Below are 230,686 nucleotides of genomic sequence, written 5' to 3'. Positions count from 1 at the left end.
GGTCGGCGTGCTTGTCGAGTGGGCCGGGCAGTTCGAGCCCACCCTCCTGCGCAAACTCGGCACCCGCATCCTCGACCACGTCGCACCGGAGGTCGCCGACGCCGCCGCCCGGGCCGCACTGGAGGCCGAGGCCCGCCGCGCCGCCCGCGACCGCCACCTCACCCTCTCCGAGCTGAGCGACGGACGGCTCCGCCTCACCGGCACCCTCGACACCGAAACCGCCGGCCTGTTCCGCGCCGCGATCGACCCGCTGACCGCCCCGTCCGGCCCCGACGACCAACGCTCCCCCGGACAACGCCGCCACGACGCCCTCGCCGACCTGTGCCGACTCAGCCTGCGCACCACCGACCTACCCGACCACGGCGGCGACCCCGCCCAGATCGTCGTCACCACCAGCTTCGACGCGGTGGCCCGACAACTCGACGCCGGCACCCTCGACGCCGGCCTGCGGCTCACCCCGGAGACGGTACGTCGGCTCGCCTGTGACGCGGCGATCCTGCCCGCCGTCCTCGGCGGCGCCGGCCAAACACTCGACGTCGGCCGACAACGCCGCCTCATCACCGGCCCACTCCGACGCGCCCTCGTCCTGCGCGACCGCGGCTGCGCCTTCCCCGGCTGCGACCGCCCACCCCGTTGGTGCGACGCCCACCACATCCTGCACTGGGCCGACGGCGGCGACACCAGCCTGGCCAACGCGGTGCTGCTCTGCGGCCACCACCACCGACACCTCCACCACAGCGAGTGGGCCGTCCGGTTGGCCGGGGACGGCCACCCCGAATTCATTCCACCGGCCTGGCTCGACCCCGAACAGGTCCCCCGCCGTAACCACTACCACCGGCGAACGTGACCTCCTCGCCCCGGACCGAGTCCGACGAACGCTTTGGGGCCGACAAGCCGCTGAGGTTGGCTGGCACGCTGGTGCCGACGAACCCCGGTCATCGATCGCGTCGAGATCGGCCCACAGCCGACGCCACGGGTGCCGGGGCGGATCGCAGCCCGGCCTTCATGACGAAGATCGACCGTTGCGCCAACGCGTCGCCTCGCGCGTCGAGCTGGTACCCGTCGAGCCAGATCCATCCGTCATAGGTGATCCAGTCGAGCTGGCGGATGACCCGGAACCTGATCGGTCGGGTGAACTGGACGCTGGCCTGTCGCCCCACGATCAGCAGGTCCCCGGCCTTCATGCCAGCCACCCGAGGAACCTGCGGTACACGGCGTCGGCGGGAGCCCAGGACATGTCCTGCGTAGCTGCCAGCAGGTGCGAGCCCAGGTAGATCCGGAGGGCTACCGGCGACGTGGCGTACTCCCCCAGCAGCTCAGCGCGGCGTGTCGAACAGGGCCAGGGTCGGTCGCACGTCTCGCACAGCCACAGCGGGAGGACCGGCCCGTGTGTGGTCATCGGCCCTCACCTGGCCAGTGCCCTCGGTTGATCGGGATCTTGTGTCTGACCCGGCAGGGCAGCTCGTTCCCGCACGTGCAGACGTTCCGCCACTTGACCCAAGACCACACCGGCCGATGGCGGCGGGCCAAAGTCAGGGCTACGGCAGCCAGATACTCCGCAAAAGTGACGCGTCGGGTCATGCGTCCACGGTCACCGCCTCGGTCGGATTAGTCAACTGGCAATTGCCGAAAGGATAGAGCGAGTCGCCTTACTTTCGGGCTATGGACCGAGGGCCAGGTCAGCTCATGGGGCCGTACGAGATCGCGGAGCGCCTGGGCGTCTCGCGGCAGCGGTTCCAGCAGCTCGCCAGGTACCCCACCTTCCCGAAGCCGTACCAGGAGCTACGGGGAACGAAGGTCTGGTTGGCCGAGGACGTCGAGGCGTGGATCAAGAAGTACCGCCAGCCGCGCCCAACCGAGGACGACACCCCGGACTGACCGGGCAGGACGTAGCCTGCCCGGCCGTCCGTCACACGACTACCGACGCCACCAGCGGAACAGCTCGGATACTGCCTTCACGATGGCGGAGCGGTCTTTGGATTCAGCGCCCCTCAGAGCGATACCGGCCACGATGACTTTGCCGGCTACCGGAAGCCCTACGAGAACCGCAGCGATCAACGGACTGGCTGCGGCGATGGGCTCGATGCTGGATAGTCCCACTGCTTACCTCTCCTCACTCTGGTCGAGTGAGGCCGCGCAGGGCTCAGCTCGACCAGCACGCATGACTGGTGAAGCTGAGGTCCTGCGCCGATTGAGCGGGATCTCAGAAGTCGTAAGAAGTACTGAGGTGCAACGGCTGACACCCCCACCAATCGGCAGAGGGGATGCCCTAACTCCGGTTTGGAGTCCGAAGTTAGTGTCCTCTCTCGGTTTGCCGATCCGTCCAGCTCGGATCGACAGCCGACAGCATAAACGACCCGCGCAACCCGAGGCTGACGCGAATCCAGCGCCTGGACAACCTCAGCCCTTGGCCCGCGTGCCTTTCGGCACGCGGTGCAGGCCTTCGTGGTGGCAGGGTGGCCGCACAAGCTGTGATTGATCACCATGTCTGGTCCTGTTCCGTTCCAGCGACAGCAGAGGAACCCACAGGCCAAGGGCGGGGCCGCCCTCGGTGTGAGTTCCCGGTGTTGTCTGGCATGGGCGGAAGGCCATCCCAGCACGACTGACGACCGGCGGGCCGGTTGCCTCCGTCGGATCGATCATTCCCGTTACTGCGCAACTAGTGGACTCTGGGATCGTCACAGTCGGTAGTGGGTGCCCCGGACCGGCGGGGGTCGGCGCCTCTGGGGCGAACTGAGGGGTCTATATGCCGGGTCGTCGCGTGCGTGGCAGTGGTCGGGTATATTGCCCACCAGGACCACCCGAGCCGCAATGGCATGGGTGCCCCCTCGGGCCAGACTCCGCAATGGAGGAGCAAACGGCGCTACGCCGGGCTGCGAGGTTTGGTGGCTCTGTGCTCCGGCGGCAGGGCTACCCGAGTCGCCCATACACAGTTGGTGATGCACCACCCTTCTACATCTGGGGACGCATTCGCGTTCCTGCACTGAGCCCCGATCGCCGGAACGCGGACTCAGCCAGACCAGTGTTGACGCACTGGCCGGGCTGGGTTAACGCACCCTCGCCCGACCAGGGAGGGGGTATGAAGTGGGGCTCGCGAATCTTGAGCCGTTCGTCGGCGCTGGCCCGTGGGTCTTGGCAGCTGCCGTCGCCGTGCCGGTCGCGGGAAAGATCATCATCACCGCCTTGGCCCTTCGTGGCACCGACCCGAAGGACCGGCCCGGCATCATCAAGGCTGTAGCCGAGCTGTTCCGGTGGCGTCGGTGATCCGCTACCACCCGTCAGTAAGGCCAGCAGCGAGTATTCGCAGCTCAGCCCGCCTCGTCGTCTAGGTCGATATCGGGGAAGCTGATCAGCAGCTCGGCCGTAGAGGCAAGAGGCATCAGATGGGAAGAACCCTTCCGGCGGCATCGGTTGCGGGCAGGGTTGGTAGACGGGTGACCGCAGTTGCCGTGGTCCAACGCCTGAACACTTCCAACTCCCGGCCCGTCTGCCTTTCGACAAGCTTCACGAGCTGCGTTCGTACGCGGGTGGTCGCAGGTTTGATGTTCGGCGCGCTTCATCAGGTCACTCCGGAGGTGTCGGTTTTCGTGCCACACGCCACATCGGAGGCGCTGGGGCAACGAACGCGCCGGAGCCGGGCTGTGACGGGCGCCGCAGCGCTCGGGACATCGGTGTACGTGCGTCGAACCTAGGGTCGGGACGTGGGCACCCGAGCGAGGATTCGCGGCCTCTGGCGCTCTCTGTCGCCGCTGCCGCCGCCGGGTCGGCTGCGTACCCTGTCGCTGGCCACGCTCGCCAACACCGTCGGGACCGGGCTGTGGGTGACCGGTTCGGCGCTCTACCTCACTCGCGTCGTCGGGCTGAGCCCGACGCGGGTCGGGCTGGGGCTCACGCTCGCCGGCCTGGTGGGGCTCACCGCCAGCGTGCCGCTCGGCGGGCTGGCCGACCGGCGTGACCCTCGCAACCTCCGGGCGGTCCTCCAACTGGCCCAGGCCGCCGTCGCCGTCGCGTACCTGTTCGTCGGTTCGTTCCCGGTCTTCCTGCTGGTGGCCACACTGGACGCGCTGCTGATCTCCGGAAACCTGGCGGTCCGCGCCGCGCTGGTCGCCGCGGTCGGCGGGCCGCAGGGCCGGGTGCACGCCTTCGCCACCCTGCGCGCGGTGGCCAACCTGGGGGTGGCGCTCGGCGCGGGGCTGGCCGGGTTCGCGCTGGTGGCAGACACCGGGTGGGCGTACCGGCTGCTCGTGGTCGGCAACGCCGCTACCTATCTGGTCTCGGCGGCGCTGATCATGCGACTGCCCGGGTATCCGCCGGTCCGGCGGGCGGTCCGGCCGCGACCGGGCCGCGCGTTGCGCGACTGGCGCTTCCTCGCGGTCGCCGGCGCTTCAGCGGTGCTCTCCCTGCACTGGGTGGCGTTGACGCTGCTGCTGCCGCTGTGGGTGGTGACCCGCACCGACGCTCCGCCGGTGCTGGTCTCCGTCATGCTGCTTGTCAACACGCTGCTCACCGTGGCGTTCGCGGTACGGCTGAGCGGGGGTGCCCGGCACGCGCTGCCGGCGGCGGCGACGATGCGCCGCGCCGGGCTGGTGCTCGCGGCCGGGATGCTGCTCTGGGCCGCGACGGGCGTCGTCTCCGGCACGCTGGCGATCGGCCTGCTGCTGGGCGCGACAGTGATCTACACCCTCGGCGACCTGTGGCACGCCGGGGCCGGGGCGGCGCTGGCCTACGACCTCGCCGCCCCGGACGCCATCGGCGCCTACCAGGGAGTCGACACGCTGCTCGCCGGGCTGGCCCGCGCGGCGGGGCCGGCGTTGCTGACCTGGCTGATTCTCGGCGGCGGCCCGCTCGGCTGGCTCGCCCTGGCCGGGCTCCTCGCCGGCACCGGCCTGGCCGTGCCACCGCTCACCCGGCGGGCTCTGGCGAACCGCCCCGAGCCGGCCCCGGCCAGCGATCAGCCGATCTCCTCGTCGACGTAGCACCACCGCCAGGTCTCGCCCGGCTGCACCGACCGGATCACCGGGTGGGCGGTGGACTCGAAGTGCTTCGTCGCGTGCTGGTACGGCGACGAGTCGCAGCAACCGACGTGCCCGCAGCTCAGGCAGCCCCGCAGGTGCACCCAGTCGGCGTTGCCGATGGCGACGCAGTCGGGGCATTCGTCGGTGGTGCGCGGCTCCGTCGCCTCCGCCTCGGCCAGATGCTGACAGCTCACTTCTCGACCTCCCGCAGCAACGACTCTTCCAGGTCCAGGTCACGATAGGCCCGCACCAGCACCTCCTCGGGGATTCGACCGGAGTCCCGGGCAGCCCGGAAGACATCCCGCTCGGCGTCGATCATCTTCTGTCGTAGCCGACCGTACGCCTGCGACGGCGTTTCCCGCTCGGCGCCACCGAGCCGTTCCCAGGCCAGGTTGTTGCGATCCTCCAGCGCGCGGCGCAACCGGTCCACCACCGCCTCGGGAGCGCTGTCGGCCAGTTCGTCGAGGCGGTCCTGGGCGGCCCGGCTGGCCTGTTGCTGCACCCCGGCCGCCGACAGCGCGTCCTGCACCGGGTCGTCCTGGGGCAGCTTCAGCCGGCGGGCGACCGCCGGCAGCGTGGCGCCCTGGCCGACCAGGGTGACCACGATCACCGCGAAGGCCAGCCAGATGAACAGGGCCCGGGGGTACGGCTCGTCGCCGGCCACTGTCAGCGGCAGGGCCAACGCGGCGGCCAGCGTCACCACGCCCCGCATCCCGGCCCAGCCGATCACGATCGGGAACCGGGGTGACGGGGCCGAGTCCCGGCGGCGGACCCGGGGAACCAGCCGGGCCAGGTAGGTGGCCGGGAAGAGCCAGACGAAGCGGGTCAGCACGACGGTGGCGAGCACCGCGACGGTGATCAGCGCGAGCGAGCCGGCCGGCTCGTCGAGGTCCCGCAGCACCTCCCGCAGTTGCAGGCCGACAAGCAGGAAGACCAGCCCTTCCAGCAGGAACCGGACCAGCCGCCAGAACGCGGCAGTCTGCAACCGGGAGGCCGCCGAGAGCAGCTGGGACAGCTTGTGACCGAGCGCCAGCCCGGTGACCACCACGGCGACCACGCCGGAGGAGTGCACCGCCTCGGCGGCGAACACCACAGCGAACGGAATGATCAACGACAGCGCGTTGTCCAGCAGCGGGTCGGTGATCCGCCGGTGCAGGAAGCCGAAGACCACAGCGCCGAGCGCGCCGATCAGGATGCCGCCGCCGGTGGCCCGCAGCACCTCGACTGTGACGTCGGCGGCGCCGACCGCCTGGCCGGCGGCGGCCATGGTGGCGACCCGCAGCAGCACCAGCGCGGTGGCGTCGTTGACCAGGCTCTCCCCCTCCAGGATGGTGACCACCCGGCGGGGCAGCCCGACCCGGCGCGCGACAGCGGTGGCGGCCACCGCGTCCGGCGGGGCGACCACCGCGCCGAGCGCCAGGCAGATCGCGAACGGCACCTGCGGCAGCAGCAGGTGCAGCACGAACCCGACGACGAACGCGGTGAAGAGCACCAGGCCGACCGCGAGCAGCAGGATCGGCCGGATGTTGTTCTTGAACGCCGGCACCGAGGTTTCCAGCGCCGCGACGTACAGCAGCGGCGGCAGGATGCCGACAAGCACCAACTCCGGGTCGAGTTCGACGTGCGGGACGCCGGGCACGAAGGAGAGCGCCAGGCCGAGCACGACCAGCACGATCGGCGCGAGCAGGCCGAGCCGGCGGGCCAGCGCGGCGCCGAAGGTGGCGATCGCCAGGAAGACGACGACCGGAAACAGGCTTTCCATGGGGTACGAGCCTAGGGGTCCCCTGATCCGGGCCTCGATCAGCCGGTCGGCCGCAACTTCGGCAGCACCTCGGTGCCGAACGCGTCGATGAAGCCGCGCTGTTCCTGCCCGACGTGGTGCAGGGCGATCTGGTCGAAGCCGAGCTGCGCGTACTCCTCCAGCCAGCCGACGTGCCGGCCCAGGTCGGCAGAGACGTTCACCACCTCGGCGACCCGCTGCGCCGGCACGTCGGCGGAGACCGCGTCGAAGTGCTCGACCGTCTCCAGGTCCCAGCAGACCGGCGGGGCGAACACATTGCTGCGCCACTGGTCGTACGCGAGCGCCTCGGCCTGCTCCTGCTCCGGCGCCCAGGAGACGTGCACCTGCAGGTGCAGCGGACCGCGCCCACCCGCGTCCCGGTACGCGTCGATCATCTCGCGCAGGTGCGCCACGGGGGCGTTCACGGTGATCAGGCCGTCCGCCCACTCGGCGCACCAGCGGGCGGTGGCCACGCTGACGGCGGCGCCGACAAGCGCGGGCGGTTCCTCGGGGCGAGTCCACAGCCTGGCCCGGTCGACCCGCACCAGGCCGTCGTGGCTGACCTCCTCGCCGGCCAGCAGCGCCCGGATCACGTCCACGCACTCGCGCAGGCGCGCGGCGCGGACGTCCTTGCGCGGCCACGGCTCGCCGGTGATGTGCTCGTTGCTGGCCTCGCCGGTGCCCAGCGCCGCCCAGAACCGGCCCGGGTACATCGCGCCGAGGGTGCCGATCGCCTGCGCGATGATCGCCGGGTGGTACCGCTGGCCGGGCGCGTTCACGACGCCGAACGGCAGGCCGGTGGCCTGGAGGGCGGCGCCCAGCCAGGACCAGGCGAAGCCGGACTCGCCCTGCCGCGCGCTCCATGGGGAGAAGTGGTCGGAGCACATGGCGGCGTCGAAGCCGACCCGCTCGGCGTGTCTCACCGCCTCCAACAGGGCGCGGGGACCGATCTGCTCATGCGAGGCGTGAAATCCGAACGACGTCATGGGCGCACTTCCTACCCACGACGGCGTCGGCTGATGCCTGCGGCTACTCGGCGTGCGCGCCGGCTCCGGCCGAGGCGACGCCCTCGCCCACCCAGACGGTCTTGGTGTTGCAGAACTCGCGCATGCCCAACGCCGACAGCTCGCGCCCGTAGCCGGAGTTCTTCACACCGCCGAACGGCAACTCCGGATAGGAGGTGGTCATGCCGTTGACGAAGACGTTGCCCGCGTCCAGGTCGGTGGCGAAGCGCTCCTGCTCGGCCGGGTCCCGGGTCCAGGCGTTCGAGCCGAGCCCGAAGCTGGTGCCGTTGGCGACAGCGATCGCCTCCTCGTACGACGACACCCGGAACAGTCCGGCGACCGGGCCGAAGACCTCCTCGGACCACATCCGCATCTGCGGCGTGAGGTAGGTGACCACTGTCGGCGGGTAGAACCAGCCGTCGCCGGATGGCAGCTCGCCACCGCAGAGCACTGTCGCCCCGTGGTCCGCCGCGTCGCGGACCTGGGCGTGCACCTCGTCGCGGCCACGCTCGCTGGCCAGCGGGCCCACGTCGGTGTTCGGGTCCATCGGGTCGCCGACCCGCAGCGCGGCCATGTTCGCGGCGAACTTCTCGGCGAAGGCGTCGAAGACGTCGGTGTGCACGATGAACCGCTTCGCGGCGATGCAGGACTGGCCGTTGTTCTGACAGCGGGCGGTGGTGGCCACCTCGGCGGCCCGGTCGACGTCGGCCGAGGGCATCACCACGAACGGGTCGCTGCCGCCGAGTTCGAGGACCGTCTTCTTCAGCTCCCGCCCGGCGATCTGGGCGATGGACCGACCGGCCGGCTCACTGCCGGTCAGCGTGGCGGCGCGGACCCGGGGGTCGCTGAGGATCGCCTCGACCGCGTCCGATCCGACAAGCACCGTGGTGAAGGCTCCCTCGGGGAAGCCGGCCCGGCGAAACACGTCCTCCAGCAGCAGCGCGGTCTGCGGTACGTTCGAGGCGTGCTTGAGCAGGCCGGTGTTGCCGGCCATCAGCGCCGGCGCGGCGAAGCGCATCACCTGCCAGAGCGGGAAGTTCCAGGGCATCACCGCGAGCACCACGCCGATCGGCTGGTAGCGGATGAACGCCCTGGTCGCCTTCACGGCGTCGGCGTCGGCCGGCTCGTCGGCGAGGAACCCCGGCGCCCTGTCGGCGTAGAAGCGGGCGGCCGTGGCGCACTTGGTCACCTCGGCCTGCGCGGAGGCGTACGTCTTGCCCATCTCCGTGGTCATGATCCGGGCGATCTCGTCGCGCTCGGCGTCCAGCAGGTCGGCGGCGGTGTTCATCCACCGGGCGCGCTGGTCGACGCCTGTCGTCCGGAGCTGCTGGTACGCGAGGTCGGCGCGCTCGATGGCATCGTCGAGTTGCTCGGTGGACATCGCCTCGTAGGTCTTGAGCACCTGTCCGGTGGCGGGGTTGGTGGTGGCGATGTGGGGCATCTCGTCCTCCTGTCACTCGAACAACGAGTGTCGTACGCCCGGCTCCTCGCGGTGGCGGGCGGCGCGGCGGCGCTGGATCACGATCAGGTCGACCACGGCGACCACGGCGAAGATCGCGCAGAGTACGCCGAGCCAGGCGAGGCCGGCCCAGAACGCCAGCACCGCGAAGAGCACCATGATCACCAACCCGAAGCCGGCGAGAACGAGCCGGAGGTTCAGGGCGCTGTACGCGTGGCCGACCGTGCCACGGGCGCGCCGGGGCTGCGATCTCGTCATGCCTCCCGACCTACCCCCGATCGGCCGGGTTAACCGGTACGCGCGCTCGCAGCCGCCGGCGGGCCGGTGTGCTCCGGCACATCCGATCGCGTCACGGCCCCCGCTGCCCGCAGGATGGGCGCATGTCAATGACCCTCGCCGTGCCGGTGACCGTCGCCATCGCCCGCCGTGTCGACCCGGCCCGGTCCAGCGAGATGGTGGCCTGGATGCGGGCCGGCACCGCGCTGGCCGAGGCGTTCCCCGGGTTTCTCGGGGCCGGCTGGGTGCAGAGCGGCCCCGGTTCGGCGGAGTGGCACATGCTCTATCGCTTCGCCGACGCCGAGACGCTGCGCCGGTGGGAGGAGTCGCCGCAGCGGCACTGGTGGCTCAGCTCGGCCCAGGGCATCGTCGAGCACACCCGGGTCGAGCGGCGGACCGGCATCGAGGGCTGGTTCGACCCGCCGCTGGAGCACTCGGTTGATCCGGTCGAGCCGGTCGGCCCGGCGTCGCCGCCGAGGTGGAAGCAGGCGGTGACCATCTGGTTGGCGTTCTTTCCGCTGAGCCTCAGCGCCACCCTGCTGACCAGTCACTTCCTCGCCGCCGTGCCGTTGGCGGCGCGGGTGCTGCTGATGACGCTCTGCCTGACCCCGCTGATGACCTACCTGGTGCTGCCCCGGATCACCCGCGCCCTGCACGGGTGGCTGCACGGCCAGCCGGTGCCGCGGCGGGATTAAAGCACCCCGCCGACCCGTCCACCGACACTCTGCCGCATACCCGACAACAACTTCCCGGTGAACCACGTCCTACGCATAGAGTTACCGCGCTGTCGCTCTGCGCTGCGGAACGGGGGACGTCATGCCTCGACGGTGGGTCGCCGCGCTGGCCTTTCTCGTCGCGCTCGTCGCACTGGCCTGTGAGGGCGGCACCTCCGCGGCGCCCCGACCCACCAGGAGCGGCCCGCCGTCGAGCGGGCCGGGCGGGATCGCCGCCCTCGGCGACTCGATAAGCACCGGCTTCGCCTCCTGCCTGGTGCTCACCTCCTGCGAGCGCAACTCCTGGTCCACCGGCGACGGCCTGCGGGTGCGGAGCCACTACCGGCGGCTGCTCGACCAGAACGCGGCGATCCGCGACCGGTCGTACAACCACGCCCGGGCCGGCGCCCGCGCGGACGCCCTGGAAGGTCAGGCCCAGGCAGCGGTACGCGACCGCCCCGACTACGTCACGGTGCTCATCGGCGCCAACGACATCTGCCGGGGCGGGGTGGACGCGATGACGCCGGTGGCGCAGTTCCGGGCCGACGTGGACCGGGGGCTACGGGTGCTGCGGACCGGCCGACCGAAGGCCCGGGTGCTGGTGGTGAGCATCCCCGACCTGTACCGGCTCTGGGAGGTCGGGCACGACGATCCACGGGCGGTCCGCGCGTGGCGGCGGGGCGTCTGCCCGGCCCTGCTGGCCGAGGCGACCTCGACGGCGCCCGCCGACCGGGCGCGCCGGGCCGCCGTCCGGGATCGGGTCGACGCGTACAACGCCGAGTTGGTCGCGGCCTGCCGGGCGTACGGCTCCCGCTGTCGCCACGACGGCGGCGCGGCGCACAAGGTCCGGTTCACCCTGGACCTGCTCAACCCGCTGGACTGGTTCCACCCCAACGCCACCGGCCAGGGCCGGCTCGCCGAGGCGACCTGGCGACCCTCCGGGATGGCCAGTTGACCGTCCCGGACGGGCGGTCAGGGTTGTCGGGGGCCCGGGAGCGCGGCGCCCCGTGGGCGGTAGAGCTCCCGGGAACGCTGCGCGAGGTCCCTCGTGGCCGACGAGTTGGCCCAGGTGCCGAGCACGATGGCCGCACCGGGGACGATCTTGGCGACGATCCGCTTGGCGGCCCGGACACCGGCCATCTGGGCCAGCCGGACACCGAGTTGCAGCATGATCCGACCGAGCGGGCGCTGGCCCCCCAGACCGAAGAGCGCGTCGGCGCGTTCCCGGCCGGCGGCCACGCCGAGCGCCAGTCGGGCGCTCTCGGCGACCTTGTGCACGCGCTGCAACACCAGCAGGTCGGTGGCCCGGTCGCTGTGCAGCGGATCGACGTCGTACGCGGCGGCGATGTGCAACACCATCCGGGCCTGGGTCCAGGCCAGCACGCCCACGTCGATCACGGCGCCGGGTAGTCCGGCCGCGCCGGAGACCGCGCCGGACAGCCGGGCCAGGTTGACGAACTTGCGGGCCGCCAGGTCGGCCAGGGCGTCGGACGATATCCCGGGCTGCCCGGCTCGAACCCGGTCGGCCCACTGCTCGGCTTCCGGCCCGAGCCGGCGCACCGCCTCCAGGGCGAGGTGCTCCGGGGCGTACTGGGGGTCGTCGCGCATCCGGTCCCAGAGACGGGCCGGCGGACCCTCGGGGGCGTCCGCCGACCCGGCGGGCGGATCGACGGGCGGCTGGGGAGTGGGGGCGGCGGGCTGGCCGCCGACGGGCGGGTTGTCGGTCACCGGGTCTCCCCTGGGATGGGAACGGCGGACAGGGCGGCCGATGGAGCGGTCAGCGGCGGCGGTTGGACAACCGGGCCGCCAGACCCTTGAGCTTCTGCTGGTTGCCGGGCTTGGCCATCTCTCGACGACCCCGCTCGACCATCTGCTGCCCCTTCGGCGATCTCAGGAACGTGGTGATCCGCTGCATCAGTGACATGGCGTCCTCCTGTCGATGATCCCTCTGTACATGTGTACCCCGAACCCGCAACACATGTACCCGGGATCCGACAGGCTCAACCCTGACCGTCCACAGTGGGCGGAAGACTACCGCCCCGCCGGCGCGATGGCGTCGACGACCCGGGTGGCCCGCCACTCGTGCTGCTGGTAGTGCTCGGGGTACGCGGAGACCTGCACCGCCTGGGCCGCGTCGGTGAGTCGCATCCGCTCCCAGCCGGGCACCTGCTCCAGCGCGGAGAGGAACTGCCGGGTGGCGAACTCGGGATCCATCAGCCGGCCCACCGGGCCCCAGCCGCTGCTGGAGCGCTGCTGGAACAACCCGACCGAGTCGTGGTCCCAGCCGACACCCTGGTGCGGGTAGTCCTGCGACTCGGGCAGCACACCGCTTGCCACGTTGTAGAGGTTGCTCTCCTGCATGGCGGTGGCGACCGCGATCACCAGACCCCGGCGGGGCACCCCCATCTTGCGGCCGGCGCGCACGATCGCCTCGGCGTTCTCCATCTGGTCCTCGTCCAGCCCGGCGACGGGCGCCGGCCTGGTCGGGCGGGCCGGGGCGGCCTTGCGGGTGGGGGCCGCGGTGTCCGGGTCACCGGGAGTCGCCGTGGCGGACGGCGTCGCGGCAGCGGCACGGTCAAGACCACGGGAGGCCGCGTCCTGCTGCTCGGCGCGCTGCGCCAGCTCCGCGCCGGCGGTCGCGCCGGACCGGGTCGCCGCGCCGGGCTTCTCGTCGCAGACCTGGGCGACGACAGTGAGGCCGAGGCAGCAGACCACCCCGGTGGCCAGCGCCAGCTGGGCCCGGCGTCGACCGGTCAGGTCCCGGACGTGTGCCCGGAGCCGACTCGCGGCGGTTGTCCGTTCGGCTGAGGTGCCATCCTCCGTATCGGCAGTAGCGCTGCTCGGGGCGTACGGGTCGTCGAGGGTGCCGTCGTCACGCATCAACCGAGGCTAGGCAGGAAGAAACCCCGATCACGCACGGTGATCACGTGGTGATCGCCACAGATCGGGGCGGTACTGCCGGACGACCCGGTCGGGTCGACCCGCCCGGGGAACGTTCCTCGCGTACCGGATGAAGCCGGCGCCGCACGCGGGCCGGCACGACCGGTGACAGGCCCCGACATCCGACCCTCGGGCCTGACATGATCGACAAACTGGGCCGTTGGGCCGAAGCGGCCCTCGACCGAACGGCCGACCGCAGCGGCGTTCCGGCGTAATCAGGCGAATAGTCCGGTCACGCCCATCCCTCGGGCGACGAATCGCCCGGCGCAGGAATGCGCCAGGATGGCGGGTACGTTGCCCGAACGGGTGCCCTCCGTCGCGTCGGCGCCCCGCAGGCACATTTCAGGGAGGTCCGCACCGGTGCTCGACCCACACGAGCTCTACCAGCTCACCGACGATCTGCCCGACCTCGGGCAACCGGTCCTGATCCAGGCCCTCACCGGGTTCGTGGACGCCGGCAACGCCAGCCGGCTGGCGCGCGAGCAGTTGCTCACCTCGCTGGAGGGTCGACCGATCGCGACCTTCGACGTCGACCAGCTCTTCGACTACCGGTCGCGACGACCGGTGATGACGTTCGTCGAGGACCACTGGGAGAGCGTCGACGCGCCCGAGCTGGAGCTGCACCTGCTGCACGACGACGACGAGACCCCGTTCCTGCTCCTCACCGGCCCCGAGCCGGACCTGCAGTGGGAGCGGTTCGTGGCCGCCGTCGCCGGGTTGGCCGCCCGCCTGGACGTCCGCCTCACCGTCGGGCTCAACTCGATCCCGATGGCGGTGCCGCACACCCGACCGACCGGCGTGACGGCGCACGCCACCCGCCCCGAGCTGATCGCCGGATACGAGCCCTGGCTGCAACGGGTCCAGGTGCCCGGCAGCGTCGGCCACCTGCTGGAGTTCCGCCTCGGCAAGCAGGGCCGCGACGCGTTGGGCTTCGCCGCCCACGTCCCGCACTACGTGGCGCAGACCGAATACCCGGCCGCCGCCGAGGTGCTGCTCACCTCCGTGTCGCGCAGCACCGGGCTGCTGCTGCCCGGCGACGGGCTCCGCTCGGCCGCCGAGGTGGTCCGGGTGGAGATCGACCGCCAGGTCGCCCAGACCGAGGACGCCGCCGCCCTGGTGCAGGCCTTGGAGGAGCAGTACGACGCGTTCGCCCGTGGTCGCGGCGAGAAGAGCCTGCTCGCCCCGGACGCCGGGCCGCTGCCCACGGCCGACGAGCTCGGCGCGGAACTGGAGCGGTTCCTGGCCGAACAGACCCGTCCCGGCGACACCCCGGGCAGCTGACCCGGCGTACCCGGGACGGATGCGGCAGGCTGGGGGCATGCGCCTGGCGACCTGGAACGTCAACTCGGTGAAGGCCCGTCTCCCCCGGCTGTTGCAGTGGTTGGCCGACACCGGGCCGGACGTCGTCTGCCTGCAGGAGACCAAGTGCCCGGACGGCGCCTTCCCGGTGACCGAGGTGGGCGCGTTGGGCTACACCGTGGCCAGTCACAGCGACGGCCGGTGGAACGGGGTCGCCATCCTGTCCCGGGTCGGGCTGGACGACGTCCGGGTCGGGTTCGCCGGTGAGCCCGGCTTTCCCGACCCGGAGGCCCGCGCCATCTCCGCCACCTGCGGCGGGGTGCGGGTCTGGTCGGTGTACGTGCCCAACGGCCGGACGCCCGACGATCCGCACTACGCGTACAAGCTGGCCTGGTTCGCGGCGCTGCGCGACGCGTTGGAGGCCGAGCTGTCCGGTGTGCTCCCGCTGGCCGTCTGCGGCGACTTCAACGTCGCCCCGACCGACGCCGACGTCTGGGACCCGGCGGTCTTCACCCACTCCACCCACGTCACCCCGGCGGAGCGGGCGGCCCTCGCGGCACTGCGCGACCTGGGCCTCGTCGACGTGGTGCCGACCCCGATGAAGGGGCCACACCCCTTCACCTACTGGGACTACCGGGCCGGGATGTTCCACCAGAACAAGGGCATGAGAATCGACCTGGTGTACGCGTCCGCGCCGTTCGCCCGCGCTGTCGGTTCCGCCTACGTGGACCGGGAGGCCCGCAAGGGCAAGGGCCCCTCCGACCACGCCCCGATCGTGGTGGACGCGGAGCTGGTGCCCGCTGTCGACGGGTTCTGAGTGGCTAGGGTGGGCAGATGGCAGTCGTGAAGATCAACGCAATCGAGGTCCCGCCCGGCGCCGGCGCGGAGTTGGAGAAGCGGTTCGCCGCCCGAGCCGGCGCTGTGGAAAACTCCCCCGGCTTCCTCGGCTTCGAGCTGCTCCGACCGGTGGCCGGCGAGACCCGCTACTTCGTCTACACGAAGTGGGAGACCGAGGAGGCGTACCAGGCGTGGGCCGCCGGCCCGTCGCGGGCCGCCCACGCTGCCGCTCCCGGCGAGAAGCCCCGGCCGCCGGTGTCCAGCGGGGCAGGCCTGCTGGAGTTCGAGGTGGCCCTGCACGTCCCCCAGCCCTGAGCGTCCCTCGGACCCTGACCCCCACCCGGGCTTGATCCACTCCGGCTTCCGGAGATCGGGGTGTCCCGGGGGTGGGATGCCGCGGTTTCACTGAGCCCGAGTGGGGGTCGGGGCCGCAGCGAACTCCCGGCACGAGGCGGTTTGCGCTGCTAGCGTCGAAGCGTCGACCGGATCGCTCGGGCTGTCCGGACCGCCCACACGCGCCGATCACCAGTCGCCCCGCGCGCGACAGGCCGTTGGCACCGGCGGGAGAGTCACGGGGGGCCTTGGCCATGTTCGACGGGTTCGACGAGTTCGACATCGCCACGTCCGGCGCGACGATCCACGGACGCCGTGGCGGCAGCGGGCCACCCGTCCTGCTCCTGCACGGCATCCCCGAGACGCATCTCATGTGGCACCAGGTCGCGCCCCGGCTGGCCGAGCAGTTCACTGTCGTCGCCACCGACCTGCGCGGGTGGGGCGACAGCGGGAAGCCACCGAGCACGCCGGACCACGAGCCGTACGGCATGCGCGCCATCGCCCGCGACCAGGTCGAGGTGATGCGGAGCCTCGGTTACCAGCAGTTCCACCTCGTCGGCCACGATCGGGGTGCCCGCTGCGCGTACCGTCTCGCGCTTGACGCGCCGGACGCCGTCACCCGGCTGGCCGTCATGGACGTCGTGCCGATCGGGGACGTCTACAACCGCGCCGACAAGGCGTTCAGCCTCTCCTACTGGGTCTGGTCCTTCCTTGCCGCACCGGCGCCGGTGCCCGAGCAGTTCATCGGCGCGGCGCCCGCCGTGCTCGTCGACTACATGCTCGACATCTGGCCCGAGGTGAAGGACGCCTTCCCGCCCGAGGTGCGGGCGGCGTACGTCAGGCAGTTCAGTGATCCCGCCACGGCGCACGCGATCTGCGAGGAGTTCCGCGCGGCCGCGACGCTGGACTACCAGCAGGACGAGGCGGACCGCGGCAACCGAAAGATCACCTGCCCGGTGCTGTTTCTGTGGAGCCAACGGGGTCAGGTCGCGAAGCTCTACGACGACCCGCTCGCCATCTGGCGGGAGTGGGCCGACGACGTGCGCGGCGAGCCGGTCGGAGTCGGGCACTTCATTCCGGAGGAGGCCCCCGAGCAGACCGTCCGCCACCTCCTGGACTTCCTGGGCTGACGCCCGCCCGGGTAGGCGCCGTCAGGGCTTGCGGGAGGACTGGAGGGTGGCGAAGGCGATCACGTTGTCGGCGTAGCCGGTGCGACCGCCGATGAACTGGCCGCCGCAGGTGATCAGCCGCAGCCCGGCGGGGCCGTCGTGGCCGTAGATGCGATCGGCCGGCAGCTGGTCCTTCGGGAAGTGCTCCACGGTATCCACGGTGAAGACCACCGTCGACCGGTCCGCCCGGGCCACCTCGATGAGGTCGCCCGGCTTCAGCTTGCCCAGATTGTAGAAGACCGACGGGCCGCTCTTGGTGTCCACGTGCCCGACGATCACCGCCGGACCGGGTTCGCCGGGCGTGGGACCACGGTCGTACCAGCCGGTCTCGTTGTGCCGCTCCAGCGGCGGTACGGCGATCGAGCCGTCCCGGGCCTGCCCGACGGGCGCCACCGGCGCGGCCACCTTGATGGCGGGCACGGTGAGGCGTACCGGTCGGCTGGCCGACAACCCGACCGACTCGCTGCGGGCCGGGCGGTCCCCGCCCGCCGGGGCCCAGTCGAGCGGGCCGACCGAGCGGCCCAGCCCCGCCCCGGTGGCGAAGACCCCGGCCAGCACCAGCACCACTGCCAGCGGCACCGACCAGGGGCTACGACCAGCAGGGCGGCTACGCCGAGGCGTGACGGCGGTCGCCGGTCGAGCAGCCACACTGGGACGATCAGGGACCAGCGGACTGTCGTCCAGCGGCAGGCGACGGGCGTCGAAGCGGTCGTCCACCGGCAGGCGGTCATTCCGTTCGGGGCGGGGGCCGGGGGCCGGGCGAGGTCCGGGCGGCGGCGACGCGGGTCGGAAGATCTCCATGGCGGCCTCAGCGACGCGCAGCGCCACGGGCCGGACGCGGCCGGCGTAGCGCCACGACGGCGAGGACCAACCCGGTGACGGTCAGTGCCGCGCCGCCGGGCAGCAGCAGCTTGCCGGTCACCCCGTTCGCACTACCGCCGAAGCCGGTGGCCGGACCACGACTGGGCTGGGCCGGGATCTTCTTGACCACCTGGAGCATTGTCGAGGCGGTCTCACCGTCGCGGCACTCCAGCTTGACCCGGTAGTTGCCGGGGCGCGTGCGCTCGCGCACCATCGGCGCGGCGGTGAGCAGGCCATGCTGCGGCTGTACGCCGATCGCGCCGAAGGCGTCGGAGACGACGGTGGCGCCCACCGAGTTGTCCCGGCAACTGGCCCGGATCCCGACCAGGTAGCCGGGCTGCACAGTGCTGGGGCTCACCTCGACGAAGATGTCCACCGCCGGCGTCGGCTGGGGCGCGCCACCCGGCGGGCCCTCCGGTTGCGGCGCGGCGACGGCGGGCGTGCCGGACCGGGGCGCGGCAACGGCGGGCGTGGTGAGCAGGAGGGCGGTGAGCAGGGGGCCGCTGAGCGCGGTCAGCACCGACAGGGTCACGCCGACGCGGGTCACTGTCACGATGCCCCCTCTCGACGCCGCGCGGCGGAGTCGGGCAGCGGAGCACCCGACCTGCCGTACCAGTTGGATCCTCTCATTTCCGGTCGCACATCACATCCGATTCGCTGGCGGCGTCGCGTAGGCTCGCTTGGCTGTGACCGCCACCGACAATGACCCCGCCGTCCCGCCCGTGAGCCGGACGATCCGGACGTTCCATCCCCGCCGGGGTCGGATGAGCGACCGGCAGACCGATGCGCTGAGCCGGCTCTGGCCCGCGTACGGCCTCGATGTGCCGGACGGACCGGTGGTGCCCGTCGACCTGGCCGACCTGTTCGGTCGCCGGGCGCCGGTGGTGTTGGAGATCGGTTCGGGCATGGGTGACAGCACCGCCGCGATGGCTGCCGCCGACCCGGATCGAGATTATCTGGCGGTCGAGGTGCACACGCCGGGAATCGCCAACCTGCTCGACCTGGTGGACCGGCACGGCCTGAAGAACGTGCGGGTGGCCCGGGGCGACGCGTTGTCCCTGGTCAGCGGCCTGTCCGCGGAGGCGCTGGACGCCGTGCACGTCTTCTTTCCGGACCCGTGGCCGAAGGCCCGCCACCACAAGCGGCGGATCATCCAGCCGACGCACGTGGCGCTGCTGCGGTCCCGGCTGCGGCCCGGCGGCACGCTGCACTGCGCGACCGACTGGGCCGAGTACGCCGAGGCGATGCGGGAGACCCTGGAGGCGGACCCGGAGTTGGTGGACGCGTACGGCGGCTTCGCGCCGCGTCCCGCGCACCGGCCGGTGACGAAGTTCGAGCAGCGGGCGATCACGGCCGGCCGGCCGGTCGCCGACCTGCTCTACCGCCGACAGTGACGCCGCTGGCCCGCAGCCGCGCGCCCGGGCGGGGGGCTGCTGGACGCCGGGTTGGCGGAGCGGGGCATGATCCAGGCACCATGGACGGGATATGACGCTCACCGCCGCGCTGCCGACAAGCGCCGACCCCGACACCCTCTTCGACGCGTTCGCCGGCTGGGCGAAGGAGCGCGGCCTCGACCTCTATCCCCATCAGGAGGAGGCGGTCATCGAGATCGTCTCCGGCGCCAACCTGATCATGAACACGCCCACCGGCTCGGGTAAGAGCCTGGTGGCGATCGCCGCCCACTTCGCGGCCCTCGCCGACAGCCGGACGACCTTCTACACCGCGCCGATCAAGGCGTTGGTGTCGGAGAAGTTCTTCGCCCTCTGCGAGGTCTTCGGCGCCGAGAACGTCGGCATGCTCACCGGCGACGCCAGCGTCAACGCCGACGCCCCGATCATCTGCTGCACCGCGGAGATCCTGGCCAACCTGGCGCTGCGCGAGGGCACGAAGGCCGACGTCGGCCAGGTGATCATGGACGAGTTCCACTTCTACGCCGAGCCCGACCGCGGTTGGGCCTGGCAGGTGCCGATCATCGAGCTGCCGCAGGCCCAGTTCATCCTGATGTCCGCCACCCTCGGGGACACCACCCGGTTCGTCGACGACCTGACCCGGCGTACCGGACGGGCGACAGCCGTCGTGCGCACGGCGGAGCGGCCGGTCCCGCTGATCTTCTCGTACGCCATGACGCCGCTGCACGAGACGCTTGAGGAACTGCTGGAAACCAAGCAGGCCCCGGTGTACGTGGTGCACTTCACCCAGGCCGCCGCGCTGGAACGCGCCCAGGCACTGATGAGCGTCAACGTCTGCTCCCGCGCCGAGAAGGACATGATCGCCGAGGCGATCGGCGGCTTCCGGTTCACCTCCGGCTTCGGCAAGACGTTGTCCCGGCTGGTCCGGCACGGCATCGGCGTGCACCACGCCGGCATGCTGCCCAAGTACCGCCGCCTGGTGGAGACCCTCGCCCAGGCCGGCCTGCTCAAGGTCATCTGCGGCACCGACACCCTCGGCGTCGGCATCAACGTGCCGATCCGGACGGTGCTGTTCACCGGCCTGTCCAAGTACGACGGGGTCCGCACCCGACTGCTCAAGAACCGGGAGTTCCACCAGATCGCCGGGCGGGCCGGGCGGGCCGGCTACGACACCATCGGCCGGGTCGTGGTGCAGGCGCCCGAGCACGTCATCGACAACGAGAAGGCCCTCGCGAAGGCCGGCGACGACCCGAAGAAGCGGCGCAAGGTGGTCCGCAAGAAGCCGCCGGAGGGCTCGATCGGCTGGGGCCAGCCCACCTTCGACCGGCTGGTCGACGCCGAGCCGGAGCCGCTGACCTCCAGCTTCCAGGTCAGTCACTCGATGCTGCTCAACGTCATCGGCCGACCCGGGGACGCGTTCACCGCGATGCGGCACCTGCTCACCGACAACCACGAGGAGCCCGCCGCCCAGCGCCGGCACATCCGCCGGGCGATCGCCATCTACCGGGCGTTGCGCGCCGGTGGGGTCGTCGAGGAGCTGCCCGAGCCGGACGAGACCGGCCGGCGGATCCGGCTCACCGTCGACCTCCAGCTCGACTTCGCGCTCAACCAGCCGCTCTCCCCCCTCGCGCTGGCCACCATCGAGCTGCTCGACGCCGAGTCCCCGTCGTACGCGCTCGACGTGCTGAGCGTGATCGAGTCGATCCTCGACGACCCCCGGCAGATCCTGTCCGCCCAGCAGTTCAAGGCGCGCGGCGAGGCGGTCGCCGCGATGAAGGCCGAAGGCATCGAGTACGAGGCCCGCCTCGAACTGCTCGACGAGGTGACCCACCCGAAGCCCCTCGCGGAGCTGCTGGAAGCCGCGTACGAGATGTACCGGCAGGGCCACCCCTGGGTCGCCGACCACGAGCTCTCCCCCAAGGCCGTCGTCCGCGACATGTTCGAGCGGGCGATGACCTTCACGGAGTACGTGCAGTTCTACGGGCTGACCCGCTCGGAGGGCCTCGTTCTGCGCTACCTGGCCGACGCGTACAAGACGCTGCGCCAGACAGTGCCCGAGGACGCCAAGACCGAGGAGCTGATCGACCTCATCGAGTGGCTGGGTGAGCTGGTCCGCCAGGTCGACTCCAGCCTGATCGACGAGTGGGAGCGGCTGCGCAACCCGTCGGACGTGGCCGAGGTGGCCCAGGCACACGCCGCCCTGACCGACCGGCCACCCGCGGTGACCCGCAACGCGCGGGCGTTCCGGGTGCTGGTGCGCAACGCGCTGTTCCGCCGGGTGGAGCTCGCCGCGCTGCGCCGCTGGGATCTGCTCGCCGAGTTGGACGCCGGCGACGGCTGGGACTACGACGCGTGGGCCGACGCGTTGGCGCCGTACTTCGAGGCGTACGACTCGATCGGTGTCGGTCCGGACGCCCGCGGGCCGGCGCTGCTGATGATCGAGCAGGGCCGGGAGCGGTGGACGGTGCGGCAGATCTTCGACGACCCGGACGGCGACCACGACTGGGGCATCAGCGCCGAGATCGACCTGGTCGCCTCGGACGAGGTCGGCGCGGCGGTCGTCCGGATCACCGAGGTCGGCCAGCTCTAGCTGTCCGGTCCGGTGACGACTGCTTCGCGCAGAGCCGCTTGCGGGTGCACGTGGATCCGGCCGTTCAGCTGGCGTCGGCGAAGTGGACGCTGCGGGCGGTCGGTTCCCAGGCCAGGAACTCGGCGCGGGCTTGCTCCAGGCTGGCCGAGATCGCGTCTGCCGCATCGTTGCCGAGGACCAGCCGCAGCGGGGTCGGGTCCGCGTCGAGCGCGGCGAGGATGGCGGTGGCGGCCTTGGCGGGGTCGCCGGGCTGCCGGCCGTCGGCCGCGTCGAGGTTCGCCGCGACCGCCCCCACGCTGTCTGCGTACGCGTCGATCGCCGGAGCACGCAGCATGGCCCCGGCGGCGTTGAGGTTCGTCCGGAAGGCTCCCGGCTCGACGATCAGTACCTTGATCCCGAACGGCGCCACCTCGGCCGCCAGGGCCTCGGAGAGTCCCTCCAGGGCGAACTTTGTCGCCGAGTAGGCGGAGACTCCGGCGAAGGACATCCGCCCGCCCATGCTGCTGAGCTGCACGATGGCGCCCGAGCCCCGGCGGCGCATATGCGGCAGCACCTCCCGGGTCAGGGCCGCGGGACCGAAGAAGTGCAGTTCCATCAGGTCACGTAGCTGCCGGTCGGTGGTCGCCTCGACCGCGCCGACCAGAGCGCGGCCGGCGTTGTTGACAAGGACGTCGATCCGGCCGTACCAGAGGATGACCTGGGCGACCACGGCGGTGATCCGGGCCGCGTCCGTGACGTCGAGCTCGACCAGGTGCACCCGGCCGGGGTGGGCCGCGACCAGGTCCTCGAGCGTCTCCGGGCGGCGGGCGGTTGCCACGACGGTGTCACCGGCGCGCAGCGCTGCCTCGGCGATCGTCCGGCCGAAGCCGGAGGAGGTCCCGGTGATCAGCCAGATCCGGCCGGTCGGCGGGCGGGTGGACGGGGTTTCGGTGGACATCTCGGCCTCCAGTGGCGCGATGAGCGAGCTGACCAGAGTGTGGCCAGCGGTGAGCTGGCGCGTCCAAGACAGAAGATCGTTCAAGCCATAAGGCCGACTTATGATTCCGGGATGGAGCTGCGCCAGCTGCGCTACCTGGTGGCCATTGACGAGGCCGGGAATCTGGGCCGGGCCGCCCAGGGGCTCCACGTCAGCCAGCCCGCCCTCTCCTACGCCCTGCGCAACCTGGAGGCGGAGATCGGCGTGCAGCTCTTCGACCGGCACGCCGGGGGCGTGACGCCGACCGCCGCCGGGCGCGACGTGATCGCCGAGGCGCGCCGTACGCTCCGGCAGGTCGACCGGGTCACGGCCGTGGCGCAACGGCACCGGCGCGGCCAGACCGGGGTGCTGCGGGTGGGCTTCGAGGCGAGCGGCGCGGGCGAGCTGACGACCCGTGCCCGGGCGGAGTTCGCCCGCCGGCATCCGGGCGTACGGGTGCAGCCGAGGCGATTCGACTGGGGCGAGGAGGCCGCCGCGCTGCGCGATGGCCGGGTGGACGTCGCCTTCGTCTGGCTCCCGAACGACCTCACCGACATGCGTGTCGAGGTGGTGCAGACGGAGCAGCGGCTGCTCGCCGTGGCACGGGACCACCCGCTCGCCGGTCGGGACAGCGTCTCGATCCTGGAAACCAACGACGAGCCGTTGGTGTGGACCGAGCGGGCGCCGCGCGAGTGGGTGGACTGGTGGGCGGTGAACCCGCGGCCGGACGGGTCGAGCCCTCGCTGGGGCCCGACCAGCAACAACGTCGAGGAGATGCTGGAGCAGGTGGCGGAGGGAACGGCCATCTGCTTCGCACCGGAGAGCATGGCGAGCTACTACGCCCGTCCCGACCTCGCCTGGGTGCCGCTGGTCGACGTCGAACCGCTGCGGATCGCCCTCGCCTGGCCCGACCGCACCGACACCCCACTCGTACGCGGATTCACCCACGTGGTTCGGGAACTCGCCGCCGAAAGGGCCTAGCCGGACCGCCTTCCGGCGACGGTGTCCCAAGCGGACGGGGCACTGGCGACCATCTCGCCCAAGGGGGCCGCCGGGTACGCCGGCGGCCCCCTTTGTCGTGTCTTCCACGCCCCCGTTTTCACTGGGCGATGTCAGACCCGTCGATTAGAATGTATGTACTAATAGAGATCCTGACCTGGGAGGACGCCCGTGACCGCGCCCACCTCCACACCCCTCACCCCCTACGCCACACTGCTCGGTTTCACCCGCTACGTCGACCGCACCGGCCCCACCAAGGCGACCTTCGTGGGCGGGCTGCGCAAGCAGCGCGCCAGTCGGTCCGGCTTCAACCCGCACGGTCAGTTCGTCAAGGCGCTCAAGGCCGACATCGCCTTCCACACCGGCGGCACGCACCTGACCGGGGTGGTCGACGTGGTCAAGCCACGCTGGCGCCCGCTCTACCAGGCGCTCGTTCCCGGGGCCACGGCCTGGCTGCACTCCCTCGGCGAGCCGGCCGCCGTCGACCTCGCCCAGACCCGCGACGCCCTGGCCATGCTGGGCGACCTGCCCGTCAAGATCAACCCCCACTTCGGGGTACGCCACGCCGACGGTCGCGCCGAAGCGGTCCGCCTGCACTTCGACGAGACCCCACCGAGCGAGGAATCGGTGCTCGCCACCCTGCACCTGATGGCCCGACACATGGACGCGGTGCTCCCGCACGCCGAGCCGGTCCTTGTCGACGTCCGCCGTGGCCAGGCCCACCGCATGCCCAGCGACGCCAAGCCCGACCAGATCGAACGCTGGCTGTCCGGCGAAGCCGCCGCCTTCCGCGCCATCTGGTCCACCGCCGCCTAGCCACCCCACCCCACCCCGCCCCGCCCAAACCCCGCCCCGCCCCGCCCCGCCCGGGCAGCCCAGCAAGATCGCGCTCGATCCAGGATGTAGTGGCCTCGCTTTCTTGGGAGGCCACTACATCCATGTTCGAGCGCGATCACAGGGACATCGATGCGTACGGCCGCCGACGCACGATCGATGGTTATCCACAGGGGCAGCGTGGCGCGCGGCTGATCGGCCAGCCTGGAGCGCATGCCGAAAGCTCCTCGACGCCCGCCGCAGTTGCGTGGTCGGGTCTTCCGCGGCTCGATCGCCGTCTCGCGCGGTCTGTTGAGCCGAAACGACCTGCGCAGTTCCGCGTGGCGGCCACTGTTCCGGGACGTCTACGCCGATGCCAGGGTCCGGGTCACGCACGGAGTCAGGTGCGCCGCCGTCGGGCGCTGGCTGATCCCACCAGGAGCGGCCATCGCCGGCCGCTCCGCGGCAGCTTTGTACGGCTGCCCGACACCGACGGCGAACGAGCCTGTGGACGTGTTGGTTCCACGAGCGGCACGGATCGGGCCGAGCGCCGGTCTCCGGATCCACCACGGGGAGTTCGACCCCGGCGACGCGGTGGAGCGGGCCGGGCTGAGGGTGACCAGCCCCGCGCGGACCTGCTGGGATCTCGCCCGATGGCTCGACGTGGTCGAGGCGGTGGTCGTCCTCGACAGCATGCTGGCCAGGCGGCTCACCGACGTGCCAGCCCTCCGCGAGTACGCGCTGAGCCGGGCCGGTCGTCGCGGCTGGCGCTCCCTGCTGCGTGCCGTCGATCTGGCCGACGCCGGCGCGGAGTCACCCCAGGAGTCGCGCACCCGCGTGCGGCTGGTGCTCGCCGGCCTGCCCCGCCCTCAAACGCAATGGGTCGTGGCCGACCAGGGCCGGTTCGTGGCCCGGCTTGACCTGGCCTGGCCGGAGTTCAAGGTGGCGGTGGAGTACGACGGGCTCTGGCACGACGATCCCGAGCAGTTTCATCGGGACCGCCGACGGCTCAACCGACTGCTCGGCGACGGGTGGATCGTGCTGCACGTGACTGCCAGGCGCCTCCGCGACGACTTCGACGGATTTCTCGCCGAGGTCAGGGCCGCCCTGCGGGCGCGTTCGCGCGGCGCCGGGGCGCGATGATCGCGCTCGAACGTGGATGTAGTGGCCTCCCCGTACAGAGAGACCACTACATCCTGGATCGAGCACGATCATGCGCAGCGCGGGCGCCCGAGGGCGGGACGCGGCGTTGGTGTCGGGGTTTGTCAGGCGGCGGGGAGGTACTTGGTGAGATCGTCGAGGATCTTGTTGGCGGCGCCGACGCCGATGCCGGTCATCCAGACCTCGTCGGAGACGGAGTACGCCTTGCCGGCCCGGACGGCGCTGAGGCCCTTCCAGAGGGTCCCGCCGGCCACCTTGGCCTGCTCGGCGGCGGCCTTGTCGCCGTAGGCGGTCACGAAGATGACGTCACCGTCGACCTCGCTGACCCGCTCGGGGCTGACCAGGTCGAAGCGCTTGTCCTCCTTGTTGGCGAGCAGCTGCCGCTCGGGGCGGCCCAGCCCGGTGTCGCCGAGGACGATGCCGGAGAAGGAGTCCGGGCCGTACACCCGGATGTTGCCGGGGAGGAACCGCACGATCGACACCTTGCGGGCGGCGGCGTCGCCGAGGGTCGCGCCGAATTCCTTGGCCCGCTTCTCGTAGGCGGCGAGGAGGTCCTTGGCCTGCTGCTCGCGCCCGAGCGCCTTGCCGTCGAGGAGGAAGTTGTCCTTCCAGGTGATGCCCACCTTGTCGGTGAACACTGTCGGCGCGATGGCGGACAGTTCGTCGTAGAACTTCTCCTGGCGGAACTTGCTGCCGAGGATGAGGTCGGGCTTGAGCGCGTTGATCGCCTCCAGGTCGGGTTCGGCGAGCACCCCGACCGTCTTGATGGGGGCGAGCTTGTCCGCGCCGAAGTAGGTCGGCCAGCTCTTGGCCTCACCGGCGGTGGCGGCGCCGACGGGCGTGACGCCCAGCGAGAGCGCCGTGTCGATCTTGTCGGTGTCGAGCACGACGACACGCTTGGGCTCGGCCGGGACCTTGGTGGTGCCCATGGCGTGAGTGATCTCCCGGGTGTCCCCGGTGGTGGAGCCGGCGACCGGGTCGCTCTCACCGCAGGCGGTGAGACCGACGCCGAGGGCGGCGGCCGCGGCGAGAGCGGCGACGAGACGACGCATCAGGATCCTTTCGAGGGGTACGAGCCGGCGGGCGGGTTGGCCGCGGCGCCGGTGGTGGCGGGTCAGGCGTCCGGTACTGACGCTTTCGACGAATCGAGGTCGTCCGCGGTAGGCGGCCCGGGGTGGGACGCTCGGCGTGGCCCGGCGACCGGGTTGCCCGCGCCGCGAGACGCGCCGGCCGCAGCGGGCACATCGGTGGGCGGCCGGACCGGGATGGAGTTACCTCCCGTGTACGCGGGCACCACCAGCGGCGCGCCGGTCACCGGGCAGGGCACGACCACGCAGGCCAGCCCGAAGACGTCGCGGACCAGGTCGGCGGTGAGGATCTCCCGGGGAGGTCCGGCGGCCACCACGGCGCCGTCGCGCATCGCGACCAGGTGGTCGGCGTACCGGGCCGCCTGGTTCAGGTCGTGCAGCACGGCGACCACGGTGCGGCCCCGCTCGACGCGCAGCCGGTGCAGGAGGTCCAGCACCTCCACCTGGTGGGCCAGGTCGAGGAAGGTGGTCGGCTCGTCCAGCAGCAGGGCGTCGGTGTCCTGGGCGAGCGTCATGGCGATCCACACCCGTTGCCGCTGACCACCGGAGAGGCTGTCCACCGGCCGGTCGGCCAGGTCGGTCACGTCGGCCAGGGCCATCGCCTCGTCCACCGCCGCGCCGTCCTCCGCCGACCACTGCCGCCACCACCGCTGGTAGGGCTGCCGGCCGCGGCCGACCAGGTCGGCAACGGTGACGCCCTCGGGCACCAGCGGGCTCTGCGGCAGGACGCCGAGCCGGCGGGCGACCTCCCGGGTGGGCAGGTCGCGGATCGCGGTGCCGTCCAACAGCACGGTGCCCCGACGCGGGTTGAGCAGCCGGGCCATCGTGCGCAGCAGTGTGGACTTGCCACAGGCGTTCGGCCCGACGATCACGGTGAACGCGTCGCCGGGCAGGTCCAGGTCGAGGCCGTCGAGCACGGTCCGCTCGTCGTAGCCGGCGACCAGGTCGCGGGTGGAGAGCATCACACGACTCCTTGGGTGCGTCACGACGACCGCCGCCGTCCGCGCAGCAGCAGGAAGATCAGGTACGGGCCACCGATCGCCGCGGTCAGCACCCCGGCGGGCAGTTGCGTGGGCGCGAACAGCCGCCGGCCGGCCAGGTCGGCCAGCACCAGCAGCAACGCGCCGAGCAGCGCCGAGCAGACCAGCGGTGGCCGTTCGGCGCGTACCAGCCGCCGGGCCACCTGCGGGGCGACCAGCGCGACGAAGTCGACGGCGCCGACCTGGGCGGTGACCATCGCGGCGACGAGCACGCCGGTGCCGGCCAGGCCGATCCGGCGGGCCACCGGGCGCAGCCCGACGCCCCGGGCGGTGTCGTCGTCCAGGGCGGTGCTGTTCAGCGCCCAACCGGCCCAGGCCAGCACCGGCAGGAGCACCAGCAGGGTGCCGGCGATCCAGGCGGCCTCGGTCCACCCCTTGCCGGCGAGGGTGCCGATCAGCCAGATCTGCGCGCGCAGCCCGTCGATCGGGTCGGCGGTGAGCATGACCACCTCGGTCAGTGCCCGGAAGGCGAATGCCACCGCCACGCCGGCGAGGACGAACCGCTGCGCGGCCAGCCCGTGCCGGGCGCCGAGGGCGAACAGCAGCACCGCCGCGAGCAGGCCGCCGACCAGCGCGGTGGGTGCCACCAGCACCGCGGCCATTCCGCTGGTCAGGGCCACGGTGGCGGCGAGGCCGGCGCCCTGGGTGATGCCGATGACGTCCGGGCTGGCGAGCGGGTTGCGGGCCACGCTCTGAATCAGGGTGCCGGCCACGCCGAACGCCGCACCGGCCACCGCCGCCAGCACCACCCGGGGCAGTCGAAGATCAAAGACCACCAGGTCGTACGGGGTGCCGGCGCCGGAGAGGGCGCGCAGCACGTCGGCCGGGGCGACGTACGGGGTGCCCAGCGAGAGGCTCAGCACGACGGCCGACAGGAGCAGCACGGTCAGCACGGCGGCCACCAGCACCGCGCGACGGCGGATCAGCAGGCTGACCGGGCCGAGCCGCAGCAGCGCCCGTCCCGGCAGGTGCGCGCCGGGTGCGCCGGGCGAGGGGCCAGCCGGACGGTGGATCGTGGTCACGCGGTCACCACCCGGGCGCGGCGGACCAGGACGGCCAGCAGCGGCGCTCCGATCAGCGCGGTGACGATGCCGGCCGGTATCTCGCCGGGCGGGGCGACGAGCCGGCCGACGACGTCGGCGCCGAGCAGCAGCGCCGGGCCGAGCAGGGCGGAGACGGCGAGGGTCCAGCGGTGGTCCGCGCCGACCAGGGCACGCGCCAGGTGCGGCACGGCCAGCCCGACGAAGGCGACCGGTCCGGCCGCCGCCACGGCCGCGCCGGTCAGCAGCACCGCGGCGAGGCCACCGCCGAGTCGGACCAGGCCGATGCGGTGGCCGAGGCCGCGGGCCACGTCGTCGCCGAGGGCCAGCGCGTCCAGGCCCCGGGCCACCAGGGCGGCGAGCACCAGACCGGCGAGGACGAAGGGCAGCACCTGCGCGGTGACCGTCAGGTCGCGTCCGGCCAGCCCGCCGACCACCCAGAACCGGTACTCCTCGAAGGTGCGGGCGTCGATGCTGAGCAGCGCGTACACGCCGGAGGCCAGGCTGGCGTCGAGTGCCGCGCCGACCAGCGCGAGGGTGACCGGGCTGGCGCCCTCACGGGCCCGGGTGGCGATGGCGAACACCAGCAGCCCGGCGATCAGAGCCCCGGCGATGCCGAACCAGACGTACCCGGCGAGGGTGCCGACGCCGAAGACGGAGATGGCGAGCACCACACCGAACGACGCGCCCGCGCTGATGCCGAGGATGCGCGGCTCGGCGAGGGGGTTGCGGGTGAGCGCCTGGAACAGCACACCGGCCACGGCGAGCGCGAGACCGACGGCGAGGCCGAGCGCGGTACGGGGCATGCGCAGCTCGCGCACGATGGTGCTGGCCTCGCCGCCGTCGGGTGCGACGAGAGCGTGCCAGACCTGGTCGACGCCGAGGTGCCGGCTGCCGAGCGCGAAGCTGGCCAGCACGGCGAGCAGCAGCACCAGGGCGGCCCCGACGGTGACGGCCACCCGCCGGCGGGTGCGGGTACCGGACCGGCTGCGGACCTGGGTCGGCCGGCTGGCGAGCGCGGTCACGAATCTCCCTGCACGATCGGGCTTAGGTTCGCCTAACCTTAGCCGACCTGCGGAAAGTGACCTAACCGGCGTCGGTCGATGCCGTCGGGGGCTCCTCCGGCCCGCCCAGCGCGCCACCGTCCCCGGTCGCCGCGCCGCCGTGCGGCAGCACGTTCAGCGGCCGCATCATCTCGTTGTCCTCGTGTTCCAGGAGGTGACAGTGCCAGGCGTAGCGACCCGGCAGGTCGAAGTGCGCCTTGATCCGGGTCACCTCCCACGGGTACGCGAGCACCGTGTCCAGCCGCCCCCGGTTTCCCGGGCCGGGCCGCACCTGGCCGGAATGCCCGCGGCCCAGCAGCTCGAACTGGACCTGGTGCAGGTGGATCGGGTGCACGTGCCGGGTGAAGTTGCGCATCTCCCACACCTCGGTCGCGCCGAGGGTGGGCTGCTCGGTCACCGGGTCGCTCCAGTGCAGCGGCACCCCCCGGCCACTGTCGTCGAGGACGCCGAGCAGCATCGTCGTCGACCCCGACCCGGCCGACCTTCGCTCGTTGAGCGAGAGCCGGCGTACCCGCTGGGCCGGTCCGAGTGGCTCGTACGCCGGCAGCCGCAGCTGCTCCGGCGGCACGCTCGGGTCCGGCCCGGTGGCGTCGGCGACCACGAAGCGCAGCACCTGCCCGGTGGTCCGCGGGTCGGCCGGCGGGAAGTCCACACCCGGTCGGCCGCCGGTGTACATCCCGTCGGGTCCCTCGTTGACGAGGTACAGCTCGGTGCCGGCCGGCACGTCGGTGAAGTCGACGATCGCGTCGACCCGCTGGGCGGGGCCGAGCGCCACGCGTTCGTGTGGCGCCGGCTCGGGCAGGAAGCCGCCGTCGCTGCCGATCTGCCAGACCGGCAGCACCGGGCGGGCCGGCCGCGCGGTGGCGTTGGCAACCACGCTGAGCAGCAGGAATCGACTGTTGCTGCCGTTGAGCAGACGGAACCGGTAACGCCGACGCCGCACCGTCAGGGTGGGCCAGGTACGGCCGTTGACCACCATTGTCGAGGCGGAGTACCCGGACACCCACATCGGTGGGCCGTCGGGGTGCGCCGCGTAACCGCTCGGGTAGCGCAGCTCTCCGTCGGCGGTGAAGCTGCGATCCTGGATCAGCAGCGGAATGTCGTGGTAGCGGGCGTCGGGCGGGTCGTCGCGGGCCGGCGCCGGGCCGGGCAGCACCCCGCCGGGCAGGTCGTCACCGCCGCCGAGCAGGTAGAACCCGGCCGGTCCGGCGTAGACGTTCTCCCGGGTGAGCCCGAGGGTGTGGTCGTGGTACCAGAGGGTGCAGGGCCGCTGGTCGTTTGCGTACTCGAAGGTGGCCGAACCCGGCGCCCAGCGCAGGCCGGAGCGTTCGGCGAAGCGGGACCGGAATTCGCGGTACGCGCTGCCGGCCACGGCGTAGTCGGGCGGTAGGTCGCGGGCCACCGGCAGGTACCACGCCTCGGAGTGCCCGTCGCTCTCCTGCGTGCTGTGTGCGCCGTGCAGATGCACCACCTGGGGCACCGGCCCGCGGTATCCCCGAGGGTCGCCGTCCCAGTCGCCGTGCCGGTCCCGGTCGGCCCGCCCACCGGCCGGGTTGGCCCAGTGCAGGGTGGGGTCCACCGGCAGCAGGTGCGGCAGAGCGTCGCCCCGGCTGTCGACGAGCTGGTTGATCCAGGTCACCCGTACCGGGCGGCCCACCCGCGCGACGATGCTGGGCGCCGGGTAGCCGAAGCTGCCGGGGTGGGCGGTGGAGCCGTAACCCCACACGGTGGTGCGCGGCCACGACGGCGGCAGGATCTGCTGGCGGAACTGTCGCACCGCGATCTCGTACGTGTCCCGCTCCGGATCCGTCGTCACCGCCGGCATGGCCGGCGGGATCCGCAGCGGCGTGACGTACTTCGGAATGTCGCCGGCGTCCAGCGGTGCCGCCGCCGCGGCGAACGCCCGGCCCGAGGCCGTCCAGCCTGCCGGGACCAGAACCGCAGCGCCGCCGGCGGCACCGGCCGCGAGCAGCCGTCGTCTGGTGACCATGCCGCACCTCCCAGTTGTTTTCCGTCCCGATAGAAGAATGAGTTTCGCGGACGGGAACAAGAAGGGCAGAAGGCGGATCACACCCATAAGAGGGACATACCGCAGCAGTCGCGCCCTAGGGTGTGGGTATGCGATTCGACCAGCACACTGTCGTCCTGCTGGTCCGACCGGCGGACCCGCCGGAGCTGCCGCAGGATGCGATCGACAGGTTGCGGGACGCGCACCTCGCCCACCAGGCGGGGCTCGTCGAGCAGGGGCTGGTGCTCGCGACCGGGCCGTTCCTGCACCCCGACGACGACCTGCTGCGGGGCTTCGTCGTGCTCTCCATCGCCCCGGACGAGGCACGCGCGCTCTACGCCAACGACCCGGCGGTGCGGGCCGGACGCCTTGTCGCGCGGGTGACGAGCTGGTTGGTCCCGGAGGGCAACGTGCGGTTCGAGGGCGTGCCGATCCCCCGGTCGATGCTGGAGGCGGCGGCGGGCGACTGACTCAGTCGGACAGCGAACCGATCTCGACCACCCGCAACGCGTCAAGCTCGCCGGTGATCACGCGCAGCGCCGGAAAGTGGTCGGCGAGCACCTGGCGGCAGTCGCCACACGGCGCGCCGATGTCGCGACCCCGGTCGGCGACCGTGACGATCGTCTCCAACTCGGTGACGCCCTGCGTGGCGGCCGTGCCGACCACCACCAGCTCGGCGCAGGCGCCGCCGGTGGCGTGCTGGACGTTCACGCCCGTGAAGACCCGCCCGTCGGCGGTCCGGGCCGCCGACGCGACAGTGTGGCGCTGGCTGCGGCACCGCAGTTTGGCAACCGCTGTGGCGGCCTGCACCAGCGCCCGATCGGTGTCCCGCATCGTCATTCCGGCCCCCGCACTCGACGTCGGCCGCCCACTCTAGGTCCCGGGTCCGGTCGCCGACGGACCGGCCGCGCGATAACCCGCGGGCGGTACGCCGTCGGGCTGCCTATCCTTGGGCACGACATGCAGAATCCAACCGCCTCCGTCGCGACCGACCCGGTTCGCGAGCTGCACCGCCGCCTGACCCCTCTGATGTTCCGCGACCAGCGCCGGCTCCAGCGGCGGCTGGACGGTGCCCGCAAGCTGCGCGACCCGCAGCGCCGGGAGGCGGCGCTGGCCGAGATCACCGCCGACCTCATCCGCGCCGAGCAGCGACTCGCCACCCGCCGAGCGGCGGTGCCCGTGATCACGTACCCGGCGGGGTTGCCGGTCAGTGAGCGCAAGGACGACATCGCCGCCGCCATCCGCGACCACCAGGTGGTGATCGTGGCGGGCGAGACCGGCTCCGGCAAGACCACCCAGTTGCCCAAGATCTGCCTGGAGCTGGGGCGCGGGGTGCACGGCCTGATCGGGCACACCCAGCCCCGCCGGTTGGCGGCCCGGACGGTGGCCGACCGGATCGCCGACGAGCTGGGCACCGAGTTGGGCGACGTGGTCGGCTACAAGGTGCGCTTCAGCGACCAGGTCAGCGAGCGCAGCCTGGTCAAGCTGATGACCGACGGCATCCTGCTTGCCGAGTTGCAGACCGACCGGATGCTGCGCCAGTACGACACGTTGATCATCGACGAGGCGCACGAGCGCAGCCTCAACATCGACTTCATCCTCGGGTACCTGCGGGAGCTGCTGCCCCGGCGACCCGACCTCAAGGTGATCATCACCTCGGCGACCATCGAGACCGACCGGTTCGCCCGGCACTTCGCCGGGCCGCCCACGGCCGACGAGCCGGAGGGCGTGCCCGCGCCGGTGGTCGAGGTCTCCGGCCGCACCTACCCGGTGGAGGTGCGCTACCGGCCGCTGCTCGAACTCGCCGAGGGCGAGGAGGACGGCGACGGCGACGAGGAGAACGTCCGCGACCAGATCCAGGCGATCGGCGACGCCGTCGAGGAACTGGCCGCCGAGGGTCCCGGCGACATCCTGGTCTTCCTCAGCGGCGAACGGGAGATCCGGGACACCGCGGACGCGCTCGCCAAGCTGGTGCAGACCAGACGCTCCCTGCTCGGCACCGAGATCCTGCCGCTGTACGCGCGGCTCTCCAGCGCCGAGCAGCACCGGGTCTTCGCCGCGCACACCTCGCGCCGGGTGGTGCTCGCCACAAACGTCGCGGAGACCTCGCTGACAGTGCCCGGCATCAAGTACGTGGTGGACCCGGGCACCGCCCGGATCTCCCGCTACTCCAGCCGGCTCAAGGTGCAGCGGCTGCCGATCGAGCCGGTCTCGCAGGCGTCGGCCAACCAGCGCAAGGGCCGCTGTGGGCGGACCTCGGACGGCATCTGCATCCGCCTCTACGACGAGCAGGACTTCCTCTCCCGGCCCGAGTTCACCGACCCGGAGATCCTGCGTACCAACCTGGCGTCGGTCATCCTCCAGATGACCGCGATCGGGCTCGGCGATCTGGCCGCGTTCCCGTTCATCGACCCACCGGACAAGCGCAACATCACCGACGGCGTCAACCTGCTGCACGAGCTTGGCGCGTTGGACCCGACCGAGGCCGACCCGGCGAAGCGGCTGACCGCGCTGGGCCGTCGCCTGGCCCAGTTGCCTGTCGACCCGCGGCTGGCCCGGATGGTCGTCGAGGGCGAACGCAACGGCTGCGCCACCGAGGTGTTGGTGATCGCCGCCGCGCTCTCCATCCAGGACCCGCGCGAGCGGCCGGCGGAGAAGCAGGCCCAGGCCGACCAGGCGCACGCCCGGTTCGCCGACAAGGAGTCGGACTTCGTCGCCTACCTCAACCTCTGGCGCTACCTGCGCGAGCAGCAGCGCGAGCTGTCCTCCAGCGCGTTCCGCCGGATGTGCAAGGCCGAGTACCTCAACTACCTGCGGATCCGCGAGTGGCAGGACATCGTCGGCCAGTTGCGCCAGGTGCTGCGTACCCCGGCGGAGGGTGACCGGCGCGGCGGGCGGCCGGCGCGCGACACCGCCGACGGCGCGGACGCCGGCCGGGGGGAGAGCCGACGCGGCGGCGCGGACCTGCCGGAGGAGATCGACACCCCGAAGGTGCACCAGTCGCTGCTGCCCGGCCTGCTGTCGCACATCGGCCTGAAGGACGCCCAGAAGCACGAGTACCTGGGAGCGCGGGGCGCGAAGTTCGCGGTCTTCCCCGGCTCGGCGTTGTTCAAGAAGCCGCCGCGCTGGGTGATGGCCGCCGAGCTGGTGGAGACGTCCCGGCTCTGGGGCCGCATCGCCGGTCGGGTCGAGCCGGAGTGGGTGGAGCCGCTGGCGCAGCACCTGGTCAAGCGCAGCTACAGCGAGCCGCACTGGGAGAAGAAGCAGGCCGCGGTGATGGCCTACGAGAAGGTCACCCTGTACGGCGTCCCGCTCGTCACCTCCCGCAAGGTCAACTTCGGTCGGATCGACCCGGCGTTGAGCCGGGAGCTGTTCATCAGGCACGCCCTCGTCGAGGGCGACTGGCAGACCCACCACCAGTTCTGGGCGGACAACAAGCGGCTGCTCGCCGAGATCGAGGAGTTGGAGAGCCGGGCGCGACGCCGGGACATCCTGGTCGACGACGAAACCATCTTCGGCTTCTACGACCAGCGGATCCCGGCCGACGTGTCCTCCGGGCGGCACTTCGACAGCTGGTGGAAGAAGACCCGCCGGGAGCGGCCCGACCTGCTTACCTTCACCCGTGACCTGCTTGTCAACGACGGCCGGCCGGGGGTGGACGAGGACGACTACCCGGACGAGTGGCAGGCCGACGGGGTGCGCCTGCCGCTGACGTACCGGTTCGAACCGGGCACACCGACCGACGGCGTCACAGTCGACATCCCGCTGCCACTGCTCAACCAGGTGCCGGCGGAGAGCTTCGGCTGGCAGGTGCCGGGCCTGCGCGAGGAGACGGTCATCGCGCTGATCCGCTCGCTGCCCAAGGCGATCCGCCGCAACTTCGTGCCGGTGCCGGACTACGCCCGCGCCGCCCTGGCGGCAATCACCCCCGGCGAGGCGTCGCTGCTCGACGCGCTCACCCGTGAGCTGCGCCGGATGACCGGGGTCACAGTGCCCCGCGACGCCTGGGAGCCGGACAAGCTGCCCGCCCACCTCCGGGTGACCTTCCGGGTCCTGGGCGACGACGACAAGCCGGTCGCCGAGGGCAAGGACCTGCCGGCCCTGCAACGTCAACTCCGCCAGGAGGTACGCCAGGTGGTGGCGGCCGCCGCGCCGGAGGTGGCCCGCACCGGGCTGCGCGAGTGGACCATCGGCACCCTGCCGCGGACCATCGAGCAGGTCCGTGCCGGGTACGCGGTGACCGCGTACCCGGCGCTTGTCGACGAGGGCGCCACGGTCGGGGTGAAGGTGTTCGACTCCCCCGCCGAGGCGGAGGCGGCGCACTGGGCCGGCACCCGCCGCCTGTTGCGACTCACCGTGCCGTCTCCCGCCCGGTTCCTGCAGGGGCGGCTCAGCAACGAGGCGAAGCTGGCGCTGAGCCGCAATCCGCACGGTGGCGTGCAGGAGCTGATCGAGGACGCGGCGGGCGCGGCAATCGACCGGCTGATCGGCGACGCCGGCGGGCCGGCCTGGGACGCCGAGGGGTTCGCGGCGCTGCGCGAGAAGGTCCGGGCCGACCTGGTCGACACAGTGGTCGAGGTGATGGACCGGGTCCGCCGGGTGCTCGCCGCCGCGTACGCCGTGGAACAGCGGCTCGGCGCCACCCGCAACCTCGCCGTGGTCGCCGCGCTGGCCGACATCCGCAAGCAGCTCGCCGGTCTGGTGCACGCCGGTTTCATCACCGAGACCGGGTACGCCCGGCTGCCCGACCTGCTGCGCTACCTCACCGCCATCGAACGCCGACTCGACCGCCTCGGCGGCAACCCGCAGCGGGACCGCCAGCAGCAGGACCGCGTCGCGGTGGTGCAGAAGGAGTACGACGACCTGCTCGCCGCGCTGCCGCCGGCCCGTCGACAGGGGACCGCCGTGCGGCAGATCCGCTGGATGATCGAGGAGTTGCGGGTGAACGTCTTCGCCCAGGCGCTGGGCACCCCGTACCCCGTCTCGGAACAGCGGATCTACCGGGCGATGGACGACGCCGAGGGCCGCTGACCTGAGCCCCCATCGGGGTCAGGTCAGCGGCTCCACGCCGGGGGGCAGTTCGCCGAGGTCGATCGCCGACTGGATGTAGTCGAGCAGGATCCGCCGGAGCTCCCGGCCGGCGTGGGTGGGTACGACGTCGCGCCGACGGGCCACCGCGATGGTCCGCCGCACGCCGGGCGGGGCGAGGGGGGTGATCCGCACGCCCGGCCGGCGGGCCAGCACGATGCCGGGCACGAGCGCGATGCCGAGCCCCGCCTCGACGAAGCTGAGCACCGCGTCCATCTCGCCGCCGTCCACCGCGAAGGTGGGTTCGAAGCCGGCCTCCCGACACGCCTGGATGGTGGCGTCGCGCAGGTCGTACCCCTCCCGGAACATCACCATCGGCAGGTCGCGCAGGTCGGTGATACGCAGCTCGCCGGTCACCGAGGCGGTCGGCACCTCCCCCACCGAGGCCACCACCAGGCTCTCCCGCAGGATCGGGTCGACGCGCAGGCCCGGGTCGGCGCCCTGGGCCGGCATGATGATCAGCGCCAGGTCGAGGTCGCCGCGCAGCAGGTCACGGACGAGATCCTGGGAGCCGCTCTCCTCGACGCGCAGGTCGATGGTGGGGTGGGCGTCGCGGAACCGGCGCAGCACCGGCGGGGCGAGCGAGGTGGCCAGGCTCGGGGTGGCGCCGAGCCGGACCCGGCCCCGGCGCAGCCCGACCAACTCCTGCACCTCCCGGGTCGCGGTCTCCACGTCGGCGAGGATCCGGGTGGCCAACGGCAGCAGCACCTCACCCGCCGCGGTGAGGGCGATGTTGCCCCTTACCCGCTCGAACAGTGGCGCCCCGAGGTCGGCCTCCAGAGCGTGAATTTGCTTACTGAGCGAGGGCTGAGTTATGCCGACGATGTCGGCCGCATGGGTGAAATGTCGTACTTCGGCCACCGCGACGAAGTACCTGAGCTGATGGAGCTGCATCTACATAGCCTACGGCTATCAACACTACGAGTTTGATGCATTGGACGACTGATCGAAGTGCTCCTAGCGTCGGTCACGTGGTAATGACGAAAACTCGGTCGCCCATCCGCTCGAACGTCGGCCTCAAGGCCGTCATGGCGGTGACGGGCATCCTGCTGGCGCTGTTCCTGATCGCGCACATGCTCGGGAACCTGAAGGTGTTCACGGGGGAGACCTCGTTCGACCACTACGCGCACTGGCTGCGCGACATCGGCAAGCCGCTGCTGCCCGGCGTCTGGTTCCTGTGGATCCTGCGCACAGTGCTCACGGTGGCCGTCGTCGCCCACATCGTCGCCGCCACCGTGCTGGCCCGGCGCGCCCGCGCGGCCCGCCCGGTCAAGTACGCCCACCGCAAGAAGGTCAACGGCAGCTACGCGGCCCGCACCATGCGCTGGGGTGGCGTGATCATCCTGCTCTTCGTGATCTACCACCTGCTGGACCTCACCACCGGAACGCTGAACCCGGTCGGCAACGAGAGCAAGCCGTACGGCAACGTCGTCGCCGACTTCGCCCCGGAGCGCTGGTACGTCACGCTCTTCTACACCCTCGCCATCCTCGCGGTCGGCTTCCACCTGCGCCACGGCGCGTTCAGCGCGTTCCGCAGCCTCGGCCAGCAGACGCCGCGCGGGGAGCGCCGGGCGCGCACCGCGGCGCTGGTGTTCGCCGTGCTGCTCAGCGCCGGATACCTGGTGGTCCCGTTCGCCGTACTCACCGGATTGGTGTCCTGACATGGAACTCTTCACCGAGGGCGACCCGATCGCCGACACCAGGGCTCCCGCCGGCCCCGTCGAGAAGCGGTGGGAGACCCGCCGCTTCGAGGCCAAGCTGGTCAACCCCGCCAACCGCCGCAAGATGACAGTGATCGTGGTCGGCACCGGCCTGGCCGGCGGCTCGGCCGCCGCGACCCTGGCCGAGCAGGGCTACCACGTCAAGTCCTACTGCTACCAGGACAGCCCGCGTCGGGCGCACTCCATCGCGGCGCAGGGCGGCATCAACGCGGCGAAGAACTACCGCAACGACGGCGACTCCGTGCACCGGCTGTTCTACGACACCGTCAAGGGCGGCGACTTCCGCTCCCGGGAGTCGAACGTGCACCGCCTCGCCGAGGTCTCCGTCAACATCATCGACCAGTGCGTCGCCCAGGGTGTGCCGTTCGCCCGCGAGTACGGCGGCCTGCTCGACACCCGCTCCTTCGGTGGCGCCCAGGTGCAGCGCACCTTCTACGCCCGGGGCCAGACGGGCCAGCAGTTGCTGCTCGGCGCCTACCAGGCCCTCGAGCGGCAGATCGGCCTGGGCAACGTGGAGATGAACGCCCGGCACGAGATGCTGGAGCTGGTCCTCGTCGACGGCAAGGCCCGCGGCATCGTCGTCCGGGACCTGGTCACCGGCGAGATCAGCACCGAGATGGCCGACGCCGTGGTGCTCGCCTCCGGCGGCTACGGCAACGTCTTCTACCTCTCCACAAACGCCAAGGGCTGCAACGTCACCGCCACCTGGCGCGCGCACCGCAAGGGCGCGTACTTCGCCAACCCCTGCTACACGCAGATCCACCCGACCTGCATCCCGGTCTCCGGCGACCACCAGTCGAAGCTGACCCTGATGAGCGAGTCGCTGCGCAACGACGGCCGGGTCTGGGTGCCGAAGACCAAGGGTGACGACCGCAGCCCGAAGGACATCCCGGAGGACGAGCGGGACTACTACCTGGAGCGGATCTACCCCTCCTTCGGCAACCTGGTCCCCCGCGACATCGCCTCCCGCGCCGCGAAGAACGTGTGCGACGAGGGTCGCGGCGTCGGCCCGACCAAGCTCGGCGTCTACCTCGACTTCGCCGACGCCATCGGCCGGCTCGGCCGCAAGGCCATCGAGGCCAAGTACGGCAACCTCTTCGAGATGTACGAGCGGATCACCGGCGAGGACCCGTACGAGGTGCCGATGCGGATCTACCCCGCCGTGCACTACACGATGGGCGGCCTGTGGGTCGACTACGACCTCCAGTCGAACATCCCCGGCCTGTTCGTGATCGGTGAGGCGAACTTCTCCGACCACGGCGCGAACCGCCTCGGTGCCTCGGCGCTGATGCAGGGCCTCGCCGACGGCTACTTCGTGCTGCCCACCACCATCGCCAACTACCTGGCCTCCGGCCCGCTGGAGAAGGTCGACGCCAGCCACCCGGCGGCGGTCGAGGCCCGCACCGACGTCGAGGACCGCGTCCAGCGGCTGCTCGCTGTCGACGGCGACCGGACCGTGGACTCGTTCCACCGGGAACTCGGCCAGATCATGTGGGAACACTGCGGCATGGAGCGCAGCGAGGCCGGGCTGCGCAAGGCGATCGGCGAGATCCGCGACCTGCGCGAGCAGTTCTGGCAGCGGGTCAAGGTGTCCGGCACCGGCGAGGAACTCAACCAGTCACTGGAGAAGGCCGGCCGGGTGGCCGACTTCTTCGAACTGGCCGAGCTGATGTGCATCGACGCCCTGCACCGCGAGGAGTCCTGCGGCGGCCACTTCCGGGCCGAGCACCAGACCCCCGACGGTGAGGCGCAGCGCGACGACGACCGGTTCGCGTACGTGGCGGCCTGGGAGTTCACCGCCACCGGTGAGCCCTCGGTGCTGCACAAGGAAGACCTGAAGTTCGAATACGTCCACCCCACGCAGCGGAGCTACAAGTGAACCTGACCCTGCGCATCTGGCGCCAGAAGGGCCCTGAGGACAAGGGTCGGATGGTGACCTACCCGGTCGACGACGTGTCCCCGGACATGTCGTTCCTGGAGATGCTCGACGTGCTCAACGAGCGGCTCATCCTCGCCGGCGAGGACCCGGTCGCCTTCGACCACGACTGCCGTGAGGGCATCTGCGGCATGTGCGGCCTGATGATCAATGGCGACGCGCACGGGCCGCAGCGCGGCACCACCGCCTGCCAGCTGCACATGCGGCAGTTCACCGACGGCGAGACGATCGACATCGAGCCGTGGCGGGCCAGCGCCTTCCCGGTCATCAAGGACCTGGTGGTCAACCGGGGCGCCTTCGACAAGATCATCGCTGCGGGCGGGTACATCACCGCGCCGACCGGCAGCGCACCCGAGGCACACTCCACCCCGGTGGCCAAGGCCAACGCCGACGCCGCCTTCGAGTCGGCGGCCTGCATCGGCTGCGGCGCCTGCGTGGCAGCCTGCCCGAACGGCTCCGGCATGCTCTTCACCGCCGCGAAGCTCACCCAGCTCTCCCTGCTGCCACAGGGCCAGCCGGAGCGCTACACCCGGGTCATCGGCATGGTCGACGCGCACGACGAGGCCGGCTTCGGCGGCTGCACCAACGCCGGCGAATGCACCCCGGCCTGCCCGAAGGGCATCCCGCTGAACACCATCGGCCGCCTCAACCGCGACTACCTCGCGGCCACCGCGAAGGGCGCCGGCAACACCCCCGGCTCCTGAGGCCCACCGCACGACGCCGAACCGCCGTATCCCTTCCTTCCGGGGTACGGCGGTTCGGCGTTCGGCTCGGCGTTCGGTCCATGGCTCGGTGTTCGGTCCTCGGTTGCGCTTGGGGCTGGGGCGACCGTCCCCGGCTCCGGGCGGTCAGGCTTGATCCCTCCGCCGGGGACGGTCGCCCCAGCCCTGACCCTGGTCACGGCTGGTCCGTGAGTTGCGGTTCCGCTGGGGTACGCCGAGGGCTCCGATCGCGGACGCGTCGGTGAACCTCGCGCGGCACCGCCTCGCGCCGCCCCGCCTCGCCCCGCGCCGCCCCGCCTCGCAAACGCCGTCCTGCCGTCCGGCCCCGCCCTCGCCGCCCCGCGCCGCCCCGCCCCGGGAACGCCGTCCTGCCTTCCCGCCCCGCCCTCGCCGCCCCGCCGCCGCGCTGGCCGCGGCTGCTTGATCCACTCGGTCTTCATGAAGTCGGGCTGTCATAGCGCCTCGGATGCCGCGACTTCAAGGAACACGAGTCGATCAACTCGATCTCGGCCCGCAGAAGTCACGCGACAGCCCGACAGAAGGTGTAAGCCGGACACATCGACGCGCCGCCCGGGACTTGCAGACGGGACTCGCAGACCAGTGCTCGGAGCACGCAAGCAGTGGTCACCCCACGGGTCGGAGTTCACGGGTTGGGGCACGGCCCACGAGCGGGCCCGGACGGGCCGGGTCGTCGAGGGTGGCGCACGAAGCGCACGAGGCCCAGGCCGAGCCTCACAGACCCCCGCACTGACCCACAAGCAGCGCCAACCACCGACCGGGGCGAACTCACCAGCGCACGGAACCACAGGCAACGCACACCGGCCCCGAACTGACCAGCACACGGAACCACAGGCGGCGCCCCACCGGCCCGAACCGACCAGCGCGGAACCACAGGCAACGCCCACGGGCCGGGGTCTCGGCACGGCGCACGAAGCGGACGGACGGCAGCCACCCACGGGGCTGGGGGCGACCGTCCCCGGCGGAGGGATCAAGCCTGACCGCCCGGAGCCGGGGACGGTCGCCCCCAGCCCAGACCGCAACCACGCCCAGACCACAACCACGCCCAGACCACAACCACGCCCTGACCACAACCACGCCCCGACCACAAACCCACCCAGACACCCGGCCACCCGAAGCCGCGGAACGACCACCCAGCCCCGACCGCACCCACCGACAGACCGAGCCGAGAGCAACCCGGACATCGGGGAGCACGGCTGGTTCAAGCGCCCGAGCCCGGGTAGCAGTCTCTCGAGACGGCGTGAGAAGGGACGAGGGACATGAAGGCACTGACCTGGCAGGGCAAGCGGGACGTACGGGTCGAGGAGGTGCCGGACCCTCGGATCGAGGAGCCGACCGACGCGATAGTCAAAATCACGTCGACCGCGATCTGTGGTTCCGACCTGCACCTGTACGAGGTGCTCGGGCCGTACCTGAAGCCCGGTGACGTCCTGGGCCACGAACCGATGGGCATCGTCCAGGAGGTCGGGTCGGAGGTGACCGGGCTCAAGCCGGGCGACCGGGTGGTGGTGCCGTTCAACATCTCCTGCGGGAGTTGCTGGATGTGCCGACGCCAGCTCTACGCCCAGTGCGAGACCACCCAGGTCACCAGCGAGGGCAAGGGCGCCGCGCTGTTCGGTTACACCTCGCTCTACGGTTCGGTGCCCGGCGGGCAGGCCGAGTACCTGCGCGTCCCGCAGGCCCACTTCGGCCCGATCGTCGTCCCGCAGACCGGCGCCGACGAGCGGTACCTCTACCTGTCCGACATTCTGCCCACCGCCTGGCAGGCCGTGAAGTACGCGGACACCCCTCCCGGTGGCACCCTGGCCGTCTTCGGGTTGGGTCCGGTCGGGCAGTTCTGCGCCCGGATCGGCCGCCACCTCGGCGCGGGCCGGGTGATCGGGCTGGATCTGGTGCCCGAGCGGCTGGAGCTGGCCCGCCGGCACGGCGTCGAGGTGCTCGACGTCCGTGAACTGTCCGATGTGCCGGGCGCGCTGATCGACCTGGTCGACGGGCGCGGCCCGGACGCGGTGATCGACGCGGTCGGGATGGAGGCGCACGGTTCGCCGGGGGGCAAGCTGGCTCACGCGGCCGTCGGGCTGCTGCCGGACAAGCTGGCCCAGACGATGACCGACCGGGTCGGCATGGACCGGCTGTCCGTCCTGCACGCCGCGCTCAAGGCGGTGCGCCGTGGCGGCACCGTGTCGGTCTCCGGTGTGTACGGCGGTGAGGCGGACCCGATGCCGCTGATGGAGATGTTCGACCGGGGCATCCAACTGCGGATGGGGCAGTGTCACGTGCGCCGGTGGACCGACGAGATCCTGCCGCTGCTCGCCGGTGACGACGACCCGCTGGGTGTGGAGGACCTGCGTACCCACCGGGTGCCGCTGGCCCGCGCTCCGCAGGCGTACGAGATGTTCCAGAAGAAGGAGGACGGCTGCATCAAGGTCGTGCTCGAACCGTGAGCCGGGTGGTGGTGGTCGTCGGCGCGAGCAGCGGGATCGGCCGGGCCACAGCCCGGACGTTCGCCGAGCGCGGCGACCGCCTGGTCCTCGCCGCCCGCGCCACCACCACCCTGGCCGAGGTACGCGCGGAGTGCGCCGACGTCGACGTGCTGACCGTGCCGACCGACGTCACCGAGGCGGGCGCGTTGGAAGCGCTAGCGGACGCGGCGATCGGTCGGTTCGGCCGGATCGACGTCTGGGTGCACACGGCGGCCGTGATGGCCTACGGGCGCTTCGACGAGTTGCCCGAACGGGTCTTCGACCAGGTGGTACGGACCGATCTGCTCGGCGCCGCCGGCTCGCTACGGGTGGCGCTGCGGCACTTCCGGGCCGCCGGGGCCGGCACCGTCATCCTCACCGGTTCGGTACTCGGGGACATCACCGCGCCGTACATGAGCGCGTACGTGGCCAGCAAGTGGGGCGTGCAGGGCCTGATCCGCACGGTGCAGCAGGAGTTGCGCGACACCCCGCGGATCCGACTGTGCCTGGTCAACCCGGGCAGCGTGGACACCCCCGTGTACCAGCAGGCCGCCAACTACCTGGGCCGGATCGGCCGACCCCCACCGCCGGTCGCCAGCCCGCAACGGGTGGGCCGCGCCATCGTGGACTGCGCGGACCGGCCCCAGCGCGAGGTCTCCGTGGGCCGGCTCAACATGCTGCTGCGCGCCGGCTTCACCGTGCTGCCGGGCGTCTACGACGTCCTGGTCGGGCCGTTGATGCGGCTGTCCGGCCTCAGTGGACGGTCGGTCGCGGCGAACGACGGCAGCGTCTTCGCCCCGAACCCGGCCGGCGAGGCGGTCCGTGGCGGCCACCTGCCCGACCTGCGGCAACTCGTGTCCGGGCCGGCCGGCGCGGTCGGCGCCGCGCTGCGCCGACGGCTCGGCTGATCTGTTCGGGACGGCTCGGCCGAACTGTTCGGGACCGTTCGGCATCGTTCGGGAGGACACTGTGGACCGATCAACTCGCCTAGGGTGGTGGGCCAGCAAGCGTTCCGGCGCACCACGATGGGGAAGACGGTTGACCATGCGATTGAACCGCAGAACGGCACTCGGGTTGGGCACGATGGCCACCGCCGGCACAGTACTGGGCGTCGCGGCCCCGGCGAGCGCCGCCCGGCGCACCGAGGCCGCACCGACCACGCCCGCCCGTGCCGCTCGGCGGGTCGCCTCCGTGTTCACCAAGCACAGCAGCGCCGCCGGCGGCAACTGGCAGGCGTACATCGGCGTGGCCGGACCGGCCGGCGCGCCGGTGGTCGCGGTGGCGGCCGACGCCGACCGGCGGATCGAGGCGTACAGCGTCAACAAGATCGCGGTTGCCACCGCCGTGCTCGACAAGGTCGACCGGGGGCTGCTCACCCTGGACCAGCAGGTCGAGGTGAGCGCGGCGATCGTCGTGCCGGGCGGTGACGGCATCTTCAGTCTGGACGGCGCGTACCCCAGCCGGGTGACCCTCGGGCACGTGCTGGCCAACCTGCTGACCGTCTCGGACGACACAGCGGTGCGGCTGTGCGGGCTGGTCGCCCCGGCGGCCGAGATCAATTCCATCCTGGTCGCCAAGGGCTTCCCGAACACCCAGGTCGAGCCGGTGGCCAACCCGAACCGGTTCTTCCTCGGCACCAGCACCCCCCGGGAGACGCACGACCTGCTGCGCGCCCTGGTCGGCGGCACGCTGCTCTCCCCCGCCTCGACGACGTACCTGTTGGGCATCCTTCGTTCCCCGGTGGCGTTCACCGACGGCATCCGGCGCACCATGTCCTCCGACGAACGGGCGCGCATCGCCACCAAGGCCGGCTGGTACGCCGACGCCCGGCACGAGGCCGGCGTGATCTTCGACCGCTCCGGCGCGGCGGTGCTCACCTACGCGCTCTTCGCCGACGGGCAGGCCGACCCGGACAACTTCGGCGCCACCCACCCGGCGGTGCAGGCCCGCGCCGCCATGGGCCCCACGTTCCTGGCCGCGGTGGATCGGATCGCGGGCACGGGCACGACGTTCCGGGTCACCGCCCGCCATCCCAGCAACGGCGGCTAGGTCACACCCCGCACCGTCCGGGTCGGTCGCCGCCGCCGGCGGCCGACCCGGCGTGGCAACCGGCGAGTCACGCCTTGCGCGGGTGACTACGGTGTAGGGCGGACTCGTCGGAGGGACGACAATGGCACGAGCGCGAAGCACTGACGTCGAACGGTCGCTCGGGCGGCGGATGCGGGGAGCAACCGGCCTGGCCGCGTTGGCCGGCCTGGCCTGGGTCGCCCGGGATGTGCCGGCGGCCCTCGGTGGCCGGCTCAGCGGGGCGCGGGCCGAACGGGCGGCCCGGTCGCCCCAGTTCCGCGGGGGCACCTTCCACAACCGGGGCGGCACCCGCACCACGGTCACCGAGCCGGGGCGCAACGTGCTCCGCGAGCTGATCTTCGGCAAGCAGAAGCGGCGTCCCACCGCGCCCGTGCCGCTGCTGCGGCCCGGCGCGTCGGAGGCCGCCGACACCGCCGACGAGCTCAACATCGTCTGGTACGGCCACGCCTCGACGCTTGTCGAGATCGAGGGCCGGCGGGTGCTGCTCGACCCCGTCTGGAGCGAGCGCTGCTCGCCGTCCGGCCTGGTCGGTCCGCGCCGGCTGCACGAGCCACCGGTACGCCTCGACGAGCTGCCCCCACTGGACGCCATCCTCATCTCGCACGACCACTACGACCACCTCGACATGGCCACCGTGCGCGCGCTGCTCGCCGGGCAGGCCGCGCCGTTCCTGGTGCCGCTCGGCGTGGGCGCGCACCTGGACCGCTGGGGCGTACCCGCCGAGCGGATCATCGAGCTGGACTGGTCCGAGTCGCACGAGGTCGCCGGTCTGAAGATCACCGCCACCGCCGCCCAGCACTTCTCCGGTCGCGGGCTGCGCCGCGACGGCACGCTCTGGAGTTCCTGGGTGGTGGCCGGAGCGCGCCGCAAGGTCTTCTACACCGGCGACTCCGGCTACTTCGACGGGTACGCGGAGATCGGCGCCGAGCACGGGCCGTTCGACGTGACGCTGATCCAGATCGGCGCGTACGACCACGCCTGGCCGACGATCCACATGTTCCCCGAGGAGGCGGTCACCGCCCACCTCGACCTGCGCGGCGGCCTGTTCGTCCCGGTGCACTGGGCGACGTTCAACCTGGCCCTGCACGACTGGTCCGAGCCGGTCGACCGGCTGTGGGCCGAGGCCAAGGCCCGCGACGTGCGGCTCGCCGTGCCCCGCCCGGGTGAGCGGGTGGTGGTCGACGAGCCGCCCGCCGTCGACGGTTGGTGGCAGTCGGTCGCCTGAGCGGGAGGCCGCTCAGAGCACGAACGCGTCGGTCCAGAGCGCACCGGACCGGCCGGAGAGCGCGTCCAGCATGGCCACCGCCTGACCGTCGGTGAGCTGCGCGACGAAATCCACGATGGCCCGGCCCCGGGCCCGACCGAGCCGGTCCGGGGTACGCGGGTGCAGCTCCGCCTCGGCCAACTCGACCAGGTCGTGCAGCCGGCGGGGCAACCGGGACTCCTCCTCCGGGTCGAGCAGCCACTCCCAGAGCGCCTCGACCAGGGTACCCAGCAGTCGGGCCTGGCCCCGCTGGTGCAGGGCGAGGTCCGGGCGGGCCAGCACGAAGCGGTGGTGGACGAACTTGAGCACCTGGACCTCGTGCCACTGCGCGCAACCCAGCAGCACGTGCCCGGAGCGCACCGACGGCTGGTCGGTCACCGTGATCGCCTCGACGAAGCGGGTGGACCAGCGGGCGGAGAACCGCGCCACGTACTGCTCGGCCTCGATCGAGCCGTCGAACGGCATCGCGAGCAGCCCGTCGACCAGCTCCTCGCGGACGTGCTCGACGGCCGCGGCGAAGGCGTCGTCGTCGGCGATCCAGGCGTCCTTGCGGTGCAACTGCCGACGGAGCCGCTCGATCGCGGCGCCGGGTCGTCGCGCCGCGGTGGCCAGCGCCGCGTCGGTGATCGCCCGCAGTTGCCCGCTCTCGCGCTGCCAGGCCATCAGCTCGGCGGAGACCGACCCCTGCTGGAGCACGCCGACCCGGTAGAAGTCCTCCACGTCGTGGATGGCGTACGCGATGTCGTCGGCGGTGTCCATCACGGACGCCTCCACGGTCTGCTGCCAGTCCGGGATGCGACCGGCGAACGGCTCCCGCGCCTGCCGCAGGTCGTCGAGTTCGGTGCGGTACGCGCCGAACTTCGACGAGCCGCTCTCCGGGTCGTCCGGCGGCGGGGTGGCGCCGCGCGGCGGCGGGTCCATCGTGCGTGGGTGCGGATCGGGGTGGTCCAGCCGGGTCCACGGGTACTTCAGCATCGCGGCGCGGACCGCGGCGGTCAGGTCCAACCCGGTGGTGGCGGCGCCCCGGATCTCGGTGCTGGTGACGATCCGGTACGACTGCGCGTTGCCCTCGAACCCGTCGGTGAGGCCGAGGCGCTGACGGGCCAGCCGGTCCAGCACCCGCTCCCCCAGGTGCCCGAACGGCGGGTGGCCGAGGTCGTGGGCGAGCGCTGCGGCCTCCACCACGTCGGGGTCGCAGCCGCCAAGCTTGTCCAGCAGGTCACGCGAACGGTCGTCGGTCGTCAGCCGCTCGGCGATCGACCGGCCCACCTGGGCGACCTTCAGGCTGTGGGTGAGCCGGTTGTGCACCAGCAGGCCCGAGCCGACCGGGCTGATGACCTGGGTGACGCCACCGAGGCGGGCGAAGAACGGTGAGCCCACGATCCGGTCCCGGTCGGCGCGGAACGGGTTGGCGGCGAGGTCGCCCAGGGCGCGGGCGCTGCCGCCGAAGAGTCGGCGGGCGCGCGGCTCCGCAGGTGTTTCCATGATCGCCACGCTAGCGCAGGCCCGGCGGGGCCGTCCGGGGGTCGCCCGGCACAATGCAGGGCGGTACCCGCTCTTGAAGGCGGATCGAGTCGAAGGCGGATCGAGATCGTGACCCAGTCTGTTCATCAGCGGATCGCCGACGAGCTCGGCGTGGCCGAGCGTCAGGTGCGGGCGGCCGTGGAGCTGCTCGACGGCGGCGCCACAGTGCCGTTCATCGCCCGTTACCGCAAGGAGGCCACCGGCCTGCTCGACGACACCCAGCTACGCACCCTGGAGGAGCGGCTGCGCTATCTGCGCGAGCTGGACGAGCGGCGGGCGGCGGTGCTGGAGTCGATCCGCGGCCAGGGCAAGCTGGACGAGGCGCTGGAAGCGCAGATCATGGCGGCCGACTCGAAGTCCCGGCTGGAGGACATCTACCTGCCGTACAAGCCGAAGCGGCGGACCCGGGCGCAGATCGCCCGGGAGGCCGGGCTCGCGCCACTGGCCGAGTCGCTGCTGGCCGACCCCACCCAGGACCCGCGGGCCACCGCCGCCGGCTTCGTGGACCCGGAGAAGGGCATCGCCGACGCCGCCGCCGCGCTGGAGGGCGCCCGCGCCATCCTGATCGAGACGTTCGCCGAGGACGCCGACCTGATCGGCACGCTGCGCGAGCAGATGTGGTCGCGGGGCCGTCTGGTGTCCCGGGTACGCGAGGGTCAGGAGGCTGCTGGCGCGAAGTTCGCCGACTACTTCGACTTCTCCGAGCCGTACCCGAAGCTGCCCTCGCACCGGATCCTGGCCATGTTCCGGGGCGAGAAGGAGGGCGTGCTCGACCTGACAATGGAGTCGGAGGAGGCCGGCGAGGCGGACGCGGCGCCGACCGGCCCGAGCCGGTACGAGGCGGCCATCGCCGGCCGGTTCGGGGTCTCCGACGCGGGCCTTCCCGCCGACCGCTGGCTGGCCGACACGGTCCGCTGGGCGTGGCGTACCCGGATCCTCATCCACCTCGGCGCGGACCTGCGGATGCGGCTGTGGCAGGCGGCCGAGGAGGAGGCGGTACGCGTCTTCGCCACCAACCTTCGCGACCTGCTGCTGGCCGCCCCGGCCGGCACCCGCCCGACGATGGGTCTGGACCCGGGTCTGCGAACCGGTGTGAAGGTGGCGGTGGTGGACGCCACCGGCAAGGTGCTCGCCACCGACACCATCTACCCGCACGAGCCGCGCCGGCAGTGGGACGCGTCGGTCGAGACCCTCGCCCGGCTCGCCGGGGCGCACGGAGTGGAGCTGATCGCGATCGGCAACGGCACCGCCTCGCGGGAGACCGACAAGCTGGCCGGTGACCTGATCAAGCGGCACCCGCAGCTCAACCTCACCAAGGTGATGGTCTCCGAGGCCGGCGCGTCGGTCTACTCCGCCTCCGCGTACGCCTCGCAGGAGCTGCCCGGGATGGACGTGTCGCTGCGCGGGGCGGTGTCCATCGCCCGCCGCCTCCAGGATCCGCTCGCCGAGCTGGTCAAGATCGACCCGCGCTCGATCGGCGTCGGCCAGTACCAGCACGACCTGTCCGAGGTGAAGCTGTCCCGGTCGCTGGACGCGGTGGTGGAGGACTGCGTCAACGCGGTCGGGGTGGACGTCAACACCGCCTCCGCGCCGCTGCTGACCCGGGTCTCCGGGATCGGCGCCGGCCTGGCCGAGAACATCGTGCTGCACCGGGACGCCAACGGGCCGTTCCGGTCGCGTACCGAGTTGAAGAAGGTGGCGCGGCTCGGGCCGAAGGCGTTCGAGCAGTGCGCCGGCTTCCTGCGCATCCCCGACGGCGACGACCCGTTGGACTCCTCCAGCGTGCACCCCGAGGCGTACCCCGTTGTGCGCCGGATCCTCGCCAGCACCGGTCAGGACCTGCGCTCGGTGATCGGTAGGAGCGCGATCCTGCGCGGGCTGCGGGCGACCGACTTCGTCGACGACCGGTTCGGCCTTCCCACCGTCACCGACATCCTCGCCGAGTTGGAGAAGCCGGGCCGCGATCCCCGCCCGGAGTTCCGCACCGCCACCTTCGTCGAGGGGGTGGAGAAGATCAGTGACCTGACGTCGGGCATGGTGCTGGAGGGCGTGGTCACCAACGTGGCCGCGTTCGGCGCCTTCGTGGACGTCGGAGTGCACCAGGACGGTCTGGTGCACGTGTCGGCGATGTCCCGGACCTTCGTGAAGGACCCCCGCGAGGTGGTCAAGTCCGGCGACGTGGTCAAGGTCAGGGTGCTCGACGTGGACGTACCCCGTAAGCGGATCTCGTTGACCCTGCGCCTGGAGGACGAGCCGGCCGCCGCCGGTGGTGGTCGGACGAGCCAGGAGGGCCGCGGCGGCCCCGCGCAGCGCGGACCGCAGGGTGGACGCGGCGGGCAGGACGGTCGCGGCGGGTCGGGCGGCCAGGGCGGGTCTGGTCGCGGCGGGTCCGGCGGCCAGGGCGGGTCTGGTCGCGGCGGCCAGGGCGGGTCCGGCGGTCGCGGCGGTCAGGGTCCACGGGGCGGGCAGCAGCGGCAGGGCGCACCAGCGCCGGCCAACGACGCGATGGCGGAGGCTCTGCGCCGCGCTGGATTGGCCTGATCCGTCAGCCGGCGTGAGGACGCGCCCGGGATGCCCCGCAGGGGCGATTATCCTCGGCGCCTCCCGGGCCCCGGACGCGCAGCGACCGACTGGTCGGGCCCTCGACGGGCACTGTCGAGCTGCCCCACCTGTGGGGCGGGGCGGGGCCAGCCACCAACACGCCTCAACCGCTGCCCGCCCACCCACGGCCCGGCCACACACCCGCAACGCCCCCGGTTCGGCGCAGATCTTGGACAGTTTCCGTTCGGCACGAACGGAAACTGTCCAAGATCTGGAGTTGTCGGCCGTTCCAGGCCAGCCCGCCCCAGATCTGGGGCAGCTCGACAGGGTGCGTTGAAGGTTGGGGTTCGGAGCGCGACCATCCGTGACCGTGTCAGCCAGCGGCGACGAGCGGCGACGTACGGGCCGCCCTCGCCGTCAGCGGCGAACTCACCGACACCGTTGCGCTCGCCGAGGTGTGGGACCGGTGCCGGGAGGCGCCCCGGGACGACCCGGCCGACGTGTGGATCCACGCCGACCTGATGCCGGGCAACCTGCTGGTGCGCGACGGGCGGCTGGCCGCGGTCATCGACCTGGAGTCGGTAAAGGTCGGCGACCCGGCGGTGGATCTGATGCCGGCGTGGAACCTGTTGGACCCCGGGTCGCGGGAGACGTACCGGCGGGCGTTGGGGGTGGACGACGCCACCTGGGAGCGGGGCCGCGGCTGGGCCCTGGGGCAGGCGATCAACGCGCTGCCGTACTACGTCGACACCAATCCGGTGATGGCCGGCATCGCCCGGCACACCCTGCTGGCCGTCCTCGACTGAGTCGGTTCGCGTACCGTCGGCTCGTGGGTGAGGACGACGACCGCGAGTGGCGGGAGCGGCAGCGGCAGGCGGTGCGGGCACACGCCGACGCGGACGCGCGGCGAAGGGCCACCGAGCAGGCGGAGGCGGCGGAGTTGGTGGCCTGGTTCGTGGCCGAGGCGACCCGCCGAGGGCTGCCCACCACCCGGCTGGTGGCCCGGGGCTACGACGGGCGCGGGCACTACCGGACCAGGCTGACCGGCTGGTACGTAGACCGGGCCGGCACTCGGGCGGTGGACGTGGCCGGCCGGTTCCATCTGTTGACGGTGCCCGGCGGCGTGCGGGCCCGGCTGTTCGGCGTCGACCCGCAGCCCAGCCCGGCGCCGTTGGTCGTCGGCGCGGGAGGCCGCGACGGCGAGTCGATCCCGTTGCGGACGCTGCTCACCCGGCTGCTGGACGGCGGGACCGGCGGGCCAACTGCCACCACCAGGCCTGCTGCACCACCAGGGTGAGCAGCCCGGCCAGGACGATCGCGCTCAGGTTGATCACCAGTTGCAGTGCCGAGCCGCCCGCCTCGTCCCACACCCCGTAGGCGGCGGCGACCGCCACGTTCGCCGCGGCCGGCACGGTGGTCACCGAGATCAGCACCCCGACCAGGCTGCCGGACTTCTTCGACGTCAACGACAGCATGCCGGCCACACCCGCGAGCAGGCCGACCACCCAGGACAACGCGTCCGGCCGCCAGATGAAGTCGGTGAGCGGGCGCTCGGCGAGCAGCATCTCCCGGCGGACCAGGCCGGCGGCGTTCAGCGCCCACGTGCTGAGCACTGTCGCCACCATGGCCGCCAGGAAGCCGACCAAGAGCGCCTGCACCGACCGGCCGATCACCCCGAGCCGGCGGCGCAGCAGTGCCACGCAGAGCGCGGCGAGGGGGCCGAACTCCGGACCGACCACCATCGCCCCGACGATGAGGATCGGCTGGTCCAACAGCACACCGATACCAGCGATCATGGTCGCCACCACGATCAGGACGAGGTACGTGCCGGACAGTTCGGTCTGCTCGCCGGTCTTCGCGGCGATCTCGTCCCAGACCACCGCGTCCGCGCCGCTGCCGGGGGCCCGGCGGGCCGCCCGCTCGGCCGCGCGCGAGAGGGTCAACTCCACGTCGTCGGCCGCGATGCCGCCGCTGGTGTCCACCCCGATCCGCTGCAGACCCTGGAACACCTGGTCGGCGCTCTCCCGTACCACGTCGCAGAGGATGAGATCGCCTTTCGGCTGCCGGGCGGCACCGGGCAGCACGGCCAGGTGCGTCACCCCCGCCGCCGCGGTCAGCAGGTCGACGACCTCGGCCGACCGGTCGGCCGGGGCAATCACCCTCAGGTGCAGCACTCGTTCTCCCAGGTGTGGACGTATCGCCAGCGCGGCCGGCAGCACTCTACCGGCCCCGGCCGGCGGACTGTCGAACGCGAATCCCGAACGGGTGCATTCATCGCATTGTCGGCGAAACCACGCCTTCGGCCCCATACCGACCGTTACAACAGTTGTGGTCTTCCCTACCGTCCGATCGGAGGCGCCATCCGTGGATCTGATCCACCACCGTCCGCCAGTGGCGCGCAGCGGCGGGCCCGGCGTGACCGACCCGGTCTTCCTCTCCCCGCCCGACGTCGGCGAGTTGGAGGAGTCCTACCTCCTGCGCGCCATCCGGGCCGGGCGCTTCGACCCGGACGGCCCGGAGCTTGACGCGTTCGAGCGGGAACTCGCGGCACGGGTCGGCGTCGGCTACGCGCTGGGGCTCTCCTCCGGCACCGCCGCGCTGCACCTGGCGTTGCTCGCCGTCGGCGCGGGGCCGGAGACGGTGGTGGTGGTGCCCACGCTCACGTTCGCCGCCACCGCCAACGCGGTCACCTACACCGGCGCCGAACCGGTCTTCGTGGACTGCGACTCGTCCACCGGCAATCTCGACGTCGACCTGCTCGCCGACCTGCTCGGCCGTCTCGTCGACGCGGGCCGACGGGTCGCCGCCGTGCTGAGCGTGGACCTCAACGGCCGGTGCGCCGACTACGACCGGTTGCTGCCGCTCTGCGCGGCCACCGGTGTCCCGGTGGTGGAGGACGCCGCGCAGGCGCTCGGCTCGACCTACCGGGGGCGGTGTGCCGGCACGTTCGGCCGGGTGGGGGTCTACTCGTTCAGCCACAACAAGGTGCTGACCACCACGGGCGGCGGGATGCTGGTCTCCGACGACCCCGCGCTGGTCACCCGAGCCCGGCACCTCGCCACCCAGGCCCGCGAGCCGGTGTCGCACTACGAGCACCGCGACGTGGGCTACAACTACCGGCTCAGCACGTTGCTGGCCGCGCTCGGCCGCGCCCAGCTCACCCGCCTGGACACCATGATCGCCCGGCGGCGGGCACTGCGCGACAGGTACGCCCGGCTCTTCACCGGCGTGCCCGGCACCCGGATCCTCGGCGCCGGCGACCCCGGCGCGAACTGCTGGCTGACCTCCGTCGTGGTGGAACCGGAGCGGACCGGCTGGCAGCCCGGTCAGCTCGCCACGCACCTGGCGCGCCACGGCGTGGAGTGCCGCTCGATGTGGAAACCGATGCACCGCCAACCGGTGTACGCCGACCGGCAGGTCGCCCACACCGGTGCCGCCGACCGCCTCTTCGCCACCAGCCTGGCCCTGCCCAGCGGCTCCGCCCTCACCGACGACCAGGTGGAGCGCGTCATCGCCGCGATCGCCGAGTTCCTGGACGGCCACCGGTGACGCGGCCCTACGACACCGTCAAACGGATGCTGGACGTGGTCCTGGCCGCCACCGGCCTGCTGCTCGCGACGCCGGTGCTCGCCGCCGTGGCGCTGGCCGTGCTTGTCACAATGGGTCGGCCCGTGCTGTTCCGGCAGGCCCGCCCGGGCCGGGACGGTCGACTGTTCCGCCTTGTCAAGTTCCGGTCGATGACCGTCGGCGGTGCGGACGAGGCGCCGGCCAACGACGCCGCCCGACTCACCACGTTCGGCCGCTGGCTGCGGACGACAAGCCTCGACGAGCTGCCCCAACTGTGGAACGTGCTGCGTGGCGAGATGAGCCTTGTCGGGCCGCGTCCCCTGCTGCCGGCATACCTGAGCCGCTACAGCCCGGAGCAGCTCCGCCGGCACGAGGTTCGCCCCGGCATCACCGGCCTCCAGCAGGTGTACGGGCGCAACGCGCTGAGCTGGGACGAGCGTTTCGCCCTCGACGTGCACTACGTGCGGCACCGCTCGCTCGTCCTGGACCTGCGGATCCTGCTGCGCACGGTACGCACCGTCCTGCGCCGGGAGGGGATCACCGCGGTCGGCGCGGCCACCGCCCACGAGTTCCTCGGCCCGGCCGAGCTGGCCACGGCCGGTGGTCACGCGTCGGCAGAGGGCCGCAGGTGAGCCTGGACATCGTCATCGTCGGCTGCGGCGGGCACGGCCGGGAGGTGCTCGGCATCGTCCGGGCCGTCAACGCCGTCGCCCACGGCGGCCCGGTGTGGCGGGTACGGGGCTTCGTCGACGACCAGCCCAGCGAGGTCAACCTGAAGCGGGTGCAGCGGCTGGAGGCGCCCTACCTCGGCGGCACCGCCCGCCTGGGCGAGCAGCCCGCCGGCACCCACCTGGCGCTGGGCATCGGGGATCCGGCCGCCCGGCGGTCGGTGGACAAGCGGCTGAGCGCGTACCGGCTGCCGGCGGCGGTGCTTGTGCACCCGGACGCCACCGTCGGCCCGGACACCGTCTACGGCGAAGGGCTTATCGTGTTTCCCGGCGCCCGGGTCACCACGAACGTCACGTTCGGTCGGCACGTGCACCTCAACCAGAACAGCGTGGTGGCGCACGACTGCACGGTGGGCGACCACGTGTCGGTCAACCCGTTGGGGGCGGTTTCCGGTGACTGTCACCTGGGCGACGGGGTCATGATCGGGGCCGGTGCCGTGGTGTTGCAGAGGCTGCGGGTCGGCGCGGGCGCGACAGTCGGCGCCGGGGCCTGCGTGGTCCGCGACGTACCGGCCGGCGCGGTGGTCAAGGGGGTTCCGGCCCGGTGAGCGTGGGTCCCCGCGCGAGCCGTCCGTTCGGCGTCCGCCAGCTCCGGATCGCCGTGCTTGTCACGACCAATGCCGGCGGGATGTGGCTGCTGCCGCAGGTCGAGGAGTTGCGGCACCGGGGGCATGAGGTGACAGTCGTGCTGCCGCGGGGCGCCGGCCGGCTCACCGACGAGTTGGAGCGCCGCGGAGTCGACGTGCTCAGCTCCCCGTACGACGTCACGGTGGGCCGGTACGCGCCCATCGGGCTGCTGCCGCTGCGCGCACTGCTCCGCCGGCTGCGCCCGGACGTGGTGCAGTACCACCTGATCGCCTCGGCGTACGCGGTGCGACTGGCCACGCTGGGCCTGCCGGTACGCCGGGTGCACATGGTGGCCAACCCGGCGTACCTGGAATCCCGGTTGGTCCGCTCGGTGGAGCGGTTGCTGTGGCGGCTGGACGACGTGCTGATCTGCGGCTGCCGGTACGCCTCGGCCCGGTACGGCGAGTTGGGGTGTCCGCCGGAGCGCCGCCCGGTCGCGGTGTACGGGGTGGACACCGACGCGTTCAGCCCGGACGCCGCCGGCCCCGACCAGCGGGCCAAGCTCCGCGCCGAGTTGGGCATCGACCAGGGCGTGTTCCTGGCGGTGATGGTCGCGCACGTCCAGGCACCGAAGTGGTTCATCCACTCGGGTCGGGGGGTCAAGGGGCACGAGGTGCTGCTGGCCGCCTGGCGGACGTTTCGCCGTCGGCACCCGGACGCGCACCTGCTGCTTGTGGGTGGCGGCTGGACGGCTGCCGGCGAGGAGTACCGGCGGCAGCTCGGTGCACGCTTCGGCGTCGCCGACGACCCCGGCATCACCTGGGTGGAGTCGGTCCCGGACGTGCGGCCCTGTTACGCCGCCGCGGATGTCAGCGTCTCCCCGTCCCTCGGCGACGGCCCCGGCGCGGCGGTACAGGCGGGCGCGATGGGTGTGCCGAGCATCGTCAGCGCGGCCGGTGGTCTGCCCGAGGCGGTGACCGAGCGCTCCGGCTGGGTCGTTCCGCCGGGTGACCCGATGGCGCTCGTGGAGGCGCTCGACTCGGCGTACCAGGGTTGGGTGGCGGGCCGGCTCAGCCTGTGCGGCCGGTTGGCCCGCCGGCACATCCTGACGTCCTTCGACGATCTGCGGGCGGCGGCCGAGGTTGCGGACATCGTCGAGGACGTGGCGGGCCGCCGGCGGTGAGGGCGCCGCCGGGCGGCCGGTGGCCGGTCCCGCCGGACCACCGACCGCCCACGCTGGCGGCTCAGTGCCGGATGCCGGCCCAGTCGTGGTGCCGGCGCACTGTGGAGAGGATGAAGTCGACAACCCGCCGGGAGGTGTCCGGCACCTGGTAGTCGGCCGGGCAGGGCACACCCTCCGCGGCGACCTGCGCCACCGTCACCTCGACCGCCTCGACCACCCCCTGCGGGTCGAGACCGGTCATGATGATCCCGCCCGCGTCGAGCGCCTCGGGGCGTTCGATGGACTCGCGCAGGGTCACCGCGGCGAAGCCGAGGATGGCGGCCTCCTCACTGATCGTCCCGCTGTCGGACAGGGTGCAGAACGCCTTCGTCTGCAGGTGCACGTAGTCGAGCAGACCGAACGGGTCGTGGAAGGCGATGCCGTCCAGCGCGGTGGCGTCCGGGGCGAGCGCCTCCAGCCGCTTGCGGGTGCGCGGGTGGGTGGAGACCAGCACCGGGTGGCCCCAGCGGTCGCGGACCGCGACCAGGCAGTCCAGCAGCCGCCGCAGCCGGTCGGGCCGGTCGACGTTCTCCTCGCGGTGCGCGCTGACCAGGAAGTACCGGCCTTCGTCAAGTTCCAGTTGCCGAAGGATCGTCGAGCTGGCGATCGGGGCCCGGTAGTGCTCCAGCACCTCCCGCATCGGCGAGCCGGTGTGCAGGATCCGGCGCGGGTGCAGGCCCTCGGCGAGCAGGTTGCGCCTGGCGTGTTCGGTGTAGACCAGGTTGAAGTCGGCGACGTGGTCGACAAGTCGCCGGTTCGTCTCCTCCGGAACGTTGAGGTCGAAGCAGCGGTTGCCGGCCTCCATGTGGTAGACCGGCACCCGCATCCGCCGGGCCATCAGAGCCGCGATGCAGCTGTTGGTGTCGCCGAGCACGAGCAGCGCGTCGGGCCGCAGCTCGGCGATCGCCGCCTCCATGCCGACCAGGACGCCGCCGAGCACCCGGCCCAACGAGGTGGTGTCCACGCGCAGGAACCGGTCCGGTTCGCGGAGTCGCAGCTCGCTGAAGAACACGTCGGAGAGGGTGCTGTCCCAGTTCTGCCCGGTGTGCACCAGCACGTGGTCGACGGTGTCGTCCAACCGGCTGAGCACCCGGGACAGTCGGATGATCTCGGGACGGGTGCCGACGACGGTCATCACCCGGGTCATGTGGTCTCCATCCGCCTGTCACTCACCGGGCGCCCACCGGCACCCGGTGTTCGTCGCCGACCGGCTCCGGCCACGTGTCGGGCCGTTCCGGGTCGAACAGCTCGTTGGTCCAGAAGAGCGTGAGCAGCTCGTCCGGGCCGGTGTTGGTGATGTTGTGCGCCCACATGGTCGGCATGTCGACGACCACGGGCTGGTCGCCGCTGACCGGGAACCGGACGACGTCGGTGTCGCCGACGCGGCGCAGGCTGATCTCGGCGGTGCCGCGCAGCACCACGAACCGCTCCACCTTGGCCAGGTGGAAGTGCTCACCCCGGGTGATCCCGGGCCGGGTGGTGGAGCAGAAGGTCTGCCCCGCTCCCCCGTGCGCCTTGACCGTCTCGACAAGTGCGCCCCGGGCGTCGGCCCGGCTGGGCAGGGCCAGCGGGTAGTGCGCCGGGAAGCAGTGCGACCGGTAGGTGTTGAACAGCCGCACATCGTGCCGGTCGCGCAGCGGCGGGATCTCGCCGGTGCGGTAGATGCCGGCGTACGAGGCGAGCTGGTCGGCGAGGTCGCGGACCCCGATCCGCAGGGCCGGTAACGCCGGGTCCCAGGAGCCGCCCGCGGCGACGCCGGCCAGCCGGGCGGCGGCGTCGGTGACGTGCACCAGGTCCAGTTGCCGGTCGGCGTGCACCTCCGGCTGGCCGCCCTCGGCGAGGACCCGGCAGAAGGTGGCGACAGCCGAGTTGTACCAGGGCCGGCCGTGCTCGCCGTACAGGTTGGGCAGCAGCACGTCGTCCAGGGGCACGCCGGTCTCGGCGAGGATGCCGGCGGCGGTGGCCTTGGCGTCGCCGTAGGGGGTGCCGTTGCCGGCCTGCACCGAGTTGGCGAAGACCACCTGGGCGGGCGGGTCCGGGCAGGCCCGCAGGCCGTTGGCGAGCTGGGCGGCGAGCTGGACGTTGCCGGCGGCCACGTCGGCGGGCTCACCCCGGTTGACCCCGGCCAGGTGCAGCACCCGGTCCACCCCGGCGATCCTGCGGGCGACCACCGCCGGGTCGGCCAGGTCGGTACGGGTCAGCACGGCCGGCTCGGGCCAGCCGAGCGCGCGCAGCAGGACCCGCACGTGCCAGCCGAGGAAACCGCCGGCGCCGGTGACGGCGAGGCTCAGCACGCCAGCACCGGGTCCCGCAGCGCCAGCTCCGCCCGGATCTCCGGCAGCGACGTGAGCAGCCGCACCACATCGGGTACGCCGAGTCGGGTGGCGTTCGCGGAGTTGAAGTCCTCGCCGGGCCGTTCGCCCAGCTCGCCCTCGGAGATGTAGAGCGCGTAGTTGAGGTCCCGCGCGTCCAACGGCACCCGGTAGAAGTCCCCGAAGTCGTCGGCCTGGGCCAGCTCGTCGCGGCTCGCGAGGGTCTCGTGCGACTTCTCGCTGTGCCGTACGCCGATGATGTCCAACTTGAACGGCACGTCGAACAGCTGGCAGAGGGCCTGGGCCAGGTCGCCGATCGTGCAGGCGGCGGCCTTGCGGATGAACACGTCGCCGGGGCGGGCGTGGTGGAAGGCGTGCTCGACCAGGTCGACCGAGTCGGCAAGCGACATCAGGAAGCGGGTCATCGCCGGGTCGGTGACGGTGGGCGCGCGGCCGGCCTTGATCTGCTCGATGAAGAGCGGGATCACCGAGCCGCGCGAGTACATCACGTTGCCGTACCGGACGCAGGACACGGTGGTGGCGCTGTTCGGATTGTTCCGGGCGTACGCCTGGGCGACCTTCTCCATCAGGGCCTTGCTCATGCCCATCGCGTTGACCGGGTAGACGGCCTTGTCGGTGCTGAGCACGACGACCGAGCTGACGCCGTTGTGCGCGGCGGCCTCGACCACGTTGCCGCTGCCGAGGATGTTGGTGCGCACGGCCTCCAGGGGGAAGAACTCGCAGGACGGCACCTGCTTGAGCGCCGCCGCGTGGAAGACGAAGTCGACGCCCCGCGTGGCCCGCAGCACCGTGTCGATGTCACGGACGTCGCCGACGTGGTAGCGCATCCGCTCGTCACCGATGGAACGCCGCATGGCGTCCTGCTTGGCCTCGTCCCGACTGAGGATCCGCACCTCGGCGACATCCCGGTCGAGCAGTCGCCGAGCCATGGTCTGCCCAAAGGATCCGGTCCCGCCGGTGATCAGCACCCGGCGGCCCGCGGTCATCACGCTCATTGGTTCTCCCGTTCGTTACCCGATGGGCGGTTATCGCCCGTCGACCCGGCGCGGCACAGCGCTGCGCGCTGTGCGCGGGCGCCGGTCTCCAGCGGTCAGGCGGAGGCCCCGCCGGATGCGGCACCCGGGTCAACGAGGAGTCTCAGCAGCAGATACGTGTTTGACCGGCAAACGGGCCAAACGAGCCATAGGGCACTCAGAAAACATGTCGGTCTATGCAGGGATTTGACCACTTCGTACTGCCGCACCTGGTAGAAACGGTTCCGTGCCTCCCCCCGGCCGGCAGCCGGCGTCGGGGGGCCACTCCCGGGCCAGCCCGACACGAGCGATCACCGGACCGACCCTGGAGGAGTCCCATGCCAGGCGGTCACTCGTCAGGCCCGGCTCGGGCTGGGTCGGCCCCGGTGCCGACGGACAAGGGGCACGCGCGGTGACCGACGCGCCGCCGCGCCGGCTGCGACCGCTCGACACCGTCGCGCTGCTCACCGCCGGTTGGGCTGCGGCCAGCCTGCTCCGGACGAACCACCCCGACATCACCGGGCCCGCCGCCTACCGGTACGCCTCGGCGAGCACCGACAACACGGTCATCCGTCGGGTGGTACGTCGTACCCAGTCCACCTGCCCGTGGGCCAACGCCTCGCCGTTGGCCGGCCAGAGCGGCACGTTGACCAGGACGACGAGCTGGCCGAGTTGGGACAGCAGCTTCGCGGGCACCACGTATCCGGCGACGGCGGAGAGGCCGAGCGCGTGCGCGATGATAAGCGTGTCGGCGTTGGTGGCGAACGCGATGATCACGGTCAGCACGAAGAACAACCCGCTGAGCCGGGTCAGCTCCACGGCGGCGCGGGCCTGTACGGCCCTCGGCGTGGGCCGGATCCGCGGCTTCTGCCAGCCGAAGAACCAGAGCGCGGTGAGACAGATCAGCGAGATCATCCGGGTCTACTCCGGGCTGACCTGACCGGTCACGTTGAACAGCGCCGACCACGGCACGGCACCGGCAGAGCTCCAGAGCAGGCCGGTGAGGGCGAGCGCGAGCACCGACAGAGTCAGGTACGCGCTGGAGATGAAGCGACGGGCCTGGACGGTGTCGCCGTGCGCATAGCAGGGGGCGAGCTTCGTCATCAGCCCGCTGCCCAGCCCCAGGTCGGCGAAGGCCGCCATGCCGGCCAGCGCGGCGACCGCCATCCACAGTCCGTACAGGTCGTTACCGAAGTACGGCAACGTCACCGGCACCAGGACGATCGGCACGATGAGCCCGGCCACCCGGCTGAGCAGCGCGGTCGCCACGCCAGAGAGGAGCCGGCGACCACGGTCGGGGCGGCGACGGTGCGCGCCCGGTGGGTGGGCGTGCCGGGTCCGCTCGACGACCCCGGACGACATCGGCGCCCCTACTGACTCGCGAGCACGCGACCGGCCATCCAGGACACCGTGCGTTCGAGACCGGTGCGCAACGGCACCGGCCGCACCGTGGGGAACAGCTCCCGCAGACGGGTGCAGTCGGCCTCCGAGTCCCGTACGTCACCCGGGCGCGGCGCCTCGTGCACCACCGGCAGCGGCCGGCCCATGATCTCCTCCAGCTCGGCGATCACGTCGAGCAGGGAGACCCGCGCGCCGAAGGCCAGGTTCACCACGTCGGTGGTGGACACCCGGCGGACGATGGCGTCGACGAGCACCGAGGTGACGGTGCCGACGTAGGTGAAGTCGCGGGTCTGCCGACCGTCGCCGTGCACGCGCAGCGGCTCACCGGCCAGCGCGGCGGTGACGAACCGGGGCAGCACCGCGGCGTACGCGTGGTGCGCCGCCTGCCGTGGACCGTAGACGTTGAAGAACCGGAACGGCAGCACGCCCAGGTCGTAGCAGGCGGCGTAGGCGATGGCGTACGCCTCGGCGGCCAACTTGGAGACCGCGTACGGGGAGACCGGGATGGGACGCAGCCCTTCCTGGCGGGGCAGCGTCGGGTTCGCGCCGTAGACCGACGACGAGGACGAGAGGATCACCTGCTGGACGTGGTGCCGGCGAGCGGCCTCCAACACCATCAACGTCCCGGTGGCGTTGGCGTGGTGGCTGGGCAGCGGCCGGTCGATGGAGCGCGGCACAGAGCCGAGAGCGCCCAGGTGCACCACGCTGTCCGCGCCGGCGAACGCCTCGTCCAGCAGGTCCGGGTCGAGCACGGTGCCGCGGTGCAGCCGGACGGGCTGACCGTGCAGGTTGTCCAACAGTCCGGTGGAGAAATCGTCGAGAACCACGATCTCGGTCACCTGTGGGGCCTCGTCCAACGCCCGCACCAGGTTCGCGCCGATGAACCCGGCACCCCCGGTCACCACTACCCTCACGGCTTCTTCCCCTCGGCCCGTCGGCGGCGGCCAGGCGGCGACCACCAGTGACACAACGAGCACCCAACTCGCAGGTCACGCCCAGAGGCAGTGGCTGGAGCGTGTCCTTACTTCCGTTGCGTCCGTTGTGAGCCCTGATGGGCAAGTTGACGTCGACGGGAGTGCCGGGGACATGCGGATCGGACTGATCAGCCAGTGGTACCCGCCGGAGCACACCTTCGTGCCCGGGCAACTGGCCACGGAGTTGGCCCGACGCGGGCACGAAGTACGGGTGCTGACCACCTTCCCGAGCCTGCCGCTCGGGCGGACCTACCCGGGGTGGCGACAGCGCTGGAACCACCGGGCCACCGACCGCGGGGTGGCCGTGCGCCGAGTGCCCGCCTACCCGAGTCACGACCGTTCCGGCCTGCGCCGGGCGGCGAGCTATCTTTCCTTCGCCGCTACCAGCACCCTGGCCGCCCCACGTCACCTGCGCGGCGTCGACGCGCTCTACGTCTACCACCCGCCGCCCACCTCGTACATCGCCGCCGGGCTGCTGCGGCAGCTGCGCGGCGTCCCGGCGGTGCTGCACGTACAGGACCTGTGGCCGGAGTCGGTGATCGCGTCCGGGATGACCCCGACGGGGCTGGCCGGACGGGCGGTGGAGCGGATCCTGACCACCACGATGCGCCGGATCTACCGCTCCTGCGCGGGGATCGCGGTGATCGCGCCCGCGATGGCGGAACAGGTGATCGAGCGGGGTGTCAACCCGGATCTCGTACGCACCGTCTTCAACTGGACCGACGAGGCGTTGTTCCGGCCGGTGCGGGCCACCGACGCGGCCCGGGCGACGATCGGTCACCGGGGGCGGACCACGCTGATGTTCGCCGGCAACCTGGGTTTGTTGCAGGGTGTCGACGTCGCGATCCGCGCGGCGGCGGCCGTGCCGGACGCGGTCGACTTGGTCTTCGTCGGCACTGGGCTGGGCGCGGAGCAGGCTCGTCAGCTCGCCGGCGAGCTGGGCGCGGACAACGTTCGATTCCTCGGCCGCCGCCCGCCTGCCGAGATGGCCGCGTTGTACGCAGCCGCTGACTATCAGTTGGTCATGCTGCGCGACCTGCCCTGGCTGCGTGGAACGGTGCCGTCGAAGCTGCAGGCCGCTCTGGCCTGCGGCGCGCCCGTACTGGTCTCGGCCGACGGCGACGCCGCCGGGCTGGTCAGCGCGGGCGGAGCCGGGCTGGTCTGCCCGCCGGACGACTGGCGGGCGTTGGCCGACCGGTTCACCGCGGCCGCCAGGGTGCCGGCCGAGCAGCGGCTCGAGATGGGTCGCCGGGGCCGCCAGCTCTACCTGGATCGGATGTCGATGCGGGTGGGCGTCGACCAGATCGAGGACATGCTCACCAAGGCCGCCGCACGCGGCCGGGGCTGACCCCGTCTCACGACGAACCGCATTCCTGCGACATAGAGGAAAGAACAGATATATCGCTCAGTGCCGCCTAGGCTCCTCACAGCAAGGTGGCACGTACCGAACAAACCAGAGCACGGCGGGAGAAGACCTGTGGCGGAGCCGCACGGCGTAACCGGGTCCACGATCGAGCGCCCGACGCGTCCCCCGGGAAGCATCCCGGCCGACGAGTCGCCGATCGGTCGGCGTCGAGCACCGGGCTTCACCGAACCGGCGCCGATCGTCTCCCGCTGGAACCTGTCCAGCCTGAGCGTGCTGCCCATCTGCGTTGCCGCCGCACTCGCTCCGGTCAACGCCACCCTGGTCTACTCCGGTGGGTTGTGGCTCGCCGTCGTCGCCCTGCTGAGCAGTGGTCGCATTCCCCGCGTCGGCGCGGCGGACTACCTGGCCCTGCTGATCTGCTGTTGGGCCAGCACCACCCTGATCTGGAGCCGCGACATCGAGAGCAGCCGGGTGGCTGTCCAGGCCTGGTGGACCGTCGCCCTGCTGCTGATCGCCGCACGACACGTGCTGTGCAGTCAACGTCGGCTGGTCCTTGTCGCCGGAGCCTTCCTCGGCGGCGCGGTATGGGCAGCCATTCAGCTGTTCATCGCCGGCCGTCGGGACGAAACGGCGCTGCGCATCTCACTCGATGGCGTGGGGGTCAACTACACCGCGTACTGTCTGGCCACCGCCGCGGTGGTCACCGTCCTGCTGCTGGTGGTTCGGGCCGGCAATCGACTGGTCCGCGCCGTGCTCTGGCTGCTGCTGCCGTTGTTTGGCTACGCGACGTCGCTGACCGGGACGCGGGCCTGTCTGGTCGCGCTCGCCGCCGTGGCCGTCTACCTGGTCGTCGATCGGATTGCTGGGCGCACGTGGGCAATCGCCATCGTCCTATCGGCCGTCCTGTTGGCCGTCGTGCCCTTCGCAGACCTCGCGCAGTACCAGCCACCGTGGTTGGAGCACCTGTTCAACCGGCCAATCGAAGATCTCTCCGGCCGACTGGCGGTGTGGCCGATCGCCGCAGCCTCGTTCTGGGACTCACCGCTGTTGGGCATCGGTGTAGGTGCCTTTCCGAGCACCAACCCGTATTACGGGGTGGGTGCGCACTCGTTGCTACTCAGCCTCGGCAACGATCTCGGCCTGATCGGGATCGCGCTGTTCGCGGCACTGGTCGGCTTCCTGCTGCGCGACGCGGCGCCGGGCGATAGCCGCAGGCGCGGGATGCTGGTGGGCGTCCTGATCGTGGCGTGGACGCCGATCTGGCTCAGCGGCCACTGGGAGATCTCGCCGGCGGCCTGGTTGGTGTTGGCGATCTGGTCCCGGGTACCGGTGGCGATACCCGTCCGGACTGCCGCCCATCGACGGCGCCGGAGGGCCCGTGTCGATGAGCGGCGGCCCGTCGGTCTGGTCCGCTGAGCCCATCACGAGCGAGACCGTCGTATCCCACGCGGTACTACCTCGGTGAACTCCGGTTCAACCCGTCCCGCCCGGCGTGGCGCTTCCGACGCCCTCCGCGGCAGCGGATTCAGCGGGCCGACCGCCGGGCTCAGCCAGGTCAGCGAGGAAGTCGTGCAACCGGCGGCCCTGGGCAGCAGGGTTCCGGGTCGCCCAGATGAACTGCGACCCGCCGGCCCCGAGCGCGCGAGCTTCCCCATCGGGAAGGCTCAGCACCCGACCGATCGCGTCGCGCAGTCCGTCGACAGTGTCCGTTTCGGCGAAGGTGAGCCAGGGCGCGTACTCGGCCGGAATGCCCGGCAGCCGGGTGGTCACCACCGGCACGCCCGTGGCGAGGTACTCAATGATCTTGGAGGGGAACGACCAGCGGACGAAGTCCTGGTCCACCGGACGGGGGTTCACCAGCACGCTCGCCCGGGCCAGCCTGGGCAGCAACTCCGCCCGGGGTAGCAACTCGGGGGGCACGATGCGTCGGTCCACGGTGGCCTGGTCGCGCAGCCAACCCGCCAGCTCACCCCGGCCGTACACGCACAGCCGCAGGTCGTCGCCGGGTAGGCCGCGGAAGGCCTCGACCAGCCGGTCGACACCGTAGGCGCGGCTCAGACCCCCGGCGTAGACGATGTCCCTGGTCTCCCCGACGCTCACCGGCTGACCTCCGTCGGCCCCGAACGGCTCGACGGTGCATATCCCCTCCAGCACCAGCCGGGGTCGGCCAGGGGCGAAGTCGTCGGCGAGCGCGGGGGTCAGCGTGATCACCCCCGAGCAGCGAGCAAGGGCGGCCCGGACCAGCGCCGTGTCCAGCCCGCGGAGCAGCCGGACCAGCCAACCGTCGGTGGGCAGCGCGACACCCGGCGGATCGGTGAGCACCGGCACCACGCGGACGCCGTAGCGGCGGCCTCGCAGCGCGCCGAACCAAAGGAAGGGCGAGTGCACGCCGTGCACCAGCAGCACATCGACCTCCCGCTGGCGCAGCGCCCGGCTGCCGGTGCGCCAGGCGGCCACGAACCGGGTGAGGTGCTTGAGGCCAAGCAGGTTCACGAACGCCAGCAGTTGACCGTCCACGTCGTCCTGCCGGAACCGGCCCGCGCGGAACCGGATTTGGCGGTTACCCGGCCAGGTGGACACCGGCGCCGCAGAGAGCAGGTGCACCGGGCAGTCGGCGGTACGCAGGCTACGGACCAGGCCCCAGGCGAAGGTGTGGGTCTGGGTGGGCATGATGGTGTCCCGGGCGATGATCTCGGCGAGTAGGTCGTCCGACACGGCGAAGCCCAACAGACTAACCCGTGGGCTGCGTCGCTGCGCCATCCTCACTCCCCGATGATCTGCTGATACACCCGGCCGAGGGAGCCGAGCATGACGTCGAGGCTGTAGCCCTCAGCCACCACCTTGCGGCCCAGCTCTCCCACGTGGTGCCGCTCGGCGGGATCGTCCAGCAGCGGCGTCAGCGCGGCGGCAAGGGAATCCGGATCGCCGGCCGGCACCAGCCGGCCGCCACCGGAGCGCAGCACCTCCACGTTGCCGCCCACCGCCGACGCGACAACCGGCAACCCGTGCGCCATCGCCTCAAGCAGCGCGTTGGAGAGGTTCTCGTGCAGGGTCGGGAAGACGAAAACGTCCGCTGCGGCGAGCAGGTCCGGCACGTCGAGGCGGTTGCCGAGCAGGCGCACCTCGACCTCGCCGGCATCGGCCAGGGCGGCCGAGATTCCGTCCCGGTCGAGCCCGTCGCCGGCGACGAGTAACACCCGGCGCCCGGTGGACGGCTGCGAGCGGGCGGCGGGCGGCGGCAGTCGGCGGAGCGCGTCCGCGAGGACGCCGTACCCTTTTTCCCAGGTCAACCGGGACACCGCGATCATGGCCACGTCGTCGGGACGCAGACCCAGCTCGGCGCGGACTCGGCCCCGGGCCGCACGTGGGTGCGCCGGCAGTGGAACCCCGTTGGGGATAACCCCGACGAACTTCTCGCCGAGGTCGCGCAGGAAGTCCCGGCCCGCGGCGTACTCGCAAACGGTGCCGACGTGGCTGGCCAGTCGCAGTGTCGCGGGCTCGGCCGCGTGCACGAGCAGCCGACGTCGCCAGGCGCGGCCCGGCTGGCGCAGGTCGCGTACGGTGCCGTGCACGGTGACCAGGATCCGCGGACAGCCGGCGAGGCGGGCGGCGAGAACCCCGTGGAAGCCCTCGTTCTGCAACCCCCGCACGTGCACCAGGTCGGGTCGGAGCCGCCGCAGCAGCCGCACCCACTCCCGCAGCAGCGGCACATTCAGGCTGCCGTTGCCGGCGCTCTGGTGCAAACGGACGAACTCGTACCGGTCGGCCAGCGGCGAGGCGAGCACCCGCTGCACGGCGGTCAGCGGGCCGTTGGCACCGGGCGCGCCGGCCGAGTGCTGCACCACCACTGGGCGGCCCCGGCTGTCGCGTACGGCGGAACGCTGCATGACCCCTCATTCCGGCAGTGCCCCGACGACGAGCCGATCTCAACGTGCCAACCCCGCCACGTACGGTAACTGCGCCACAAGCCGAGAAGTGACGTCCTGGTGGGATCGACCACCTCCTCACGGGCCTACGACCGCTGCGGCCCGACCGTCCCCCTCGGACGCGGGGGGTGCGCTCGGCGTACCGCCGCCGAGCGCGCGGCGATAGCCGACGAGGGCGGCCGGGAGCACCGTGAGCGCGTAGGTCGCGGCCGTCGCGAGCGCCACTCCCGGCAGACCCACCCGGTCGGCCAATGCGATCTTGAGAGGTACGGCCAGCAACAGGCAGGCCGCCCAGCCGACGAACTGGGGTCGGAGCAACCCGATGCTGTTCTGCACCATGAACAGCGGAGACGCGACAGCCAGCAGCACCGACCAGACGGCGAGCCCGGCGAAGAGTGTTCGTGGCACCGACGGGAGATCGGCTGAACGCACCCACAGCCGCAGCACGTCGTTGCCGAAGAAGACGAGCGCAACCCCGGGCAGCGCGACCGCGGTGGCGGACAGGCACACCATCCGGGGGGTGGTACGCCGCACCCAGGCCAGGTCTCCGCGCGCCAGCGCCTCGCCGTTGGCCGGCCAGAGTGGCATGTTCACCAGCGTGACGAAGAGTGCCAGCAGGGTGAACATCCGCACCACCACCGCGTACGTCGCCGCCGCGGAAAGCCCGAGCACCCGGCTGATCAGGAAGCCGTCGAGGTTGAGCACCACCGAGCTCAGCACGGAGAGCAGGAAGAACCGGGTGCCGAGCCGGAGCAGCCCTCGGGCCACCGGCGCTCGCACGCAACCGGATCGGGGCCGCAACTCCCGGTTCTGCCACCCGAAATAGCAGACGGAGTTGGCCAGGTTGACCACCGGCACGGCGAACACCGCGGTGGCGATGACCAGCACCGGGTCGGCCCCGCTGGTGACCGTCGCGTAGACCAGGACGACGGAGACGAGACTGCCACCGGCCTGCCAGAGGTTGCTCTGCGCCACCTGCTGCTGGGCGTACTGGACCCGCTGGATCAGGGCGAGGGGAATGTTGACCAGGAAAGCACCGAAGCAGAGCAACACCACCGAGCGGGCGTCGCGGGCGACCGCTGGGTCCGTCGCGTTCAGCAGCGTCGGCCAGGGCACCCACCGCAGGGTGCCGACGAGGACAACCAGCAGCAGTACGGACAGCGCGCCGAGGATGGCGTAGGCGCTGGAGATCTCCCGGGCCGCCGCTCGACGCTCGCCGGTGCCGCGCAGCCTGGCCAGCCGGGTCAGCAGACCGTTGCCGAGCCCGAAGTCGGTGAAGAGCGCCATGCTGGTGAGCGAGGTGACCGCCATCCAGAGGCCGTACCGCTCGGCGCCGAGGCTGTGGAACGCCAGCGGGGTGATCAGAAGTGGCGCGGCCAACCCCACCATTTTGCCGGCCAACGAGGACACGATGCCGCGGACGAGCATCCGGCCCCGGGACTTCCCAGCACCGGGAGGGACTGCCGAAGACGAGGGCACCCCGGCCCGGCTGACGCGGTAGGACACCCGCGCCCCAGCGACCGCCCGGTGCCGTCCGCCGGCCGACGCCTCCCTGGTTTCTCCGTCTCGGACGGCCATCAAAGCCGCCGGACCGGTGGCCGGCCGATCGCCACCGGTCCATCGGTCGCGGTGCACCTTCGATGGGTGGCGGCGCGCACCACGCTGGCGATCGGTCGTCGCATGCCGCGCCACCTCCACGCTCCAGTCGACAGGTCGTCCGTACAACGACAGCCGTCGTCACGCAGTAACGAGAGGGGTTTGCGTAGTCACCCGCCGCGATTCGATTCCGCCCCGACACGGGCGCGGACCACCACAGGTCCATCCCGGGACAACTAGACTAAAACCGCATAGCTGTCTATAACGGAACCGTTTCGAGGGAGCAGACCGTGGGCGAGCCCACCACGACGAGGAGGGACCTGATTCCGGCGCTCTGGTCCTCCGCGACTCCACAGGTGCTGGCGCTCGCCGCGTACCGCTTCCCGCACGGCGATGCGATGTCCAACCGGCTGCTGCAGTTGGCCCGCTCCGCCACCCCGCCCGGGGGCCTGACACTGGTGGTCAACGACTGGCCCGACGACGGGTCGCGCCCGCCCCCCGCCGCGGACCTACCACCCGACGTACGACTGATCACGCTGCCCCGCCATCCCATCGGCGGTGGGGCGCTCGGCCGCTGGCTGCTCCGATACTTCCGCCCGATCCGAGTGCTGGCCGCGCTGCGTCGTGCCGGCGTCCGTCCCGGCGGGTTGGCCGGCGTCTACCTGCCGCTCGGCCTGTGGACCCTGACCACCTGGGTGGTGCTGCGGGTGGCGGTGCGCTGCCCGGTAACCGTGGACGTGCTGGAGCGGCACGACCGAGCACAGTTCCCCCGAGGTTGGCTGACGCCCTACTTCATCCGGCACCGGTGGGCGTCCTTCCTGGCCGGGCGGCTCGCCGACCAGATCATCGCCATCTCCGAGGTGCTGGAGCGACACTTCGTCAGCCGGCGCCGCCCGACTCTGGTGGTGCCGCCCCAGGTGGACTGCGCCGACTACGCCGACCCCGCGCCGCCCTCGCTCGACGACGGGCTCCGGCTGCTCTACGCCGGGACGGCCGGTGCCAAGGACCAGTTGGCCGTGGTGCTGGAAGGGATCCGCCTCCTGCCGCCCGAGGACCGGTCCAGGGTGCATCTGGTAATCGCCGGGATCAGCCAGGAGCAGGCCGGCAGTCTCTCCGACCTGGGTGAGGCCGGGCCGGCCGACCTCGACGACCAGGTGAGTTACCTCGGTCGGGTCCCGCGCGATCGGGTGCTCGCCGAGCTGCGCCGGGCGCACTTCTCGGTGCTCGTCCGCCCGCCGGTCGGGTACGCGCAGGCGGGATTTCCCTCCAAGGTGCCCGAGAGCCTCGCCGCCGGCTGCCCGGTACTGCTCAACCACAGCAGCGACCTGCGACGCTACATCGTGGACGGCCGGGAGGGCATCGTGCTCGACGGCTGCGGGGCAGACGACGTCCGGCGCGGGCTTGAACGGGCACTGCGGCTCGACGACGCGGGCTGGTGGACGATGAGCCACGCAGCCCGCGAACGGGCCTACTGCTTCGACTATCGAGGCTGGAGGTCCGCGGTCAGCGACTTCGTCACCGGTGCCGGGCGTGGCCCCGCCGGCAGCTCCGCCAGGCCGGCCAGCTCGGTGGCGGCCAGCCGCCGGTCCGGCGGGTAGACCTGCCGTTCATGCGTCAGGATGGTCTCCACCGGCCAGCGCAGCCGCATCACCCGGGCCGGGTTGCCGGCGGCCACCGCGTACGGCGGCACCGACCGGGTGACCACGGCGCCGGCCCCGATCACTGCGCCCCGGCCAATCGTCACCCCGTGCAGGATCACCGCCCGGGTGCCCACCCAGACGTCGTCACCGATGGTCACACCTCGGTCGTGGCTCTCGTCTCCGGGCTCCTTTTCGGCCGCGGTCATCGGCAGGCCGACCTGGTCGATACGGTGGTTGCCGCCCCGGATGGTCACCTCGGGGCCGAACATGACGTTGTCGCCAATCCGGATCCGGCTCTGAGCTGCCATCAGGATCGGCCGGTACCCGAGGTCCACATTCTGCCCGACCTCGATCGTCTCGCAGGTGTAGACCCCGTCGGGGTCGAAGGTGAAGTTGTTTCCGCGAGCGGCGAACCGGCCGGCCAGAGCGTAGCCGCGGATGGCGCGCCGGACCTGGGTGCCGGTGCGCAGGAAACGGTCCAGGGCGGCGAGGACCGGGCCAAGGAGAACACCGGGGCGGTGCGCGGCGACCCGCATCAGGACTCCGGCCGGGCGGCGGTCTGCTCCACCACCGACCCGACGATCACCCACCGGCCGCCCACCGACCGTCCACGGTCCTGCCGGTCCCGGGCCGCCGCACGCCGGTCCCACCACGCCGCACGTGTAGCGCGCACCGTGCTGACCATCATGACCCCTTTTTCTCATGCCTGCCCGATTAGCCGGATCGATGCTAGTCGGCTGGCCCACTGAATCGGACCGGATCGCCGGTTTCCAGCGGACACGACACGGCGTCACGTTCTGCCGACGTCGGCGCCGATCGTCCGACCGGCTAGTTCTCGACTCGCCCGTCCGGCCGTCGGAACCTTGCCGCTCGGCCCGCTGGCGGCAGGGGCCACAGAAGCTGAGGTTCTGGCCGTGTCCGACTGCGGATTTTGGGGTTGATCGGGGGAATGCTGGCTGACTGTCGCCAATCGGCTCGGTCATCCGTTTTTCGCTCGTTAGGACGCTTGCCCAGCGTTGTCCCGACGCCGTTGGAGGTGGGATCGTGCCGATGCCTGGTGGTCTCGTGACCGGTGGTGCCCGATGAGCGGCACCGTGTATCTGTCGCCACCCGACGTCGGGCCGCTCGAGGAGTCGTACCTGATTGCCGCCCTGCGCTCGGGCTGGGTCGCACCGGTCGGCCCGGACCTGGAGGCCTTCGAGCGGGACATCGCCGCGCGGGTTGGCACCGGCGGCGCCCTCGCCGTCAACTCCGGGACAGCGGCTCTGCACCTGGCCCTGCTCGGTGTCGGTGTCGACCCCGGCGACGTGGTCATCGTGCCCACGCTCACCTTCGTCGCCACCGCGAACGCGGCCCGCTACGTCGGCGCGCGGCCGGTCTTCGTCGACTGCGACCCGCGCACCGGCAACGTGGACGTCGCCCTCATCGACGAAGTGCTGCGACGGCTGCGGTCGCGCGGCGAGCGGGTCGGCGCGATCGTTCCCGTCGACATGTTCGGCGGCTGCGCCGACTACCGCGCCCTGGTCCCGCTCTGCGCCGACGCCGGCGTCCCCCTGGTGGAGGACGCCGCGGAGGCCCTGGGCGCCAGCCACGGGGGGCAACCCGCCGGCTCCTTCGGGCGCGTCGGGGTGCTCTCCTTCAACGGCAACAAGATCATGACCACCTCCGGCGGCGGGATGCTGGTGTCCGACGACGCCGCGCTCCTCGCCCGGGCCCGCCACCTCGCCACCCAGGCCCGCGAGCCGGCGCGGCACTACGAACACCGGGAGACGGGTTACAACTACCGGCTCAGCAACCTCCTCGCGGCGCTCGGCCGAGCCCAGTTGCTCCGGCTGGACGCGATGATCGCCCGCCGCCGGCACCTACGCGATCACTACGCCAAGCTCTTCGCCCCGGTGCCGGGCGTCCGGCTGCTCGGCGCGGAGGACACCGAGTCCAACTGTTGGCTCACCGTCATCATCGTCGAGCGGGAGCGGTGCGGCTGGCGGGCGGAGGACCTGGCGAACCACCTGGCCGAGCGGGATATCGAGACCCGCCCGGTGTGGAAACCGATGCATCTGCAGCCCATGCACGTCGGAGCCGAGAGCCTGCTCACCGGCGCGGCGGAGCGACTCTTCACCGACGGGCTCACGCTGCCCAGCGGCAGTGCTCTCACCGAGCCGCAGATCGCCCGGCTGTCCGCCGCGATCGAGGAGTTCCTGAGCCTCCGGACGGGAGCTTCCGCGGGGTGACGACCGGTGGCACGGGAGACGGCCCGGCATTGCGCACTATCCCGGAAACCACCCAAAAATCACGACGATGCCTGTAACAAGGACAAAGGGCGTTTGGTCCCTTCTGTCGTACACGGCGGAAGCGGTCGGAGACGGGTCAGGGAGCCAGTACATGCCGCAGGAGACACAGCACACGCAGCGCGCGGACCGATCGACACGACGGGCCAGGGCCCGCCGCCGCACCGCGGGCTTCCTCGCTACCGACACCACCGCCTGGGTCAGCGGCTTCGCCGCGGCCGTGTGGACCCGGTTCGAGTTCGATCTTCCGCCGGGCCAACTGGGTCGGGCCGCGGTGATCGGTGTGCTCGCGGCCGTCGTGCACGTGGCGGTGGCGGCGGTACGCCGGCTCTACTCCGGACGACATCCACTCGGCAGCCTGCAGGAGGTCCAGGGCGTCGCCGGCACCGCCATCCTGACGGCGGCCATCGTGCTGTTCGGCCTGCTGTCCTCCGGCGACCGGCCGGTGCCGGCGAGCACCCCGCTGGTCGGCGGCGCCCTCGCCCTGCTCCTGATGCTCGGCGCCCGGTTCGCGTACCGGCACCGCCGCGACCTCTCCATGCGTCCCGACGTCCGGTCGTCGACACCGGTGCTGCTGTTCGGGATGGGCGACGCCGGGCAGGAACTGCTGCGGGCGATGCTCGGCGACCCGCGCGGCCGGTACCTGCCGGTGGGCGCCCTCGACGACGATCCGGACAAGCGGGACCTGCGCATCCGCGGGGTGCGGGTGCTCGGTGGGCGGGACGACGTGGGCTCCGCGGTCCGGCGTACCGGCGCGAAGGCGGTCATCTTCTCGGTGGCCAACGCCGACGCGGCGCTGATCCGCCAGATCCGCGAGGCCACGCTCACCGCGGGGGCGGTGTTCAAGGTGTTGCCCCCCGTGCGGGACCTGGTCGACCACCGGATCACCGTCACCGACGTCCGGGACGTGCAGATCGGCGATCTCCTCGGCCGCCGACAGGTGGTCGGCGACCTTCCGCTGAACACCAACAGCCTGACCGGGCGGCGGGTCCTGATCACCGGCGCCGGTGGGTCGATCGGCTCGGAGCTCTGCCGGCAGGTGATGAAGGCCGACCCGGGTGAGCTGATGATGCTGGACCGGGACGAGTCGGCCCTGCACGGCCTGCAGATGTCGCTCGCCGGGAGGGCCCTGCTGGACGGCCCGGAGTTGATCCTCGCCGACCTGCGCGACGACGAGGGTCTGCGTCGGATCATTCGGGAGCGTCGACCGGAGATCATCTTGCACGCGGCGGCGCTGAAACACCTGACCCTCTTGCAGCGGCACCCCGGCGAGGCGGTCAAGACGAACGTCTGGGGCACCCTGTCGGTGCTGGACGCCTGCCGGGACGTGGCCAAGTTCGTCAACATCTCCACCGACAAGGCGGCCGACCCGATCAGCGTGCTCGGGTACTCCAAGCGGATCACCGAGCGGCTGACCGCGCACGCCGCGTCCCGGTTCCCGGGGACGTTCCTCAGCGTCCGGTTCGGCAACGTGCTCAGCAGCCGCGGCTCGGTGGTGACGGCCTTCCAGCGACAGATCGAGGACGCCAAGCCGCTGACCGTCACCCATCCGGACGTCACCCGCTACCTGATGACCGTCCAGGAGGCGGTCCACCTGGTGCTCCAGGCCGCCGAGATCGGCCGGGACGGCGAGGCGCTGGTGCTGGACATGGGCGAGCCGGTCCGCATCGCCGACCTCGCCCGGCAGATGGCCGAGCAGGCGTCCAGCAGGGTGCCGATCGTCTACACCGGTCTTCGTCCCGGGGAGAAGCTGCACGAGGACCTGTTCGGCACCGGCGAGGTGGACACCCGGCCGTTCCACCCGCTGGTGTCCCACGTGGCAGTGCCGCCGCTGGACCCGATGGAGGTGAGCGGGCTCGACCCGTACGACGACACGGCGAAGATCGTCGAGCACCTGGCGCTGCTCTGCGCCCAGCCGATCGACCCGACGGTGGACGGACCGGTGGGCGTACCCCTGCAGTCGCGATGATCGACCCGCCAACACCGCGGCTGATCTTCCGACCGGCAGCTGGTCAATCCACCACGCCCGTCACGCCCGTCACGGCCGGCGCCGACACCAACACGGTCAGCAACCTCACGCCCATCGAACTATTGACATCGATAACCCCACGCCGAAGGCTCGCGCCTACAGGTCCTTCACCCAAGGAGGCGCGATGAGACCGAGACGACTGGCGATCGCCGGCGTGCTCACCCTGCTCGGCGCACTGGCACTCACCCCACCCGCCAGCGCGCGGCCGCCGTCCGATCCGGACACCAGGGACAGCCTGGAGGTGTACGTCGGCACCGTCGACGCGAAACAGCGCGACAAGCTGCGCGCGGCGGGGGTCGACCTCGGCCACGACGCGAAGACCGACTCGGCCGGACAGACCACTGTCGAGACGGTGCTCAGCCGCCGGCAGGCCAAGCGGCTCACCGACCAGGGTGTTCCCCTGTCGGTGAAGAAGGTTCGCGGCAAGGACGCCTCGCAGGCGCTGCGGGAGCAGGCCGCGGCCGGCTGGACGGCGTTCCGCCCCTACGGGGAGCCCGGCGGCCTCCGGGACGAACTGAACGCCACCGCCGCGAGGTTCCCCAAGCTGACAAAGGTGGAGACGCTCGGCCGCAGCCAGCAGGGCCAACCGATCCTCGCCCTCAAGGTCACCAGGAACGCGCGGACCGTGCCGGACGGGCAGCGACCGGCGGTGCTCTACGCCGGCGCGCAGCACGCCCGCGAATGGATCACGCCGGAGATGACCCGCCGGCTGATGCACCACGTGTTGGACAGCTACGGCACCGACCGGGAGATCACCCGCCTGTTGGACACCACCGAGCTGTGGTTCCTGCCGGTCGCCAACCCGGACGGCTACGACCACACCTTCACCCCCGGCAACCGCTTGTGGCGCAAGAACCTGCGGGACAACAACGGCGACGGGCAGATCACCTCGGGCGACGGCGTCGACCTCAACCGCAACTTCAGCTACAAGTGGGGGTACGACAACGAGGGCTCGTCGCCGGAGCCGAGCAGCGAGACCTACCGGGGTCCGGGCCCCAACTCGGAGCCGGAGACCAAAGCCCTGGACCGGCTCTTCAAGCGGGTCGGGTTCGAGTTCTTCGTCAACTACCACTCGGCGGCCGAGCTGCTGCTCTACGGTGTCGGCTGGCAGGTGAGCACCCCCACGCCGGACGACGTGATCTACGAGGCGATGGCCGGTGACGACGCGCACCCGGCGGTGCCCGGCTACGACCCGGACATCTCCGCCGAGCTGTACACCACGAACGGCGACACCGACAGCCACGCCACCGTCAAGTACGGCACGCTGGGCTTCACCCCGGAGATGTCCACCTGCGAGGCCGCCTCGGCGGTCGACCCGGACGACCAGTGGCGTCCGGAGGACTGCGTGAGCGGCTTCATCTTCCCCGACGACGAGGCCCTCATCGCCGGTGAGGTGCGGAAGAACCTGCCGTTCGCGCTGGCCGTGGCCCGATCCGCGGCCGACCCGGACGACCCGGTGTCGGTGGTCGGCCGCAGCACCCCGGACTTCGTTGTGGACGCGTTCGACACCTCCTACGGGCGCACCCAGCAGGTCGCCTCGATCACCCGTCGGGCGCTGAAGAACGTCCGGATGCACTACACGGTCAACGGCGGGCGGCCGAAGACGGTACCGGTCCGCGAGTGGCGCGGCGGCGAGCGCTACGGCGACACGAACGACGACTACTACGCCGAGCTGCGTGGCACGGTCACCGGCGCGAAGCCGGGTGACCGGGTGGAGGTCTGGTTCACCGGGAACAAACCGCGGGCCGGGGTGATCGCCAGTCAACACTTCACGTACCAGGTGCACAGCGACATCGGTGGCGACGTCCTGATCCTCGCGATGGAGGACGTCACCGGCCTCAGCCCGGCGCAGACCGGCACCACCGCGAAGTACGCCGACGAGGTCGCGGCGTCGCTGGGCGCCGCCGGGCGCAGCAGCGACGTGTACGACTTCGACGCGATGGGACGCGAGGCGCCGCACCCGCTGGGCGTGCTGTCGCACTACAAGGCGGTGGTCTGGGAGACCGGCGACGACGTGATCCTGCGCTCCCCCGGCCAGGTGCCCGGCACCGCGGCCAAGGCGGCGCTGGACACCGAGCTGGCCGTCCGGGACTACCTCAACGAGGGCGGCAAGCTCCTGATCAGCGGCCAGTACGCGCTGTACGCCCAGGGCTCCAACGGGTCGTACGTCTATCACCCGGACGCGCCACCCGAGTGCACCGACGCCGACTCCGCCAGCTGCCTGCCGTTGCTCAACGACTTCCAGCAGTACTGGCTGGGCGCGCACACCTACGTCAGCGACGGCGGCACCTCCCCGGAGGGGGGACCGTATCCGGTTGCCGGGATCGACGGGGCGTTCACCGGCTTCAGCGGGCAGCTCAACGCGCCCGGGTCGGCGGAGAACCAGGAGCACACCGCGTCGTTCCTGACCACGTCGAGCTTCCTGCCGCCGGACCAGTTCCCACAGTTCGCCAGCTCCGCGCCGGTGGGCTGGACCCGGCCGGGCAGCGCGCCGTTCGACCCGCGTACCGGTGAGTGGTACCTGCACAGCGGGCAGAGCGACGAGTCCTACAAGCGACTCACCCACACGGTGGACCTCACCGGGGCGAGCGCCGCCGAGTTGCGTTTCTTCACCTCGTACGACGTCGAGCAGGACTGGGACTTCCTCTTCGTCGAGGCGCACGAGGTGGGCACCGACAACTGGACGACACTGCCGGACGCCAACGGCAAGACCAGCACGGCCACCGGGGAGAGCTGCCTCAGCAACTGGGCCGAGCTGCATCCGTTCCTCGCGCACTACCAGGGCGCGGACTGCTCGCCCACCGGGAGCACCGGCAGCTGGAACGCGGCGACCGGCGCCTCCGGCGGCTGGAAGGAGTTCGTGGCGGACCTGTCCGGTTACGCCGGCAAGCAGGTCGAGGTGTCGATCACGTACGCCTCGGACTGGTCCACCCAGGGGCTCGGCGTCTTCCTGGACGACGCCCGGGTGCTTGTCGACGGGTCGACAGTGGCGGAGACCTCGTTCGAGTCGGCCGACCTGGGCGGCTGGACGGTGGCCGGGCCACCGCCCGGGTCCGGTGCCAACGCCACCGACTGGTCGCGCAGCCAGCGGGCGTTCGAGGAGGGCTCGGTGGTGGTCACCGGCGACACCGTCTATCTGGGCTTCGGGCTGGAGGGTCTGCCCCCGGCGGCCCGCGACGACCTGGTCGCCCGCTCGCTGCGGCACCTCACCGGTCAACCCCGACCCTGACGGCGGCGAGGTGCGCCGGCGGTCCCCCGACCGCCGGCGCACCTTCGCTGTACGCCGGGTGCGGCCACCACGAATGTGGTGAGCTGTACGGGTGTCGGGGCTGGGACTTGTGCTGCACCCCACCCGGGATGTCACCGAGGTGGTCGGGATCATCGAACGGTGGGCGACGCGCCACCACAAGACGCTGATGGTGCGCGAGGAGGACCAGCACCGCGTGCCGTCCTGCGTCGAACCGGTGCCGGCCGACGAGGTCGCCACCCGCTCCAACGCGTTGATCAGCATCGGCGGTGACGGCACCATGCTGGGTGCGCTGCGCTCCGCCGTCGGCGACCCCAAGCCGGTGCTCGGCGTACACCTGGGTCACCTGGGGTTTCTCGTCGAGATCGAGCCGCCGGAGCTGCCCGACGCGCTGAGTCGGCTGCTGTCGAAGGACTTCACCGTCGAGTCGCACGCCTGCCTCGCCTGCGACGTGTGCGGGGACGACGTCGTGGCGTTCAACGACATCGCGTTGGTCCGTCAGCCCGGCTCCGGCTTCGTCAGCGTCACCCTCGGCATCGACGGCCAACAGTACGGCTACTACCGCAGCGACGCCGTGGTGGTGAGCACCCCGATCGGCTCGACGGCGTACAGCTACGCGGCCGGTGGCCCACTGATCTCCCCCGCCGCGGACTCGGTGGTGATCACCCCGTCGGCGCCGATGGCCGGTATCTCCCGCTCGGTGGTGCTGTCGCCGGACGAGAAGATCCGGTTGGAGCTGCGCCCCGACTCGTCACCGATCGTTGTGGAGATGGACGGGCTGGTGTTCCGCGACGCGGCCACGGAGGGGGCCGTGGACATCACGTACCGCCGCAACGCCGGCCTGGTGGTCCGCTTCGACCCGCTGCGCTACCAGGAACGCAACCAGCTGAAGATGACGCTGCTCGACCTGCCGTTCCTGCCCGAGCAGCTCCGCGAGCTACTCCCCGAAGAACTACGGAGACGCGCCCAGCAGGAGATCCCCCCACCCTGCTAACCCCCAACCCCCACACCACCCCCTCCCGTCCCCTCTGCGTTGATCATGAGGTTGACGGGGCGATTGGAGATCAACGAGCCCGCCAACGTCATGATCAACGCGGGTGGGGGTGGGGGTGGGTGGGGTTAGGCGTGGGTTAGGGCTTGGTCTACTAGGGTTTTGGCTTCTTGTTGGATCTGCTTGAGGTGGTCGGGGCCCCGGAAGGACTCGGCGTAGATCTTGTAGACGTCCTCCGTGCCGGACGGGCGCGCGGCGAACCAGCCGGACTCGGTGCTGACCTTGAGGCCGCCGATCGGTGCGTTGTTGCCGGGGGCGGTGGTCAACGTCGCCGTGATCGGCTCACCGGCCAGCTCGGTGGCGTCGACCTGGTCCGGGGAGAGCTTGGCGAGAACGGCCTTCTGCTCCCGGGTGGCCGGGGCGTCGATCCGGGCGTACGCGGGCGCGCCGAACCGCTCGGCCAGCTCCGCCCAGTGCTCGCTCGGGCTGCGCCCGGTGGTGGCCAGGATCTCGGAGGCGAGCAGGCAGAGCAGGATGCCGTCCTTGTCGGTGGTCCAGGTGGAGCCGTCGCGGCGCAGGAACGACGCCCCGGCGCTCTCCTCACCGCCGAAGCCGACCGAACCGTCGAGCAGGCCGGGCACGAACCACTTGAAGCCGACCGGCACCTCCAGCAGCGGCCGGCCCAGGTCCGCGGCGACCCGGTCGATCATCGACGAGGAGACAAGCGTCTTGCCCACCGCGGCGGCCGGACCCCATGCGGTACGCGTCCGGAACAGGTGCCCGATCGCCACCGCCAGGAAGTGGTTGGGATTCATCAGGCCGGCGTCCGGGGTGACGATGCCGTGCCGGTCGGCGTCCGCGTCGTTGCCGGTGGAAATCTGGTAGTCGGCGCGGGCGGCGATCAGCGACGCCATCGCGTTGGGCGAGGAGCAGTCCATCCGGATCTTGCCGTCGCCGTCCAGGGTCATGAACCGCCAGGTCGGGTCGACAGTCGGGTTGACCACCGTCAGGTCCAGTCGGTGCCGCTCGGCGATCTCACCCCAGTAGGCCACGCTCGCCCCGCCCAGCGGGTCCGCGCCGATCCGGATCCCGGCGTCACGGATGGCGTCGATGTCGATCGCCGCCGGCAGGTCGTCGACGTAGTGGGCGAGGAAGTCGTACTCCCCGGTGGTGTCGGCGGCCCGCGCCCGCGCGTAGGTGATCCGGCGGACCTCCTTGAGCCCGCCAGCGAGGATCGCGTTGGCGCGGTCCTGGATCCAGCGGGTCACGTCGGTGTCGGCCGGCCCGCCGTTCGTCGGGTTGTACTTGAAACCGCCGTCGTCCGGCGGGTTGTGCGACGGGGTGATGACGATGCCGTCGGCGAGCCCGCTGGTGCGGCCCCGGTTGTGGGTGAGGATCGCATGCGACAGCGCCGGGGTGGGGGTGTAGCCGTCGCGGCTGTCGACGAGCACTGTGACCCCGTTGGCGGCGAGCACCTCCAGGGCGTCCACGGCGGCCGGCGCGGACAGCGCGTGGGTGTCCCGGGCGAGGAAGAGCGGCCCGTCCGGCCCCTGCTCCCGCCGGTAGTCGCAGAGCGCCTGGGTGACCGCCAGGATGTGGTCGGAGTTGAACGCGTTGCGCAGGCTGGAGCCGCGGTGGCCGGAGGTGCCGAAGGAGACCTGCTGGGCCGGGTCCGCGGGGTCCGGATGCTCGGCGTAGTAGGCGGTCACCAGGCGCGGCACGTCGACCAGGTCGGCGGGCTCGGCGGGCTGGCCGGCACGGGGGTGGGTCACTGCGGGATCCTCCTCGGGGAGTGCGTGTCGGTCACGGCTCGACCTTCTGGCCCTTGCCGATCACCACGATGCCATTGTCGGAGACGGTGTAGCGCTGCCGGTCCTTCTCCAGGTCGACGCCGATCTCGACGCCCTCCGGGACGAACACGTTCTTGTCCAGGATGGCCCGCCGGACCACCGCGTGCCGGCCGATCTCCACACCCTCCATCAGCACCGAGCCCTCGACGTGCGCCCAGGAGTGCACCCGCACCTTTGGCGAGACAATCGAGTTCTCCACCAGCGAGCCGGAGATCACCACCCCGGGCGACACCATCGAGCCGACCGCCCGGCCGACCCGCTCACCCCACTGGTGGACGAACTTCGCCGGCGGCCACGGCGGCTGCTCCGTGTAGATCGGCCAGTCGAAGTTGTACATGTTGAACACGGGGTGCACGTTGATCAGATCCATGTGCGCGTCGTAGAACGAGTCGAGCGTCCCCACGTCCCGCCAGTACCCGCGGTCCCGGTCGGTGCTGCCCGGCACCTCGTTGTCGCGGAAGTCGTAGACATTGGCCTCGCCGCGCTCGACGAGCATCGGGATGATGCTGCCGCCCATGTCGTGCTTGCTGGTCTTGTCCTCCGCGTCGCGCTCGACCGCCTCGCAGAGCGCCCGGGTGGTGAAGACGTAGTTGCCCATCGAGGCGTAGATCTCGTCCGGCGCGTCGGGCAGACCGACCGCGTCGGTGGGCTTCTCGCGGAACGCCCGGATCCGCTTGCCGTCCTCGCCGACCTCGATGACGCCGAACTGGTCGGCCATCGACAGCGGCTGGCGGATGCCGGCGACGGTGACCGCGGCGCCGGAGGCGATGTGGTCCTCCACCATCTGCCGCGGGTCCATCCGGTAGATGTGGTCGGCGCCGAAGACGATCACGTAGTCGGGCTGCTCGTCGTTGATGAGGTTGAAACTCTGGTAGATCGCGTCGGCCGAGCCGGCGAACCACCACGGGCCACGACGCTGCTGCGCGGGCACCGGGGTGACGTAGTTGCCGAGCAGCGTGGACATCCGCCAGGTCTTGGTGATGTGCCGGTCGAGGGAATGGGACTTGTACTGGGTCAGCACGACAATCTTGAGATAGCCGGCGTTGGCCAGGTTGGAGAGGACGAAGTCGACCATGCGGTACATCCCGCCGAACGGGACGGCCGGCTTGGCCCGGTCCGTGGTGAGTGGCATCAGGCGCTTGCCCTCCCCACCCGCCAGGACGATCGCGAGCACCTTGGCAGCCATGCCCCGACGCTATCCACCCGCGTCGGACTTCACCACTCGTACGGGGAGTCTTCTGCATTAGGGTGCGGGGTCATGACGGAACCCACCCCGCTGCGCGTCGATCTGCTCACCCGCGAGTACCCGCCGGAGGTCTACGGCGGCGCCGGGGTGCACGTCGAGTACCTGGCCCGGGAGTTGCGCCACCGCGCCGACGTACGGGTGCACTGCTTCGGCCTGCCGCGCACCGAGCCGGGCGTCACCGCGTACGCCGAACCGCCCGGCCTGACCGGCGCGAACGCCGCGCTGCGCACGATGGGCGTGGACCTGGAGATGGCCGCCGGCGCGGCCGGCGCCGACGTGGTGCACAGCCACACCTGGTACGCCAACCTGGCCGGTCACACCGCGAAGCTGCTGCACGGGGTGCCGCACGTGGTGACCGCGCACAGCCTGGAGCCGCTGCGGCCGTGGAAGGCCGAGCAGCTCGGCGGCGGTTACGCGCTCTCCTCCTGGATCGAGCGGACCGCGATGGAGGCCGCCGACGCGGTGATCGCGGTCAGTGGCGGGATGCGCAACGACGTGCTCACCGCCTACCCGCAGATCGACCCGGACCGGATCCGGGTGGTCTACAACGGCATCGACACAGTGCAGTACGCGCCGGATCAGGGCACCGACGTGCTCGACCGGCTCGGCATCGACCCGTCCCGGCCGAGCGTGGCCTACGTGGGAAGGATCACTCGGCAGAAGGGACTGCCCTACCTGTTGCGGGCCGCGCGGGAGCTGCCGGCGGACACCCAGCTCGTGCTGCTCGCCGGCGCACCGGACACCGCCGAGATCGCCGCCGAGGTGGAGGAGCTGGTCGCCGAGTTGCGGGCGAACCGTTCCGGCGTGGTCTGGGTCGCCGAGATGCTGCCCAAGCCCGAGGTGATCCAGGTGCTCACCCACGCCACCGTCTTCGCCTGCCCGTCGATCTACGAGCCGATGGGCATCGTCAACCTGGAGGCGATGGCCTGCGAGACGGCGGTGGTGGCGACCGCGACCGGCGGCATTCCCGAGGTGGTGGCCGACGGTGAGACGGGCCTGCTGGTGCCGATCGAGCAGGTCACCGACGGGTCCGGGACGCCGTTGGAGCCGGAGAAGTTCGTCGCCGACCTGGCGGCGGCGATCAACACGCTGCTCGCCGACCCGGCGCGCACCGGGCGCTTCGGCCTGGCCGGTCGGCGGCGCGCGGTGGAGCACTTCTCCTGGGACGCCATCGCCGGTCAGACCCTCGACGTCTACCGCTCGGTCGGCGCGGGTGTCGGCGGGGGCCGCGACGCGGGCTGAGGACGGAGATCCACACGCCTTCCCGGAAACCGCTGCCTCCCGACGCCGGGAAGCAACGGTTTCACGGAACCCGTGTGGATCTTGGCGGCCGGCCGCCCGCGGTGAGGGACGCACAGACGTGCTTGGCCGCGCGCGAACGGATCTCGCGCAGTAGGTTGGCGGGGTGACTGGACGGTTCCCGATCGAAGACGTCTCCCCCGTCGTCTCGTGCGGGCGGTACCCGGCCAAGGCGGTGGTCGACGAGCCGGTTCCGGTGTCGGCCCGCGCCTACCGGGAGGGGCACGACGCGCTGGGCTGCAACGTGGTCTGGATGGGTCCGGACGGCGTCACCAGGCCGTTCACCCGGATGCGCCCCGGCGAGCCCGGCCAGGACCGGTGGCACGCCACCATCACGCCGGACGCCGTCGGCTCCTGGGCCTTCGCCGTCGAGGCGTTCCAGGACCCGTACCTGACCTGGCAGAACGCGGTGACGAAGAAGATCGCCGCCGGTCAGGGTCCGGAGGACCTGGCAAACGACCTGGCCGAGGGCGCGCGGGTGCTCGCCGCCGCCCGGGACCTCGTCCCGACCGCCGACCGGCCCCGGGTCGCCGACGCGCTGACCGCGCTTGTCGAGACCGACCTGCCGCTGCCGCAGCGGGTCGGCCCGGCGCTGGCGCTGGCCGACCTGCTCTGGGAGCACCCGGTGCGGGAGCTGGTCACCGCCGGTGACACGTACTCGATCTGGGTGGACCGCAAGCGGGCCCTCTACTCGGCCTGGTACGAGTTCTTCCCCCGCTCGGAGGGGGCGACGCAGGGCCGGTCCGGCACCTTCGCGACCGCCACCAAACGGCTGCCGGGCGTGGCCGCGATGGGCTTCGACGTGCTCTACCTGCCGCCGATCCACCCGATCGGCCGGGTCAACCGCAAGGGCCCCAACAACGCGCTCACCGCCGGGCCGACCGACGTGGGCTCGCCGTGGGCGATCGGCGCCGCCGAGGGCGGCCACGACACGATCCACCCCGACCTGGGTACGCCGGCGGACTTCCGGGCCTTCGTCGAGGCGGCGGCGGCGCAGGGCCTCGAGGTGGCGATGGACCTGGCGTTGCAGTGCGCGCCGGACCACCCGTGGGTCACCGAGCACCCGGAGTGGTTCACCACCCGGGCCGACGGCAGCATCGCCTACGCGGAGAACCCGCCGAAGAAGTACCAGGACATCTACCCGGTCAACTTCGACAACGACCCGGAGGGCATCCGGGCCGAGGTGCTGCGGGTGGTGCTGCACTGGGTGGGCGAGGGCATCCGGATCTTCCGGGTGGACAACCCGCACACCAAGCCGTTCGACTTCTGGCACTGGCTGATCGCCGAGGTGAAGAAGATCGACCCGGACGTGCTGTTCCTGGCCGAGGCGTTCACCCGGCCGGCCATCATGCACGGGCTCGGCAAGATCGGCTTCACGCAGTCGTACACCTATTTCACCTGGCGCACGACGGCCGCCGAGATGCGGGAGTACTGCGAGGAGCTTGTCGCGTCGGCCGACCACATGCGGCCGAACTTCTGGCCGAACACCCCGGACATCCTGCACGAGTCGTTGCAGCACGGCGGCCCGCCGATGTTCAAGATCCGGGCGGTGCTGGCCGCGCTGCTCTCCCCGTCCTGGGGCATGTACGCAGGCTACGAGCTGTTCGAGCACGTGGCCCGGCCGGGCGCCGAGGAGTACCTGGACAACGAGAAGTACGAGCTGCGCCCCCGCGACTGGGCCGGCGCCGAGGCGCAGGGCCGGTCGCTGGCGCCGTTCCTGACCACCCTCAACCGGGTACGCCGCGACAACCCGGCCCTGCACCAGCTCCGCAACCTGCGGTTCCACGAGATCGACAATCCGGCGCTGCTCTGCTGGTCGAAGCACGACCCGGAGACCGGCAACACGGTCATCGTGATCTGCTCGTTCGACTCGCGCGAGGTGCAGTGGGGCAACACCACCCTCGACATGCCGGCGCTCGGCTTCGACTGGCACGAACGGTTCACCGTGCACGACGAGCTGACCGGCACCAGCTACGACTGGGGTCAGCGCAACGCGGTGCGGCTCGACCCGTACCTGCAACCGGCGCACGTGCTGACCGTGCGCCGCCCGACGCCGCCCGCCGCGCCGGAGCCCGCCACCAACGTCGCGGCGACGCTCACCGTCGCCGACGTCCCCACCGACCTGTCCGGCGGTACCGCGCCGACCGCCCCCGCACCGAAGGACGACCGATGGACCAGCTGATCACCGGCGCGACGCACGACCCGCACGCGCTGCTCGGCGCGCACCCCGCCGACTCCTCGACGACGATCCGCACGATGCGCCGGGGCGCCGGTGACGTGGTGCTGCTCGTCGGCGACGAGCGGCACCCCATGAAGCGGGTGCACGACGCGGGCGTCTTCGAGACCCAGGTCGACGGCACGGTGCTCGACTACCGGGTGGAGGTCGACGGCACCGCCCACGACGACCCGTACCGCTATCCGCCGACCCTCGGTGAGCTGGACCTGCACCTGATCCGCGAGGGCCGGCACGAGCGGCTGTGGGACGCGCTGGGCGCCCGGGTCTTCGACGAGGGCGTCGCGTTCAGCGTCTGGGCGCCCAACGCCCGCGGCGTGCGGGTGGTCGGCGACTTCACCGGCTGGGGAGCGGACGACGGCTGGCCGATGCGGTCGCTCGGCTCCAGCGGCGTGTGGGAGCTGTTCGTCCCCAACGCCCGGGTCGGCGCCCGCTACAAGTACCGGGTGCTGGGCGCCGACGGGCAGTGGCGGGACAAGGCCGACCCCCTGGCCGCGTACGCGGAGGTGCCGCCGGCCACCGCCTCGGTGGTGCACCACTCGACGTACCTGTGGAACGACGCGGACTGGCTGGCCCGCCGGGCCGAGCGGCAACCGCACCAGGAGCCGATGAGCGTCTACGAGGTGCACCTCGGTTCGTGGCGGCCCGGGTTGGGCTACCGCGAGCTGGCCGACCAGCTCACCGCGTACGTCACCGAGCTGGGCTTCACGCACGTGGAGTTCCTGCCGGTGATGGAGCACCCGTTCGGCGGTTCCTGGGGCTACCAGGTGAGCGGCTACTACGCGCCGACCTCCCGCTTCGGTGACCCGGACGACTTCCGGCACCTGGTCGACCGGCTGCACGCCGCCGGCATCGGCGTGATCCTGGACTGGGTGCCCGCGCACTTCCCCAAGGACGAGTGGGCCCTCGCGCGCTTCGACGGCACCCCGCTCTACGAGCACCCCGACCCGCGCCGGGGCGAGCACCCCGACTGGGGCACGTACGTCTTCGACTTCGGCCGCAACGAGGTCCGCAACTTCCTGGTCGCCAACGCGCTCTACTGGTGCGACCAGTTCCACGTCGACGGACTTCGGGTGGACGCCGTCGCCTCGATGCTCTACCTGGACTACTCCCGCGAGCACGGGCAGTGGGTCCCGAACCAGTACGGCGGTCGGGAGAACCTGGAGGCCATCGCGCTCATGCAGGAGGTGAACGCGACGGTCTACAAGCACCACGCCGGGGTCGTCATGATCGCCGAGGAGTCCACCGCCTGGCCGGGCGTGACAGGGTCGACGGCCGACGGTGGGCTGGGCTTCGGCTTCAAGTGGAACATGGGCTGGATGCACGACACCCTGCTCTACACCTCGAAGGACCCGATCTACCGCCAGCACCACCACCACCAGCTCACCTTCTCCCTGGCGTACGCGTGGAGCGAGAACTACGTGCTGCCGATCAGCCACGACGAGGTGGTGCACGGCAAGGGGTCGCTGGCCGGCAAGATGCCCGGCGACACCTGGCAGCGGCTGGCGAACGTCCGGGCGCTGCTGGCGTACATGTGGGCGCATCCCGGCAAGCAGTTGCTCTTCATGGGCTCCGAGTTGGCCGACGACCGGGAGTGGAGCGAGGAGCGCGGCCTGGACTGGTACCTGCTGCACGACCCGGCCCGCGCCGGGGTGCAGCGCCTCGTCGCCGACCTCAACCGGGTCTACCGGGACACCCCGGCGCTCTGGGCACAGGACACCGAACCGGCCGGGTTCCGGTGGATCGCCGGCGACGACGTCGCCAACAACACCGTGTCGTTCGTCCGGATCGCCCCGGACGGCTCGACCCTGGTGTGCGTGGCGAACTTCTCCGCCCAGCCCCTGCACGACTACCGGATCGGCCTACCGGCCGGCGGCACGTGGACCGAGGTGCTCAACACCGACGCGCACCACTACGGCGGGTCGGGGGTGGGCAACCTCGGCGAGGTGCGCGCCGAGGACGTGCCGTGGCACGGCATGGTGGCCTCGGCGGCCCTCCAGGTTCCGCCGCTGGGCGCCGTCTGGCTCCGCCAGGGCTGACCGGCGGTCAGACCAGGTTGGCGTCGCGCAGCAGTTGCCACAGGCCGGCGCCGTCCGGCGCGGACAGCCACTTCTGCCCCACCGGCCCCGACGACGGGCGACCGGCCGGCGCCGGCAGGGTGCCGGCCAGCACGGACTGCGTCGGGGAGAGCCGACGGATCGCCACCCCCGCCACGTTCTCCGGGTGGGCGGCGGCGAACTCCCGGTAGATCTCCTGGTCGTGCTGGCCGTCGTCGCCGACAAGCAGCCAGCGCACGTCGGGGAACTCCCGGGCCAGCCGGGCCAGGGTCGACCGCTTGTGTTCCATCCCGCTGCGGAACCAGCGGTCGGCGGTCGGCCCCCAGTCGGTGAGCAGCAGCGGCCCGGCCGGGTAGAGGTGTCGGGACAGGAAGCGGGTCAGGGTGGGCGCCACGTTCCACGCGCCGGTGGAGAGGTAGAAGACCGGCGCGCCGGGGTGCGCGGTGACCAGCCGCTCGTAGAGCACCGCCATGCCGGGCACCGCGTTGCGGGCGTGCTCGTCGAGCACGAACGTGTTCCACGCGGCGAGCAGCGGCCGGGGCAGCGCGGTGACCATCACCGTGTCGTCGATGTCGGAGATGATGCCGAACTTGACGTCCGGGTCGAGGATGCGCACCGGCGCGTCGACCGGCTCGGCGTCCGGGACGCTGAGGCGAACAGTGCCCCAGCCGGGTGGCAGGTCGGCCTCGACCAGGGTGTCGACGAAGCCGCTGCGGTCGGCCTGCGTCTCGTGCCGTACCCCGCCGGCCTCGATTGTCACCGTGCAGTGCTTGTTGGGCAGGGTGGTGAAGCTGCGCCAGCCGCGGACCTTGTCGAGTCGACCCCGCTGCCGGGTGTCCGGTCGGCCCAGCAACACCCGGCACATCACCCGCACCCAGCCCGGGGCGCCATAACCGGTGTACGCGACGATGTTGACCCGCCAGCCGGTGCGCCGCAGCCGGCGCTGGACGAGCTGGTGCACGGCGTCCTCGATCCGCGCAGCCCGGTGCAGGTTCGGAACGGCCAACTGGCCGGCGGGAGTCGGTGGCACGCGCCAACCCTGCCACACGTTCAGGGCCGCGGCCACGCGAGCCGACCGGGGTGCGCCGAACCTCCCCGGTCCGCCCGCCGTCCGTGAAACACTCCGGTCGGGACGACGACGGGGGCGTTGGTCGTGTCGCATCCAGAGCAGCATGGTGGGCGGTGGCGCCCACGACTCGACCGGCCGGCGCTCGTCGCGCTGCTGTTCGGGCTGGCCGGCATCGGGTACCGGCTGGTCCTGACGCTGTACACGGTGCCGGTGTCGAACAGCGACGAGGCGACCTTCGGCCTCGCCGCGCTGCACATCGGGCAGGGCCGGGAACGCCCGGTCTTCCTGTACGGCCAGCACTACATGGGGATGTTGGAGTCCTACCTGGCCGCTCCCCTGGTGGCGCTGGCCGGGCCGAGCTGGCCGGTGCTGCGGTTGCCGATGCTCGCGCTGTACGCGCTGTTCCTCTACCTGATCCACCGGCTGACGCGCCGGCTCTGCGCGCCCTGGTTCGCCACAGTCGTCGTGGGCCTGCTCGCGCTCGGCGGCGAGCGGGTGGTCCGCGACCAGCTCACCGTCGTCGGGGGGCGGCCGGAGGTGAAGCCGGCGGTGCTGCTGATGCTGCTGATCACGGTGGGGTTGGCGGCCGGCACCGTACGCCGTCGGCGGCTCGCCGTCGTGCTCTTCGGCCTGCTCGTCGGGCTGGCCGCCTGGTCGGACTGGCTGATCCTGCCGTACCTGGCGGTGGCCGGGCTGGCGCTGGTGTGGGCACTGCGGCGCGAGCTTCTCGGCTGGTCCGGCCTGCTGCTGGTGGTGGGCGTCGTGGTCGGGGTCGCGCCGATGATCCTCGACAACCTGCGGGCCGGGCCGGGGGAAGACTCACTGACCGTGTTCCGGGAGGTCAGCACCAAGGAAGGGCCCCTGCCGCCGTGGTCCGAGCGGGTCCGGGGCGGCCTGCTGGAGGGGGTGCCGCTGGCGCACGGGCTCTGCCCGGTGGACGGCTGCGGCCGGTGGCAACAGTGGTGGGGGATGCTGTATCCGGTGCTGCTGGTGGTCGGCGCGGTGCTCGCGGTGCTCGCGTACCGCCGCGCCGCCGGCCCACGCGGGGAGCGGGTCGGGCCGGTCGTGCAGCTCGCGCTTGTCGCCGGCGCCGCGTTGACCCTGGTGTCGTACGTGCGCAGCCCGCTCGCCGCGACCAGCCCCCTGGACAACGCCCGCTACCTGTCGGTGCTGCAACTGTCGCTGCCGGCGGTGCTCTGGCCGCTCTGGGTGGCGGCGCTGACCGCCTGGCGGGGCACCAGCAGCGCGCTGGGCCGACTCACCGGGGCGCTGTCCACCGCCGTGCTTGTCGCCCTGACCGCGACGACGGTGGTGGTCACCGTGCTCTTCGCGGCCACCGGAAGCGCGGCGTCGCGGACCGAGGAGCGCCAGGCCCGGGAGTTGGCCGCCGCGCTGCGCGCCGACGGCCCGCACGAGGTGTACGGGGACTACTGGACCTGCAACCGACTGATCTTCAACACGGACGAGACGGTGGTCTGCGGGGTGCTCGACGGCGACCTGTCCCCCGGGCAGAACCGCTACCTCCCGTACTGGCGGCAGGTCGGGAGGGCCCCCCGACCGGGCTATGTGGTGGAGGCCGACTCCCCGATGGATCGGCGGCTGCGCCGGCTGCTCGCCGACCGGGCCGACGCCGCACCGGTACGCGAGGTCGGCGGCTATCGCGTGTACCACCCCGAGACCCCGGTGCGGCCCTGGCGCTGACGGCGGGTCGTACGCTGACCAGGCCGCCGTCCCGCCCGTCGAGGAGACCCGATGCTCATCCTGCTGCCGCCCTCGGAGGGCAAGGCCGACGCCGGCACCGGGCGGCGCTGGGCCCCGGACCGCCTCTCGCTGCCCGAGTTGAACCCGGCCCGGGAGCGGGTGTTGGACGCGCTGGTGGCGCTGAGCGCCGGGCCGGACGAGGCGGCGGCGCTCGCGGCGCTCGGCCTCAGCGAGGGGCAGCGGGGCGAGCTGCGCCGCAACGCCCGACTGCGGGAGGCGGCCACCGCTCCGGCCGAACGGCTCTACACCGGGGTGCTCTACGAGGCGCTGGAGCTGACCTCGTTGCCGGTCGCGGCGCAGCGGGCGGCCCGCCGGTCGATCCTGATCAGCTCCGGGCTGTGGGGCGCGGTCCGGCTGGCCGACCGGATCCCCCCGTACCGCTGCCCGATCGGCGCCCGCCTGCCGGGCGTCGGGGCGTTGTCGACGTACTGGCGGCGGGAGCTGACGCCGGCGGTGGACGCCGCCGCCGGCCGGGGCCCGGTGCTGGACCTGCGTTCCGGCGCGTACGCGGCCACCTGGACGGCGCGGGGTGAGTTGGCCGAACGGACCGTCAGCGTGCGGGTGCTGCACGAGCGGGAGGTCGACGGCGTGCCGGTCCGCTCGGTGGTCAGCCACTTCAACAAGGCGACGAAGGGCCGGCTGGTCCGTGACCTGCTCGTCGCCGGCGCCCGACCGCGCTCGGCGGCGGAGCTGCTCGGCACGCTGCGGGAGTTGAAGCACACCGTCGAGGAGCAGGTCACCGCGCCCGGCCGGGTACGGCAGGTGGATCTGGTGGTCACCGACCTGTAACGGTCCGAGCAGCCGCAAGATTTGCTCAAGGCTGGGCCGGAGGAGTTCCGTAATCGCCTGGTAGGGGCCACGGTAGGGGAACCCAGACTCCGACGAGGGAGCCTTCGTTGACCCGCGAACCCGCAGTGCTCGACCGGCCGCGCTCGTCGGTGCCGCCGCCCCCGCTGGACTGGCTGACGCTGGGCGACGCGTTCGAGGCCGCCTGCCTGCTGCGCTGCACGCCGCCGCCGACCGCCGCCCGGCCGAGCCCGGCGCACGTGCCGGGGGTGGAGTTCAACAGGGAGGACGCCGCGCAGCGGATGCGGCAGTTGCTCGCCCGGTTGGATATCCCGGTCACGCACGAGGTCGCTGTCGGGGGCCTGCGCCGCCGCTACGAGCTGCACCGGCTCTGGGTGCCCCAGGAGCGGCAGGGCGCGTACGCCCGGATGTTGGACGCGGGTTGGCGGCAGGGGCGGCGAGCGCTGCTCGGTGGGCCGCCTCCCGGCACCTCGCCGGCACGCCGGCGGTTGGTGACCCGACTCGCGGCTGCGGCCTGGCGGTCGGCGCTGCTGGCCGCCGGGCGACACGTCCGCCGGCACATCCTCGGCGTGCGGCTCGCCGACCGGGAGTTGGCCGCGGTGCTCATTCGCAGCGCTGCCGTGCTCGACGTTCCGGCTCGGCTACAGGCGGGCACCGGCTGTTTCCTGGTCAGCGTGGCCGATGGCCCGGACCGGGCGCGGATCCTGCGCAACGCGGCGGTGGAGCAGGCCCGCCCGGCCTGCTGATCGACGCTCGGGCCACACCCGCCCGGCACACCTGTCGGACCGGAGCTTGCGCGCGCCGGTCCGACGGCGCACAGTGCACCGCGTGAGACGTACCTCCTCCAGCCGGCTCCGGCGTCCGCGCGCGGGGACGGCGGCCCTGTTGACGGTGCTGCTGACCGCGACCCTGAGCGCCGCCGGTTGCCAGGACACCCCGGCCGAGCAGACGTCGATCCGGATCGCCACCGGCAGCCCCACCGCCGTCTACTACGCGTTCGGGCAGTCGCTGGCGGCCATCCTCAACCGGGAGCTGCCCGACGTCCACGCCAGCGTCGTGATCACCGCCGCCTCGGCGGAGAACGTCCAACTGGTCGGGTCCGGCGCGGCCGAGTTGGGGTTCACCCAGGCCGACGTGCTGCCCACCAGCACCGCGGGAAGCCCAGCGGTCGAGGCGATCGCCCGGGTGTACGACGACCAGCTGCACCTGGTCACCACGGGCGGCGGTCCGGTGCGCACGCTCGACGACCTGCGGGGCCGGCGAGTCTCCGTCGGCGCACCCGGATCGGGCACCGAGATCACCGCGACCCGACTGCTGGAGGTGGCCGGCCTCGGCGGCGACCAGGTACGCCGCACGCGGCTCGGACTTGACGACTCGGTGGCGGCGTTGGGTTCCGGACAGATCGACGCGTTCTTCTTCTCCGGCGGGCTGCCGGTGCGGGGCATCGCGGACCTGGCCCGGCGCAGCGCCACCCGGATCGTGGACCTCAGCGAATGGACCGAGCAGCTGCGCGCGCGCTACGGCCAGGTGTACGTGTCCCGGGACATTCCCCGCTCGGTCTACGGGATGGACGCGGTGACCACGGTGGCCGACCCGAACTATCTGATCGTCCGAGCCGACCTGCCGGCGCCGTTGGTCCGGGAGGTGACCCGGCTGCTGATGGACCGGCGGGCCGAGCTGGCCGCCGCGCATCCCGCGGCGGGGCGGATGAGCCCCCGCTCGGCGATCGTGACCGCCCCGCTGCCACTGCACCCCGGCGCCGCCTCCTGGTACCGGGCGGACAAACCCTGACGGCGGCCCCTACCGCGGCACGGTGGGCCGCAGGTTCGTGGCCGGGTCGCCGTCCACCGGCTCCGTCGACGGGTCCGGGTCCGGCGCGGGGAACCACAGGGCCGCGACCAGCCCGCGCGACTCCCCCGGGCGCATGGTGAGCCGCCCGTCGGACGCGTCCACCAGCACGGCGGCGATGGTCAGGCCGAGCCCCGCGCCGTCCACGTTCTGCGCGTCCGGCGCCCGCCAGAACCGCTCGGTCGCCTGGCCGAGCTGACTCCCGGTCATGCCGGGACCGGAGTCGCGCACCTCCAGGGCCACCCCGTTGTCGCGGCGGGCCACGGACACCGTCACCGCCCCGCCGGCCCCGCTGAACTTCACCGCGTTGTCGATGAGCGCGTCCAGTGCCTGGTCGACGGCGGTCGGCACGGTCTGTGCGTACGCCGGGGCGTCGGTGCTGGTCAGCCGCAACGCGACCGAACGGTGCCGGGCCAGCGGCGCCCAGGCGGCCACCCGGGACGCGGCCACCGCGGCGGCGTCCACGGTGACCCGCTCGTTCTCCTCCCGTTCGGCGCGGGCGAGGGTCAGCAGCGCGTCGAGCACCAACGCCAGCCGGTCGGTCTCCTCCAGGGCCAGCCGGTGCTCCGATCGGCCCTCCGGGTCGGTGAGGCTGGGGCCCAGCTCCTCCACCCGCAGCCGCAGCGCGGTGAGCGGGTTGCGCAGTTGGTGGCTGGCGTGCGCGACGAAGGCGCGCTGCCGGTCCATCACGTCGGAGACCACGTCGGCCATGTGGTTGAAGCTGGCCGCGAGGCGGCGCAGCTCCGGCGGGCCGAGGCGGTGCTGCACCCGCGCGCCCCGGTCGCCCTCGGCGATCTCGTGGGTGACCGCGTCCAGTTCGGTGACCGGGCGCAGCACCCAACCGGCCAGCCCGAACGCGGTGAGCACGCAGGCCAGCACGGCGAGCAGGCCGGCCAGGGTGAGAAGCAACCACCACGCGGCGACCGCCCGGCGGATCGGGTCGGCCGGGGTCACGATCACCACCGCGCCGAGCACCTCACCACCGTCGTTGATCGGCACCGCCACCACCACCGGGCCGGTCGTCCACGGCCAGACCAACTCGGGGGCGCTGGTCTGCTGCCCGGACAGCGCGATGTCCAGCACCGACGCGGTCCCCGCGGTGGGCCGCCACCTCGGCGACGCGACCGGGGTGCTCCGGTCCCGGTCCACGACCGCGGCGCCGATCCCGTACAGGTTGTCGTAGCTGGTCAGCTCCGACTCGATCGAACCCGGCCCACCGTCGCGCAGCGCGGGCCCGGCCAGCGAGGCGAACCGGGTCGCGTCGGCGAGCCGGTCGGCCCGGACCTGTTCGGTTTCGCGGCTGGCCATGGTGACCGCCAGCGGCGTCTCCAACGCGATGAGGACGAGCACCATCAGCAGCAGATAGCTGATCACCAGTCGACGACGCACGTCAGCCCCTCACGCGTCGCGCAGCCGGTAGCCGACGCCACGGACGGTCTCCACCAGGCGGGCGTCACCGAGTTTGCCGCGCAGGGACCCGACGTGCACCTCGACGGTGTGCCGGTCGGCCCAGGTGGTGCCCCAGGCGTCCAGCAGGATGCGGTCGCGGGGCACCGCCACCCCCGGTTGCCGGGCCAGCGAGAGCAGCACGTCGAACTCCTTGCGGGTCAACGTGACGGCCCGGCCGTCCACGGTCACCGTCCGCGCGGCCACGTCGATGTGCACCGAACCGGCCTGGATGAGGTGCCGCTCCGGTGCGGCGTTCGCGGCCCGGCGCAGCACCGCCTCGATCCGGGCCTGCAACTCCACCATCGAGAACGGCTTGACGACGTAGTCGTCAGCGCCGAGACGCAGGCCCAGCACCCGGTCGCGTTCCTCACCCCGCGCGGTCACCGCGATGATGCCGAGCTGGCTGCTCCGCCGGCGCAGCTCCCGGCACAGGTCGGTGCCGTCGCCGTCGGGCAGGGTCAGGTCGAGCAGCACCAGGTCGCACGGGGCGGCGGAGAGCGCCGCGGCGACGGTGGCGGCGTGCTCGACCTCGTAGCCCCGTCGGGTGAGGGCGGAGGAGAGCGCAGCGGCCACCCGGCGGTCGTCCTCCACCAGCAGGATCCGCACCCGTGCCCCCGTCCGTCGCAGCGCTGTTCTGCGAATGGTGGCAGAAGCGCGCGCCCGGCGGAAAGCCGCGTGTCGCGTCGGATCCGGCTACAGACCGAAGACGTCGTCGGCGGTGGCGTCCCGGACGCCGTCGGTGAAGCCGCGGAAACCCGGGTCCTCGTGGCTGGCCGGCACGCTGGTGACGGTGACCCCGCTGGCCTGGGTGACCGCGTCGACCAGAGGCGGGTAGTCGATTTCGGCGTCGTTGAAGGCGTCGTCGTCCGCCTCGGCCAGGTTGATCACGTGCTGCACGTCATCGGACGGAGTGTCCGGGTCTTCGGCCCACTCGCCGCCAGCCCGGTAGCACTCGTCGTACAACGCGCGCTGACTGTCGGTCCAGTCGTCGTCGTAGCTCTGCATCGCCCATCCCTCCGCGGCCCTTGACCTGAGCATGCCCGGCCCGGGGCGACGGGCGCGGCGGTACCGGCGAAAAGCGGCGGGCACACCCGTAGGCTGCCGTGATGATCTACAAACTGCTGTCGAGCACGGAGTGGGACGACGCCCTCGCCGCGGGTGCCTTTCCCGGCTCCGCCGTGGACCGGCAGGACGGCTTCATCCACCTCTCCGGCGCCGACCAGGTGGTCGAGACGGCCCGCCGGCACTTCGCCGGCGCGACCGGGCTGACCCTGCTCAGCGTGGCGGAGGAGCGGTTGGGGGACGCGCTGCGGTGGGAGCCGTCGCGCGGCGGGCAGCTCTTTCCGCACGTGTACGGCCCGCTGCCGGTCGCGGCGGTCGTCGCGGCGCAGGCGTTGCCGGCGGACACCCCGGCCGCCGACGCGGTGGCCGCCCTGCTGGGCTGAACCGGTCGCGCCCGGCCCGAACGATGTCGGGCCGGGCGCGCGGTGCGGTACGTGCCGCTCAGCGGCAGAGGCGGGCGATCTCCTCCTGGAACCGGTCCATCGGGTTCGCCTCGGCCGGGCCGAGCAGGTAGGTCTTCAGCTCCCGCCGGGCCTCGGTCATCGGGTCGTCGCCGGCCCGGGTCAGCGCCACGATCTTCTCCAGCTCGCCGCAGTCCTTGGAGAGCAGGTACGCGGCCCGTGCCGTCGGGTACTCCCGGCGGAAGTCGTCCTCCGACAGGCCGGACGGGTTGGCCACCACGTACGGCCGCTGACTCTGCACGAAGTCGGAGACCACACTGGACACGTCGCTGATCAGCAGGTCGGTCTGGTTGAAGCAGTCGAACAGCGCCGGCGTACGGCCGGTGACCACCAGGTGCGCGGTGCTGTCCAGGGAGGACGCGTTCGGGTCACCACCGGCGGCGCGGATGGCCGCCACGATCCGCTCGTGCACCGCCCTGGCCGCCCCGGACCGCGACCCGGTGAGCGGGTGCGGCTTGTAGACCAGACGCAGCCGGGGCGTCGTGGCGAGCAGTCCCTTGACGATCCGCTCGCCCATCAGCACCAGCGAGGTGTGGTACGGGTCGTCGTCGAGCCAGCCCTCCCAGGTGGGGGCGTAGAGCACCGTGAACGGCCGGTCCACCGACTCGGCGCCGAACGTGTGCACCCCGGCGAGCTGCGGGCGGCCGATCTCGACGATGTCCGAGTCGAGAACCCCCACACCGGCGCGGGCGTAGCGCTCCCGGCCGGCCAGGCCGGCGACCCAGACCTCGTCGTACACCTTGCTGTACGGGTTGACGCTTGCCTGCTTGTCGCTGTCGCCGTGCCCCACGAACACGTGCTTGGTGCTCGGCTCACGCAGCATGTGGATGTTCGCGCCGACGTTCGCGGCGTAGAGCGCCGCACGGATGCTGCGCAGGTCGAGGTTCATGAAGTCGACACCGGTCGGTACGCAGATCACCGGCAGTCGGGTGTCGGCCAACTCCAGGAACGCGTCCCGGCTGCGCAGCAGCACCACCGCGCGCTGCTGGAGCGCCTCGGTCGGGGCGAGCCACATGTTGGCCTGGTAGACGTCCTTGGCCGGCCCGGCGAAGTAGAGCGCCACCTCGGGCCGGTAGCTGTCCAGCCACCGCTGCACGGCGGGCAGCAGCGGGCCCTCCCCGGTGCTCCGGCCCCGGCCGCGCAGCCAGGTCAGTGCGGTGATGGCGCCCACCACGCCGGTCGCCACGACCGCCACCGCGGCGGCGGCGAAGAACGGCGTCGCGTCGTGCCGCACCGCCGCGGCCACGGCCGCCGGCACCAGCAGCAGGTTGAGTAGGGGCATCCGGTCCCCGGCCACCGCCGCCACCCAGGCCGGCAGTTGAGGCGCGGAGCGCAGCTCGCCCAGGTCGATGTTGCGCACCATCGCGGAGAGCGGGTTACGACGCTCGATCATGATGGAGAGCGCCCCGGCGAAGACCGAGACGACCCACACCGCGGCCGGCAGCGCCAGCAGCAGGGTCAGCTCACCGCCGCTGAGCCGCACCTCGGCGACGACAAGCAACACGGCCGCGAGGTCCCGGGTCAGCTGCCGGTACGACCAGTGCAGGCCCACCTTCTCCAGCAGCAGTTGCGACGGGGGTGAGAAGCGGGCGACGGCGAACTCGCCGATGATGGCGGCGAGCCCGGCGATGGCGAAGAGGCCCACCCAGCCGAATACGCCACCGACGAGCATGACCAGGTAGGCCAGTACCAGTAGCGCACTGTGGGCGGCCACTCCGAGGCGTCCTGTCAACGTGCCGAACAAAACGAGTTCGCTCCCTACGAGATTTCGTTGCGGGCTGCGCCCGTGCTGGGCCGACGTCACTCCCCCGTAGCGCAGCGGGTCAACCGCAGCCGGCTGCGCATGACTGCGACCTTAACGCGAAGGGACAGCTCGGTGTCGCTCGGGTATCCCGCACCATTTCGGTCAAAGTCGCGTACCCGGCGCACCCGACCCCGCGCCGGGCGTCGGGTGCTCGGCAACGGGTGGAGCGCTCAGCCGGCCCGCCCGAAGCAGGTCATCGCCCCGGGCGCCCTGCGCGTGGCGAACTCCTGGTAGCCGAGCTGCGGCGCGGTGTCGCGGGCGTAGTGGTTGCCGTTGTAGACGCAGATGGTGCCGACGTCCAGGCGGTCCAGCGCCGGCGTCAACTCGGTCGGCGACGGGCTGGTCGTGCCGTCGGCGAACTCGGACAGCAGCAGCCGGTCCTTCGCGAACTGGGAGTTGAGGTCGTACTCGACGAGGTAGAAGTCACGGGGCAGGACGACCCGGACCTCGCTGGTGACGACCGGCAACGTCCGCATGATCGTCTTCGGCGCGAGCAGCATGCCCTGCGGACGGTCCAGGCCCTTGATCCAGAAGGCGATCGCCTGACGCTGCTGCGGAAGCTTCCAGGTGGGGCGCTCCTGCACCTCGACCCAGCTCTTCGGTGACCACATCGGGGTGGCGAACAACGCGAACGAGGCGACGAGCAGCACCGCGATCCCGCCGGCCGCCGTGCGGTACAGGGCCGGTCTCGGCGTCGGCACGCGCACGGTGCTGAGCAGACCGATCAGCGTCGGCAGGGCGAGCAGCCACGGTACGCGCCACAGCACCACCGAGATCCCACTCAACGCGCTCATCACCTCGAGCACGCCGGGCACGAACATCACGCTCAGCGCCAGAGTGGCACCGGCGGAGAGCAGCGCGGGCGTACGTCGACGGGCGAGCAGTGGGCCACACCACAGCGCCAGACCGCTGATCACCCCCACCACCCCGAACAGCAGGGTCCGCCGGTAGGTGTACGCCGCGTCGAAGAAGGCGTCGTCCGCGCCGGCCGCGGTCATCCCGCCGAGCAGCAGGCGGGAGACCACAAGCGAGCCGATCGGGTACGCGAGGGCGGCGACGGCCGCGATGACGGCGTCCTTCCACCGGCCGACGAGCAGCATGGCGAAGCCGGCGGCGCCGACAAGCATCGGCAGGATGATCGCCGCGGTGTTGGTGAGGCCGATCGCGGTGATCGAGAGCGCCACGATGAGCACCAGGCTGCGCCGCGACCGGTTGTCGAACCACTCGGTCAGGTAGAGCCACATCAGCGGAATGACCGCCGAGACGAACATGCCCTTGCCCTCGTGCAGCCGCAGGAGGTGGAACGTGCCAAGTGCGGCGTCCCCGCCGGCGACGAGGTACAGGTACGCGATCGCCACGCCGAAGGCGAGCACCGGACGGCGCGGAGCCCACCGGTGCGTCAACCGCCAGAGCGCCAGCGCCGCGAGCATCCCCATGATCGGCAGCAGCACGTACCAGAGGGCCGAGCTGGCGTGGATGCCGACGACGTTGGCGAACGCGCCGTCGAAGACCTCGATCGACGGGATCGGCGGCTGCGAGCCCATGGCCGGCAGCACGTTCTCGGAGAACAGGAAGTCGTTGATGGGGATCAGGTCGCGCTCGGCGACCCAGACCGACTTGCCGACGTAGTAGACGTCGTCCGGGGTGTTGCGGGCCATGAAGAACGAGGAGATGCCGACCAGCGCCGAGACGACGAGCGCGTACACCGACTGGGCCGCGGTGGGTGCCGGGGCGACGGTGGTGGACGCCGGGCCGCGCAGCCAGATCTGGCGCACCAGCAGCATCCCGCCGATCGCCGCGAGCAGGCCGGCCACCGCCGGGATCCACCACCAGAGGGTGACCTTGGCCCCGGCGACACCGGCGGAGGCGGCGGCCACGGCGGCGGCGACCGGCACCCCGATCAGCAGGCGGCGGTCGACGGCGGGCCGCGGACCGTCCGGCTCGTCCGGCGCGCTGTCGTCCGGCGCCGCCCGCTCGGTGGGGGCCGGGGGGTCGACGAACCGGCGGCGGGCGCGCAGCAGGAGCACGACCGCGAGCACCACGCAGGCCACCAGCCAGATCCGGAAGGTCACCGACGGGCGCAGGTCACCCAGGAAGGCCAGGTGGTAGATCACTGTGAAGAGCGCGAACGCCAGCACGGCACCATCGGTGAGCACCGCCGGGGCGACTGCCACCAGCGCGCGTACCCGGGACATCGCCGCGCGGCGGCCGACCGGACGGGATGCCGGCGCGGGCCGTGTCGGGTCCGGGTCGGCGGGCGCTACGGCGATGCTGTCGACGTTGGCCACGGTCGTCCTTACTCGTCAGACGGATGCGGGGTTTCGGCACGATGCCGGCCGTGTGTCAGGGGGCAGCGTAGCGGAATCGGACAGGGCGACCGTCGCTGCGGGCAACGGAGTGTCGGACGCTGGTCAACCCGATATCGGGGCTGCTCGGGGACGGGGCAGGGCGCTGTCGGCGCCGAGCCCGGCAGCCACGGATTCGACAAGGTTGTCGAGGTAGCTGTCGGTGAGCGGGAGGCGGGCGATGGCCAGCCGCCAGTAGAGCGGGCCCACGATGAGGTCGATCGCCGCGTCCGGGTCGGTGTCGGCGGGCAGTTCGCCGCGCTGCACGGCCCGGGTGACCAGGCGACCGCCGATCTCCTGCTGACGCGCGTGCAGCACCTGACGCAGGGTCGCGTCGATGCTCGGGTTGCGCGCCGCCTCGGCCAGCAGGTCCGGGATGATCTGCGACGCCAGCGGGTGACGCAGCGCGCGTGCCACCACCTGGAACAGCAGGGCGAGGTCACCGCGCAGGGTGCCGGTGTCCAGGGCCGGCAGCTTGCCGTGGGCCGCCGCGGCGACGATCTCCAACACCAGGTCGAGCTTGGAGTTCCAGCGCCGGTAGATCGCCGTCTTGCTGACACCGGCGCGGCGCGCCACCGCCTCGATGGAGAGCCGGCCGTAGCCGACCGCGGCGAGCTCCTGCATCAGCGCACGCCGGATGGCCGTGGTGATCTCCCCACGGAGCACCGCCGCACCGGCCGGGGCGCGCCTCTTCTCGGTCGTCACCAGGGACTCTTATCGCAGGTCACGGTGCCCAGGGTAGCGCAACGACGATACGGTTGCGTCCCGACGTGTTTCGGACTACTGTCCACGCAGCGACGAGGCGGCGCCCCGCGCACATCTCCCACTAGGATTCCATCGTCGCGAGCCACCCGTCTGCACGAAAGATCGGAGCGCCATTTCCATGGCCACCACCGCGCTGGTCGACCCCGACACGGGCCTGACCCAGGCGCAGCTGGCCGCTCGGCACGGGCTACGGGTCGCCGGTGAGCGACCGACCCTCGTCGAGTACAGCCGCCAATTGTGGGCCTACCGGCACTTCATCGCCGCGTACGCCAACGCCAAGCTGGTCGCCTCGTACAGCAACGCCAAGCTGGGCCAGCTCTGGCAGGTGCTCACCCCGCTGACCAACGCGGCGGTCTACTACCTGATCTTCGGGGTGGTGCTGGCGCAGCAGGAGATCCCGAACTTCATCGCCTACCTCACCACCGGGCTCTTCATCTTCAACTTCACCCAGAGCGCGGTCCTGGCCGGCACCCAGTCGATAAGCAGCAACCTCGGGTTGATCCGGGCGCTGCACTTCCCCCGGGCCAGCCTGCCGCTGTCCACGACGCTGACCCAGTTCCAGCAGCTGCTGGCCTCGATGGTGGTGCTGATCGGCATCGTGCTCGTCACCGGCGAGCCGATCACGCTGGAGTGGTTGCTGCTGGTGCCGGCCCTGGTCCTACAGGCGGTGTTCAACGCCGGCGTGGTGCTGCTGGTGGCCCGGATGGGCGCCAAGGCCAGCGACCTCAAGCAGGTCATGCCGTTCGTCCTGCGCACCTGGATGTACGGCTCCGGCGTCCTCTACAGCGTCAGCCTCTTCGAGCGGCTGCCCGGCTGGGCGACGACGCTCGTGCAGTACAACCCCATGCTTGTCTACATCGAGTTGGCGCGGTACGCGCTGCTTGACAATCCGCCGCTGCTCAACGAGTCGCTGACCCAGCTCTGGCTGGTCGGTGGCGGGTGGGCGCTGGTCGCCGGGATCGGCGGGTTCATCTACTTCTGGCGCGGCGAACAGGAGTACGGCCGTGGTTGAGCACTTCGAGGCCTCCACCGAGGCGACCGCGACAATGACAGCGGCCCAGGAGCGCATTCCGACAGTGGTGGTCGACGACGCGCACATCATCTACCGGGTGCACCAGGGCGCCGCCGGTGGCACCACTCCGGTGGCCGCGCTGCGCCGGCTGGTCAAGCGCACCAACGCGCCGAACGTCCGGGAGGTGCACGCGGTCAAGGGCGTCTCGTTCACCGCGTACCGGGGTGAGGCGATCGGGCTGATCGGCAGCAACGGCTCCGGCAAGTCCACAATCCTGCGGGCCATCGCCGGCCTGCTGCCGGTCAACCGGGGCGCGATCCACACCCAGGGGCAACCGTCGCTGCTGGGCGTGAACGCCGCCCTGCTCAACGACCTCTCCGGCGAGCGCAACGTCACCCTCGGTTGCCTGGCCATGGGCATGCACCCGGACGACGTGGCCAAACAGGCCGCCGGGATCATCGAGTTCTCCGGGATCAACGAGCGGGGTGACTTCGCCAGCCTGCCGATGCGGACGTACTCCTCCGGCATGGCGGCCCGGCTACGGTTCTCCATCGCCGCCGCGAAGAGGCACGACGTGCTGCTCATCGACGAGGCGCTCGCCACCGGCGACAAGGGCTTCCGCAAGCGCAGCGAGCAGCGGGTGCGGGAGCTGCGGGAGGGCGCGGGCACGGTGTTCCTCGTCAGCCACCAGCTCTCCTCCGTACGGGACACCTGCGAGCGGACGATCTGGTTGGAATCGGGCGTACTGCGGATGGATGGTCCCACTGACGAGGTCATCCGGGCCTACGAGGCGTACGCGAACAGCAAGTAGACCGCCGGCGAACAGCTGGCATCGACACGGCGCCATGGACCGCGTCGCCCGCGTTGGGGCGGCGCGGTCCGCGCGTTAAGGTTCATTCCGTCGCCGCTCGGGCGGAACCTTCCGTTAACGCATCCCTGAGAGTGAGGATCCGGCAATGACGCAGGACCAGACCACTGGCCCGGACGCCGAAGCGGAGACCCCGACGCCGTGGCGGCCCTCGCGGACGGTGGCCGTGGTTCTGGCCGGCGGCACCGGGACCCGGCTGGGCCTCGGCATCCCGAAGCAGCTGCTGAAGATCGCCGGCAAGCCGATCATCGAGCACACGCTGGCGGTCTTCGAGGCCGCGCCGGAGATCGACGAGATCATCGTGCTGATGGCGACCGGCCACGTCGACGACGCCCGGCAGATCGTCGAGAAGGCCGGCCTGCGCAAGGTCACCAAGGTGATCGAGGGCGGTGACACCCGCAACGCCACCACCCGGATCGCGCTGGACGCGGTCGGCCCGGAGGACTGCAACATCCTCTTCCACGACGCGGTACGCCCACTGCTCAGCGGGCGGATCGTCCGCGAGTGCGTCAACGCGCTGTGGACCTACGACGCCGTGGACGTGGCCATCCCGTCCGCGGACACGATCATCCAGGTGGACGACAACGACTGCATCACCGACATCCCGGTGCGCTCCCGGCTGCGCCGCGGCCAGACCCCGCAGGCGTTCCGCTCCCCCACCATCCGGGAGGCGTACCGGATCGCCGAGGACGACCCGGACTTCGCCGCCACCGACGACTGCGGCGTGGTGCTGCGTTACCTGCCCGGCACCCCGATCAAGGTGATCGACGGCTCGGACGAGAACATCAAGGTCACCCACCCGGTCGACGTGCACCTGGCGGACAAGCTCTTCCAGCTCGCCGCGGCGCAGGCGCCCCGGCTGACCGACCACCGCAGCTACAGCGAGGAGCTGACCGGCCGCACCATCGTGGTGTTCGGCGGCAGCTATGGCATCGGCCACGAGCTGACCGAGCTGGCCCGGCGCTACGGCGCCCAGGTCTTCCCGTTCAGCCGTTCCAGCACCGGCACCCACGTGGAGCGGGCCGCCGATGTCGAGGCCGCGCTGACGACCGCCTTCGAGGCCACCGGCCGGATCGACCACGTGGTGGTCACCGCCGGCATCCTGGAGAAGGGCGCCCTCGCCGAGATGGACGAGGAGACGATGGACCGGCTGCTCCAGGTCAACTTCGTCGGCCCGGTGACCATCGCCCGTCAGGCGCTGCCCTACCTCCAGCAGACCAAGGGCCAGCTGCTGCTCTACACGTCCAGCTCCTACACCCGGGGGCGGGCCCGCTACGCGCTCTACTCGGCCACCAAGGCGGCCCTGGTCAACCTCACCCAGGCGCTCGCCGACGAGTGGGCCGACGTCGGCGTCCGCGTCAACTGCATCAACCCGGAGCGCACCGCCACGCCGATGCGCACGCGGGCCTTCGGCGAGGAGCCGGAGCACACCCTGCTCGCCGCGGAGGCCGTCGCCCAGTCGTCACTCGACGTGTTGATCTCCGACCTGACCGGTCAGGTCATCGACGTACGCCGGGCGCCTGGCGACGGACCCACGCCGAGCGTGCCGGCCCAGACCGGGCCCGGCCAGGTCGCGACGCCGGCCGGCGCGGTCTCGGCGAACTGACCCCGACCGGCGGCGGAACCACGAACGGAGCGACATGCGCGGCGACCTGGTCCGAAAGCTGGCCGCCCGGTGCCTGAGCACCGGGTTGGCCGTGCTGGCCTTTGTCGTGCTGGCGCTCACCGGCGCCACCGGCTGGGGGCTGGCGCTGGCCGTCGCCGCGCTGGCCGCCTCGGTCGCCGAGCAGCGGATCCGGCCCACCGCCGACCTCGTCGCGGAGACGACGCTGATCGCCGCCGCGATCCTTGTCGGTTACTCCCGGCGGCTGGACGACGGGCTCCACCTCACGCTTGTCGCCACCGCCCTGGTCCTGCTGGGGTTGGTGCTGCTGGTGGGGCCCCTGCGCACCGCCGGCAACCTGGAGATCCGCACGGCCAACCTGCCGGTCCGCGCCTGGACGCCGCTGATCGCCGACCGGCTCGGCACCGCCCTGCTCGGGTTGCTCGCCGTCCTGGCGCTCGCCGCCGCGCTCACCCTGCCGGCGGGCGTGGCGTTGGCCGCGAGCCTGCTGGTCGGCGCGGGCACCGGGGTGGTCGCCCTGGACCTGGCCCGGCGGCGGTTCCGGCCGGGAGCCGGTGGCGGGCCGGTGGCGCGGGCGCTGCGCCGGCACCAGCCGGAGTTCCTGCTCTACTTCTCCGCGCCGCCCGGCTCGGAATACCAGGTCACCATGTGGCTGCCGTACCTGGAACGGATCGGCCGGCCGTTCCTGGTCGTGCTGCGCGAGCCGGAGTTCCTGGCCCCGATCGCCGCGGCCACAAACGCGCCGGTGGTCTACTGCCCCACCCTGCGGGCGATGGACGAGGCGCTGGTGCCGAGCCTGCGGGCGGCGTTCTACGTCAACCACGGGGCGAAGAACAGCCACTGCATCCGCTTCACCCAGCTCACCCACGTGCAGTTGCACCACGGCGACAGCGACAAGGCGCCGAGCGCCAACCCGGTGTCCGGGATCTTCGACCGGATCTTCGTGGCCGGCCCGGCCGCGATCGACAGGTACGCCCGCGCCGGCGTGCGGATCCCGGCGGACAAGTTCGTGGTGGTCGGCCGCCCGCAGGTCGAGTCGATCGAGGTACGCGCGGAGCCGGCACCGGGGATGGCGCACCCGACAGTGCTCTACACCCCCACCTGGACCGGGCACCACGCCGACGCCGACTACTGCTCGCTGCCGGTGGCCGAGGGGCTGCTGCGCCGGCTGCTGGAGCGCGGCGCGACAGTGATCCTGCGGGCCCACCCGTACACGACACAGAACCCGGCGTCGGCACGCCAGTTGGGCCGGCTGACCGAGCTGCTCGTCGCCGATCGGGCCCGCAGCGGACGCCAGCACGTCGTCGGCGCCGCCGCCCGCGAGCTGAGCCTGACCGAGTGCGTGAACCGGTCGGACGCGCTGGTCTCCGACGTGTCCGGGGTGATCTCGGACTACCTCTACTCCGGCAAGCCGTACGCGGTGACCGACATGGGCGACGAGGGCGGCCGGTTCACCGAGCGTTTCCCGCTGGCCGCGTCGGGTTACGTGCTGCGGCGGGACCTGTCCAACGTGGACGAGGTGCTGACCGCGCTGCTGGACACCGACCCGCTGGCCGCGGAGCGCTGGGCCACCCGCCGCCGCTACCTGGGTGACTTCCCCGCCGAGTCGTACGCCGACGCGTTCCTGACCGCCGCGCGCCGGGAACTGGCGACAACGGAGGACGCTGCGGCCGAGCGTGCTCCGCAGCTCTCCCCCCTGGCCTGACCCGGGCTGTCGGCCCAGGCCAGGGGCTGGACGACGGGCGCTCACCATCCGCTGCGACGCGCCGCGGAAAGCTCAGCGGTACGGGTCGAGCAGCGCCAGTACGGCGGCCGGGTCCTCCACGTGCGCGTTGTGCCCGAGACCGGGCAGCGTGGCGACCGGTACGCCGTACTCCTTGAGCTGTTCGTCGGTGACCATCGGGTCGTGCTCGCCGCGCGCCAGCACCACCGGCACGTCGGTGGCCGCGAGCAGCGCGACCAGGTCGGGCTCGCCGACGGCGAACGCGGTCGGGTCCATGGCCAGACGCCAGCGACCGTCGACCTGACGGAGGCCGGCGTCCACCACCGGATGGTCCGGCGGGAGCAGACCGGTCAGCCCGGAGACGCGCAGGTAGCGACGGGCCGCCTCGGTACGGCTGGCGAACCAGCTCACCGGGCGGGCGGCCAGCTCGGCGGCGCGTTCCAGCTCGGCGGGTGACCAGAGCGCCTTGATGCCCAACCCGACCACCGCGTCCACCGGCATCCCGGCGTCGCGCGCGGCCAACGCGAGGCCGACCACGCCACCCAGCGAGTGCCCGAGCACGACGAGCCGGTCGTCGGGGGCGAGGGCCTGCGCGATCCGCTGGGCGAAGCCGGCGAAGGAGTACGACGGCAGCGGCGACGCCCAGCCGTGACCGGCGAGGTCCGGTGCCAGCCACCGACCGGGCCAGTGTTGGGCGAGATGCGGCGCCCAGGGCAACCACACGTCACCGGTCGTCCCCATCCCGTGCAACAGCAGCAGGACCGGCCTTCGACCGGCGTGACCACCCGATTCATCCACCACGGCCGCAGTCTCCCACGGTTCCCGGCCCGGTACGAGAGTCGCCGACGGGGCGTACCCCGGACCGCCGTGGAAGACGCCACGGGCGCCGGCCCCTTGTGGGGGACGGCGCCCGTGGCGGTCCAGCGTGCCTGGGTCAGGCGGAGTAGCCCCGGCTGGCGATCCAGTTGGCCAGGTCGATTGTGGTGATCCAGTACGACGGGTCGGCCGGGTTCGCCGAGTCGGCGATGCGCACCGTGCGGCCGTTGTCCTTGTAACCAACCACGGCGATGTAGTGCCCGCCGCCGTAGGAGTGCCAGCCGCCGTCGGTGTCGGTGGCGTCGCCGACGACGTTGGCGACCACGCCCCGGCCGTCGGTGATGGCCTTGACGACGTCGGCCTGGAGGCGGTCCATCTGCGCCGGGCTGGGCGCGCCGGCGAACATCCGGGTCCGGTACGGGGAGCCCTTCACCTCGGCGTTGAGCACCCGGGTGGTGTCCTCGGCCGAGTTGGTGCCCATCTCGGTGGTGCCCAGCTCGGCGCCGAGCTCCTCCTGGGTGCGGTCGATCCCGGTGGCGCTGAGCGCGTTACGGGTGGCCGCCGGACCGCAGTTGTAGTACGTGTTCTGCGCCTCGTAGTCGTAGTCGAGCACCTTGGTCGCCGGCGGCTTCGGCCGCTCCGGCTTGCGGGTGAGGTCCGGGTTGGTGCTGGCCTTGGCGGCGGGCGAGGCGGCGCTGGTGGCCGGGGCGGCGGTCGGCGCGGAGCTGGCCAGGGGAGACGCGTCGTTGGCGGCGGCGATGTCGCTGCGCATCTCGGCGACAGTGGTCGCGGTGCGCTGGCCGGCCGGCGCGTCGTCGGCGGTGGTGAGCAGGGTGCCGGTGGTGGCGGCGATCACGAGGGCCGCGGCGGAGGCGGCGACGATCTGGTACGGGCGCTCGGTCGCGACGCGGCGGAGCTGACGCTTCAGTGTGTGCTTCACGGGGTCCTCCACGGATCGGGGGAGAGCGGCACACCGGGGGCCGGACCGGTATCCGGGCAGGCGCCAGCGCGCGGACGATGGTCCGCGGATGGTGAACCGCTCAGGGGAACGCCCGGCGTGGCCGGGCGGTTAGGCGATGACCCGGGGGGTCAGCTCACCGTCACTAGACGAATGAGCGGGGGCACCGCCGCGCCGTGGAGGCGAGGGAACAGCCGAGGGGTGGAAAGGTGCTGCACGAGGATGGAACTCCTTCCGACACCGCCTACCGGGTTAGCTGACGGATTCGGGCGGGAAGATCGCCCTACCGCGGGCCGTGGCTCGCGGATTCACCCCGGACTTGCTGATGGGTCCCCGGTTCGTTCATCACGATTGAGCGGGTCGGCGCGGCGTCGCCTCTTGCGATCGGTTACCGCACCGGACGGGACGACACTACTGGCCCGTTCACGCCCTGCCAAGCCAGGTTCACCTGCGTAAACCCCAATCGGCGCGGCAATTTCTGCGCGTTCTGCCGATGATGTGACTCGATGGGACAAGCGGTTACCGTGACGCCTGTGGGCGACAACCGGACAGGTCGCCGACAGTGCGGCCACAATTCCGGGAAAAATCGAGCCGAACGTGCCGGACGCCCGATTCCGCAATACGGTGACCCGGCTCACGTAACGGATCGGGCTCAACCCGCGCGGGCGGGACGCCAGCGTGCCACGACGGCGGGACGGGACACCCCGCGTACCAGCCGGCGGGCTGGCGTCCGGCTCGGCCGCAGCCGGGCCGCCGCCAAACCCGCCTCGTCGGCAAGGGTGCGCGCCGACTCGGCGGACAGTTCCGCGGCCCGCCAGGCGGTCCGCTCCGCTGCGGCGGCGGCCTGGTAGTCGACCCGTCTCGCGTCCCGGATCGACCGGCTGAGCAGCGCTTCCTGCTCGACCGGGTGCCGCCGGGGATCCCAGCCGCGCCGCCGCCCGAACACCTCGCTGAGCTGCGCCATGGTCAGGTCGCCCCGCCAGTACGCCGCCGTCGCCGCGCGGTGCAGGTAGCGCTCCCGGGCGGCGTACTCGGCCGGGGTGCGGGGGGTGTCCGGCGTGGGCAGCGCCCCGGACCCCGCGAAGCGGCGCGCGGCGGTGTCCGCCTCGTCGTACCGCGCCCAGGCGCGTTCCACCTCTTCCTGACTGATCAGCCAGGCATCGCGTCGCCGCTGGGCCGTCCTGGCCGCGCCGGCCGCCGCGACAGCCACCTCCTCGGCGTACCGGCGCAGGTCGACGACCTCGGCGGCGGCCACCTCGCGGGCGGTCGGCACGGCCGGGGACGGGTCGCCGGCGGGCCGGTCGCGTTCGGGCCGGGCGACCAGCACGGCGAGTACACCGAACGCCAGCAGGCACAGGGCCGACCAGATGGCAGCGGCCTGCGGTACCTCGGTTACGAACTGGTAGAAGACAACGGTCTCCATGGTCGGCACCTCGCGGAGGAAGCAGAGCGATGGGGAGCCCCGGCCGCCCGGCCACGGCGGGCCACGGGTCGGCGGGGTGCGGAGCTGGTGGGTCGACAGGGCGCGGCGACGGGACGCTTGTCCCGGGGGCTCAGCGCCCGGGTGGACCTCGGGGCGCCCGGCTGTGGGGGCCGTCGACGAGGGGCAGCCGGTCGGACCCGGTCACGCGCACCGGCAGCACGCCGGCCGCGAGGGCGCCCTGGCCGTCGGGGAGCGCCGGTTGCGCGTCGACCGACCAGGCTGGGAGTGCCTCCTCGGCGGCGCCCGCACTCGCCGCGGCGCTCAGGCCCGGCGCGGTGCTCAGGCTCGGCGCGGCGGTCGGGGTGGACGGTGGCGCGGCGGCCGAGACCGGGCCGGCGCCGAGCGCCAGGGCCGCGACGACGGCGAGGCTGGTCAGCACCCGGGTCGCCCAGCGCGCCACCCACCACAGCGGACAGGTGAACGCGACCGGGAGCACGTCCCCACGCTACCGTCGTGCCGACCCGGGCGCATCGACCACGGGCGTGTCGGCGCGCGCCGCGCCGACCCCGTTGACCAGCGTGGACGGTGTCAGCGCGTGTCCGCGTACGTTGATCGACTGTCGGGCTGGTCGGGCCCGCCGGCCTCGGTTCGGGCCCCGACGCCGCCGGCCTCGGGGGCGGTGTTGCCGGTGGCCCGGGTTCCGGGCGTGCGTTGTACGGGGACGGACGCCGGTCGGGCCGGACGGCGCGGCGCGAGCCGGCGCATCATCGGGGTTTCGACGTAGCGGTGCAGCAGCCCGGCGAGGAGCAGGGTCACCAGCAGGAAACCGAGCACCACGGCCGGGCCGCGCCATCCCTCGAAGCCGGTCCCCCAGTCGCCGGTGAAGCGCAGCACGCTCGTCATCACCAGCACGTGGACCAGGTAGAAGGCGAAGGAGACCTCGCCGAGCCAGACCAGCGGCCGGGACCGCCACGGCGACCACCGGTCCCGCACGTCCGCGTCCGCGGCGGCGGTGATCACCAGCAGGTACGCGACCGCGAGCAGCGTGGTCCACAGCTCTGCGGGAATCCACTGCGCGGCAGCCGCCCAGACGCCCACGAAGATGACGCTGGCCCAGGTCAGCCCGGGGCCCCGCCAGAGACCCCGGCGCATCAACTCGGCCGCCACCGCGCCCAACCAGAACTCCAGCGACCGGACCGGCGGGAAGATCTGGGTGAACCACCACCGGCTCACCTCCGGCACCAGGTGCTGGGCCGGCCAGAGCGCGAGGATCAGCAGGGGCATCGCGACGATCAGCGCCCAGAGCAGTTTCGGCCGGGCGCGGCGCAGCAGCGGCAGCACCAGCGGCAGGCAGAGATAGAAGAAGAACTCGCAGGAGAGCGACCAGCTCACCGTGTTGATGCTGTAGAACCAGCCCGGTCGGGGGTCCCAGGCCTGCAACAACAGCAGGTTCTCCAGCGCGGCCGCCGGCAGGACCGGGTCGGCGAACCACCAGGCGACCAGCAACGTCGCCCCCCACAACACCAGGTGGTTGGGGTAGATCTTGGCAACCCGTCGCCGCCAGAAGGTACGCCGGGAGTCGCCCGTCCGGGCCGACCAGACCAGCACGAACCCGCTGAGGACGAAGAAGAACTGCACCCCGGACAGGCCGAGGCTGAACAGCTTGTCGACAACGGCCTTGTAGTCCGGCTCGGCGATGATCCGCATGGTGCCCGCGTGGAACCCGAAGACCAGCAGCGCGGCGATCCAGCGCAGCCCGGTCAGCGAGGGCAGCCGCGGCGGTGCGGGGGCGGGCCGGGCGATGGACGCCGCCGGGGTGCTCGTCATGCGGGGATACCGAGGCTTGGCAGGGTCACCAGCACGTTCGTATCCTCCTCGGCGCGGCGTGGACGGCACGACGGCGACGCCCGCGACGGCCCGGCAGGGCCGCACCCGGGGCACCCTACCGGGTCACTCCCGGGTGAACCGGACGTGTCCCACCCGTCGCGGGTACCGCCGTTAACCTTCCGCTGGGCGGGAGTTCAGCGACTCCACCATCGGCGGCCACGTGCGGTTCCGGGGCCGGTCACCCGGGTCGTCGAAGGTGGCGGGCGTGGTCAATGAGCCGACGCACGCACCGCTGCTGAGCATCGTCGTGCCCGTGTACGGCGTCGAGGCGTACCTGTACCAGTGCCTCGAGTCGATCCGGGCCGACATCCCGGCCGGTGAGGTGGACGCGGTGGAGTTGATCGCCGTCGACGACGCCTCCCCGGACGGCTGCGGCGACATGCTCCGCTCGTACGCCGCCGGCCACGACCGGGTCCGCGTCGTGCACCTGAGCAGCAACGTGGGTCTGGGCCTGGCCCGCAACGCCGGGCTCGACGTGGCCGCCGGCCGGTACGTCTGGTTCATCGACAGCGACGACTGGGTGCCGCCGGGCACGATTGCGGCGGTGCTGGACCGGCTGCGCCAGCACCAGCCCGACGTGCTGATGCTGGACCACCTGCGGGTGCACGAGGACGGTCGGCGGGAGGTCGACGCGAGCAGTCACCTGCTGCGCGGGATCACCGGCGTGACCCGCCTGGACGACCAGCCGCAACTGCTGCGGGTGCAGCACACCGCCTGGAACAAGGTGGTCCGCCGGGACTTCCTGGACCAGTTGGAGCTGCGGTTCTTCCCCGGCTGGTACGAGGACATCCCGTTCAGCCACCCGCTGCTGATCGGCGCGGAGAAGATCTCCGTGCTGAACCGGGTCTGCTACCTGTACCGCCAGGGCCGGCACGGCGCGATCACCTCCACCCGCAGTGGCCGGCACTTCGACGCGTTCGCCCAGTACGAGCGCCTGTTGGACTGGGTCGCCCGCAGGCACCCGGACGAGCGGTTGCAGGCCGAACTGTTCCAGCTGATGATCAGCCACTACCTGGTGGTGGTGGGCAACGACGACCGGCTGCACCCGCACCTGCGGCGGGACTTCTTCCACCGGGCCGCCGCGCACTACCGCCGGTACCTGCCCACCGGCGGCTACCCGCTGCCCGCCGGGGTGACCGGGCTCAAGCACCGCCTGGTCGGGCGGGGTGACTGGCTGGCGTACTCGGCGCTGCGTCAGGCGCACCGGGTCGCCGGTCGCCTGCGCCGAGGCGCCCCGGCGGGTGGCGTCAGCGCCGCAGCCGGTCCGGCGAGCGCCGACGAGGACCCGGGTCGAGGGGCGGACGTCGCGACGGTGCGCGACGGCGCGCTGGCCGGGGGCCGGCTGCCGTGACCGCAGCGCACCACGCCGGGAGTCGGATCGACTCCCGGCGCACTGGTTTTCCAGGTCGTCCGCCCGCCGGGTGGACGACGACAGCAGCACCACCGCACGCGGGTGCGGGCAGATCGGAGCAGGGGTCGGAATGACGGCGACAATCAAGATCGGACCGCACCTGGTCGGTGCCGGGGAGCGACCGTTCGTGGTGGCCGAGATGTCCGGCAACCACAACGGTGATCTGAACCGGGCGCTGGCCATCGTCGACGCGGTGGCCGAGAGCGGGGCGCACGCGCTGAAGCTCCAGACGTACCGGCCGGACACGATCACGATCGACGTCGACACCCCGGCGTTCCGGATCTCCAGCGGGCACGAGTTGTGGGGTGGGGAGAACCTGTACCGCCTCTACGAGCGGGCGCACACCCCGTACGAGTGGCACGCCCCGATCTTCGAGCGGGCCCGCGAGCGTGGCCTGACCGTCTTCTCGTCACCGTTCGACGCGACCGCCGTGCAGCTACTGGAGTCGCTGGACGCGCCGGCGTACAAGATCGCATCTTCGGAGCTTGTCGACCTGCCGCTGATCCGGCTCGTGGCCAGCACCGGCAAGCCGATGGTGATCTCCACGGGGATGGCGACGGTCGCCGAGATCGACGCCGCGGTGCGCACCGCCCGTGCCGGTGGCGCGGCGGGCATCGTCCTGCTGGCCTGCACCGCGTCCTACCCGGCGCCGCCGGCCGACAGCAACCTGCGCCGACTGCCGGTGCTGGCGGGCGCGTTCGACGTGCCGGTCGGGCTCTCCGACCACACGCCCGGCATCGGGGTGGCCGTCGCCTCGGTGGCGCTCGGTGCCTGTTTCATCGAGAAGCACGTCACTCTGGACCGGGCCGACGGCGGCGTGGACTCGGACTTCTCACTGAACCCGGCGGAGCTGACGGCGCTGGTCGCCGAGTCCGGCCGGGCGTACGCGGCGTTGGGTGGCACCGCGATCGGCCCGACCCCGGCCGAGCGGGAGGGGCTGCGGTTCCGCCGTTCGCTCTTCGTGGTCGAGGACGTGCGCGCCGGTGACCAGGTGACAAGCCACAATGTTCGGTCGATCCGTCCGGCCGGCGGGCTGCCGCCCGTGGAGATCGACCGGGTGCTGGGCCGCACCTTCGCCACCGACGTCCCGCGCGGCACTCCGCTGAGCTGGGACCTGATCTGACGGTGCGGCTGGCCGGGTCAGCCCGGAGGTGATGGGCTGACGGCCGGCTGGTCCGTCATCGGGACGAACTCGCCACCCCGCGCAGCCGGCGCACCGCCGACTCCAGGTCCTCGACCACTGATTCGTTGGCGGCGAGCACGTTGTCGGGATCCGTCAAGAAGGTTGTTATCCCGGCCAGCAGGGCAGCGAGGACATCCGACATCGGGACGGCGCCCACCACTGCGTTTCCGGCCGTCACGGTCAGCACATCATTCTTTCGCCGGAAGTCCAATGAGAACGACGAGTCGGGACCCACGAACCGGAAGCGCGAGGAATGTCCTTCGGCCATCTCCGAGAGACCGTCCACCAGGTGAACGATGGCCAAGTAGATCATCATTGACCTGCTGGGTCGATGACCGGCCGACGTGACGTCCGCTGAATCCAGGACCAGTCGCAGGTCACCCAGGTCGAACGACGACGCGGCCGCCCCGTCGTGGTGCCGTGAGAACTCGAAGCGCACGCTAGACTCCCTGACGGACCGGAAAGATGGTGATAACGCGATTGGCGTCGTCGGAATCGACAATCACCCGCACCCAGTCCCGAACACCGTTAATCTTCAGCTTCTTCTCGAAGGTCTGAAGCCGGCGAGCCGGGTCCGAAACTCGGGTTCCCCGTTGGACGATGGTCTCGGCCGCGGCCGTGAGCTGATCCCGCGTCGTCCCGCTGGCGAACAGGTCCCCCGGCCCACTCGGGTGGTTGCCGGAAACATGCCGGGCATCCACGTGGATCCACCCCTCCTTGAGATTTCCGTCTTCCATCCGCGGGGTGGAACGGTGCGGAATCCGGCAGGGGGCAAGACCCAATGGATCAATACGATGAGTCGGGTTGTCGACGTAGGCATGCGGGTCGGGCCCCGCATCAAGGCCGAGTGGGTCGGCGGAGAAATACCGGGCAGTGTCCGGATCGTAGTAACGGTGGTAGTTGGAGGAGGCGCCGGTTTCCGGGTCGTGGATCTGGCCGGCGAAGCGCAGGGGACAATCCGCGCCGGTGGGGCTGGTGTGGGTCGGGATGCCCCAGATGGTGGTGCGTTGCTGCCAGGCGACAGTGCCGTCCGGGCTGATCAGCTCGGTGGGCGTGCCGACAAGGTCGGTCACGATCGCGTAGAAGCGGCGATCCACCTCGTCCTGATCGGCCGCGCCGTCGGTCTGGCTGATCGGGGTGAATGTGCCGGGGGCGTACTCCCAGGTGCTGGTCCTGTCGCCGGCTGGCCCGCCGTGGGTCTGCTCGACCAGACGCGGGCCGTCCCACGCGAAGTCGACCTGCTCGACCACACCGCCGTCGGCGTCGAGTCGCTGCTTGGCCACCCGGCGACCGAGCGCGTCGTACCGGTAGCGCCAGCGGGTGCCATCCGGTGTGGTCACGGCGACCAGCCGGTCCTCGCTGTCCCAGGTGTAGCGCCAGGTCGACGGCTTTGTCGAACGCTCCTTGCGCTGTCGCAGCGTGACCCGGCCAGCGGCGTCGTGCTCGTACCGCACGTTCCCGGCCCGCCGGACCAGGGTGCCCGTGTACTCCCGCTCACCCCGGGCAGCGCCGCCATCCTCCGAAGCGGGCCAGGCGGCGCTGGCCACGGTGTCGGCGTCATAGGTGTACCGCTCGGTCCAGTCGCCGGCCCGCACGGTGGTGATCCGGCCGGCCCGGTCCAACTCCAACTGGTGCTCGCCGGTTACCTGATCAGCGACGCCGACCAGGTAACCATCAGCGCGGTAGCGGTAGCCCCGGTGCGTCACCAGGCCGGGCACCGCGTCCGGGCCGCCCGCGGCGGAGCTCGCGGTGACGACCTGGGAGAGCAGCCGGTGGCTGGCGTCCCAGCTCTGGGTCAGGGTGAGACCACCGACCGCGCGTCGGGTCTCCCGACCGGCCACATCGTGGGTGAAGCCGACAGTGGCACCGCCGGTCTGCAGGGCCACCGGCCGGTGGCCGGCGTCGTACTCCCAGGCACTCTCGACCCCGGACGGGGTACGTCGCCGGGTCCGTCGACCGAGCGCGTCGTAGGAAATGGCGACGACCTGCCCGTCGCGGGTCTCGGCGAGCACCCGGCCGCACGGGTCACGGTCGAACCGGAGCCCGACCTCAGGTGTGGTGGCATGCAGCAACCTACCCAGCGGGTCATACCCAAAAGTCGTGATGCCCTCGGCCGTGCGCTTCTCCACGACGTTACCGAGCTGGTCGCGGACCAGTTCGATGGTCTGCCCGGCGCCGTTGGTGCGGGCCACCACCTGGCCGGCGGCATCAAGGGTGTACGACTGGGTGCGCCCGTTGAAGTCGGTCTCGGCGATCAGCCGACCCGCCGGGTCGTAGTCGTAGCGCCAGACGAGGCCCTGCGCGTTCGTGACCGAGGTGAGCCGCAACTCGGTGTCGTAACCGAAGGTCAGCCGCGCGCCGTCCGGCCCGGTACGCGCCACCATGAGGTCGAAGTGCCCGATCTCGAACTCGGTGGTCGCCCCGGTCTGGTCGGTGTGGCTGACCAGGTTGCCTTCCGGGTCGTAGGTCCACTCCTCGCTCGCCCCGTCCGGGCTCCGCCGCCACGCCAACCGCCCCTCGACAGTCCAGCCGAGATGGGTGCTACCACCGAGCGGATCGATCACCTCCGCGACCCGCCCAGCCCGATCCCGCCGGTAGGTCGTCACCGCGCCGGTGGGCTCGGTGACCGAGCTGATCAACCCGGCCGGGTCGGTCGCCACCACCAGGGCGTTGCCGAGCGCGTCGGTCACCTCGCTGAGGTGACCGGCCTCGTCGTAGCGGTAGCGGGTGACAGCGCCGATCGGGTCGGTGACCATCGTCAGGTTGCCGCGCTCGTCGTACTCGCGCCGCCACACCGCGCCGTCGACGTCGGTGACCACGACCGGCTGACGCAGCTCGTTGTATGACGCGGACGCCCGCGACCCGTCCGGGCGGGTGACCTCGACCAGGTTGCCGTCGTCATCGTAGGACCAACGAGTCGTCCGCCCGAGAGCATCGGTCTCGGACAGCCTCCGATCGAATCGGTCCCAGGTGAAGGCCGTGACGTGGCCCAGCGGGTCGGTGATGCGTTGGGTTTGGCCGCGTTCGGTCAGCTCGTAGATGGTGGTGTGGCCGAACGAGTCGCCCACTGCGGTCTTTCGCGCGGCCGGGTCGTAGTGCAGCCGCGTGGACAGGTATCCGCCGGAGCCGGTCGCGGCCACACAGCGGCCCTGCTCGTCGTAGGTGTAGCGGTACTCCTGCTCGTTGCGGTCCTGCCAGCGGACCAACCGGCCCTCGTCGTCATAGGCGAAGCGCAACGGCAGCCCCGACGCGTTGACCACCTCGGCGAGACGGCCGGCCTCGTCGTAGCCGAACCGCACCAAGGTCCGGGCCGCACCGGAAGGTTCCGCGTCCAGCAGGCTCAACGCCGCCACCTGACCGCGCAGGGTGTCGACAGCGATCCGGTACCCACCGCTGTGCCGAACCTCGGTGACCACCCCGTCGGACCAGTCCAGGTCGATCCGGTGGCCGTTGCGGTCGGTCACGGCCACCAGCGGCAACACCTCGACGGGCTCGCCCTCACCCGCCGGCTCAGGCAGGTCCGGCACCGCCTGGAAATGCAGCGCGCGACCGGTCTCAGGCTGGTCGACCCGGAAGCCGCCGACGGTCGGGGTGAGCGGCCACCGGGGCCCCGTCGCTGGCAGGGTCTGCGTTTCGCCGCTCACGGGCGTCGGGTAGGTGAGGACCATGCCGTCCTCGGCGACGAAACAGACCCCGTGATCGTCAACCTCGACCCGTTGATCAAGGGTGGACGCCCAGGACGGCCCGAACCACCGACCCACCCGGTACGACGACACGTGACTACGAGTCAGCACCAGCGGCAGCAGACCGGGCAACTCGGCGTCGGTCTGCGCGAGCACCACCTCGCCGCTGGCCACGTCGATCGGATCACCCGCGCACTTACGCAGGCCCAGCGGAATGCTCGGCCGCGGCATGCTCGGCAGCGCCGCCCGCGCCTTGGTCAACCCCCGAGCCAGTGCCGGCAACCCCCGCTTGGCCAGAGCCAGAACCGGCCTGCCGAGCGCCGCGAGTCGGCCGATGGGCACGACGGTGAGCACCGTGTCGATCAACAGGTTGGTGAGACTGCCCTTACCGGTCGCCGCATAAATGGACGCGTCGATGAGCAGGGCCGCCGCACCAGCCGCGATGGCGATCGGCCCCATGATCGGCGCGAGGATCGGAATGAACGACAGCAGACCCGCGACCAGGGAAACGATCTTCAAGGCGCCCGACAGCTGCGCCAACAACTCCTGATTGTCGCGGACGAAGTTGGTGAACTGACCCTTCAGATCCCACCACTTCGGATTCTCCTTGAACCGCAGACCCTTCGCGTCATTGACCACCCGCACGCAATCGCGCACCGCCGTGGCCAACTCACCCCGCAATGCACCCGCCTGGGCCACACACTCGTCCCAGTCCCGCTGCGCCTGCGACAACGCCGCACCCGCGGCCCCGGCATCCGACCGGTACGTGTCCGGCTCCGGCGGCCGATCCGCCACCTCCCGCTCATGACGCTCGTCAGCCTGCTCGGCACGGTCGGACCGCCCCCGCGCCGCCTGCAACGCCGCCCACAAACCCGGCGCACGCTGCGCCACCGGACGCATCCGATCCTGCAACGACGACAACGACCCCGCGAACGCCACCAACCCCGCCGACACCCGACCAAACGCATCACCGGTCACCCGCAAATGCCCCGGCATCTGGGCATTCAGCCCCTCCCGGAACAGATCCGCCTCCGGACCCACGAACTGACTCGTATCCAGACCCGAGATCTGCGCCGCCGCCTGCGACGCCGCCGAACCAAAACCCTCCCACCGCCCCGCCGACGACCGAATCGCCGACGGATCACCATCCATCCGAAACAGATGCGCCGGAAACTCAGCCATCGCCCGGACCTCCCCGTGTCCACGCCAACCAGCCCGCAGCCCTCGCGGCGCCCGACACACGGCAGCTATCCGCGGGGCACCGACTGACGAAGGGCGAACTCCGCTGAGGTCACCCCACAGCCATTCGAACATAGACATTCGACGAACTGTGACCGATGCTTCAGTCGCAATTCACGCCATCTGAGCAGGCCACACCGAGACCGCCGCACACCGACGCATGGGTAGACAATCCGACACGGGTATCGCGGCTCTTCACAGACGGGGGTGTAGTCGTGGCCTGAAGCCGCCGGTCTCGAGCAGGGACCTGGCGATGTAGTTGGTGATGTTGCGGAATCCGAGCGCGGAGCCGCAGAGGTGTTCGAGCCGTCCGTTGATCGCCTCGGTCGGGCCGTTGGATGTGCCGGGCCGGTCGAACCATCTGGACCGCCGCGCCAGCTACACCCTCATCTGGCGAAGAGCTGCTCTAGCCGCGACTACACCCCAGTCGCTGGGAGTAGGTCATCTGTCGAGGGATCCTCGATCACGGCCGATGGCGGAAGCTGATGCGCATCAGCCGACTGTCAGCCCAGTCTTCGAGCCGAGTCGGCCGGATGGTGCCGGGGTCGTGGGGCTGATTGAGATCCGCGACGATCTCCGCCAGCACGGCCTGACGTTCAGCTGGGTCGGTGACAGGCGTGGCCCGTGCAGGCAGATCTGCGTGGATCCCGTTCTTGAGGTGGAAGGTGAAGTTGGGATTGGCGAGAAGGTTCGCATGCCAGTCGGTCGCGGCACCGCCGGCGCCGCTACACAGGTAGGTGGTGCCCGCAGCTCGGTAGAAGAAGATCTCGATGCGGCGTGGCCGGCCGGTGCGGCGCCCCAGCGTCGTGATGTCGATGATCCGTTCGCTGGTGCCTGCGGCGGGTGTGATCTCGATGGCTCGCCGGATGTGATCGGGCAGGTGCGACAAAGACGCGTCACGTGCGGAGTCGTTCCATCCGGTCGTGTCTGGACTGCTCATGCGGTCTCGGTCTGAAGGGCGGGCCCGAGGAGGAGTCCACCGTCGATGACGTACTCCGACCCCGTGATGAACGACGCGTCTGATGACGTGAGGAACAGGAGAAGCCGGCTGACGTCGGCCGGCTCCCCCAGCCGGGGGATCGCGAACGGCTCGGGTGAGTAGAAGTCGGCGATTGCCGCGGTGGCGCCGGCTGCTGGTTCGTGGATGAAGGGGGTCGATATCACGCCGGGGTGGATGGTGTTCACCCGGATGTGGTCGCGGCCGAGCTCGAGTGCTGCCGTTCGGGTGAGGCCTCGCACGGCCCACTTGCTGGCGACGTACGGCGCGTAGTGCGCCGTGCCGCCCAGGCCCATGGTCGAGGCGATGTTGACGATGACTCCCCCTGCTGCGCGGCGCAGAGCGGGGGCTGCGACCTTGATGCCGAGGAAGGTCCCTGTGAGGTTGATGTCGAGGATGCGCGACCACGTGGCCCGCTCCGTGTTGTCGATCGTTGCAGGCGGATTCTGCACACCCGCGTTGTTGACGAGCACGTTCAGGGCGCCGAAGGCGCTCTCGGCGGCCAGCACAGCGGCGGACCACGAGCTCTCGTCGGTGACGTCGAGGCGGGTGAAGTGAGCGCGGGTCCCGAGCTCGTCGGCGAGAGCGGCGCCGCGTTCGGTGTCGATGTCGCCGATCACCACGTTCGCTCCCTCCGCGTGAAAGGCGCGCACGTGGTTCGAGCCCTGGCCACCGGTCCCACCGGTCACGAGCACGGTCTGGTTGTCGAAGCGGGGCATCAGATGTTCCTTCGGCAGGGGGTGAATGACCGGGATCACCAGTGATGAACAGCCGGCCAGTGGTGAGTCGAGCGACTCACCATTCTCCTGACACTAGGTCGGCGGCAATGGCGAGTCAAGCCACTCACCTCGTATGCTCGGGCCATGAGCGGGGTCGTGACGACGTATCACCAGCGCGTCGCCCAGGAGAAGCGCGCGCTGATCGTGACGGCCGCGACCGCACTGTTTCTTGAGTTGGGCTACGACCGGACGTCGCTGGCGCGGATCGCAGAGCGCTCGGGCGTTTCGCGGGCGACCTTGTTCAAGCAGTTTCCGAGCAAGGCTGCCCTGTTCGACGCCATCGTGGCCGAGTCCTGGTCGACCGCTGACGAGGAGAACCCTCCGCCAGCAGGCAACGTCGTTGACGGACTCAGCATCATCGGTCGCCGTTACGCCGAGCTGCTAGGCCGTGCCCAGATGACCGACCTGTTCAGGATCGTCATCGCCGAGCTGCCGCGGTTCCCGGAGCTGGCCCATGCGCAGTTCTCGCACGGGAAGATGCCCTACTTCGAGTCCGTTCGCAGCTACCTCCTGGCTGAACACGAGGCGGGAACGGTGCGGGTCGAGGACGTGGACCTCGCAGCCACCCAGTTCCTGGGCATGATCTCCAACTACGTCTTCTGGCCGGCACTCCTGGTGCCGGGCTGGGAGGTGAGTGCCGAACGCGTCGCTCAGGTAGTCGACGAGGCCGTCCGTACCATCGCCGCCCGGTACGCCACGACTGGACCAGGGGCGTCCACCAACGGCTGAGGCCCACCGACCGCGACAGATGTGTTGACCCACCTCGATCAGCCTGGCATCAACACGGCCGACAAGAGGTCTCAGCAGCGGGCCCAAACGTGCAAGGCTGCCCTCTCGGGGTGGAAAATCCCAACGACAGCAAGAGGGGTGACCCAAGACCCGCAAGCCCAGCCCCCGCAGCTACACCCTCATCTGTGAAGAGCCGGTATCGCGGGATGAGCTGGTTTGAGGGCTGACAGCGCGCCGACGACCGCTGATTACCCGGCACGAGGTTGGGCAGGGGCCGGTCCTCCTGTCGCGGCACACCGCCGGCTCCGCGTTCAGACGGTGCGCGGCTGCCCCAGCTGTGGGGCAGCTCTACAGGGTGCCGCGGACACCGAGCCGCGCCCAGACACGGCCCGTCTGCTGCGCCGGCACGACGCCGGGCGCGGGGGCGACGCCGACGGTGACCACCAGGTCGGCCACCCGCAGGGTTCGCCAGAGCGCTGATCCGTCGGCCGGCGTGCTCAGGCCGTGTCGCCGCCACCAGGCCGCCACCGGCACGTCGGCCAGCTTGCAGCAGCACTCGGCGCGGGTCCACCGCGCCCAGAAGTCGGACACCCCGAACCGGCGGGCCAGCGCCGGAGGCACCGGGGCGTCCGCGCGTTCCGCGTCGATGGCCACCCGCCAGCCGGGCGTCCGGGGTCCGTACCAGCCGACGCAGCGTCCGTCGTCGAGGTGGCTGCGGGTCACCGCGTCGGTCAGGTCCTCGGGTACGCCGATCCGCAGGTGCTGCTCGGCGGCGGCGAGCAGCACCGGCACCGGGCGGGGGCGGACCAGCCGGGCCGGGTCAGATGGACGCGGCACCGTCCACCACGATGACCTGGCCGTTGATGTTGGTGTGCTCCCGCAGCAGCATCCGGACCACCGGCGTGACCTCCGCCGGCTCGGTCAGGTGACCGGTCGGCGTGCGGCGCACGATCTGGTCGAGCTGGGTCGGGCCGAGCACGGCGGACATCTCCGAGGCGAAGAAGCCGGGAGCGACCGAGTTGACGAGCATCCGGCCGCCCAACTCCCGGGCCAGCGAGCGGGTGGCGGCGTCCATGCCGCCCTTGGTGGCGGAGTACGCGACAAGACCCGGGAACCCGCGCTGCCCACAGATCGAGGTGATGTTGACGATCCGCCCGCGCATGCCCTTGCCGAGCATCCGGCGGACCACCAGCCGGGTCAGCTGCAACGGGGCGGTCAGGTTGGTCTCGATGATCCGGGCGATGTCGTCGGTGGCGGTGTGCACGTGCAGCGAGTCCTGCCCGACGGCGGCGTTGTTGACGATGCCGTCGATCGGGCCGAGGCGTTGCTCCACCTCGCGGACGAAACTCTGCGCGGCCCGCAGGTCGGTGACGTCCACCGAGCCGACGTGCACCCGGTCGGGGTGCTCGGCGGCGAGCTTCGCCAACTCCGGCGTGACGGTGCGGGCGAACGCCGCCACCTGTACGCCCGCGTCGAGCAGGTCGGTGACGATGGCCAGGCCCAGCCCCCGGGAACCACCGGAGACGAGGACCACGGTGCTGGGCGGCACGAGCGGGGTGACGGCGGGATCAGACATCGCTCTTCAGGGTCTCCTTGACGGGAATCTCGGTCAGCACGCGGATCCGGCGGGGCACCGCGTGCTCGGGGAGCCGGTCGGCGCACCAGCGGACCAGCGCGGCCTCGTCGGGCACGGCGCGGTCGGACGGATCGGTGGGGGTGAGGACCACCTCGGCGACCACCATCCGGCCGAGCACCGGGGCGCGGCGGCCGGTCACCCGGGCCCAGGCCACCGCCGGATGTCCGGCCAGCACACCGCGGACCACCCCGGCGGAGACCTTGCTGCCGCCGACGTTGATCTCGTCGGAGTCGAGGCGGCCGGTGATCAGCACCCGGTCGTCGAGCACCTGCACCCGGTCTCCGGTGCGGATCGGGCCGGACAGCCCGGCGCCGTGGTGCGGGGAGGTGACCACCAACTCGTCGTCGCGCACGGAGAGCGTCGGTCGGCCCGGGGTTTCCCGGTCCAGCCAGTCGACCGGGAAGCCGGCCCGCCCGTCGTGCACCACAATGGACGCCCCCACCTCGGACGAGGCGTAGATCCAGGAGATCCGGGCCGCCGGGAACACCTCCCGGAGCTGGTCCAGGATCGCCTGGTCCACCGGCTCCCCGCCGAGGGTGATCTGGCGCAGCGGCACCCGGGCCAGCGCGGCGGCGTCGCGGTAGAGGGTGCGTCGCCAGAAGGTCGGCGTGCCGGAGGCCGCGTCGACCTCGTGCGTGGCGGCGACGGTGGGCCAGTCGTCCAGCTCGTCGGGCTCGACCACCACGAGGTGCTGACCGGGCTGGGTCAGCGACAGGGTGACCACCTGCCACCAGGCGTACGTGCCGGGCGCGTACGGGCAGAGCCAGGTCCGGTCGGGCTGCTCGGCCCGCACGGTGGTCAGCGTGTCGAGGGTGTGCCCGACCCGCTTGGGACGCCCCGTCGAGCCCGAGGTCAGCAGCCACAGCCGGCCGGGCTCGGCGGCTCGGGGTCGGGTCGGCACGCTCGGATGGGAGCCGTCGTCGTCGAGGACGCTGACGGTGAACCCGGCCACCAGCAACTCCGCCCGCATCGCCTCGTCGACCCGACTCGCGGTGCTGAGCAGCAGCTCGGTGCCGTGCACGGCGTGCTGCCGAGCGGCGGTGAGCGCGTGCACGCCGCGGTGGGCGAGCACTGCGGCCGGGTCGGGCAGCGTCGGCGTCGGCAGTGCCCGCCAGGTCAGCGCGGCGCCGCCGACGACGACCCGGTTGTCGACGCCCGCCGGCTCCCGGGGCACGGGTGGGCGATCGCGCGCCGTCGCGACGGTCACTGGTGCTGAAGCTCGACGAGGAAGTCGAGGACGTCTCCGACGGTGGCGATGCGGCGCAGGCCGGGGGCGTCGAAGTTGAGCTCCTCCCCCGTCTCGTCCTCCACCCGCAGGGCCAACTCGGAGAAGTCGAGCGACCGGAACCCGATCTCCCGCAACTGCGCCGCGTCGTCCGCGGGCAGCTCCTTGTCCTGGTTCTTCAGCACCTGAGCCATGAGGTCGCGGATCTGCGCGCGACTCAATTCGTTCATGCGGCGCAGTCTACAACCCAACGAATGCATATCTGCTTTCCCGGTGGGCCCGGGTAAGGTGCTCCGACCGGACGTGAACAGCTAAGAAAGCGAGACGCACGTGCTGCGCGAAGCAACGGCGGACGACGTTCACCTGATGTTGTCCTGGCGTAATCAGGAAACCAACCGTCAGGTCAGCAAGAACAGCCACGAAATCACCGCCGACGAGCACGCCCGGTGGTGGTCGGCGGTCCGCGACGATCCGTCCCGGCGGGTTCTGGTGTACGTCCGCGACGACCGGCCCTGCGGCGTGGTCACCTTCTTCGACCTGCGGTTCGACGGCCCCCGTACCGGGGCGTGGGGCTTCTATCTCGACGCCGACGGGCTGGCCGGGCGGGACGAGACGCTGCCCGCCTGGCTGGGGGTCATGCGGGAGGCCGTCGAGTACGCGTTCGACGGGCTGCACCTGGACCGACTCGACGGCGAGGTGCTCGGTCACAATACCGTCGTACGACAGATGAACCGGCGTTTCCGATTCGTCGAGGGCACCCCGAGACAGGAGCTGTCCGACGGTCGGGAAATCACCGTCATCCCGATTTCCCTGGCTCGCGCGGACCGCCGCCAGCGCTGATTGTCGTACCCATTCGGATAATGGACCTGAATCATTAACCGGTGGTGTTCCCGGTGGACATCCGCCGTTCACGAACAGCGGTGTCCACCGGGATGTGCCGGTTCAGGCCCGCCGCCAGGCCGCCCAGTGCTGCACCGGGTTGCCGCCGAGCCGGACGAAGCCGTACGCGGCGCCGTCCCAGTCGTCCGGCTGGCCGGGCGCCCAGCGGGCGAACACCACCTGCGCGGCGGCCGGCGGCTGCTCGCCGAACCACCGGACGTCGGTCCAGGTCACCTGGTGGCTCAGATTGAACCGCAGGACGTAGTGCACCCCGGTCGAGGCCCAGACCCGCTCGCCGGGGCGTACGCCGACGTCGGCCACGCGGGGCGTCGGCGCGCTGCTCGCGACGGCCGGGCGCACGATGCGGCTCTCGATCACCTGCATGGTGACGAGGTTGGCCACGACGAGCACGCCCAGCATCGGCAGCCGCAGTCGGGGCAGCAGCGCGGCGGCGACGAGCAGCAGACAGCCGCCGATCCCGATCAGTGACCCGAGCACCGGTCGCATCTCCCGCCAGCCCCCGGTCATCGCCACCAGGTCCGGTGCGCTGAAACCGCCGTAGCGCAGCCGGTGGCCCTGGCTGGCCACGTACGAGAGTCGGACGGCGATCAGGGCGCCGCCGCCGACCAGCAGGGCCACCGCGACGGCCGCCCGGCGCAGCACCACCCGGTGGCCGGCGGTGAGCAGCACCCCGAGCCCGACCAGCAGCCAGAACGGCGCCAGCATCTGCACGTAGCGGCCGTAGATCGCGTCCAGCGGCTTGCCGGTGATGCCGGCCAGGATCACCGACGCCCCGCCGGCCACCCCGACCGTCACCACCAGTGCCACGCCCATCGTCCAGCGGGCGGCGTCGCCGTGCCGTGGACGCCACAGCTCACGCACGGCGGCGGCCCAGGCCACTCCCGCCATCCCGAAGGTGATCACCACGAGGTACCAGAGCTGGGTGCCGACGCCCGCGCCGACGCGGACCACACCCTGGACGGAGGCGACCGCCTCGACAGTGCTGCCGCCGGGGGTGCTGCCGAGCAGGTAGACCCGGTCGCCGAGGTAGCGGATGACGGCGGCGTTCACGAGCGCCATGGCGAGCACCGGCAGCAGCGCCGCGAGCACCGCGGGCGGGCCGATCCGGCGGCGGAGGAACAGCAGCAGGACCAACCCGGCGTGCACCGCCACGATCACCAGGCCACGCGAGTGCAGCAGGTGGAACCCGCCGACCAGCAGGCCGACGGTGGCCGCGGCGAGTGGGCCGGGTCGTTCGATCCAGCGGTGCACGGCCAGCAGCCAGGCGACCACAAGCGGGGCCATCACCGTGTCGATCATGGCGATGCCCGCGTAGAAGGCGGTGGCCGGCAGGGTCGCCGCCGCGACCGCGCCGAGCAGCGCGTACGACCGGCGCAGCCGCAGCAGGCGGCGACCGAGCAGGTACGCCAGCGGCAACAGCGTCGAGTTCGCCATCGCGTTGATCAGCTGGACGATCCGGTAGCTGTCGCCGAAGTCCCGGTCCCCGAGGAACGCCGGCGAGATCAGCATCGGGTAGCCGACCCGGCGCAGCAGGTCGTTCTCACTGCTGAACCCGCCCGGCCCGCCGGCCAGCGCGCGGGCGGTGTTCAGGTAGCTGTCCTCGTCGGTGTGCGCGATCGGCAGCACGATGTGCCGGGACAGCCACATCCGCCAGGCGACGCTGAGCGCCCAACCGAGGACAAGCAGCAGCGGCACCAGCCAGCGCCGCGCGGGTGTGGAGTCCGGCGTCCGCGCCAGCACCGCCGGCCGTTCGATCACGTCGCTACCGGATGCCATCAACGCCTCCAGAACTGCCGGCCGGACCGGTCCCGCGTGGACCGGCCGGGCCCGTCGGCCCGCGCCGGTGACGCGTGGGATGACCCGCTCGCACCGAGCCGATGCGGATGTCGGGTGAACGCGGAACCGGCCGCGGACAGGGCTGCCGGGTCACTCGCGCGGTCACTGTAGCGGCCCGATCCGACCAGGTCAGGCCGGTTACGGCCGGGGCGCAAGTGTTTGCCTGCGCGGTGCTCGGCATTCACGGGAGCAGGGGGCGCGGTTAACCCGCGAGCGTCGGGGAGTTAACCCGCCATGGCTAGCGTCTCACCCCGGTCGGCCGGCCGAGGGCCGCCCGTTCATCCACGATCACGGGAGCACCAAATTGAGTGAGTTGAATGGATCGTCCATTCTGATCACCGGGGGAACGGGTTCCTTCGGCAGGACCTTCCTCCGGCACATCCTCACCGAGGCCGACCCCGCCCGCGTGGTCGTGTTCTCCCGCGACGAGCTCAAGCAGTACGAGCTGCGCCAGCAACTCGGCGACGACCCGCGGCTGCGCTGGTTCATCGGCGACATCCGGGACCGGCACCGCCTCACCCGGGCCATGCACGGGGTGGACCACGTGGTGCACGCCGCCGCGCTCAAGCAGGTGGACACCGCGGAGTACAACCCCTCCGAGTACATCGCCACAAACATCACCGGCTCGCAGCACGTCGTCGACGCCGCGATCGAGGCCGGCGTCAAGAAGGTCATCGCGCTCTCCACCGACAAGGCGTCCAGCCCGATCAACCTGTACGGCGCGACGAAGCTGGTCGGGGACAAGCTGTTCGTCTCGGCCAACCACTACGCCGCCCAGCACCCGACCCGGTTCGCCGTGGTGCGCTACGGCAACGTGGTGGGCAGCCGCGGCTCGGTCGTCCCGCTGTTCCGCCGGCTGGCCGCCGAGGGCAAGAGCCTGCCGATCACCGACAAGCGGATGACCCGCTTCTGGATCACCCTCGACCAGGCCGTGCAGTTCGTCATGGACTCGTTCGACCAGATGCAGGGTGGCGAGTTGTTCGTGCCCCGCATCCCGAGCATGCGCATCCTCGACCTGGTCGAGGCCGTGGCCCCGGACGCCACCACCCACGAGATCGGGATCCGGCCGGGCGAGAAGCTGCACGAGGAGATGATCGCGCCCGACGACAGCCGCCGGACGCTGCGCGCCGACGGCCGGTTCATCGTCCAGCCGACAATCGCCACCTGGGGCTACCAGCCGCCGGTCGACTGCGACCCGGTGCCGGACGGCTTCGCCTACCAGTCGGACACCAACGACGAGTGGCTCACCGTCGAGCAGCTGCGCGACATGCTCGGCCTCACCGCATGACGGGGATGCTCCCGTACGGCCGGCACTCGATCACCGAGGACGACATCGCCGCAGTGGCCGGTGTGCTGCGCGGCGACTGGCTCACCACCGGCCCGCAGGTCGACGCCTTCGAGGCCGACCTGGCGGCCTGGACCGGCGGGGTCGGCGTCGCCAGCGTCTCCAACGGCACCGCGGCGCTGCACGTGGCGTACGCGGCGGCCGGCGTGGGACCGGGCGACGAGGTGGTCGTCCCGCCGATGACGTTCGTGGCGACCGCCAGCAGCGCTGTCGCCCTCGGCGCGAAGATCGTGTTCGCCGACGTCGACGACGAGACGTTCTGCCTCGACCCGGCCGCGGCCGCCGCCGCGGTCACCGCGCGGACGAAGGTCGTGGCCGCTGTCGACTACGCCGGCCACCCCGCCGACTACGACGCGCTGCGCGGGTCGGTCGCGGGCAGCGACGCGTTGCTCCTCGCCGACGCGGCGCACTCGATCGGCGGGACGTACCACGGTCGGCCGGTCGGCTCACTCGCCGACCTGACCACGTTCTCGTTCTTTCCCACGAAGAACCTGACCACCGCCGAGGGCGGTGCGGTCGCCGCGCTGGACCCGCTGATCCTCAAGCGGGCCCGCCGCTTCCGTGGCGTCGGAATGGTCCGCGAACGCGACGAGCTGCGCTTCGGCGACGAGGGCGGCTGGTACTACGAGGTGCCCGAGTTCGGGCTGAACTACCGGCTGCCCGACGTGCTCTGCGCCCTGGGCCGCAGCCAACTACGCCGGCTCGCCGAGTTCAAGGCCCGCCGCGCCGCCCTTGTCGCCCGCTACGACGAGGCACTGGCCGACCTGGACGGCGTACTCCGGCCGGTCCGCAGGTCGTGGGCGGACCCGGCGTGGCACCTCTACCCGATTCGGGTGCTCGACGGGCGTCGCCGCGCGGTGTACGACCGGATGCGCGCCGCCGGCGTCGGCGTACAGGTCAACTACATCCCGGTGCACTGGCACCCGGCCTTCGCCGACCTCGGTTACCGGCGCGGGTCCTGCCCGGTGGCCGAGTCGTTCTACTCCCAGCAGCTGTCACTGCCGCTCTACCCGGGACTCAGCGACGCCGAGCAGGATCGCGTCATCGACGCGCTGACCGCGGCCCTGCGGGTCGGCTCGGTGCGTTCCGCCGCCTGATGGGAACCTGATGCACCACGCCAACCACTTCTACGGCCACGCCCACGTGCTGGCCCGCTACGCCGGTCTCGGCGACCGGCACCCACCACGGATCAACGGGTACGTGCAGCACGGCTGGAACATCGGCGACGGCCTGGCGCCCGGTCACCCGTACGCCGAGCGCGCCCCGAGCCTGCTCTGGTCGGAACAGACCCGCCGGCGGGCCTGGTCGGTGGGGCGGCGCAACGTGGTGGTCATCGGCGCGCCGTTCGTCTACCTGTTGGCCCTGCGCCCCGAGCAACCGCCGGCCGAGGAGCGGGAGGGCACCATCTGGTACCCGTTCCACGGTTGGGAGGGCCAGCACGTCAAGGGCGACCACCGGAAGTTGATCGCGCTGATCCAGGACACCGAGCCCGGCCCGGTCACCGTCTGCCTCTACTGGCACGAGTACCGGATGCGCAGCGTCCGGCGGCTCTACGAGCGCGCCGGCTTCCGGGTGATCTGCCACGGCTACCGGGGACACTGGTGGAAGGACACCGACCCGGAGTTCCTCGACCGGCAACTAACCGAGCTGCGTCGACACCGCCGGGTAGCATCCAACCGGCTGACCAGTGCGATCTTCTACGGCATCGCGGCCGGCTGCGAACCGGCGGTCTACGGCGACCCGATGATCCTGTCCAACGAGGACCCGACGTTCGGCGGGACGGCCCGCATCCGGCGGCAGTGGCCGGAGCTGCACGGCGCCGAGGTCGACCTGCCCACCGCTGTCGAGATCGCCCGCGCCGAGTTGGGCACCGACCACCGCTGCACGCCGGCAGAGCTGCGGGAGCTGCTCGGCTGGGCGAACCTCCAGGAGGAAGAGGACCACCGTGACGACTGAGACGGCACCCGCCGGCCGGATCACCCTGCCGGGCGGCGAGATGCTGGCCTGGTCCGACCTGCCGCAGCACCGCCTGGCCGACGGTGGACCCCTCGCCGCGCTGGCCGCCCGGCTCGTGCCGCCCGGCGCCCGGGTGCTGGTGGCCGGGCCACACGACCCGGCCCTGCTCGACCAGCTCGGGCACGCCGAGGTGACCTGCCTGCTGCGCAGCCACCCGGACGCGGTCGCGCTCGCCCAGCGAGCCGCCCACCTGGTGGTGGGTGGTCCGGCCGGGTTGCCCGACGACGAGACGTACGACGTGGTGATCGCCGCCGCCGGGTTGGACCCGGTGGAGTCGGTGGAGGGCGCCCGCCTCGGTTGGGACGGCGTGCTGGCGCGACTGGTCGCCGCGCTGCGACCGGGTGGCGCGCTGGTGCTGCGCGTGGACAACCCGCTCGGCCTGCACCGACTCGTCGCCACCACCCCCTGGTACGCCGACCGGGAGGATTCCGCGTGGACGATCGGCGGGGTCCTCGACCGGAGCCACCCGGCCAACCGGGACCAGCTCCGCGAGCGGCTCACCGGGGCGGGGCTGCGGCCGGGCGCGTGCTGGGCCGCGTACCCCGACGCCGGCACCCCGACGGCGCTGCTCGACGCCGACCACCTCGACCGGGACGCGGGCTCCGGCCTCTTCGACGCGGTGCTGCACGGCGCGTGCGCCGGCGGTTTCACGAGTGACACGGTGCTCCAGGACCCGTCCCGGCTGGCGGTGGACGCGCTGCACGCCGGCCGCGCCGCCGACCTCGCGCCGGGTTGGCTGGTGCTCGCCCACCGGCCCGCCGACCCGGCGGCTGCCGCCGCGCCGGCCGTCGACAACGATCCGCCGGTGGCGCTTGTGCAGACCGGGCGGCCCGGGATCGGCGTGCTGGAGGTGCTGCACGGCCCGTCGGGATGGCGGTGGGGGCGCATCGCGGCCACCGGCACGGACCTGCCGGCCGCCGCGCCGTTCGCCAGCCGCGAGGCCGCGTACCGGGACGCGGACGCGCTGTCCGGGCCGGTGCCGTCCGGCCGGCTGCTGCGTACCCTGCTGCTCGACGCGGCAGTGCGCCGCGACCTGGCCACCCTGCGCGCGCTGCTGCACGGGTACGCGGGCTGGCTCGCCGACCAGGCCGACACCGACGGCCGGATCGCCGGCGCGGCGGCGCTGGCCGGCACCGACAACGTGGTCGTCGACGGTGAGCGGTACGCGGTGCTCGACCCGAGCTGGCGGGCCACCGACCCGCTGCCCGCTGACGTGGTGCTGGCCCGCGGGCTGTGGCGCTTCGCGGCGGGCCTGCTCACCGGCGGGTACGCCCACCCGTGGTCGTCCACCCTCGACGTCGCCGGCCTGACCGTGGTGCTCGGCGGCCTCGCCGGCCACGACCTGGACCGCGCGACGGTCAGCGAGGCGGTGGAGGCCGAGGCGGCAATCGCCGCGGCGCTGCACGGGCTGGACCCCGACGGCCGGCTCAACCTCGCCACCGAACTGCACGCCGTCGCGCCGACCGACCCGCCGATCGGCGCGCGCAGCTACCAACAGCTGCACGAGGCGTGGCTGCGCCAACGCGAGGAGCTGGGCCGGTTGGCGGCACTGACCGCCTGGACCGAGGAGCTGCTCACCTCACGGGAACGCGCACTGCGTCGGGCCGAGACGACGATCGGACTGCTCAGCGGATCGCTGAGCTACCGGGTGGGGCGGCTCGCCATCACCCCTGCCCGGCTGGCCAAGCGGGGCGCGCGCGCCGCCAAGCGCCGGGCCACCGCCGCGCTCGCCCCGAAGGAGGAGCAGCAGTGACCGGCGTACCGGCATCCGGGCTGGCCCCGACGGACGGCGCGGGGCCCCGGATCGTCGGCATCGTGCAGGCCCGGATGGGTTCGTCCCGGCTGCCCGGCAAGGTGCTCCGGCCGCTCGCCGGGCGTTCCGTGCTGGGCCGGGTGGTGCGCGCCGCCCGCGACAGCGGCGTCCTGGCCGACCTGGTGGTCGCGACAAGTACGGATGCGGTCGACGACGCGGTGGTGGCCGAGTGCGCGCGGCTGGGTGTGGCGTGCCACCGCGGGCCGGTCGACGACGTGCTGGGCCGATTCGTGGGTGCGCTCGCGGCGCACCCGGGGGACGCGGTCATGCGGTTCACCGCCGACTGCCCGCTGCTCGACCCGGACATCATCGCCCTGGTCGCGGCGGTGTACCGGGGGGTCCCCGGTCTCGACTACGCCAGCACGTCGATCGCCCGCACCCTGCCCCGCGGGCTGGACGTCGAGATCATCGCAGCGGAGACGCTGCGCGCCCTGGACCGGCTCGCCGCCGACCATCACCGGGTGCACGTGACCTCGTACGCGTACACCCACCCGGAGCTGTTCCGGGTGCTCGGGGTGACGCTCACCCCGGACCGGTCGGCGCTGCGTCTGACCCTCGACACCGAGCGGGACTGGGCGCTGGTCAGCGCGGTCGTCGACCACTTCGGGGACGTCAGCGTGCCGCTGGCCACGCTCGCCGGGTGGTTGCACGGGCAACCCGACCTGCGCGCGCTCAACGCCGACGTTCGACAGAAGCAACTGGAGGAGTGCTGAGCACGCCGCGGGTCGGGTTGCGCTGCGACGCCAGCCCACGGCGGGGAGTCGGCCACCTCGTCCGCTGCCTGGCACTCGCCGAGGAGTTCCTCGCCCGGGGCGCCCACGTCGCCGTGTTCGGCACCGTCGAACGGCTCCCCTGGGCCACCGCGGAGCTGGCCGCCCGGGGCATCCCCCTGCACCCGGGCCCGGACTCGCCGGCCGAGCTGGTCGAGGCGGCCCGCCGTCACCACCTGGACGTGCTGGTCCTCGACTCCTACGAGCTGGACCCGGCCGGGGCGGGCGCCCTCCGCGCCGCCGGCGTGTTCACCCTCGCCGTGATCGACGGGGACAGCCGGGGCCAGGTCGCCGACCTCTACCTCGACCAGAACTTCGGCGCGGAGCTGACGGGGTTGCCTGGTCGGCTGCTCGCCGGCAGCGGGTACGCCCTGCTGCGCGACTCCGTGATCACCGCCCGGCCGGCGGCGCCCCGGCCCGCCACGACGGTCAGCCGACCTCGGGTGCTTGCCTTCTTCGGCGGCACCGACGCGGTGGGCGCGGCACCGGTACTGACCCGGGTGCTGGTGGCCACCGGCCATCCGATGGACCTCACTGTCATCGTCGGTCGACCCGAGATCGAGGCCGAGGTGGAGGACATCGCCCCCGGCCGCGGGCAGATCATTCGGCCGGTGCCGCCCACCGGCGCGCTGCCGGCACTGATCACCGAAGCCGACCTGGTGGTCAGCGCCGCCGGCACGTCCACCTGGGAACTCTGCTGCCTCGGCGCGCCCGCCGCGCTGGTCTGCGTTGTCGACAACCAACGGGAGTCGTACGCCCGCGTGGTGCGGCACGGCCTCACCGCCGGTCTCGGCGAGCTGCCGGAGCTGACCGCCGCCGGCGTCGCCGGACGAGCAACCCGCGCGGCGGCGGCGCGGACCCTGCTCGGGCTGATCAGCTCACCGCAGCGGCGCGCGACGCTCGCCGCCCAGGCCTGGTCGACAGTCGACGGGCAGGGTCGGGCCCGGGTCGTGGACGCGGTGCTCGACGCCGTCCGCGCCGGGACGGCCCGCCCCTAGCACTGGTGTACGAAAGTGCTGCTAGGGTGGCGGTATGACGCGGGCCGCCTATCAGCCGTCGATGCTCGACCTGGCCGACGCCGGGCCGACCCTGGGGCCACTGCCCGGCCAGATCCGCCGTCACCAGCTCAGCCGGGGCGCCTGGGTCGACCACCTCCCCAGCTGGGTGCACGGCTCCGACGCCGTCCTCGACACCCTGCTCACCGAGGTCCCCTGGCGGGCCGAGCGGCGCGCCATGTACGACAGCGAGGTCGACGTGCCCCGCCTGCTCTGCTGGTACGACGCCGACCGGCAACTGCCGCACCCGGTGCTCACCACGGCACGGGCGGAGCTGACCCGGCACTACGCGCCCGAGCTGGGCGAGCCGTTCGTCACCGCCGGCATGTGCCTCTACCGGTCCGGCCGGGACAGCGTGGCCTGGCACGGCGACACCATCGGCCGCTCGGCGCACACCGACACGGTCGTCGCCATCGTCTCCTTCGGCGCACCCCGACCGCTGCTGCTGCGCCCGCGTGGCGGCGGCGACAGCCTGCGCTTCCCGGTGGGCCACGGCGACCTGATCGTCATGGGCGGCTCCTGCCAACGCACCTGGGAACACGCCATCCCGAAGACCGCCCGCCCGGTGGGCCCCCGGGTGAGCGTCCAGTTCCGCCCGGTCGGCGTGGCCTGACCTGGCCCCCCGACCGCCAGCGACGCCGCTCAGCTCTCCCCGACGGCGATCAGGCCGGTCTCGTAGGCGCAAATCACCGCCTGGGCGCGGTCCCGGAGGCCGAGCTTGGTCAGCACATTGCTGACATGGGTCTTCACCGTGTGCTCGCTGACCACCAGGCTCTGGGCGATCTCCGCGTTGGACAGACCCCGGCCCAGCAGGTGCAGGGTCTCCCGTTCGCGGGTGGTGAGCACGTCGAGGCGGGCGGCGGACCCGCCGGCCGGCCGGGCCGCGCCCGGGCGGTGACGACCGGTGATGTCGGCGATGATCTGCCGAGTGACAGAGGGGGCGAGCAGCGAGTCGCCGGAGGCCACCACCCGGACGGCGTGGACGAGGTCTTCCCGGCGTACGTCCTTGAGCAGGAAGCCGCTGGCGCCGGCGTAGAGCGCCTCGTAGATGTAGTCGTCCTGGTCGAAGGTGGTGAGCATGATGACCCGGCTGCCGGCGTCGGCGCAGATACGACGGGCGGCCTCGATCCCGTCCATCGTCGGCATCCGGATGTCCAGGAGCGCCACGTCCGGCCGGTGCTCCCGAACGGCGGCCACTGCCGCCGCGCCGTCACCGACCTCGGCAAGGACTGTGATGTCCGGTTGGGCGTCGAGGATCATGGCGAACCCGCTGCGCACAAGCTCCTGGTCGTCCGCGATCACCACCCGAATCGTCACGCCGGGAAGGGTAGCCGAACCTCGACGGTGAACCCGCGTCCACCGACGCTCGGCCCGGTTCTCGCCGTGCCCCCGCAGGCGATCGCCCGTTCCCGGATGCCGACGAGGCCGTGTCCGCCACCCGGACCACCGGTTCCGGCGCCGTCGTCCGCCACGGTGATCGTGAGGGCGTCGGGTGCCCAGTCCAGGTGGACGTCGACAGTGCTTGCCGCCGCGTGCTTGACGGCATTGGTCAGGGCCTCCTGCACGATGCGGTACGCCGTCAACTCCACGTCGGCCGACACCTGGCGCTGCTCACCGGTCACCCGCAGCCCGGCTGCCGGGACTCCGTCGATCAGCGGCCGCAACTGGGCCAGGGTGGGCTGCGGACTGCGGGGTCCGGCCTCCGAGCGCAGCAGGCCGAGCATGCCGCGCAGCTGCACCATGGCGTCGCGGCCGGCGGCGGCGATCGCGTCGAACGCCGCCTCGGCCCGGTGCGGGGCGGTACGCACCGCGATCGGCCCGGCCTCGGCCTGCACGATCATGAGGCTCACCGCGTGGGACAACACGTCGTGCATCTCCCGTGCGATCCGGGCCCGCTCGCGTACGGCGGCGCGATCGGCCTCGAACTCACGCTCACGCTCAGCCCGGAGCGCCCGGTCCTCCAGGGCGGTCGCGCGCTCCTGCCGAGCGTGGCCGAGTCGACCCAGGACGTACGCGGTGAAGAAGACCAGGAAGGTGTAGAAGTACTCACTGATGCGGTTGGTGTTGAACGCCACCCCTGCCGCCACACCCGGGAAGGTCGCGGCGAGTGCGCCCCAACGCTGCCGGCGACCCCCCAGCGCGGCGACCGTGTAGAGCGCGACCAGCCCGCCGTACGCGAGGGGCTGCCCTGGCGCGTCCACCGCCTTACCCGCGACAGTGGCCAGTGCGACCACCACCAACACCGTGAACGGCACCCGTCTGCGCCAGATCAGCGGGATCGCCGTACCCGCGGTGAGCAGGTATGCCAGCGGCCCCGGCGCGCCGCCCGGCCGGGGGAGCACGAACGGCAGCGACACCGCGACGAGGACGAACACGGCGATCGCGGCATCCACCACGTACGGATGGGTGGTGCGCACGAGGCGGGCGAACGACATCGCGACAGTGTGCATGACCCCTGACCCTCCTCCCCACGGGCAGCCGATCCCCCGGCCCCGGGGGGATCGGTCCGGACTCGCCGCTCAGGCGAGGGCGGGCACCGGGTTCGCCGCGGTGACGGCGGCGGTGCGGCGGGCCAGCGGAACGAAGGAGACAAGCAACAGGACCGATCCCAGCGGAATCAGATCCTTGTCGATGAACGGCGTGGCAAGGTCGGCAAGCACCAGGACCGGCGTCCACACCCTGACCCGGCGCCGCACCGCGAGCAGGACGACCAACGCGAGCTGGCCGAGGTAGAAGGCGTAGGGCCCGAAGTCGTAGGCCAGCTGCGAGATTCCCGGCAGGGTACGCACCTGGTGAATGACCATGCTCATGCCGTAGTTGTCGGTGGCCAGCAGGCCGGCCACCAGGTCGATCGAGAACTGGGTGATCAGCGCCAGCGCACCGACGGTGCCGGCCGTGGCGAACACCGTCGCCAGGACCCGGCCGCCGGTCATGCGGCGCATCTGCCAGAACACCGAGACGAACGCGACGAGCGCGCCGATGAACGCGAGATGGCCGATGGTCCAGGCTGCACCGGGACCACGCTCGCCGTCCAGCCCGTCGATGAGACGGATGATGCCGTAGCTCATCACCAGGATCGGGGCGGCGATGAAAGCGGTGCGGAACTCCATTGTGGTGTCTCCTCGGGGTGCCTGCGTCGCGTGTTCGACGTGGTCAAGCCTCCCGTCTCGCCGCCCCGACGGCATCGCGCCGCCGAGCGATCTTGCCAGTGCCCGCCGCCTCCCCCGCACGCCGGAGAGCCTCGCTCGCACGCATGAGTGCCCCCCTCGTCGGCGCGCGCGCCTCCCCCGCGCGGGCGAGACACCACGGAGTCCACGCGGCACACGTTCGCGAGCACCGCACCCGCCAACCGGGGTCGACCCGGTGCGGTCAGTCGCGTTCGATCACGTGGCCGACGACCGTTGGGCCGAGCATCACCGCGAAACCGGAACCGTCGCGCCGGGGATCCGCCGCCGGCAGCTCCACCGGATCACCGGTGCCGGTCGCGCCGACCGGACGCGGACCAACCCAGGCGACGACGACGTCCGTCTCACCCTTGAGGAAGCGGTGCGCACGCACACCGCCGGTCGCCCGGCCCTTCGCCGGGTACGCCCTGAACGGCGTCACCTTGACCGTCGCCCCGGTGGAGGTCACCACCATCGGCTCGCCATGCCCCGGGTCGTCGGTGCGGACCGCGCCGAAGAACGCCACCCGCGCCCCGGCCGGCAGGTTGATGCCGGCCATCCCGCCGCCCTTGGGGCCCTGCGGACGAACCAGCCCGGCGGGGAAGCGCAACAGCGACGCCTCCGACGTGACGAACGTGAGCGACTCGGTGCCATCGGCCAACCAGGTCGCGCCAACCACCTCGTCGCCGTCCCGCAGGCCGATCACCTCGAACTCGTCGGAGCGCACCGGCCACTCCGGCGCGCAGATCTTCACCACGCCCTGCCGGGTGCCCAACGCCAGCCCCGGTGACCCCTCCGCCTGCCCGCCCAGCGGGGCCAGGCCGACGACGGTCTCCCCCGCCGCCAACGGCGCCAGCTCAGCCGCGGACATACCGCCGCGCAGCGACACAGTGCCCGCCTGCTCCGGCAACACCGGCAGCGGCAGGACGTCGACCTTGAAGGCCCGGCCCGCGCTGGTCAGCAACAGCACCCGACCACGGGCGGTGGAGTGCACGATGGCGCGTACCGTGTCGTGCTTGACCCGGCCGTTGCGCCGACGCCCCTCGGCGCTCTCCTCCGACTCGGCCGCGGTCCGCGCGACAAGCCCGGTCGCGGAGAGGATCACCTGACACGGGTCGTCGGCGACCTCCAACGGGCCGGCCGGCATGGACGCGGCCAACACCTCCTTGAGGTCCCCGTCGACGAGCGTCGTGCGCCGCTCGGTGCCGAACTGCTTGACCACGGCCGCCAGCTCGTCGGAGACCAGCTTCCTGAGCACCCGCTCGTCGTCGAGGATCGCGCTCAACTCGGCGATCTCGGCGCGCAGCCGCTCCTGCTCGGCCTCCAGCTCGATCCGGTCGAACTTGGTCAGCCGGCGCAGCGGAGTGTCCAGGATGTAGGTGGCCTGGATGTCGGACAGACCGAACCGGCTCATCAGCCCGTCCTTCGCGGCCTGCGCGTCGTCGCTGCCCCGGATCAGCCGGACCACCTCGTCGATGTCCAGCAGGGCGATCAGCAGACCGTCGACCAGGTGCAGCCGTTCCTGACGCTTACGCCGACGGTACGAGGTACGTCGGGTGACCACCTCGTACCGGTGGGCCAGGAAGACCTCCAGCAGCGCCTTGAGCCCCAGCGTGCGCGGCTGCCCGTCGACTAGGACCAGGTTGTTGACGCCGAACGACTGCTCCAGCGGGGTCAGTCGGTAGAGGTCGGCGAGCAAGGCCTGCGGGTTGACCCCGACCTTGCACTCGACGACGAGCCGGGTGCCGCTCTCCCGGTCGGTGAGGTCCTTGACGTCCGCGATGCCGGTCAGCCGCTTGGTCTTGGTGACCTCGTTGGTGATCGCCGCGATGACCTTCTCCGCGCCGACCCCGTAGGGCAGCTCGACCACGGTGATGGCCTGGCGGCCACGGCTGCCCTCGATCGGGCCGATCTCCACCTTGCCGCGCATCCGCACCACACCGCGCCCGGTCTCGTACGCCCGACGCACCTCGTCCAGGCCGAGCAGCACCCCGCCGCCGGGCAGGTCGGGGCCGGGGACGAACTCCATGAGCTTGTCCAGCGTGGCGTCCGGGTGGTTGATCAGCCAGCGGGCCGCGGAGACGACCTCGGCGAGGTTGTGCGGGATCATGTTGGTGGCCATCCCGACCGCGATCCCGGACGCGCCGTTGACAAGCAGGTTCGGGAAGGCGGCCGGCAGCACCGTCGGCTGGGTCAGCGACCCGTCGTAGTTGGGCTCGACGTCGACGGTGTCCTCGCCCAGCTCACCGACGAGCAGCATGGCCTCGCGGGACATTCGCGCCTCGGTGTAGCGCGAGGCGGCCGGGCCGTCGTCTGGTGACCCGAAGTTGCCGTGCCCGTCGATGAGCGGCACGTTGAGGGAGAAGTCCTGCGCGAGGCGGACCATCGCGTCGTAGATCGCCGTGTCGCCGTGTGGATGGTACTTTCCCATCGTATCCCCGACAATTCGGGCAGACTTCACGTGCCCGCGGTCGGGGCGGTAGCCCTGTTCGTACATCGACCAGAGAATGCGCCGGTGTACGGGCTTGAGGCCGTCGCGGGCGTCGGGCAGGGCGCGGGAATGGATGACCGAGAACGCGTACTCCAGGTAGGAGTCGGAGACCTCGGTGACCAACGGGTTGTCGAAGACCCGCGCGCCGGCTTGGTCGAACGAGGAGAGGTCGACCTTGTTTTCCTTACGGCGTGCCATGACTCAGCTTTCCCCTCGGACGGCAGCGGTGCTCATGCGTCGATCGCATCTCGGTCGACCCGATCGGCCGAGTCGATGAGCCAGTTGCGGCGCGGCTCGACCTTCTCGCCCATCAGCAGTTCGAGGATGCGTTCGGCGGCGTCGACGTCGTCGAGGGTGATCCGGCGGACGGCCCGGGTGGCCGGGTTCATCGTGGTGTCCCACAACTCGTCGGCGTCCATCTCACCGAGACCCTTGAACCGTGGGATGGGCGTGACGATCTGCTTGCCGGCCTTTTCCAGCTTGCGGACCGTCGTCTCCATCTCGGCCTGGGTGTAGGTGTAGACCGTCTGCGGACTACGCCCCTTGGTGGTGATCTTGTGGAGGGGCGGCATTGCGGCATAGAGCCGACCGGCCTCGATCAAGGGGCGCATGTACCGAGCGAAGAGGGTGATCAGCAGCGTACGGATGTGGGCGCCGTCCACGTCGGCGTCGGCCATGATCAGCACTCGGCCGTAGCGCAGCGCGGCAAGGTCGAACGTACGTCCCGAGCCGGCCCCGAGGACCTGGACGATCGCGGCGCACTCGGCATTGTCCAGAACCTGCTGGAGGTTGGCCTTCTGCACGTTGAGGATCTTGCCCCGGATCGGCAGCAACGCCTGGTATTCCGAGGATCGGGCCATGCGACTCGTTCCGAGGGCGCTGTCGCCTTCCACGATGAACAGCTCGCTGCGGTCGATGCCCGTCGCTCGGCAGTCGACAAGCTTCGGCGGCATGGACGCGCCCTCCAGGGCGGTCTTGCGCCGGGCCGCGTCCTTCTGCTGCTTCTGGGTGAGTCGCACCCGGGCCGCGTCGACGATCTTCTGGAGGACGGTGCGCGCCTCGGCCTTGGTGCGCCGGTCCTCCAGCCAGGCCTTCACGTGCGCGTCGACGAGGCCCTGGAGCACCTTGGTGATCCCCGGGGTGGAGAGCTCGTCCTTGGTCTGCGAGGTGAACTGCGGCTCGGGGATCCGCACGTGCACCACAGCGGTCATCCCCTCCAGGACGTCGTCCAGGGTGGGCGGCTCCTCCTTGGCCTTGAGCAGACCGCGGGTGTTGCGGACCGCGTCGGCGAGGGCGCGGACGAGAGCCCGCTCGAAGCCCTTGCGGTGGGTGCCGCCGTGCGCGTTGCGGATGGTGTTGGTGAAGCACTCGACCGTGCGTTCGTAGCCGGTGCCCCACCGGAACGCCACCTCGACCTCGGCGCGCCGCTGCACGTTGGACTGCATGACGCCGTTGGCGTCGGCGGCGTTCTCCCGGTAGGTCCCCTCGCCGTTGACAAGCAGGGTGCCGGACACGGGCCGGTCGCCGGCCGGGGCGAGGAACTCCACCATGTCGCTGAGCCCGTTGGGGTAGTGGAACCGCTCCTCGGCGGGGGCCTCGCCGGTCAGGTCACGCAGCAGGTAGGTCACGCCGGGCACCAGGAAGGCGGTGTTGCGCAGCTTGGTGCGGACCGCGTCGACGTCGAGCGCGGCGCCGGTCTCGAAGTAGCGGGCGTCGTGCCACCAGCGGATCGAGGTGCCGGTGCGCTGGCCACGCTTCATCGCGCCGATGACCTGGAGCCCGGGGCCGGCGGTGAAGGGCGCGGTCGGCCCGTCGCCGTCGAAGATGCCCGGGACGCCGTGTCGGAACGACATCGCGTGGATCTTGCCGGCCCGGCGGACGGTCACGTCGAACCGGCGGGACAGCGCGTTGACCGCCGAGGCGCCGACGCCGTGCAGGCCGCCGGAGGTCTTGTAGCCGGAGCCGCCGAACTTGCCGCCGGCGTGCAGCCGGGTGAGCACCAGCTCGACGCCGGAGATGCCGGATTTGGCGTGCACGTCGGTGGGGATGCCCCGGCCGTCGTCGTCGACCTGCACCGAGCCGTCGGGGTGCAGGATCACCTCGACGGTGCTGGCGTGGCCGGCGACACCCTCGTCGGTGGAGTTGTCGAGGATCTCGTTGACGAGGTGACCCACGCCACGGCTGTCGGTGGAGCCGATGTACATGCCGGGCCGCTTGCGGACAGCGTCCAGCCCCTCAAGGTGGGTGAGGTCATCGGCCCCGTACAGGGTGTCAGGCTCTGCGGTCAACTGGTCGTACTCCCCGGTCTCGGCTGTGTGCTGCCGGTCACCGGCGACTTCAGCCGGCGTGGCGCGCCGCAGCGAGCCTAGCCCGAGGCTAGGACAAGTCCCGGAGGACCTACGCGACCCGCCGCGCGGCAGCCGCCGGACGTGAGCCAACGAACAGCCTGCGGGTGATCATGAGGCCCCGCAGAGACATCACCACCGGTACGCTGACGTGATCGCGGCCGGTTGGGCGCGGGGTGCGCGCCGGTCCGGGTCGAGGCAGATCAGGAGGCGGTCGAGGTGGGCAAGACAATGCGCGACGCTCTGCGGCGCTCCCTCGGTACGCGGCCCCGGCGGTGGCTACTGGTGGGCACCCTGGTGGCCGGGCTGCTGGCCGCCGTGGCGCTGGTCGCGGCGGTGGCGCCCGCCGACCGGACGTTCGCCGAGCTCTCCGGCACCGTCCAGAGCCTGATGTCGGTCGGGACGCCGCTCTTCGGCATCCTGCTGGTCCGCGACCTGCGCCGGGGGGCCATCCGCGTTCCGGTCCTGCCCACCGTGCTGGCGGTGGGGCTGCCGGCGGCCGTCATCGGCGTTGTCGGCGTGCTGATCTGCGCCGTGACGCTGGCGCTCACCCCGGTCGACGTCGCCGACGAGCCGTGGCGGTTCGCCGGGACGGTCGCGGTGGGCAGCGTGCTGGTGCAGATCGTCGCCGGCCTGGTGGGCACCGGGCTGGGGCTGGCGCTGCGCTCGACGGTGGTCGCATTCCTGGCCACGATCGCCCTGCCACTGGGGCTGTTCGCGCTGCTGGGCGCCGACGCCCTCCGTCCCGCGCAGCCGTGGCTCACCCCGTTCGGCAGCGTGCGCTACCTGCTCTCGGGCGAGATGAGCGCGCTGCGGTGGGTGCAGTGGCTGTGCGTACTCCTGATCTGGGGTGTTGGCCTGAACGCCGTGGGCGCGGCAGTGCTGGGCCACCGCGACCGCCCGACCGGTCGCTGACTCCCCACCCTGGCGGGCGCGGGTCGGCGGGTTCGACAACCCGGAGCCCGGGTCCACTCTCGACGCGGTAGCGCGGCCTGCCGACGGACGCGTGTCTTTCATCGAAAGATTCTGTTACGGGCCATTGACGCCCGTCGCGGAGGAGTGATCTGATCGCGCTCTCAGAGAATCTTTCATCTTTCGATGGATGGGGGCCCCATGCCCAGGTTCCGGCGTACCGCGCTCGCCGCGGGACTAACGATCGCCATGGCCGCGCTGTCGACCGCCGTCGCGCTGCCCGCACCCGCCACCGCCGCGCTGCCCACCGCCGCGGTGGCCCTCGGGGACAGCTTCATCAGCGGCGAGGGCGCCGGGGCGTACACCCCGGTGGTCGACGTCAACGGCGTCGCCCAGGGCTTCCCCGGCTGGGCGGCCGCGAACAACAACGCCTACTTCTGCCACCGGTCGGCGAACGCCTCGCTCAACCAGGCCAACCTGCCAGGCATCCAGAACCGGTTCAATCTGGCCTGCTCCGGTGGCCAGCCGCACGACATCGCCAACGCCTCGCAGGCGCGGACCAACGGTCGTACCGTGGCCGCGCAGCTGGACCAGCTCCGGGCCGTCGCGCAGACCCAGGACATCGACCTGGTGCTGATCGGTCTGGGTTCCAACAACAGCTCGTTCACCTTCGGCAGCGTGGCGGAGAAGTGCGCCAACCGGTTCATCGCCGACGCGTGGACCGGCTGGTGGGAGTTCTGGGCGTACCTGAACGGCCCGGTCGAGCAGAAGCCGTGCAGCGACGCCGACCTGGCCACCGCCGCGCAGATCAGCGCCGCGACCGCGGAGACCACCGCCGCCGTACGCCAGGTGCTGACCACGCTGAACCAGATCGACGCGGACGGGCAGCACCGGGTGGTGTTCCAGGACTACACGAACCCGCTGCCGCTGGACCTGAACCCGCAGTTCCACGAGGAGGACAGCCGGGACGACACCCGGGACAAGTTCCGTGACCTCGGTGCCGAGCGGTACGCGGCGGGCTGCCCCATCCACCGGGCCAGCCTGGCGCCGGGCCACCGCTTCTCGCAGGGCCTGGGCGCCATCGTGAAGTCCACCCGGGACACCCTGGCCGCCGAGTTCCCCGCCGACGACCTGGTGTACCTGAACGTGCAGCAGGCCTTCAACGGCGCCCGGCTCTGCGAGCAGACGAGCAGCCCGACGGGCGCGCTGGCCACCCCGATCCGGCTTCAGGACGGCGCGACCGGCACCTTCGTCACCAGCCTCGCCGGCAAGGACAAGCTCGACATCCAGCGGATCGCCAACACCTGCGTCAGCTACTTCCAGACCTGCCAGGAGTCGTGGCACCCGAACGCCACCGGGCACCAGGTGCTCGGCCAGTGCCTGAGCGGCGCGGCCTCCACCACCGCCCGGTCGGTGGCCTGCGTCCGCGCCGGCAACGGGACGATCTCCGTCTCCTGACCGCGTCGCCAACCGGAGGGCCCCGCCACGGCGGGGCCCTCCGTCGCGTCCGCGCACCGTCGGCTACCCGCCGGTAACGCCGGGGCCGTAGGCTGGCCCGATGGACGGGGACCCGGGGTACGCGCAGGAGTTCGTCGACGTCGACGGCGGCCGGTTGGGGGTGCAGGTCTACCCGGAGCCGGCCGGCACGACGGGTGCGCCGGTGGTCGTGATCTGGCCCGCGATGGGTGTGCGGGCCCGCTACTACCGCCCCTTCGCGGCCGAGCTACGCGCCGCCGGGCTGGCCGTGGTCGTCGCCGACCTCCGCGGGAACGGGGCGAGCACCCCGACGCCGAGCCGGGCCGACCGCTACGGGTACGCCGAGTTGGCCGACGACGTCGGCGCGGTGCTGGCCGCGCTCAAGCCACGGCTGGACGGACGTAACCGGCTGCTCGTCGGGCACTCGCTCGGCGGCCAGGCCGCGCTGCTGCACCTCGCCCTGCACGGCGCGGACGAGGTGGACGCGTTGGCGCTGATCGCGGTCGGCATCCCGTACTGGCGGAGTTACCCGGGCCTGCGCGGCGTCGGCCTGCTGCCGTACACCCAGGGGATCGCCGCCACTGCGGCGGTGCTCGGGGTCTGGCCGGGTTGGGGCTTCGGCGGCCGGCAGGCGCGCGGCGTGATCCGCGACTGGGCGTACACGGCGCGGACCGGCCGTTTTCCCCGGCTGAACGGCACGGACACCGAGGCGGCGGTACGCGCGGTGCGCACACCGGTGCTGGCGGTCAGTGTGGACGATGACCAGTACACCCCGCACGAGACAATGGATGCCCTCTGCGCGAAGCTCGTCGCCGCCCCGCTCACCCGCGAGCGCTACACGGCGGCGCAGGCCGGCGCGGCTCTGGACCACTTCACCTGGGCCCGCGCGAGCACCCCGCTGGCGCGGCGGATCGCCGGGTTCGCCGGCGACCTGCCGCCCCGCTGAGCCGCGCCGGACCGTCCGGGCGGGTCACTCGTCCTGGTCCAGCGGCACCAGCTCGCCGTCCCGCTCGACCTGGATCTTCGCGTGCTCCTTACGTGGCGCTACCTCCGCGGTGTTCCGGTGTGGGTCGTTGTCCGGGTGCATGAGCACCGCGTCCGTCTTCGGGGTCTTCTCCCGGCTCTCGTCCGGCTGCGACATCCCGTTCCCCTCTCCGTCAGCGTCGCTCGGGATCTACCCGCCACCGCGCGGACGACTCCTGCCGGCGACGATGGGCCGCACCGAGACCCGAACGTCCCCCTCGTGCCGGTGCGGCGCGGATCAGCCCCCGGGCGACGGGGTTAGCCGCCCGGGCGGCGGGTAAGCCGCAGCGCCCAACACGGCGGAAGGGGATCACATGTCCGAACGGCACACCGCACTGCGCTCGATGCACGATCTGGGCCTCGCGGCCTGGTTCGGCGGCTCCCTCATGGGTGCCTTCGGCGTCAACGGCGCAGCCGGCAAGATCAGCGACTCGACCCAGCGACTCTCGGTCGCGTCGGCGGGATGGTCCAAATGGACCCCGGTCAACGCCGCCGCCATCGGCGCGCACCTGGCCGGCGCGGTCGGCGAACTGGTGACGGAGAGCCCACGCGTGGCAGCCCAGTCCGGGGTGGGCCGGACCAGCGCCATCAAGACGGCGTTGACGATCGGCGCGCTCGCCGTGACCGGCTACAGCCGGTTGGTCGGCATGCGCCTGGAGAAGGCCGGTGCCTCACCGGTCAGCGGGACCACCGAGCCGAACCACCAGACCCCGGCCAGCGTGGCCTCCTCGCAGCGGCAGATGAAGCTGCTCCAGTGGGCCATCCCGGCGCTGACCGGAACCCTGGTCGTGGTCACCGCGTACATGAGCGAGCAGCAGAAGCCCGGCCAGGTGTTCAAGGGGATCCTCGGCCGCGGCAGCGGCGGCGGCATGAAGAGCATGATCAAGATGGCGGGCATGAGCAACGGCAAGCGGCCGATGGCGATGGCCGGACGCTGAACGCCGGGCCGGCCGGCGTCCCGCCGCCCTCTGGACGGCGGGGCGCAGGCCGGCCCTGCGCGCACCGGGGCGACGACGGGTCCCGCGCGCGGCGGCGTGCCGGCGACCTGCCGTACGACGCGCTCGGGCGGGCAGTCCCCGGCCCGAGGACGGCACATCGTCCGCCGGTGGCGGCGGACCGACGAGCGGGGTGGCCATGACGGCGCACAAGGGACGCGACGGTGACAACGACCGGCTGGAGCCGGAGGCGACCAGGCCGTGGGGTACCGGCGACGGCTTCGACGCCGACGCTCCCTGGGGCACTGACGACGACTCACCGATGGACGAGGGCAGCGAGGAGACCGCGGTGCCCGAGGGACGACGCGGCGAACGGCGCGCGGGCGCCCCGGCGGGCCGTTCGGACCCGGCGGGACGACACGGCTTCGGCTCGGTCGAGCCGACCCGGACGACGATGGCCGGGCCGGGCGCCCCACCCGATCCGGCGCCCAGCGGCCGGAGCTTCCCCGACGACGCGGACATCGGCGAGTCGACCCAGGACGCCCTCCGCAGCCGGGGACGGCGGTCCTGAGCGGACCCGCGCCCGGCCGGCTGGCAGGTGCGGCGATCAGCCGGTCGCCGGGACGGCGTGATCGACGACCATCGTCTCGGCGAGCAGTTGCGCCAGCCGGGTGGCGTCACGCTGGGCCTGCCCGGCGCAGCAGTTGTTGAACAGCACGTGCAGGTCGTCGGCCTCGGTGGCCAGCTCGGTCAGCCGACCCGCCCAGTGCCGAAGCTCGTCCTCGGCGTACGCGTACCGGAACTTGTCCTGCTTGTCGCCGTCGCCCCAGGCGTCGCTGTGGCCGTGGAACCGGACGATCGCCGGCTCCGTCGTCATGGCCAGGATCGGGGGCACCGACGACGGATGCCCCTGCGGCATGTCGACGCAGACCATGGACAGGTCGTGCGCGCGCAGCAGGTCCAGCGTCTCCGACGCGGCCGGACCGTCGAACCAGGAGCCGTGCCGCAGCTCCACCCCGACCCGCCACGGCCGGCAGCGCTGCGCCAGCTCGACGATCCGGCGCTCGGGCGCCGGGCTGCGCACCAGCCACGGGGGGAACTGCAACAGCACCGCACCCAGCTTGCCGGCCGCCGCGATCGGGTCGAGGGCCGCGCGGAACCGGGTCCACAACTCGTCGTACGCCGCCGGCGGCAGGTCACGGCGGCGGATCCGGCTCGGGCCGCCGGCCGGACGCAGGTCCCGGGGCAGCGCGGCGACCGGCGTCGGATGGCCGGTGAAGAGACTGAACGCCTTGACGTCGAAGGTGAAGTCGTCAGGTGTGGCGTCGACCCAGCCCAGCGTGGTCTCCGGGACCGGCACCGCGTAGTAGGAGGTGTCCACCTCGACGAGCGGGAACCGGCTGGCGTAGAAGCCGAGCCGACGGGCCGGCGTGTTGGCCGAGCGCGGGTACCACCCGGAGCGCAGCAACGACTGGTCGGCCCAGGACGACGTGCCCACCTTAATCACACCCATGTCATTCAGTGGACCGCCACGGACGCGGATCGGCAACCGCTGGCGGCTCGTTCGTCGCACGTCGTGTCCGACACCCGGAAGTGTCGGTGCGTCGTCCTAGGGTGGCACCGAATGGACAGCGATGAAGGGTGGCGGCATGACCAGCACGGAGCAGCTCACCGGTGAGCGGGCCGATCTACTGCAGACGCTTCGCCGGCACCGGGGTTTCCTCCTGCGGACTGTGGACGGGCTCACCGACGAGCAGGCGGCCACCCGCTCCACGGTCAGCGAGCTGAGCCTCGGCGGCCTGGTCAAGCACGTGACCGGCGTCGAGCACCGGTGGATGCTCTTCGCGGTGGGCGGAGCGGAGGCGATGCAGCGCGAGGAGATCGACTGGGTCGGTCAGTTCCGGATGGCGCCGGGCGAGACCCTCACCGGTCTGGTCGAGCGGTTCCAGGAGGTGGCCGACCAGACCGACACGCTGATCGCCACCCTCGACCTGGATTCGGCGCACCCGTTGCCGCAGGCGCCCTGGTTCGAGCCGGGGGCGAGCTGGACGGTCCGCCGGGTGCTGCTGCACCTGATCGCCGAGACGTCCCAGCACGCCGGGCACGCCGACATTCTGCGGGAGTCGATCGACGGGGCGAAGACGATGGGCTGACCGCCGTTCCGCAGCGCTCAGCGCCGGCCCGGGTCGGGTCGGTGCGCCGTGGTCCGGTCCCTGGCGTAGGCGTCGGAGCGGCCCCACCGGCCCGGGATGTCGAGCAGGTCCAGCCGACCGAATCCCTCGGGCACGGCCGGGTTGACAAGCAGGTTGTCGCCGGTGGGTCGCAGCCCCAGCATGGTGCCCAGCAGCATCAGCAGCGCCCCCGACGACCACGCCTGCGGGCGGGCGGCCGCCGGCAACTGGACGGGATACTTCGTCAGCCGGCGATCGTGGCCGGCAATCATCTCCGGCACGGCCCCACCGAGGGTCTGCGCCATGTCGAAGATGCCGGCCGCGATCGTGGCCGCCTGCGCGTCGAAGCGGTACCGGCGCATCCCGGCGGCGATCAGGGCGTTGTCCGCCGGCCACACCGCGCCCAGATGGGACCCCATCGGGTTGTACGGGCGCTGCCCGGTGGCGAAGGTGCGCACCCCCCAACCGCCGAACAACCGCGACCCGACCAGGTGCTCGACGACGGCTCCGGCGCGGTCGTCCGGAACGATCCCACTCCACAGCAGGTGCCCCATGTTGGACGCCAGCGCGTCGACCGGCTCGCCGTACGGGTCGAGCGCCAACGCGTAGTACTCCTGGTGTGGCAGCCAGAAGTCCCGGTTGAAGCGCTCCTTGAGCGCCGCGGCCTCCTGCTCCAGCCGGTCGGCGTACGCGGGGTCGCCCCAGAACTCCCGGGCCAGCCGGGCGCCGCGCCGCTTCGCGTCGTACGCGTAGCCCTGCAACTCACAGGTGGCCCGGGGAAAGGCCGGTTGCTGGCCGAGCGCACCGGTGATCGCGTCCGGCGTGTCCTTCCAACACTGGTTGATCGCGCCGTTGCGCTCGTTTCGGCGTTGGTAGCGCACGTAACCGTCCCCGGTCAGGTCGCCGTACTCGTCGATCCAGTCCAACGCCATGCGGGCCGGGTGGCGCAGCTCGCGTACCAGGTCCGCGTCACCGGACCAGCGCTCGTACTCGTCGAGCAGAACCACGAAGAGCGGCGTGGTGTCCGCCGAGCCGTAGTACAACGCGTCGGCCCGGTCGCCGAACGCTCCGGACTCGCCGTAGCGCAGGTGGGCCAGAATCTTGCCCGGCTCCTCGTCCAGGTCGTCGTCGAGCTGGGCGCCCTGCATGAACGCCAGCATCCGCAGCGTCGCGGGGGCCAGCTCGGGGGTGAACGCCATCGTCTGCAGGCACGTGATGAGGCTGTACCGCCCGCACAACCACATCGTCCACGGCAGACCGGCGATCGGCACCCGGTCGGGGGACGACCACGGCTTGTACCGCAGTGCCGCCAGGTCGGCCAGGGCGCCCCGGTACATCTCCTCCAGTCCGTCGCGTTCGGCGGTCAGCTTCGGGGCCCGGTCCATCCAGTTCGCCAGGTCCACGCGCATCCCCACCCGCACGGCCCGCTGGTGTGACTCCAGGGAGTCGCGTACGTCCTGGCCACCTTCGCCGCCCATGGTCATGGCGATGTGCAGGTCGGTCTCCCACTTGCCGTCCGGGTCGACCCGAATCCGGAACGTCATTCCCTCCTCGTCCACGTCGACCGGCACGGTGCTCTGCACGGTGCTCTGGCGGACGAACCGCTCCCGCTGGTAGCGCAGCACGAGTTGGCGGTTGGCCGAGTCCGGGGTGACCTCGACGGTCCGCCGCCGGAGGTGTCCGATCTCGGCGATGTCGGTGAAGTCGCTGCCCATCTCCACTCGTACGGTGAACTCGGCGGGCGCCGCCGAGTGGTTGAGCACTGTGATCTTCTCGTGCAGACAGTCGTGGATCGAGCGGTGCCGGATGATCGACACGTCGGCGTCGACGTAGTGGCTCGCCGCGCCGGGGACCAGGAAGTACCGGGTCTCGAAATAGGTCATGTCGTCGCGGGACAGCGCGTTGATCCGTTCGCCGTCGATCTTGAGCACCCAGTGGGACAGGAAGCGGGTGTCGTACGCGAAGAGACCGACCGGGTCCTGCGCGTCGGCCTCGATGTCGCCCTGGGCGTCGCTTATCGCAAACACGTTGCCGGCGATCACGTGCAGCAGTTCCTGCTTCACGACTGACCCTCCCGGGCGGCGGTCGCGCTCCGGCGCGCCAGGGCGGCCCGACCCAGCTCCCGAGGATGGCGGGCACCGGCCGGCCCCGCGAAGATTCGCCGCAGCATCATCAGCAGGTGCATGTCGCCCCGCAGGGTCAGCTCGTTGCGGAGCAGGGCCGCTCCGGGATGCAGCTCACCGTCGACCATCCGGTCGAACACCCGGCGCTCCGCTCGGACCACCAGATCGGCGTCGTCAGCCGACCGGGTCACCTGGACGTGCTGGTCGCGGATGGTCAGATACCAGTGCTCGGTGCAACCGTCGCTGCACACGTCCAGCCGCAGCGTGCCCGCTGTGGTCTCCGGCAGGTTGGGGCGCCGGCCGGCGTCCAACTGTTGCAGGTACTGCTCTGCGGTCGCGCCCATCAGGTCCCCTCCCCCACGGTTCTCCGCAGGATCACCCGCGCCCGGGTGAGGCCGGTTCACCCGGAACGGGTGAGTCGCGCCGGCCGGCCCGACGGTCAGCCGGTTTCGAGCAGACCGCGCACGTAGGCGGCCTGGCCCACGTGTTGCAGGTCGTCCTCGGCGATGCTGACCAGCCGGACGCCGAGGGTGACCGCCGGGTCCCACGACTCGTCGACCACGCGGTCCAGGTCCGCCGGGCGCAGGCCGGCCAGGAACTTTCCGGTACGCGAGGCGACCGCCCCGTAGTAGTCGACCAGCGCCTGCGCGCTCTCCGGCCGCACCGCCTCGACCTGTGCGGGCGAGTGCCCGTAGCCCGTGTTGTCAGGGTCGGCGGTGAGCCCGAACCGACCCGCCCAGTCGCCACTCACCCAGATCTGCTCCGCGTCGAGCAGGTCGGCGACGTGATGGTCCTGCACGCGGGTGAGGTGCCAGACCAGCCAGCCGATCGAGTTGTGGCCCGGGCCGGGCGCCCAGTGCAGCTGCTCGGGGCGCAGCCCCTCGACGGCCGCGCGGACGAGGTCGGGCAGGCGGTCGTACGCCTCGGTCAGCAGGTCGTTCACGTCCACGGGCACGTCCTCCTGGTCGGTTTCCCCTCAGGTACCGCTGGCCGGTCCGCTCAAACCTCGGCGACTACGGTGATCAGGTGGTCGCCGCGTTGGAGTTGTATCTGGACCCGGACGCCACCCGGCGGATCCGGGTGCTCTGGGACGCCCTGGAGGCCGAGGGCGTGCAGAGCATGCGTTCCCTGTGGGAGCAGCGCCACCGGCCCCACGTCTCGCTCGCGGTGGCCCCCCGCTTCAACCCCGACCAGGTCGCGGAGGCGCTGCGCGGGACGGTCGTCGCGGCCCCGCTGCGACTGGACTTCCAGCACGCCGGGCAGTTCGTCGGCCGGGTGCTCTGGCTCGGCCCGGCGCCCACGCCGGAGTTGCTCACCCACCAGCGGATGGTGTCCGAGCGGCTCACCTCGGCCGGCATCCCCCTGGCCGAGCACTACCTGCCGGGCCGCTGGGTGCCGCACTGCACGCTCTCCATGCGGGTGCCGAACGCGCTGATGGCCGCGGCGGTACGCCGCTGTCTTGAGGTGTTGCCGCTGGCCGCGACGGTGGTCGGGGCGGCGCTCACCGACCACGCCCGCGGCATCGCCCACCCGCTCCCCTGACCCACCGCCACCGCGCGGGAGCCGGACCGGTGTCCGCAGTGGACCGGCGTGCTCACCCGTCGCGGCGCTGTCGCGCGGAGACCGCCGCCAGCGCGGCGGCGAGTGTGACCGACGCCCCGGCTCCCAGCAGCAGGCGCGGACCCAGCGGGGCGAGCACCCCGGCCAGCCCGGTGCCGAGCGAGGCGGCGGCAACCTTGAGCGCCGCCGTCGACACGAACACCTGCGCCCGCACGGCGTCCGGCGCGTACGCCGACCGGGCCGCCAGGGTGGCTGCGAAGAGCGGCGCGGTCGCCGCCCCGGCCAGGGCGAACGCGGCGACCGCCAGCGGGAAGCCGGGCACGGCGGCACAGAGCGCGACCGCCACCGCACCGAGCGCCGCCCAGCGGACGGTGAGCCGCTCCGGCACGCCGGTCAGCGGGAAGGCGGTGACCAGGAGCGCGGCGGCAAGGTTTCCACCGCCGTAGACCGCCGCCAGCAGCGCACCGGAGACCGCCTGCCGGCCGAGGTCCGCTGCCAGCGCGACGGCGAGCACCGATATCGCCCCGCCGGTCACCGCGGCAACAGTGGTGACGGCGGTGACCCGGCGCAGCGGCCCGGACCCGAGCACGGCCCGGAGCGCGCCCCGCGCGGGCGGCCCGGTCCGCGCTGAACCGCCCCGACCGGGCGCCCTCGGCGGCAGGGTGCCCACCAGTGCCGCCGCGAGCACTGTGGCGGCGGCCAACCCGACCAGGGACATCCGGGGCCCGAGCAGCGCGGCGAGGGTCGCCACCACGGCCGGACCGGCGCTGGCGCCGATCCCGTACGTCACCGCGTCCCAGCCCTGACCTCGACGTTGCGCCCGCTCGTCCGGGTCGAGCAGCGCGGCAAGCCGGCTGCTCAATCCCCCGGTCAACAGGGGCCCGCAGATCCCGGCGACGATCAGCAGGGCCGCTGGCACACCGACCGGCACCCGGCCGAGCAGCAGCCCGGCCGCCGCGACCGCCGCGGCGTAGGTGGCGAAGCCGACGGCCAACCGGCCCCGGCCGTCCGGCGCCCGGTCCAGCCACCGACCGAGCACCGGCCCGAGCAGGTGCGGTGCGGTCAGGCAGGTGGCCAGCAACCCGCCGAGAAGGGCCGGACGGGCCGCGCCTACCGCCGGCAGGGTGGCCAGCAGCACCACTCCCACCGCCGCGCCGGCGTCCGCACCTCGGGCGAGCGTCGCGGCGACGAGGTAGCGGGGCAGTGCCCGGCGGGCGGGGACGACGGGCGGGAGCATCTCGGCAGTTCGGCTCACCCGGTCCCGCTACCCACTCGGGCGGTCCGGACAACGTCGATGCGTAATGTCCGGTTTGGCAGGTCACAGTCGGAAACCCGAAAACAAGCGGTGCGAATGCGGCCAGGCGTGGGAAGGTTCGAGGTGGCTGTCGTACCGGTGGCAACCCGCCAGCGCGTGGTTCGCCCGACCGGTGGCGCGCTGACGCCGCGCCGCCGACGACGGCTTCGACGAGGAGAGGCGGGGCCCATGCAGGCTCAGCGCAGACCAGCACGTGCGGAGCGGAGCCAGACCCGGGACGACCGGACCGGCGGCGGCATGACCGGGGCGGCGACGCCACTGACGATCTGGGCCGCCGCCGTCCTGCTCGGCCGGATCGCCGCCGGCGACGACGACGTCGAGGACGAACGGCACATCCTGCGCGGCATCGAGTGATGGCGACCGGATGGCTCACAGCCAGCCGCGCCGCTTGAAGATCACGTAGAGGGTGCCGCAGACCAGCAGCATCAGCAGCAACGCGAACAGGTAGCCGAAGCGCCAGCTCAACTCCGGCATGTGGACGAAGTTCATCCCGTACACGGTGCCGATGAGTGTCGGGGCGAACAGGATCGCCGCCCAGGACGACACCTTCTTCAGCTCCTCGTTCTGCGCGTAGCTGGCCGCGGTGAGACTGCGCATCTCCTCGTTCTGCTGCTGCGAGACGAGGGTGGCGTTGACGGTGAGGATGTTCTGCAACAGGTGCCGGAACCCGTCCACCCGCTCCACCACCTGGGTCAGGTGGTCGGTCACGTCCCGCAGGTAGCGGCGCAGTTCCTCGTCGGTGTCGACACTGCTGGCGCCGTCGGCCAGCGCGTCGAGCACGGTGAGCAGTGGGCGGGCGGCCCGCTGGAACTGGATGACCTCGCGACTGAGGCCGTAGATGCGCCGGCTGGCGTTCGGGTCGCCGCCGAACACCTGGGTCTCGATCTCGTCGATGTCGTTCTCCAGCCCGGCCACCACCGGCGCGTACCCGTCGACGACCTGGTCGAGGATCGCATACAGGACCGCCTCCGGGCCCCGGGCGAGCATCGGCGCCTCGGTCTCCATCCGCCGCCGCACCGCGGCCAGATCCGGGACCTCACCGTGCCGGACGGTGACCACGAAGCCCGGCCCGATGAACAGGTGCAGCTCGGAGAACTCGACCTCCTCGCGGAGGTCGTCGTAGCGGGCGGCGCGCAGCACCACGAACAGGGTGTGCCCGTACCGCTCCAGCTTGGGTCGCTGGTGGGCGTTGATCGCGTCCTCGACCGCCAGGTCGTGCAGCCGGAACTCCCGGGCCAGCGACGTGATCTGCTCGATGTTGGGCCGGTACAACCCGATCCAGGCCATCGCGCCGTCCTGCTCCTGCAGGCAGCGGTACGTCTCGGCGAGCCCGGACGGCGAGGCGAAGCGGTGCCCCCGGACGTAGACGGCGCTGTCCACCAGGCCGCCGGTGGGCGAATCGGGCGACACCGCCGACGGCGGCGCGTCAGCAGTGGTCTCGTACTCGTCCAGTTGGCGACCGAAGCCACCACCAGGGCGGAAGCGACGGCCACCGACCATGCCCTGTCCCCTCCCCCGGCGCCGTGCGGCCCGGTGCGCTGCCACCAAGCCGGGGGCGCTGCATCCCCCGCGTCCGCGGCCCGAAACCCGCCCGTCGCCGGGTGGGTTCCGGGCACCCGGGGACGGGCGCGGCCCAACCGGCGGATACTCACGGTGACCATGGGCGGATGACGGGGGACGCGCCGATGGAGGTCGACAGGCGCGGCAGACGGCTGCGGGGGTGGTTGCTCGACGCGGGCTCGGACCAGGCCGTGCGGCACCCGGGACCGCACGGACGCCCACCGGAGCACCGGCACCATCCGTGGTGGAAGGTCATGTGCCTGACCGGCGTCGACTACTTCTCCACCCTGGGCTACCAGCCGGGCATCGCGGCGCTGGCCGCCGGGGCGCTGTCGCCGGTGGCGACGCTGGTGCTGGTGCTGGTGACGCTGCTGGGCGCGCTGCCGGTCTACCGGCGGGTGGCGGTGGAGAGCCCGCACGGTGAGGGTTCCATCGCCATGCTGGTACGCCTGCTGGGCTACTGGCCGGGCAAGTTGCTGGTGCTGGTGCTGCTCGGTTTCGCGGCCACCGACTTCATCATCACCATCACCCTGTCGGCCGCCGACGCCACCGCGCACATCGACGAGAATCCGTTCTGGCCGGACGGGTTCAAGGGGCACGAGGTGCTTGTCACGCTGGTGCTCGTGTCGCTGCTGGGCGCGGTGTTCCTGAAGGGATTCACCGAGGCCATCGGGATCGCGGTCGTCCTGGTCGCGGTCTACCTGGGGCTGAACGCGGTGGTGGTGGTCGACGCGCTGTGGCGGGTGGTGACGCACCCGAGCGCGGTCGATGACTGGACCACCGCGCTGACCACCGGGCACGGCGATCCCCTGCTGGTGGTCGGGCTGTCGCTGCTGGTCTTTCCGAAACTGGCGTTGGGGCTGTCCGGTTTCGAGACCGGGGTGGCCGTGATGCCGAGCGTACGGGGCGACCCGCAGGACTCGGAGGCGCGACCGCTGGGCCGGATCCGGGGCACGCGCCGGCTGCTCACCACCGCCGCGGTGATCATGAGCGTCTTCCTGATCACCAGCAGCGTGACGACGACCATCCTGATCCCGGCGGAGGACTTCCGGCCGGGCGGGCCGGCGAACGGCCGGGCGCTGGCCTACCTGGCGCACCAGCACCTCGGGGAGGTGTTCGGCACCGTCTACGACCTGTCCACCATCGGGATCCTCTGGTTCGCGGGAGCGTCGGCGATGGCTGGTCTGCTCAACCTCGTCCCCCGCTACCTGCCCCGCTACGGCATGGCACCGGCCTGGGCGCGGGCCGTCCGGCCGCTGGTGCTTGTCTTCACCGCGGTGGCCTTCCTGATCACTGTCGTCTTCGAGGCCAGCGTGGACGCGCAGGGCGGCGCGTACGCCACGGGTGTGCTGGTGTTGATCACGTCGGCGGCGACCGCGGTGACGCTCGCGGCGGTCCGGCGGCGTCAGCGCGGGCGCACCATCGCGTTCGGAGTCATCGCCGTGGTCTTCGTCTACACCACACTGGCGAACGTGGTGGAACGCCCCGACGGCGTCAAGATCGCGGCCTGTTTCATCGGTGGGATCATCGTGGTCTCGCTGCTGTCCCGGGTGTCGCGGGCCTACGAGCTACGGGTCAACCGGGTCGAGCTGGATCCGGTCGCCACCCGGATGATCGACGAGCGCTCCGGGCGGCGGATCCGCCTCATCGCGCACGAACCGGACCACCGGGACGTGGCCGGGTACCGCGCCAAGTTGGCGCAGACCATGGCGGACAACGACTTCCCCGACGACAGTGACGTGATCTTCGTCGAGGTGCACGTCACCGACCCGTCGGACTTCGAGACCGAGCTGCTGGTGCGCGGCCGCATGGCCGATCACCACTTCGCGGTACTCAGCCTGACCAGTTCCTCGGTGCCCAACGCGCTCGCCGTCCTGCTGCTGGAGATCCGCGACCGGACGGGCCGTCGACCGCACATCTACTTCGAGTGGAGCGAGGGCGGCCCGGCCCGCAACTTCCTGCGCTACCTGGCGTTCGGGCAGGGCGCGATCGCCTCGGTCACCCGGGAGATCCTGCGCCGCCAGGAACCCGACCCGTGTCGCCGGCCGCACGTGCACGCCGGCTGACCTGCGTCCCACCAGATGCTCGACATGATCGTTCTGGCCGAGGCGCTAGCTTTCTCGGATGAGCTACGACATGTTCGTACGGCGGTTCGAGCAGGGCGATGCGGCGCCGATGGCGGGTGAGGCGTTCCTGGCCGTCTTCGAGCCTCGCGTCGACCGTCGGGAACGTCAACACAGCTACTGGCACATCAGCGCCGATGACGGCGGCACCGCAGACGTCTACGCCGCCCTTGCCGGCGGCACGATCGCCAGTCTCATGATCAGCCATTTCTCCGCCGGTGCCACTCTCGACATGCTCGTCGAGTACATCGGGCTTGCTGATGCTGTCGTGCTTCCACCTGGCTGCCCCACCTTGCTGGCGCACGAAGGACAGCGGCACCACCTTCCCGACGAGCTTCGCGCCGACGCCCTGGTCGTCCAGGCGGGTGCGGACATAGAGGCCGTCCTGCGGAGCTGCTAGGCGAGTAAGTCCTGACCCAAGGCTGGGGCTGCGGCGAAGGGCGCTTTCCATCTGCTTGGCTGCCGCCATGTCGATGTGTTGTTGAGCGGTATACCTCAGAGGTATGAATATGACTCTGAGGTATACCGCTCACTACCGCATCCGCCCCCATGGAGGTAACCGACCGTCACGGTCGGCCGCCGGCTGCGCCCACCGCCCAGCCAGGGTTAGGCGTCGGCTCCTCGCTTGCGTGCCGCACACCTGAGCCCAGGCGGGCCGATCAGTCGTTGGGCTCGCGTCCCAGCAACCGGATCTCCTCGTTGTCCAGCGCGGCCTGGAGTTCCTGCAGAACCAGGTCGTCGATCTCCCGGTTGTCGCGCAGCCGGGTGATCTCCCGCCGCTTGTGCGCGAGGACACCGAGGCGCAGTCGATGTTCCAGGCGACGTTCCTCGGCGGTGTTCCCCCCGGTCTCGTTCACGTCCGCCAGGTGCCGCTGGTACTCGGCCTGCAACCGGCGCACCGACTCCTCCCGAGCGCCGATCTCGGCGGCGACCTGCGGTAGGGCGGCCAGCCCCGCCTCGGTGGCGCGTCGCTGGGCATGCCTGGTCTCGTCGACGCGTCCGGGGTCGCCGACCAGCCCCGCCCAGCGCACCACAAGCGGCAGGGTGGTGCCCTGAATGAGCATGATCAGCACGATCACCAACGCGGTGACGAAGATGATCAGGTCACGTTCCTTCACCGGTTGACCGGAGACCGTCATCGTCGGGACGGCCAGCGCGGCGGCGAGCGACACCGCGCCCCGGAACCCGGACCAGCCGCCCACGGTCCCCACCCGCCAGCCGGACGAGCCCCCGCCCCCGTCCACCATCCGGCGACGGCGCAGCCGGGCCGACTGCGTGGTGAGGTAGATGAAGAACAGCCGGGTGAACACGACGACCAAAGTGACCACCAGGACGATCACCAGCGCCCGCTGCGGCGACGTGCTGGTGATGCCCCGCACCGCCCGGGGGATCTGCGTGCCGAGCAGGACGAACAGCCCACCGTTGATCAGGAACGTGGTCAGGTTCCAGAACGCGAACGCCAGCACCCGGGACCGGGCGCGGATCACCCGTGGGCCGGCGTAGGCAAGCACCAGCCCGGCGACCACCACCGCCAGCACCCCGCTCGCGTGCACCGAGTCGGCGAGCAGGAACGCGCCGAACGGTGTCAGCACACTCAGCGCGCCCTCGCGCAGCGGATCGTCGAGCCGTTTGCGGATCAGCACCACAGCGGCCCCCACCAGCAGACCCGCGAGTACGCCGCCGACGCTGGCACCGACGAACTCCTCGCTGATGCCCAGCACGCCCGGCTCCGCGCCACCGGTGAGCAGACCCACGGCCACCGCGAAGATCACCAGGGCGGTCCCGTCGTTGATCAGGCTCTCCGCGTGCAGCGTGGTGAGCAGCTTGCGGGGCAGCCGTTTGGCGAGCCCGGTGACCGCGGCGGCGTCGGTCGGCGCGAGGACCGCGCCGAGCACCCAGGCGGCGGCGGAGTTCACGCCGAACGCCTGCGCGGTGAACGACACCGTCACCATGGTGAGCACCACAAGCACCACGGCGAGCAGCCCGATCACCGGCAGGTTGGCCCGGATCTCCCGCAGGCTGATGGTGAGGCTCTCCCGGTACAGGATCGCCGGCAGGAAGATCAGCAGCACCAGGTCCGGTTCCAGTGTCACCTTGGACAGCGCCGGCGTGAGCCCGAGCAGCACCCCGAACGCGATGAGCAGGACCGGCGGGGCGACCCGGTACCGACCGCCGAGCGTGGTGCCGATCAGGACGGTGCCGCCCAGCACCACGATCAGGACGAGCACCCCCACGCGTACCCCCTCGATCGTTGGCGCGACGGTGGACGCGCCGGTGGTTACATCTGACCGCACCCTGGTTGCCGGTTCGGCACGTTCCGGCAAGTCGCCGGGGGACGCCGCGACGGCGCTCAGGTCGGGTCGTCGGCGCGGACGCGGACGGTGAGCGCGTGGGCGGTACGGCGGTGCGCGGCGGCTTCCTCGTCGCGGCCCAGGGCTGCGGCCAGATCGGCGAGGTGCCCGGCCACCGGGCCGACGGTGACCACTCCGCTGCCGGCGGCCAGTTCGGCGGCGGCCGGTCGGAGCGCGGCGGCGACCCGCTCCATTGTCGGCCGGTCGCCGATGGCGAGCGCCGCCCGAGCGGTGAGGCACAGCCGCACCTCGCGCAACAGGTCGTGCGGCCCGTCCGGGAGGGCCCGCAGCGCCGCCCGGGTGGCTGCCTGGTCGCCGTCGGCGGCGAGCAGCAGGGGCCGGACCCAGGGCTCGTGCGGGCCCCAGTCCAGCCGCGCCCAGTCCTCGTCGTCCGGCCCGGGGATCGGCCGGCCCCGCCCGGCGGCGCCTGCCAGCGGGGCTTCGCTGACGGCGTCGGCCAGTCGCAGGCCGAGCAGGGCGAGCGGCAGCAACCCCGGGGCCAGGCCCGGCATGGCGTCGACGGGCAGGCGTGCGGCGGCAGTCCGGTACGCGGTCGCCGCCGCGTCCCGGTCGCCGCCCATCGCCAGGCGCAGCGCGGCGTACCAGCCGGTGAAGACTCCGACCAGCGGCAACTCGTACCGGTGCGCGAGGTGGTCGGCGGCGCGGGCGTGCGCGTCCGCGCCGGCCCGGTCGGCCCGCGCGCAGCAGGCCTGGACCAGGATGAGGTGACCCAGCACCTCGAAGGTCACCAACTGCCGGGGAGTGGCCAGGTCGACCAGTTCCGCGCCGATGCTCGCCCGCTCGTCGGCCAGCCCGACGCTGTGGAAGGCGTGCATGAAACGCGCGTTGAGCGCGAACGCCAGCAGCCCGGGGTCCGCGACGGTCCGGGCGATCCGCTCGGCCTCGGCCGCGGCCCGGCGGCCACGGTCGTCGGTGCTGCCCCGCAGCTCCAGCGCCAGCGTGCTCAGCAGCCGGCTGCGTTGCGCCGAGCCGGTCGGGCCGAGGCCGGTCAGGGCGTGCTCGGCGGCGCGCACGATCCGCTCGGAGAGCGCGTCGTCGTCATTGCGGGTCCAGATGGCGGGCACGTCGAAACCGGCAAGCACCTCAGCGGTCAGCCGGGGGTCGCCGACCGCCTCGGCGTCGGTGATCGCCGCGGCGCGGTACCGCCGCGCCTCGGCCAACCGGCCCGTCACCGCCAGCCCGCGCCCGAGGCCGAGCATCGCGCCGAGCCGTTCGCGTCGCTCGTTCTGCCCGGCCCGGTCGTACGCGTCGAGGACCTGCGCCCACAGCCGGGCCGCCTCGTGCGGGTTGCCGTCCCGTTCGGCCTGTTCGGCAGCGGTTCGCGCGTAGCTGGCCGCGCGGTGGGCGGCCGCCCGTCCTCCGGCGTGCAGCAGGTGGTGGGCGAGTGCGGCGGGGTCGACGGGCTGCTGCCGCTGCATCGCCTCGGCCACGGCGGCGTGCCAGGCCGCCCGACGGGACGCGGACAGGTCGGCGTAGAGCGTGTCGCGGACCAGGATGTGGGTGAACCGTAGTCGCCCCTCGGGCTCCCGCTCGGTCAGGAATCCGGCCTGCAACGCGCGGTCCACGGCGTCCAGCAGGGCCGCCGGGTCGTCCGCCAGCGCGCCGAGCACCGCGGGGTCGAGGTCCCGGCCGAGCACTGCCGCCTGCCGCAGCACGGTCTGGGTCGGCGCGGGCAACTGTGCGAGGCGGTGCCGGATCACGTCGCGCACCCCCGGTGGCACCGCCGCCAGCGCCGCCTGACCCGCACCGGCGTACAACTGGGCCAGCTCCCGGACGAAGAACGGGTTGCCGCCGCTGCGGTGGTGGATCAGCCGGACGGTGGGCGAGTCCAGCTCGGTGCCCGCGACGGCGCGGGCCAACTCGCCGGTCGCCTCGGCGGACAGTCCGCCGAGGTATTCCCGCACCGGTTCGAGTCCGGCCGCGCGGGCCAGCGCGGCCGTCAGCTCCGGGTTCAGCTCGGTGGCCCGGTAGGTGCCGAGGACCAGCACCGGCCCGGTGGCCGGCCGCGGGCCGGTGAGCAGGCCGATGAGCAGGTCCAACGTGTCCCCGTCGGCCCGGTGCAGATCGTCAAGGACCAGCAGCAGGGGTCCCCGGTCGGCGACGGCGGAGACGAGCGCCGCCACCGCACGGTGCCGACGGAACCGGGCCACGGCGGGATCACTCGGGCCGTCGCTCACCGCCGGTGCGGCGAGCCCGCCGCCCACCGACCCGGCCGGCTCGGTCAGCGCGTCGGTGATCTGCGTCCACGGCCAGGCGGTCGGGGCACCGTCGTACTCGGGGCTGCGCCCCCATGCCGTGCTCCAGCCCGCTGCGGCGAGCTGCCGGGTCAGCGCCTCGGCCAGTGCGGACTTGCCGGCGCCCGGGTCCCCGCTGAGCAGGGCGAGCGTTGGCCGACCCGGGCGGGTGGCGGCCTCGGCGGCGTCCCGCAGCCGCGCCAACTCCGCGTCCCGCCCGACGAACGGCCGCCCTGGCGCCGACCCCGACCCGCCACCGCGAACGGGTCCGGCCGGGACGGACAGCGCGGGAGTACGGGTGAGGTGTGCCGCCTGGGCCAGGATGTCGGCCTCCAGCCGCCGCAGCTCGGGCCCCGGGTCCACCCCCAGCGCGGACACCACCGCGTCGCGGGCGTCGCGCAGCGCGGCCAGCGCCTCGCCCTGCCGTCCGGCGCGGTAGCGGGCCAACGCGAGCAGCCGCCAGGCGTCCTCCCGCAGCGGATGGCCGGCGAGGTGGGCGGGCAGGTCGGCGGCGGCCTCGTCCGGCCGACCCAGCGCGAGCAGCGCCTCAGCCCGCCGTTCGACGGCGAGCATCCGCAACTCGTCCAGCCGGTTGATCTCCGCGACGGCCCAGAGCGCGCCCGCACAGTCCACGTACGCGGGTCCGCGCCAGAGCCCGAGCGCCGTGTCCAGCGCGGCCAGGGCCGGTGCGGGCAGTTCGGCCGTCAGCAGTCGTCCCGCCTCGCCGACGGCCGCCTCGAAGCGTGCGGCGTCCACGGCGTTCGGGGCGGTCCGCAGCACGTACCCGGAGGGTTCGGTGACCAGGAGGCGGGGTGGCTGCCGGGGCGGCCGGTCGGGCTCCAGCGCCCGGCGCAGGTCGGCGACGAAGGTACGGATCGCGCCCACCGCGCCGTCCGGCGGCACCTCCCACAGGTCGTCGACGAGGCGATCCACCGGCACCACCCGGCCGTGGGCGATCAACAACCGGGCCAGCACCAGGCGCTGCCGGTGCCCCCGCAGCGGGACGGGCACGCCCCCGGCGGCGGCGGTCACCGGCCCGAGTACGCCGAACGTCACCTCCACCGGTGGCGTCGGTTGCCTGGTCATGGCACCAATCTAGGCGGCTGTGCCGGCCCGCACTGATTCGGCGCTGACCGTCTGCTGATCACCGCGGAGCAGGCTCGACACCGTACGACGGCGACGGGTCACCGCCCGAGCCGGCCCTGCTCACCAGGAAGGTTCCCCGTGGAGCCGAGGATCAACGGATTCGACTACCAGCGCGTCACCGTCGCCGACGGCGTGACGCTCGCCGCCGCCGTGGGTGGCTCCGGGCCACCGATCGTGCTGTTGCACGGCTTCCCGCAGACCCACCTCATGTGGCGGCACGTCGCTGCCGACCTGGCCGCCGACCACACTGTCATCTGCCCGGACCTGCGCGGCTACGGCGACAGCGACAAGCCGGTGGACGCGGACGGCACCGGGTACGCCAAGCGGACCATGGCCGCCGACGTGGTGGCCCTGGCCGGTGCGCTCGGTCATGAGCGCTTCGCCCTGGCCGGGCACGACCGGGGCGCCCTTGTCGCGTTCCGCGCCGGCCTCGACCACCCGGCGGCGATCAGCCGGCTCGCCCTGCTCGACGTGCTGCCCACCCTGGACATGTGGGACGTGCTGCACGGCGTCAACGCCGCGGTCGCCTTCCACCTGTACCTGATGGCGCAGCCGCCGGGCCTGCCCGAGGAGCTGATCGGCGGCAGCCCGGACGCGTTCTTCGGCCACTTCCTGGACGTCTGGACCCGCGACCCGGGTGCGCTGCCGGCCGAGGTGCGCGCCGCCTACCTGCGCGCGTCCCGCGACGCGGTGGCCTCGATCGTCGCCGACTACCGGGCGTCCGCCGGCATCGACGTCACCCACGACACCGCCGACCGGGCGGCGGGCAACCGGCTGCGGATGCCGGTGACAGTGCTCCAGCAGGACTGGGGCGCGGCGCTCGGCTACGACGCGGCCGGGGTGTGGCGGGCCTGGGCGCCCGACCTCGAACACCAGACGGTCACCTGCGGGCACTTCATGGCCGAGGAGGCACCCGCGGTGGTGGTCGGGGCGCTGCGCGCCCTGCTGCGACGCTGATCGGCCGTTGCTGAGCGGAGGTCGCCCACGGTAATAATTCCGACACTCCGCGCCGCCGAGGGCGCGTGGCCGCCACCGCTGCGCGCCCCGGCGGCCGCACATTGCCGAATATGGTCCTGACCTGCGGAAATGCGACTTCGCACAGGTGGACGCGAACCGGTCGGCGGTGATACACAGGCAGATATCGGCAGCCAACGGCGGCGAGTCGCCAATCGATTGTTCTCCCGCCCCGTCGCCCTCGGGCTCCGCCGCACGGACCGCCCCCGCGGTCGCGATCCACCCCACGGCACCGGCCCCGGTCGCGGGCCGGTGAGCACGATCACCGACCAAGGAGTCGCTGTGGGGCATCTGCGGAATCGCGCCAAGCACCAACCGTTCGAGGTGGCCGCGCTGATCACGACGCCCATCTGTGGGGTCCTGCTGCTCACGCTCGACGTCCGACCACCGTCGGTCCAACTGGCCATGCCGGAACCCCTCCAGGTCGGCTGGGAGGTCGCCCTGGTCGCCGTCGGCGTGGGCGGGCTGCTGGGCATCCTGTGGCCCGGTCGGCTCTCCACCGGTCTCGGCATCGAGTTCGCGTCGGTGCTGGTGCTCGGCACCATCACCGGCATGTACGCGGTGGCGCTGGTGGCGGTGGCCGGCCGGCAGGGCGTCGTCGCGGCGTCGTTGATCTGCACGGTGCCGCTGGGGTCGTTCTGGCGGGCCGCCCTGATCGCCGCCGACCTGCGCTGCCTGGCCTACGGCCACCAGTGCACGACTCACAAACGGGTCGCGGGAGGTGTCACGTGAACCCGGTATCGAACCCCGAGGCGCCGCACTGGGTGCAGGTGCTGCTCAGCCTGCTCGGCGTCCTCGGCGGAACGACGGGTCTGGCCGCCATCGCCACCGTCGTGTCACAGCGGGGCAAGTTCAAGGCGGACGCCGCCGACACGCTCACCGAGGCCGCGCTGACGCTCGTGCAACCCCTACAGCTGCGGATCACCGAGTTGGAGAGCGAGGCGGTGAGCGCTCGTGCGGAGTTGGCACTGCTGCGCGAGCAGGTCAACCAGTTGCAGTTCGTCGTCCGGGTGCTGACCCGCACCCTCGACCGGTGGCGTGCCGCCGTGCATGCCCCCGACGCCACCCTGCGCAGGATCCGCTCGGTCGTCGCGGAGTCCGAGCGGCTGGCCGAGGAGCAGTGACGGATATCGCCGGCGGCTCATCCGCCGTCCGGGAGGCGCAGTCGGCCGGCGAGTTCCCGCAGGGCCGCCCGGAACTCGGGCTCGGACTCGTCCGGGTGGTGCCCGCGCAACGGTGGCGGTCGACGCTCCCCCGGTGACGACAGCAGGTCCCGAGGGTCGCGCAGCCTGCGGTCGACCCGCCCGGCCGGGTCGGCGGCGTCCGGCGGCGGATCGCCGGGCCGGTGCGCGGCGAAGATCCAACCGCCGACCGGGTCCGTGTCGCGCCAGAGGTTGAGCCACCGCCAGCCGACCCGCTCCCCCACCTCGCGCAGCACGTTCGCGTTGAGGTACGCCGGAAAGAGCCGGGCGTAGAGGCGGTCCAGCGGGGAGCCGTAGGTGAGTAGCGCGACCCGTTCGCGTGTTCGCGGAGGCAGCCGCAGCACCGCGAGGGCCAGCAACGCCGACCCGTGGCTGTGCCCGCACAGCAACACCCCGGCGTGCCGCTCGGCCAGTTGCGTGATCCGGTCGGCCAACTCCGGCACCGCGCGGTCGGCGTAGCTCGGGGGCGCGAACGGGTGGGCGGCCCGGGGCCAGAAGGTGCCCAGGTCCCACAGGATGCCGACGTGCCGGCGGAACCACGCCGTGCGGTAGGCGAACACACCGCCCAACAGCAGAGCGAGGACCACTGCGACGACGACGACGGTGCCCCCCGCGAGGGCCATCCCGACGAACCCGGCCGGCAGCCCGAGCACCTTCCGCGCCACCTCGTCCGGTTCGCGCCCGGCCTGCCCGAGCAGGCTCGTGGCCAGCCCGATCACCGCGAGCGCCGCGTACACGGCGGCCAGCCGGCCCAGCCACTCGGTGAACCGCGCCCGGGCCACGGCCCTTGTGACGTCCCGCAGCCGCCCGGTCGCCTCCGGCGGTGTGGGAAAGTCGAGGGCGGTGATGTCCGCCGCGGCACGAAGCCGGCGACGCCGCGACAGGAGGGTCAACGCGCCGCACGCCAGCACCGCCGCGGCCACGTGCAGGAACACCGCCAGGATCGTCCAGCGGTACGGCAGCGGCGGCTCACCGCCACCGCTGTAGACGCCGAGCAGATCCCCCGTCTGATAGACGAGGCCGGCCGAGAGCGCGCCGGACAGACCGACCGCGATGGCCGCGATGACCGTCGCGCCCAGACCCCGGGCCAGGGCGGACCGGCCCCTGGCGCGACCGAGACGCCACAGCACCAGGCCGCAGAGCAGCACCAGCAGCACCATCTGGCCGAGCAGCGCTCCGCCCGTGATCGCCCCGTAGCCGGGGAGCGCTGTCGACGACGGCCAGACCTGCTCGTCGCCAGCCACGGCGACGAGGGTCGCCACGGTCAGCCCGGCCGCCACCAGGCCCGCCGCGCGGGCCGTCCAGGTGGACATCCGCGCGGTCGCCGCACGGTCGATCAGCCCCGGCGCGGCGAGCAGGCCGACGCAGGCCAGCAGGACCGCCGCGCTGAGCGTCACCAGCAACGTCGTCGCGGGCGTGGCACCGCCGGCGCGATGCGCCGCGAGCAACACAAGATCGAGTACCGCGAGCGCCGCGGCGACGTGGATCGCCCGCAGCCGTTCCACAAGCGGCTCCACCGCCCACAGTGGGTTGCCGGCCGGGCGGGACCGGCGTGTTCCGAGCAGCCGGAGGAGCGCGACCGCGGCGATCGGCAGCAGCGCCAGCACGGCCAGCCGCTGCCCGACGTGTCGGCCGTCGAGCCCGCCCAGCGTGTCGAAGGGCGCCCGGCAGTGGGCCGCGCCGAGACACCGCCAGGCGAGCAGGTCAAGGCAGACCCCGGCGATGGACACCACGTACACCACTGTGAGGTTGAGCGCGAGGAGCCGGCTCAGGACGGTGACCCCGGCGGCGGCGCGGCCGGCGGGCCGCATCCACATCGCCAGGTTGCTGAGCGTGAACGGCAGCAGGAAGACCATGGCGAGGGTCCGCGCCACGGTGCCCGAGGGCAGGTCACCCCAGCGGTACGCCTCCAGCGTCAGCCCGTCCGGGTCGGTGCCGTCGGACCCGGCGCGGCGGTGGAAGCCTCCGCTGTCGTCGCCCGCGACCTGCCGGACCCTCGCCTCGCCCAGCACGACCGAGGGTCGTGCCCCGGACACGCCGTGCACCCGCAACTCCACCACGTCGTCGCGTCGCGGTTGGTCGGCGTGCCTGGATGGCCTCTCCGGCATCGGGGCGGTTACCCGTGCCGTCGCGGATAGGGCGCATCGCTCCCGCTGGCCGGGCGGGACTGCCGCCACAGTGCGGGCATCGCGTCGACCACGACGATCAGCAGCAACACGCCGGCGACGACGGCACTGGTGGCCAGTTGCGGGAGTCCCTGGGTCGCCCACCCGAACACGACGATGGCCGGCACACCGACCAGACGCGCCCAGGGCAGGCTGCTGTCGACAAGCGCCGCGAGCACGATCCGGGCGGTCAGGACCAGCGCCGGGCCGATGACGCCCACGGCCAGCCGGCCCGGATCGCGTTCTCCCGGATCGCCGATCGTCAGCTCCATGGCGACGCTGGTGGCCAGGACCCCGGCGATCATGACGACGTGCAGGTAGCCGGCCGTGAGCGCCAGTTTGCTGCCGGGCGGGCCGGCAGCCACGATGCTGGCGCCCAGTCGCGTGCCGGCGGGCACCAGGTAGAGCCGGGCGAGGGCCACCGCTGTCACGAACGCCAGGGCGAAGGCGAGGGTGTTCTCCCGGGCCATGCCGGAGTCTCCGTACGCGACGCCGCCGACCAGGATCAGCTCGCCCAGCGCGATGATGAAGATCTGTTGGTAGCGCTCGGAGAGGTGCTCACCGTTCACCTGAAGGTCCGGCCAGGAGCTGCGCCCGAGCCGCGGAAACGGCCAGCGCAGCCGGGCGAGGGCGTACTCCAGCACGATGGCGAGCGCCCAGAGTGCCTCCCGGGCCTGGGCGACGACCGCCCCGACCACCCACAGCACGCCGGAGATCGAGAACCAGATCGCCACCCGCAGGCTCCGCAGTTGCAGCGGGTGGCCCCGCAGCGCCGGGATCAGCAGCGCGGCTCGACCGAGGTGGATGGCCACGTAGGCGAGGGCGAACAACCCGGCGTGGGAGTCGAACGCGGTGGGCACGGCGGAGGCCATCAGCAGGCCGCCGAACATCACCCACAGCAGGAGTACGACGATCAACGGGGCGCGCGGGTCGAACCAGTCCGCCGACCAGGCGGTCACGAACCACACCCACCACAGCGCCGCCAGCATCACCAGCACCTGGAAGGCGCCGTTGACGCTGAGGTCGTTCAGCAGCGTCCGGGACAGCCGGGTCAGCGCGAAGATGAAGGCCAGGTCGAAGAAGAGCTCCAGGAACGACGTCCGGCGGGGGTTCTCCCGCTGCTGGAGCAGCCGCCCGGGGAGCCCGTTCGCCATCGCCCCCCTTCCCCGACGTCACCTGCCGTCCCAGTCGTACCACCCGGGCGGCCGGGTTCGGGTCGGTTCGGCCAGGCCCGGCCGCTTCCCACGGCGGGCGGCGCCACGGGTCGGCGCGCCGTCACCGGGTGCGCCCCGACGTCGGGGCGCCGGCCGCGACCAGGTCCGCGGCCACGTCCCAGAGTCGCCGCGCGTTGCCCGGATCGACCGCGTACGCCGCCACACCGCTGTAGTCGGCGGGTCGCTCGGTGACGACCGGGGCCTCGGCGCAGTCCTCGAAGTAACGACCGCCGATGCCGTCCAGCAGCGGGGACGCGGCGAGCAGCACCGAGGTCGCGGCGCCCTGCTGCGGGGTCTTCTGCCGCTCCCTGGGCGTACGCAGCCCGCCGGTGTGCTTCTGCAGGCCGGTGGCGATCGCACCCGGGTTGAGCGCGTTGGCGTAGATGCCCTCGCCGGACCAACGGCGGGTCGCCTCGACGGCGAGCAGGGCCTCGGCGCTCTTGGACTGCCCGTAGGCCAGCAGCGGGTCGTACGGCCGGAACGCGAAGTGCAGGTCGTCGAAGATCACCGGGGAGAAGAGGTTGCCGCTGGAGCTGACCGACACCACCCGGGCGCCACCGGCGGCGGCGAGCGCGTCGTGCAGGCCGACTGTCAACGCGTAGTGCCCCATGAAGTTGGTGGCGAACTGCGTCTCCCAGCCCTCGGCGGTGCGCTCCAGCTCGGGCAGCGCCATGATCCCGGCGTTGTTGACGAGGATGTGCAGCGGCTGGTCCCAATCGGCGACGAAGCGGCGTACCGAATCCTGGTTGGCCAGGTCCAGCTCGCGGACGGTGACCCGGTCCGCGCCGATGCCGGCGGCGATGTCGGCAGCGGCCTGCTCGCCGGCGCTGACCCGACGCACCGCGAGCACGACCTCGGCGCCGGCGGCGGCCAGCGAGCGGGCGGTCTCGACGCCGATGCCGGCGGCGCCTCCGGTGATGACGGCCCGTTTGCCGGTCAGGTCGACTCCGGCGAGGACCTCGTCGGCGGTCGAGGCGAAACCGAACGGGGTCGTGATTCGCTCGCTCATCTCTGTCCCAACTCTCGGTGGCGCTTACGCCCCAAACTGTCACCCCACGGGCCGGAGTTAGCCGGGTTCCTGGTTTTCCTGGTAGTGGCAGGACCAGGATGGGCGGCCGACGGCCGCTCCTACGATGGGTTGGTGCACACGGCCGGTCCGCTCGGCGAGTACCTGCGTGCCCGGCGCGAGCTGATCAGACCGGGCGACGTCGGGCTGCCCGCGCACGGCCGTCGGCGGGTGCCCGGCCTGCGGCGCGAGGAGTTGGCGCTGTTGGCCGGCATCAGCGCCGACTACTACCTGCGGCTGGAGCAGGGGCGTGACCGGCACCCGTCGACGCAGGTGCTCGACGCGCTGGCCCGGGCGTTGCGGCTGGACGCGGCGGCCACGACGCACCTGCGCCGACTCGGCGAGCAGGCGTCGACCCGCCGTCCGGCGCGGCGGCCGGAACGCGTGCCGGTGGGCATCCGACAGTTGGTCGGCTCGTGGACGCAGACCCCCGCCCTGGTGCACGGCCGGCACCTGGACGTCCTCTTCGCCAACCCGGTGGCGACCGCGCTGGCCCCGATCTACGCGGTCGGCGTGAACCTGCTCCGCGCGGTCTTCCTGGACCCGGTCGTGCCGTCGCTCTACCCCGCCTCGGAGGCGGTCGCGGCCAACGCGGTGGCCGGCCTGCGCGCGCAGGTGGGCGCCGAGGTCGACGACCCCCGGCTTCTCGAACTGGTCGAGGAGTTGTCCGCCGGCAGTGAACGGTTCCGGCGGCTGTGGGCCCGGCACGACGTGGTCGCCCGCGCCGGTGGCGGGGTCCGGGTGTTCCGTCATCCCCGGGTGGGCGAGTTGGAGTTGCGGTACGAGAAGCTCACGATCGCCGGCACGACCCAGTCGCTTGTCGTCTACCACGCCGAGCCGGGCAGCCCGTCGGCGCACGCGCTCGCCCGGTTGGCCCGGGACGCGGTGGGCGGGGCGCCCGGTCCGGCCGGGTCCCGGCAGCGCTAGCCGGCGGTGGCCCGTTCGGCGACCACCACCGAGATCCCGTCGAGGACGCGTTGCAGGCCGAACTCGAAGGCGTACTCCGGGCCGAAGGCGGCGCCGTGCTCCTGGCCGGCCGCGGTGCCGACCCGGGCGGCGGTCGGGTAGGCCCCGGCCGTCAGGAACGTCTCCAGCCAGGGCGCGTGCGACTGCCACCACTGGCCGTCGGTCATGCCGGTCTCCCGCTCCAGGTCGACGACCTCGGACTCGGCGCGGGCGGAACTCTTCACGTGCCCGAGGACGAGCGTGAGCACCGCGTCCATCTCGACGTCGGTGAGCCCGATGTCGGCGACGGTGTTCAGCTCGCGGTCGTACTTGGCCACCAGGTGGGGGCCGAGCACGGGTCGGGTCGTCTCGGCCCGCAGCATCCACCGGTGCCGTTGGTAGAGCGCGAGATTGTCGCGGGCGACCCGCTCCAGGCGGGTCCGCCAGTCTCCCTCGACGGAGGGGCGCGGCATCTCCCCGTACGCGGTGTCGATCATGACGGCGACGAGTTCGGCCTTGCCCGGCACGTAGGTGTAGACGGACATGGTGCCGACGCCCAACGCCGCACCGACCCGGCGCATGGTCAGCGCGTCGAGGCCCTCGGTGTCGGCGATCTCGATCGCGGTCCGGACGATCCGGTCGACGCTGAGCCCCGGGCCGGCGCTGCGGCTTGTCGGTTCCCGGGTGCGCCAGAGGATGGCCAGGCTGCGGGCCGGGTCCGCGGTCGCCTTGCGTTCGCTCGCCATGGTCCGGTCATCCTAACAACGCGACCGTACGCCGTACGTCGCCCGCCGGCCGGACCTCAGTGGCAGTGGTCGGCGCTCTTTCGCTGTCGTCGGGCCGCCGCTCCGGGTAGTGCTGGACCTACCCCGGAAAGTGGATCTGGACGGCTGGGGCGGCCGGTCGCCCGCGATTAGCGTCTGCGGCATGACCTCGCAACCCCCTCCCCGGCTGGCCGAGGCGCTGCGTCGCCGCGGCTGGCTGATCTCCGCCTGGCCCTGGCGGGCGCTCGCCTACCTGGTCAGCACCGTGCCGATCGCGGGCCTGCTCGCCGTCGGGCTGCTCGTCATCGGCGCACCGCTGCTGGCCGCCGCCAACGCGCTGCTGCAACACGGCCGGCCGCCGGGCGTCGCGCTCGTGCTGTTCCTGGCGGTCGGCAGCCTCACCCTGCTGGCGTTGGCGCCGATCGTGAGCTACCCGGTGGCCGTCATCGAGCGGTGGCGGCTCGGGCTCGTGGACAACCGCCCGCTGGCCGCGTCGCCGTGGCCGGGTCTTGTCGCCCGCTACCGCAGCGCCGCGACCTGGCGTGAGGTGGCGTACCTGTTCTGGCTGGGCGGGTTCGTGCCGGTCGCGTACTGGGTCTTCCTGCTGCTGGTGCTGCTCGACGTCGGGATGATCACCAGCCCGTGGTTGGCCGGCGACGCCGAGCCTGTCGTCATCTGGCGCCCGATCGAGAGCACCGGCGAGGCCATCCCGTACGCGATCGTGGCGGTGCTGCTGCTGCCGGTCTTCTGCTACGCGGCCGGTCTGCTCGCCGCCACCCAGGCCGCCGTGGCCCGGTGGGCACTGGCCTGGCCGGTCGACGCGGCGGCGCTGCGCGAGGTCGCCCGGTCGCGCACCCGGCTGGTCGGCGCGTACGAGGCGGAACGACGCCGGATCGAACGGGACCTGCACGACGGCGCCCAGCCACGACTGACCAGCCTCACCCTCCAGCTGGGCCTGGCCCGGTTGGACGTACCCGAGGACTCCCCGGCCGCCCGCCCCCTCGCGGTGGCACACGACCAGGCGCGGGGCCTGATGGTGATGTTGCGGCAGTTGGTGCACGGCATTCGTCCGCAGAGCCTCACCGACCTCGGTCTGGCCGGTGCCGCGAGCGAGCTGGCGGACGCCGCCACCATCCCGGTCGCCGTGCACGCCGACCTCGCCGGCGAGTTGCCGGAGATCGTCGAGACCACCGCCTACTTCGTGGTGTCCGAGGCGCTGGGAAACGTCGCCCGGCACGCCGGGGCGACCCACGCCGAGGTACGCCTCAGCCGGGCCGGCGGGGACCTCGTCGTCGAGGTGGCCGACGACGGCCGTGGCGGCGCCGACCCTATCCGGGGCACCGGCCTGACCGGACTCGCCGACCGGATCGCCGCCGTGGACGGCCGGCTGCTGCTGTCCAGCCCGCCCGGCGGACCTACCCTGGTCCGGGTGGAGCTGCCGTGTCGTCGGTGACCCGAGTGGTCCTCGCGGAGGACGAGGTGCTGCTGCGGGAGGGCCTGGTCGCGCTGCTGACCCGCTTCGAGTTCACTGTGTGCGCCGCCGTCGGCTCCGCGCCCGAGCTGCTGGACGCGGCCCGCGAGCACGCACCGGACCTGGTGCTCACCGACATCCGGATGCCGCCGGGCCGCCGCGACGACGGGCTCCGGGCCGCCGTCGCGTTACGCGCCGAGCGGCCCCACCTGCCGGTGGTGGTGCTCAGCCAGTACGTGCAGACCGGGTACGCGGCGGCGCTGCTGGACAGCGGCGACGGTCAGCGGGTCGGCTACCTGCTCAAGGACCGGGTGGCCGAGGTCACCGAGTTCGTCGACACGCTGCGCCGGGTCACGGCGGGAGGCACCGCCATCGACCCCGACGTGGTGCGGCAGCTGCTGCACCGCCCGCGCGATCCGCTCGCCGCGCTCTCCGCCCGGGAACGCGAGGTGCTGGCGCTGCTTGCCGAGGGCCGGTCGAACGCGTCGATCGCCGGCCGACTGCACGTCAGCGAGGCGGCGGTCGGCAAGCACGTCGGCAACATCCTGCTGAAGCTCGACCTGCCGCCGAGCGACGACACCAACCGGCGGGTGCTCGCGGTGCTCACCTACCTGCGCAGCGACCCGGCGGGCTGACCAGCGCCGGGTCGAGGTCGGAGCGTAGATTCGGCAGGCGGTACCGCCGCCGGCAAGGAGCGCGGGCCGGCGAGACGGGGGTACGGCATGGCGGAGGCGTTGCGGGTCGGTCTGCTGGGGTACGGGCTGGCGGGTCGGGTGTTCCACGCACCGCTGATCGCCGCGACTCCCGGGCTGCGGCTCGACGCGATAGTGACCCGCGATCCGCAGCGGCGCGAGCAGGCCGGGCAGCACTTCCCGGACGCCCGCCTGGTCGACGACGCCGACGAGCTGTGGCGTACTCCGGATGCGTTGGACCTGGTCGTGGTGGCGACGCCGAACCGGCAGCACGTGCCGATGGCCCGAGCGGCGCTGGCCGCCGGGCTGCCGGTCGTCGTCGACAAGCCCCTCTCCCCGACCGCCGCGGAGGGCCGTGCCCTGGTCGACGAGGCGACCGCGCGCGGGGTGCCGCTGACGGTCTTCCAGAACCGGCGCTGGGACGGCGACTTCCTGACCGCCCGCCGGCTGGTCGAGCAGGGCGAGTTGGGGCGGGTGCTGCGCTTCGAGTCCCGGTTCGAGCGGTTCCGTCCGACGATCAAGCCGGGCTGGCGGGAGCTCGCCGGTCCCGAGGAGGCCGGCGGGGCGCTCTTCGACCTCGGCGCCCACCTTGTCGACCAGGCGGTGCAACTGTTCGGCACTGTCGACCGCGTCTACGCGGAGGTGGACCGCCGCCGCGCGGGCGCGGCTGTCGACGACGACGCCTTCGTGGCGTTGACCCACGCCAACGGGGTGCGCTCGCACCTGTGGATGGGCGCGGTCACCGCGCAGCTCGGGCCCCGGTTGCGGGTGCTGGGCGACCGGGCCGGCTACACGACGTACGGCCTCGACGTGCAGGAGGCGGCGCTGCACGACGGCGGCCGACCGGACCAGCCGGGTTGGGGCGAGGTTCCGCCGGAGCGGTACGGCCTGCTCGGCGTGGATGGCGACCTGCGGGCGGTGCCGACCGAGCCGGGCGCGTACCAGAGCTTCTACGCGCAGGTGGCGGCGGCGCTGCGCGATGGCACGCCGATGCCGGTGGACCCCCGGGACTCGGTCGCCACCGTCGAGTTGATCGAGCTGGCCCACCGGTCCGCGGCCGAGGGTGTGGTGCTGCCGGTCCCGACCGCCTGACCGGCGTGATCGCCGGGACCGACCGTCCCGCCACGTCGATGATCGACTCGGTCTCCGTGATGTCGCGGTGTCAGACCTGCCCTGACACACCGACGTCACGGAAGCCGAGTGGATCTACTTGTCGGCGTCCTGCTCGGAGGGGGCATCGTCCGGCACTCGGGCGTCCTCGTCGGTCAGCGCGTCGTCCGACGAGCGGCCGAGCTCGCCGAGGCGCCGCTCGGCCTCCCGAACCTCCTCGTCGAGCCTGGGATTCTCCTCGTCGGGACCCTTCGACATGAGCGACCTCCATCGGGCACGACCGGCCGACCTCCGTGTACCCGGCCTGACGACGGGAACACGGACCCACCTGCGCCCGACGTGATCACGGTTGCTGGTGGTGGCTTCGAGTGCGGAGGTCGTGCCGACTGCCCACAGCTTGATGGGGCGCTGGCGCTGATGGCAGACGTCGCTTCGATAATGCTTCAGAAGCGGTGAGCTACGAACCGCGCGTCGTCGAAGAGCTGAGCCGAGCGCCGGGCCGGCCGGGGAGCGCACCGGGCGGGGAGCCCAGGAGCGTTGCCGGCCCGGCCCGGTGCCGGATCAGCGCTGCTTCAGCTCGCGCCAGGATGGGTGGGTGCCGCGCCACGCATCGGCGAGGATGGCCGCCGAGGCCCGGCTTGGGCACTGCTGCACCCGCTCACGACCCGACGCCCCACCGATCTGGGCGCGGACCTCCCAACCCTGCCCGTCAGTACGGATATACACGTCCCGGCGCCCGCGCGGGGTCGTGTCTCCGTTCCACCAATGCTCCTCGACCTTCATTCGCCGACCGTATAGCAAATTTTGCGCCGGGGGTACGGCGCAGGTGGGCCTATACCAGGGCGATAGCCGTAATTCCGGCGCATTTCGGCCTATGCGTTGACGGGGAGCAACCGCAACGGCAGATCCTCCCCGTCCTGACCGACCAATCAGGGTGCGCTTACATGCCGCTGAGCACGCCGGCCAGGGTGTCGCCAACGCCTCGTGGCCTGCCGGGCCGGGGTGCGGCGGCCGTGATCTGAATGTCACCGGGCGTGAACGGCGGCGGTAGCGCGATGATTTTCAGCTCGTCGTCGCGGCCGACGAGCGGCCGTTCGCCACGTCCCGGCATGACGACCCTCACCTGCCCATGAGACGCCGGGCGCGCCTGGCGTGGCGGTCAGCCCTGGGTGGTCAGCAGGTAGTCGTCAGCTTCGGGACTCCACCGCAGGTCGACAACGCCGCCGGTGGCGGCGGCCTTGCAGAACTGCAGGAAGCTGCGGTATCCGAGCTTCTTCTCGCTGAAGTCGGGGCGGGCCCGCCGCAGCTGGTTCTTCAGCCCGGACAGCGCCACCGGGTTGCCGCTGCTGCCGAGCTCCGCGACCACGCCACGGAGCAGGCCGAACGCGACCTCCCGGTCGCCGTGCTCGGGCAGCGAGACCTCGGGGTCGCCCTTCGCGGGGCCTTCGGCCAACTCGATCACGGTCTGCTCGGCGAGGTGCCGCAGCAGCTCACCGAAGGTGCGGAACCCGTAGTCGGACTCGCTGAACGTCGGGTCCTTGCGCAACAGGGTGCGCTTGAGCCGGGACGCGGTGACCTCACCGTTGGCGCTGCCCTGCAAGCCGGCCACCGTCTGGGCGACAAGCACGGCGAGCGCGTCCACGTCCCGTCCGGGCTCCTCGCCGGCGGGTCGACGGCCCACCTCCGGCTCCGGTTCCCGCTCGAGCTCCGGCTCGGGCGGGCGCTGGTCCGGGCCGGCCTGCCGGGTCGGACGACCGCGCCGGCCGCGCGTTGGCGGGATGTCCACACCTTCGAGCCGGTCGTAGTAGAGGAACTCGTCGCACGCCGGCGGGAGCAGCGCCGACGTCGACCCCTCGACCCCGACACCGATGACCCGCTTGTTCAGCTCGCGAAGCTTGTGCACGAGAGGGGTGAAGTCGCTGTCGCCACTGCAGATCACGAACGTGGAGATGTAGTCGCGCTCGAACGCCAACTCGATCGCGTCGACAGCCATCTTGATGTCCGCGGCGTTCTTGCGGGACGCCCCCATCCGCTGCGGGATCTCGATCAGCTCGACGTGGGACCGGGTGAGCATCCGGCGGTCCTCGTCGAAGTAGGACCAGTCGGCGTACGCGCGCCGGACCACCACCCGACCCCGCTCGGCGAGCGCGTCGGCGATCGGCCGGAAGTCGAAGTCCGCGCCGCCACGGTGATCGCGCGCCCCCAACGCGAGGTTCTCGTAGTCGAGGAACAGGGCGATCCGGTCTTCTTGATCCACGCGGCCCAGGGTACGCCGGCCGGGGGCGGTCCGGGCGCAGGCGAAGCGCGACACCTCAACTCGCCAATCGTTCATTTCTTGCGGTCTTATGGTCGTCAATTTTCGTTCTTCGATTGTCGTCTTGCAGTGCGATGGTCGGTGCTGCATCATGACGATCAATGTCGGGCGTCGGGGGACGCGCCGGGCGGACCTCCACCACCACCCACCCAGGAGGGTCACCGATGATTCGCAGCATCCTGCCGGCCCGGGGACGCCCCGGCCGACCTGCCGGCGCCGCCGTGGCGCTCGCGGCGGGGCTCGCCGTGCTGGTCGCCGTGCCCACCGTGGCCGTCGCCGGTCCATCCGCGCCCGCCGGCACACGGCCGGTGGTCACCCGCGCCGCCCTCGACCCGGCGCTGGTCGCCGGGCGCGGCGCCGACGTCGACTTCGTCGAACAGGAGGCGGAGAACGCCCGCACCAACGGCGAGATCATCGGCCCCGACCGGTCGGCCTACACGCTGCCCGCCGAGGCCTCCGGCCGCCGGGCGGTCCGGCTCACCCCCGGTGAGTACGTGGAGTTCGTCCTGCCCAGCGCGGCGAACGCGATAAGCGTGCGGTACAGCATCCCGGACGCGCCGCAGGGCGGCGGGATCACCGCTCCGCTGCGCGTCGACGCCAACGGCAGGCACGCGCGCACCATGACGCTGACCTCGCAGTACTCGTGGCTCTACAACCAGTACCCGTTCACCAACGACCCGCAGGCCGGGCTGCTGCACCCGGACTGGTGGATCACCGAGTGCCAGTGCGTGCCGGCGGCCACCACGCCGTACCCGAGCATCAGCACGCCGTTCCGGCCCACCCACTTCTACGACGAGCAGCGACTGCTGCTCGGGCGCACCTACCGGGCCGGTGACCGGATCCGCCTGACCGCGCCGACCGGCAGCGCCGCCGCCTGGACCGTCATCGACCTGCTCGACTCCGAACTGGTCGCGCCGCCGCGCGTCCGGCTGCTCGCGGCGAACGTGCTCGCCTTCGGCGCCGACCCCACCGGCCGGCGGGACTCCGCCGACGCGCTGGACCGGGCCATCGCCTTCGCCCGGCGCGCCCACCTCACGGTCTACGTCCCGCCGGGCACCTACCAGGTCAACCGGCACATCATCGTCGACGACGTGACGATCGAGGGCGCCGGCAACTGGCACACCGTCATCAAGGGCCGTGAGGTCGCCCTGCCCACGCCCGCGCCGGACGGTTCGGTGCACACCGGCGTCGGGTTCTACGGCCGGGACGCCGCCGACGGCGGCAGCCGCAACGTCCACCTCTCCGGCTTCACCATCGAGGGAGACGTCCGGGAGCGCATCGACACCGACCAGGTCAACGCGATCGGCGGGGCGATGAACGACTCCACAATCGACGGCCTGTACCTGCACCACACCAAGGCCGGCCTGTGGTTCGACGGGCCGATGCGCAACGTCCGGGTCACCAACACCATCGTCGTCGACCAGATCGCCGACGCGCTCAACTTCCACACCGGCGTGACCGACTCCCTCGTGGCGCACACCTTCGTCCGCAACACCGGCGACGACGGTCTGGCGATGTGGTCGGAGAAGACGGCGAACGCGCGCAACACCTTCGACCACAACACCGTGCAGTCACCGACGCTGGCCAACGGCATCGCCATCTACGGCGGTACGGACACCACCGTCTCGCACAACCTCGTCGCCGACCCCGTCCGCGAGGGCAGCGGCATCCACGTCGGGGCCCGCTTCGGCGCGGAGCCCTTCACCGGGCACCTGCGGATCACCGACAACACCACCGCCCGCGCCGGCACGTACGAGTTGAACTGGAACATCGGGCTGGGCGCCATCTGGTTCTTCGCCCTGGACCGCAGCATCGACGCGGCCATCGAGGTGACCGGCGACGCGTACCTCGACAACACCTACAACGCGATCATGCTGGTCAGCGACTGGCCGGTGAAGGACCTCTACTCGATCTCCAACGTGCGGTTCCGGGACATCCGGGTCGACGGCGCCGGCACCTCGGTGGTCAGCGCCCGCTCGGCCGGGTCCGCCTCGTTCGCCAACGTGGACGCCCGCAACGTGGGCGCGGTGGGGGTCAACAACTGCGGTTCGTTCCACTTCACCCCGGCCGGTTCGGAGTTCACGGTGACCGACCTCGGCGGCAACGACGGCGGTTGGCTCGCGCCGTGGCTGCTGCCCAACACCATCACCTGCGACGACCGGCCGCCGGTGTCGCCGCCCCCGCCTCCGGCGCAGTGGTGAACGCGGTGGGCGGCCCGCCTCGTCGGGCCGCCCACCGCCACGCTCACCGCGCCCGGAGGTACGCCAGCGGCACGCTCGTCGGCTGCCCGGGCCACCTGCCCAGCAGGGCGGCCCCGGCGGCGTCGGCGCCGCCGGGGCGGCGGACGACGACAAGTTCGACGGTGTCGGTGACGACGAGGGTGCTGTCCTCGTCGACCACCCGGCGTACGGCGCCGACCGGGTCCGCGTCGGCGTCCACGGCGCCGCTGACGGTGATCGTCATGTTCGGCTCGCGCACCTGACGCCGACCGTCCACCTCGAAGTACTGCTCCGCCTGGCCGGAGCCGGTGCGGATGGCGTGGGCGAGCGCGGCGGCGTACACCTGGTCGACGCAGCCGTCGTACACCCAGCGCCGGCCGAGCACCGAGTGCTCGGTGGTGCCGACCAGCCAGGCGTCCGCGCCGTCGAGGGGCGCGGCCCGATAGGTGAGCGGAACGTGATGGACCGGCCCGTCAGGGGTGCTGACCAGCAGGGATTCGATGCCGACCTCGCCGGCCGGATCGTCGAAGCGGTAGGCGCCTCGGCTCACCAGCTCGACGCCGGTGGACCCGGCGAACCACTGTCGGTCGGGAAGCCAGGTCGCCAGCAGGTCGAGCTTCGTGGGGCGCAGGGTCGCCTTGTGCAGCAGTGCCATGCCGGCAGCCTAGTCAGAGACCCGCGCAGGGTTGCCCGTCGATCGTGCAGCTTTCCGGTCCCCGGGCCTTCGGCCGGCTGTCGCGGACGTCGAAGCTGATCGTCCGGGACTCCCCTGCTGCCAGGGCGGCTCCGGTGAAGGTGATCGCCCGTCCGTTCTGTCGCCAGTCCGCGCCGTCGACGTCGTCGACAGTGGTGCCCTCGCCGAGAGTGACGACCACGGCCCAGTCCGCCGCCGCTGCGCCGCTCGGGTTGTCGAGCACTACCTCACCCGTGTAGCCGAACAGCCGGCTGGAGGCGGTCTCGTACCGGGCCACCACCGCTGGCGCTGGCGGCGGGGGTGGCGCGGCGGACGCGTTCGGGCTCGGGGGCGTCGCCGACGGCGTCCGGCTCGGGCGGGTGGTCGCCGACGGTGAGCCGCTCCGCGACGGGCGCGCGGAGGAGGTCGCCGACGGCGCGGCGGCGGTCTTGCCGGCCGTCACGGACGGCGACGGCGCGGCTGTCGATGCCGGGGCGGCGGTGGGCGTCGCCTCGGGCGGCAACGTGATCCAGGCGGCCGTTCCCGCCAGCAGCGCGGCACCGGCGACCACCGCGACCACTGTGCGACGCCGACGGCGGGCGCGTCCGGACGTGCCGAGCGCGCCGATCAGCGGCAGCTCGGTGGTCATCCCGCCGTCGACACGGCGCAGGTCGACCTGCTGGAACGCGAGCCAGTCGAGGATGGCCGGCAGTCGTACGGTGAGCGCCTGGCGCAGCTGCTGCTCGCGGGGGTCGTGCTGGTCGGCGGACCACGCGCCGTGCGTCGTGACCTCCCGCACCTCCAGCCGGCAGCCCTGGCTGGTGGCCGTGACCGCACAGGTCAGCTCACTGAGCCGGCCGGCCTCGTCGCAGGCCAGCACGAGGAGCGTCGGCTCCTGCCGCTCGGTCACCTCGACCTCGACGTTGGCCTCGAAGCCGGGCAACTCGGCAGTGTGCAGCAGCAGTCGGTCCGCCACGCCCTCGACCGTGTCGGCCTCGGCGAACCACCGTCCGAGCAGCTTCCGATCGGTCAGTGCGAGCCAGACCCGGTCGGGCGGGTAGGACAGGTCGACCTGCGCACCGATCTCGATCACGGCGAGACTCTACGGGTTTGCCGGTCGGCCGTGCCGCCGGCCCGAGGCCACCGGTCAGCTCCAGCGTGTCGACCGCTCGACGACCGCCGCCAACGCGGCTCGGGCGTCGGCGCTCAGCTCGGTGACCACCTCGGCTGCCGGCAGGTCCCGCGCGAGGGGGTGCGCCTGCCCCGCCCACAGGTTCGCGACCGACGCGTCCCCGTCGCGCCGGGCGGCGGCCAGCAGCGGACGCGTCAGGTGAAGCACCTGGGGGTAACCGGTCGGCGCCGACGCGTCGTGCCGGCGCAGGAAGTCGTTGGCCACGCCCCGGGCCCGTTTGCCGGTGTACGACCGGGTCAGCGCGGTCGGCGCGGCCCCGGCCACCGCCGTCCGGTGCATCGGCGAAGTGCCCGCCTCCGGGCAGCGCAGAAAGGCCGTGCCGAGCTGCGCGGCGGCGGCGCCGGCAGTCAGCACGGCGGCCAGCGCGGGACCGTCGACGATGCCGCCCGCGGCCACCAGAGGCCGGTCACAGCGGGCGGCGGCCAACCGGAGCAACGGCAACAACGCGTAGTCGTCGTCGTCCGGCAGACCACCCCGATGCCCACCGGCCTCGGTGCCCTGCACCACCACCGCGTCCACGCCCAGGTCGGCGGCGGCAGTCGCGGCGTCCGGGCGGGTGACGGTGGCCCACACCTCGGTGCCCCGCTCACGCAGGGCGAGCACCGCCGCCCGGTCCGGCAGCCCGAACACGAAGGACACGACCGGGACCGGGTCCGCGAGCAGCGCGGCCAGCTTCTCCGGGTACGCGTCGTCGCCGCCGACCGGCTCGCCCAGGCTCACCCCGCGCTCGGCGGCCTGCGGGGCGAGCCGCTCGGCGTACGCCCGGACGGCGGCGTCGTCGATGCCGCCGGGGTCGGGCAGGAAGACGTTGACGCCGAACGGCCGGTCGGTGCGCGCGCGGACCTCCGCGACGTCAGCGGCCAGCCGCTCGGTGTCGATCATCCCGGCGGCCAGGAAGCCCAGTCCACCGGCGGCGGAGACGGCTGCCGCCAGCGCTGGCGTGGACGGGCCACCCGCCATCGGGGCCGCGACGATCGGGTGACGCAACGAGGACAGCACGGACATTCCACCATCCTGCCGCACCGCCGGCGTCCGCTCACCGGCGCGTCGTGTGCCGCCAGCGCAGCACGCCGGCCAGGCCGAGCAGCGCCACCACCGTTCCGGCGCCGCCCGCCAGCAGCCAGATCCGGCCACCCGGGCCGGTGGTGTCCTCGGCGATCGGACGGACGAGGGTGGGCAACGCCGAAGCGGCGGACCCCGTCGGGCGCGCGGCGGTGGCCGGTCCGTCAGTGGCCGGGTAGCGCAGGATCGTCGGACGGGTGCCCGCCGGCTGGTCGGCGGACTCGGAGACGGTGAGCAACGACCGGCCGTCGCGACTGTAGGTGACCGACTCACCCTGGGGCTCGTCCGGCAACGGGGTGATCCGCGGGGTGCCGGTGGTCAGCGCGCGGACCACGTCGCCATCGGGCACGTCGTACTCGAAGGCGTCGGCGTAGCTGCGCAGCGCCACCCGACGCCCGTCCGGTGCGCTCGCCGCTCCGGTGATCACGCCGCGCCCGAGGAACGAGAACGGGTTGCTGGTGCTTGTCGTCGGCAGGGTCACCTGGCCGACCGAGGCCAGCGGCGTCGTCGCGCCCGACCGCAGCGCTGCGGTCGGGGAATACAGGAAGACGGTGCCGCTGCCGCCCTTGGTGATGATCAGCGGCCGATCGGACGCGTCGAGCAGCAACGCCTCCGCGTCGTGCGGGCGGTCCGGGTAGGTCATCCGGTGCAGCACCGGCTCGTCCGCCCCGGGAGCGAGCCGCCAGACGGCGATCGTCGGCCGGGAGTGGTCGTTGTCGCCGATGTCGGCGACCCAGACGGTGCCGTCACGACCGATGGCCAGGTCCTCGGTGTCGCGCGGGCGGGACGGGAAGGCCACCGCCCGGACCACCGCGCAGCGCTGGTCGAGGAAGAAGATCCGGCGGCGGGCCTCGTCGTCGGCACCGTCGTTGATCATGACGTACCCGTCGTCGGTGGCGACCATCCCGGAGATCTCGCGGAGCCGGTCGTCGCGCACCTGGCACACCGGCGTCCCGGCCGCCGCCGCACCCGCCCCCGCACCCGCCGCCGCTGCCGGCGTCAGCGCGACGGCCGGCGCCGCCGCGCCGGCGAGCAGCGCCGCCAGCGCCACACCCGCACGGGCACGCCGTCCCCAGGTCAACCGCCCGCGTACCCGCATCGCCCACCCTCCTCGTCGCGGCCGCGCCCCGGCCACCTGCCCATCCTGGCCGATCCGGGCCACCGGCGGGGTCAGCGCGGGGACGTTGCCACCCGCGGGTTCCGGGCGGCGGTGGGGGTCCAGCGCGGGCTGGTGCCACCGTGGCGGCGGCGCAGGCTTACGTGTCGGCCCGGACCCCGGTACGGTCCGAGGTGACAGCGGTCCGGCTGACCCGGACGACGGCGCGCCGCCGGCGTCCGACGTCCGACGCCGTCCGGCCGCCCGGCACGTCGGAAGGGGCGCGGGGTGCGGATCAGAGCGGGGTTGTGCGTCGCGGCGCTCGTCGCGGCGGGGCTGACGGTCGCCACACCGGCCACCGCCGCACCGGTGGACACCGCCACAGTGGTGCCGATCCAGGTCACCGGTGATCCGGCGGAACGGTTCAACCTGGTGCTGCTGGGTGACGGCTACACCGAGGCCGACCTGCCCACCTTCCGGTCACACGTGGACCGGCACCTGAACACCCTGTGGACGATCGAGCCGTTCAAGTCCTACCGCAGCTACTTCAACGTCTACGCGGTCGAGATCGTCTCGCCCGAGTCCGGGGTGGACTGCGACCCCGACCTGTCCGCCCCGCAGCGCGACACCGTGCTCGACATGGGTTTCTGGGGTGGCTGCAACCCGGACAGCGTGCAACGCCTGCTCACCGTCGACGGCGTCGCCGCGAACGCGTACGCCGACCTCGCCGTCGGCACCAACCCGGGCAACCGGCAACTGATCGCCCTGGCCAACAGCGGCACCTACGGTGGGGCGGGCGGCAGCAACGCCACCGCCTCCGGCGGCAACGCGCTCTCCGCGCTGATCAGCCCGCACGAGTTGGGGCACTCGCTCGGCGGTTTGCAGGACGAGTACGACTACTACGGCCGTGGGGTGCCCGGCGACACGTACGACGGACCGGAACCGGACTCGGCGCACCACACGGTGCTGACCGAGCGGCAGCTGCGCGACACCCACGCCAAGTGGTGGCGCTGGCTGGGTGAGCCGAGCGAGGCGGGCGGCACGATCGGCCGCTACGAGGGCGGCCTGTATCTCCAGCGCGGGGTGTGGCGGCCCAGCCGGCACTCGATGATGAAGTCGCTGGGCTTCTACTTCGACCAGGTCGGTCGGGAGCGGATGACCGAGCGGATCGCGGGCCGGGTCGGCATCGTCCAGGGCGGCACGGCCACCGACCAGCCGGTCGGCCCGGACCGGCTGCTCTGGGTGGACACCCTGCACCCGGTGAGCCACGCGTTGACAGTGACGTGGTCGGTGGACGGCCGGTCGGTGCCGCGTACCGGTAACGCCCGCCACCTGGATCTGCGGACGCTGCGCCTGAAGCCCGGCCGGCACACGGTCACCGCCACGGTGACCGACCCGACGGAGTTCGTCCGCGACCCGGCGGTGCGCCGCTCGCCGTCGCTGACCCAGACCCGGACCTGGACGGTGGACACCGCTGTGCGCACCCCGCCGGTGGCGCAGCCGCTCGCGATCACCGAGTCCACCGCGACCGATCGACCGGTCGGCTCCCGCGACGTGGTGTACGTACGGACCAGCCAGCCCACCGATCGGGTCCCGCGCGTGCGCTGGTCGCTCGACGGCCGACCGGTGGCCGACACGGGCAGCGACCGGGACGTGGAGCTGCGCGCGCTGCGGCTGCCGCGCGGCACCCACCGGCTGACCGCCCGGGTCAGCGACCCGGCGACCGGGGCGGCGGTGACCCGCACCTGGACTGTCGACGCGACCGGACCCGACGTCGCCTACACCCTCTCCGAGCCGCTGCTCACCACGACCCGGCCGGGTCGACCCACCGAGTACGTGTACAACGGCCCGTTCACCATGGCGTTGACCGGCACGGACGACGGCACCGGGCAGGTCACCTCCGAGTTCCGGCTCGACGGCGACGGGTGGCACAACTACTACGGCTGGCCCACCGACGCCCGGTCGCCGTTCCGGTTCACCGCCACCGGCACCGACGTGGACGGCCTGGTCTACGGCAACCTCGGCTCGGGCGGCCTGTCGGTGTCCCCGTTCGTCGAGCGGTCCCCCGGGTACGGCCGGCACACCATCGACTACCGGGGCATCGACGCGGTCGGCAACATCGGGGCCGCCCGCGCGTTCGTGGCCACCCTGATCCCGCCACCACCGGCCTGCACCCGGGTGGTCACCGGCCGGCACCTCGGCCCGCTGTCGGTCACCGCCGGCGTCACCTGCCTGCGCGCGGCGACGGTGACCGGTCCGGTCACCGTCGCGGCCGGCGCCGCCCTGGTCGCCGAGGGGTCCACCATCGCCGGGAGCCTGGCATCCTCCCGCGCCGCCGCCGTGGAGCTGCTGCACAGCGAGGTACGCGGCGCGGTGGCGCTGACCGGCACCACCGACCACGTCACGGTGGTGGGGGCGCGGGTGGCTGGTTCGCTGACGCTGACCGGCACCGCTGCGGCGCCCATCCTCGCCGGCGGCCAGGTGGGCGCGCTGACCTGCGCGGACGGCCCGGCACCGGTGGATCTCGGCACCCCGACGACGGTCCGGGGCGCGACCTGGGGGCACTGCCGCGCCAGCGGATCGTGATCGAAGGCGGAGGCCTGAGTTCCGCGATGCGGGGTAGGCAGCGGCCCGGCGGCATGTCGACACCCGCCGGGCAGGAGGCTCCGATGAGCACGTACCGGGATGATCAGGGCGACACGTTTCCTCCCCCGGAGGCGGACGCCCACGAGCAGCGGCAGAACGCCGTCGACTACGGCCCGCCGGACCGGGTGTCGGGTGACGTCGACCCGGAAGCGTCCGAGGCGGACCTGGCCGAGCAGGGCGCCCTCCCGGCGGGCACGCTCGAGGAGGTGACGTCGCTGCCGGCCGACGCCAATCCGGCCGACGCCCTCGAACAGCGCCAGGAGATCCCCACCCGCGACGAGGGCCGCCGTACCTGACCCACCCGCTGTCGCCGACCACCGGCCGGCTCAGCCGGCTCAGCCGGCTCAGCCGAGGACGACCTGCCAGAGCAGGAACGCGTTCAACGCGACCACCAGCACGGCCACCAGCGACGCGGCGGCGGTGGTGAGCGGGTGGTTGACCAGGTTGCCCATCAGGTCGCGGCGCCGGGTGAAGGCGACCACCGGGATCAGCGCGAACGGGATGCCGAAACTGAGGATGACCTGGGACAGCACGAGCGCGCGGGTGGGGTCGAGGCCGATGGCGAGCACGGCCAGGGCGGGCAGCAGGGTGACCAGCCGGCGCAGCGTCAACGGCACCCGCCGCCGCAGGAAGCCCTGCATGATCACCTCGCCGGCGTAGGTGCCGACGCTGGTGGAGGCCAGCCCGGAGACCAGCAGAGCGACGGCGAACCCGAACGCCGCAGCGGTGCCGATCGTCTGGCCGAGCCCGGCGTGCACACCCTCCAGGCTGTCCGCGCCACCCGGGCCGCCGCCGCGGAAGCTGGCCGCCGCGATCAGCAGCATGGCGAGGTTCACCGCGCCGGCCGCGCTCAGGGCGAGCAGCACGTCGGTGCGCTGGCCACGGAACAGGATCCGACGCTCGGTGTCGTCGGCGGCCGGGATGCGGTCGCGGGTCAGTGCGGAATGCACGTAGATGACGTGCGGCATGACTGTGGCGCCCAGGATGCCGGCGGCCAGCAGCACGCTGTCGGTGCCCCGGAGCCGAGGCACCAGACCGGCCATGGCGGAGCCGGGGTCCGAGCCGGAGGCGAGCAGGTTGGCGGCGAAGGCCAGCACGATCACACCGAGCAGGACGGCGATGGCGATCTCGAAGGCGCGGAACCCGCGCGAGCGCAGGGCGAGCACGGCGAACGCCGCCGTGCCGATGATGAGCCCGCCGGGCAGCAGCGGGATGCCGAAGAGCAGGTACAGGGCGACCGCGCCACCGATCACCTCGGCCAGGTCGGTGGCCATGGCGACCAACTCGGCCTGCACCCACATGAGCCGGTTCAGCGGCCGGGGCAGCCGCTCCCGGCACAGCTCGGGCAGGCTGCGCCCGGTGGCCAGGCCCAGCTTGGCGGTGAGGGTCTGCACCAGCATCGCCATCAGGTTGGCCACCACCACGACCCAGACCAGCAGGTAGCCGTAGCGGGCGCCGGCGGCGGAGTTGGTGGCGAAGTTGCCGGGGTCGACGTACGCGACGGCGGCGACGAACGCCGGGCCGAGCAGGATCAGCCGCCCGCGTACCCGCCCCCGGGAGCGGGCCGCCTGTAGTGGAGTCGTTCTCGACGTCGCCAGTTCGTTGGTGACCATCGAACACCTCCACGCCGCCGCGAACTGGTTGGCGGTCCCTTCCCGCTGGGCTGGCCCGTTGGTGCCAACCTCTGGCCCGCCGGTGCCACCGGGCCCGACGCGCCGGGTGCACCGCGACGCACCGCGAACTTGACAGGAGCGGGAGCACCGATGAAGCTGTCTATTAGTCCTACTGTCGTAGGACAACAGGAAGGATCATCACGAGTGATCGAGTTCGTGTTGGACAGCCGGTCGAAGGTGAACACCTACATGCAGCTCGTGCAGCAGGTGAAGCAGGCGCTGCGCGTCGGTCTGCTGACGCCGGGCGACCAGTTGCCGAAGGTCCGGGACGTCGCGCAGTCACTGGCGATCAACCCGAACACGGTGCTGAAGGCGTACCGGGAACTGGAGATCGAGGGTCTGGTCGGTGGCCGACCCGGGGTGGGCACGTTCGTCCAGCGCACCCTGGCCGGCGCGTCCCTGCCCAACCAGGCCGAGCTACGCGAGGACCTGGTCGCCTGGTTGCACCGCGCGCAGGCCGCGGGCCTCTCGGCCGAGGACGTCATCGCCCTGGTGGAGACCACGCTGCGAGCCAGCCTCGCCGACGACGCCCCGCAGAAGGAGCCCGCCTGAGCGTGCAGCGAACGAACCACCAGGCACCGAAGCAAGGGCTGCTCCGCCACGAAGCCGGGGGCGCAGCCGGATCGAGAGGACAGAGGATGGACATGATCTTGGAGGCCGACCGGCTGGGCAAGCGGTACGGCAGCACCTGGGCGTTGCGGGACTGCTCGCTGCACCTGCCGGCCGGCCGGATCGCCGCGCTGGTCGGGCCGAACGGCGCGGGCAAGAGCACGCTGTTGCACCTGGCCGTCGGCCTGCTCAAGCCCGACGCGGGCACGGTGCGCGTCTTCGGCAGATCCCCCTACGGTGACACCGAGGGCCTGGCCGACATCGGCTTCGTCGCCCAGGACACTCCGCTCTACCGGGACTTCACCGCCGCCGAGCTTGTCGTCGCCGGCGGCAAGCTGAACAAGCGGTGGGACGCGACGCTGGCCCGCCAGCGGTTGGCCCAGCTCGGCATCCCACCGGACAAGCCGGTCGGCAAGCTCTCCGGCGGGCAACGAGCCCAGGTGGCGCTCGCCCTCGCGCTGGCCAAGCAGCCCCGGCTGCTGCTGCTCGACGAGCCGGTGGCCAGCCTCGACCCCCTGGCCCGCCGGGAGTTTCTCCAGTCGCTGATGGGCAGCGTCGCGGAGTCCGGCACCACAGTCCTGCTCTCCTCGCACCTGCTGGCCGACCTGGAACGGGTCTGCGACTACCTGATCGTGCTCAACTCCGCCCAGGTGCAGCTCACCGGCGCCGTCGACGACCTGGTCACCGAGCACCGCCAACTGGTCGGCCCCCGGCACGACGGCGGCGTCATCGGGGGCGTCGCCGCGGTGATCCGGGCCAGCCACACCGACCGGCAGTCCACGCTGCTGGTCCGCACCGACGGCCCGGTCACCGACCCGGCCTGGACGGTCCGCGAGGTCAGCCTCGAGGACGTCGTGCTGGCCTACCTGGCCGACGGCACCACGCAGACCAGGCACAGCGAGTGGGGAGTGGCGGCATGATCTGGTTGACCTGGCGGCAACACCGCAAGCAGGCGTTCTACACCCTGCTGGCGCTCGCGGCGCTCGCCGCGCTGCTGGTGCCGATCGGCCTGGCGATGCGGCACACCTTCGCCGACCTCGGGCTGACGAACTGTGCCAGTCAACTCGCCAGCGCCGACGTGGCGCAGGCGACCCGGGAGACCTGCGAAGCGGGCTTCCGGCGCTTCGGCGACCGGTACGACAGCCTCAACCTGGTGGCCGTGCTGCTGATCACCCTGCCGGCGCTGGTCGGCCTGTTCTGGGGCGCACCGCTCGTCGCGCGCGAGGTGGAACAGGGCACGCACCGCTTCGTCTGGACCCAGGGCGTCGGCCGCACCCGCTGGGCACTTGTGAAGTTCGGGCTGGTGGGCGCGGGCGTCCTGGTCCTCGCGACGGTCTACGGGCTGGGCATGTCCTGGTGGGTCGACCCGCTCACCACGGCCGCGTACGAGGGCCGGTTCGGCATGATCGTCTTCGATCTGCAGGGCGTCGTCCCGATCGGGTACACCCTGTTCGCCGTGGCGCTGGGCGTCTTCGCCGGCACCGTCTGGAAGCGGATGCTGCCTGCCATGGGCATCACCCTCGCCGGTTACATCGGCGTCCGGGCGGCGGTGGAGCTGCTGGCCCGACGGCACTACCAGCCGGCCCGTACCCAGACCTTCCCGATCGAGGGGGAAGGGCTGCCGGAGATCAGCCGGGGCGACTGGATCCTCGCCCAGGGCGTCCGGAACCCCGACGGCACGATGATCTCGGAGGGCGGCCGGATCCAGTGTCCGCCGGGTGGCAAGGGGCCGGACGGCCGGGCCTGCGGCGCGGAACTGGGACTCGAGCCGGGCGCGTACAACTGGCAGCTGTACCAGCCGGCGGACCGGTTCTGGCTGTTCCAGGGGATCGAGACGGGCATCTTCGTCGCCCTGGCCCTGCTGCTGCTCTACCTCGCCATCCGCCGGGTGCGCCGGATCGCGTAGCCGGGCGACGGGTGCTCGTCGGGGGGCGGGGGCCTCGGCGAGCACCCGGTCCGCTCCCTGGCCGGCGAAGTCGGATTCCAGCCCGTCGCCAACGCGACTCAACGTGCCGTTTCACTCACCCACAGTGCTCCGATGTGGACGCCGGGCCCGGGTTGGCCGGGTCGCGGAGATGGGAGTGCACACGTGAAGTCCAGAATCCTCCGTCGGGTCGCCGCGTCAGCCGTGGCGCTCGCCTGCGCCACGTTGGGCGCCGTGGCGTTGCCGGCCGCACCGGCGACGGCCAGCCCCATCCGCAACGCGACCGCCTGGTCGGTGCTGCTGTGCAAGTTCAGCGACAAGCCGGCGGAGCCACAACCGCCGTCGCACTTCGCCAACTTCCTCACCGCGGCCGGGGTCGGCACCGGTGGCGTGGCGGACTACCTCGCCGACCAGTCCGGCGGGCGGGTGTCGCTGGCCGGCTCGGTGGTGCGGGGCTGGTACCCGATGCCGTACACGTTGGCGCAGTTCCAGTCGATCGACAGGTGGACCCGGATCCAGCGCTGCGTGGACACGGCGGCGACCGCCGGCTACGCGGTGCCCGCCGGCAACCGGATCGCGGTCATGCTCAACGACTGGGTGGATTCCGGCGCGGCCGGCGGCCGGGTGCTGCTCGACCCGGGCGCCTGGAACGTCGGCTTCGCCGCGCACGAGATGCTGCACGGCTACAACCTGGGCCACTCGTTCTCCAACGACACGACCTACCAGAACGCGCCGTGGTCCCAACCGGGCGAGTACGACGACCCGTGGGACGAGATGAGCGCCATGCACATCTACGCGTTCAACACGGCGAACTTCGGCACCAGTGCGGTGGGGCTCAACGGGCCGCACCGCGACGAGCTGGGCTGGCTGCCGAAGAACCGGATCTTCACCATGGCCGCCGACGGCGTCGGCTCGCGTGCCCTCACCCTGGCCCCGCTGGAGGTGCCCGCCGCGAGCGGCCCGCAGCTGATCCGCATCCCGTTCGACCCGGCAGACCTGTTCCACTACTACACAGTCGAGTTCCGCCGGAAGACCGGCTGGAGCGCTGCCATCCCCGCCGACACGGTGCTGCTGCACGAGGTCCGCGACGGCACTCCCACCCTGCTGCGCACCGGGCCCGGCGGTGGGCCGGCCCAGTCGCTCAACGCCAACGGCGTGCAGATCGGCGTGAACTGGCTCTCCGGCAACGCCGCGTCGGTGACAGTGACCACCGACGTGGTCAACCGCTGCCTCCAGGGGTACGTCTGGCGCGAGGCCCGAGCCGGCGACCTCGTCTGTGTCACGGGTGCGACCCGCAGCCAGGTGTGGGCGGACAACGCCGCCGCGCCGAGCCGCTGGGTGAACGGCCCGTACGGCCCGCACACCTGCGTCTCCGGCTACGTGTGGCGCGAGGCGTACGCCGGGGACGACGTCTGCGTCACCGGGGCGCAACGCAGCCAGGCCGCCGCCGACAACGCCGCCGCCGCGTCCCGGCGCAACCCGGCCCGCCTGGTGTCCGGCCCGAACACCTGCGTCAGCGGGTACGTCTGGCGCGACGCCGACCAGTCCGACTACGTCTGCGTCAGCGGCACGACCCGCTCCCAGGTGCTTGCGGACAACGCGGTCGCCGCGAGCCGCTGGGTCAGCGGACCGTACGGCCCGCACACCTGCGTCGCCGGGTACGTCTGGCGCGAGGCGTTCATCGGCGACGACGTCTGCGTCACCGGGGCGCAACGCAGCCAGGCCGCCGCCGACAACGCCGCCGGCCCCGGCCGGGTGCTGCGGCCGGCAGGCTGACGGACCGCGCCCCCGGTGGACCGATCCACCGGGGGCGCAGTCGTCGAGCGGGTCAGCCGGCCAGTCGCACCGGCCCACGCGGATCTCGAACAGCTTGTATGTTTCGCGTTGACGATCACGAACGTGAGGGTGAAAGGAACAACAAGTTCACATGCGACGGAAGATTACGGCCAGCGTCCTCCTGGCACTGGCGTTCCTGGTCCCGGCGACATCGGCGGCGGCTCAAACCGGATCGCCCGGGCTCACCGCCACATCCTGCCAAGCGGTCGTCTACGAGGACATTCGCGAGCTTGTCACCGTCGACCTCGACACCGCCACCGACACCGAGGTGCGGGTACTGGCCAACCAGATCCTGGCCGCGGCGGTCGCCGACTCGTTGACCATGTTGCCCGGCAGACTCCAGGCGCGGCTGGACGGCACCGCGGACGACCTCCGCGCGTTCCTCACGACGAACCTGCGGACCACCTGGTCCACGGACCTGCGGATCGCGGTGAACCAGACGATGCCGAACGCCGGCGCCAACGTGCAGGCAGCCGCGCAAGAGGCGCTCGACAACGGGACCATCGACGCCCTTCTGGCCTACCTGAACCACGGCCTGTACATCGCCCGTGCGCTCGACGCCGGGTCCCTCAAGCTGTACGCGGACATTCGCGAGCTTGTCACAGTCGACCTCGACACGGCCTCCGACACCGAGGTGCGGGTGCTGGCCAACCAGATCCTGGCCGCGGCGGTCGCCGACTCGTTGACCATGTTGCCCGGCAGACTCCAGGCGCGGCTGGACGGCACCGCGGACGACCTCCGCGCGTTCCTCAAGACGAACCTGCGGACCACCTGGTCCACGGATCTGCGGATCGCGGTGAACCGGACAATGCCGAACGCCGGCGCCAACGTGCAGGCAGCCGCACAGGAGGCGCTCGACAACGGGACCATCGATGCTTTTCTGGCCTATCTGAACCACGGCCTGTACGTCGCCCGTGCGCTCGACTGCACGTATCAGCCAGCGGCGTCGGCATCGGCCTGACGTCACGGAGGCCGTCGATTGTCCTCGTCGGCTGTGGGCGGCGGGTTCGGGTGCCGGCCCCGCACAATTCACCGACGGGGGCGGTCGCGGCTACGCGGGCTCGGTGGTCGCGGCCTGGCCCGCGACGCCGACGTTGAGCGGGTCGGCCAGGAGTTTGTCGAAGGCCAACTCGGCGGCGCCGATCAGGACGGCGTCGCGGCCGAGTGCCGCCGCGCGCAGTCGCAGGTGCTCGCGGGAGGCCGGCAGCGGCATGGTGTCCAGCCGCTCGCGGACGACGTCCGCTCCGGCGGTGAAGATGTCACGAAGCGACCCACCGAACACCACGGCATCCGGGTTGACCACGTTGACCAGGTTGGCCACACCGAAGCCGAGCCACCCGGCGACCTGTTCGACGGCGGCGCGGGCGGTTCGGTCGCCGTCCGCCGCCGCGCGTAGCACCTCGGCCACCGCGGCGCGGTCGCTCGGATCGCGGCCCGCGTGCCGCAACAACGCGGCTTCGGAGATCTCGGTCTCCCAGCAGCCGCGTGAGCCGCAGCCGCAGGGCAGGCCGTTGGGGTTGACGACCATGTGGCCGACCTTGCCGCTGTGACCGCGGTGCCCGATCACCAGTCGGCCACCGACGATGATGCCGGCGCTGATGCCGAGGTCACCGTGCAGGTAGATGACGTCGTCGATGCCCACCGCCACGCCCCGGACGTGCTCGGCCAGCCCGGCGATGTCGGCCAGGTCGCCGGCCACGAAACCGGGACGACCGCTGAACTCCGCCTCCAGTGCGACGCCGAGCGTCTCGTCGATGCTGGCGATCCGGATCCGGCCGTCCGGGTCACGGGTGGTGTCGGTGACCGCGGCGCCGCCGCCGATCAGCAGCGCGTCGGCGGCCACGGAGCGTTCCATGTCCCGAACCAGGTCGGCGAGGGGCTCGACGGCGTCGACAGCCGAGAGGCCACTGGGTCGCGGGATCTCCCGCCGATCGAGGATCTGCCCACCGAGGCCGACCCGGGCGGCACGTAGCCGGTCCGCGTCGATGCTCAACGCGTGCGCGTAGACCCTGTCGAAGCGGGGACTGACCACCAGTGAGGGCCGGCCGGCGCGGCGGGCTGTGGTCGGTGCCTCCTCGGTGACCAGGCCGCTGGCGACCAGGTCGGCCGAGAGGGCGCCGATGGTGCTTCGGTTGAGGCCGAGCCGGCTGGTCAGTTCAGCCCGGGACGTCGGCCCGTGCACGTGCACGTAGCGCAGCACCGCGCCGAGATTCTGCCGCCGGATCTCCTCCTGGCTGGCGCCGGGGACCGACGACAGCGGGGATTCGGTGTGGCGGCCGACGCCGGCTGGCCTGGACCGGACGGGTGTTGCCACGGTCAGACCTCCTTCCGGGTCGGTGCCGGGTGGTGCGGGGCCGTCAGGACGACGATGGGTCCCGGAAGAGGAGATCCGGGACCCATCGGCGTTGCTACCTATCGTGCGGTGATTACTTGGTGAGCGGCGCGAGCTTCGGGTCCGAGGCGTACGCCTCAACCACGTTCGCCTTGGTGACGGCGACCGGCGGGAGCAGGAACGTGTCGACGACCTTGCTGCCGTTGTTGTACGACTTGGTGTCGTTCACCTGCGGCTTGTCACCGGCCTGGAGAGCCTTGACCATGTTGATGGTCTCCTTCACCAGGTTGCGGGTGTCCTTGTTGATCGTCATGTACTGCTCGCCCTTGACGATCGACTTGACCGACTCGACCTCGGAGTCCTGGCCGGTGACGATCGGGGTCGGCTTGCCGGCGCCCTTGACCGAGGTCAGGATGGCGCGGGCCAGCGTGTCGTTCGGGGAGAGGACGCCGTCCAGCTCCTTGTTGCCGTAGGTCGAGGTCAGCAGCTGGTCCATGCGGGCCTGCGCACCCTCGGCCTTCCAGCCCTGGATGGCGGTCTGCTTGACGTCCTTCTGACCCGAGGCGACGACGACGTTGCCCTTGTCGATCTCCGGCTTGAGCACGTCCATCGCGCCGTTGAAGAAGACACCGGCGTTGTTGTCGTCCGGCGAACCGGAGAACAGCTCGATGTTGTACGGGCCGTTCGGCTTCTTGGCCTTCATGCCGTCCAGCAGGGCCTGGCCCTGGAGCTGGCCGACCTTGAAGTTGTCGAACGCGACGTAGTAGTCGAGGTCCGGCGTGTTGGTGATCAGCCGGTCGTACGCGATCACCTTGGCGCCGGCGGCGTGCGCCGCGGCGACCTGGGTCGCCAGCTGCGCGGCGTCGGTCGCGCCGATGACGATGACCTTGGCGCCCTTGGTGGTCATGGCGGTGATCTGGGCCTGCTGGTCGGCGACAGTGGTCGACGCGCCGGCGTACTGCACGTCAGCCTGGAAACCGGCCTCCTTGAGGCCGTTGGTGAACAGGTCACCGGCGAGGACCCAGTTCTCCGAGGTCTTGGCCGGGAGGGCCACGCCAATCAGCGAGTTCGCCGCGAAGCCCTTGGCGTCACCGCCCTTGGTGTCGGAGTCGCCGTCACGGCCGGAGCCGCAGCCAGCGAGGGCCAGCATCGCGGCGGCGCTGATGGCCACCACCGACGTGCCGAAGAATTTACGCATGGTGAGGACTTGCCTTTCTGGATGTGTAACGGGGTGGTGAGGTCGGTGACCGTCAGCCGGACACCGCTGCCTTGGCGGGCTCGCGCTCCGCGTCCGGCGGTGAGGGGGGCGAGGCGGAGTCGTCGCGGCGGAACGGCCGCATCAGGCTCCCGATGATGGAGAACCGCCCCTGGCTCTTGTTGTAGACGTCGATCGCGACGGCCAGCAGCAGGACCAGGCCCTTGATGATCTGGACCTTGTCGGTGCCGACGCCCTGGAGCTGGAGGCCGTTGTTGAGCACGGCCATGACGAGACCACCGACGATCGAGCCGCTGATGGTGCCGATGCCGCCGGCGACCGCCGCGCCGCCGATGAAGACCGCGGCGATGGCGTCCAGCTCCCAGCCGTTGCCGTCCTGCGGGCCAGAAGCCTGCGAACGGGCCACGAAGATCATGCCGGCCAGCGCGGCCAGGACGGACATGTTCATCATGACGAAGAAGTTGACCCGCTTGAGCTTCACGCCGGACAGCTCGGCCGCCCGGGCGTTGCCGCCCACGGCGTAGATGTGCCGGCCGCCGGCCGTGTTGCGGGTGTAGAAGGAGTACGCGATGACCAGCGCCACCAGGATGATGCCCGAGATCGGGAAGCTGGTGCCGACGCGACCGCTGGCGAAGCGCAGCGCCGCGAAGGCGATCACCCCGACCATGACGGCCATCCGCAGGATGGAGACCCACATCGGCGCCGGGTCGGCGTCCATCGCCCGACGGGTGTTGCGGGCCCGGATCTCGCGCCACACCACGGCCACCGCCGCGGCCAGACCGAGCAGCAGCGTGGCGTTGTTGTAGCCGAAGTCCGGCCCGAACTCGGGCAGGAAGCCGGAGCCGATCTCCCGGAAGCCCTCCGGCACCGGGATGCTCTGCGCGTTGCCGATGAACTGGTTGCCACCGCGGAACAGCAGCATGCCGGCCAGGGTGACGATGAACGCCGGCACCCCGATGTACGCCACCCAGAAGCCCTGCCAGGCGCCGATCACCGCGCCGATGACGAGGCCGAACGCGATGGCGGCGGGCCAGGGCAGATCCCACTCGGTCATCGACTTGGCGACCAGGATGCCGGTGAAGGCCGCGACCGAGCCGACCGACAGGTCGATGTGCCCGGCGACGATCACCATGAGCATGCCGATGGCCAGGATCAGGATGTACGAGTTCTGCTGGAACAGCGCGATCAGGTTGTCCGAGCGCAGCGTCAGCCCATCGGTCCAGATCTGGAAGATCAGGACGATCGCCACCAGGGTGAAAATCATCCCGAACTGGCGCGCGTTGGAGGTCGTACCTCCAAACAGATTCTTCTGAAGGTCCTTGATACGGCTCATCGGGAGGCCAACTTCTTCGTCGAGGTCATCTGCTTCATGAGGTTTTCCGGGGTGGCGTCCGCCCGAGCGATCTCGCCCGTGATGGTGCCTTCGAACACTGTGTAGATGCGGTCGCAGAGCCCGATGAGCTCAGGCAACTCCGAGGAGATGACGACGACGCCCTTCCCCTGGTCGGCGAGCCGCTGGATGATGCCGTAGATCTCGTACTTGGCGCCCACGTCGATGCCGCGCGTCGGCTCGTCGAGGATCAGCAGGTCCGGGTCGGTGAACATCCACTTCGCCAGGACGACCTTCTGCTGGTTGCCGCCGGAGAGCTTGGAGACGCTCTCGTCGACAGTCGGGGCCTTGGTCCGCAACTCCTTGCGGTACGCCTCGGCCGCCTGGTACTCCTCGACCTGGCTCAGGACGCCGTGGTGGGAGATCTTGGACAGCTTGGCGGCCACCGTCGACGACTTGATGTCGTCGAGGAGGTTGAGGCCGATCGCCTTGCGGTCCTCGCTGACGTACGCGAGCCCGTTGTCGATCGCGTCGGCGACCGACTTCAGGACGATCTCCTTGCCGTCCTTGATGATGGTGCCCGACTCGAACACCCCGTAGGAGCGGCCGAAGACGCTCATCGCCAGTTCGGTACGGCCCGCGCCCATCAGGCCGGCGAAGCCGACGATCTCGCCGCGGCGCACCACGAAGCTCTCGTTCTTGCAGACCTGCCGGTCGGCGGAGATCGGGTGCCGGACGTTCCAGTCGCGGACCTCGAAGAAGACGTCGCCGATCTTCGGGGTGTGGTCCGGGAATCGACTGCTCAGCTCACGGCCGACCATGCCCCGCACGATCCGGTCCTCGTCGACCCCGTCCGCCTTGACGTCGAGGGTCTCCACGGTCCGGCCGTCGCGCAGGATGGTGATCTGGTCGGCGATCGCCTCGATCTCGTTCAGCTTGTGCGAGATCATGATCGAGGTGATGCCGCGGGAGCGGAAGCCGCGCAGCAGGTCCAGCAGGTGCCGGGAGTCCGCCTCGTTCAGCGCGGCCGTCGGCTCGTCCAGGATGAGCAGCTTCACGTCCTTGGCGAACGCCTTGGCGATCTCCACGAGCTGCTGCTTGCCGACACCGATGTCCTTGATCAGGGTGTCCGGGTCCTCCTGGAGGCCGACCCGGGCCATCAGGTCCAGCGCCATCCGGTTCGCGGCCTTCCAGTCGATCGCGCCCCGCTTGCGCGGTTCGTTGCCGAGGAAGATGTTCTCGGCGATCGACATGCCGGGAATGAGCGCGAGCTCCTGGTGGATGATCACGATTCCGGCGTTCTCGCTGGCCCGGATGTCGGAGAACTTGCTCTCCGACCCCTGGTAGACGATCTGGCCGTCGTAGCTGCCGTACGGGTAGACCCCGCTGAGAACCTTCATCAGCGTGGACTTGCCCGCACCGTTCTCGCCGCAGATGGCATGGATCTCACCGGCGCGAACCACCAGGTTGACGTCGGAGAGGGCCTTGACTCCGGGGAACTCCTTGGTGATGGAGCGCATCTCAAGGAGGATCGGCACGTTGCTCATCGCTCGTACCACCTCGCCAACGTCATCGGTTGCCTCCGGAAGGTTGAACCTTCACTTGGTTTTGTTGTTGACGGCAACGTATTGCGGCCGCAGGGCCATCCGCAAGGCGAGGGACTGTTGAAAAAGTAACAATCCGGCAATATAGACGAAACACAGTTTTCGCCTGTCACAGCCGCCTCCGCAGCCCCTCCCGGCACCTTGGCCTGCCGGTGGCAACGTTGTCAAATGGTGGGCGGCGCCGCGATCGGCTCCGGTCCTCCTCGACAGGCCCGCCACCAGGCATGATCCGCGTCAGCCCGGGAGCGGAATGCTACGCCGGCCGCTCGCCGTCATCGAATGATCTTGATGGGGTCGCGCCGCCGGCGCTCCGCCCGCGACCGCCCGACGACCCTCGGCCGACGGTGTGACCCACACCTCTGCCGACGGATCGGATAGACAATCGTCGTCGCGTCACGCCCGCCACCAGGAGACGGATCCGTGACTTAACGTCCCTTAAGGGCGGATCGGGGCCGTCCGTCCCGTCCCGCGCCCCGGCGCCGACCGGTCAAGCCGGGCGTAGCACCACCTTGATCACCCCGTCCTCCCGCCGGTCGAAGCGGCGGTACAACTCCGGCGCGTCGGCCAGGCTGCCGTGGTGGGTCACGACGACGCTGGGCCGGGCACGACCGGCGACGACCAGGTCGCGCAGCAGCACCGTGTAGCGGCGGTCGTGGGTACGGCCGAACCGGACGGCGACGCCCTTGGCGAACAGCGCCCCCCACGGTGCGACGAGATCCTCGTGGGCATCAGCGCCGGGTCCGGGACGCGGATCCTGCTCCGGATACACACCCGCGACCGCGATCGCGCCGGTGGGATTGACAAGCCGGGCGGCGTCGGCGATGACCTGGTCCGGGCGCTCGCGGTCCGGGTGCTCCCGGTCACGGGCCTGGAACCCGACCGCGTCGATCACCTTGTCGACGCCACCCAGCTTCTCCTCGCCCAGCGGCAGCCCCACCCGGGACCGGTCGGCGCGGATCTGCTCGACCGGGTCCCCCCGGCGGAAGTCGATCGGTACGGCGCCGATCTCCCCGGCCTTGTCGAGCCGAGCCTCGACGCCGTCGACGCAGTAGACGACCCGGGCGCCCCGGAGCAGCGCCGAGTAGGCGCCGAGCAGGCCGATGGTGCCGGCGCCGAAGACGGCCACCGTGTCGCCGGGCTCGACCCCGGCAAGCGTGGCGGCGGCGTGCCACCCCGTGACGAACGCGTCGGCAAGCAGCACGAAGTCGTCCTCGTACCCGTCCCCCGGCTCACCGGGCACTGGTACGCAGTTGGCGTCGGCCCAGGGCACCCGCAGCAGGTCGGCCTGGGCGCCCCGATAGGGGCCCATCCCGGCGTAGCCGTACGCCGCGCCCGGCCCCTCCGCCCGCGCCCGCAGACAGGCCGCCGAGAGCCCCCGGGCACACATCACGCACGTCCCGCAGAAGAGGTGGGTGGGGATCACCACCCGGGTTCCCGGCCGGACGGTCTGCACCGCCCGGCCCACCTCCTGCACCACGCCCAGTGGCTCGTGGCCGAGCACCAGCCCGGGGTCGGCACTGGTCCGTCCGTCGTACATGTGCAGGTCGGTGCCGCACAGCGCGGTGGAGGTGATCCGCACGAGGGCGTCGGTCTCCGCCTCCAGCGTCGCGTCGGGCACCTCCCGCACCGCGACGGTCCGGACGTCGGCGTACACGACGGCTCGCATCCCTGGTCTCCTGTTCGGCGACGAAAGAGCCGGTCTTCCCCCGACCGGGCCGTTCATGCCCCGGGCCGACGGACCAGGCGGGCCATCGGCTGCTATCTTAGGGCTCCTAAGTTTCTTCCTAGTGAAACAAAGGTTCGGTATGCCACGGCAGGGACTGACCAGCGCGCGGGTCTCGGCCGCCGCGGCCGACCTGGCGGACGAGGTCGGTCTGTCCCGGTTGACCGTCGCGGCCGTCGCCCGCCACTTCGGCGTCTCGGACGCCGCGCTCTACGTGCACGTCCGCAGTCGCGACGCGTTGATCGAGCAGGTCGCGGTCCGGGCGGCGGCCGCGTTCGCCGACGAGCTCGCGCTCGCCGTGGCCGGGCGGGCGGGCCACCGGGCTCTCGTCGGTTTCGCCGACGCCTGGCGCGCGTTCGCCGTGGCGCGCCCCGGGCAGTACGCGGCGACGCAGCTTCCGCTTCCGCCCGAGGTCGGCACGGGTTCGGCCGGGCATCTGCGCCTGATCGAGCTGAGCTACGCGATGCTGCGCGGCTACGGGCTCGACGAGCCGGCGCTGACCGACGCGATGCGATTCGTCCGCAGCACCCTGCACGGCTTCGCGAGTCTCGAAGCCGTCGACGGCTTCGGGCATCCCCGCGCCGTCGACGCGTCGTGGCACTCGATCCTCGACGCGGTCCACACGACGCTGAGCAACTGGCCGACCGCACGACAGGAGCAGCAGTGAGCAGTCACGATCAGCACGTCGAGTCCTCCGACGGGACGCGCCTGGTGGTCCGCCGCCTGGGCGCCGGCGATCCCGTCGTCCTCGTGCACGGGTCGGGGGGTGGGCTGCACTCCTGGGCCACCGTCGCCGACCAGCTCGCCAGCGACCACGAGGTGTGGCTGCCGGCCCGGCGCGGCTACGGTCCCAGCGACGTCCCGCCCGGCCCCAAGTCCTTCAGCGAGGAGACCGCCGACCTGCTCGCGGTCATCGAGGCGGCACGGCAGCCCACCGGCAGGACGGTCCATGTCGTCGGCGCCTCCTACGGATCGACACTGGCGTTGCACACCGCCGCGGCCGATCCGCGCGGCATCCGCTCGCTCGCCATCTTCGAACCCCCGCTCTTCGCGGCCGGAGCGGAGATCGCACCCCTGCTGGCCCGGTACCGTGCCGCCTTCGAGCGCGACGACGCCGCGGCGATGGCGGCGGCGTTGAACGACGTGACCCGGGTCCCGGCGGAGATCGTCGCCGCGCTCGCCGCCTCGGCGGGCGACCGGACGCCCGACCCGGTCGAGGCGCGGCGCGCGGCGATCGGCTGGCTGCACGATCTCGAGGCCCTCGCCGGGGACAGCACGGACATCGCCCGGTGGTCCTCGATCAGCGTGCCGACTCTTCTGCTGGCCGGCGCGGACACCTGGGCGCCGATGCCCGCGACGATGGACACCCTCGCGCGGACGATCCCAGCGGTCCGCCACGTCGTCTGGGCGGGTCAGTCGCACTTCGTGACGATGACGGCGCCCACCCTGGTAGCCGACACTCTGCGACAGTTCTTCGTCGAGGTTTCGGCGGCCTAGCCGGGTTCCGAGGGCCCAGCCGAGACGGTGACGGCCGTCGGCCCCGGGAACGCACCCGAAATGATCAACGCCGCCGACCGGCAGGATCCGCACCAACGGCGCGGATCCTGCCCGTCACCTCGGCGGGCATCCTCGGCCTACTCGGGCACCTGCTGCCGGCGGAACTGTTCGACCGGGAGGCCGCCGCGACCCCAGTTCTCGGTCTCGACCTCGTCGATCACCACGAAGGTCGACGTCAACGGCTTGTTCAGGACGTCGCGCAGCAACTCGCTCACGCCCTTGATGAGGGCGGCCTTCTCCTCGGCTGTCGCCGCGGACGCGCCCGCGGTGCTGCCCTCGCGGGTGATCTGGATGGTCACGATCGGCATCGTTCGCTCCCTTCTCGGTGTCGGACGCCGTCAGTGACCGGCGTTCTGGCCGCCGTCAACGTGCAGGATCTCGCCGGTGACGAACGGGGCGGACTCGAGGTAGACGACGGCGTCGACGACATCGCTGGTCTCGCCCATCCGGCCGACCGGGTGCAGGCCCGCGAGCGTCTGGTGCGTCTCGACCGGGTGCATCGGGGTCTTGATCACGCCGGGCGCGACGGCGTTGACCCGGACACCGCGGCCCGCGTACTCGATGGCCAGCGACTTGGTCGCCGAGCTGAGACCGCCCTTTGTCAACGATGCGAGCACCGACGGGACGTTCGAGTTGGGCTGGTCGACGAAGCTGGTCGTGATGCTGACGATGTGACCGTTGCCGCTGGCCAGCAGGTGAGGCATGACGCGCTGGGTGAGGTGGAAGAACCCGGCGAGGTTGATCCCGGTGACCTGGTTGAAGTCCTCGTCGGTGTAGTCGGTGAACGGCTTGGCGACGAAGACGCCGGCGTTGTTCACGAGGGTGTCGATCCGCCCGAACCGGTCCAGAGCGGCACGCACCACGCGCTCCGCCGTGTCGGCCTCGGCGATGTCGCCCCGAACCGTGACGACCTCCGGGTCCTGGGACGCGCCGATCGAGCGTGATGTCGCCACCACGCCGTACCCGAGCTTGCGGTAGGCGTTCACGAGGTCGGCACCGATGCCCTGGGAGGCGCCGGTGATGACCACGACCCGCTGGTTCTGACTGCTGTTCATGAGGAAACCACCTTCACTAGACGACTGGTCGACTAAAAGCTAGCCGACCGGTCGTGTATCGTCAAAGCATGGGACGGACCAGTGACGCGAAGAACAAGATCCTCGACGCGGCCGCCGCGCTGATCGAGCAGCGCGGCTACACGGCGCTCGGCGTGGCCGAGATCTGCGCGGCGGCGGGCGTGCCGAAGGGCAGCTTCTACTACTTCTTCGAGTCCAAGCAGGCGCTCGCCCGCACCGTGATCGACGAGCACTGGGTCACCCAGCGCCGCCAGTGGGAGCAGTTGCTCGGCAGCGAGCGCGACCCGCTACAGCGGCTCCGGGACCTGTTCGAGGCCACCGAGGAGGTCCAGCGCGTCGGCCAGCAGAAAGCCGGAGTGGTCGCCGGTTGCCTGTTTGGCAACCTCGCCCTCGAACTCAGCAACCAGGCCGAGGAGATCCGCGGTCGGCTCCAGGAGATCTTCGAGGAGCAGATCAGCCTCATCGAGCAGGTCGTGGTCGAGGCCAAGGAACGCGGCCTGGCGGGCCCGGGGGTCGACAGCCGGGAGGCCGCCCGATCGATCGTCGCGCAGATCGAGGGGCGGGTCCTGCTCGCGAAGCTGCTCAACGATCCGAGCCAGTTGGAGACGCTGTGGCGCAACTGCCTGGATCTCCTCCAGGTGCCGGCGGAGGCGCGGACCACCACCACCACCGGCTGAACGGACGACGGTCGTGGACCGTCCACTCCGGCGCACTGCGCGGCCGGTCAGTAACATCGGCGAGGCACGATATTCAGGCGGACCACTCCCCGACCGGATCGAGCACTCGACATGACGACCGAGCAGACCACCTCTCCGCCACGGACCGGCGTCGGCATCGCCGCCAGTGGTCTGGGCCAGGTCGTCCGGGGTGGTCGCCAGATCCTGGACGACATCTCGCTGACCATCGCCCCGGGCGAGCTGGTCGCGATCATCGGCGCCAGCGGCGCCGGCAAGACCAGCCTGCTGGAGCTGCTGGCCGGCGTACGGCGACCGACCGCGGACGCCGTGACCTACGACGGCGCCGCCCCGGCCGGCGCGATCGGTTTCGTCCCGCAGGACGACATCATCCACCGCGAGCTGCCACTGGCCCGCACCCTGCGTTACGCCGCCCGCCTGCGCCTGGCGCCCGGCACCGGGCCGGCCGAGGTCAGCCGCCGGGTCGCGGAGGTGCTCGCCGAACTGCGCCTGACCGAACAGGCCGCCACACCGGTGGGCCTGCTCAGCGGTGGTGAGCGCAAACGCGCGAGCATCGCCGTCGAGCTGCTCACCCGGCCCGGCGTGTTCTTCCTGGACGAGCCCACCTCGGGGTTGGACCCGGCGATCGCCGTGGAGTTGCTCCGGGTGCTGCGGACGCTCGCCGACTCCGGGACCACAGTCGTGCTCACCACCCACCAGATCACCGACGTGGACCGCTGCGACCGGGTCGTCGTGCTGACCCGTCAGGGCCGCCTGGCGTTCACCGGCACGCCCGCCGCCGCCCGGGAGTTCTTCGACCTGCGGTCCCTCGCCGAGGTGCACCTGCGGCTCGACGAGGCGGCGCATCCGGCCGAGTGGCCCGATCGCTTCGCCGCGCGGCGCGACGCCAGCCCGCCGGCCGGTGCGATCGGCGACGGTGGCAGCGCCAGGCCCGCGCCCCGGCGGATCGGCCGGCTGCGCCAGTGGGCCGTCCTCACCGCGCGCAACGCCGAGATCATCGTCCGCAATCGGCTGACCCTGGCGATCCTGCTCGGCTCGCCGTTGATGGTGCTCGGCATGTTCGCGCTGCTGTTCCGACCAGGGGCGTTCGAGCCCACCCGGCCGAGCCCGACCGTGACGGTGATGATCCTGTTCTGGATCGCGTTCGGCGGCTTCTTCTTCGGGCTGACCTACGGGTTACTCCAGATCTGCACCGAGCTGGCGATCCTGCACCGGGAGCGGCTGGCCGGTGTCCGGCTGCTGCCGTACCTGATGGGCAAGGTCGCGGTGCTGCTGCCGCTGCTGGCCCTTGTGGACCTGGCCCTGCTCGGGGTGTTGCGCGGGATCGACCGGCTGCCACCGGTCGACGGCGCCGACTTCGCGGCCCTGTACGCGACCCTGCTGCTCTCCTCGGCGGCAGCGCTCACCCTCGGTCTGCTGTGCTCCGCGACGGTCTCCGACGCGGCCCAGGCGACGCTCATGCTGCCGATGCTCTGCTTTCCGCAGGTGCTCTTCGTCGGTGCGATCCTGCCGGTGCCGGCCATGGCCGTCGGCGGTCAGTGGCTCAGCGTCGCGATGTCGAACCGCTGGGCGTTCGAGGGTCTGGGGCACACCGCCGCTGTGGAACGACTCTGGCGCGACGGCGGCTCCCCGCTCGGCCCGCCGCTGCTGGCCACGTACGGCGACAGCTTCTCCCGGCCGGTCTGGGTGAACTGGCTGGTGCTCGGCGGCTTCACGCTGCTCTTCCTCGGCGCCGCCTGGGCGGTGCTGGTCCGACGGGACTCCCGTCGTGCGTCCTGAGCCGATCCCGCACTCCTCCCCCACGGCGCTGCCGGGCTACGCCGCCACCGGCCGGCTCGACGAGCTGCGCGCCACCGAATACCGGCACCTGGACACCGCCGGGCAGGTGTACCTCGACTACGCCGGGGCCGGGGTCACGGCCCAGGCCCAGGTACGCGAACATCACGACCGGCTGCTCGCCGGCCTGTACGGCAACCCGCACTCGGAGAACCCGAGCAGCGCGGCGGCCGGGTCCCTGGTGGAGTCGGCACGACGCGCGGTGCTCGACTTCTTCCGGGCGGACCCGTCCGAGTACGCGGTGGTCTTCACCCCGAACGCCAGCGGCGCCTGCCGGTTGGTCGGCGAGGCGTACGACTTCGGCCGCGCCGCGCCGCTCGTGCTGACCTGGGACAACCACAACTCGGTAAACGGCATCCGCGAGTACGCCCGGGCGGCCGGCGCGCCCGTGCGCTACGTGCCGCTGAGCGGGCCGGAGCTGCGGGTCGCCGAGTCGGACCTGGCCACGGTGCTCGACGCCAACCGGGGCAGGCGGTGGGGCCGAGGTCGTCGAGGGCTGTTCGCCTATCCGGCGCAGAGCAACTTCTCGGGCGTGCAGCACCCGCTGGGCTGGGTGGAGTTGGCCCACCAACACGGCTACGACGTGCTGCTCGACGCTGCCGCCTTCGCGCCGACGAATCGGCTGGATCTCAGCGTCGTCCGGCCGGAGTTCGTGTGTCTGAGCTGGTACAAGCTCTTCGGCTACCCGACCGGGGTCGGCGCGTTGCTGGCCCGCCGCGACGCGCTGGCCCGGCTGCGCCGGCCCTGGTTCGCCGGTGGCACGATCCGCGCGGTCAGCGTGCAGGGTGACTGGCACCGGTCGATGGACGACGAGTCGGCGTTCGAGGACGGCACCCTCAACTTCCTGAGCATCCCGGACGTGGAGTTCGGGCTGCGGTGGCTGGACTCGATCGGCGTGGACCTCGTGCATTCCCGGGTCGGTCTGCTCACCGAGTGGCTGCTGGCGCGGCTGGCCACGCTGCGGCATGCCAGCGGCCAACCTCTGGTCCAGGTGTACGGGCCGACGACGGGCGCGGGCCGCGGCGGCACCGTGACGTTCAATCTCCGCGATCCGGACGGCACCCTTGTCGATGAGCGGCTTGTCGCGCGGGAGTCGGCGGTGGCCGGGTTCGCCCTGCGGACCGGCTGCTTCTGCAACCCGGGCGCGGGTGAGGGCGCGTTCGGCATCAGCCGGGACTCGGTGCGGCGGCGGCTGTTGGCGCGGGTCGACACGATCGATCAGTACCTGGCCGCGCTGCGCCTGCCGACGGGTGGCGCGGTCCGTGTCTCGTTCGGGCTGGCGTCCACCGCGACCGACGCGGAACGCTTCGTCGCCTTCGTCCAGTCGACCTACCTGGACCGTGGGGTCGGCGTCGAGGCCCCGCTGCCGCCGCGGTTGCGCTGTTGACCCGTTCCGGGGAGGCGCGTCAGCTGACCTGGGCCACGGGCGACGGGCGGTGCCTGATCTCCTCCATGAACGGGAACCGGGCGGTGAGCTCGGCGACCGTCAACCCGGCCTGCCAAGCCGCGGCCACCTTGGCGACCTGCAGGAGGTCCATCACGTCGCCGCGCGCCAGCACCTCGTCCGACACCCGCAGGTCGATCATGAAGTATCGGGCCTGCGATCCCAGCTTCACGCAGACCACGCCCTGGTCGGAGTGCAGCTCGGCGCAGGTGAATCGGCTCCGCCCCTGCTCGGGGGCGGTGACCCGGCCGAGATCGAGCCCGTGTCGGGCAGCGGTTTCGATGAGCGCGGGGGCCAGACCACCTCGCTCGACCAGGTCCGGGTAGAGGCGCACACCCAGCGCCGTCGACGCGTCGCTCATGACTGACTCCCACTTCCTTGTGACAGAGACCAGCAGCGCGCAGGTTACGAGGAGGTTTCCCGCACGCCTCGTCATCCTGTCCCGGGTGGACGCCCCACGGCAATAGGAAGGGTCGATTCGACAGCTATCGAGTAGCAGTCGTCCACGCGATGAGGGCCACCTGGACGAGCCCGGCGACGGGGATCGTCGCGTCCATCTCGGAGTCACCTGATGGTCGCCGAGCCGTGCTCGGCGCCCCGGCGCGAAGGGCGATGCGGGTGTATTGGAAACACTCTTGACAGAAAGGCATGATATCGACATGCTTCTCTACGGAGAGCGCTCTCCGTCCTCTTCGCCGCGCAGCCTCCACCACTCCCCCCGCTGAGGAGCCTCCCGTGTTCACAGCCCGCACCCGGTCTCGTCCCCTCGTCCTCCTGGCGGTCGCCCTCGTCGCGACCACCGCGGCGCTCGTCCCGGCGAATTCCGACCGAGCCGAGGCCGCCATCGGCTCCATCAGCTGGCAGGACGAGTTCAACTCGCCGGCCGGCACCCCCGTCGACCAGAACAAGTGGCGCTTCGACATCGGCGGCGGCGGTTGGGGCAACAACGAACGGCAGTACTACACGAACAGCACGAGCAACGCCGTCCACGACGGCCAGGGCAACCTGGTCATCACGGCCCGCCGGGACAATCCCGCCAACTACCAGTGCCACTACGGGCGCTGTGAGTACACCTCGGCGCGGCTGCTCTCGGCGTCCACCTTCACCCAGACCTACGGCCGGTTCGAGGCCCGGATCAAGATTCCGCGCGGCCAGGGCATCTGGCCGGCGTTCTGGATGCTCGGCACCGGCGGCGGTTGGCCCGACGCCGGCGAGATCGACATCATGGAGAACATCGGCCGGGAGCCCAACACCGTGTACGGCACCGTGCACGGGCCCGGCTACTCCGGCGGCGGCGGCATCACCGGCAGCCGCACCATCGGGGTGCCGCTCGCCGACGGCTTCCACACCTACCGGGTGGACTGGGAGCCGAACGTGATCACGTGGTACCTGGACGGGGTCCAGTACCACCGGGTCGATCCCGCGCGGCTCGGCGGCAACCGCTGGGTGTTCGACCACCCCTTCTTCATGATCCTCAACGTGGCGGTGGGCGGCAACTGGCCCGGTTACCCGGACGGTTCCACGCAGTTCCCGCAGCAGATGCTCGTCGACTACGTCCGGGTGTCCAGCTACACCTCCGGCGGCGGCGAGCCGACGCCCGGCACCAGCCGGATCCGGGGCGCGCAGAGCGGGCGGTGCATCGACATTCCCAGCGCCAACCCGGTCGAGGGGGCCAAGTTGCAGATCTGGGACTGCAACACCACAGCGGCCCAGGCCTGGACCTTCGCCTCCGACGGCACGGTCCGCGCGATGGGCAAGTGCATGGACCCCGCCTGGGCCGGCACGGCGAACGGCACCGAGGTCAACCTGGTCAGCTGCAATGGCAACACCGCGCAGCGCTTCACCCTCAACGCCGCCGGCGACCTGGTGAACCTCAACGCCAACAGGTGCGTGGACGTGCGGGACGCCAACCCCAACAACGGCGGCAAGCTGCACCTGTGGGACTGCATCGGGGCCGCGAACCAGAAGTGGTCCCGCGTCTAGGGACGCCCGGCACGAGCGAAGGGCCGCCCCGCTGACGCAGCGTCGGGCGGCCCTTCACCGTGGACCCTCCGCAGTCGCGGGCGAGCCCGAATTAACCCGATGGCAGGGAGAGCAGTTCGACGACCGCTATGTTCGGATAAGTCCAGAATCCGGCATTTCGGGAGTCAGCTCATGTCGCACCATCTCGACACCCCCCTCGCCGCCCAGGGCGGCCAGCTCTACATCGACGATCTGTTCGTCTTCAACGGCGACCGCGCCACGGTGTTCGTCATGGACGTCAACAGCTCGGTGACGAAGGCGGACATCAAGCGCGGCTTCCACGCCGAGGCGCGCTACGAAATCAAGATCCACTTCAATGGCGCGGAGATGGAGGGGCTGACCTACCGATTCGCCTTCGGCGAGCCGGACGGCAACGGAAAACAGACCTTCCAGTTGTACGAGCTCACCGGCGAGGATGCCCGCGAGGACGCCGCGATGGGAACTCCCATCGCCGAGGGACACACCGGCGAGGTGTCGACCGGCGGCAACGTCCGGGTCTGGGCGGGGCGGATCACCGACCCGTTCTACATCGACCTCGACGAGCTCGCCACCATCAACGGCGCGCTCAAGGACGGCGCCCGGGTGGACCGCTCCGCGTGGCGGACGGACCAGGCCAAGAACAGCTTCGCCGGCACGACCGTCGAGTCGATCGTCCTGGAGGTCTCCCACGACGAGCCGCTGCTGCGCGACGGCACCGACATCGGCGTCTGGTGCCGCACGATGCTGGCCACCGACGCCGGCGGGTGGCGACAGATCAACCGCGCCGGCCACCCCATGATGTGGCCGCTGTTCTGGCCCCACGACACCGACTTCTCCAACCCCGCCAACGTCCGGCACCCCAGCCGGGACCTCTCCGAGGACGGCGAGGAGATCGCCAGCGCCGTCGCCGGCGTCGTCGCCGCCAGCGGCACCGCCCCCGACCCGCAGGCCTACGGGTGGAGCGTGGCCCGACAGCTCTATCCCGACCTGCTGTCCTACCAGGTCGGCACGGCGGCCAACTACGGCTTCGCGGTCCGCAACGGGCGCAACATGGCCGACAACGTACCCGAGGTGATGTTCTCCCTGGTGCTCAACACGGGCACCACATCCGGCCTCACCCCGGAGGTCACCAAGGCCGCCCGCGCTGCCACCTTCCCCTACGTGGTGCCGGCCTGACCGAACCACTGCCGCGTCACCCACGGTCCGGTGACAGCAACCTGCCGAGATCGCAATGATCGTGCCGTTCGTCCGGAACGTGGCTTTCATCCTAGATAGGCTCTGAGCTGCTAATAAGGGCGATTTCTAGGACAAGGGAGACTCAATACGTAGAAAGATTCTCGCGGGCCTGGCCGGCGTTGCCGCCGTCGTCGCGCTCGCCGGGCCGGCCGCCGCTGACACCACTGGCGACACGATCGTGACCCTCACCGTCGACGCCGCTGGCGGCCTCTCGATCACCGTACCGGCGACGGCGAACATCGGGCACGGCGTGGAGGGCTCCACCGTCACCGGCCAGCTCGGCCCGGTGACAGTGCTGGACCAGCGCGGTTCACTCACCCCCAACTGGACCGCCACCGTCATCTCCACCGACTTCGTCACCGGCGGCGGCACCTCCGGGGAGACGATCCCGAGCATCAACGTCCTGTACTGGTCCGGCCCCGCGACGGCGACCGCCGGTGGCGGCACCTTCACGCCGGGTCAGCCCACCTCGGCTCAGCAGGTGATCATCAACGTCCCCCGAACCGCGACCCGGGCGAGCGACGGCCGGTCGAGGTCGAGATCGCCGTACCGAGGAAGGCGTCGAAGGGCGAGCGGTACGGGGCGATCTGGGCCCAGGTCACCAGCGCGAAGAAGCAGACCGGCGACGTCACCCAGATTCACCGGGTGGGCATCCGCGTCTGCCTCGACGTCGGCCCGGGTGGTGAGCCGCCAACCGACTTCCGCATCGAGGGGCTGGCGGCAGAACCGGGCCCCGGCGGGTTTCCGGTGGTCACCGCCAAGGTCACCAACACCGGCCAACGCGCGGTGGACATGACCGGCACCCTGTCGCTCAACAAGGCGAAGGTCCAGGCCGGCCCGTTCAAGGTGACAAACGGCGTGACGATCCTGCCCGGCCAGAGCGGCCAGGTTCGGATCGAGGTCAACCAGGCTCTGCCTGCGGGGGTCTGGGACGTGAACGCGAAGCTTGCCAGCGGCGTTGTGGAACGCACCGCGACCGGGAAGATCAGCCTGCCCGTCGCGGCGCCGATGGCGGTCGCGACCTCCACCGGGCCGAACTGGTTGGTCTACGCGGTCGGCGGGACCGCCCTGCTGGCGCTGATCACTCTCGCCGGCTGGTATCTCGTCCGCCGGCAACGCACCCAGCTGGCCTGACCGACTCAGGGCCGCACAGACTGCCCGGCCGTCCCCGAGGGGTACGGCCGGGCAGCGACGTGTCACCGGTCCGTCCGGCAGCAGCCGGCCGCGGGTCTGAGAGCGGCAGCGCTCGGACTGTGGTCGGGGGCCGGAGGTGACCGTCGGTCACTTCCGTGGGAGGCGGATGCGGTGAAGACCGGTATACCTCAGAGTCATATTCATACCTCTGAGGTATACCGCGCACCAGCACATCGAGATGGCGGGCAGCCACAGCGGATGGCGTGCGCTCTTCGCTGCGTCCGCAGCCCCGTCCTGAGTGCGGACCTGCTCGGCTAGATGACCGAGTGCGTCACGACGGCCACGTAGTCGCCGACCACCACCGAGGGCGGGAGCGTCAACCACATTGTGGGGTTCCAGGTGGCGGAGTTCGGGACACCGGCCTGACCGGACCATCCGGCGGCCGTCCGCGGCATGTCCAACACCGCGCCGGGCTGCGGGAGGAACGTTCCGACGCCGGTGGTGGCGAGGGCCGGCCCGGAGGCGTACGTGATGTCGCTGTTGGGGATGGTCTCACCCGCGGAACCGGAGCCCGTTGTGAAGTTGGTGGCCGAGCCGACCCGAAACACCGGTGGTACCCGCGGTGACGGTGCCCAGTGCGGAGATCGCCGGCACGCTGATGGAGAGCCCGCCGAGCGGGGTGATGACCAGCTCGACCGGTCGGGTCGCGGCCTGGTTGAACGAGTCGGTCACCCGCACGGTGAACGAGAACGTCCCGGAGACGGTGGGAGTGCCGGAGAGCAGGCCGGTGGCCGGGTCGAGGGTCAGCCCGGCCGGCAGGCTACCGGCGCTGACCGACCAGACAAAGGGACTCGTGCCACCGGCGACCGTCAACTGGTACCGGTACGGGTCGTACGCCTTGCCGGGCGGGGGCGGCGCGAACGTCAGCGTCGGTGGCGGATTGACCGTCACCGACGCGGAGGGCGCCGACTGCGGGCCGGTCCCCGCGGCGTTGTTCGCGGCCACCCGGAAGGTGTACGTGGCGCCGCTGGTCAGCCCGGTGACGACCTGGGTGGTGGCGGTCCCGGTGAAGGTCTGCGGGGTCTGCGCCACCCCGTTGAGGTACGGCGTCACGGTGTAGCCGGTGATCGCCGAGCCACCGTTGGCCGGGGCCGTCCAGCCCAGCGTGGCGGCGTTGGTCCCCGCGGTGGCGGAGGTGATCGTCGGCGCTCCCGGCAGGGTGTACGGCACCACGGCCGCCGAGGGTGGGCTGGCCGCGCCGGTGCCGAACGCGTTCACCGCCGCGACCCGGAAGGTGTACGACGCCCCGGTGGTCAGCCCGGTCAGGGTGCGGCTGGTGGTGGAGGCGTCGAACGTGAGGGTCGGTTGGGTGACGCCGTCCCGGATCGGGGTGATCAGGTAGCTGGTGATCGGGCTGCCGTTGCTCGCGGGGGCGGTCCAACTCACCGTGGCGCTGGTGATGCCCGCGACCGCCGTGGGCGCGGCCGGCGTGGCCGGCGCGGACGCGTAGACGTAGGTCGCCGAGCCGGCGGCGCCCCGGGTGACGACGCTGACGGTGACCGTCGCCGGGCTGGACCGGGCGGGCATCGAGGAGATGCTGAGGGTGCCGTCGGGATTCACTGTGAAGCAGCCGGCGGCCGGGCCGGACGTGCACGGCACCAACAGCACCGACGTGCCGGCCTGCTGCTCGGCGGCCGTACCGATGGTGATCGCGGTCGCGCCGGTGAGGTCGCTGCCGCCGACGGTCACCGCGATGCCCCCGGCGATCGAACTCAGCGCCGGGGTGACGGTGACGCCGCTCGGCGCGGTGGCGGGCGCCACGGGGGTGGTGACTGTGGAGTAACCCGGGTTCGCGTCGATGGAGGACGAGGTCGCCACAGTGGCCGTCTGGATCACTGCCGGCGTCACTCCGGTCCCGGTCACGCTCGCGGCGACGGTGATCGGTGGCAGCGAGCTTCCGCCGACGAACGGGCCGTTGCTGTTGGTGCAGGTGATGGTCTGGCCGGACGGTGCGGCGCAGACCCAGCCCGATCCGTACGCGGCCCGTGGCACGACTCCGGCCGGCACGGTCTGGGTGACCGAGATCGGCGACGTCTCGGTGGCGCCGGGATCCACCCCGGCGGTGATCGAGTATGTGACCGGGTCGCCGGGCTGTGGGGCGGCACCGACCGCGCTGGTCTGCGCCACGTTCAGGTCCGGCACCGGGTTGAAGGTGACCGCCCGGGCGTTGTCGACCTCGTGGAAGTCGGTGACCGAGCCGGTCGAGCCCACCCAGCCGAACGCGAGCTGCCGGGGGTAGCCGCTGGCGTTCAACCAGGTCGGCGACGGGTACAGGCTCGGCGACACGACCGGGAGACTGCCGGCCAGGGTCCGCGCCGATCCACCGACCGGGGTGAACCTGACCCGGTACTGCCCGGCCGGCACGGTGATGCCGGTGTCGGTGGTGTACGGCGACGCGGTGGTGTTGGCGACCACCTCGACCGGCACCACGGAGGCAGCCCGGGTGCTCGCGCGCAACGCCAGGGCGGCCGACGAGGTGCTGGTGGCGGTGCTGTTGATCGCGCAGTAGCCGACTCCGTTGCGGCCCGGCCCACGGATCACGACCTGGCCGGGAACCCGCCCGCCGGTGGTCGAGATGTACGGCGGGTTCGTGCAGCCGGTCCCCTGGTACGTGCTGCTACTGAAGTTGCCGAAGACGTCCAGCCCCACGCCCAGGTAGCCGTTGGAGAGGCCCACCGACACGCCGTTGAACGCCGCCGAGTAGCCCAGCGAGCCACCCGGCTGACCGAGGGTGGACGGGGATCTCGGGTTGGCCGGGTCGACGGCGGCCAGGACGAAGGCGAGGCCGTCTGCCCCCGGGTTCGTACCGCCGTACTGGTAGGTGTTGAAGCTGACGTGCAGGCCCTGCGAGGTGGGCACGCTCACCGCGCCGAACACCCCGCCCTCCCGGGTGGTGGTGGCGGGGGTGAGGCGCAGTTTGCCCGAGCCCTCCGGGTCGGTGGACGTGGTGCAGCTCAGCAACGGGCCGGTGGTCGAGTTGCCCGCCGCGCTCAGGCAGGCCGCGTTGCTGGCGCCCGCGGTCGGCACGCCCGGCACCGCCACGGCGCCCACACCGTTCGCGGTGTTGTTGTGGAACGGCTGGTCGAACAGGATCGACCCGGCCGCCAGCGCCGGGAGTGGCGCGACCGCGACGGCGCCCATGGTCACGGCCACCGCCAGCGCCGCCATGCCGCTCGGACGGCGGCGGCCCGGAAACGACATGTGCACTCCCAGCTTTCACTCCAGTCTCGAACGGGACTATAACCCCCCAAAACGCCCATAATTCCCGTACGGAGAAGATCGGCTTCCCACCGACAAAGGACCGACCTCCCCGGCTGCGCCGAGGAGGTCGGTCCACCAGAAACGAGAGCTCTCAGCCCTCGATGTCGCGGGGGTCACGGCTGCGGGGGTAGGTGTTCTTCTCCCCGATCGTGCCGTCCTGCTTCTTCACCACGTGTTCGACGCCTCGGTCGACCGCCATCTCCCGGCCCTGGGCCTGCGCGTCGGCCTTCACCTCGTGCGTGCTGCTGGCCCGCTCATTGCCCTCCGGCTTGTTCTTCCACTGCCCGTCCTCGTGGTACGTGTCGACGTCACCCTTGACCATGGCTGGCTCCTCCCTGCGTCCGAACTGTCTCCCCAGTCAGTGCCCCGAGCCGGGCCGGGCAAACCGCCGTCCTCAGGAGACGGCCGGGCAGTTGTTGCTCACCTGCCGGAGGATCTTTTCGCGTTCGTCGGTGGTGATGCCCGACGGCGCCCCGTCGAAGTGGGTCTCGACCTTCTCCCGGCCGCGCCGCTGCTCGTAGTGCAGGTGCGGGGCGCCGGAGTTGCCGGTGCTGCCGAGGAGCCCGATCTGGTCGCCCTGACCGACCCGCTGCCCGACAGTGACAAGTGGCGGTTCGAGCATGTGCAGGTACTGCGTCTCCCACCTGCCGCCGTGGTCGATCTTCACCCAGTAACCGCCGCCACGCCCGCGGGGGCCCTCCGGGTTGTCCGGCGTACGGCCACCCAGGGACCCGTTGATGCCCGCCTCGGTGACCGTGCCGCCGTAGGACGCGAGCACCGGCCGCCCCCACGCCTCGCCCTCGGTGGGGAACAGGTCGACGTCGTAGTCGTCGTGACCGGGGTAGGTGCTCAGTTGCCACGTCTCGCCGCAGGTGACCGGCAGTTGGAAGAGCGGGCGCGGCCCCGCCGGTCGCAGCATCGGCACGACGACCAGTGCGATGCCGAGGACGGCCGCCGCAGCGACGAGCGCGACGAGGACGCGGATGGTGCGGCTGCGAGCGCGGCGGTGGGGGCGGGGTGTGGTCGGGCGGCCGGTCGTCACCGTCTCGAGGATGGCAGACGCCGACAACGCCTCGGTGCCGGGTCACACCCGCGCCGCCGTCACATTGCAGTTGCATCGTAAAAGCGTTACGGTGGATGCAATACGGTCGCATTGCAAAGAGAGAAGGCTCCGATGCAGGTCATCGCGTTGTCCGAGGCGACCGCCGACATGGTTGAGCTGGTCGGCGGCAAGGCGGCCGGGCTGGGCGAGCTGATCAGGCACGGCGAACGGGTGCCCGAGGGCTTCTGCGTCACCACCGAGGCGCACCGACTCGGCGTCATCCCCACGGCCGAGGTCGTCGCCGCGTACGAGCGGCTCGGCGCGGGCCCGGTCGCGGTCCGCTCCAGCGCCACTGCCGAGGACCTTCCGGACGCGAGCTTCGCCGGGCAGCAGGACACCATCCTCAACGTCACGGGCGCCGACGACCTGATCGCCGCGATCACCGCCTGCTGGGCCGCGCTGCACACCGACCGCGCGACCGCCTACCGCGACGCCCGCCAGATCGATCACCAGACGGTACGGATGGCCGTCATCGTGCAACGCATGATCACGCCCACCGTGGCGGGAGTGCTGTTCACCGCGAACCCGCTGACCGGCCGCCGCGACGAGATGGCCGTCGACGCCGCAGTGGGTCTGGGCACGACAGTGGTGGACGGCGCGGCGAGCGTGGACCACTACGTCCTCGACGGCGTCGAGCGGGCCGACACGGGCTGCCTGACGTCCGCACACCTGGCCGACCTCCGCGCCACTGGCGACCGGTTGCAGGCCCAGTTCGGCTGCCCACAGGACGTGGAGTGGGCGATCGACGCGGACGGCGTCAGGTGGCTTCTGCAGTCCCGGCCGATCACCACCCTGTTCCCCCTCCCACCGGAGAGCGGAAAGCCCCTCCCCCGCGTCTACCTGGAGTTCGGTCACGTCCAGGGGATGCTGCAACCGGTCACGCCGATGGGCATGTCGACCCTGCGGACGCAGATCGCCGCGATGCTCGCCGCGCTCGGCGTCCGGGTCGAGATCGTCGACATCGGCGGCCGGCTCTACGGCGACCTGACCGACCTGGCGCGGGACCGGTCGGCCCGCAGGCGACTGGTGAAGCTCCTGGCTGTCGACTTCGGCCCGCGCGCCCAGGCGGTGATGCGGCACGTGCTGGCGGACCCCCGGTTCGCCCCGACCGCTGGCCGCAGCACGCGCGGCCGGGCGCAGGGCGCCGCGTCGCTGCGCACGGCCGGCCGCGCGGTGGTGGGGATCCTCCGGGCGCTGACCCGTCCCGAGACCGCACGGATCCGGATGTTCGAGGCGATCGAGCAGCTCAGAGTACGATCGGCCGCCCCCGCCGACCTGCGGACCGCGGCCGATCGGCTGAGTTTCGTGCAGGGGCGCGACGCCGACGACAGCGCCGACGCGATCATGTGGCCGATCGTCGCGGGGATGCTCGCCGCGGCGCTGCCGGCCGCGCTGCTCAAGGGAGTCGCCGGCCCCGACGAGATCCACACCGTGCTGGGCGGGATGCCGCACAACGTCACAATCGAGATGGACCTGGCCCTCTGGCGGCTCGCCCAGGGCGCGGGCGAGCACCGACAACTCCTGCTCGACACCCCGCCTACCGAGTTGGCCACGCGCTACCTCCACGGAACGCTGCCCGACATCGGCATGGCCGCCTTCCTGGACACCTACGGTCACCGGGGCGTCGCCGAGGTCGACCTCGGCGTGCCGCGCTGGGCGGAGGACCCCACCCCGGTCTTCGCCGCGGTCGCCAACTACCTGCGGGTCACCGATCCGGCGCAGGGCCCCGACCAGCGCTTCCAACGGGCCGGCGCGGCAGCGGAGGCGGCGTTGGAGGAGCTGGTCGGGCGGGTCCGCCGTCGGCGGCCGGTGCGGGGCAGCATCGCCGGGTTCCTGCTGCGTCGGGCGCGCTCACTCGCCGGCCTGCGCGAGGCCGGCAAGTTCGCCGGGCTGTACCCCCTGCGCGAGACGCGCCGCCAACTGCTGCTCGTCGGTGCCGACCTGCACGACTCCGGGCTGCTGGACCAGCCCGACGACATCATGTTCCTGACCCTCGACGAGGCGCACGCCGCCGTACACCAGGGTGTCGACCCGCGCGCGACGGTCACCTCCCGACGGGCGACGCACCGGCGGGAACTGCGCCGCCGACGCGTGCCGGTGGCGCTGCTCTCCGACGGCACCGACGTCGAGACCGTCCTGCCGGCGGTCCCCGCCGACGACGGGACGCTGATCGGCGTGGGCGCCTCGGCGGGCCGGGTGACCGGGCCCGCCCGGGTCGTCCACGACCCGGCCACCGCCCACGTCGAGCCCGGCGACGTCCTGGTCTCCGCGACCACCGACCCGGGCTGGACCCCGCTGTTCCTCACCGCCGCGGCGGTGGTCACCGAGACCGGCGCGATCATGGCGCACGGCCCGACGGTGGCCCGGGAGTACGGCATTCCCGCCGTCATCTGCGTCCCGGACGCCACCCGGACGATCTCCACCGGTCAGCTGATCACAGTGGACGGTGGCGCCGGAACCGTCACCGTCCACTGACCGTCGCCCCGCTACCGAGAAGGACGACCATGACCGACACGAAGGCACCGACCAGGGCGCGGGTGGGCCCACTGCTGCGCCGGGCGGCCGAGGCCGAGGCCGCGACGTGGCGCAGCCTGTACGCCTGGGCCCGGCGTCGCCCCCTGTCGCTGGGGCCCGGCGACGAACCGTTCGGCTACCTCGGCGTGGTCAAGCCGATCCTGGGCATCTTCATCGGCCTGTCGGTCGTGGAGATCCCCATCTTCGACGTCGTCGTCACCCACGTGGTGCCGTGGCGGCCGGCCCGCTGGATCGTGCTCGCCCTCGGCATCTGGGGTCTGCTCTGGATGATCGGGCTCTACGCCAGCATGACGCTCCACCCCCATCTGGTGGGCGACCGGGGCCTGCGCGTACGCCTCAGCTCGGGCATCGACATCTGGATCCCGTGGACGGACGTCGAGGCCCTGCGCAAGCGTTACCGTTCCCTGCCGTCGAGCAGGTCGGTGCAGGTCGAGCAGGAGGGTGAGCGCCGGGTGGTGTCGATCTCGGTCGGCAGCCAGACCAGCATCGACGTCCTGCTGCGCCGGCCGCTGACCTTCGAGCTGGCGAAGACCGGGTCGCTGCCGATGAACGAGTTGCGACTGTACGCCGACGACCCGGACGGCCTCCTGCGCAGCGCGCGGGGCGCCCCCGCGAGCACCACCGCCAGCCGGTAACCGCCGCCGCCGGCGGACTGTCCGGACCACCCTCTGTGAAACGATCGAGGCCATGCCCAAGAAGGTCGATCACCAGGAGCGACGCACCCTCATCGCGGACGCGCTGATGCGGGTCGCCGCGGATCAGGGCCTGGAGGCGGTCAGCCTCCGCCACGTCGCGGCCGAGGCCGGCGTGTCCGCCGGCATGGTCCAGCACTACTTCCGGACCAAGGACGAGATGATGGCGTTCGCGTTGAGCGTGGTGCGGGAACGCAGCCAGATCCGGGTCACCGAGGCGCTGGCGCGACTGGGTGAGAATCCACCGCCCCGGCTGCTGCTGCGCACGATGCTCGCCGCACTGTTGCCCCTGGACGAGGGGACCCGCGACGACGGGCGGGTGGCGCTCGCGTTCCTCGCCTACACGGCGGTGCGTCCGGCCGCCGCGCCGAGCCTCCGCGAGGGCACCCGGCAGCTCACCGGTTTCATCGCCGGCGTCCTGCCCGACCGGCACGACGACGCCGTCGCGGCCGGCCTGCTGGCGCTGATGGAAGGGCTCGGTGTCTACCTGCTGGGTGGGCAGTACACCGCCGAGCAGGCACTGGGCGCGCTGGACGCCCACCTCGACCTGCTCTTCGGCTGATTCCGTCGTCGCTTGGCATTGACCCCCGAACCGGCGCGGAACGGACCAGGATGAGCGGATGAGCCGCGTCCACCGGTCCCGGCCGGTGCTGGTCGAGGAGGCACACCGGGCCACCACCTTCGAGATCTTCTTCGACCTGGTCCTGGTGTTCGCGCTGACGCGGCTCATCGGTTTCATGGCGGAGTCGCTCGGGTCGCTCACCCTCTACCAGGGGCTACTGCTCCTGCTCTGGTTCTGGTACTCGTGGAGCTGCTACGCCTGGCTGGGCAATCAGGTCCGCGCGGACAACGGCCCCGTACAGGCCGGAATGATCGCGGCGATGGCCGCCATCTTCGTGGCTGCCCTGGTGATCCCGCAGGCGTGGCAGCGCCACGACGGCGCGCTGAGCCCACCGCTCACCCTGGCCATCGCCTACATCGTGGTCCGCGGGCTACACCTCGCCCTGATGACCTACGCCTCGGCCGGCAACCGGCAGTACCGCCGTCAGGCGCTGCGCTTCGCCGTCACCACCATCCTGGCCTGGGCCCCGCTGCTGGTGGGCGCCATCCTTGGCGGGACCGGGCAGACCGTGCTGTGGACGGTGGCGTTCCTCGTCGACTACGGCGGCGGCCGGATCGCCACCGCCGCCAGCTTCGGAGAGGTCCGCAGCGGGGCGCACTTCACCGAACGCCACGGCCTGGTGCTGATCATCGTGCTCGGTGAGTCCCTGCTCTCGGCCGGGGCCGGCGCGGGTACGGCCGTGATCGCCTGGCCGGTGCTGCTGGCCGCGGTGTTCGGCTTCGCCGCGACCGTATGTCTGTGGTGGCTCTACTTCGTGGGCGTCGCCCCCGCCGCCGCGAAGGTGCTGACCTCGGCCTCGCCACGCTCCCGGCGTCGCCAGCAGTTGGCGTCGGACGCGTACACGCTGGCGCACCTGCCGCTGGTCGCCGGAGTCGTCTACTTCGCACTGGGCGTCCACCTGATCCTCGCGAACCTGACGGAACAGGCCGGCCCCCGGGACGCCAGCGGGGAGCCAATGAGCTGGTCGGCGATACTCGTGCTCTATGGCGGCGTCGCGCTCTATCTCGTCGGTCGCCTGCTGTTCCTCCGGCTGACCGTACGCAGCTCGCCGGGCCAACTCGTCGCGATCGGGATCGTCCTTCTCCTGATGCCCCTCGCCCGGGTCCTGCCCGCGCTGGCCGCCCTCGGGCTGCTGGCGGCCTTCCTCGCCGCCCTGGTCCGGCACGAGCGGCGATCCCGGGTCGGCTGACCACCTCGGACCGCCAGCGGATGGACGGGGATTGTGCGGGTCCGCCCACCGTGGCAGTCTGCGGATCCTTGGTGCCGGGAAAAGGGGCGGTGGCACATGCTGAGCATGCACGGGGCGTCCGTCGGCTACGGCGACGCGCCGGCCGTTCTCCGGGAGGTCACGCTGACGGTCCGACCGGGCCGGGTCCTGGCGTTGACCGGGTCGTCGGGCGCGGGCAAGACGACACTGCTCAACGCGATGGCGGGGCTGCTGCGGCCCCGGGACGGGTCGGTGACGGTCGACGGGCAGCCGCTGCGCGACCGTGACCACGCTGTCGCACACCGGATCGTCCTCATCCCGCAGGACAACGGCCTGGCCCCGATCCTCACGGCCGCCGAGAACCTTCAGGTGGCGCTCGTGGCCGACGGCGTGACACCACCCGAGGCCCGCCGGCAGACCGCCGCGATGCTGGCTCTGCTGGGCCTCGCCGGCCAGGCCGACCAACTCGTCGAAGAGTTGTCCGGTGGCCAGCAGCAGCGGACGGCCGTCGCCCGGGGCCTGGCCCTGCGCGGCGGTGTGCTGCTTGCCGACGAGGTGACAAGCGAGCTGGACGCGGGCAACCGGCAGCGGGTGCTGGATCTGTTGCACGGCGAGGCGCGGCGGGGTGCGGCCGTCGTGTTCGCCACCCACGACCCGGAGGTGGCCGCCGCCTGCGAGGCGGAGCTGCACCTCGTCGAGGGGCGGGCGGAGATCCTGCGCGACTGAGGAACCCGACCGGTCTCGGCCCATTCGCACGGGGCAACGGGTCGCCGGCCCGGTCGATACCCTCGGCACCAATGCTTACCGTCATCTGGGGAGCGATCGCGGCCCGCCGGGCCCAAGCCTTGGCAGTGCTCCTGCTCACCGTGCTCGCGAGCGCCGCCGCCGCGGCCGCGCCGAGCTACGTCGCCGCCGCCGGCCAGGCCCTGGCCCGTTACGAGGTGTCCCGGGCAACGCCGAACGAGCTTCGGCTGCGGCTCGCCGACCCCGTCGAATATCCGGGGATGCCCGGTAACCCCGCGCGGACGCCGTTCGCCGGCAAGGTCCGGCAACTGACGCCGGCCGGGTTCGAGGTCGTCCTCGGTGCGCAGAGCAGTGGCGTCGCCGCCGGTCCGGCCGGGACGGTGACCTCGAGCCTGGTCTTCCGAGCGGGGGTCTGCGAGCGGGTCAGCGTGGCCGGCGCCTGCCCCCGGGCCACCCCACGGGGGCAACTCCCCGAGGTCATGGTCAGCACGCCGACCGCCGCGCGGCTCGGTGTCGTCGTCGGCGACCAGTTCACGTTCGGCGTGGTGCCGGTGCGGGTGGCCGGCGTCTACCAGCCGCTGGACGTGACCGATCCGTACTGGCTGGGCGCGGAATACATCCGTCCCGCCGCGGCGGGCCCGACCGGCACGCCGGCAGTGGGCAGCGCGGAGGACGCCATCTTCACCGCCGAGGCCGCGCCCCTGACCGACGACGACGCGATCCTGTACCGGTCGACGGCCGACCTCTACGTCACCGAGCACCTGCTCGACACCCGGTCCGCGGCGGACCTGCGGACGGCGGTCGCGGTGGTGACGCGGGACGGGAGCCGCGCGGGCCTCGGGGGCGGCACCAGCCTGTCCCTGCTGCTCGACCGGGTGGCCCTGCAACGTGGGCAGCTGGCCGACGGCGTGACGCTGGGCGCCGGGCTGCTCGTCCTGCTCTGCTGGCTGGTCCTGTTCGTCGCGGTCAGCTCGGCGGCGGACCAGCGCCGACCGGAGCAGGGCCTGCTGCTGCTCCGCGGGGTGCAGCGCCGACGGCTGTGGGCGCTGGCGATCGGCGAGCACGCCGTACCCGTGTTGATCGCGATCCCGCTCGGCTGCCTGGGCGGCATCGCCGCCGCCACACTGCTCGCCGCGCGCACCCTCCCGGCCCGGGCCGACGTCGGCGTGGACGCCACAGTGCTCGGCTTCGCCGCCGTCGGCGCGGCCGGCGCGCTCGCCGCGGTGCTGCTCGCCCAGCTTCGGATGCTGTCCGGGTCGGTCGTCGACCTGCTGCGTCGGGTGCCGGCACGGACCCGCGGCTGGCGGGCGACCATCGGTGACATCGTCGCGGTGTCCGTCGCCGTGGCCGCCGTGGTGCAGTTGCGCTCCGGCGGTTCGCCCAGCGGGCTGGCCCTTGTGGCACCGGTCGCCGGGGCGCTCGCCGCGGGTGTGCTGCTGGCGCGGGTCGCGATGATCATCGGCGGGGCGGCGGGCGCGGCGCTCCTGGCGCGCGGCCGGACAGCCACCGGTCTCGCCCTGGTGCAGGTGGCCCGACAACCCCGCTTCCGGCCCCTGATCGCGCTGCTCACCGTGGTCGTCGCGATGCTCGCCTTCACCGCCGCGACGAGCGAGGTCGCGTCGGCCGCCTACACCGATCGGGCCGTCGTCGAGGTCGGCGCGCCGCGCGTGGTCGAGGTCGACGCGACGTCCCGCTCGCACCTGTTGACGGCCGTGCGGGCGGCCGATCCCGAGGGTCGCTTCGCGATGGCCGCCGTGGTGACGACCACCTCCTCCGAGGCCGGCACACCGCTGCTCGCGGTCGACTCCGACCGGCTGGCGACGGTGGCCGCGTCGCACCCGTCCTACGGCGTGTCCCTGGCGGACATCACGCGGAAGATCCACCCGGCCGCGCCCGGGGAGCCGGTGTACTTCCGGGGGCAACTGCTCGACCTGGTCCTCTCCGCCAGCTTCGACGCCGAGGCCTTCGCCGGGAACCAGGTCCGCCTCGCGGTCACTGTCGCCAGCGCCAACGGCACCCGGGTGGTCGCTTCCCGCGAGGACGTCAAGCCCGGCCGCAAGCCCTACCCCTTCCAGGTGCCCGAGTGCGCGCAGGAATGCCGCCTGATCAAGATCGAGATCGTCGCTCCGGTGGTCTCCCGCCAACTGGAGGTCCACTACGAGGGGTTACGCAGCAGCGACGAGGACGGCGGACGCGAGACGGTGGTGCTGACCGGCGCGCAGTTCGCCGACCTGAAGCGGTGGCGGCTGTCCGACACGAGCACCACCCGCGCGAGCGCGACGACCACGGCGCTGGTCCTCACCGTGGATGAGAACCGGCGATCGACACCGGCCGGCATCAGTGTCGTCGACGCGCCGTTCCCGCTCCCCGGCTACCTGACCCGAGCGACGGGGACACTGCTCGGCGCCTCTCACCCGTACGACGGGGTCGACGGGACACCGACCACGGCGTCGGTGCTCGGCCTGGCCGACCGGTTGCCGCGACTTGGTGGATCCGGTCTGGTCGTCGACCTGGAGTACGCGGATCGCCTCGCCGTCGCCAGCCAGAACGGCAACGAGGAGGTCTGGTTGGCGCGCTCCGCTCCCGCCGACGTCCTCGATCGGCTTCGCGCCCAGGGCCTCGTCATCAAGGCCGACCGGACAACCGCCGGCGTACGACAGGATTTCGATCGGCAGGGTGCCGCGCTGGCACTGCGCTTCAACCTGTTCGCCGCGCTGGCCGGGGTGCTGATCGGAGCGGCCGGCCTGATCGCGATGGCGGCGGCCGAGCAGCGTACCCGGGTGGCCATGTTGGTGGCACTGCGTCGGCAGGGGTTGCCGCCACGGGCCGTGCGTGGCGGCTACGGGTGGCCGGTCGCGGTCGCCGCCGTGTCGGGCGGTCTCGTCACCCTGCTGATCTGGCTACTCACCCGGGGCGGGCAGCGCCTGTTCAGTGACGGCCGTTCGCCGGTCCCGTTGCCCGACTGGCCGGACGTCGACCGGCTGCTGTTGTTCACGGTGCCGACCATCGCGCTGTTCGCCCTCACCGCGGTCGTGCTCGGCCGGGTCGTCGCCGCCGCGGTACGCCGCCGGAGCAGCCGATGACCACCGAGCCGCACACCTCAGGCGTGGCCGTCACCTGCCACCGGCTCATCCACATCTACCCCACCGGTACCGGTGACGTCGTCGCGCTCTCCGGCGTGGACCTGCGGATCTCGCCGGGCGAGATGTTGGCGCTGGTGGGGCCGTCCGGCTCGGGGAAGTCCACGCTGGTGGCGATCCTCGGCGGGCTCATGCAACCGTCCGCCGGGCGCGTGTACGTGGGCGACCACGAGCTGTCCCGGCTCTCGGCCAAGGGCCTGGCGGCTCTTCGCGGGGCCACGGTCGGCACTGTGCTCCAGGGCGCCGAACGCAACCTGCTGCCGTACGTCTCGCTGTCGCGCAACGTCTGGTTGGCGCAGCGACCCGCGGCACGCGTCGCCGGGCGTCGGCTCGATCCGCCGGAGGCGATCCTGGAGCTCGTGGGTCTCGGCGGTGCCGGCGCACGGCGGGTGGGCGACCTGACTCCGGGGCAGCGTCAGCGGGCCGCGCTGGCGCAGGGGCTCGCGGCCGGGCCCGGGCTGCTCCTCGTCGACGAGCCGACCAGCCAGCTCGACGCGTCCGGTCGGGACGAGGTGCTCACGGCGCTGGCCACCGTCAACGCGGAGCGGGGCACCACGGTGGTCGTGGTGACCCATGACGGCGAGGTGGGCGCCCGGCTGGGCCGCGCCGTCACCATCCGGGACGGCCGGGTCGGGGCCGAGGGGCGCAACGGCCAGGACTTCGCCGTGGTGGCCGGCGACGGCACGATCCAGTTGCCGCCCGAGACGTTGGCGGTCTTCCCGGCCGGGACGTTGCTCGCTGTCGACCACGCCGACCAGTCGGTCACTCTGCGCGCCGTGGCCACCCCGTCGTCCGTCGGTGGGGACGACGGGGTGGCCACGGCCGGCGGCGAGCCCGACCACGCCGTCTGAACGGGCCCGGCCGGCTCAGTGCGCCGTGACGGCCGCCCGCGCCTTCAGGCGACGCAGCTCATCGGCGGACATCAGCCAGGTCGAGTTCGTCGCGCCCAACCCGAGGAGCACCTGGTCGAAGGCGTTTCCGTCGTTGTCGTCGGTGTAGCACAGGCTCACCTCGCCCCAGGGAGACGTGGCGATGGCCACCTGCTCCTGCCGGCCCGTCGTGGTCTGGCTCAGCGCCTGGGACGCCAGCCGGCCGGTGGACGTGCCGTCCGGGTTGAGGCCACGCGCCCAGACGTCCGGGTTGGTGCCGGACACCGTCCAGCCCACCACGACGTTGTCCTGGTCGTCGATGCCGACGCCGGGCGCGACGGCCCCGGCTCCGGCGGAGACCTGGACCTCGTCGTGCCGGGCGACGCCGGCGGAGGTGAACGACCGCGCCCAGACGCCTCGGGTGCCGGTGTGGTCGGATTCCCACCCGACGGTGAAGTCCCCGGCGAAGTTCGCCGCGACCGAGGGCCGCTGCTGCTGGCCGCCGCTCTGCGCGTTGGCGGTTCGCCGCGAGAGCACCACCGCGCCGTTGGACCGGGCCAGGCGGGTCAGCCCGATGTTGTACGAGCCGTTCGCGTCGGCGTCCTCGTCCCAGACCACCAGCGCCTCGCCGGTGGCGGACACCGCCACGTCGGGGCGGTGGTGTGCACCCGTGGTCTGCGAGGCGGTCACCTCGTACACCTTGGTGGTGGGCGCGGTGTAGGCGGCGGCCTTGACGGTGGCCGGCGCGGTCCCCTGGACGTCCTCCCAGACCACTGTGAAGCCGACCGCCGCGGTGCTCGGCGCGCCGTCCGGGTCGACTGCCACCTTCGGCCAGATCTGCTGCCCGGCGTCGCTGGCGTTGACCTGCCCCGAGCCGAGCACCGTGCCGGTGGGCGACACCACCCGGTACTGGATGTTGTAGACGCCGTTGCCGTCGCCGTCGGCGGCCCAGACCACCACGGCGTTGCCGCGGTCGTCGAGCCCCACGTCCGGGCTGATGTGCCGCCAGGCGGCCCCGCTGGTGCCCCCGCCGGAGAGCTTCAGCTCGTACGCGGGCGTGCCGTCGCGGAACAGGCGCAGGTAGATCTCGCTGTGGGTGTCGTCCTCGGGCGCGGTGCTGTCCCGGTCGTCCTCCCACACCACGGCGACCTGGCCGTTGCGGTTCGTGGCGATGCCGGGCAGGTCCTGGTCGCCGGTGGCCACGCTGTTCGCGGTGGTCCAGGTGATCGCCTCGGCGGTGACCGCGATCGGGGCCGGTGCCAGGCTCGGGACCAGCAGGGAGGCGGCGAGCAGTGCGGTGAGTGCGGTCATTGTGGGTCTCCTTCTACCCGGCCTGCAGGCCGGGCTGGCCGTCGAGGATGACGAACGAGCGGGCCGTGGCCGCGGCGGCGCCGTGTTCGGTCACCGTGCTCACCGTGCGGAAGTCCGCACGGACCTGGCTGCGACTGATCGTGGTACGCACGTAGCCACGCCGGTCCGAGTAGAACTTCAGGTGCGGGTTGGCCGCCGCGTTCGGGACCGTGGTGCTGCCGCTGCCGTTACCTGTCGACGTGATCGAGGTGCAGACCAGTTCGGTGCCGATGGTGGCCGAGGCGGGGTTGGCGTAGTCGGCCTTGAGGTCGTTGGCCCACGACCGGTGCACGTCCCCGGTGAGCACCAGGGGGTTGCGTACCCCGCGCTGCTGCCAGCCGGTCTGGATCCGGCTGCGGGAGGCCCGGTAGCCATCCCAGGCGTCCATGCTCGCCGCCCCGTTCGCGTCGAGTTGCTGGGCGAAGAAGACCTGCTGGCCGAGGATGTCCCAGGTGCCGTACCGCTGGGCCAGTCCGTCGAGCAGCCACGCCTCCTGGGACGCGCCGGTCAGGGACCGGGAGGCCAGGTCGGCGTCCGCGCAGACCTTCCAGCCGTCCCCGCACGCCTGGTCGTCGCGGAACTGCCGGGTGTCGAGCATGTGGAAGGTGGCGAGTTGTCCCCACCGGACCCGCCGGTACAGCGGGATGCTGTTGCCACTGGCGGCGGAGGCCGGCCGCAGCGGCATGTTCTCGTAGTAGGCCCGGTAGGCGGCGGTCCGTCGGGCGGTCCACTGCGCGGCGGTCAGCGTCGGGCTGCTGTCGTTGCGGACCATGTTGGCGTAGTTGTTCTCCACCTCGTGGTCGTCCGGCACCACCAGCCAGGGTGCCGCCGCGTGCGCCGCCTGCAGGTCCGGGTCGGACTTGTAGAGCGCGTACCGGCGGCGGTAGTCGGCAAGCGACACGATCTCGGCGCCGACGTGCTGGCGCACCGTGGAGGTCCCGACGCCGCCCTCGTAGATGTAGTCGCCGAGGTGCAGGATCAGCCCCGGGTTGTCCTCGGCCATCCGCCGGTACGCGGTGTAGTAACCGGCCTCGTAGTGGGCGCAGGAGGCGAAGGCCATCACCAGGTCACGGCCGAAGGCGCTGGGCGCCGGGGCGGTCCGGGTCCGTCCGACCGGGGAGATCTGACCCTGGGCCCGGAATCGGTAGTAGTAGTCGGAGTCGGCGGCGAGCCCGCCCGCGATCGCGTGCACGGAGTGCGCGTCGGCGTAGCGGGCGGTCACCGAGCCGGAGGCGACCAGCGAGGTGAACCGGTCGGTGGTGGACACCTGCCACTCGACTGTCACGTCGGCGTTGGCCATGCCGCCCTGCCCGTCGGCGTTGAGCGGAGACGGTGCCAGCCGGGTCCACAGGACCACGCTGTCGGGCGCCGGATCACCGGACGCCACACCGAGTTTGAAGGGGTACGGCACCGCGGCGCGGGCACCCTGGCGGGGGGTCACCGCGACGCCAGCGGCGGCGAGTCCACTGAGGACGAATATGCGACGGCTCAGCCTTGTCATGGTCAACAGCCTTGAGAACGTCGATGAACGGCGATGGGTGCGGCGTGGAATCCCACATGACGGGAGGCTGTCCGCGCCAAGGCGGTCAGGTGTCCTGGCCGCCCGGCAGCCGACCCTCAGGTGAGCGGCGCCGGGGACTCCGCGCCCGGGATCGTCAGCTTCGGCGTACCGGACCCGTCGGCCGGGACACTCCAGACGTCCGGCTGGCCGTCGCTCTGACGCAGCGTGTAGGCGAGTGTCCGGCCGTCCAGCCAGGCGGCCTGGTCGTCGACGCTGCTGGTCTCGGCCGTCGCGGTGACCCGCATCGTCGCCAGGTCGAGGACGGACAGCCGCCAGCCCTTCGCCGGGTCGGCGTCGATCGCCTCCTTGAAGGCGATCCGGGTGCCGTCGGGTGACAGCGACGGGCACTCGACGTTCTCCTTCACCGTCTCGACCGTCCGGGCGGCGACGTCACCCCGGACGAGGTACCGCCGGCCCCCTGTCGACATGGTGGCGTAGAAGCGGTTGTCGTCGGCGGTGAAGGTGACGCCCCAGTAGTTGACGTCCGGGCTGCGGTGGCTCCGGCCGTCCCGCGTGATCGCGAACTCCTCGAGCGAGGTCACCGTGGCGCCGGTGGTGGTGTCGAGAATCCCGGTGCGGGTGGAGAAGCCGCTGGCGGTGTAGGAGTCGCCACCGACGAACGTCGTCCAGGAGACCATCCGGCCGGAGGCCGAGACCCGGGCCCGGTTCGGCAGGCCCGGCACGTCGACCGCTCGCGTCTGCCGCAGCGACGCGTCGAGCACGACGACCTGGTACGACCAGGCGGTCTCCGGTTTCAGACAGACGCCGGTGCCGGCCGCCGCGTACACCCGCAGGCACTCCAGGCCGGAGACGGTGCGGGGGCCGGTGGGGTCGGCCGTGGCGACGGTGGACAGGTGCCGGTCGGTGATGGCCAACAGGCGTGGGCCGGGTGCCAGGGTGACCACCTGGTCGCCGGTGCTGGATGGCGGTGTCCGGGCAGGTTCCGCCGCCATGGCCACGTAGCCGGCTGCCACGCTGCCGAGCAGCACGGCCGAGGCGACCACCACGCCGAGTTTCGCTCGGGTCGACAACACGGTCATCGGGACACCCTCCGGGTGAGGAGACGGGACGGGGAGGTCAGCAGGAACAGCGTGCCGACCAGGACGCCGGCGACGGCCACGGCCGCGGCGCGGATCGCCGCCTCCGGCCCCCACGCCTGCCAGCTGAGACCGAACAGGACGGACGAGACGAGGTACGCGAGGGCCTGCCCGGTCTGCACCAGCGCGATTCCGGTGGTCCGCAGCCGCGCCGGCAGCACCGGTCCGGCGAGCGCGATGAGCACACCGTCGGTGGCGGCGTAGAACGCGCCGTACAGCACAAGGGTCAGCGCGATCAGCGGCCAACCGTCGACCGGACCGGCCAGCAGCAGGTACGTCGCACCGAGGGCGGTGTAGCCGCCGAGCACCACGGGTAGCCGACCGATCCGGTCGGCGAGC

Annotated in this window: 201 protein-coding genes, 1 pseudogene and 1 riboswitch (2 of these 203 cut by a window edge); of the genes and pseudogenes, 101 read left to right on the top strand and 101 right to left on the bottom strand. The window is 72.0% G+C overall.

All coding sequences use genetic code 11. The annotated features are described in order from the left end of the window. On the top strand, positions 1-847 hold the 3' portion of the coding sequence (locus tag ACQPWW_RS11560) for a DUF222 domain-containing protein (protein ID WP_433131903.1). It extends 404 nt beyond the left edge of the window; only the last 847 of its 1,251 coding nucleotides appear in the window; its start codon lies beyond the left edge, outside the window; its stop codon occupies positions 845-847. Between the two features lie 88 nt (positions 848-935). On the opposite strand, the gene ACQPWW_RS11555 is transcribed toward ACQPWW_RS11560, so the two are convergent. Both ACQPWW_RS11555 and ACQPWW_RS11550 read right to left on the bottom strand, forming a co-directional pair. Then, entirely contained in the window at positions 936-1,184 is a 249-nt protein-coding gene (locus ACQPWW_RS11555) for a hypothetical protein (protein WP_433131901.1), read from the bottom strand. Then, positions 1,181-1,399 carry a hypothetical protein gene (locus ACQPWW_RS11550; protein ID WP_433131899.1) on the bottom strand — a complete coding sequence of 73 codons (219 nt, stop codon included), beginning with the start codon at positions 1,397-1,399 and terminating at the stop codon, positions 1,181-1,183. Before ACQPWW_RS11550 ends, ACQPWW_RS11555 begins: the two co-directional genes overlap by 4 nt. A 263-nt stretch (positions 1,400-1,662) precedes the next feature. Between ACQPWW_RS11550 and ACQPWW_RS11545 the strand changes: the two genes are divergently transcribed. The 3 genes from ACQPWW_RS11545 to ACQPWW_RS11535 all read left to right on the top strand — a co-directional run bounded on the left by ACQPWW_RS11545 (position 1,663) and on the right by ACQPWW_RS11535 (position 4,976). Next, positions 1,663-1,878 (top strand): helix-turn-helix transcriptional regulator, encoded by a 216-nt coding sequence (locus ACQPWW_RS11545; protein WP_334509531.1) that lies wholly within the window; start codon positions 1,663-1,665, stop codon positions 1,876-1,878. A 1,206-nt stretch (positions 1,879-3,084) separates the two neighbouring features. Next, the gene (locus ACQPWW_RS11540; protein WP_433131897.1) at positions 3,085-3,264 is read left to right on the top strand and encodes a hypothetical protein; all 180 of its coding nucleotides are present in this window, start codon (positions 3,085-3,087) and stop codon (positions 3,262-3,264) included. 437 nt (positions 3,265-3,701) lie between these two features. Beyond that, positions 3,702-4,976, top strand: a complete 1,275-nt coding sequence (locus ACQPWW_RS11535; protein WP_433131895.1) for an MFS transporter — start codon at positions 3,702-3,704, stop codon at positions 4,974-4,976. Here the strand turns inward: ACQPWW_RS11535 and ACQPWW_RS11530 are convergent. From ACQPWW_RS11530 to ACQPWW_RS11510, 5 genes are read right to left on the bottom strand one after another with little or no spacing between them, the layout of a single operon-like run. Beyond that, positions 4,952-5,209: a UBP-type zinc finger domain-containing protein gene (locus ACQPWW_RS11530; protein WP_433131893.1), complete on the bottom strand. Its 258-nt coding sequence runs from the start codon at positions 5,207-5,209 to the stop codon at positions 4,952-4,954. The genes ACQPWW_RS11535 and ACQPWW_RS11530 overlap by 25 nt on opposite strands. Beyond that, on the bottom strand, positions 5,206-6,777 hold the full coding sequence (locus ACQPWW_RS11525) for a Na+/H+ antiporter (RefSeq protein ID WP_433131891.1): 1,572 nt from the start codon (positions 6,775-6,777) through the stop codon (positions 5,206-5,208). The genes ACQPWW_RS11530 and ACQPWW_RS11525 overlap by 4 nt, the downstream gene beginning before the upstream one ends. Before the next feature lie 38 nt (positions 6,778-6,815). Then, positions 6,816-7,781, bottom strand: coding sequence for a TIGR03885 family FMN-dependent LLM class oxidoreductase (locus ACQPWW_RS11520; RefSeq protein WP_433131889.1), 966 nt, complete (start codon positions 7,779-7,781; stop codon positions 6,816-6,818). 43 nt (positions 7,782-7,824) lie between these two features. Beyond that, the gene (locus tag ACQPWW_RS11515) at positions 7,825-9,240 is read right to left on the bottom strand and encodes an NADP-dependent succinic semialdehyde dehydrogenase (RefSeq protein WP_433131887.1); all 1,416 of its coding nucleotides are present in this window, start codon (positions 9,238-9,240) and stop codon (positions 7,825-7,827) included. Positions 9,241-9,252: 12 nt separating this feature from the next. Further along, the gene (locus ACQPWW_RS11510) at positions 9,253-9,516 is read right to left on the bottom strand and encodes a DUF6343 family protein (protein WP_433131885.1); all 264 of its coding nucleotides are present in this window, start codon (positions 9,514-9,516) and stop codon (positions 9,253-9,255) included. Between the two features lie 122 nt (positions 9,517-9,638). Here ACQPWW_RS11510 and ACQPWW_RS11505 point away from each other — a divergent pair, with 122 nt between their 5' ends. Further along, positions 9,639-10,229: an antibiotic biosynthesis monooxygenase gene (locus tag ACQPWW_RS11505; RefSeq protein WP_433131883.1), complete on the top strand. Its 591-nt coding sequence runs from the start codon at positions 9,639-9,641 to the stop codon at positions 10,227-10,229. 121 nt (positions 10,230-10,350) lie between these two features. Continuing rightward, entirely contained in the window at positions 10,351-11,202 is an 852-nt protein-coding gene (locus tag ACQPWW_RS11500) for a GDSL-type esterase/lipase family protein (RefSeq protein ID WP_433131881.1), read from the top strand. Positions 11,203-11,219: 17 nt separating this feature from the next. Here ACQPWW_RS11500 and ACQPWW_RS11495 read toward each other — a convergent pair whose 3' ends face one another. The 3 genes from ACQPWW_RS11495 to ACQPWW_RS11485 all read right to left on the bottom strand — a co-directional run bounded on the left by ACQPWW_RS11495 (position 11,220) and on the right by ACQPWW_RS11485 (position 13,127). Beyond that, positions 11,220-11,975 (bottom strand): EcsC family protein, encoded by a 756-nt coding sequence (locus ACQPWW_RS11495; protein WP_433131879.1) that lies wholly within the window; start codon positions 11,973-11,975, stop codon positions 11,220-11,222. 49 nt (positions 11,976-12,024) lie between these two features. Beyond that, entirely contained in the window at positions 12,025-12,171 is a 147-nt protein-coding gene (locus tag ACQPWW_RS11490) for a hypothetical protein (protein WP_433131877.1), read from the bottom strand. 107 nt (positions 12,172-12,278) lie between these two features. Further along, positions 12,279-13,127 (bottom strand): peptidase M23, encoded by an 849-nt coding sequence (locus tag ACQPWW_RS11485; protein ID WP_433131875.1) that lies wholly within the window; start codon positions 13,125-13,127, stop codon positions 12,279-12,281. A 420-nt stretch (positions 13,128-13,547) separates the two neighbouring features. On the opposite strand from ACQPWW_RS11485, the gene ACQPWW_RS11480 reads away from it, so the two are divergent. The 4 genes from ACQPWW_RS11480 (at position 13,548) to ACQPWW_RS11465 (ending at position 16,786) form a co-directional block, all read left to right on the top strand. Further along, on the top strand, positions 13,548-14,468 hold the full coding sequence (locus ACQPWW_RS11480) for a proteasome assembly chaperone family protein (RefSeq protein ID WP_355028874.1): 921 nt from the start codon (positions 13,548-13,550) through the stop codon (positions 14,466-14,468). 37 nt (positions 14,469-14,505) lie between these two features. Further along, complete coding sequence (locus ACQPWW_RS11475) at positions 14,506-15,303, top strand: exodeoxyribonuclease III (RefSeq protein ID WP_433131872.1); 798 nt, start codon at positions 14,506-14,508, stop codon at positions 15,301-15,303. A 17-nt stretch (positions 15,304-15,320) separates the two neighbouring features. Continuing rightward, positions 15,321-15,638 (top strand): antibiotic biosynthesis monooxygenase family protein, encoded by a 318-nt coding sequence (locus ACQPWW_RS11470; protein WP_433131869.1) that lies wholly within the window; start codon positions 15,321-15,323, stop codon positions 15,636-15,638. Positions 15,639-15,910: 272 nt separating this feature from the next. Beyond that, positions 15,911-16,786 carry an alpha/beta fold hydrolase gene (locus ACQPWW_RS11465; RefSeq protein WP_433131867.1) on the top strand — a complete coding sequence of 292 codons (876 nt, stop codon included), beginning with the start codon at positions 15,911-15,913 and terminating at the stop codon, positions 16,784-16,786. Between the two features lie 21 nt (positions 16,787-16,807). Here ACQPWW_RS11465 and ACQPWW_RS11460 read toward each other — a convergent pair whose 3' ends face one another. Together ACQPWW_RS11460 and ACQPWW_RS11455 are read right to left on the bottom strand one after the other, a co-directional pair. Next, positions 16,808-17,473 carry a class F sortase gene (locus ACQPWW_RS11460; RefSeq protein ID WP_433131865.1) on the bottom strand — a complete coding sequence of 222 codons (666 nt, stop codon included), beginning with the start codon at positions 17,471-17,473 and terminating at the stop codon, positions 16,808-16,810. A gap of 160 nt (positions 17,474-17,633) precedes the next feature. Next, entirely contained in the window at positions 17,634-18,242 is a 609-nt protein-coding gene (locus ACQPWW_RS11455; RefSeq protein WP_433134278.1) for a hypothetical protein, read from the bottom strand. 130 nt (positions 18,243-18,372) lie between these two features. Here ACQPWW_RS11455 and trmB point away from each other — a divergent pair, with 130 nt between their 5' ends. Then, a complete protein-coding gene (trmB, locus tag ACQPWW_RS11450) occupies positions 18,373-19,080 on the top strand; it encodes a tRNA (guanosine(46)-N7)-methyltransferase TrmB (protein ID WP_433131863.1) in 708 nt (235 codons plus the stop codon). Between the two features lie 91 nt (positions 19,081-19,171). Continuing rightward, the gene (locus ACQPWW_RS11445) at positions 19,172-21,685 is read left to right on the top strand and encodes a DEAD/DEAH box helicase (RefSeq protein ID WP_433131861.1); all 2,514 of its coding nucleotides are present in this window, start codon (positions 19,172-19,174) and stop codon (positions 21,683-21,685) included. A 64-nt stretch (positions 21,686-21,749) separates the two neighbouring features. On the opposite strand, the gene ACQPWW_RS11440 is transcribed toward ACQPWW_RS11445, so the two are convergent. Continuing rightward, positions 21,750-22,622: an oxidoreductase gene (locus ACQPWW_RS11440; protein WP_433131859.1), complete on the bottom strand. Its 873-nt coding sequence runs from the start codon at positions 22,620-22,622 to the stop codon at positions 21,750-21,752. A 111-nt stretch (positions 22,623-22,733) separates the two neighbouring features. Here ACQPWW_RS11440 and ACQPWW_RS11435 point away from each other — a divergent pair, with 111 nt between their 5' ends. The 3 genes from ACQPWW_RS11435 to ACQPWW_RS11425 all read left to right on the top strand — a co-directional run bounded on the left by ACQPWW_RS11435 (position 22,734) and on the right by ACQPWW_RS11425 (position 25,595). Continuing rightward, entirely contained in the window at positions 22,734-23,621 is an 888-nt protein-coding gene (locus tag ACQPWW_RS11435; protein ID WP_433131857.1) for a LysR family transcriptional regulator, read from the top strand. A gap of 189 nt (positions 23,622-23,810) precedes the next feature. After that, the gene (locus tag ACQPWW_RS11430) at positions 23,811-24,455 is read left to right on the top strand and encodes a hypothetical protein (RefSeq protein ID WP_433131855.1); all 645 of its coding nucleotides are present in this window, start codon (positions 23,811-23,813) and stop codon (positions 24,453-24,455) included. Between the two features lie 231 nt (positions 24,456-24,686). Further along, entirely contained in the window at positions 24,687-25,595 is a 909-nt protein-coding gene (locus tag ACQPWW_RS11425; RefSeq protein ID WP_433131853.1) for an endonuclease domain-containing protein, read from the top strand. A 122-nt stretch (positions 25,596-25,717) separates the two neighbouring features. Here the strand turns inward: ACQPWW_RS11425 and ACQPWW_RS11420 are convergent, their stop codons facing one another. The 5 genes from ACQPWW_RS11420 to ACQPWW_RS11400 form a co-directional block, all read right to left on the bottom strand. Next, the gene (locus ACQPWW_RS11420; protein WP_433131851.1) at positions 25,718-26,665 is read right to left on the bottom strand and encodes an ABC transporter substrate-binding protein; all 948 of its coding nucleotides are present in this window, start codon (positions 26,663-26,665) and stop codon (positions 25,718-25,720) included. A 62-nt stretch (positions 26,666-26,727) separates the two neighbouring features. Then, on the bottom strand, positions 26,728-27,663 hold the full coding sequence (locus ACQPWW_RS11415) for an ABC transporter ATP-binding protein (protein ID WP_433131849.1): 936 nt from the start codon (positions 27,661-27,663) through the stop codon (positions 26,728-26,730). Positions 27,664-27,683: 20 nt separating this feature from the next. After that, positions 27,684-28,763 (bottom strand): FecCD family ABC transporter permease, encoded by a 1,080-nt coding sequence (locus tag ACQPWW_RS11410; RefSeq protein WP_433131847.1) that lies wholly within the window; start codon positions 28,761-28,763, stop codon positions 27,684-27,686. Further along, on the bottom strand, positions 28,760-29,806 hold the full coding sequence (locus ACQPWW_RS11405; protein ID WP_433131845.1) for a FecCD family ABC transporter permease: 1,047 nt from the start codon (positions 29,804-29,806) through the stop codon (positions 28,760-28,762). The genes ACQPWW_RS11410 and ACQPWW_RS11405 overlap by 4 nt, the downstream gene beginning before the upstream one ends. A gap of 61 nt (positions 29,807-29,867) precedes the next feature. Beyond that, positions 29,868-31,835, bottom strand: coding sequence for a multicopper oxidase family protein (locus tag ACQPWW_RS11400; RefSeq protein WP_433131843.1), 1,968 nt, complete (start codon positions 31,833-31,835; stop codon positions 29,868-29,870). Positions 31,836-31,963: 128 nt separating this feature from the next. Between ACQPWW_RS11400 and ACQPWW_RS11395 the strand changes: the two genes are divergently transcribed. After that, the gene (locus ACQPWW_RS11395) at positions 31,964-32,323 is read left to right on the top strand and encodes a YciI family protein (RefSeq protein ID WP_433131841.1); all 360 of its coding nucleotides are present in this window, start codon (positions 31,964-31,966) and stop codon (positions 32,321-32,323) included. A gap of 1 nt (position 32,324) precedes the next feature. On the opposite strand, the gene ACQPWW_RS11390 is transcribed toward ACQPWW_RS11395, so the two are convergent. Continuing rightward, complete coding sequence (locus ACQPWW_RS11390) at positions 32,325-32,687, bottom strand: cytidine deaminase family protein (protein WP_433131839.1); 363 nt, start codon at positions 32,685-32,687, stop codon at positions 32,325-32,327. Positions 32,688-32,813: 126 nt separating this feature from the next. On the opposite strand from ACQPWW_RS11390, the gene hrpA reads away from it, so the two are divergent. Then, positions 32,814-36,884 carry an ATP-dependent RNA helicase HrpA gene (gene hrpA / locus ACQPWW_RS11385; RefSeq protein ID WP_433131837.1) on the top strand — a complete coding sequence of 1,357 codons (4,071 nt, stop codon included), beginning with the start codon at positions 32,814-32,816 and terminating at the stop codon, positions 36,882-36,884. 18 nt (positions 36,885-36,902) lie between these two features. On the opposite strand, the gene ACQPWW_RS11380 is transcribed toward hrpA, so the two are convergent. Continuing rightward, positions 36,903-37,835, bottom strand: coding sequence for a LysR family transcriptional regulator (locus ACQPWW_RS11380; RefSeq protein ID WP_433131835.1), 933 nt, complete (start codon positions 37,833-37,835; stop codon positions 36,903-36,905). 134 nt (positions 37,836-37,969) lie between these two features. Between ACQPWW_RS11380 and ACQPWW_RS11375 the strand changes: the two genes are divergently transcribed. The 7 genes from ACQPWW_RS11375 (at position 37,970) to ACQPWW_RS11345 (ending at position 47,113) form a co-directional block, all read left to right on the top strand. Next, on the top strand, positions 37,970-38,602 hold the full coding sequence (locus ACQPWW_RS11375) for a succinate dehydrogenase cytochrome b subunit (protein WP_433134276.1): 633 nt from the start codon (positions 37,970-37,972) through the stop codon (positions 38,600-38,602). Between the two features lies 1 nt (position 38,603). Beyond that, positions 38,604-40,541 (top strand): fumarate reductase/succinate dehydrogenase flavoprotein subunit, encoded by a 1,938-nt coding sequence (locus ACQPWW_RS11370; protein WP_433131833.1) that lies wholly within the window; start codon positions 38,604-38,606, stop codon positions 40,539-40,541. Continuing rightward, positions 40,538-41,302, top strand: a complete 765-nt coding sequence (locus ACQPWW_RS11365) for a succinate dehydrogenase/fumarate reductase iron-sulfur subunit (RefSeq protein ID WP_357245649.1) — start codon at positions 40,538-40,540, stop codon at positions 41,300-41,302. The genes ACQPWW_RS11370 and ACQPWW_RS11365 overlap by 4 nt, the downstream gene beginning before the upstream one ends. A gap of 1,295 nt (positions 41,303-42,597) precedes the next feature. Then, positions 42,598-43,782, top strand: coding sequence for a zinc-dependent alcohol dehydrogenase (locus ACQPWW_RS11360; RefSeq protein ID WP_433131830.1), 1,185 nt, complete (start codon positions 42,598-42,600; stop codon positions 43,780-43,782). After that, the gene (locus ACQPWW_RS11355; protein ID WP_433131828.1) at positions 43,779-44,708 is read left to right on the top strand and encodes an SDR family NAD(P)-dependent oxidoreductase; all 930 of its coding nucleotides are present in this window, start codon (positions 43,779-43,781) and stop codon (positions 44,706-44,708) included. Before ACQPWW_RS11360 ends, ACQPWW_RS11355 begins: the two co-directional genes overlap by 4 nt. Before the next feature lie 136 nt (positions 44,709-44,844). Beyond that, positions 44,845-45,849 (top strand): serine hydrolase, encoded by a 1,005-nt coding sequence (locus ACQPWW_RS11350; protein ID WP_433131826.1) that lies wholly within the window; start codon positions 44,845-44,847, stop codon positions 45,847-45,849. A gap of 121 nt (positions 45,850-45,970) precedes the next feature. Continuing rightward, positions 45,971-47,113, top strand: coding sequence for an MBL fold metallo-hydrolase (locus ACQPWW_RS11345; protein WP_433131824.1), 1,143 nt, complete (start codon positions 45,971-45,973; stop codon positions 47,111-47,113). A gap of 12 nt (positions 47,114-47,125) precedes the next feature. Here ACQPWW_RS11345 and ACQPWW_RS11340 read toward each other — a convergent pair whose 3' ends face one another. Next, the gene (locus ACQPWW_RS11340) at positions 47,126-48,637 is read right to left on the bottom strand and encodes a deoxyguanosinetriphosphate triphosphohydrolase family protein (protein WP_433131822.1); all 1,512 of its coding nucleotides are present in this window, start codon (positions 48,635-48,637) and stop codon (positions 47,126-47,128) included. Between the two features lie 108 nt (positions 48,638-48,745). Here ACQPWW_RS11340 and ACQPWW_RS11335 point away from each other — a divergent pair, with 108 nt between their 5' ends. The 3 genes from ACQPWW_RS11335 to ACQPWW_RS11325 all read left to right on the top strand — a co-directional run bounded on the left by ACQPWW_RS11335 (position 48,746) and on the right by ACQPWW_RS11325 (position 52,514). Next, on the top strand, positions 48,746-51,217 hold the full coding sequence (locus ACQPWW_RS11335) for a Tex family protein (RefSeq protein WP_433131820.1): 2,472 nt from the start codon (positions 48,746-48,748) through the stop codon (positions 51,215-51,217). 455 nt (positions 51,218-51,672) lie between these two features. Further along, positions 51,673-52,023: a phosphotransferase gene (locus ACQPWW_RS11330; protein WP_433131818.1), complete on the top strand. Its 351-nt coding sequence runs from the start codon at positions 51,673-51,675 to the stop codon at positions 52,021-52,023. 23 nt (positions 52,024-52,046) lie between these two features. Further along, positions 52,047-52,514: a hypothetical protein gene (locus tag ACQPWW_RS11325; protein WP_433131815.1), complete on the top strand. Its 468-nt coding sequence runs from the start codon at positions 52,047-52,049 to the stop codon at positions 52,512-52,514. Here the strand turns inward: ACQPWW_RS11325 and ACQPWW_RS11320 are convergent. After that, positions 52,444-53,391 (bottom strand): DUF389 domain-containing protein, encoded by a 948-nt coding sequence (locus tag ACQPWW_RS11320; RefSeq protein ID WP_433131813.1) that lies wholly within the window; start codon positions 53,389-53,391, stop codon positions 52,444-52,446. The genes ACQPWW_RS11325 and ACQPWW_RS11320 overlap by 71 nt on opposite strands. 217 nt (positions 53,392-53,608) lie before the next feature. Between ACQPWW_RS11320 and ACQPWW_RS11315 the strand changes: the two genes are divergently transcribed. The 4 genes from ACQPWW_RS11315 to ACQPWW_RS11300 are packed head-to-tail and all read left to right on the top strand — an operon-like array spanning position 53,609 to position 57,262. Then, positions 53,609-54,766 (top strand): DegT/DnrJ/EryC1/StrS family aminotransferase, encoded by a 1,158-nt coding sequence (locus ACQPWW_RS11315; protein WP_433131811.1) that lies wholly within the window; start codon positions 53,609-53,611, stop codon positions 54,764-54,766. A 26-nt stretch (positions 54,767-54,792) separates the two neighbouring features. Beyond that, positions 54,793-55,416 (top strand): sugar transferase, encoded by a 624-nt coding sequence (locus tag ACQPWW_RS11310; protein WP_433131809.1) that lies wholly within the window; start codon positions 54,793-54,795, stop codon positions 55,414-55,416. After that, positions 55,413-56,060 carry a NeuD/PglB/VioB family sugar acetyltransferase gene (locus ACQPWW_RS11305; protein WP_433131807.1) on the top strand — a complete coding sequence of 216 codons (648 nt, stop codon included), beginning with the start codon at positions 55,413-55,415 and terminating at the stop codon, positions 56,058-56,060. Before ACQPWW_RS11310 ends, ACQPWW_RS11305 begins: the two co-directional genes overlap by 4 nt. After that, positions 56,057-57,262, top strand: coding sequence for a glycosyltransferase (locus tag ACQPWW_RS11300; protein WP_433131805.1), 1,206 nt, complete (start codon positions 56,057-56,059; stop codon positions 57,260-57,262). The genes ACQPWW_RS11305 and ACQPWW_RS11300 overlap by 4 nt, the downstream gene beginning before the upstream one ends. 61 nt (positions 57,263-57,323) lie before the next feature. On the opposite strand, the gene wecB is transcribed toward ACQPWW_RS11300, so the two are convergent. The 6 genes from wecB to ACQPWW_RS11270 all read right to left on the bottom strand — a co-directional run bounded on the left by wecB (position 57,324) and on the right by ACQPWW_RS11270 (position 62,962). Then, positions 57,324-58,448, bottom strand: coding sequence for a non-hydrolyzing UDP-N-acetylglucosamine 2-epimerase (gene wecB / locus ACQPWW_RS11295; RefSeq protein ID WP_433131802.1), 1,125 nt, complete (start codon positions 58,446-58,448; stop codon positions 57,324-57,326). Positions 58,449-58,470: 22 nt separating this feature from the next. Next, the gene (locus tag ACQPWW_RS11290; RefSeq protein ID WP_433131800.1) at positions 58,471-59,595 is read right to left on the bottom strand and encodes an NAD-dependent epimerase/dehydratase family protein; all 1,125 of its coding nucleotides are present in this window, start codon (positions 59,593-59,595) and stop codon (positions 58,471-58,473) included. After that, positions 59,589-60,629 (bottom strand): polysaccharide biosynthesis protein, encoded by a 1,041-nt coding sequence (locus tag ACQPWW_RS11285; protein WP_433131798.1) that lies wholly within the window; start codon positions 60,627-60,629, stop codon positions 59,589-59,591. Before ACQPWW_RS11285 ends, ACQPWW_RS11290 begins: the two co-directional genes overlap by 7 nt. A 549-nt stretch (positions 60,630-61,178) precedes the next feature. After that, positions 61,179-61,562, bottom strand: a complete 384-nt coding sequence (locus ACQPWW_RS11280) for a hypothetical protein (RefSeq protein WP_433131796.1) — start codon at positions 61,560-61,562, stop codon at positions 61,179-61,181. A gap of 6 nt (positions 61,563-61,568) precedes the next feature. Then, positions 61,569-62,009, bottom strand: coding sequence for a hypothetical protein (locus ACQPWW_RS11275; RefSeq protein WP_433131794.1), 441 nt, complete (start codon positions 62,007-62,009; stop codon positions 61,569-61,571). 8 nt (positions 62,010-62,017) lie between these two features. Continuing rightward, on the bottom strand, positions 62,018-62,962 hold the full coding sequence (locus tag ACQPWW_RS11270) for an NAD-dependent epimerase/dehydratase family protein (RefSeq protein WP_433131792.1): 945 nt from the start codon (positions 62,960-62,962) through the stop codon (positions 62,018-62,020). A gap of 172 nt (positions 62,963-63,134) precedes the next feature. Between ACQPWW_RS11270 and ACQPWW_RS11265 the strand changes: the two genes are divergently transcribed. Beyond that, the gene (locus ACQPWW_RS11265) at positions 63,135-64,370 is read left to right on the top strand and encodes a glycosyltransferase family 4 protein (RefSeq protein ID WP_433131790.1); all 1,236 of its coding nucleotides are present in this window, start codon (positions 63,135-63,137) and stop codon (positions 64,368-64,370) included. Positions 64,371-64,499: 129 nt separating this feature from the next. Next, a complete protein-coding gene (locus tag ACQPWW_RS11260; RefSeq protein ID WP_433131788.1) occupies positions 64,500-65,804 on the top strand; it encodes an O-antigen ligase family protein in 1,305 nt (434 codons plus the stop codon). A 57-nt stretch (positions 65,805-65,861) separates the two neighbouring features. On the opposite strand, the gene ACQPWW_RS11255 is transcribed toward ACQPWW_RS11260, so the two are convergent. The 3 genes from ACQPWW_RS11255 to ACQPWW_RS11245 all read right to left on the bottom strand — a co-directional run bounded on the left by ACQPWW_RS11255 (position 65,862) and on the right by ACQPWW_RS11245 (position 69,694). Then, positions 65,862-67,148 (bottom strand): glycosyltransferase, encoded by a 1,287-nt coding sequence (locus tag ACQPWW_RS11255; protein WP_433131786.1) that lies wholly within the window; start codon positions 67,146-67,148, stop codon positions 65,862-65,864. A 2-nt stretch (positions 67,149-67,150) separates the two neighbouring features. Next, entirely contained in the window at positions 67,151-68,275 is a 1,125-nt protein-coding gene (locus tag ACQPWW_RS11250; protein WP_433131784.1) for a glycosyltransferase family 4 protein, read from the bottom strand. Between the two features lie 117 nt (positions 68,276-68,392). Continuing rightward, positions 68,393-69,694 carry a lipopolysaccharide biosynthesis protein gene (locus ACQPWW_RS11245; protein ID WP_433131782.1) on the bottom strand — a complete coding sequence of 434 codons (1,302 nt, stop codon included), beginning with the start codon at positions 69,692-69,694 and terminating at the stop codon, positions 68,393-68,395. A gap of 506 nt (positions 69,695-70,200) precedes the next feature. Here ACQPWW_RS11245 and ACQPWW_RS11240 point away from each other — a divergent pair. Continuing rightward, positions 70,201-71,508 (top strand): glycosyltransferase, encoded by a 1,308-nt coding sequence (locus ACQPWW_RS11240; protein WP_433131777.1) that lies wholly within the window; start codon positions 70,201-70,203, stop codon positions 71,506-71,508. On the opposite strand, the gene ACQPWW_RS11235 is transcribed toward ACQPWW_RS11240, so the two are convergent. Together ACQPWW_RS11235 and ACQPWW_RS11230 are read right to left on the bottom strand one after the other, a co-directional pair. Beyond that, the gene (locus ACQPWW_RS11235; protein ID WP_433131775.1) at positions 71,391-72,086 is read right to left on the bottom strand and encodes an acyltransferase; all 696 of its coding nucleotides are present in this window, start codon (positions 72,084-72,086) and stop codon (positions 71,391-71,393) included. The genes ACQPWW_RS11240 and ACQPWW_RS11235 overlap by 118 nt on opposite strands. Beyond that, complete coding sequence (locus ACQPWW_RS11230; protein WP_433131773.1) at positions 72,086-72,223, bottom strand: hypothetical protein; 138 nt, start codon at positions 72,221-72,223, stop codon at positions 72,086-72,088. Before ACQPWW_RS11230 ends, ACQPWW_RS11235 begins: the two co-directional genes overlap by 1 nt. 409 nt (positions 72,224-72,632) lie before the next feature. Between ACQPWW_RS11230 and ACQPWW_RS11225 the strand changes: the two genes are divergently transcribed. The 4 genes from ACQPWW_RS11225 to ACQPWW_RS11210 all read left to right on the top strand — a co-directional run bounded on the left by ACQPWW_RS11225 (position 72,633) and on the right by ACQPWW_RS11210 (position 80,108). Beyond that, positions 72,633-73,781: a DegT/DnrJ/EryC1/StrS family aminotransferase gene (locus ACQPWW_RS11225; protein WP_433131771.1), complete on the top strand. Its 1,149-nt coding sequence runs from the start codon at positions 72,633-72,635 to the stop codon at positions 73,779-73,781. Positions 73,782-73,932: 151 nt separating this feature from the next. Further along, a complete protein-coding gene (locus ACQPWW_RS11220; RefSeq protein ID WP_433131769.1) occupies positions 73,933-75,807 on the top strand; it encodes a polysaccharide biosynthesis protein in 1,875 nt (624 codons plus the stop codon). A 184-nt stretch (positions 75,808-75,991) separates the two neighbouring features. Next, positions 75,992-79,096 carry a M14 family zinc carboxypeptidase gene (locus tag ACQPWW_RS11215; RefSeq protein WP_433131767.1) on the top strand — a complete coding sequence of 1,035 codons (3,105 nt, stop codon included), beginning with the start codon at positions 75,992-75,994 and terminating at the stop codon, positions 79,094-79,096. A 100-nt stretch (positions 79,097-79,196) separates the two neighbouring features. Then, positions 79,197-80,108 carry an NAD(+)/NADH kinase gene (locus ACQPWW_RS11210; protein ID WP_433134274.1) on the top strand — a complete coding sequence of 304 codons (912 nt, stop codon included), beginning with the start codon at positions 79,197-79,199 and terminating at the stop codon, positions 80,106-80,108. 125 nt (positions 80,109-80,233) lie between these two features. On the opposite strand, the gene pgm is transcribed toward ACQPWW_RS11210, so the two are convergent. Together pgm and glgC are read right to left on the bottom strand one after the other, a co-directional pair. Next, a complete protein-coding gene (gene pgm, locus ACQPWW_RS11205) occupies positions 80,234-81,877 on the bottom strand; it encodes a phosphoglucomutase (alpha-D-glucose-1,6-bisphosphate-dependent) (protein WP_433131765.1) in 1,644 nt (547 codons plus the stop codon). Between the two features lie 31 nt (positions 81,878-81,908). Further along, positions 81,909-83,141 (bottom strand): glucose-1-phosphate adenylyltransferase, encoded by a 1,233-nt coding sequence (glgC, locus tag ACQPWW_RS11200; protein WP_282261160.1) that lies wholly within the window; start codon positions 83,139-83,141, stop codon positions 81,909-81,911. Positions 83,142-83,213: 72 nt separating this feature from the next. On the opposite strand from glgC, the gene glgA reads away from it, so the two are divergent. The 3 genes from glgA to glgB all read left to right on the top strand — a co-directional run bounded on the left by glgA (position 83,214) and on the right by glgB (position 88,772). After that, the gene (gene glgA / locus ACQPWW_RS11195; RefSeq protein ID WP_433131762.1) at positions 83,214-84,443 is read left to right on the top strand and encodes a glycogen synthase; all 1,230 of its coding nucleotides are present in this window, start codon (positions 83,214-83,216) and stop codon (positions 84,441-84,443) included. 163 nt (positions 84,444-84,606) lie between these two features. Beyond that, positions 84,607-86,682 (top strand): maltotransferase domain-containing protein, encoded by a 2,076-nt coding sequence (locus tag ACQPWW_RS11190; RefSeq protein WP_433131760.1) that lies wholly within the window; start codon positions 84,607-84,609, stop codon positions 86,680-86,682. After that, on the top strand, positions 86,670-88,772 hold the full coding sequence (gene glgB, locus ACQPWW_RS11185; protein WP_433131758.1) for a 1,4-alpha-glucan branching protein GlgB: 2,103 nt from the start codon (positions 86,670-86,672) through the stop codon (positions 88,770-88,772). The genes ACQPWW_RS11190 and glgB overlap by 13 nt, the downstream gene beginning before the upstream one ends. A 7-nt stretch (positions 88,773-88,779) precedes the next feature. Here the strand turns inward: glgB and ACQPWW_RS11180 are convergent, their stop codons facing one another. Next, positions 88,780-89,820, bottom strand: a complete 1,041-nt coding sequence (locus tag ACQPWW_RS11180) for an App1 family protein (protein ID WP_433131756.1) — start codon at positions 89,818-89,820, stop codon at positions 88,780-88,782. A 123-nt stretch (positions 89,821-89,943) separates the two neighbouring features. Here ACQPWW_RS11180 and ACQPWW_RS11175 point away from each other — a divergent pair, with 123 nt between their 5' ends. The 4 genes from ACQPWW_RS11175 to ACQPWW_RS11160 all read left to right on the top strand — a co-directional run bounded on the left by ACQPWW_RS11175 (position 89,944) and on the right by ACQPWW_RS11160 (position 94,218). Continuing rightward, positions 89,944-91,560 carry a hypothetical protein gene (locus ACQPWW_RS11175; protein ID WP_433131754.1) on the top strand — a complete coding sequence of 539 codons (1,617 nt, stop codon included), beginning with the start codon at positions 89,944-89,946 and terminating at the stop codon, positions 91,558-91,560. A 51-nt stretch (positions 91,561-91,611) separates the two neighbouring features. Next, entirely contained in the window at positions 91,612-92,409 is a 798-nt protein-coding gene (yaaA, locus tag ACQPWW_RS11170; protein ID WP_433131751.1) for a peroxide stress protein YaaA, read from the top strand. Positions 92,410-92,516: 107 nt separating this feature from the next. Beyond that, positions 92,517-93,173, top strand: a complete 657-nt coding sequence (locus ACQPWW_RS11165) for a hypothetical protein (RefSeq protein ID WP_433131749.1) — start codon at positions 92,517-92,519, stop codon at positions 93,171-93,173. A 136-nt stretch (positions 93,174-93,309) separates the two neighbouring features. Next, positions 93,310-94,218 carry a TAXI family TRAP transporter solute-binding subunit gene (locus ACQPWW_RS11160; protein ID WP_433134272.1) on the top strand — a complete coding sequence of 303 codons (909 nt, stop codon included), beginning with the start codon at positions 93,310-93,312 and terminating at the stop codon, positions 94,216-94,218. 9 nt (positions 94,219-94,227) lie between these two features. On the opposite strand, the gene ACQPWW_RS11155 is transcribed toward ACQPWW_RS11160, so the two are convergent. The 3 genes from ACQPWW_RS11155 to ACQPWW_RS11145 all read right to left on the bottom strand — a co-directional run bounded on the left by ACQPWW_RS11155 (position 94,228) and on the right by ACQPWW_RS11145 (position 96,729). Then, complete coding sequence (locus tag ACQPWW_RS11155) at positions 94,228-95,664, bottom strand: ATP-binding protein (protein WP_433131747.1); 1,437 nt, start codon at positions 95,662-95,664, stop codon at positions 94,228-94,230. Positions 95,665-95,673: 9 nt separating this feature from the next. Further along, positions 95,674-96,330, bottom strand: coding sequence for a response regulator transcription factor (locus ACQPWW_RS11150; protein ID WP_357803004.1), 657 nt, complete (start codon positions 96,328-96,330; stop codon positions 95,674-95,676). A gap of 87 nt (positions 96,331-96,417) precedes the next feature. Further along, positions 96,418-96,729 carry a hypothetical protein gene (locus ACQPWW_RS11145; RefSeq protein WP_355031047.1) on the bottom strand — a complete coding sequence of 104 codons (312 nt, stop codon included), beginning with the start codon at positions 96,727-96,729 and terminating at the stop codon, positions 96,418-96,420. Positions 96,730-96,830: 101 nt separating this feature from the next. Between ACQPWW_RS11145 and ACQPWW_RS11140 the strand changes: the two genes are divergently transcribed. Beyond that, positions 96,831-97,169 (top strand): DUF952 domain-containing protein, encoded by a 339-nt coding sequence (locus ACQPWW_RS11140; protein ID WP_433131744.1) that lies wholly within the window; start codon positions 96,831-96,833, stop codon positions 97,167-97,169. Between the two features lie 58 nt (positions 97,170-97,227). Here ACQPWW_RS11140 and ACQPWW_RS11135 read toward each other — a convergent pair whose 3' ends face one another. From ACQPWW_RS11135 to ACQPWW_RS11125, 3 genes are all read right to left on the bottom strand, one after another. Next, the gene (locus ACQPWW_RS11135; RefSeq protein WP_433131742.1) at positions 97,228-98,991 is read right to left on the bottom strand and encodes a CDP-glycerol glycerophosphotransferase family protein; all 1,764 of its coding nucleotides are present in this window, start codon (positions 98,989-98,991) and stop codon (positions 97,228-97,230) included. 230 nt (positions 98,992-99,221) lie between these two features. Then, on the bottom strand, positions 99,222-101,339 hold the full coding sequence (locus ACQPWW_RS11130) for a DUF6077 domain-containing protein (protein ID WP_433131740.1): 2,118 nt from the start codon (positions 101,337-101,339) through the stop codon (positions 99,222-99,224). Between the two features lie 123 nt (positions 101,340-101,462). Continuing rightward, positions 101,463-102,062, bottom strand: a complete 600-nt coding sequence (locus ACQPWW_RS11125) for a TetR/AcrR family transcriptional regulator (protein ID WP_433134270.1) — start codon at positions 102,060-102,062, stop codon at positions 101,463-101,465. 217 nt (positions 102,063-102,279) lie between these two features. Between ACQPWW_RS11125 and ACQPWW_RS11120 the strand changes: the two genes are divergently transcribed. The 4 genes from ACQPWW_RS11120 to ACQPWW_RS11105 all read left to right on the top strand — a co-directional run bounded on the left by ACQPWW_RS11120 (position 102,280) and on the right by ACQPWW_RS11105 (position 107,370). Then, complete coding sequence (locus tag ACQPWW_RS11120; RefSeq protein ID WP_357803016.1) at positions 102,280-103,173, top strand: ABC transporter permease; 894 nt, start codon at positions 102,280-102,282, stop codon at positions 103,171-103,173. Between the two features lie 34 nt (positions 103,174-103,207). Next, entirely contained in the window at positions 103,208-103,984 is a 777-nt protein-coding gene (locus ACQPWW_RS11115; protein ID WP_433134268.1) for an ABC transporter ATP-binding protein, read from the top strand. A 145-nt stretch (positions 103,985-104,129) separates the two neighbouring features. Then, positions 104,130-105,647 (top strand): D-ribitol-5-phosphate cytidylyltransferase, encoded by a 1,518-nt coding sequence (locus ACQPWW_RS11110; protein WP_433131737.1) that lies wholly within the window; start codon positions 104,130-104,132, stop codon positions 105,645-105,647. Positions 105,648-105,681: 34 nt separating this feature from the next. Then, the gene (locus ACQPWW_RS11105) at positions 105,682-107,370 is read left to right on the top strand and encodes a CDP-glycerol glycerophosphotransferase family protein (RefSeq protein WP_433131735.1); all 1,689 of its coding nucleotides are present in this window, start codon (positions 105,682-105,684) and stop codon (positions 107,368-107,370) included. 72 nt (positions 107,371-107,442) lie between these two features. Here the strand turns inward: ACQPWW_RS11105 and ACQPWW_RS11100 are convergent, their stop codons facing one another. The 5 genes from ACQPWW_RS11100 to ACQPWW_RS11080 all read right to left on the bottom strand — a co-directional run bounded on the left by ACQPWW_RS11100 (position 107,443) and on the right by ACQPWW_RS11080 (position 112,412). Continuing rightward, complete coding sequence (locus ACQPWW_RS11100; RefSeq protein ID WP_433131733.1) at positions 107,443-108,189, bottom strand: alpha/beta fold hydrolase; 747 nt, start codon at positions 108,187-108,189, stop codon at positions 107,443-107,445. Between the two features lie 133 nt (positions 108,190-108,322). Next, positions 108,323-109,144, bottom strand: coding sequence for a C39 family peptidase (locus tag ACQPWW_RS11095; protein ID WP_433131732.1), 822 nt, complete (start codon positions 109,142-109,144; stop codon positions 108,323-108,325). Positions 109,145-109,388: 244 nt separating this feature from the next. Then, positions 109,389-109,530, bottom strand: a riboswitch (cyclic di-AMP (ydaO/yuaA leader). A 284-nt stretch (positions 109,531-109,814) separates the two neighbouring features. Then, positions 109,815-110,585: a hypothetical protein gene (locus ACQPWW_RS11090; RefSeq protein ID WP_433131731.1), complete on the bottom strand. Its 771-nt coding sequence runs from the start codon at positions 110,583-110,585 to the stop codon at positions 109,815-109,817. 130 nt (positions 110,586-110,715) lie between these two features. Continuing rightward, positions 110,716-111,081: a hypothetical protein gene (locus ACQPWW_RS11085; protein ID WP_433131729.1), complete on the bottom strand. Its 366-nt coding sequence runs from the start codon at positions 111,079-111,081 to the stop codon at positions 110,716-110,718. Between the two features lie 92 nt (positions 111,082-111,173). Continuing rightward, positions 111,174-112,412 (bottom strand): acyltransferase family protein, encoded by a 1,239-nt coding sequence (locus ACQPWW_RS11080; RefSeq protein WP_433131728.1) that lies wholly within the window; start codon positions 112,410-112,412, stop codon positions 111,174-111,176. A gap of 265 nt (positions 112,413-112,677) precedes the next feature. On the opposite strand from ACQPWW_RS11080, the gene ACQPWW_RS11075 reads away from it, so the two are divergent. Both ACQPWW_RS11075 and pseI read left to right on the top strand, forming a co-directional pair. Continuing rightward, complete coding sequence (locus ACQPWW_RS11075; protein WP_433131726.1) at positions 112,678-113,823, top strand: glycosyltransferase family 2 protein; 1,146 nt, start codon at positions 112,678-112,680, stop codon at positions 113,821-113,823. 130 nt (positions 113,824-113,953) lie between these two features. Then, a complete protein-coding gene (pseI, locus tag ACQPWW_RS11070; protein ID WP_433131725.1) occupies positions 113,954-115,006 on the top strand; it encodes a pseudaminic acid synthase in 1,053 nt (350 codons plus the stop codon). 55 nt (positions 115,007-115,061) lie between these two features. Here pseI and ACQPWW_RS11065 read toward each other — a convergent pair whose 3' ends face one another. From ACQPWW_RS11065 to ACQPWW_RS11045, 5 genes and pseudogenes are all read right to left on the bottom strand, one after another. Continuing rightward, positions 115,062-115,505 carry a hypothetical protein gene (locus ACQPWW_RS11065; RefSeq protein ID WP_433131724.1) on the bottom strand — a complete coding sequence of 148 codons (444 nt, stop codon included), beginning with the start codon at positions 115,503-115,505 and terminating at the stop codon, positions 115,062-115,064. Position 115,506: 1 nt separating this feature from the next. After that, entirely contained in the window at positions 115,507-119,931 is a 4,425-nt protein-coding gene (locus ACQPWW_RS11060) for a DUF6531 domain-containing protein (RefSeq protein ID WP_433131723.1), read from the bottom strand. Positions 119,932-120,183: 252 nt separating this feature from the next. Beyond that, positions 120,184-120,348, bottom strand: a pseudogene (locus ACQPWW_RS11055) (transposase); the annotation flags it as partial. Positions 120,349-120,451: 103 nt separating this feature from the next. Further along, positions 120,452-120,928 carry a nitroreductase/quinone reductase family protein gene (locus ACQPWW_RS11050; RefSeq protein WP_124778389.1) on the bottom strand — a complete coding sequence of 159 codons (477 nt, stop codon included), beginning with the start codon at positions 120,926-120,928 and terminating at the stop codon, positions 120,452-120,454. Continuing rightward, positions 120,925-121,704: a glucose 1-dehydrogenase gene (locus ACQPWW_RS11045; protein WP_433131722.1), complete on the bottom strand. Its 780-nt coding sequence runs from the start codon at positions 121,702-121,704 to the stop codon at positions 120,925-120,927. The genes ACQPWW_RS11050 and ACQPWW_RS11045 overlap by 4 nt, the downstream gene beginning before the upstream one ends. Positions 121,705-121,848: 144 nt before the next feature. On the opposite strand from ACQPWW_RS11045, the gene ACQPWW_RS11040 reads away from it, so the two are divergent. Next, positions 121,849-122,493: a TetR/AcrR family transcriptional regulator gene (locus ACQPWW_RS11040; protein WP_433131721.1), complete on the top strand. Its 645-nt coding sequence runs from the start codon at positions 121,849-121,851 to the stop codon at positions 122,491-122,493. A 348-nt stretch (positions 122,494-122,841) separates the two neighbouring features. Here ACQPWW_RS11040 and ACQPWW_RS11035 read toward each other — a convergent pair whose 3' ends face one another. From ACQPWW_RS11035 to ACQPWW_RS11020, 4 genes are read right to left on the bottom strand one after another with little or no spacing between them, the layout of a single operon-like run. Continuing rightward, on the bottom strand, positions 122,842-123,330 hold the full coding sequence (locus ACQPWW_RS11035; protein WP_433131719.1) for a hypothetical protein: 489 nt from the start codon (positions 123,328-123,330) through the stop codon (positions 122,842-122,844). Continuing rightward, positions 123,314-124,069, bottom strand: coding sequence for an SDR family NAD(P)-dependent oxidoreductase (locus tag ACQPWW_RS11030; protein ID WP_433131717.1), 756 nt, complete (start codon positions 124,067-124,069; stop codon positions 123,314-123,316). Before ACQPWW_RS11030 ends, ACQPWW_RS11035 begins: the two co-directional genes overlap by 17 nt. Further along, complete coding sequence (locus ACQPWW_RS11025) at positions 124,062-125,336, bottom strand: AMP-binding protein (protein ID WP_433131715.1); 1,275 nt, start codon at positions 125,334-125,336, stop codon at positions 124,062-124,064. The genes ACQPWW_RS11030 and ACQPWW_RS11025 overlap by 8 nt, the downstream gene beginning before the upstream one ends. Then, a complete protein-coding gene (locus ACQPWW_RS11020; protein WP_091401397.1) occupies positions 125,333-125,584 on the bottom strand; it encodes an acyl carrier protein in 252 nt (83 codons plus the stop codon). The genes ACQPWW_RS11025 and ACQPWW_RS11020 overlap by 4 nt, the downstream gene beginning before the upstream one ends. Before the next feature lie 100 nt (positions 125,585-125,684). Between ACQPWW_RS11020 and ACQPWW_RS11015 the strand changes: the two genes are divergently transcribed. Further along, the gene (locus ACQPWW_RS11015; RefSeq protein WP_433131713.1) at positions 125,685-126,194 is read left to right on the top strand and encodes a GNAT family N-acetyltransferase; all 510 of its coding nucleotides are present in this window, start codon (positions 125,685-125,687) and stop codon (positions 126,192-126,194) included. 102 nt (positions 126,195-126,296) lie between these two features. Here ACQPWW_RS11015 and ACQPWW_RS11010 read toward each other — a convergent pair whose 3' ends face one another. After that, positions 126,297-128,030, bottom strand: a complete 1,734-nt coding sequence (locus ACQPWW_RS11010) for a hypothetical protein (RefSeq protein WP_433131711.1) — start codon at positions 128,028-128,030, stop codon at positions 126,297-126,299. A gap of 364 nt (positions 128,031-128,394) precedes the next feature. Between ACQPWW_RS11010 and pseB the strand changes: the two genes are divergently transcribed. From pseB to ACQPWW_RS10975, 7 genes are all read left to right on the top strand, one after another. Continuing rightward, positions 128,395-129,378, top strand: a complete 984-nt coding sequence (gene pseB / locus ACQPWW_RS11005) for a UDP-N-acetylglucosamine 4,6-dehydratase (inverting) (protein ID WP_110561940.1) — start codon at positions 128,395-128,397, stop codon at positions 129,376-129,378. Further along, positions 129,375-130,532 (top strand): DegT/DnrJ/EryC1/StrS family aminotransferase, encoded by a 1,158-nt coding sequence (locus ACQPWW_RS11000; protein ID WP_433131708.1) that lies wholly within the window; start codon positions 129,375-129,377, stop codon positions 130,530-130,532. Before pseB ends, ACQPWW_RS11000 begins: the two co-directional genes overlap by 4 nt. A 10-nt stretch (positions 130,533-130,542) precedes the next feature. Beyond that, the gene (locus tag ACQPWW_RS10995) at positions 130,543-131,391 is read left to right on the top strand and encodes a hypothetical protein (RefSeq protein WP_433131706.1); all 849 of its coding nucleotides are present in this window, start codon (positions 130,543-130,545) and stop codon (positions 131,389-131,391) included. Then, positions 131,381-133,204 carry a class I SAM-dependent methyltransferase gene (locus tag ACQPWW_RS10990; protein ID WP_433131704.1) on the top strand — a complete coding sequence of 608 codons (1,824 nt, stop codon included), beginning with the start codon at positions 131,381-131,383 and terminating at the stop codon, positions 133,202-133,204. Before ACQPWW_RS10995 ends, ACQPWW_RS10990 begins: the two co-directional genes overlap by 11 nt. Before the next feature lie 74 nt (positions 133,205-133,278). Then, entirely contained in the window at positions 133,279-133,977 is a 699-nt protein-coding gene (locus ACQPWW_RS10985; protein WP_433134266.1) for a cytidylyltransferase domain-containing protein, read from the top strand. Beyond that, the gene (locus ACQPWW_RS10980) at positions 133,974-135,032 is read left to right on the top strand and encodes a PseG/SpsG family protein (protein WP_433134264.1); all 1,059 of its coding nucleotides are present in this window, start codon (positions 133,974-133,976) and stop codon (positions 135,030-135,032) included. The genes ACQPWW_RS10985 and ACQPWW_RS10980 overlap by 4 nt, the downstream gene beginning before the upstream one ends. 34 nt (positions 135,033-135,066) lie before the next feature. Continuing rightward, positions 135,067-135,702, top strand: coding sequence for an alpha-ketoglutarate-dependent dioxygenase AlkB (locus tag ACQPWW_RS10975; protein WP_433131702.1), 636 nt, complete (start codon positions 135,067-135,069; stop codon positions 135,700-135,702). 29 nt (positions 135,703-135,731) lie between these two features. Here ACQPWW_RS10975 and ACQPWW_RS10970 read toward each other — a convergent pair whose 3' ends face one another. The 5 genes from ACQPWW_RS10970 to ACQPWW_RS10950 form a co-directional block, all read right to left on the bottom strand. Beyond that, positions 135,732-136,349 (bottom strand): response regulator, encoded by a 618-nt coding sequence (locus ACQPWW_RS10970; protein ID WP_433134262.1) that lies wholly within the window; start codon positions 136,347-136,349, stop codon positions 135,732-135,734. A 53-nt stretch (positions 136,350-136,402) separates the two neighbouring features. Beyond that, positions 136,403-137,539 (bottom strand): sensor histidine kinase, encoded by a 1,137-nt coding sequence (locus ACQPWW_RS10965; protein ID WP_433131700.1) that lies wholly within the window; start codon positions 137,537-137,539, stop codon positions 136,403-136,405. Between the two features lie 69 nt (positions 137,540-137,608). Then, positions 137,609-138,199 (bottom strand): hypothetical protein, encoded by a 591-nt coding sequence (locus ACQPWW_RS10960; RefSeq protein ID WP_433131698.1) that lies wholly within the window; start codon positions 138,197-138,199, stop codon positions 137,609-137,611. Between the two features lie 259 nt (positions 138,200-138,458). Then, complete coding sequence (locus ACQPWW_RS10955; RefSeq protein WP_433131696.1) at positions 138,459-140,942, bottom strand: DNA gyrase/topoisomerase IV subunit A; 2,484 nt, start codon at positions 140,940-140,942, stop codon at positions 138,459-138,461. 32 nt (positions 140,943-140,974) lie between these two features. Then, positions 140,975-143,104: a DNA gyrase/topoisomerase IV subunit B gene (locus ACQPWW_RS10950; protein ID WP_433134260.1), complete on the bottom strand. Its 2,130-nt coding sequence runs from the start codon at positions 143,102-143,104 to the stop codon at positions 140,975-140,977. A 216-nt stretch (positions 143,105-143,320) separates the two neighbouring features. Between ACQPWW_RS10950 and ACQPWW_RS10945 the strand changes: the two genes are divergently transcribed. From ACQPWW_RS10945 to ACQPWW_RS10935, 3 genes are all read left to right on the top strand, one after another. Next, a complete protein-coding gene (locus tag ACQPWW_RS10945) occupies positions 143,321-144,004 on the top strand; it encodes a hypothetical protein (protein ID WP_433131694.1) in 684 nt (227 codons plus the stop codon). A 198-nt stretch (positions 144,005-144,202) separates the two neighbouring features. Next, positions 144,203-145,459: a hypothetical protein gene (locus tag ACQPWW_RS10940; RefSeq protein WP_433131692.1), complete on the top strand. Its 1,257-nt coding sequence runs from the start codon at positions 144,203-144,205 to the stop codon at positions 145,457-145,459. A 100-nt stretch (positions 145,460-145,559) separates the two neighbouring features. Continuing rightward, entirely contained in the window at positions 145,560-146,423 is an 864-nt protein-coding gene (locus ACQPWW_RS10935) for an alpha/beta hydrolase family protein (RefSeq protein ID WP_433131690.1), read from the top strand. Between the two features lie 24 nt (positions 146,424-146,447). On the opposite strand, the gene ACQPWW_RS10930 is transcribed toward ACQPWW_RS10935, so the two are convergent. Continuing rightward, the gene (locus ACQPWW_RS10930) at positions 146,448-146,618 is read right to left on the bottom strand and encodes a hypothetical protein (RefSeq protein ID WP_433131688.1); all 171 of its coding nucleotides are present in this window, start codon (positions 146,616-146,618) and stop codon (positions 146,448-146,450) included. Between the two features lie 196 nt (positions 146,619-146,814). On the opposite strand from ACQPWW_RS10930, the gene ACQPWW_RS10925 reads away from it, so the two are divergent. After that, on the top strand, positions 146,815-147,438 hold the full coding sequence (locus ACQPWW_RS10925) for a hypothetical protein (protein ID WP_433131686.1): 624 nt from the start codon (positions 146,815-146,817) through the stop codon (positions 147,436-147,438). A 196-nt stretch (positions 147,439-147,634) separates the two neighbouring features. After that, entirely contained in the window at positions 147,635-148,006 is a 372-nt protein-coding gene (locus ACQPWW_RS10920; RefSeq protein ID WP_433131684.1) for a hypothetical protein, read from the top strand. Between the two features lie 36 nt (positions 148,007-148,042). Here the strand turns inward: ACQPWW_RS10920 and ACQPWW_RS10915 are convergent, their stop codons facing one another. After that, positions 148,043-148,948 (bottom strand): DUF72 domain-containing protein, encoded by a 906-nt coding sequence (locus ACQPWW_RS10915; RefSeq protein ID WP_433131682.1) that lies wholly within the window; start codon positions 148,946-148,948, stop codon positions 148,043-148,045. A 136-nt stretch (positions 148,949-149,084) separates the two neighbouring features. Here ACQPWW_RS10915 and ACQPWW_RS10910 point away from each other — a divergent pair, with 136 nt between their 5' ends. Then, a complete protein-coding gene (locus tag ACQPWW_RS10910; protein WP_433131680.1) occupies positions 149,085-149,588 on the top strand; it encodes a DinB family protein in 504 nt (167 codons plus the stop codon). A gap of 17 nt (positions 149,589-149,605) precedes the next feature. Here the strand turns inward: ACQPWW_RS10910 and ACQPWW_RS10905 are convergent, their stop codons facing one another. The 3 genes from ACQPWW_RS10905 to ACQPWW_RS10895 all read right to left on the bottom strand — a co-directional run bounded on the left by ACQPWW_RS10905 (position 149,606) and on the right by ACQPWW_RS10895 (position 152,678). Then, positions 149,606-151,669, bottom strand: a complete 2,064-nt coding sequence (locus ACQPWW_RS10905) for an amylo-alpha-1,6-glucosidase (protein WP_433131678.1) — start codon at positions 151,667-151,669, stop codon at positions 149,606-149,608. Then, on the bottom strand, positions 151,666-152,073 hold the full coding sequence (locus ACQPWW_RS10900; protein WP_433131676.1) for an SCP2 sterol-binding domain-containing protein: 408 nt from the start codon (positions 152,071-152,073) through the stop codon (positions 151,666-151,668). Before ACQPWW_RS10900 ends, ACQPWW_RS10905 begins: the two co-directional genes overlap by 4 nt. Before the next feature lie 95 nt (positions 152,074-152,168). Then, positions 152,169-152,678 (bottom strand): mycothiol transferase, encoded by a 510-nt coding sequence (locus ACQPWW_RS10895; RefSeq protein WP_433131674.1) that lies wholly within the window; start codon positions 152,676-152,678, stop codon positions 152,169-152,171. 77 nt (positions 152,679-152,755) lie between these two features. Between ACQPWW_RS10895 and ACQPWW_RS10890 the strand changes: the two genes are divergently transcribed. Beyond that, positions 152,756-153,271: a 2'-5' RNA ligase family protein gene (locus ACQPWW_RS10890; RefSeq protein WP_433131672.1), complete on the top strand. Its 516-nt coding sequence runs from the start codon at positions 152,756-152,758 to the stop codon at positions 153,269-153,271. Between the two features lie 52 nt (positions 153,272-153,323). Here ACQPWW_RS10890 and ACQPWW_RS10885 read toward each other — a convergent pair whose 3' ends face one another. Then, positions 153,324-154,544: an MFS transporter gene (locus tag ACQPWW_RS10885; RefSeq protein WP_433131670.1), complete on the bottom strand. Its 1,221-nt coding sequence runs from the start codon at positions 154,542-154,544 to the stop codon at positions 153,324-153,326. 228 nt (positions 154,545-154,772) lie between these two features. On the opposite strand from ACQPWW_RS10885, the gene ACQPWW_RS10880 reads away from it, so the two are divergent. Beyond that, positions 154,773-154,958, top strand: coding sequence for a hypothetical protein (locus ACQPWW_RS10880; RefSeq protein ID WP_355031086.1), 186 nt, complete (start codon positions 154,773-154,775; stop codon positions 154,956-154,958). Positions 154,959-154,973: 15 nt separating this feature from the next. On the opposite strand, the gene corA is transcribed toward ACQPWW_RS10880, so the two are convergent. Continuing rightward, entirely contained in the window at positions 154,974-156,104 is a 1,131-nt protein-coding gene (corA, locus tag ACQPWW_RS10875) for a magnesium/cobalt transporter CorA (RefSeq protein WP_433131668.1), read from the bottom strand. A 167-nt stretch (positions 156,105-156,271) separates the two neighbouring features. On the opposite strand from corA, the gene ACQPWW_RS10870 reads away from it, so the two are divergent. Together ACQPWW_RS10870 and ACQPWW_RS10865 are read left to right on the top strand one after the other, a co-directional pair. After that, positions 156,272-158,230, top strand: coding sequence for an amino acid transporter (locus ACQPWW_RS10870; protein WP_433131666.1), 1,959 nt, complete (start codon positions 156,272-156,274; stop codon positions 158,228-158,230). A gap of 58 nt (positions 158,231-158,288) precedes the next feature. Next, positions 158,289-158,687: a hypothetical protein gene (locus ACQPWW_RS10865; protein WP_433131664.1), complete on the top strand. Its 399-nt coding sequence runs from the start codon at positions 158,289-158,291 to the stop codon at positions 158,685-158,687. A gap of 259 nt (positions 158,688-158,946) precedes the next feature. Here the strand turns inward: ACQPWW_RS10865 and ACQPWW_RS10860 are convergent, their stop codons facing one another. Continuing rightward, positions 158,947-160,581 (bottom strand): Na+/H+ antiporter, encoded by a 1,635-nt coding sequence (locus ACQPWW_RS10860; protein WP_433131662.1) that lies wholly within the window; start codon positions 160,579-160,581, stop codon positions 158,947-158,949. 56 nt (positions 160,582-160,637) lie between these two features. Beyond that, entirely contained in the window at positions 160,638-163,979 is a 3,342-nt protein-coding gene (locus tag ACQPWW_RS10855) for a BTAD domain-containing putative transcriptional regulator (protein ID WP_433131660.1), read from the bottom strand. A 138-nt stretch (positions 163,980-164,117) separates the two neighbouring features. Here ACQPWW_RS10855 and ACQPWW_RS10850 point away from each other — a divergent pair, with 138 nt between their 5' ends. From ACQPWW_RS10850 to ACQPWW_RS10840, 3 genes are all read left to right on the top strand, one after another. After that, positions 164,118-164,996 (top strand): alpha/beta fold hydrolase, encoded by an 879-nt coding sequence (locus ACQPWW_RS10850; protein ID WP_433131658.1) that lies wholly within the window; start codon positions 164,118-164,120, stop codon positions 164,994-164,996. 339 nt (positions 164,997-165,335) lie between these two features. Beyond that, complete coding sequence (locus tag ACQPWW_RS10845; protein WP_433131656.1) at positions 165,336-165,785, top strand: hypothetical protein; 450 nt, start codon at positions 165,336-165,338, stop codon at positions 165,783-165,785. After that, positions 165,782-166,177: a hypothetical protein gene (locus ACQPWW_RS10840; protein ID WP_433131654.1), complete on the top strand. Its 396-nt coding sequence runs from the start codon at positions 165,782-165,784 to the stop codon at positions 166,175-166,177. Before ACQPWW_RS10845 ends, ACQPWW_RS10840 begins: the two co-directional genes overlap by 4 nt. A gap of 17 nt (positions 166,178-166,194) precedes the next feature. On the opposite strand, the gene ACQPWW_RS10835 is transcribed toward ACQPWW_RS10840, so the two are convergent. The 3 genes from ACQPWW_RS10835 to ACQPWW_RS10825 form a co-directional block, all read right to left on the bottom strand. Further along, a complete protein-coding gene (locus tag ACQPWW_RS10835) occupies positions 166,195-168,363 on the bottom strand; it encodes a hypothetical protein (RefSeq protein ID WP_433131652.1) in 2,169 nt (722 codons plus the stop codon). A gap of 8 nt (positions 168,364-168,371) precedes the next feature. Further along, positions 168,372-169,574 (bottom strand): low temperature requirement protein A, encoded by a 1,203-nt coding sequence (locus tag ACQPWW_RS10830; protein ID WP_433131649.1) that lies wholly within the window; start codon positions 169,572-169,574, stop codon positions 168,372-168,374. Positions 169,575-169,695: 121 nt separating this feature from the next. Continuing rightward, complete coding sequence (locus tag ACQPWW_RS10825; RefSeq protein WP_433131647.1) at positions 169,696-170,643, bottom strand: SDR family NAD(P)-dependent oxidoreductase; 948 nt, start codon at positions 170,641-170,643, stop codon at positions 169,696-169,698. 132 nt (positions 170,644-170,775) lie between these two features. Between ACQPWW_RS10825 and ACQPWW_RS10820 the strand changes: the two genes are divergently transcribed. Continuing rightward, on the top strand, positions 170,776-171,627 hold the full coding sequence (locus ACQPWW_RS10820) for a helix-turn-helix domain-containing protein (protein ID WP_433131645.1): 852 nt from the start codon (positions 170,776-170,778) through the stop codon (positions 171,625-171,627). On the opposite strand, the gene ACQPWW_RS10815 is transcribed toward ACQPWW_RS10820, so the two are convergent. Next, positions 171,624-172,391, bottom strand: a complete 768-nt coding sequence (locus ACQPWW_RS10815) for a TetR/AcrR family transcriptional regulator (protein ID WP_433131643.1) — start codon at positions 172,389-172,391, stop codon at positions 171,624-171,626. The two genes, ACQPWW_RS10820 and ACQPWW_RS10815, sit on opposite strands and share 4 nt — an antisense overlap. 181 nt (positions 172,392-172,572) lie before the next feature. Here ACQPWW_RS10815 and ACQPWW_RS10810 point away from each other — a divergent pair, with 181 nt between their 5' ends. From ACQPWW_RS10810 to ACQPWW_RS10800, 3 genes are all read left to right on the top strand, one after another. Continuing rightward, a complete protein-coding gene (locus ACQPWW_RS10810) occupies positions 172,573-173,862 on the top strand; it encodes a histidine kinase (RefSeq protein WP_433131640.1) in 1,290 nt (429 codons plus the stop codon). Next, a complete protein-coding gene (locus ACQPWW_RS10805) occupies positions 173,850-174,515 on the top strand; it encodes a response regulator transcription factor (RefSeq protein WP_433131637.1) in 666 nt (221 codons plus the stop codon). The genes ACQPWW_RS10810 and ACQPWW_RS10805 overlap by 13 nt, the downstream gene beginning before the upstream one ends. Positions 174,516-174,602: 87 nt before the next feature. Then, positions 174,603-175,664 carry a Gfo/Idh/MocA family oxidoreductase gene (locus tag ACQPWW_RS10800; RefSeq protein WP_433131635.1) on the top strand — a complete coding sequence of 354 codons (1,062 nt, stop codon included), beginning with the start codon at positions 174,603-174,605 and terminating at the stop codon, positions 175,662-175,664. Between the two features lie 114 nt (positions 175,665-175,778). Here ACQPWW_RS10800 and ACQPWW_RS10795 read toward each other — a convergent pair whose 3' ends face one another. The 4 genes from ACQPWW_RS10795 to ACQPWW_RS10780 form a co-directional block, all read right to left on the bottom strand. Then, positions 175,779-175,940, bottom strand: a complete 162-nt coding sequence (locus ACQPWW_RS10795; RefSeq protein WP_433131633.1) for a hypothetical protein — start codon at positions 175,938-175,940, stop codon at positions 175,779-175,781. A 303-nt stretch (positions 175,941-176,243) separates the two neighbouring features. Continuing rightward, the gene (locus ACQPWW_RS10790) at positions 176,244-176,465 is read right to left on the bottom strand and encodes a hypothetical protein (RefSeq protein WP_030335934.1); all 222 of its coding nucleotides are present in this window, start codon (positions 176,463-176,465) and stop codon (positions 176,244-176,246) included. 157 nt (positions 176,466-176,622) lie between these two features. Further along, positions 176,623-176,793, bottom strand: a complete 171-nt coding sequence (locus ACQPWW_RS10785; RefSeq protein WP_433131631.1) for a hypothetical protein — start codon at positions 176,791-176,793, stop codon at positions 176,623-176,625. A gap of 48 nt (positions 176,794-176,841) precedes the next feature. Continuing rightward, positions 176,842-177,939 (bottom strand): NYN domain-containing protein, encoded by a 1,098-nt coding sequence (locus ACQPWW_RS10780; RefSeq protein WP_433131629.1) that lies wholly within the window; start codon positions 177,937-177,939, stop codon positions 176,842-176,844. A 221-nt stretch (positions 177,940-178,160) separates the two neighbouring features. Here ACQPWW_RS10780 and ACQPWW_RS10775 point away from each other — a divergent pair, with 221 nt between their 5' ends. Continuing rightward, on the top strand, positions 178,161-180,197 hold the full coding sequence (locus tag ACQPWW_RS10775) for a glycosyl hydrolase family 28-related protein (protein WP_433131627.1): 2,037 nt from the start codon (positions 178,161-178,163) through the stop codon (positions 180,195-180,197). Positions 180,198-180,240: 43 nt separating this feature from the next. Here the strand turns inward: ACQPWW_RS10775 and ACQPWW_RS10770 are convergent, their stop codons facing one another. From ACQPWW_RS10770 to ACQPWW_RS10755, 4 genes are read right to left on the bottom strand one after another with little or no spacing between them, the layout of a single operon-like run. Next, positions 180,241-180,870, bottom strand: a complete 630-nt coding sequence (locus ACQPWW_RS10770) for a CG0192-related protein (protein WP_433131625.1) — start codon at positions 180,868-180,870, stop codon at positions 180,241-180,243. A 13-nt stretch (positions 180,871-180,883) separates the two neighbouring features. Next, entirely contained in the window at positions 180,884-181,981 is a 1,098-nt protein-coding gene (locus ACQPWW_RS10765; RefSeq protein ID WP_433131623.1) for an SRPBCC family protein, read from the bottom strand. A 54-nt stretch (positions 181,982-182,035) separates the two neighbouring features. After that, positions 182,036-183,085: a nitronate monooxygenase gene (locus ACQPWW_RS10760; protein ID WP_433131621.1), complete on the bottom strand. Its 1,050-nt coding sequence runs from the start codon at positions 183,083-183,085 to the stop codon at positions 182,036-182,038. Positions 183,086-183,116: 31 nt separating this feature from the next. Beyond that, the gene (locus ACQPWW_RS10755) at positions 183,117-184,241 is read right to left on the bottom strand and encodes a hypothetical protein (protein ID WP_433131619.1); all 1,125 of its coding nucleotides are present in this window, start codon (positions 184,239-184,241) and stop codon (positions 183,117-183,119) included. A gap of 285 nt (positions 184,242-184,526) precedes the next feature. Here ACQPWW_RS10755 and ACQPWW_RS10750 point away from each other — a divergent pair, with 285 nt between their 5' ends. Next, positions 184,527-186,824, top strand: coding sequence for a M64 family metallopeptidase (locus ACQPWW_RS10750; RefSeq protein ID WP_433131617.1), 2,298 nt, complete (start codon positions 184,527-184,529; stop codon positions 186,822-186,824). A gap of 83 nt (positions 186,825-186,907) precedes the next feature. Beyond that, positions 186,908-187,180 carry a hypothetical protein gene (locus ACQPWW_RS10745; RefSeq protein WP_433131615.1) on the top strand — a complete coding sequence of 91 codons (273 nt, stop codon included), beginning with the start codon at positions 186,908-186,910 and terminating at the stop codon, positions 187,178-187,180. 48 nt (positions 187,181-187,228) lie between these two features. On the opposite strand, the gene ACQPWW_RS10740 is transcribed toward ACQPWW_RS10745, so the two are convergent. After that, positions 187,229-188,497 carry an Nramp family divalent metal transporter gene (locus ACQPWW_RS10740; protein WP_433131614.1) on the bottom strand — a complete coding sequence of 423 codons (1,269 nt, stop codon included), beginning with the start codon at positions 188,495-188,497 and terminating at the stop codon, positions 187,229-187,231. A gap of 204 nt (positions 188,498-188,701) precedes the next feature. Between ACQPWW_RS10740 and ACQPWW_RS10735 the strand changes: the two genes are divergently transcribed. The 5 genes from ACQPWW_RS10735 to ACQPWW_RS10715 all read left to right on the top strand — a co-directional run bounded on the left by ACQPWW_RS10735 (position 188,702) and on the right by ACQPWW_RS10715 (position 193,887). Further along, positions 188,702-189,109 carry a GntR family transcriptional regulator gene (locus ACQPWW_RS10735; RefSeq protein ID WP_433131612.1) on the top strand — a complete coding sequence of 136 codons (408 nt, stop codon included), beginning with the start codon at positions 188,702-188,704 and terminating at the stop codon, positions 189,107-189,109. A gap of 86 nt (positions 189,110-189,195) precedes the next feature. Further along, complete coding sequence (locus tag ACQPWW_RS10730) at positions 189,196-190,086, top strand: ABC transporter ATP-binding protein (RefSeq protein ID WP_433131610.1); 891 nt, start codon at positions 189,196-189,198, stop codon at positions 190,084-190,086. Next, on the top strand, positions 190,083-191,072 hold the full coding sequence (locus ACQPWW_RS10725) for an ABC transporter permease (RefSeq protein WP_433131608.1): 990 nt from the start codon (positions 190,083-190,085) through the stop codon (positions 191,070-191,072). The genes ACQPWW_RS10730 and ACQPWW_RS10725 overlap by 4 nt, the downstream gene beginning before the upstream one ends. A 183-nt stretch (positions 191,073-191,255) precedes the next feature. Further along, on the top strand, positions 191,256-192,866 hold the full coding sequence (locus ACQPWW_RS10720) for a hypothetical protein (protein ID WP_433131606.1): 1,611 nt from the start codon (positions 191,256-191,258) through the stop codon (positions 192,864-192,866). Between the two features lie 151 nt (positions 192,867-193,017). Continuing rightward, positions 193,018-193,887, top strand: coding sequence for an ALF repeat-containing protein (locus tag ACQPWW_RS10715; protein WP_433131604.1), 870 nt, complete (start codon positions 193,018-193,020; stop codon positions 193,885-193,887). A 90-nt stretch (positions 193,888-193,977) separates the two neighbouring features. On the opposite strand, the gene ACQPWW_RS10710 is transcribed toward ACQPWW_RS10715, so the two are convergent. The 5 genes from ACQPWW_RS10710 to ACQPWW_RS10690 form a co-directional block, all read right to left on the bottom strand. Continuing rightward, on the bottom strand, positions 193,978-195,240 hold the full coding sequence (locus tag ACQPWW_RS10710; RefSeq protein WP_433131601.1) for an ROK family transcriptional regulator: 1,263 nt from the start codon (positions 195,238-195,240) through the stop codon (positions 193,978-193,980). A gap of 112 nt (positions 195,241-195,352) precedes the next feature. Then, a complete protein-coding gene (locus tag ACQPWW_RS10705; RefSeq protein WP_433131599.1) occupies positions 195,353-196,456 on the bottom strand; it encodes a substrate-binding domain-containing protein in 1,104 nt (367 codons plus the stop codon). A 52-nt stretch (positions 196,457-196,508) separates the two neighbouring features. Continuing rightward, on the bottom strand, positions 196,509-197,807 hold the full coding sequence (gene mmsB / locus ACQPWW_RS10700; protein ID WP_433131597.1) for a multiple monosaccharide ABC transporter permease: 1,299 nt from the start codon (positions 197,805-197,807) through the stop codon (positions 196,509-196,511). Continuing rightward, positions 197,804-199,351 (bottom strand): multiple monosaccharide ABC transporter ATP-binding protein, encoded by a 1,548-nt coding sequence (mmsA, locus tag ACQPWW_RS10695; RefSeq protein WP_433131595.1) that lies wholly within the window; start codon positions 199,349-199,351, stop codon positions 197,804-197,806. The genes mmsB and mmsA overlap by 4 nt, the downstream gene beginning before the upstream one ends. Before the next feature lie 544 nt (positions 199,352-199,895). After that, positions 199,896-201,074, bottom strand: coding sequence for a glutathione-independent formaldehyde dehydrogenase (locus ACQPWW_RS10690; protein WP_433131592.1), 1,179 nt, complete (start codon positions 201,072-201,074; stop codon positions 199,896-199,898). 139 nt (positions 201,075-201,213) lie between these two features. Here ACQPWW_RS10690 and ACQPWW_RS10685 point away from each other — a divergent pair, with 139 nt between their 5' ends. Then, entirely contained in the window at positions 201,214-201,798 is a 585-nt protein-coding gene (locus ACQPWW_RS10685; RefSeq protein WP_433131590.1) for a TetR/AcrR family transcriptional regulator, read from the top strand. Beyond that, the gene (locus tag ACQPWW_RS10680; RefSeq protein ID WP_433131588.1) at positions 201,795-202,628 is read left to right on the top strand and encodes an alpha/beta fold hydrolase; all 834 of its coding nucleotides are present in this window, start codon (positions 201,795-201,797) and stop codon (positions 202,626-202,628) included. Before ACQPWW_RS10685 ends, ACQPWW_RS10680 begins: the two co-directional genes overlap by 4 nt. Before the next feature lie 137 nt (positions 202,629-202,765). On the opposite strand, the gene ACQPWW_RS10675 is transcribed toward ACQPWW_RS10680, so the two are convergent. Further along, positions 202,766-202,996, bottom strand: a complete 231-nt coding sequence (locus ACQPWW_RS10675) for a tautomerase family protein (protein WP_433131586.1) — start codon at positions 202,994-202,996, stop codon at positions 202,766-202,768. A 30-nt stretch (positions 202,997-203,026) separates the two neighbouring features. Continuing rightward, entirely contained in the window at positions 203,027-203,743 is a 717-nt protein-coding gene (locus tag ACQPWW_RS10670) for an SDR family NAD(P)-dependent oxidoreductase (RefSeq protein ID WP_433131584.1), read from the bottom strand. Positions 203,744-203,811: 68 nt separating this feature from the next. Between ACQPWW_RS10670 and ACQPWW_RS10665 the strand changes: the two genes are divergently transcribed. The 3 genes from ACQPWW_RS10665 to ACQPWW_RS10655 all read left to right on the top strand — a co-directional run bounded on the left by ACQPWW_RS10665 (position 203,812) and on the right by ACQPWW_RS10655 (position 207,679). Then, complete coding sequence (locus ACQPWW_RS10665) at positions 203,812-204,438, top strand: TetR family transcriptional regulator C-terminal domain-containing protein (RefSeq protein ID WP_433131582.1); 627 nt, start codon at positions 203,812-203,814, stop codon at positions 204,436-204,438. Positions 204,439-204,549: 111 nt separating this feature from the next. Continuing rightward, on the top strand, positions 204,550-206,235 hold the full coding sequence (locus tag ACQPWW_RS10660; RefSeq protein ID WP_433131580.1) for an ATP-binding cassette domain-containing protein: 1,686 nt from the start codon (positions 204,550-204,552) through the stop codon (positions 206,233-206,235). Continuing rightward, on the top strand, positions 206,225-207,679 hold the full coding sequence (locus ACQPWW_RS10655; RefSeq protein WP_433131578.1) for an aminotransferase class V-fold PLP-dependent enzyme: 1,455 nt from the start codon (positions 206,225-206,227) through the stop codon (positions 207,677-207,679). Before ACQPWW_RS10660 ends, ACQPWW_RS10655 begins: the two co-directional genes overlap by 11 nt. A 19-nt stretch (positions 207,680-207,698) precedes the next feature. On the opposite strand, the gene ACQPWW_RS10650 is transcribed toward ACQPWW_RS10655, so the two are convergent. After that, positions 207,699-208,097, bottom strand: a complete 399-nt coding sequence (locus ACQPWW_RS10650; protein ID WP_433131576.1) for a hypothetical protein — start codon at positions 208,095-208,097, stop codon at positions 207,699-207,701. A 374-nt stretch (positions 208,098-208,471) separates the two neighbouring features. Between ACQPWW_RS10650 and ACQPWW_RS10645 the strand changes: the two genes are divergently transcribed. Beyond that, a complete protein-coding gene (locus ACQPWW_RS10645; RefSeq protein ID WP_433131574.1) occupies positions 208,472-209,719 on the top strand; it encodes a family 16 glycosylhydrolase in 1,248 nt (415 codons plus the stop codon). Between the two features lie 171 nt (positions 209,720-209,890). Continuing rightward, positions 209,891-210,913, top strand: a complete 1,023-nt coding sequence (locus ACQPWW_RS10640) for a DUF4331 family protein (protein ID WP_433131572.1) — start codon at positions 209,891-209,893, stop codon at positions 210,911-210,913. 548 nt (positions 210,914-211,461) lie between these two features. Here the strand turns inward: ACQPWW_RS10640 and ACQPWW_RS10635 are convergent. Further along, positions 211,462-211,605 (bottom strand): hypothetical protein, encoded by a 144-nt coding sequence (locus ACQPWW_RS10635; protein WP_433131570.1) that lies wholly within the window; start codon positions 211,603-211,605, stop codon positions 211,462-211,464. A gap of 13 nt (positions 211,606-211,618) precedes the next feature. Here ACQPWW_RS10635 and ACQPWW_RS10630 point away from each other — a divergent pair, with 13 nt between their 5' ends. Continuing rightward, positions 211,619-212,107: a hypothetical protein gene (locus ACQPWW_RS10630; protein ID WP_433131568.1), complete on the top strand. Its 489-nt coding sequence runs from the start codon at positions 211,619-211,621 to the stop codon at positions 212,105-212,107. A 314-nt stretch (positions 212,108-212,421) separates the two neighbouring features. Here the strand turns inward: ACQPWW_RS10630 and ACQPWW_RS10625 are convergent, their stop codons facing one another. The 4 genes from ACQPWW_RS10625 to ACQPWW_RS10610 all read right to left on the bottom strand — a co-directional run bounded on the left by ACQPWW_RS10625 (position 212,422) and on the right by ACQPWW_RS10610 (position 216,470). Further along, positions 212,422-212,715 carry a hypothetical protein gene (locus tag ACQPWW_RS10625; RefSeq protein ID WP_433131566.1) on the bottom strand — a complete coding sequence of 98 codons (294 nt, stop codon included), beginning with the start codon at positions 212,713-212,715 and terminating at the stop codon, positions 212,422-212,424. Next, complete coding sequence (locus tag ACQPWW_RS10620) at positions 212,660-215,368, bottom strand: fibronectin type III domain-containing protein (protein WP_433131564.1); 2,709 nt, start codon at positions 215,366-215,368, stop codon at positions 212,660-212,662. Before ACQPWW_RS10620 ends, ACQPWW_RS10625 begins: the two co-directional genes overlap by 56 nt. Positions 215,369-215,519: 151 nt before the next feature. Continuing rightward, on the bottom strand, positions 215,520-215,750 hold the full coding sequence (locus ACQPWW_RS10615) for a DUF2188 domain-containing protein (protein ID WP_433131562.1): 231 nt from the start codon (positions 215,748-215,750) through the stop codon (positions 215,520-215,522). A 72-nt stretch (positions 215,751-215,822) separates the two neighbouring features. After that, a complete protein-coding gene (locus ACQPWW_RS10610; protein WP_433131560.1) occupies positions 215,823-216,470 on the bottom strand; it encodes a M23 family metallopeptidase in 648 nt (215 codons plus the stop codon). Positions 216,471-216,602: 132 nt separating this feature from the next. On the opposite strand from ACQPWW_RS10610, the gene ACQPWW_RS10605 reads away from it, so the two are divergent. The 7 genes from ACQPWW_RS10605 to ACQPWW_RS10575 all read left to right on the top strand — a co-directional run bounded on the left by ACQPWW_RS10605 (position 216,603) and on the right by ACQPWW_RS10575 (position 226,321). Next, entirely contained in the window at positions 216,603-219,005 is a 2,403-nt protein-coding gene (locus ACQPWW_RS10605) for a PEP/pyruvate-binding domain-containing protein (protein WP_433131558.1), read from the top strand. A gap of 29 nt (positions 219,006-219,034) precedes the next feature. After that, positions 219,035-219,700, top strand: coding sequence for a PH domain-containing protein (locus tag ACQPWW_RS10600; protein ID WP_433131556.1), 666 nt, complete (start codon positions 219,035-219,037; stop codon positions 219,698-219,700). Between the two features lie 52 nt (positions 219,701-219,752). Next, positions 219,753-220,319: a TetR/AcrR family transcriptional regulator gene (locus tag ACQPWW_RS10595; RefSeq protein WP_433131554.1), complete on the top strand. Its 567-nt coding sequence runs from the start codon at positions 219,753-219,755 to the stop codon at positions 220,317-220,319. A gap of 58 nt (positions 220,320-220,377) precedes the next feature. Beyond that, positions 220,378-221,568, top strand: coding sequence for a low temperature requirement protein A (locus tag ACQPWW_RS10590; protein WP_433131551.1), 1,191 nt, complete (start codon positions 220,378-220,380; stop codon positions 221,566-221,568). 96 nt (positions 221,569-221,664) lie between these two features. Continuing rightward, positions 221,665-222,312: an ABC transporter ATP-binding protein gene (locus tag ACQPWW_RS10585; RefSeq protein ID WP_433131549.1), complete on the top strand. Its 648-nt coding sequence runs from the start codon at positions 221,665-221,667 to the stop codon at positions 222,310-222,312. A 71-nt stretch (positions 222,313-222,383) separates the two neighbouring features. Next, entirely contained in the window at positions 222,384-225,413 is a 3,030-nt protein-coding gene (locus ACQPWW_RS10580; RefSeq protein ID WP_433131547.1) for an FtsX-like permease family protein, read from the top strand. After that, the gene (locus ACQPWW_RS10575) at positions 225,410-226,321 is read left to right on the top strand and encodes an ABC transporter ATP-binding protein (RefSeq protein WP_433131545.1); all 912 of its coding nucleotides are present in this window, start codon (positions 225,410-225,412) and stop codon (positions 226,319-226,321) included. Before ACQPWW_RS10580 ends, ACQPWW_RS10575 begins: the two co-directional genes overlap by 4 nt. Before the next feature lie 15 nt (positions 226,322-226,336). On the opposite strand, the gene ACQPWW_RS10570 is transcribed toward ACQPWW_RS10575, so the two are convergent. The 4 genes from ACQPWW_RS10570 to ACQPWW_RS10555 form a co-directional block, all read right to left on the bottom strand. Further along, positions 226,337-227,650: a hypothetical protein gene (locus ACQPWW_RS10570; protein WP_433131542.1), complete on the bottom strand. Its 1,314-nt coding sequence runs from the start codon at positions 227,648-227,650 to the stop codon at positions 226,337-226,339. Between the two features lie 13 nt (positions 227,651-227,663). Continuing rightward, a complete protein-coding gene (locus ACQPWW_RS10565) occupies positions 227,664-229,190 on the bottom strand; it encodes an alkaline phosphatase D family protein (protein ID WP_433131540.1) in 1,527 nt (508 codons plus the stop codon). Positions 229,191-229,306: 116 nt separating this feature from the next. Next, positions 229,307-230,290 (bottom strand): TolB family protein, encoded by a 984-nt coding sequence (locus ACQPWW_RS10560; protein WP_433131538.1) that lies wholly within the window; start codon positions 230,288-230,290, stop codon positions 229,307-229,309. Then, positions 230,287-230,686, bottom strand: the 3' portion of a protein-coding gene (locus ACQPWW_RS10555; protein ID WP_433131536.1) for an MFS transporter. Its footprint extends 881 nt past the window's final position; only the last 400 of its 1,281 coding nucleotides appear in the window; its start codon lies beyond the right edge, outside the window; its stop codon occupies positions 230,287-230,289. The genes ACQPWW_RS10560 and ACQPWW_RS10555 overlap by 4 nt, the downstream gene beginning before the upstream one ends.

It is taken from the genome of Micromonospora sp. CA-240977, from assembly GCF_050942285.1.
Lineage (GTDB): Bacteria > Actinomycetota > Actinomycetes > Mycobacteriales > Micromonosporaceae > Micromonospora.
The sequence above is the reverse complement of the archived record's forward strand: the minus strand, read 5'-3'. Positions and strand labels throughout refer to the sequence as shown.

Coding starts and splice junctions, on each gene's coding strand:
- ACQPWW_RS11555 (WP_433131901.1), bottom strand. CDS start 1,184: ATGAAGGCCGGGGACCTGCTGATCGTGGGGCGACAGGCCAGCGTCCAG.
- ACQPWW_RS11550 (WP_433131899.1), bottom strand. CDS start 1,399: ATGACCACACACGGGCCGGTCCTCCCGCTGTGGCTGTGCGAGACGTGC.
- ACQPWW_RS11545 (WP_334509531.1), top strand. CDS start 1,663: ATGGACCGAGGGCCAGGTCAGCTCATGGGGCCGTACGAGATCGCGGAG.
- ACQPWW_RS11525 (WP_433131891.1), bottom strand. CDS start 6,777: ATGGAAAGCCTGTTTCCGGTCGTCGTCTTCCTGGCGATCGCCACCTTC.
- ACQPWW_RS11520 (WP_433131889.1), bottom strand. CDS start 7,781: ATGACGTCGTTCGGATTTCACGCCTCGCATGAGCAGATCGGTCCCCGC.
- ACQPWW_RS11515 (WP_433131887.1), bottom strand. CDS start 9,240: ATGCCCCACATCGCCACCACCAACCCCGCCACCGGACAGGTGCTCAAG.
- ACQPWW_RS11510 (WP_433131885.1), bottom strand. CDS start 9,516: ATGACGAGATCGCAGCCCCGGCGCGCCCGTGGCACGGTCGGCCACGCG.
- ACQPWW_RS11505 (WP_433131883.1), top strand. CDS start 9,639: ATGTCAATGACCCTCGCCGTGCCGGTGACCGTCGCCATCGCCCGCCGT.
- ACQPWW_RS11500 (WP_433131881.1), top strand. CDS start 10,351: ATGCCTCGACGGTGGGTCGCCGCGCTGGCCTTTCTCGTCGCGCTCGTC.
- ACQPWW_RS11490 (WP_433131877.1), bottom strand. CDS start 12,171: ATGTCACTGATGCAGCGGATCACCACGTTCCTGAGATCGCCGAAGGGG.
- ACQPWW_RS11485 (WP_433131875.1), bottom strand. CDS start 13,127: ATGCGTGACGACGGCACCCTCGACGACCCGTACGCCCCGAGCAGCGCT.
- ACQPWW_RS11475 (WP_433131872.1), top strand. CDS start 14,506: ATGCGCCTGGCGACCTGGAACGTCAACTCGGTGAAGGCCCGTCTCCCC.
- ACQPWW_RS11470 (WP_433131869.1), top strand. CDS start 15,321: ATGGCAGTCGTGAAGATCAACGCAATCGAGGTCCCGCCCGGCGCCGGC.
- ACQPWW_RS11465 (WP_433131867.1), top strand. CDS start 15,911: ATGTTCGACGGGTTCGACGAGTTCGACATCGCCACGTCCGGCGCGACG.
- ACQPWW_RS11445 (WP_433131861.1), top strand. CDS start 19,172: ATGACGCTCACCGCCGCGCTGCCGACAAGCGCCGACCCCGACACCCTC.
- ACQPWW_RS11440 (WP_433131859.1), bottom strand. CDS start 22,622: ATGTCCACCGAAACCCCGTCCACCCGCCCGCCGACCGGCCGGATCTGG.
- ACQPWW_RS11435 (WP_433131857.1), top strand. CDS start 22,734: ATGGAGCTGCGCCAGCTGCGCTACCTGGTGGCCATTGACGAGGCCGGG.
- ACQPWW_RS11425 (WP_433131853.1), top strand. CDS start 24,687: ATGCCGAAAGCTCCTCGACGCCCGCCGCAGTTGCGTGGTCGGGTCTTC.
- ACQPWW_RS11420 (WP_433131851.1), bottom strand. CDS start 26,665: ATGCGTCGTCTCGTCGCCGCTCTCGCCGCGGCCGCCGCCCTCGGCGTC.
- ACQPWW_RS11415 (WP_433131849.1), bottom strand. CDS start 27,663: ATGCTCTCCACCCGCGACCTGGTCGCCGGCTACGACGAGCGGACCGTG.
- ACQPWW_RS11400 (WP_433131843.1), bottom strand. CDS start 31,835: ATGGTCACCAGACGACGGCTGCTCGCGGCCGGTGCCGCCGGCGGCGCT.
- ACQPWW_RS11395 (WP_433131841.1), top strand. CDS start 31,964: ATGCGATTCGACCAGCACACTGTCGTCCTGCTGGTCCGACCGGCGGAC.
- ACQPWW_RS11390 (WP_433131839.1), bottom strand. CDS start 32,687: ATGCGGGACACCGATCGGGCGCTGGTGCAGGCCGCCACAGCGGTTGCC.
- hrpA (WP_433131837.1), top strand. CDS start 32,814: ATGCAGAATCCAACCGCCTCCGTCGCGACCGACCCGGTTCGCGAGCTG.
- ACQPWW_RS11380 (WP_433131835.1), bottom strand. CDS start 37,835: ATGCAGCTCCATCAGCTCAGGTACTTCGTCGCGGTGGCCGAAGTACGA.
- ACQPWW_RS11375 (WP_433134276.1), top strand. CDS start 37,970: ATGGCGGTGACGGGCATCCTGCTGGCGCTGTTCCTGATCGCGCACATG.
- ACQPWW_RS11370 (WP_433131833.1), top strand. CDS start 38,604: ATGGAACTCTTCACCGAGGGCGACCCGATCGCCGACACCAGGGCTCCC.
- ACQPWW_RS11360 (WP_433131830.1), top strand. CDS start 42,598: ATGAAGGCACTGACCTGGCAGGGCAAGCGGGACGTACGGGTCGAGGAG.
- ACQPWW_RS11350 (WP_433131826.1), top strand. CDS start 44,845: ATGCGATTGAACCGCAGAACGGCACTCGGGTTGGGCACGATGGCCACC.
- ACQPWW_RS11345 (WP_433131824.1), top strand. CDS start 45,971: ATGGCACGAGCGCGAAGCACTGACGTCGAACGGTCGCTCGGGCGGCGG.
- ACQPWW_RS11340 (WP_433131822.1), bottom strand. CDS start 48,637: ATGGAAACACCTGCGGAGCCGCGCGCCCGCCGACTCTTCGGCGGCAGC.
- ACQPWW_RS11310 (WP_433131809.1), top strand. CDS start 54,793: ATGCTGGACGTGGTCCTGGCCGCCACCGGCCTGCTGCTCGCGACGCCG.
- wecB (WP_433131802.1), bottom strand. CDS start 58,448: ATGACCCGGGTGATGACCGTCGTCGGCACCCGTCCCGAGATCATCCGA.
- ACQPWW_RS11285 (WP_433131798.1), bottom strand. CDS start 60,629: ATGAGCGTGATGACCGCGGGCCGCCGGGTGCTGATCACCGGCGGGACC.
- ACQPWW_RS11280 (WP_433131796.1), bottom strand. CDS start 61,562: ATGATCTCGCTGATCTGTCTCACCGCGCTCTGGTTCTTCGGCTGGCAG.
- ACQPWW_RS11275 (WP_433131794.1), bottom strand. CDS start 62,009: ATGTCGTCCGGGGTCGTCGAGCGGACCCGGCACGCCCACCCACCGGGC.
- ACQPWW_RS11265 (WP_433131790.1), top strand. CDS start 63,135: ATGCGGATCGGACTGATCAGCCAGTGGTACCCGCCGGAGCACACCTTC.
- ACQPWW_RS11255 (WP_433131786.1), bottom strand. CDS start 67,148: ATGGCGCAGCGACGCAGCCCACGGGTTAGTCTGTTGGGCTTCGCCGTG.
- ACQPWW_RS11250 (WP_433131784.1), bottom strand. CDS start 68,275: ATGCAGCGTTCCGCCGTACGCGACAGCCGGGGCCGCCCAGTGGTGGTG.
- ACQPWW_RS11235 (WP_433131775.1), bottom strand. CDS start 72,086: ATGCGGGTCGCCGCGCACCGCCCCGGTGTTCTCCTTGGCCCGGTCCTC.
- ACQPWW_RS11225 (WP_433131771.1), top strand. CDS start 72,633: ATGAGCGGCACCGTGTATCTGTCGCCACCCGACGTCGGGCCGCTCGAG.
- ACQPWW_RS11220 (WP_433131769.1), top strand. CDS start 73,933: ATGCCGCAGGAGACACAGCACACGCAGCGCGCGGACCGATCGACACGA.
- ACQPWW_RS11215 (WP_433131767.1), top strand. CDS start 75,992: ATGAGACCGAGACGACTGGCGATCGCCGGCGTGCTCACCCTGCTCGGC.
- glgC (WP_282261160.1), bottom strand. CDS start 83,141: ATGGCTGCCAAGGTGCTCGCGATCGTCCTGGCGGGTGGGGAGGGCAAG.
- glgA (WP_433131762.1), top strand. CDS start 83,214: ATGACGGAACCCACCCCGCTGCGCGTCGATCTGCTCACCCGCGAGTAC.
- glgB (WP_433131758.1), top strand. CDS start 86,670: ATGGACCAGCTGATCACCGGCGCGACGCACGACCCGCACGCGCTGCTC.
- yaaA (WP_433131751.1), top strand. CDS start 91,612: ATGCTCATCCTGCTGCCGCCCTCGGAGGGCAAGGCCGACGCCGGCACC.
- ACQPWW_RS11145 (WP_355031047.1), bottom strand. CDS start 96,729: ATGCAGAGCTACGACGACGACTGGACCGACAGTCAGCGCGCGTTGTAC.
- ACQPWW_RS11140 (WP_433131744.1), top strand. CDS start 96,831: ATGATCTACAAACTGCTGTCGAGCACGGAGTGGGACGACGCCCTCGCC.
- ACQPWW_RS11120 (WP_357803016.1), top strand. CDS start 102,280: ATGGCCACCACCGCGCTGGTCGACCCCGACACGGGCCTGACCCAGGCG.
- ACQPWW_RS11115 (WP_433134268.1), top strand. CDS start 103,208: ATGACAGCGGCCCAGGAGCGCATTCCGACAGTGGTGGTCGACGACGCG.
- ACQPWW_RS11110 (WP_433131737.1), top strand. CDS start 104,130: ATGACGCAGGACCAGACCACTGGCCCGGACGCCGAAGCGGAGACCCCG.
- ACQPWW_RS11105 (WP_433131735.1), top strand. CDS start 105,682: ATGCGCGGCGACCTGGTCCGAAAGCTGGCCGCCCGGTGCCTGAGCACC.
- ACQPWW_RS11090 (WP_433131731.1), bottom strand. CDS start 110,585: ATGGAGACCGTTGTCTTCTACCAGTTCGTAACCGAGGTACCGCAGGCC.
- ACQPWW_RS11080 (WP_433131728.1), bottom strand. CDS start 112,412: ATGACGAGCACCCCGGCGGCGTCCATCGCCCGGCCCGCCCCCGCACCG.
- pseI (WP_433131725.1), top strand. CDS start 113,954: ATGACGGCGACAATCAAGATCGGACCGCACCTGGTCGGTGCCGGGGAG.
- ACQPWW_RS11060 (WP_433131723.1), bottom strand. CDS start 119,931: ATGGCTGAGTTTCCGGCGCATCTGTTTCGGATGGATGGTGATCCGTCG.
- ACQPWW_RS11050 (WP_124778389.1), bottom strand. CDS start 120,928: ATGAGCAGTCCAGACACGACCGGATGGAACGACTCCGCACGTGACGCG.
- ACQPWW_RS11045 (WP_433131722.1), bottom strand. CDS start 121,704: ATGCCCCGCTTCGACAACCAGACCGTGCTCGTGACCGGTGGGACCGGT.
- ACQPWW_RS11040 (WP_433131721.1), top strand. CDS start 121,849: ATGAGCGGGGTCGTGACGACGTATCACCAGCGCGTCGCCCAGGAGAAG.
- ACQPWW_RS11030 (WP_433131717.1), bottom strand. CDS start 124,069: ATGTCTGATCCCGCCGTCACCCCGCTCGTGCCGCCCAGCACCGTGGTC.
- ACQPWW_RS11020 (WP_091401397.1), bottom strand. CDS start 125,584: ATGAACGAATTGAGTCGCGCGCAGATCCGCGACCTCATGGCTCAGGTG.
- ACQPWW_RS11010 (WP_433131711.1), bottom strand. CDS start 128,030: ATGGCATCCGGTAGCGACGTGATCGAACGGCCGGCGGTGCTGGCGCGG.
- ACQPWW_RS11000 (WP_433131708.1), top strand. CDS start 129,375: ATGACGGGGATGCTCCCGTACGGCCGGCACTCGATCACCGAGGACGAC.
- ACQPWW_RS10995 (WP_433131706.1), top strand. CDS start 130,543: ATGCACCACGCCAACCACTTCTACGGCCACGCCCACGTGCTGGCCCGC.
- ACQPWW_RS10985 (WP_433134266.1), top strand. CDS start 133,279: ATGGGTTCGTCCCGGCTGCCCGGCAAGGTGCTCCGGCCGCTCGCCGGG.
- ACQPWW_RS10975 (WP_433131702.1), top strand. CDS start 135,067: ATGACGCGGGCCGCCTATCAGCCGTCGATGCTCGACCTGGCCGACGCC.
- ACQPWW_RS10970 (WP_433134262.1), bottom strand. CDS start 136,349: ATGATCCTCGACGCCCAACCGGACATCACAGTCCTTGCCGAGGTCGGT.
- ACQPWW_RS10965 (WP_433131700.1), bottom strand. CDS start 137,539: ATGCACACTGTCGCGATGTCGTTCGCCCGCCTCGTGCGCACCACCCAT.
- ACQPWW_RS10960 (WP_433131698.1), bottom strand. CDS start 138,199: ATGGAGTTCCGCACCGCTTTCATCGCCGCCCCGATCCTGGTGATGAGC.
- ACQPWW_RS10955 (WP_433131696.1), bottom strand. CDS start 140,942: ATGGCACGCCGTAAGGAAAACAAGGTCGACCTCTCCTCGTTCGACCAA.
- ACQPWW_RS10945 (WP_433131694.1), top strand. CDS start 143,321: ATGCGCGACGCTCTGCGGCGCTCCCTCGGTACGCGGCCCCGGCGGTGG.
- ACQPWW_RS10940 (WP_433131692.1), top strand. CDS start 144,203: ATGCCCAGGTTCCGGCGTACCGCGCTCGCCGCGGGACTAACGATCGCC.
- ACQPWW_RS10935 (WP_433131690.1), top strand. CDS start 145,560: ATGGACGGGGACCCGGGGTACGCGCAGGAGTTCGTCGACGTCGACGGC.
- ACQPWW_RS10930 (WP_433131688.1), bottom strand. CDS start 146,618: ATGTCGCAGCCGGACGAGAGCCGGGAGAAGACCCCGAAGACGGACGCG.
- ACQPWW_RS10925 (WP_433131686.1), top strand. CDS start 146,815: ATGTCCGAACGGCACACCGCACTGCGCTCGATGCACGATCTGGGCCTC.
- ACQPWW_RS10920 (WP_433131684.1), top strand. CDS start 147,635: ATGACGGCGCACAAGGGACGCGACGGTGACAACGACCGGCTGGAGCCG.
- ACQPWW_RS10915 (WP_433131682.1), bottom strand. CDS start 148,948: ATGGGTGTGATTAAGGTGGGCACGTCGTCCTGGGCCGACCAGTCGTTG.
- ACQPWW_RS10910 (WP_433131680.1), top strand. CDS start 149,085: ATGACCAGCACGGAGCAGCTCACCGGTGAGCGGGCCGATCTACTGCAG.
- ACQPWW_RS10900 (WP_433131676.1), bottom strand. CDS start 152,073: ATGGGCGCGACCGCAGAGCAGTACCTGCAACAGTTGGACGCCGGCCGG.
- ACQPWW_RS10880 (WP_355031086.1), top strand. CDS start 154,773: ATGCAGGCTCAGCGCAGACCAGCACGTGCGGAGCGGAGCCAGACCCGG.
- corA (WP_433131668.1), bottom strand. CDS start 156,104: ATGGTCGGTGGCCGTCGCTTCCGCCCTGGTGGTGGCTTCGGTCGCCAA.
- ACQPWW_RS10870 (WP_433131666.1), top strand. CDS start 156,272: ATGACGGGGGACGCGCCGATGGAGGTCGACAGGCGCGGCAGACGGCTG.
- ACQPWW_RS10865 (WP_433131664.1), top strand. CDS start 158,289: ATGAGCTACGACATGTTCGTACGGCGGTTCGAGCAGGGCGATGCGGCG.
- ACQPWW_RS10855 (WP_433131660.1), bottom strand. CDS start 163,979: ATGACCAGGCAACCGACGCCACCGGTGGAGGTGACGTTCGGCGTACTC.
- ACQPWW_RS10835 (WP_433131652.1), bottom strand. CDS start 168,363: ATGCCGGAGAGGCCATCCAGGCACGCCGACCAACCGCGACGCGACGAC.
- ACQPWW_RS10830 (WP_433131649.1), bottom strand. CDS start 169,574: ATGGCGAACGGGCTCCCCGGGCGGCTGCTCCAGCAGCGGGAGAACCCC.
- ACQPWW_RS10825 (WP_433131647.1), bottom strand. CDS start 170,643: ATGAGCGAGCGAATCACGACCCCGTTCGGTTTCGCCTCGACCGCCGAC.
- ACQPWW_RS10815 (WP_433131643.1), bottom strand. CDS start 172,391: ATGGCGAGCGAACGCAAGGCGACCGCGGACCCGGCCCGCAGCCTGGCC.
- ACQPWW_RS10810 (WP_433131640.1), top strand. CDS start 172,573: ATGACCTCGCAACCCCCTCCCCGGCTGGCCGAGGCGCTGCGTCGCCGC.
- ACQPWW_RS10800 (WP_433131635.1), top strand. CDS start 174,603: ATGGCGGAGGCGTTGCGGGTCGGTCTGCTGGGGTACGGGCTGGCGGGT.
- ACQPWW_RS10795 (WP_433131633.1), bottom strand. CDS start 175,940: ATGTCGAAGGGTCCCGACGAGGAGAATCCCAGGCTCGACGAGGAGGTT.
- ACQPWW_RS10790 (WP_030335934.1), bottom strand. CDS start 176,465: ATGAAGGTCGAGGAGCATTGGTGGAACGGAGACACGACCCCGCGCGGG.
- ACQPWW_RS10785 (WP_433131631.1), bottom strand. CDS start 176,793: ATGCCGGGACGTGGCGAACGGCCGCTCGTCGGCCGCGACGACGAGCTG.
- ACQPWW_RS10775 (WP_433131627.1), top strand. CDS start 178,161: ATGATTCGCAGCATCCTGCCGGCCCGGGGACGCCCCGGCCGACCTGCC.
- ACQPWW_RS10770 (WP_433131625.1), bottom strand. CDS start 180,870: ATGGCACTGCTGCACAAGGCGACCCTGCGCCCCACGAAGCTCGACCTG.
- ACQPWW_RS10760 (WP_433131621.1), bottom strand. CDS start 183,085: ATGTCCGTGCTGTCCTCGTTGCGTCACCCGATCGTCGCGGCCCCGATG.
- ACQPWW_RS10755 (WP_433131619.1), bottom strand. CDS start 184,241: ATGCGGGTACGCGGGCGGTTGACCTGGGGACGGCGTGCCCGTGCGGGT.
- ACQPWW_RS10745 (WP_433131615.1), top strand. CDS start 186,908: ATGAGCACGTACCGGGATGATCAGGGCGACACGTTTCCTCCCCCGGAG.
- ACQPWW_RS10740 (WP_433131614.1), bottom strand. CDS start 188,497: ATGGTCACCAACGAACTGGCGACGTCGAGAACGACTCCACTACAGGCG.
- ACQPWW_RS10730 (WP_433131610.1), top strand. CDS start 189,196: ATGGACATGATCTTGGAGGCCGACCGGCTGGGCAAGCGGTACGGCAGC.
- ACQPWW_RS10725 (WP_433131608.1), top strand. CDS start 190,083: ATGATCTGGTTGACCTGGCGGCAACACCGCAAGCAGGCGTTCTACACC.
- ACQPWW_RS10715 (WP_433131604.1), top strand. CDS start 193,018: ATGCGACGGAAGATTACGGCCAGCGTCCTCCTGGCACTGGCGTTCCTG.
- ACQPWW_RS10705 (WP_433131599.1), bottom strand. CDS start 196,456: ATGCGTAAATTCTTCGGCACGTCGGTGGTGGCCATCAGCGCCGCCGCG.
- mmsB (WP_433131597.1), bottom strand. CDS start 197,807: ATGAGCCGTATCAAGGACCTTCAGAAGAATCTGTTTGGAGGTACGACC.
- mmsA (WP_433131595.1), bottom strand. CDS start 199,351: ATGAGCAACGTGCCGATCCTCCTTGAGATGCGCTCCATCACCAAGGAG.
- ACQPWW_RS10690 (WP_433131592.1), bottom strand. CDS start 201,074: ATGCGAGCCGTCGTGTACGCCGACGTCCGGACCGTCGCGGTGCGGGAG.
- ACQPWW_RS10685 (WP_433131590.1), top strand. CDS start 201,214: ATGCCACGGCAGGGACTGACCAGCGCGCGGGTCTCGGCCGCCGCGGCC.
- ACQPWW_RS10675 (WP_433131586.1), bottom strand. CDS start 202,996: ATGCCGATCGTGACCATCCAGATCACCCGCGAGGGCAGCACCGCGGGC.
- ACQPWW_RS10670 (WP_433131584.1), bottom strand. CDS start 203,743: ATGAACAGCAGTCAGAACCAGCGGGTCGTGGTCATCACCGGCGCCTCC.
- ACQPWW_RS10665 (WP_433131582.1), top strand. CDS start 203,812: ATGGGACGGACCAGTGACGCGAAGAACAAGATCCTCGACGCGGCCGCC.
- ACQPWW_RS10660 (WP_433131580.1), top strand. CDS start 204,550: ATGACGACCGAGCAGACCACCTCTCCGCCACGGACCGGCGTCGGCATC.
- ACQPWW_RS10650 (WP_433131576.1), bottom strand. CDS start 208,097: ATGAGCGACGCGTCGACGGCGCTGGGTGTGCGCCTCTACCCGGACCTG.
- ACQPWW_RS10640 (WP_433131572.1), top strand. CDS start 209,891: ATGTCGCACCATCTCGACACCCCCCTCGCCGCCCAGGGCGGCCAGCTC.
- ACQPWW_RS10620 (WP_433131564.1), bottom strand. CDS start 215,368: ATGTCGTTTCCGGGCCGCCGCCGTCCGAGCGGCATGGCGGCGCTGGCG.
- ACQPWW_RS10615 (WP_433131562.1), bottom strand. CDS start 215,750: ATGGTCAAGGGTGACGTCGACACGTACCACGAGGACGGGCAGTGGAAG.
- ACQPWW_RS10605 (WP_433131558.1), top strand. CDS start 216,603: ATGCAGGTCATCGCGTTGTCCGAGGCGACCGCCGACATGGTTGAGCTG.
- ACQPWW_RS10600 (WP_433131556.1), top strand. CDS start 219,035: ATGACCGACACGAAGGCACCGACCAGGGCGCGGGTGGGCCCACTGCTG.
- ACQPWW_RS10595 (WP_433131554.1), top strand. CDS start 219,753: ATGCCCAAGAAGGTCGATCACCAGGAGCGACGCACCCTCATCGCGGAC.
- ACQPWW_RS10590 (WP_433131551.1), top strand. CDS start 220,378: ATGAGCCGCGTCCACCGGTCCCGGCCGGTGCTGGTCGAGGAGGCACAC.
- ACQPWW_RS10585 (WP_433131549.1), top strand. CDS start 221,665: ATGCTGAGCATGCACGGGGCGTCCGTCGGCTACGGCGACGCGCCGGCC.
- ACQPWW_RS10580 (WP_433131547.1), top strand. CDS start 222,384: ATGCTTACCGTCATCTGGGGAGCGATCGCGGCCCGCCGGGCCCAAGCC.
- ACQPWW_RS10575 (WP_433131545.1), top strand. CDS start 225,410: ATGACCACCGAGCCGCACACCTCAGGCGTGGCCGTCACCTGCCACCGG.
- ACQPWW_RS10570 (WP_433131542.1), bottom strand. CDS start 227,650: ATGACCGCACTCACCGCACTGCTCGCCGCCTCCCTGCTGGTCCCGAGC.
- ACQPWW_RS10565 (WP_433131540.1), bottom strand. CDS start 229,190: ATGACAAGGCTGAGCCGTCGCATATTCGTCCTCAGTGGACTCGCCGCC.
- ACQPWW_RS10560 (WP_433131538.1), bottom strand. CDS start 230,290: ATGACCGTGTTGTCGACCCGAGCGAAACTCGGCGTGGTGGTCGCCTCG.